Raw genomic sequence first — 230686 nt, forward strand, 5'->3', positions numbered from 1 at the left:
GCAATGTCTTCTTGACATGCCTTGTGGAGCTGGTGGGAGTCGAACCCACGTCCAAACAGGGAAACCATACGCTTTCTACACGCTTATTTCGGACTTCATTTTCGTGCATGGGCAAGACCCGAACCACCAACCCATGCCTTATCCTCTAAAATTTCGCTCACCGTGCGAGGCAACGGCAAACTATTTCCGATTTCTCTGCACCGCTATATCAGCTGGCTTCGGAACAACAGCCTCTGAGCGATGTCTCGTTCCATCACCTGGTGACGGAATAAAGCCCAAAACCTACTGTGCTTCAGTTAGGCAGCGAGAGCGTAATTGTTTTCGCCAATTAAATTGTTGATCACTGGGATTATGGAGCCAGCCACCTACGCTCCGCGTGCTTACATACCATTTCATCCCGCTGTCAAATCCAGTCAGCCCCGATTTGTTTTGTCTCCGCACGGCGTTGATGCCCATGGGGTTCATTGCTTAGCGGGCGACAAACAGTTCGATACGATGATGTGTATTGATGTAAGAGTCGGCTGCAAAGGTAATGCAAAAGATGCGGTGAGGCAAATCTTCCGCCCATTTTTTGCGTTCTCGGCAAAGAGGCGTAATTTTGCAGTATGATTTATCCAACCAACTTTGAGCAGAAAATAGGGTTTAACGAAATAAGGGTTTTGTTAAGCGAGCGATGTTTGTCGACCTTAGGTCGCAGCCGAGTGGACGAGCTCGCCATGAGTCACGACGTACAGAAACTGAATACGTGGATGAACGAAACCCGCGAGTTGAGGAGGTTGCAGGAGGCCGAACCCGACTTTCCGCTGCAATATTTCTTCGACTTGCGCGCGCCGCTGGCCCGTCTGAAAATCGAGGGAACGCACTTCGAGGAGCAGGAACTCTTCGACCTCTGTCGTTCGCTTGACACGCTGCACCGGATCGTGCTGTTCTTGAACCGGCCGTCGGGGGGAGAGATTTCCGAACCAATAGACGGCGATATCGAATCGGCGAGTAGCATCACCTTCCTCTATCCCACTCTACAACGGCTCACGGTGGGCATCGTCACCTTCCCCGAACTGGTTCGGCGCATCAACGGCATCATCGATAAGTGCGGAAGAGTGAAAGACAGTGCATCGCCCGAACTGCAACGCATCCGTAGCGAACTGGCGCAGACTGAGGGCAGCATCTCGCGCATCTTGAACGCCATCCTGCGAAGTGCGCAGCAGGAAGGACTTGTAGACAAAGACGTGGCGCCGGCCATGCGCGAGGGGCGGCTCGTCATCCCCATCATTCCGGGACTGAAGCGGCGCATCGGCGGCATCGTCCACGACGAGTCGGCCTCGGGCAGAACCGTCTACATCGAGCCCACCGAAGTGGTGGAAGCCAACAACAGAGTGCGTGAGCTGGAGGCTGAAGAAAGGCGCGAGGTAATTCGGATTCTCGTAGAGCTATCGAAAGAGATTCGTCCGCACATCCCCGCCCTCATTGCTTCTTACGCCCTACTGGCCGACATCGACTTCATCCGCGCCAAGGCCCAGTTGGCCCTTCTCACGCAGGCCACGGAGCCCACCATTCTGCCCACCGCGCAGATAGACTGGGCGCAGGCGGTGCATCCATTGCTGCGTCTCTCGCTCGAGAAGCAAGGCAAGCGCGTTGTACCGCTGGACATTTGCCTAAGTGCCGAGAAGCGCATCTTGATCATCTCCGGTCCCAATGCCGGCGGGAAATCGGTTTGTCTCAAGACCGTGGCCCTACTGCAATACATGCTTCAGTGTGGCCTATCGGTTCCGATGAGCGAGTGTTCGCAAGTAGGGATTTTCGAGCATCTCATGCTCGACATCGGCGACGAGCAGAGCATCGAGAACGACCTGAGCACCTACTCCTCTCACCTGCTGAACATGAAGCAGATGTTGCGCCACTCTGACAGGCGCACACTGCTACTCATCGACGAATTCGGAACGGGCACCGAACCGCTCATCGGCGGAGCCATCGCCCAGGCCGTGCTCACGCAGTTTTGCCGTCGCGGCGCCTTCGGCATCATCACCACCCACTACCAGAATCTCAAGCGATTTGCCGACACGCACCCCGGCGTAGCCAACGGCGCGATGCTCTACGATCGGCAGGGCATGCGCCCCCTTTTCCAGCTCTCCATCGGTCAGCCCGGCAGTTCGTTTGCCATCGAGATTGCCCGCAAAACGGGGCTCCCCGAGGAAGTGATTCGAGAGGCCTCCCTACTGGCGGGCGAGGATTACATCCAAAGCGACAAATACCTGCAAGACATCGTTCGCGACAAACGCTACTGGGAGGGGAAACGGCAAGACATCCACCGTCGGGAGAAGAACCTTCAAACCCTCATCGATCGATATGAGACCGACCTAAAAGAGATTTCCCAGACGCGCCGCGAGATTCTCTCTCGAGCCAAGAGCGAGGCCGAAGCACTGCTGCGCGAGAGCAACCGCCGCATCGAGACGACGATTCGCGAGATTCGCGAGTCGCAGGCCGAAAAAGAGCAGACCAAGCGCATGCGCCAAGAGCTTGCCACCTTTCGCGATGCTTTGGAGCAGACCGACGATGCCTCTGGCGACGAACTCATTGCCCGCAAGATGGAGCAAATACGCCAGCGCAAACAGCGACACGAAAAACGGCTTGCCGAAAAGGCCGAACGCCTGCAACAGGCAGAGCAGAAGCATCGCGCCTCGGAAGATCAACCGGCAGAACAGTCCTTGCCGACAACGCTTCGCCCCGGCGATGCCGTCCGCATGCGGGGTCTCACCACCGTTGGACGGGTGGAGAGCATCGATGGCGGCGGACAGGCCACGGTGGTCTTTGGCAGCATGCGCACCAAAACCACCGTCGACCACCTCGAGCGCGTCGCCCCGACAGCAGCGTCCACACCGCTGCGTTCTGCCCTGAGTTCCTCTACGCGCCAGGCGATAGACGAGCGGCGAAACCGATTCCGCCAAGACCTCGACATCCGCGGCGAACGGGGCGACGAGGCGCTCAACGCCGTGATGCACTTCATCGACGATGCTCTCCTCGTGGGCATACCCCGCGTCCGCATTCTGCACGGCAAAGGCAACGGCATCCTCCGCCAGCTCATCCGGCAATATCTCTCCACGCTGCCGGCCGTCTCCTCCTTTCGCGACGAGCATGTGCAGTTTGGCGGGGCCGGAATCACCGTCGTCGACCTCTGATCCTTCCTTCCTCCCATCGCTGAGCCGCTCAGTAACGCCATTTTTGCCTCCGTGGCCGTTTTGAGCCGCTCAGTAACGCCATTTTTGCCTCAGCGGCCATTTTGAGCCGCTCAGTAACACCATTTTTGCCTCCGCAGCCGTTTTGAGTCGCTCAGTAACGCCATTTTTGTCTCCGCGCTCGTTTTGAGCCGCTCAGTAACGCCATTTTTGTCTCCGCAGCCATTTTGAGCCGCTCAGTAACGCCATTTTTGCCTCCGCAGCCGTTTTGTAGGGTACAGTAACACCATTTTTGTCTCCGCGGTCGTTTTGAGCCGCTCAGTAACGCCATTTTTGCCTCCGCGGCCGTTTTGTAGGGTACGGTAACGCCATTTTTGCCTCCGCGGCCGTTTTGTAGGGTACAGTAACACCATTTTTGTCTCCGCGATGGTTTTGTAGGGTACAGTAGCACCATTTTTGCCTCCGCGATGGTTTTGTAGGGTACAGTAGCAACGTATATGGCAAAAAAAATACGCACTGACTCATTCAGCGCGTACCATACTTACTTCTTTCCTACTTACTCCTTTCCTACTTACTCCTTACTCCTTACTCCTTACTCCTTACCCCGAAACCACCGACGTGTTGAGCAGTCCGTCGGTCAGCATTTGAAGCCGCAGGTGGTAGGAACCACCCGAACGATGGATGGTCATGAGCTGCTGCGGCTCGAACTCAGATGGCGAGAGCGACAAAGCCACATGCCCCATCGTGCGGCGCAGGTTCAGCTCCACGCAAGGATGAAGAGCGAGCGGAGCCAGCGCATCGCCCGTGCGGACCATCATCATATCCACCCCGAGACAACCCACATACCGACCGGCAAGACATTCTTGCAATAGACCGCCGAGCTCGCGAGCCACCACCTCGAGCAGCGACACGTCGACAAGCCGAGCCAACAACGCCCGCTTGACCGACTCGGGAGCCAACAGACTGCCCGTGTAGGCCCGGCGCGCCGTGTTGAAGAGCGAAAGACCCTGATACTGCACCCGTCCGTCAACATCTATCGAAAATTCCATTCCAAAATCTCTCACCTTCCGATAGTAAGGCTCGGCCGTGAGGCTACCCTGCCGGGAAATCATGTTGGCACACCAGCCCAGGGTGGAGATGTCGGGACAACCGTCGATGTAACGGATGCCGCGCCCGCTGCTGCTCCACGGAGCCTTGACCACCAGTCGCGGATAGCGAAGCAGGAGGGCGGAAAGCTCGTCTGTCGAGGTCACCACGAACGACCGTCCCGTGAAAGCATCGCGCCCGGCTGCGTCTTCGAGCCGACGGCGGAGCTGCGGCAGAAGTTGTTCGGCCGCCCACACCCGCGAACTGAGTTGGCGAACGCCTGCGAGCCATTCGTCTGTGGGTAGCAACGTCGGTGCCACACCCATGTCGGCAAGCCGCGCCTTGAGATGCCGATCCCATCCCCAGGGCTCTATCCTCAGGTTGCTGGTAGCGGCAGAAGAGCGTAGAAGACGGGCGAGCTGTTCCTCGTCGACGAGATGCACGGCTTTGCAGGGGCGTTTGAAGTGGCGCAGACGCTGGCGGGCAGCCTCGACGTCGGCCACCAGCACCCAGTCGCCCTCCTCGGCCCACAGAGCGGGCAGAAAACCCAGATCGGCCTGCAAAGCGCGCACCGCTTTCGGAGGCGTGAAGCTCCCGGCAGCCGATGCCAGCACCAAATCGTGTTCAGGGTTGAAGATGTGTAGCGTCATTCGTTTTCTTGGCCAAGGTTATTGGATGCCTCTCTCGTTGAGAGCCTTCGAATACTTTGCCGCATTGGCCAAATGCTCCCGATAGGTTCGGGCAAAGTTGTGCGTACCGCTGAAATCCTCCTTGGCACACATGTAAAGGTAGTCGTGATGCACCAGCCCCAGCACGGCATCGATGCCCGACACGCTGGGAATGCGGATAGGACCGGGAGGCAGACCGGCGTTGCGGTAGGTGTTGTAAGGACTGTCGATGTGGAGCAGTTTGTTATAAATGCGGCGCAGGTCGAAGCGTTTCCAGGCAAACTTGATGGTGGGGTCGGCCTGAAGGGGCATTCCGTTAGGATATTCGGCGTTGCGGAGCATAAGCCGGTTGTAATACATGCCGGCCACCATGGGTTTCTCGGCCTCATTGGCCGTTTCCTCGTCGACGATGCTGGCCAGTGTCATCACCTGTACAGGCGAGAGGCGGAGCTCCCGAGCCTTGGCCGTGCGGTCGACGTTCCAGAAGCGGCGACTCTCCCGCTGCATCCGCTCGAGCAGATTCTCGGGCGAAATGTTCCAGTACACGTCGTAGGTATTGGGGATGAAAAGCGAGATCACCGTAGCCGTGTCTACGCCATAGCGAGCGCAGATCTGCGGCTGGCGTAACACGCGCAGCAAATCGGTGCTGTCCATCATCAGCCGCTTACTCACCTCGGCCGCCAGTCGGTCGAGTGTTCGCACGCTGGGAATAGTCAGATTCACCGGAGCCTGCATCCCGTTTTTCAAATGCCGAAACACCACAAAGGCACCCTGCCCCGGCTCCAGGGCGTAGCGACCCGGACGAATATGCTCGGCGTAAGAGCTGTGGCGCGTCAAGGTTCGGAATCCCGTCAACGCATGGCTCTGTCCCGCAATCTGTAACTTGGCATAGACGGAATCGATGTTATCGTCGCCATCCACATACACGTAGCGCGTGGCCGAACCCACGATCAACGCCGAAAAGAAATAATAATAGATGATGACTACGATCATCAGCACGCAGATTCCGGCTGGAATGAGATACTTCTTCACACAATTCTGATTCATTGTTCGTTGCTGTAAATTCGGCGCAAAGGTAGCAATTAAAAACGACAACGGACGAGGGATCAATTATATTTTAGATTTTTCTCGGTTTGACTTAACCGATTGAGAAATAAACTTTTAGCGAATTATTTGAGAAATAGAGGTAACGATTTGGAAACTGTGCGAATTTCAGCGTTTTGCGTTGCTATGCTGTCAAATAACTCTTCTCACTGCAAAGATAGTCAAATAACTTAAAACACTCAACTTATAGCAATAATTTTCTTGCTTATGAAGGCTATGGTATATAGCGATTGGCATTTTACGTATGTTCAACGATATTGTTGTATAGATTTCTCAAATTTTGTTCTCTAACTTTGGGTTTTAATTGGCATTGCCATACAACAGATACTCGATAGTCAAACCTTTCTAATTCTTGCGTTTTACGTTTGTCCCTTTCTAAATTATCCGCAATCTTCTTCTCCCAATATTCCAAATTCGTAGATGGTAAATGAGCATATTTACATCCTTGATGTCCATGCCAAAAACAACCATTCACGAATATTACAGCCTTGTACTTTTGAAGAACGATATCCGGAGTTCCCGGCAACCGTTTTACATTTTTTCGATATCGCAGACCTTGAGCAAACAGATATTTTCGGACAATCTTTTCCGGTTTTGTTTCCTTTCCTGTGACATGAGACATTATTTCCGAACGTTTTTCTTTACTGACCGTGTCTGCCATCTCTACTTAATAACGATTCGTTCTTTAAGATGATCCATATTTTCTTTACGACTTTTCTTTGCATAGCCGAGCTTGTCGCAAGTCGCTTCTATTTTCTGGCAAAAAATATCGGCATTTAGTTTGGTCATACATAGTTCATCATTCTCGTTTCGTTCCGTACTATGCCATAAAGCTTCATCATTTAAGGGATGTTGCGGTCGGAATGGGGGAATATTAAAGATTCTATTATCTACTTGTGTGATCCAAGATGCTCCAATTTCTGTCATCGCACCCCATGCACTCGGGGTGTTATCACTCGTAACGAATATGACGAAGATTTTTTGATTAGAGTAACTTTCCACAAAGAAATCCCGTAAATAGTTATATATTGATGCAGTCCCTTCGGGAATGCGGCTAATTTCATCGTCGCAACTCGTGTATAAGATATCTTCGGGCGGAATGTTATTAAATACTAAAAATGAGTATATCAAATCAGCTAATGCTTTGTCTTTAGAAGCGTGACTAATCAGTATTTTCTTTTTCTGGGAATCCACTACGGTTTTTAATCCTAAAGCATTAGCATTATTATTGATCGCATCGGATATGACTTGTTCGATCGTTTCTCTCGAAGAATCTGGTGCTAATCGTCCTATACTTTCAGCTGCATTTTCACTCACTATATTTCTGAATGTATCAACGGCTTTTCTAAATTTTTCTTCTGTATTTTTTTGTTCATTCAATTTACGTTGCTTCTTCTCTCTATTCTGTTCATTAGAAAACAAACCTCTTTTCCGAAGAATATCCGGAAGTAGAATAGTTCGCACATATTTTATAACGGCCTCATATCGTGGGTCGTCGGACTTATAGCCTTGCCTATTGCTCAATGCCATATCTGGAAGTTCCGATAATTCGAACAAATCGATATATAGTTGTCCAACTACATAAACTTCATTCAATTTATTTTGACCGACTATCGGCAAAATATTGAACTCTCCCATTTTTTTATTCGCATATAAGGATATGAAGTTGTCGGGGAAATCGGTAAGTGCCGCTTTACGCCCTCTTGTAGAAGCGTATGCCCCGATCCATCCCATTATTTTAAGCGTATATTCATGATCTTTTCCTGCATTGTCTTTCAGATTGATTGGCTCTGTATACGGCTCTCTATGCTCAACTAATTCAGTTCGTTTTGTCGGATATTGGTTAGGAATATTTTTTGCTAAATCGGAAAAGTCATCCCCTAAAGATATAAATGCACATAACTCTTTTGCAATATTTTCGTCAAAGGTGTCTATTGTAACGGTTTCATTGCCTCTGATTATGTGTATTTTGAAATTATCGTTGACTAATGGGAATATTTTTAACAAATTCCGTTTAACCGAATCCATAGATTTATTCAATCTGTATTGAGGATTCCTCATTACGATCGCTGTTCCATGCTCTTGAATATACACGAATTTTATATCATCATCGGCAATAGGTCGTAACTTATTCCCGTCTATCGGTCTACGAGATAAAACGAAACCGGATTTCTCGTTATCGCTGATAGTCATTACATCAACGGATTCGGAAACAGACAATGCCGCCAACTTACCAACGCCTTTTCGTCCCATTTTTCGTCTCTCTCCGGAACGTGTCATAGATTCTTCTTCTTTAACTCGAGAGACACCGGCTACGTTCAAGAACTTCTTTACTTCTCCATTCTGATAAGACATACCATGCCCATCATCCTCGATTCTGATATCGTCTTTATTAGAAATGATATATACATTATGTGCATCTGCATCATACGCATTAGCGACAAGTTCGGCCAATACATAATAAATATTCGTATAAAGATTCGGTCCCAACAACTCTAAAATCCGAGGATCGACATTAAGCTGATATTCTTTCATATAAATATTCATGGAGTTAGTTGACAATTCGCGTCAAATGGCATATAATACTCTCGGCTATGACTTCTCCCAGTCTCGGTGGAACGGCATTGCCGATATATCTCGATGCTTTTGTAATAGCGACATACTCTTCGTCAGCGAAAAATTTATACGTCATCGGGAAAGTTTGTATAAGAGCAGCTTCTCTAATGGAAATAGCACGATCTTGTATAGGATGTCCGAATCTGCCGTTGCCTAAACCAGTGCATTGAGTTGTCATAGTAGGGGCTGGTTTTTCCCAAACCATTCTACCGTAGACACTACCAAACGAGCGTCCGTTATCGGTTTTATGACACCGTAATTGTAAATCCTTCGGCCAATCTTTCCAACTGCCTCCGTACGGAGTATGATGAAGACGTTCGAGATTTAATGGCGATAATGCTTTGGCTCTATGCAATGGATCGTTTTTATCGGTTTCTCCGGCTTTGAGTTCGGGTAAATCTCCGATCGTTTCTTTCACCGTTTTGTACTCGTTAGGCTTATGCGTCGGGTTGATCAACTCGATATTTCCCAATCGCGATGCTAATAACACCAATCTTTTCCTATTTTGCGGTATTCCGTAATCGGGGCAATATACTGGATTTACCCACACATGATATCCTTCATTTTTCAAAAGATTCTCGAAATCGGATAAAACGGGCTTTTCCTTGAAAGATAAGATTTGAGCCACGTTTTCCATCGTAACGATGTCGGGATGAACAGCCTTGACCAATCGTCCGAATTCATATAATAAATCGTATTTATTCGGATCTTTCTTTTTGTTTTTGAATGCATACGACGAAAACGGTTGACAAGGGGCGCATCCTGCCAACACTCTAATAGATCCTTTGCCGTAGGCTGTGCGGATTTCATCCGGAGACACCGTTTTAATATCCTTATATATGAATTTTGCATTGTTATTCGTTTCATAAGCATACCGGCAGGTCGCATCAATATCATACCCTGCAAGGATATTGAATCCCTTGCTTTTCATCCCGAAGCTCAATCCGCCGATACCGCAAAATAAGTCGATAACTTCAATAGATGGGAGCGATTCGTTTTTGATATTCTTTCCTTTCATAATCCGATTTCAAAAACAGAGTGTGCTCAATTCGACAACCGATCTATTTCGGATTGAATCTGACCTATAACCTCTTTATTGGCAATTTCTCCATCTAAGCTGAATACGATAAACACATTACCGCCATATCGTTCTTTGAACGATTCGAAACTCGCTTTCATTCGCTCAGTCAGCGAATAACTACCGAAATTGGCACTCGCTGTTATCGGTTTGATTTGTATGCCTATGGCTTTATCTCCGATTTTTGCGATATAATCAATATCTCCAGCATGATCCAATTCGGGATCGCTTTCTTCGAAGTTGATATTAGGAAATACTTTAACCAATCCGTCATTGATTACAGACTTTTCTCGTATATAACCGTCATAAGTACGATTTATAGTCAGATTGTATATATAGTCAATGCAGTCCTGTTCTGTCAATTCACGAAAAACAGCTTCCCATTCCGGAATCACGACTTCCGTAATTTTTGCATACAACCGTTCACCCAATTCATGGAGACTTTCGACTGTGATTTTCGTCGGATTTTTTCCTGCGGTATGAGCATTCTCGAAATACCATGATTGCCATTCATCGAACGAAGAAGGTTGGCAATCGCGAATAAGAGCCATTACAGCACCTACTTTATTCGGACGGGATAATTGGTATGTTTGGCAAGCGTAGTTCAGCACGCGTTCCTTTCTCCCGAAATTCATTGAATATCTATCCATAACGTTATAGGTTTATCAGTTTCTCGAATTTGTTTTTATATTTGAAATCAAAAGAATAGTCCACGTCTGCCAAACCGTTTTTCAGCATATGTGCATTTATAAAAGTTTTGTTGTCTAAGTATAAGTAGCACAACAACAAATCTTTATCATCATACTTTATGGCATCGTAACGTAAAAAGACCTTCCTTCCTTTTGTCTTTTCCGCAAGAAATTTTGTCGCATTACCATTGACAGATGGCTTTTCTTTGATTCCGAGCAGTCGTATGGTAAGTCCATTGTTCAATACAATAGTATTTGGTGACAAGATCGTTTTTACAGAAAAATACTCTTCCCGTTCTTTCTTGTCTTTATCTATCCGTGAACCGAATTGCAACTTCTTAATCTCGATTTTGCTTTCCATTTTGTGTAGGTCACTGAATATATAAGGCAAAGTTTTCTTCTTTTCGTCCATGTCGAAAACAGATCTATCGTTGCTGTATCTATATTCTACATTGCCGAACGAAAAGGATGAAGTGACCTTTTCCTCATAGTATCTTTTATAATCGGGATTTATTTCATACCCGATAGAATTACGTTGCAGATTACGCGCTGCCAAAGCCGTAGTCCCGCTACCCATGAATGGATCGAATACCGTTTCTCCAGCAAAAGAGAACATTTTTATCAAACGGTGCGGCAATTCTTCAGGAAATACCGCAATGTGTCCGTCTTGTTTAGCCCCACCGAAATTCCAATGGGAAGCAAAAAATGTATTCCATTCATCTTTTGTCATTTCCGAACATTGCTTTTGCTCAATAGCGGGAACGGGAGCCTTACCTTGTTTTTTGAAAATTAGGATAAATTCGTAATCTATTTTCAAAATACCGTTTCGAGGATAAGGAAAACTACCCATAACAGCTCCTCCCCCTGTCGTATTGATCGTTGTTTGCTTCTGCCAAATTACGGCTCCCATATAATCCATTCCGAGAGCTTCGCAAAAACGTATGATTTCGGTTCTTATGGGAATCACTTTATAACGTCCGTAATAGACGGAACGAGCGAATTGGTCTCCTATATTTATGCACAAACGGCAACCGTCATGCAATACTCGATTGCACTCCGCCCAAACCATATTCAGATTGTTGATATAACTTTCGTAACTATCATGAAATCCTATTTGCCCATCACTCCCATAATCTTTCAATTGCCAATACGGGGGCGACGTAATGATCAGATGGACGGATTTGTCCGGCATAAGAGAAAGATTCCTGCTATCTCCGTTAATAAGCGTGTGTATAGTCTTTATTTCCATTTCTATTGTCAATTATAGTCTTCAATGCTTTATCTGCAATGTTTTTATCGTCTCCGATAATTACATTTATCTTATCCGCAATCCAAAAGCTCAACAACTCTTCCCGTTCGATATTCAAGATATCCGAAAGCAATACCACTTGCTCCTTTTTAGCTTGCCTGTCTCCGCGTTCTATTCGGCTATACATAGGGACATCTATATTCAAAGCCGAAGCCAATTGCTTTTGCAACAATCCGCTTCGGACTCTGGCCGCTTTGATCTTTTGAGCGAATAACATTCGAATATTTTTTCAATTTGTCATTATTTGGCAAATTTACTACTTTTATTTCGTTTATGCACTATAGCAAGCCAATAATTTGGTTTACTTAAATATAACGATTGTAGTACAGCTAATTATTTAGCTATTTCCACTTAAATTCCCCTACCTTTCCTTTGCGGTTGTATTGGTCGACGTATGTTCTGCCTTAACTTCTCGAACTGTTCCTTGAACCATTCGGCAATAGGCTTTCGGTCAATGGCAAGAACTAGTTTCGTCCCGTCGGTGGGGTCTTTCAGCACTTGAAACCCTGCCTTTTCAGTCGTGAATTTCCGCTTGTGTTCCTCCGAATAGAGTTCCCCCGCATACTCCAACAGCTTTCCCTTGACGAGCGTTGCGGTCTGCCTTTCATCGAACCCGACAAGGCGGCAGAGGTTTTCGATACGGAGCATTTCACGGAAATAGGGAAACCATGCCGCCACCCTTGCGATTACCGCTTTCAGAAACGATATTTCCTGCTTGTGCCTTGTGTCCTTGTCTGCTATCTCCCTGCCATGCTTTTGCTGCATTTCCCGTATCTCCCGGCTGTGGTCTGCCTACATGGTCTGTATCCTATCTTGCAGGGCTTCGATGGTTTCCTCGTGGTCGGCTATCTCCCTATGCAGGGCGGTGTTCTCTTTTTCCAATGTCTTGACCTTGTTACTGCCGAAAAGAGAACCGACGCTCTCGGCGATGTTGGCGGTTGCGGTGGTTGCCGCCCCTTTCAGCTTCTCGGTCTGTATTTCTTTTTTCGCCCATCTTAGCTCTTCCCGTGCCGTTTCTTTCTGCTGCTGCAAGTCCACCACTTCCGCTTTGAGATTGTCGGCGAGTTTCTGTATATCCCGATAATACTGCTGCGTGGACTTGTGGCGAGCCTTCGAGCCATCTATGCCCCTTTGCAGCCCGTATTTCGCCATCGCTTCGGCATAGGTATCTTGGTAGGACTTCAATTTCAGCCGTGTCATAATATCGTCTGCGCACAGCCTCACGGTGTCGGTCGGTTTCTTGCGATATCGCTTCTTCGTCTGTTCCTCCCTTTTCCTGCACTTTCGCTCTCCCTTGACGATGGGAACGAGCGTGACGTGTATGTGCGGCGTTTCCTCGTCCCTGTGCAGGTGAGCCGCCACGATGTTCTCCTTTCCGAACGTGTCGACGAAGTATTTCAGATTGTCGGCGCACCACTCGTCCAAACGCCCCTCTTCCTCTATCCGCTTCATGTCCTCGTGCGTTCCCGACACGTTGATGCGGATTGCCCATACTTGGTTGCTTCCGATTTTGCGTGTCAGTCCCGCTTCTTCGAGTCTTCTCTGAACAGCCGCCGAACGGTCTTTCACTCCGTCGGGATAGCCGATGAGCCTGCGGTTCAGGTGGGTGCGTGTGGGGTCGGCGTTCTTCGGAATGATGAAACGATCGATATGTGCGGTCGTTCCGCTGTCGCTGCCGTGCGCCTTTTCCATGTGTAAAACTACGAAACCCATATATTCTTTCTTTTTTGGCTTGTGAAACAATGATTTTTTGTATCGTCGGGGCGATAACCCCGAACAGTTCGCGAATTTCCCACTCGGTCATGGCGGTTGCGCCTATATCGCTCGGCAAGGAGATATTGCCCTGCCCGTCCATCGTGATAATGTTCCTTTCTTCTTTCATCGGTATTCTGTTCTTAATTAAATGGCTCGGTAGATATTCTTCTCCATATCCTCCAACTTGTGCGACAAGGTTTCCATGTCTTGGCTTATCTTCTGGGCGGTGATTTTGGCGTAAATCTGGGTGGTCTTTATGTTGGTATGTCCCAAAGGGCGGCTCACCGTTTCGATGGGTACGCCGTGCGACAGAAGCACGGTCGTGGCATTCGTGTGACGCGCCACATGGTAGGTCAAGCGCACCTTGAAACCGCATTGTCTGCCTATATCTTTGAGTATCTTGTTGCAACTGCCGTTACTCGGAACGGGGAAAACATGACCGTCCCGAGCCAGTCCCTTGTACTTTTCGATGATACGTTTGGGAACGTCCAAAAGGCGGATGTTCGATTCGGTGTTGGTCTTCTTTCTTCGGGTGATTATCCACAGGTTGCCGTCGAAGAAGGTTTGCAGGCGGTCGGCGGTGAGGTTCTTCACGTCCGAATACGCCAAACCCGTGAACACCGAAAAGACGAACAAGTCCCGTACAAGCTCGTGGGTGGCATTCTTCATCGGTGCGTCCATGAGCGTCTGTATCTCCGTTCGGGTGAGGTAGCCCCTGTCCACGCTTTCGGGAGAGTTGATATATCCGGCAAAGGGATTAAAGGGCAAACGTCCGTCGTTCCTCGCAATGGAAACGATATGCTTCAACACAATCATGTAGCCCCACACGGTATTGGTGCGGCATTTCTTCTCTGTGCGCAAAAAAACTCGAAATCGTTGATGAACGTGAGGTTTAGTTCCTTTAACGGGATGTCCTCACGCTTGTAGGTATGGGGCAGGAGCTCCCGAATATGGTTGCAGACCGTCCGATAACGGGTAAATGTACCCTGCGCCCTGCTGTGCCCGACTTTCTTCTCAAACTCGGCGTTATGCTGCTCGAACAGCTTCAGCAATGTTTCCTGCTTGATGCCGATACCGAGATAGGCGTCTTTGAGTTTGGCGGCGGTAACATAACCGTCCGTCTGCATTAACTCTTGATAGCGGCGGTTTACCTCCACACGGATTTTATCTACCGCAAGGTTGATTCTCTGCGCTTTGACGCTCTTGCCCGAAGCACGGTTGTTCTTCACGTCCCACAAGCGTGGGGGAACGTCCATCTTACAACTGAACTGTTTAATCTCGCCGTCCACCGTGATACGGCACATCAGAGGCAGGTTGCCGTTCGGCTTCTCGCTGCCTTTCTTCCTCTAAAATAATACCTTGAATGTACTACGCATAACTCACTCTTTTTTTTAGTTATAAAATTAGTTCTTAGTGAGTTGCCGACAGCTATGTAAATCTACGCAAAACGCAGAAACAGAACCTTTTAGCAAGAAATCTGCACCCGTTACGGGAGTAACGAGGTGGTAACTGAACTTCTGCACCGTTTGGCTTTAAGGTGGTATTTCGTTGGCTATGTCCCCATAGAAAAACAAAGCGTAACGAACGCTCTATCAGCTAATTCGCTACGCTTTGCCCAAATTTACTTTTTCGCTATGTGTTTATTTTATACCTTTGCAGCACCTCTTCCCGCGGCCTTTTCCGCCAGTATTTGGGGAGGAGGACAACTCCCAAAAAGGAATGATGATGAAAGAATACGACACCTACGTCTTCGACCTCGACGGAACGCTGCTCGACACGCTCGCCGATCTGGCCCAGAGTTGCAACCACGCCCTCGTCGCCCACGGTCTGCCTCCTCGCACACTGGAAGAAGTGCGCCTCTTCGTGGGCAACGGCGTCAAGAAGCTCATGGAGCGGGCCACGCCCGATGGAGAGCAGAACCCACTCTTCGCCGACATCTTGGCCGAGTTTCGCCGCCACTATCTGTCCCACAGTCTCGACCACACCGCCCCCTACCCCGGCATTCCCGAACTGCTTGCCGAACTTTGCCGCCGCCGAAAACACCTCGCCGTGGTGAGCAACAAGTTCCAGCCAGCCACACAAGCCCTCTGCCGCCACTTCTTCGCGCCCTACCTCTCCGTAGCCATCGGTCAGCGCGAAGACATCCGCCCCAAGCCCGCCCCCGACACCGTTCTTGAGGCCCTGACCCAATTGGGCGTGCCGAGCACGAACGCCGTCTACATCGGCGACAGCGACGTAGATATCGCCACAGCCCGCAACAGCAATCTACCCTGCGTGAGCGTGCTGTGGGGCTTTCGCGATAGCGATTTCCTATTGCGCTCGGGTGCCACGACGCTCATCTCCCACCCCGCAGAATTGCTGTAGTCCCAGCGTTCCGCTCTGCCCCGGCCTCGCATTCTTTTCCACCGAAAACTTGCTCAGCCCGAAAGATTGTGTTACCTTTGCGCCGTCTTTCAAGCAGAGTAACAGACTCTTTCAGGCAGAAAGGCAAAAGAAAAGAACAGAACAGAAACAATGCAACGTGTGAGCATATATAATAAAGGTATAGCAGGAGAGCAGAAAAGCTTCAACTTTTCTGCATCTTTTAACGCCTTTCCCTTGGTAGTCTCCAAGGAAATGACTACCTTACACACACACACACACACACACACACACACACACACACACACACACACACACCATATGCGCACCTATTGGTAGTGTAACACTTTTTCACTTTATCCTACGCGCGCGCGAAAAGCGTGCAACCTATCTGAAACAAAGGCTCTGCGAGGCTTTTGTGCATGCAGTAGATCATACCCGTTTCTCTCACTTTTCGAAGTGTAGAGAAACGTCTGTTTTTCCACCAATTATTTACTTAAAAACAAAAGAACTATGGAGAGATGTAAGCTCTTTTTAACCTGTCTCATGGCAATGCTATGGGTAGGTGTATCGGGACAACCTGCAAAGTATTACGATTTCTCGAAAGAGAACAGCGACCACACAATGTTGTATTACAAAATTATTGATGAAGATAAAAAAGAAGTGGCATTTTCTGCCCCTAACGGATCTGGAATAGTCTATCATTCATTAACCAAGTTGCATATCCCCGAAACAGTAGAGTACAACGGAAATACCTATACCGTTACACAGTTCGGGATCGAAGCTCCAACAAGCAATCCTCATATTTTTTGGCATTCAGGAATCGAGGGCATGTTGAATTTGGTCGATTTTAAACTCCCCAGTACGTTAAAGCGAATTAAGAGTGACCATTTTTTGGGTTTCAGTCATCAACTGAAAAAATTAGTAATACCAGCCAGTTTAGAAAGTTATTGCGAGGTGATCTATTATAGAGCCATGGGACTGGAAGAACTATATATGCTGCCACAAATTCCACCAATCTACGACGGAACAAACGGATCTTATCTGAGCTCTGCTATTGGGCTCATAACCGATGGCCTTAAATACATTTATGTGCCTGCCGATGCGACGGCTGCTTATAAAGCTTCGCCCTACTGGCAAAAGAAACGAGATGGCAGTTCTATTCTCAACATGTATCGCGAGCAATTTACCTTGAGTAAAAACGGTTATACCAGCCTGTATCTTGAGAGTGAAAATTTTGAGGTTCCTGCGGGCTGCACAGCCTATATCGTCAAAGGCTTAAAACATCATGCCAACGCTAAGATATATGCCGATGCCAAGTTGCAGGCTTTTCCAGCCGGAACGATTATTCCAGCCGGAACCCCTGTTATCATCGAAAACAAAGCGATGAAGAACCAAACCATTACCTACCGTGCTGCTCTCACCATAGGAACACCGGTGGTCATTACCGACAATCTGCTTGTAGGTGTCACCACTGAGCAAGAACTCAACACCCCTGGTGGTTTCTACTATATCTTTGGTAAGGGGCAATTTGGACAAGGCTTCTATTGGCAGGGCAGCCGTAAGGGAGCTAGCATAAAATTGAAAGCCCATAGAGCCGGACTTCGCATTCCCGACGGACATCCTATTGCAGCTGCGGGCAAATCGTTTGTTTTCGACTTCGAAGCAGCTAAGGCCGAACTCACCTTGGGTATTCGACAAGAGTCCATTTCTAAAGGAAATCCAACTAAGCAAATTACCTACGATCTACAAGGCCGTCGCGTATCTCACCCCACCCCTGGTGGTATCTATATCGTCAACGGAAAGAAGATCATAAAAGAATAAAGAGATGAAAGAAAAATATATCATTCCCATCATTAAAATTGTGCAGCTCTCGACCGATGCAAATATCGCCCAATTTATTGTCAGTTCCAAATCCATCGGTGAAGAAGAAGGCGAGGCTAAATCCGGATTCTTTGAAGAGGAAGACGAAGACGCATTCGACTCCTCGGAAGAAAAGCCCTGGGGAGAGGTGAGCTATTAGGTTCTGACTGGATGCTCTTCTGCTGGAACCATCTGCAGAATCGCTGCGTGCCATCACCATTAAAAAGAACGGAGGTGACTTCCCGATGTGCGGGAAGTCACCTCTTGCGTATCGGGAGATCATCTCCCGTGCATCAGGAGGTCATCTCCCGCGCATCAGGAGGTCATCTGCCGTGCATCGAAATCCTATCTGCCACCTATTGGGGCACTGTGCGTAAACACATCCAAGGGAGGTGGTCTATCCAAGTTCCCTAAGTTAGAGGGCTCACTCCAGTAACATCCGCTCACTCAGGGGCACGGCCAACAACATGTTAAAAAGGGAAAAGGGGCGGCGGCTTTATCATTTATTCCTTAATTTTGTGCCTCGAAAATGCAGAGAAAATCAGTTATAACACTCCTGCTGCTCGTCGCCCTGTTCGTGATGGCAGAAACCTACGCTCCTCTTTCCCAACGACGGAAAAAGGAGAAACGACCTGCGGCTCATGTGGCAGACGCAATGCGGCGAGACTCGCTGCCATCCGTCGACACTACACGGATGGACTCCTTGCAAAGAGCTATCTATCGACATAATCGAATGGTGGACGACTCGATTCGGCTCGACTCACTCAACCGACAAAAGAAAAACGGCATCGACGCACCTGTAACCTACTCGGCCACCGACTCATTGGTCTACAACGCCGCAACGAGAACGGCACATCTCTATGGGTCGGGCAAGGTAAAATACGAAGATATGGATCTGGCCAGCGAACGCATCCGCATGAATCTCGATAGCAACGTGGTGCATGCCACTGGCGCAGCAGACTCTACGGCCAAACGAGGACTGAAGGGACTGCCTGTTTTCACAATGGGCAGCGACAAATATGAGAGCGACACGATGGCTTTCAATTTCAAAACCAAAAAGGGCCTTATCAAAGACGTCTATACCCAACAGCAGGAGGGATTTCTGCACGGGGCGCGGGCCAAACGCAATGCACAGGGCGAGGTGTTTCTCCAACATGGACGATATACGACGTGCGATAAAGACTGTCCCGACTTCTATATCTCACTCTCACGGGCTAAGGTGCGACCGGGAAAGGATGTGGTCTTCGGGCCGGCTTATCTCGTCGTGGCCGATGTTCCGCTACCTCTGGCCATCCCCTACGGCTTCTTTCCATTTACGAAGAAATTCAGTAGCGGACTCATCATGCCGACCTATGGCGACGAGAGCGACCGAGGATTTTATCTGCGTGATGGCGGTTATTATTTTGCCATGGGCGATAAATGGGACTTGAAATTGCTGGGCGAGATCTATACGAAGGGGTCGTGGGGACTGTCGGCAGCCACCAACTATCGCAAACGTTATCGATATAACGGCAGTTTCTTCTTCAGCTATCAAAACACGAAAACGGGCGACAAGGGTCTTCCTGACTATTCGAAACAAACGAGCTTTAAACTCCAATGGAGTCATCGACAAGACAAAAAGGCCAATCCCTACAGTAATCTCTCGGCCAGCGTGAACTTCGCCTCAACAAGCTACGAACGCAACAACCTCAATAGTCTGTACAATCCGCAGAGCATGACGCAGAGTACGCGCACCTCGTCGGTAAGCTGGAACACTACGTTCTCGAGCCTCGGAATGACACTGAGTTCTACGGCCAATCTCTCGCAGAACATGCGCGACTCATCAGTAGCCATGACACTGCCCGACCTTAACATCTCCATCGCCCGGTTCTATCCCTTTAAACGTCGGCATGCTGCGGGGAAAGAACGGTGGTACGAGAAGATTGCACTGAGCTATACGGGACAGCTGAGCAACTCGATTACGACGAAGGAGGATCGGCTCTTTCGGTCGAACCTCATCAAGGATTGGCGCAACGGTATGCAACACAATATTCCAGTGAGCGGAAGTTTCACGGTGTTGAAGTTCATCAGTCTGAATCCGTCGCTCTCGTTCACCGACAGGATGTATTCCAACAAAGTGATGCGCTCGTGGAACGTGGCACGACAGGTGGAGCAAACCGACACGACGTATGGCTTCCACAACGTGTACGATTGGCGGATGAGCGTGTCGGCCAATACGAAACTCTACGGTTTCTGGACCCCGAGTCGAAAAATTTTCGGTGATAAAATCGTGGCCATCCGGCACGTCATCACGCCGCAGGTGAGCTTCAGTTATGCCCCCGACTTCAGTGCCTCGCGTTACGGCTACTACGAAACGTATGTCAAGACTGATGCGCATGGCAATGTCTCACTGGTAGAGTATTCGCCGTTCTCCAATGCGCTCTTCGGCGTTCCGGGAAAGGGAAAGACGGGAAGCGTGACATTCGACTTGAGCAATAACCTGGAAATGAAGATTCGGTCGGATCAAGACTCGACGGGCTTCAAAAAACTGAGCCTCATCGACGAGCTCGGGGCGTCGATGTCCTACAATATGGCCGCCGAGACGCGCCCGTGGAGCGATCTGAGCATGCGGTTGCGTCTGAAATGGTGGAAGAATTATACGTTCAGCGTCAACGCTGTCTTTGCCACCTATGCCTACGATTTGGACAGCAACGGTCATCCTTATGTGGGAACGCATACGGAATGGAGCCGCGGCAGATTCGGTCGGTTCCAGGGCATGTCGCAAAATCTTTCGTTCACCCTCACCCCCGAAAAGCTCAAAAAGCTCTTCGGCGGCGGTTCGAAAGACGACGAGAAGAGGAAACGTAATCAAAAAGACGACGAAGGCGTAGACACCGACATCGAAAGTAACGTAGACAAGACCATGATCGACGGACAACGCGGAGCTGGAAAGAAAGATGCCGGAAAGGCCGAGACCGACGAAGATGGATATATGAAGTTCTCAATGCCTTGGTCGCTGACTTTCGGTTACGGCGTGACGATGCATGAGAGCAACGAACTGAGCAAGTTCAACTACAACACGATGCGCTATCCCTACAAGTTTACACAAACGCTGAACATCGGCGGCAACATCCGCATCAGCGATGGATGGAATATCAGTTTCTCGTCGGGCTACGACTTCGAAAACCATAAAATTTCTATGACCACCGCTTCGCTACAACGCGACCTGCACTGTTTCAACATGAGTTGCTCGGTGGTTTTGGCTCCTTACACCAGCTATAACTTCACTTTCCGGTGCAACGCAGCAACGCTTACCGACGCACTGAAGTACGACAAGCGCAGCAACTCGGGTAATTCGGTGCAATGGTATTAAGCAACAGAAAGAAAAAATGGTCAACGTTGTCGTTCAGCCAAAGGAGCAAAGCCAAGCTTGCTTGAATTTTGTCGTGGCGAGAATTGAAAATCGTCGGCACAGAACTTTTAGTGAAACGGAAAGGCAAAACGCACTTTTGAGGAACGAAAAAAAACGATTTGTTTATGAAGAAAACCACACAGGCCATTCATCTGCCTTACAAACGGCGCGATGCCTACGATGCTCTCAGCATGCCGGTGTATCATGCCGTGGCATTCGAGTTCGACAATGCACAGCTCATGGCCGACGCTTTCTGCGGCAGAATTGATGCTCCCGACTATTCACGGGTGGAAAATCCCACGGTAACCAACTTTGAAGAACGTGTAAAAGCCATCACCGGCGCCCAAGATGTCGTGGCCTTCAACTCGGGGATGGCAGCCATCAGTAACGTGTTGCTGGCTCTGGCGGCAAAAGACAAATACATCCTTACCTCGCGACATCTCTTCGGTAATACCTATTCGCTCATCACCTCCACCTTGAAACGGTTCGGTGTGGGGGCCAGACTCTGCGACTTGACCAACCTCAAAGCCGTGGAAGAGGCCATCGATACCGAATGCTGCTGCCTATATCTGGAGATCATGACCAATCCGCAACTCGAAGTAACAGACATTCCGGCCGTGGCAGCAGTGGCCCATCGCAAGGGCGTTCCGGTGATTGCCGACACGACGCTGATACCTTTCACCGAGTTCTCGGCCCGAGACCTGGGTATAGATGCCGAGGTAGTGTCGAGCACGAAGTATATCAGTGGCGGCGCAACGTCGCTCGGTGGATTGGTCATCGATTACAGTACTTGCGACCGTCTGCATCATCCGCTGCGCCATGAGATGCTCTTCAATCTCGGGGCCTACATGACACCGCAAGCGGCCTATCAGCAAACGGTGGGACTGGAGGTGCTCGATGCGCGATACAAGGTGCAGGCCGCCAATGCGCTCTGTTTGGCTAAAAGACTGCAACAGTTGCCATCCATCCGGCGGGTCAACTACGTCGGACTGCCCGACAATCCCTATCATGAACTCTCCAAACGTCAGTTCGGTCCTACAGCCGGCGCAATGCTCACCATCGACCTCGACAGTCAGGAGGCTTGCTTCCGTTTTATCGACCGTCTGAAATTGATTCATCGCGCCACGAATCTCTTCGACAATCGCACGCTGGCGATACACCCAGCCAGCACCATTTTTGGCCTTTTCTCTGCCGAGGAACGCTCCCAAATGGACATTCTCGATACCACCATCCGCCTCAGTGTGGGATTGGAAGACGTGGACGACCTCTTCAACGATATCCAACAAGCCCTTCTCTAAAATGGAATGCTACGATTTCAACACACGTATCGACCGCACCGGCAGCGGCGACCTCAAACACAATGCTCTGCTGCCGCGGTGGGGACGCAACGATCTCTTGCCCCTCTGGGTGGCCGATATGGATTTTGCTACGCCGCCCTTCATCGTTGATGCCCTAAAAAAACGGATGGAACATCCCATCTTTGGCTATACCGTCGAACCTGAAGACTATTGGCCTGCCGTGATCGACTGGATCAAATCGCACCACAACTGGGACGTGCAGCGCGAGTGGCTCCGCTTCATTCCGGGCATTGTGAAAGGCATCGGCTTCGTTCTCAACGTTTTTACCAAGCCCGGCGAAAAGGTGATTATCCAGCCACCCGTCTATCATCCTTTCCGCCTTACGCCCGAGGCCAATGGGTGCAAGGTGGTGTTCAATCCGCTCAAACGCGGCGCAGACGGATATTACGAGATGGATTTCGAGAATCTGGAACAAGTGTGTGACGAACAATGTCGGATTTTCATCCTCTGCAACCCACATAATCCGGCCGGTCAGACCTGGTCTGCCGAAACGCTACGGCGATTGGCCGACTTTTGTTTCGAACACCATCTACTCGTCATAAGCGACGAGATACACGCCGACATGGCCCTCTTCGGCAATCGTCACACGCCCTTTGCCACCGTCTCAAAGCGTGCAGCAGAGATCAGCATCACCTTTGGCGCCCCTACAAAGACGTTCAACCTCGCAGGCATCGTCAGTTCCTACGCCATCGTTCCCAACGAAACCCTCCGCGCGAAGTTCTTCCGCTGGCTCTCGGCCAACGAACTGGACGAACCTACCCTCTTTGCTCCCATTGCCACGATAGCCGCCTTCCGACAGGGCGAAAACTGGCGCAGGCAGATGTTGCGGTATGTGGAAGAGAACGTTCTCTTCGTCGAAGATTTCTGCCACAGATACATTCCGCAAATCCGCCCTCTGCGTCCGCAAGCCAGTTTTTTGGTCTGGCTTGACTGCACAGCCCTGAGTCTCTCCCACCGTCTGCTACAAAAACTTTTCGTAGAAAAAGCCCATCTCGCCCTCAACGACGGCGAAATGTTCGGCGAAGGCGGACAAGGGCACATGCGGATGAACGTCGGTACGCCCCGAAGCATCCTCCAACAGGCGATGGAACAGCTCAGAGCCGCCATCGACTCACTCATCATCCAAGAATAAGGAGGTCGTAAAAGCAAATGAGCTTCCCCCTGGGGGGAAACGCAGAACGGACAAAAAAATGAGCTTCCCCCCGGAGGGAAATGCAAAACGGGCAACAATTTAAGCTTTCCCTCCAGGGGGAAACACAGAACGAGCAAAAAAATGAGCTTTCCCCCGGAGGGAAAGGCAAAACAGGCAACAGATGGATGTTTCTCCCCTGAATGAAACCTCAAACAGCCCAAAATCAGTTTTTTCGCACGCATAGAACGGCGAATACCGGGTTCTTCATCGCCCGAAACTTTCGCCATCCATAGAGAAAACTGCTCCAACAAACAAAAATACCGGATTGCTTCCCTGCCATCCGGTATTTTTTAGACTCGAACTATTCGTTCTCTGTCCTCATAATTTCTCGAAAAAGATTTTCTTTCAGTCGTAATAATCTGCCGTTATCTCGCAGATTTTCGTGATGACGTTTACCGCTTTCTGCATTACCTGCACCGACACAAACTCATACGGACCGTGGAAATTCACCCCTCCGGCAAAGATATTGGGACAAGGCAACCCCTTATAGCTGAGCTGTGCACCATCGGTTCCGCCGCGAATGGGTTTTACTTTGGGCGGAACGCCACACTCCATCATCGCCCTTAACACGATGTCGATAACGTGCATGTTAGGATCTATCTTCTCCTTCATGTTATAATAGGTATCGCTCACGGTAGCCATAGCCGTTCCTTCACCATATTTTTGATTCAAGGCACAGACGCATTTTTCGAAAAACACCTTCCGATCTTCGAATCTCTCGCGGTCATGATCGCGTATAATATAACTCAGCCGAGCCCCTTCCGTACAAGCTTGGATGCCGGTCAGGTGATAGAATCCCTCATAGCCCTCGGTAGATTCAGGCGTCTCGTCGGCGGGCAGCATCGCACAAAACTCGCAAGCAAGCCGATTGGCGTTCACCATCTTCCCCTTCGCATAGCCCGGATGCACGCTCACACCCTTCAGCACCACCTTTGCCGAGGCAGCATTGAAGTTTTCATACTCCAGTTCGCCCAAGTCTCCACCATCCATGGTGTAAGCCCATTCGCAACCAAACCGTTCCACATCGAAGAGATGCGCCCCCTTGCCAATTTCCTCATCGGGATTGAAGGCAATGCGAATGTCGCCATGTTTCACCTCGTTATGGTCGCGTAGCCAACACATCGCCTGCATAATCTCGGCAATACCAGCCTTGTCGTCCGCCCCGAGAAGGGTAGTTCCATCGGTCACAATCAAGTCTTCGCCCACATGCCTCTTCAGTTCAGGAAACTTCGTCGGCGACGAAACGATACCGGCCGACAGCTCGATATCACCCCCGTCGTAACCTTTCACGATACGGGCTCGCACGTTTTCGCCGCTACAATCGGGACTGGTATCATAGTGAGAAATAAAACCTATCGTGGGAATTCTTTTCTTACAGTTGGCCTTCAGCGTAGCATAGAGATAGCCATTGCCATCCATTTCCACATCGCTGAGCCCCTCTCTCTCCATTTCTTTCTTGAGATACTCTGCAAAAACAAGCTGTTTCGGGGTGCTCGGAACGGTTTCCGAACCATCGTCCGACTGGGTGTCAAACCGGGTATAATTGATAAACCTCTCTGCAATTTCCATGCGTAGCTGTGATTTAATGAAGTAACGAAATTGCAAACAAAAAACAAAGGTGGTGCGGGTGACGGATAATTTCAGTCTGTCCAAAAACTCCCAAACATCTCAGTTCTTTCTTCACAACTCGGAATTATCCAATAAAAAAAGAGTGACCCCGGCGGGATTCAAACCCACGATCTCAGGAACCGGAATCCTGCATTCTATTCAGCTGAACTACGGGGCCCCTTTTTCGCTTGCAAAAGTAAACAAAAAACTTGGCCCGTGCAAGTCTACCCCACTGAAAATATTGAAAAAAGAGGAGAAAAAGACTTGCATTCTCCATGTCAGAGCCTCCCTTTCCGCCTCCTCTCTCCCCTCTTCATCGCGTTGACAAACACGTTGTTGTTACACGGCAGACAGATAATCCCGTTAACCCAAACGCCCCGAAGCGTTGAGAAAACGTCTTGATCTGATAGACGTTGACAGAAGCACAGATGGACAAGGGGCACCTTGACAGTTACAGGATTGCTATATATAATAAGGTGGATTCGTGATGAGGAACCGCTCTTGCTTCAAAGAACACAACACCCACATCCTCTGACGACATGCTCGCCCTGCAACATCCCTTTTGCAAAAGCTAAGCTTTCGCCCTCCTATCTCTTAGCTTTTGAACCTTAAAAGCTAAGAGATGGGCATGTAAAAGCTAAGAGATGGTAAACCGCTTGTCGAATCTACTGAAACCCACCGACTTCCATCACGTTTTATTTTCCTCGTTGTCTGTTCGGCAACAGCTGTTTTAAGAATTCTTTCAACAGTCGTATCTCCACATTTTTTCCTCTCATATCAGCATCCAAGAATCATCCAAAAGAACAACAGGCCAGTCACCCTTACCTTTGCTTTCATGTCAGATCTGTCAGCCTCTTAAGGTGTAACAATCGTTAATAATCGAGCGTAATATTTTCGTTTTTAGTCGATATAGAGGCCGTTAATAATTAAATACTACTAATTTTACGAGAAATTTAAACAAAAACATTTGTGAGTTAGATATAAAAATCACTATTTTTGCCCGTCAGTAATTCAGTAAAGAATAGGTTGTCAATCATTAATGCCTGTTGAAAAGTTGTATTCCCACGTAACAAAAAGGGATATTTCATCCACATACCAGGAAGAGCACAGCCTATATACCATTACTTTCCCCTGCCCTATTGCACAAAAAAGCTATCACAAGCCAACCAAATAAAGACAGACTAAATAGATGAAATGTTTATGAATAAAAAGCTACTTATGTGTTTGACCACCCTCTTTCTGTGCGTAAGCGCAGTTGTGGCGCAAACAAAAATCTCGGGTACGGTGATGTCGGCAGGCGACAACGAACCCATTATTGGTGCTACCATCACGGTGGTAGGAACCAAAACGGCGGCAGTAACCGACGTGGACGGGCATTTCTCGCTCACCACCGACGCACACAATCCACAAATTACCGTTAGTTACATCGGCATGGTGGCACAGACGTTAAAGGCTTCGGCCAACATGCACATAGTGCTCAAGGCCAACGCTCAAGTGCTTAACGAGGTGGTGGTAACGGGTCTTACGCGCACAGACCGCCGTTTGTTTACGGGTGCTACCGATAAGGTTGACGCCGAGAAAGCCCGACTGAGCGGTGTGGCCGACATCAGTCGGTCGCTCGAAGGGCAGGCTGCGGGCGTGTCGGTGCAGAACGTCAGCGGAACGTTTGGCACAGCCCCGAAGATACGCGTTCGTGGTGCGACCTCTATTTACGGAAGTAGTAAGCCTCTGTGGGTGGTGGATGGCGTTATCATGGAGGATGCCGCCAACGTGGGAGCTGACGATTTGGCTTCGGGAAACCCTGAAACGCTTATCTCATCGGCTATCGCAGGCCTGAACGCCGACGACATCGAAAGCTTCCAGATACTGAAAGACGGCTCGGCCACCTCTATCTATGGAGCGCGTGCAATGGCTGGCGTTATTGTTGTTACTACCAAAAAGGGCAAACAAGGACAAGCACATATCAGCTATACGGGCGAGTTTACCACCAGACTTGTACCTTCATACAACAACTTCGACATCCTCGACTCCAAAGAACAGATGGGTATTTACCGGGAAATGGCCGACAAGGGTTGGCTCAATCTCTCTGAAGTGCTCAATGGTAGCGAGTATGGCGTATACGGAAAGATGTACGAACTCACCAATCGATATGACCGTCTTACGGGTCGTTTCGCATTGGAGAACACCACCGAGGCGAAGAACCGCTACCTGCAACAGGCCGAATTCAGAAATACCAACTGGTTTAACGAGCTTTTCTCTACTAATATCATGCAGAATCACTCTGTGAGTCTGAGCGGCGGCACACAAACATCGAACTACTATGCCTCATTCAGTGCAATGCTCGATCCGGGTTGGTACAAACAAAGCAACGTGAATCGCTACACGCTCAGCTTGAACCTGACGCAACATTTGTCGGACAAATTATCGCTCAACCTCATCGGCGGAGCAGCCTATCGCAAGCAACGCGCCCCCGGAACGCTGGGACAAGACGTAGACGTTGTTAGCGGCGAGGTGAAACGCGACTTCGATATCAATCCTTATTCTTATGCCAGCAACACCTCGCGCGTATTGGATCCCAATGAGTATTATGTTTCCAATTTTGCGCCGTTCAACATCTTCAACGAGCTGAACAACAATTATATCGACCTCAATGTCCTCGATGCTAAATTCCAATTAGAACTGAAGTATAAACCCATTAAGGGATTGGAACTCTCGGCTTTGGGTGCCTTTAAGTACATGGCTTCCACACAAGAACACCATGTAAAAGACAATTCCAACCAGGCAATGGCCTATCGGGCTATGGCCAATGGCATCATCCGCGAAGCCAATAAGTATCTCTATAAGGATCCGTCCAACCCCTACAATCTTCCCTTCTCGGTGTTGCCCTACGGCGGTTTGTATCATAAGGGCGACAATCGCATGAGCGATTACGACCTGCGCGCTACGGCTAACTACAACCATACCTTCGCTCAAAAGCACATTATGAACCTTTTTGCAGGTATGGAGGTGAAGAGCATCGAACGCCAGCGTACCGTTTTCGAAGGCTCAGGACTGCGTTACGATGCGGGTCAAGTGCCGTTCTACATTTACGAATACTTCAAACGGGCCGTCGAGGCAGGCAACACCTATTACATGATAACGCCAACAAACTCGCGTAGTGTGGCTTTCTACGGCAACGCCACTTATAGCTATAAGGGTCGTTACGTGTTCAATGGTACCCTTCGTTACGAGGGTTCGAACCAGATGGGACGTGATACCAACGCCCGATGGATGCCCACATGGAACGTGTCGGGTGCTTGGAACGTGCACGAAGAAAACTGGTTTGGCAAACTTTCACCCCTTTCTCGCCTAACCTTACGTGCCTCGTACAGTCTTACGGGTACGCCTCCCGATGCCTCATACAGCAACTCTACGGCTATCATTAAGGCTTCTAACCCCTTCCGCCTCTTTGCCGAAGACCAAGAACCACAACTCGAAATATACGAATTGGCTAATGCTAACCTCACCTACGAGAAGAAAAATGAATTGAACTTAGGGTTCGACGCCTCGCTATGGAACAACCGTTTGGGTATCACCTTCGACTTCTACACTCGAAAGAACTTCGATGAAATAGGTCCAATGGTTACTGCCGGAACGGGCGGACAAATCATACGCGCTGCCAACGTGGCCGAAATGAACTCTAATGGCGTTGAACTAAGCCTCTCGTCGGTGAACTTAAAGAACAAACATTTCTCGTGGACCACAAGCTTTATCTATGCATACGCCAACACCGAGATAACTAAGCTTTTCAATCAAGGCAACGTGATGAGTCTGGTTAGTGGCAGCGGATTTGCCAAACGTGGCTATCCTGCACGCTCGTTGTTCTCTATTCCCTTCATAGGTCTTAACGACGAAGGAATGCCCATGGTGCTGAACGAGAAAGGAATGGTAACAACCGATGACATTAACTTCCAAGAGCGCACCCTAACAGACTTCCTTAAATACGAAGGACCTACCGATCCGCTGCACACTGGCTCTGTTGGCAACGTGTTTACATACCGTGGTTTCAGACTCAATGTTTTCGTAACCTACGCCTTTGGCAATGTGGTGCGCCTTGATCCGAAGTTCCGTGCACGTTATAACGATCTCGTTTCAATGACCAATGCCTTTAAAAACCGATTGACAAAGTCTGGCGAAGAAACTCAAACCAACGTGCCTGGCATTATCTCTAAGGCTCAATACATGGCCAACACCAACCTTCGGCAAGGATATAATGCCTACAACTACACCGATGTTCGTATCGCTAAGGGCGACTTTATCCGCCTGAAGGAAGTGTCGTTGGGCTACGATTTGCCTGCACAATGGCTCAAAAACGCCATGGTAAAGAATGTGTCGCTCAAGTTGCAAGCCACTAATCTCTTTTTGCTCTATGCCGATAAGCGACTCAATGGGCAAGATCCCGAATTCTATAACGTGGGTGGTGTGGCTTCGCCTATGCCCAAACAATTCACTCTTACTGTAAAACTCGGACTTTAAACCCTACGAAGATGAAAATTAATAAATATATAATAGGTGGGTCGATGGTTGCTGTTTCGTTCGCGTTAGCCTCATGCAACGATTTCCTCAACAAGTATCCCGACAGCCGTATGGATCTCAAAAATCCCTCGGAAGTGAGTCAACTCCTCGTTAGTGCATACCCTTCGGCACATCCCGCCTACCTTACCGAGATGTATTCGGACAATACCGACGAGCAGTTGCACAGCACGTGGAGCACGTTCGACAGGTTTCAAGAGCAGGCTTACCAATGGAAAGACATCGATGAGGTGCGTAACGCCGAAACGCCTTTCCAACTTTGGGAAGCCCACTACACCGCTGTGGCCACAGCCAATGAGGCCATTGCACACATCAAAAGCGTAAAAAATCCTCGTGATTACGATGCACAGCTGGGCGAAGCATTGCTTTGCAGGGCCTTCGCCATGTTCCAATTGAGTACAGTTTTCTGCCAAGCCTACGACAAAACGACGGCTCAAAACAACTTGGGAATGCCTTACCCAACAGAGCCCGAACGAATTGTGGGACGCCTGATGGAACGTGGAACACTGGCGCAACTTTACGAAAAGATAGAAAAAGACCTGCAAGAAGGCATCTCGCTTGTTGGCACTAAGTATGCCCGACCTAAGTTCCACTTCACTAAGCAAGCAGCTTACGCCTTCGCAACACGCTTCTATCTCTATGCTCAACAATACGATAAAGCCGTGCAATACGCCAATATGGTGTTGGGAGATCAGCCTGCCGACGTCCTTAGAAACTGGACCGAATGGAATCGTTTAGGGCCAAGCGGAAACGTACAGCCTAATGCTTTCGTACAAGCATCCAACAATGCCAACATCTTATTGTTGCCCGTACCCTCCGAATGGGGTGTAATAAGTATCCCCGTATTGGCTGGAAGCAAGTATGCGCACGGTGAAATGACAAGTAAAACCGAAACGTTGCAGGCTCCTGGGCCATGGGGTAATAGCGGAACGGAACTACTTTACACCGTTACTTACAACAATGGCGTGTCGAAATATGCCTTGCGCAAGATTCCCTACGTGCCTCGTGTGACAGACGTTGCGGCAGGTATCGGCATCCCCTACACCGAGTTTGCCGTGTTTAACACCGATGCTACCCTGCTCGAACGTGCCGAAGCGTATGCCCTTTCCGGAAAATATGCCGAAGCATTGAACGATATCAACACCGAATTGGCTGTTTTTTCGAAAAAGAAGGTCCGGCTTACGCTTGACCAGATCAAGGATTTCTACAACTCCCTGGCTTATTACACGCCCACCAAACCTACGCCCAGGAAAGCTCTGCATCCGCTTTTCACCATCGAGAAAACCACGCAAGAGCCACTTCTCCAATGTATCTTGCAGTTGCGTCGCATCCTCACCATACATGAAGGATTCAGATTACAAGATGTGAAACGCTATGGCATCACTCTGTATCGCAGGCAAGTGGATATACGTTCGACCGTTACCGCCCTTACCGACTCGATGAAAGTGGGCGATCCACGCTTAGCCATCCAGTTGCCACAAGACGTTATTTCTGCCGGAATAACGGCCAATCCCCGTAACAAGTAAAACTATACGCTCATGAAGAAGTATTTATATTTGGCTGCAATCGCCTTCGCATGCTGTGCCACAACCTTGTTTTCGTGCAGCGATGACAAACTGAGCGGCGACTCTATCTTCTCTACTAAAGCACAAAAGCGGAATCCCTTCGACCAGTGGCTGTATAAAAACTACACCATGCCTTACAATGTGGATTTCCAATATCGGCTTAAGACAGAGGAAACAGATAAAGCCTATCATTTCGTTCCTGCCGATTCGGCCAAGACGGCCAAGCTGGCCATCATCACAAAGTTCATGTGGTTCGACCCATATACGGAAACTATCGGCCTCGACTTTATAAAAGAGAATGCGCCGCGCATCATCGTAGCCGTGGGCATTCCTGGTTATACGCGCTACCGAACCGAAGTGGTGGGCAGTGCCGAGGGTGGCTATAAGGTGACGTTAAGCAAGGTAAACGCCCTTACCGACGACCTGCTGAAAGACTATCGCAGCATGACTGGCTTTTATTTCCACACCATGCACCACGAGTTTATGCACATCTTGAACCAGAAAAAGCCCTACGACGAGTCGTACGACAACATCTCTCGTTCCGACTACGTAAGCGGCAACTGGACCTCTGTGCCCGAAAAGCGGGCATACGCGTTAGGGTTTGTGTCGCCTTATTCGATGGAAAACCCTGCCGAAGACATTGCCGAGCTTTACTCCATTTATGTGACCAGCACGCCACAGGAGTGGAATTCCATCTTACAGTCTGCCGGAACAAAAGGCACGAGCATTATCAACAGAAAGCTAAAGATCGTGCGCGATTATATGAGGAACGCTTGGGATGCAGACATCGACTTGCTACGCAACGCCATATTACGGAGAGGTGGGAAAATTTCCACGCTCGATTTGAATAGCTTAAAGTAGCAAGACAATGAAGACGAACATTAATAATATTAAAGAAGTAAAACGATAAGCAAATGAAAAAGGCATATTTCCTATTCATATCCGTGGTGCTGACACTCCTCATGCAATCGTGTTTGCACGAAAAGAATACGACTTTTGACCTCCCCGCCGCAGAGCGAGTAGACCAAAGTGTAGCAGATTACACCACACTATTAGAATCGTCTGAAGGTGGCTGGATGCTGCATTATTATGCAGGAAGAAACTATAGCTACGGAGGATACACCCTACTATTGAAGTTTAAAAACGGACATGTCACTGCCATGGGCGACGTGTTAGACCCCGAAGAAAAGGCCACTTCCGAATACGAAGTAGTGAAAGACCAAGGCCCCATGCTCTCGTTCAACGTATATAATAAGGTGATACACCCCCTGGCAGCACCCTGGTTGGGCAACCCAGAGGGCATTCAGGGCGACTACGAGTTTGCCATACTACGTGCCACAACAGACAGTATCGTGCTCAGAGGTCGCAAATGGAAGAACGAAATGGTGCTTACACGCCTGCCCAAAGACACCAATTGGGATGAGTACATGATGGGTATCATCACCGTGAAAGACGGAATGAGCGTCAGCACTTATAACTTTATCCAAGGCAACGACACCTTGGCACAAGGCTCCATCGACCCCGACACACGCCGAATCACCGTTACGCTGGGTCAAACCAAGTGGGACATGCCCTATTGCACTAATGCTACAGGCATCGTGTTGCGCCAACCTATCACCATCGGAGGCAAACAATATCAAAACCTTACATGGAATGAAACCGAGCGAGCCCTTACCGAAGGCGAACTCAAAGTGGCGCAATACACACCTTCCAATCACAAGAAAATAGACTTCTGGGTAGGCGAATGGCAACTCAAAACGAGTTTGAGAAAACGCATCACCCTCACCTTGGAACGAGCCACAGCCCCGAACACTCTGAAAGGATATTTGCTTTACGACAAGGTGAGCTACGAACTGCAACTCACCTACGATCCCATCAACGGGCGAATAGAGCTTCCCGGCCAACCTGTTATCGACCCCACCTACAAGTATCCCGCAGGAATCGTAATGGTTCCCGCCTCTCAGAAAGACAGTAAGCTCTTCGGAGAAGGTAAGGGCAGTATGTATTTCACCTGGAATGAGGATATGTCTCGAGCCGATGCCGAAGACAGCGGACAGATTTCAGGCTACACCGTAGACTCGTTCTTGGGCGTTGCCTATGGCGAAGACCTAAGTCCCTTGCTCAATCCAAAGGGAGGTTACGTATACGCCTTCACATTGCCGAACATCGAATACATTAAGAAACTAAAATGACAACCACTATGAACAAATTCATTTCCATATCCCTGGCCACGGGTCTGACTGCTCTTATGGTGGCGTGCAGCAGCGATAAAGACCTGCCAGCGTATGCTGCGGGCCTCTCTGTGGTCAAGGCACAAACCACATTTCATGTGCTGGGCGGAACACAAGAGGTGACATTGGCCGCACAACCGGCACAGGCTTATGCGCAAGATGCCTGGCTCGCTGTGACGAAAAAGGGAGAAACGCTTGCGTTGACTGCCGAGACGAACACCAGTCCGCAAACCCGGAACACCCTTTTAGTCATCAAAAATCAGCAGGGCGACTCCATCACGCTCAACATTCATCAAGAAGGCGTATCGTTCGGGCTGCCCGTTGGCGAAGAGATCTATACTGCCGACGAGGCTTTCGAGAAGTCTTTGGCAACTCCTTCCAACGTAACCGTCGACTACGGAGCTACCGAAAGTTGGATAACCGTGCAGAAAAACGGTGAAAACATTGACGTGAAAGTGGCTGCCAACACCACAGGAAAGCCACGCGTGGGCTGGGTAACGGCTAAAGCAGTGGGACTTACCGACTCGCTTCGGGTGGTACAAGCATCCTTGGCCGACATCGAAGGAGAGTATATTCAAACAGCTCTCATGAGGCTGCCCAGTAGAGATTTGGAGAAGAAAACCACAAAAGTGCGTATTGTGGCAACAGGTACGAACAAGGCCAACTTTATCGTTGAAGACAAATACGCCTGGGAGGTTAGCTTTACTCCTGGCAAAGGTCTTACGATGTATAACGGCAAAATCGTGGGCAAAAATGAGGTAAAACCAGGCGTTTTCGAATATCTCATCACCGTGATTGTGGCCGACGATTTTAGAAAAGGACATGAAACGGCCATCAACGGAACACAAGAAAGCGTCTTGTTGACCTTCGATGATAAGGGAAACCTCGTCTTCAAAGAAGCACAGAAACTGGCTTCCGAACAAACTTTCGCCTCCTATGGTTGGAACCGCTTCTCTGATTCGAAACCCGTTATGGGAGCTTTCCGAGGCATCGGTGAGGTATTTGTAAAACCCCAACTCAAGCGCAAACCTTAGATTCTCTAAGAACTGACAGATTCAAATAGCCGAGCGTGTTCTGCACATCTTCATTCAATGAACGAGAAGATGGCAGAACACGTTTTGCAAAAGCTCAGCTTTCGTCCTCCGTTTTCTTAGCTTTTACATCGCCATCTCTTAGCTTTTGCACCTCAAAAGCTAAGCTTTTACAACGTATTTCCTAAGCCCCTGATTCCCAACTGAATAGGAAGGCCATCCCAAACGAGGGAAAAATCTGCCGAGAAACGGGCGCAGAAAGAGCAGGTTTTGCGTACCTTTGCAGAAGACGAAAGAAGCCGAAGAGCCTTTCTATCCGCCCTCTGCACATACCTGAAGACTGCGAATGCGGAAAAAATCACTTGAAGAGAAATAATGAGCGAGCCCTTAGCCGAAAGAATGAGACCGAGAACGCTCGACGAGTATGTAGGACAGAAACATCTCGTTGGGCCGAATGCCGTGCTGCGCAACATGATCGATGCGGGCCGAATCCCCTCGTTCATCCTTTGGGGACCGCCGGGTGTGGGCAAAACAACACTTGCACAGATTGTGGCCAACAAGTTGGAAACACCGTTCTACACACTCAGTGCAGTGACAAGCGGAGTAAAAGATGTGCGTGAGGTGATAGACAGAGCGAAGTCGGGCAGGTTTTTCGGTTCGCATTCGCCTATTCTCTTCATCGACGAGATACACCGTTTCAGCAAGTCTCAACAAGATTCGCTGCTCGGAGCGGTAGAAAAAGGCGTTGTAACCCTCATCGGAGCCACAACCGAAAATCCCTCGTTCGAGGTGATTCGCCCATTGCTCTCGCGCTGTCAGCTCTATGTTTTACAGCCCCTATCTAAAGAAGATTTGGAGGAACTCATCCAACGGGCCGTACAGCAAGACGTGGAACTGAAAAAGAAAACGATCCGCATCAAAGAGAATACGGCTCTGATTCGTTACAGCGGAGGAGATGCGCGAAAGCTATTGAATATCCTTGAGCTGGTGGTCGAGGCCGCTCTGCCGGGTGAAGAGGTGCTCATCGACGACGAAACGGTGGTCAACCGGTTGCAACAAAACCCATTGGCCTACGACAAAGACGGCGAAATGCACTACGACATCGTGTCAGCATTCATCAAAAGCATCCGAGGTAGCGACCCCGATGCGGCTCTTTATTGGATGGCTCGCATGATTGAGGGCGGCGAAGATCCGCAGTTCATCGCTCGAAGGTTGGTGATCAGTGCGGCTGAAGACATCGGACTGGCTAATCCCAACGCCCTGCTCATCGCCAATGCGGCATTCGATGCCGTGATGAAAATAGGGTGGCCGGAGGGCCGAATTCCATTGGCCGAGGCCGCTGTTTACCTTGCAACAAGTGCAAAAAGCAACTCGGCCTACAACGGTATCAATCAAGCCCTGGAACTGGTGCGCAGTTCTGGCAATCTGTCTGTTCCGCTTCATCTACGCAATGCCCCTACCAAACTGATGCGCGAACTGGGGTATGCCGATGGATATAAATATGCACACGACTATCCGGAGCACTTCGTCCCTCAGCAATATCTGCCCGACGAACTCACGCAAACACGCCTTTGGCAGGCCCAACACTCGCCCGCTGAAGAGAAACTCTATCAACGCATGGTGCATCTATGGGGCGAACGGTATCAATAAATATAGATTTTAAGTTTTCAAAACGATGAATATTGTAGTATTAGACGGCTATTGCGCCAATCCCGGCGACTTTTCCTGGGAGGAATTGGCACAGTTCGGCGAAGTGAAAGTTTACGACCGAACAAGCAAAGAAGAGGTGATTGAACGGGCCAAAGAGGCCGACATGGTGCTCACCAACAAGGTTGTGCTCAAGGGAGAGACACTTCTCAAACTGCCTCGACTTAAATATATCGGCATTTTGGCCACCGGATTCAACATCATTGACGTGAAAGAGACACGCGAAAGGGGCATCGTCGTCTCCAATGTGCCTGCTTACAGCACCGATAGCGTAGCGCAGATGACGTTTGCTCATATCCTTAACATCACCAATCGCATCGAACACTATGCCGATAAGAATCGACAGGGCGAATGGAGCCAAGCTTCCGACTTCTGTTATTGGGATACGCCTCTGCACGAGCTTGCCGGAAAGACGCTGGGAATTGTGGGACTGGGAAACATCGGTTGCAAAGTAGCGAAAATTGCACGATGTTTCGGCATGGATGTTTTCGCCTTTACCAGTAAGAACGCAGCCGATTTGCCCGCAGGTGTTCATAAAACAACGCTCGACGGACTGCTTTCCATCAGCGATGTCTTATCTCTGCATTGCCCATTGACCAAAACAACGCGCGAAATGATGAACAAAGACTCGATTGCCAAGATGCGTCGAGGAGCCATTCTCATCAATACCGGGCGCGGTTCGCTGGTCAACGAGTCCGATGTTGCTCAAGCTCTTGCCGACGGACAGCTATCTGGTTACGGCGCAGACGTGATGACCTGCGAGCCGCCTCAGGCCGATAACCCACTACTCAAGCAGCCCAACGCCTTCATTACGCCCCATATTGCCTGGGCAACTGCCGAAGCACGCGGTCGATTGCTAAAAACAGCCATCGCCAATGCAAAGGCTTTTGCCGAAGGAAGACCACAGAACGTCGTCAACCAATAAAAGAAGAAAAACCGAAAAGACCCGTCTTCAAAAGCAACAACACACCGAAGAATGACTTACAGCGACCCCGAACTGGCGAGTACAGTTCAGAAAATCATCGAGATAACAGGCACTTTTGCTTTCGCCATATCCGGTATTCGGCATGCAGCAGCTAAGCATGTCGACTGGTTTGGAGGGCTTGTCTGCGGTATTGCCGTGGCCATTGGCGGCGGAACCTTGCGCGATGTAATGCTCGGTGTCACACCTTTTTGGATGACTTCGTCGGTCTATATGGTGTGCACAGTTCTGGCATTGCTCTCTGTTATCGTTTTTGCCAAATACGTAGAGCGGCTCTCCAATACGTGGTTTGTCTTCGATACCCTCGGATTGGCTCTCTTTACGATAGCCGGACTACAAAAGGCACTTGCCCTGGGACAGCCCTTTTGGGTAGCCATCATTATGGGTTGTATCACCGGAGCGGCAGGTGGTGTGGTGCGAGACGTGCTTCTCAACAACGTACCTGTTATCTTTCAGAAAGAGATTTACGCCATGGCGAGCATTGCCGGGGGTGCTCTTTATTGGGCACTTTATGCTCTTGGCGTGGAGATTGGGATAACGGTCGTCAGTTGTTTTCTCTTTATCTGTTTGGTACGTTTCCTGGCTATGCGGTACCATATCTCGCTGCCCATGCTACGCGAGCAGAAATAAAGAAAAGTGAAAGGCCGCCTTAGGATAGTTCCAAGTCTAAGGCGTGGCGTAGTTTTTCTATGGCAGGATTGCTCTGACGCAGGTTTTCAAAGGTTTCTTTAGGGGTGAGCAGCTTTTTCATTTCTTCCACTTTTGCCAGTCGGATATTAAGTTCAATACTGCCATTATGCAGTGTTTTCGACAGTGTTGAACGTATTCTGCTTTTCAATTTATGGATTTCCTCCAGCACCATCTCGTTGTCTGCCAGGACTTCCACCTGCGGAAACTCAGTAATACGTGGTTTCATGTTTTTCATTCTCGCCGCCATGGCCGTTAACTCCTGTGGCATTCGGTTGCACATCGACATCCATTGCAACTCCAATTCGTCTTGGGAGAATGTGGTATTCTCATCTTTATTCTCCACCTCAGCTTCTTTCTGAAGATAAGAAGGCTTACCGGGCCCGTTCCGTAAGTCGGCAAAAGAGGTGCCCATCCCTCCCAGTTTGAGGCGTGCACCCGGGGCAATGGTCGATGTAGAAACGACCTTTTCCTCGGCAGAGGGATGGTTTTCATCACTACCGACAGACTCGATTGGAGGTGTCGCCATGTGTTGATTCACCTCCGTTTTCTCCCCACCGGCCACCTGTATAGCCGGTTTCGGTTGGGGAATGGCTTTTTTTCCGAACAGGGATTTCAAACTCTTAGGGCTACGCCCCGCACCAACTTCATCGTCGGGTTGCGTGATCTGCGCCACCTGAATCAACGTCAGCTCCACCAATAAGCGTTTGTTGCTGCTCTGCCGGTAGTGAATGTCGCAGTTGTTCATCAGTTCCAACGCCTTATAAAGAAAAGGAGCCGGACATTTTTTTGCCTGCTGTTGGTAGCGTTCCCGTTGGCATTGACTCACCTCGAGTAATGGAAGCGTAGCCTCATCTTTAGCCATGAGCACATTGCGAACATGACTGGCCAGACCGTTGATGAGGTTTCCGCCATCGAAACCCTTGCCCATCAAATCGTTGAGCAGCACCATCATATCGCTCACCTGATTATCTACAGCCAAGTCGATGAGATTGAAATAATTGTCGCTATCGAGCACATTGAGGTCGGCAATCACGTTTTCGTAGGTGATATTGCCCTGACAAAAACTGGCGGCCTGGTCGAAAATAGAAAGCGCATCCCGCATTCCGCCGTCTGCTTTCTCGGCAATCACGGCCAAGGCCTCCTCTTCATACGTCACGCCTTCTTTCTGAGCAACGCCCTTGAGGTGATCGATAATGCCTTGAACGGTCATTCTCTCAAAATCGTAAATCTGACAACGAGAAATGATTGTGGGCAGAATCTTATGTTTTTCGGTGGTTGCAAGGATAAAGATAACATGTGCAGGCGGCTCTTCCAGCGTTTTTAAGAAAGCATTGAAGGCCGCTGTAGACAGCATGTGCACCTCGTCGATGATGAACACTTTATAGCGTCCCACCTGCGGCGGGATGCGTGTTTGCTCCATCAGAGTTTTGATATTTTCTACCGAGTTGTTGCTGGCCGCATCCAATTCGAAGATGTTATACGACCGCTGTTGGTTGAAAGCTTCGCAGCTTTCGCAGTGATTGCAGGCTTCTCCCTCAGCCGTGGGAGTCTGACAATTGATGGCTTTTGCAAAGATACGTGCGCAAGTGGTTTTACCCACGCCTCTCGGACCGCAAAAAAGGTAAGCGTGCGCCAACTTCCCGCTCTTCACTGCATTCTTCAACGTTGTGGTAAGAGCATTCTGCCCCACAACAGAGTCGAACGACATGGGCCGGTATTTGCGCGCCGAAACGATGTATTCACCCATTGATTTGACTAAAAATGTTTCTGCAAAGATACAGAATTTATTCTGGTTCTTTCCCATCCGCTTTCTAATTTAACCCGTTCGAAGACTTGACGAAACCTCCCTATCGCAGAGAAAGTTCCGGAAAAGAACATATCGATGCTCCCCGAATGGAATCGTAGAGGGGAGTATTCGTTTTTTATTTCCTTTACAAATAAAATTCTCAATCTGGAGAGAAAGGAGGCGAAAAATAGGAGTCGACAAGGCAAAAACAGAGCTTTCCACTGGCAAAAACTAAGAGATCGCCACTCAAAAGCTAAGCTTTTGCACGTCCAAAAGCCTCTTTTTGCATTACGGAAACAGGTTTTTGTACGGTAAAAAGGAGCTTTTTCTGCCCGAAAAAGGTATTTTTTATGAGCACTCTCTCTATAACTCCCTGATACTCAATTACACCTAAGAATCGCATATTTGCAGCCAAGAGAACGGTTGTTGATTTCTACGCGAATGGCGAAAGGGTAAAAGTGTTAAATGCATTCTTTTCTTTTTACTTCTTGAAGTCAGAGCTCCACCCAGCCATTGTCCCAAAAGACCATCAGCCAACGACTGACAAAAATAGCAGAATGAAGTATTTTTAGGCACACATATTGCTGCAAAAAGAAATAGAGATAAGTGACCACGGCTGTCTATATCTGGCAGCAGTAGATGTTCGATCGACAACTGTCAACAGGTATTTGCTTGACTTCGGCGCATCGATAAACAGCCGGAAATGGTCCGATAAAAAGGAAAAATATGGAGAAAAGAACGATTCCTGTGGTGGGCATGGCCTGTTCGGCTTGCTCGGCCCATATTGAAAGGAAACTCAATTCGCTGAAAGGCGTTAAGACAGCAACAATCAATCTACCGGGCAGAACGGCTTGGGTAGAGTTCGAACCCGAGGAAATCAGTCTTGAGGATATGAAAAAGGAGGTCAACGGAATAGGTTACGATCTCGTGATAGAGGTCCAACAATCGGCAGAAGCCATCGAACGGCGCGAGTTTTCAAGATTGAAGAGGAAGACATTGCTATCATGGCTCTTCGCCTTTCTTTGCATGAGTGTGTCGATGGGTTGGATTTCCGTCGGATCAAAAGAGGCGAACCACCAACTGGCATTACTCCTCTCACTGGCTAACTTCGCCGTTTGCGGTCGCGATTTCTTCACTCGGGCATGGTTGCAACTGCGTCATGGATCGGCCAATATGGACTCACTGGTTGCTCTGTCTACGGGCATTGCTTTCCTCTTCAGTACCTTTAATACTTTTTGGGGAGAAGCGGTTTGGGGTGCACGGGGCATCCAATGGCATACGTATTTCGACGCTTCGGTGATGATTATCACCTTTGTGCTCACAGGACGACTGTTGGAAGAGCGAGCCAAAGACGAGACGGCAGGTAGCATTCGACAGCTGATGGGCCTGGCTCCGAAGACAGCCCGGCTCGTCGACGGCGACGAACTGCATGATGTTCCCATTGCCACCATCAGTCGGGGGGACATTCTTGAGGTGCGTGCCGGCGAGAAAGTGCCGGTGGATGGCGAAGTGACACAGGCCGAGAGCTTTATGACAACAGGCGGAGCGTATGTAGACGAGAGCATGATTACGGGCGAACCCACCCCCGCTCTTAAGCAAAAAGGTGCGAAAGTGCTGGCCGGAACAATGGTTTCACAAGGCAAGTTGAGGTTTAAAGCGCAGCAGATTGGCGAACATACGGCCCTGGCACAAATCATCAAAATGGTGCAGCAGGCGCAGGGAAGCAAGGCTCCCGTGCAACGAACGGTAGACCGTGTGGCACGCATCTTTGTGCCCACGGTGGGCATCATTGCCTTGATAACGTTCTCACTTTGGTGGATCGCGGGTGGCTATACAGCTCTTCCGCAAGCTCTTCTCTCGGCGGTGGCAGTGCTGGTTATCGCCTGTCCATGCGCCATGGGCCTGGCCACACCCACGGCCTTGATGGTTTCTATCGGCAAAGCGGCACAGATGAATGTACTTATTAAGGATGCTTCGGCCCTGGAGAGCCTCAAAAGCATCGATGCTATGGTGATAGACAAGACAGGAACGCTTACTGTTCCCAACCAAAACATCGACTTTACTAAGGCCGATGTCTTGCCTTTGGAGCAACGAGAAACCCTGAAACCCCACGCCCGAGAGGCGATGGAAGAACTAAGAAAGTTGGGTATAGAGGTGTATATGATGAGCGGCGACAAGGAAGAAGCGGCGCAATATTGGGCCCAACAGGCAGGTATCGACCATTATTGCAGTAGGGTTCTTCCGCAAGACAAAGAAAATAAAGTGCGCCAACTGCAAGCAGTCGGACACAAAGTGGCCATGGTGGGCGACGGCATCAATGATACCCAAGCACTGGCACTGGCCGATGTGGGTATCGCTATGGGTAAAGGAACCGACGTTGCCATAGATGCCGCACAGGCTACACTCATGGGCGACGACCTGAGACGCATTCCGCAGGCCATCCGTTTGAGCCGAAAAACCACTTCGATGATAGCTCAAAACCTCTTCTGGGCTTTTATTTACAACATCGTCTGCATCCCTTTGGCCGCCGGATTACCTCATGTTTTCGGTATCGACTTTCAGATTACGCCGATGTGGGCCAGTGCCCTTATGGCCTTTTCGAGCGTGAGTGTGGTGCTCAATAGCTTGAGATTGAAGTTGACCAAATAGACAATTGAAAACAACTTAACCCTTAAATAAAGAAGATATGCAGAGGAAACGTTTTGCAATAAGTAGTTGCGGACTAGCTTTCAGCCTGTCGTTGGTGTTCGTATTGTGTGTTCAAGTGGCCTTTGCAGGTAAGCCTTTGAAGTTGTTGGCCATTGGAAACAGTTTCTCGGAAGATGCCATTGAACAGAACCTCTTTGAGTTAGCAGCAGCCACGGGGCACCGGATGGTGATCGGTAACATGTATATTGGCGGTTGTTCGTTAGAAAGACATTGCGACAATGCACGTAATGACAAGCCCGACTACAACTATCGCAAGATAGGAATAGACGGAAAAATGACTCGTACAGCCAACTATACGCTCGACAAGGCCTTACGCGACGAACAATGGGATTACGTTAGTTTGCAACAGGTTAGTCAGCTTTCGGGCGTGTACAGTAGCTTCCAGCCCTATTTAGACAGTCTTATCGCTTACGTTCGGGCACGTGTTCCCGCCACGACTAAGCTGATTTGGCACGTTACTTGGGCCTATGCGCAGAACTCAACACATGGCGGATTTGCCAACTACGACTGCAATCAGGGCAAGATGTATCATGCTATTGTTGAAGGTGCGCAACGTTTAAAGAAAGAAAACACCCACTTTAGTCTCTTTGTTCCCGTGGGTACAGCCATTCAAAACGCCCGTACTTCGTTCGTTGGCGACCATCTTAACCGCGACGGTTTCCATCTCGACCTGGTGCTGGGACGTTATACCGCAGCCTGTACATGGTTCGAATGTCTGTTTAAAACGAATGTTGTGGGTAACAAATTTGCGCCGAAAGGGTTGAGCGTAGCACAAAAAGAAGTGGCACAATGGTCGGCTCACCTTGCCATAGAGCGACCTTTCGAATGTTCGCCAATAAACATTGGCAACATCGCCACACCTGTTTCGGCATCGACTTTCAAATGAAACAAAAGAAAGCGTGTCTGCAAAGAGCTGGCCGTTACTTCACCAGCACTTTGCGTACACGCTTGTTTTCATCGCGCACAACGTTGATACCGCGGTGCAAACAGGCAGAGCGCGTTCCATCAATAGCAAAAATCTGCTGCTGGGCAGACGGTTTTTCTTGCACCGCTCGTTCTACTTTCGTACTTGTTTTGGGCGGATGTAACCGCACAATCATCGACTGTCCGTATTTAAAAGCTATCTCTTTCAACAGCACAAATCCATCTTCATACTCGCCCAATCCGTAGACAACGTGCACCTTTCCCTCACTGTCGTAGCCGTCTACCACAAAGCAATGGGCGAGATAACTCGTCGTTATGCCGCCATAGATCACAGGTCGGCCCGCTGAAAGCTCCTTAAACAGCGTGGTGAACCACGTACTATCGTCGATTTCATGAAGCATGGACGACATGTAAACAGCCTCATCATCATATCCGAAATGCGTCTTCATGGCAGGTGCAATATCCATTTCGAACGCCCCACTGTCCCATTTTCCATACTGCATCTTGACCGCTGCGCCGCAATCGGCCATGAGTTGAGCCACCGCCATGCGCTTTTCTTCAGGATAAGAAGAGAGCGGGCGATAAACGTTCTCCATCTTCGTCCAGTCGTATTGGTGTTTGTCGAAGTGGACTTCAACGGCATACGGACGGCGGTCATCTCCATTATAAGTGTACGAAATCTGCCCTTTCCCCGCTTCGGGATAAGCATAAAACTTCATGACCTGTGCCATGGCCGTTGCCACGCAGCCTGTTTTGCAATGCACACTGCTGCCGGGAGCCTGCGGACACAGGAGGTTATAGGGTGCGTTCTGCCCCCAAGCTGTTTGCAAAAGAGGCTTTACCTCGGTTTTTATTTCAGGTAACAAAGAGCGATACCAGTATTGTTGCGTCTTCTCGACTCCCGAAACAGGAATCGTAAGACCAAAGAGGAAAAAGGAGAAAAGAAATTTGATCATCCTTGTCTGTTGTCTTTGATTCATCAGAGCAGTCCTATATATTGACGAAAATTTAGAATCGATAGCCAGCATAGAGGTTCAACGCGCAAGGAGAACCCAATTCGTAGGTGTTGCTCCATTCTCTTTTATCAATGGCGAGAAAACCGATTTGGAAGCCGGCTCCCACAAAATAGCGATGGAACTCCACCTGCGTCAAAACGTGCAAACCTGTATCCCAACGACGCATGTTCACTTCTGAACCAAAGGTAGAATAGTGACGATCCACAGGGATGTGCCGATAGAAATACAAACCAGGTGTTGCATGCGTTGTGCCGCCTATGCCATAACCCACATAAGGACCAACACCGAGACTGATATAGGTGGTTTGTCCGGGATGAAACTGCAAGAGTGCGTCTACCGGAAGTTGTAGATACAAGCCGCGGATGGTGACCTTTCCACCATAATCAGCCTCTAATGTGCCACCTTTTTGATAAATCTCAAGAGCCGGTTGTAGATGGAATCGACCGCTGGAGAGGAGCCTTATCTGTGCACCAGCCCCGAGATGAAATCCTATGGGCATACCTGCGTTACCCCGCGAAGCGAGAAATCCACTCGTCAATCCCATCCTTACAAAGGGCGTAACCACCTTTTCTTGTGCTCCCAACCGCCCAAACCATATCGCCAATACAGCGATGATCCATATCCTTGCTTTCATTTGTCAGTTCTCCTTTGCATAAAATCTAAACAGAGCTTTTACCTCTTCCGTTGCCATTTGATCGTACAGCACCAGTCCGTAGATCTTTTTCCCCGACGATTCGGTAAAGAGATATTCTACCGTCAGCAATCTACCGTTGATCATCGACCTGGGATCCATCGGCAACGGGAATCTCCACAGATCGCCAGCCTCCTCGATTTGAAGATAAGGAAGGGCCTCGCTTCTCACCAAATTCCTTTCGGGCGCATATTGATAGGGCTTTCCCGTATAGACGTTCCGCCCGTTTTTCGTTTTAAAAACAAAGAGACTGTCGCCACTGAAATAGAGATGATGAGACACCTCAGCGACTTTCTCGACAGGAGAGAATTGTTTGAGTGTTCCCGTAGCTGCATGAATGACATAGATATTGCGCATTTCCCACCCATGACCCTTGATATTCGATTGGAAATAAGAGGTGGGAATGGTGGTGAGATACTTACTTTCGGGCACATCTCCATTGCTGTAGACGAAGCGTTCTTCGGTCAGATCAATATCGTCTTCGCAACTGAAAGCCGATAACAGCGTCGAAAACAGCATGCCGCAGAGCAGCCATTGTGTGAGTTTTACTTTCTTCATGATGTCTTTTTTATGTTAGACGGATTTGCAAAAGCTAAGAGAATGCGATGCAAAAGCTAAGAGAATAGAGGGTAAAAGCTAAGAAAACGACATGCGAAAGCTAAGCTTTTGCAAACGGCTTTGCAACGTCTTATATATAAATAACTTACAGAGTCGACTCATTTTCAAATTCTCTCGCTTGACATGGGCTATTCTTTCAACGCTTCTTCAACCGTCACCAAATCTCCATTTACACAGATAACTTGTACATTGGTGATAGGTTTAAATGGAATTTCGGAATGATTCTTGAGGATGTTATCAGTGAGCTCCTCAAATGGAAAACTCTTATAGTGAGGCAAAGGGTAAAAGTTGACGAGACACAGAGCATCGAAATTACGCAACTGAGGTGCTGCTTCTTCGGCATTATCCATCTCTTTTGCATACCCAATATTGGGCGAAAGAATCATAGCACCTGCCGATTCGCCGATGTATAACTTGCCTGCTTTTATCTGACGGGTAAGCAAAACGTCGGCCTCTTTCCGCATCAACTCCTGTAAAAGAAAGAAAGTGTTGCCTCCCGATACATAAATCAAATCACTTTCGTCCAGTGTTTGGGCAATTTCCTCTTTCGATGCGTTGCCTACTTCAAGTTCTTTTACCTTCAATCCTAATGCCAGCAAGGCTTGCTTTCCTTCTTTAACATAATCTTTATAAGGCTCGTGAAGGCTCGCAGTGGGGATAAATGCCACTGTTTTCCCTTCTAACTTTTTACCAGCAAAGGGTGGGAGTAGTGCCGATACGCCTGCAAAATAGGAGCATAAAAATAGTTTTATCATCGTTGATTACGTTTTAATGACTTGGTGGAGCCGGTCTGTCGAGTTGCTAAACGGCTATTATCACAAGTAAAACCGGCAAGATTGTCAATGCAAAAATACAGATAAAAACGATACAAGGGTGCGAAAACAAAGAAAAATGTTAACTTTGCAGTCGTCAAAAAGACAACAGAGTGCTTGAATAACCTCTTTAAAAACAAGAATAATGAATAAAAAAAACAATCAAGTGAGTGTGCTGTTTATGCTTTTCAGCATTCTCTTTTGCGTTTGTTTGATAGCGGCAAACGTATTGGAAACAAAGCAAATCTCGGTAGGTTCTATCTCTCTGACGGGCGGTCTGATTGTCTTCCCCGTGTCTTACATCATCAACGACTGCGTATGCGAGGTGTGGGGCTATGGCAAAGCTCGCCTGCTGATTTGGGTAGGCTTTGTGATGAACTTCTTCTTCGTGTTGCTCGGCGCACTCTGCGATGCCATTCCCGGTGCACCTTATTGGACGAACGAGGCAGGCTTTCATGCCATCTTTGGTTTGGCTCCACGCATCGTGGCAGCTTCGTTCCTGGCGTTCATCTGCGGGTCGTTCGTCAATGCCTATATCATGAGCCGCATGAAGCTCTCTTCGGGCGGACGCAACTTCTCGCTCCGGGCCGTGGTGAGCACTGTTTTCGGTGAGACGGCCGACTCGGTTATCTTCTTCCCGCTGGCTTTCTGGGGTGTCATTCCCACCGCAGAACTACCCTGGCTCATGTTCTGGCAGGTGATTTTGAAGACGGCCTACGAAGTGCTCGTCTTGCCGATCACCATCCGCGTGGTGCGATATGTGAAGAGATATGAGCAGGAAGATGCCTACGACAACGGCATGAACTACAGCATCTGGAGAGTGTTTAGCATTTAAAGCCTGATAGAATGACATTCACAAGAGAAAAAGAAGGACTTCAATCCTTGGGAAGTCCTACCCAATACAGCATGGATTATGCACCCGAGGTGCTCGAAACCTTTGAGAACAAACATCCCGAGAATGACTATTGGGTGCGGTTCAACTGTCCTGAGTTCACCTCCCTGTGCCCCATCACGGGTCAACCCGACTTTGCCGAGATCCGAATCGCTTATGTTCCGGCCGAACGAATGGTGGAAAGCAAGAGTCTGAAACTCTATCTGTTCAGCTTCCGCAACCATGGCGACTTCCACGAAGACTGTATCAACATCATCCTTAAAGACCTCGTCCGCCTGATGAATCCCAAATACATCGAGGTCGTCGGCCTGTTTACTCCCCGCGGTGGCATCAGTATCTATCCCTACGCCAACTATGGAATGCCCGGCACAAAGTATGAGTTGATGGCGCAACAACGCTTCGAGACATACGATATTCAGCGGTGAAACACTCGCTTGTATCAACGATCCTTGGGGAAAAGGGCAAAGGAAAGTTTCATTATCGTGAAACTTTTGCTATCTTTGCATCGAAGCGTCAACTGTGGCTCAATATAAAATTGGCTTGAAGTAGGAAGTGTTTCATTATCTTTTCAGTTTCTAAGAAACGCGCATGAGGAGAAAAATCATTGCATTTGGTCGTTATTACAAAGACTTTATGGCAACTTTGAACGATAAAGAACAAAGGAAAGTCAAGTACATCCTGTCTCTATTAGAAACAGAAGACAGGTTGCCCGTGAAGTTCATGAAATACCTATCGAAAGGATTATACGAACTGAGAATGAAATACGACAGCAATATCTATCGACTGTTCTTCATCTTCGACGACGACAAAATTGTTGTTCTGTTTAATGGCTTTCAAAAGAAGACCCAAAAAACACCACAGACCGAACTGAAAAAGGCAATTAAAATTATGGAGGATTATTATGCATACAAAAGAGAATCTGCTGACAAATATTAGCGAGGAGCTGGACTTAGAGTTCGGGAAACCGGGAAGCAAGGAACGAGAAAAATTCGATGAAGAAGCCTATGCCTTCTACACCGGACAACTCTTATCGGAGGCAAGAAAAGAGGCAAAAGTAACGCAGAGCGAGCTGGCGAAACGTTTAAACTCAACAAGGTCGTATATCTCAAGAGTAGAAAATGGAGAAATTATCCCCAGTGCCGCTCGGTTTTACAACATCATCTCGGCCTTGGGTATGCGTATTGAGATTGTCAAACCGATACTTTCTGTTTAAGACTCATCAAGACAAAAGGAACTACCATACGGAAAAGAAAGGTCTCGCCTCTACCCTACCGATAGAATTCATCTTCCCATAGAGACATCCCTCTTCTCCCTTCTCCTTAAAAAAACAATTCCGCAGAGCGCGGAATTGTTTTTTTTTGCCTACTTTTGCAGCCGTTATTCTCTTACATCTATATAACGGAAGAGAAAGTATAAGCAACTTATGAAAAAGAAAATACAATTCAGCCTCGTATATCGAGACATGTGGCAGAGCTCTGGAAAGTTTCAGCCACGTAAAGATCAGTTGGAGCGTATTGCTCCCGTGATTATTGAGATGGGATGCTTTGCGCGCGTCGAGACCAACGGTGGGGCCTTCGAACAAGTGAACCTGCTGGCTGGCGAAAACCCCAATGAGGGCGTTCGGGCCTTCTGTAAGCCGTTCAACGAGGTGGGAATCAAAACCCACATGTTAGACCGTGGACTCAATGCCTTGCGTATGTATCCTGTGCCCGACGATGTTCGTGCGCTGATGTACAAGGTGAAGCACGCCCAGGGTGTGGATATCCCCCGTATTTTCGACGGACTGAACGACGTTCGTAACATCATTCCCAGCATCAAATGGGCGGCCGAAGCAGGTATGACGCCACAGGGAACGCTCTGTATTACCACTTCGCCCGTACACACACTGGAATATTATAGCCACATTGCCGACCAACTGATTGAGGCCGGAGCTAAGGAAATATGTCTCAAAGACATGGCGGGCATCGGTCAGCCAGCGTTGTTGGGTCAGCTAACGAAGGCCATTAAGGACAAACATCCTGAGATTATCATCGAGTATCACGGCCACACCGGACCTGGTTTGTCGATGGCTTCGATCTTGGAAGTGTGCAACAACGGTGCCGACATCATCGATACGGCCATCGAACCGCTGTCTTGGGGTAAGGTTCATCCCGACGTTATCTCGGTGCAAAGCATGCTGAAGAACGAAGGCTTCGATGTTCCCGAAATCAATATGAGTGCTTACATGAAGGCGCGCGCATTGACCCAAGAATTCATCGACGAGTGGTTGGGCTACTTTATCAACCCAGCCAACAAGCTGATGAGCTCGTTGTTGCTTGGTTGCGGTCTGCCCGGCGGAATGATGGGCAGTATGATGGCCGACCTTGCCGGCATACACAGCACCATCAATAGCATTCGTACGAAGAAGGGCGAACCTGAATTGTCTACCGACGACATGTTGATCAACCTCTTCAACGAGGTAGAATACGTATGGCCACGTGTGGGTTATCCTCCCCTCGTAACGCCATTCTCGCAGTATGTGAAGAACATTGCGCTGATGAACCTCCTCACCATGGAGCAAGGCAAAGGCCGTTTCGTGATGATGGACGACGCCATGTGGGGTATGATTTTGGGCAAGAGTGGCAAGATTCCTGGCACCATCGCCCCCGAGCTGGTGGCCTTGGCCAAGGAAAAAGGTTTCGAATTTACCGATGCCGATCCGCATACGCTACTGCCCAACAACCTCGAAGAGTTCAAGAAAGAAATGGACGAGAATGGCTGGGAGTATGGTCAAGACAACGAAGAACTGTTCGAACTGGCGATGCACCCTGAACAATACCGCAACTATAAGAGTGGACAGGCTAAGAAGAACTTCTTGGCCGACCTGCAAAAGGCGAAGGATGCCAAGATGGGCAGCAAGTTGTCGGTTGAAGAACTAGCAGCCTTTAAGCACGCCAAGGCCGATGCGCTGGTGGCTCCCGTTAAGGGACAGCTCTTCTGGGAGTTCAATGGCGACGGCGAATGTGCACCTACCGTAGAGCCTTATATCGGTAAGGAGTATAAGGAAGGCGAAGTGTTCTGCTACATTGTTGCCACTTGGGGCGAGATTGTTACCGTGCCTGCCGCATTGGGTGGCAAGTTGGTTGAAATCAATGCCAAGCAAGGTAGCAAGGTGAATAAGGGCGACGTGGTGGCCTATATTGAACGGAAATAAGAGATACACACACGATTAAAATCAATCTTAGGCGCAATCGAGACGCAAGTCTGTGGTTGCGCCGCTTTTTTATCCTTCACAGATATGAATCCACAAGCACTCATCGACAAATACTACGGAATCGACGGTCCGTTGCGTCAGCTCCTCCTCATCCACAGTCGCAGCGTTGCCCAGCTCGCACTTGACATTGCCCATCGGCACCCCGAACTGCCCATCGACCACTCGTTTCTCGAAGAAGCCGCCCTGCTACACGACATCGGCATTCTTCATTGCGATGCGCCTCGCATCCATTGCCATGGCACCGCGCCCTATATTCTTCACGGTCGTCTCGGTGCCGACATGCTCCGTGCCGAAGGATTCCCACGTCATGCCCGCGTTTGCGAGCGTCACACCGGAGCGGGCATCACCCGCGCCGCCATTCTTGCTCAGCACCTTCCGCTTCCGCCGCAAGATTTCCTGCCCGAAACGCTCGAAGAGCAACTCATCTGCTATGCCGACAAATTTTTCAGCAAGACCCATCTCAACCGACAGAAAACACCCGAACAAGCTCTGCGAAGCCTCGAAGCATTCGGTTCTGACAGCATCGAACGCTTCCGCCATTGGCAACAACTCTTTTCTTAACCCTGATGTCTAAGGATGTAACGATACGCGCCTCATACCGGGCACGTCTTTGGTTGAGCGCCATCGTTTCTTCCCAATATCTTCATCCTTTCTTACCCAACTTGCAGTTTCGTCCTACCTCTTTTTGAAGACGAGATTGCAAAAAAGATTTCCATGCCTAAACCTGAAAGGTTTGGGGGATGGAAAAAGTTTTTCATGCACAAAAGGCCGCCATTTGGGTATCAAAAAAGATTTTCATGCACAAAAGGCCGCCGTTTGGATATCAAAAAAGATTTTCATGCACAAAAGGCCGCCGTTTGGGTATCAAAAAAGATTTTCGTGCACAAAAGGCCGCCGTTTGGGTATCAAAAAAGATTTTCGTGCACAAAAGGCCGCCGTTTGGGCATCAAAAAAGATTTTCATGCACAAAATGCCGCAGTTTGGGACTCAAAAAAGATTTTCATGCATAAAATGCCGCAGTTTGGGACTCAAAAAAGATTTTCATGCACAAAATGCCGCAGTTTGAGGAGCAAAAAAGATTCTTATATCGAAAAGACCACCTCTTGGCGTGCAAGAGGTGGTCTTCCGGAGTGTTGTGCAATGAAACGCGGGAGCTAAATCTCACTTAGCTCCAACCAGCGAAGACTTTTCTCGTCGAGTTCGGCCTTGAGGGCAGAGAGGCGGATACTTTTCTCGGTGAGTTGGTCGACGCTGAGTTCGCCGCTGCACAAGAGCGTTTCTATCTGGGTTTGCTCGGTTTCGAGGGCGGCAATCTCTCGGTCCAACCGCTCGAACTCTGTTTTTTCTTTGTAGGTGAGCTTACGGCGTGTGTCGCTTCGAGGCGTTGTGCGGGTGTTTTTCTCAGCCGGGGCCGGGGTCGGGGTCGGCTTCGTTACGTCCTGTGGTTGCAGCAGACTCCAGGCTCTGAACTGTGTGTAGTTTCCCGGAAAGTCTTGCACCTGACCGTCGCCATGAAAAACGAGCAGATGATCTACGACTTTGTCCATGAAGTAGCGGTCGTGACTCACGATGATGACGCAACCGGGAAAGTCTTGCAGGTATTCTTCGAGCACCTGTAGGGTTTTGATGTCGAGGTCGTTGGTGGGTTCGTCGAGCACTAAGAAATTGGGGTTGCGCATGAGCACCGTGCAGAGGTGGAGCTTGCGCCGCTCGCCGCCGCTGAGTTTGTAGACGTAGCTGTGCTGTTCTTCGGGCGTGAAGAGGAAGTGCTGAAGAAACTGCGAGGCCGTGAGATGCCGACCGCCGCCGAGGTCGATGTATTCGGCGATGTCGGCAACGACGTCGATCACTTTTTTCTGCTCGTCGAACTTCAATCCTTCTTGCGAGAAATAACCAAAACGCACGGTCTCACCGATGTCGAATCGCCCGTTGTCGGGTTGCACCTCGCCCAGGAGCATCTTGACAAAGGTGGACTTACCGGTGCCGTTGTTGCCCACGATGCCCATCTTCTCGAAGCGGGCGAAGTTGTAGTAGAAGTCGCGCAGGATGACTTTTTCGGCCGACCAGGCTTTGGAGACGTACTGACACTCGAAGATTTTCGAACCGATGTAGACGTTCTTGCTCTTGAGGCGCACCTGCCGTTCCTCGATGCGTTGCCGGGCTTTGGCCTCGAGTTCGTAGAAAGCTTCCTCGCGGTAGCGGGCCTTGTGTCCGCGGGCCTGGGGCTGACGGCGCATCCAGTCGAGTTCGCGGCGATAGAGATTGTTGGCGTGTTGGAGTTCGGCTCGGCGGTTATCCATCCGCTCCTGCCGCTTTTCGAGATAATAGGCGTAGTTGCCTTGATAGGTGAAGAGCGACTGGGCGTCGAGCTCGATGATGAGATTGCAGACGCGGTCGAGGAAATAGCGGTCGTGCGTCACCATGAGCAATGTCTTGTTGCCACGGGAGAGAAAGCCTTCAAGCCACTCGATCATTTCGAGGTCGAGGTGATTGGTGGGCTCGTCGAGGATGAGGAAGTCGGGGTCGGTGATGAGTGTGTTAGCCAGTGCTACGCGTTTTTGCTGTCCGCCGCTGAGCTGGTCCATCGGCTGGTTGAGGTCGGTAATTTTCAGTTGCGTGAGAATCTGTTTCGCCTTCAGTATTTTCTCTTCGTCGCCTTGATGATTGAAACAGGCCTCGAGCACGGTTTCGCGCTCGTCGAACCGAGGCGACTGAACCAGACAGGCCACCCGCAGTCCGTTGCGATAGACCATCTCGCCTCCGTCTCGCCCCTCCTCGCCCATGAGGATGGAGAGCAAGGTGGACTTGCCTGTTCCATTCTGCGCAATAAGGCCCACACGTTGCCCTTCAGCAATGGAGAAGGAGATGTTTTCGAAAAGCACTTTCGCGCCGAACCGCTTGGTGAGGTTCTGCACGTCGAGAACCGGTTTCGGATGAGCCATACGCTACTCTGCCTCCAATCGTTGGTTCACATCGTCGATATAGGCAAGGAGATCTTCTCGACCCGTCTTCTTCTCGGCACTCGTGATGAAATAGGGCGGCAGCTCCTCCCACACATCTTCAAGCTGTTTCATCCACTGCTCAGCATTCTGACGCGCCTTCACCGGTCCAAGTTTGTCGGCTTTGGTAAAGACGATGGCGAAGGGCACGCCGCTCTCACCGAGCCAGTTAATAAACTCGCGGTCGATTTTCTGCTGCTCGTGCCGGATGTCGATCAGAACAAAGAGATTGACCAACTGCTTGCGCTGCAGGATATAACCCGAAATCATCTGCTGCAACTGTTTCTGCACCGACTTCGACCGACGGGCGAATCCATATCCGGGCAGGTCTACTAAATACCAGGCATCATTAATGAGAAAATGATTGATGAGCAGCGTTTTTCCCGGTGTAGAAGAAGTCTTGGCCAGTCCCTTATGCTGGCAGAGCATGTTGATGAGGCTCGATTTACCCACGTTCGACCGCCCGATGAAGGCGTATTCGGCTTTGTTGTCCTTCGGGCACATGCTCACCAAAGGGGCCGATAGCACAAAAGCTGATTTCTTGATCTCCATTATATCGTCCTTATTTGATGGCTGCAAAGGTAGAGAAAAAAAACATTTTTCCCTACCTTTGCCCGCATATAACAAAGAGACAAAGCTATGACACAATATATTCTTATTGCTCTCATCCTTGTGGCAGCTCTGGGTTACGTTGCCCGGCAGGTCTATCGTGCCTTCTCGCATGGCGGCGATCCTTGTCACGGCTGTTCGGGATGCACCATGCACCAACAATTGAAGGATCGCAAGGACAAGACTTGCCAAGAGAAGACCTTAAACAAAAAAGAAAAGATTGTTCAACACTCTTAAGCAAGAGTGTTGAACACTTTTAAGCAAGGGTGTTGAACACTCTTAAGCAATGGTGTTGGACACCTTTGAATAGATCTACTGGTCGGGATTGGCCACAAAGCCGCGGTATTCGGGCACCAATCCGTTCATAATCACTTCGTAGCTTTTCTCCTCCAGGGCTTTGATGTTGAACGGTCCCTGACCCATCGGTTGAATGGGGGCGTGGATGGTAAGGGTGAGCCGATGCCAACGCACCCATTTCAGATCACGTGTGCGGGGCATCACGTCGAACGAGCCATTGATGGTGAGCGGAACGATGGGCAGTTGCAGTTCGTCGGCTAACATGAAAGCACCACGCTTGAACAAACCAAGATGACCGGTGAACGTGCGCGCTCCCTCGGGAAATACGACCAGCGACATTCCATCGTGTAGCGTGTTTCGAGCTTGTTCGATGGTTTTCTTCACCTTTGCCGTACTGCGTCTGTCTACAAAAATGTGATGCGCTGCCTGGCAGGCCATCCCAATAAGAGGCACACGACGCAACTGATGTTTCATCATCCATTTGAAGTTGCGTCCCAAGAATCCGTAAATCATAAAGATATCGAAGGCTCCCTGATGATTACTCGCGAAAACATACGATTGCCCCGGACGCAGATGCTCGCGCCCTTCTACCTTAATGGGCAATAGAAGAATGCGAATGATGAGCCACGACCAACACTTGCCGGGATAGTATCCCCAGAAATGTCCGTTGCCCAACAGGCACCCCACTGTGGTAACCAGAGCCGTGAGCAATGTGCTTACGGCTATCACCGGAAGGGCTACGATAAGCTGATAAATGCGGTAGAGAATGTTCATTGTGTTTTAGTTGACGAGGTGATGAGGTGACAAGGTGATAAGTTGACAAGGAAGTTACTCTGTTGGTAGAGGAAATTAAACCTTACTACTTATTTATTCCTTCCTACTTACTTCTTCCTACTTTCCTACTTACTACTTACTTCTTTACTTCTTACTTCTTTACTACTTCCTACTTCCTTCTCAACGTGATAACCACCACCTCTGGCGGAACACCAAAGCGGAAAGGTACAAGGCCGCCGATACCCGACGAGACGAAGAGCAAACGACCATTTTCGGTATAAAGTCCCTTATCCTCGGGATAAGCGAAACGAGTGGGACGCAAACCCAAAAGACTGACTTGCCCGCCATGTGTGTGTCCGCTCAAGGTGAGTTGCACGTCCGATTGCGGAAGGATGCTTCTGCGCCAAGCCGACGGGTCGTGCTGCAAGAGCACCACATAAGCAGAAGGCAAAATTCCGGCCAGCGTTTTCTTTAAGTTGGCCCGCGAAGGGAAAGGCGGTCGACCGTCGTTCTCCTCACCGGCAATGACGATAGAATCCCCTCCCCGACGTATCACACGGTGCTCGTTGAGCAGCAAATCCCAACCCATCTGCCGCTGATACTTCTTCATCTGCCGCTCGTTGGCCGCCTTCACCGCATCGGGCGCATCGATATACATGCTGTAATCATGATTGCCCAACACCGAGAACACCCCATCCCTGGCCTTCAATCCACTGAAGAGCCCCCGCAACGGAGCCACCTCCGAGGGTTGAATGTTCTGCAAGTCGCCCGTGAACACAATGGCATCGGCTCGCTGGGCGTTGATGCTGTCGACCACTCGCTCCAACAAATGTCGCCTCCCTCCTAAGAAGCTACCCACATGAGCATCGCTCCACTGCACGATTCGATAACCATCGAAAGCCTTAGGAAGTTGCTCCGACCCTATTTCTATCCGATTGACTACCAATTGTCTCTCGCCAAACATCCATCCATAGACCGAGATTCCGCTCCACAACAAGGCTAAAATCCATCCTGTGCATTGGCCCCATCGAGTTGCGCTTCCATGCCATCTACTCAACAACCGCCCCACAACCGTGCACACCATATACAGGAACCGCGGAACGACAAACACGCTCAACCCAATCAAATAAGCATCGAGCAGGGTTCGATTGTCAGGAATAAAATTCTTGGTCATGCCCAACAGAAGAGTAAACAAAGCCCATACGCCTGTCACTCCCCAACGCAAGAGACGCACACCGGGGTGCACCGTCTTTCGGAACTTCCGGTTGCGATACTCGACGTACAGATCGGGCAGAACAATAAGTAACAATAGCAATAGGAGGATTCTTGAAATCATCTTTTCTTAAAGGATAAGGGGAGTGAGAAAAACTAAGAATGAATAAAGCAGCGCATCAGATTCAGCGGTACGCCGCGCCTGGAAGCATAGTCGGCCAACTGGTCTTCGCCAATAGTTCCCAGGTCGAAATACTTCGATTGCGGGTGTGAGAACATCAATCCCGATACACTTGCGTGGGGCTGCATCATTCCTGTCTGCGTGAGATGAATACCTATCGACGACATACCGATGAGCTGGTTGAGAATGAAATTGACGCTGGTGTCGGGCAAAGAGGGATAACCAATGGCCGGCCGAATGCCTTGATAGCGTTCGTGGTGCAGATCTTCGGGTGTCAATTGCTCATCAGGTGCATAGCCCCAATAAGTTTTCCGCACCTCTTCGTGCATTTTTTCAGCCGTACCCTCGGCCAAACGCTCGGCCAAGACCTTCGCCATCATTTGCAGATAGTCGTCAGATTTATAGTCGGTTTCCATCGCCGCATCCACTGTAGTGGCAAATGCCCCCACTCTATCTTTGATGCCGCTTGAGACGGGCCGTATGAAATCGGCCAGACAAAGGTTAGGAGCACCATTCTCTCTGACTCGTTGCTGACGTAGCAAAGGCAGTCTGACCTCACCGATAAGCAGATCGTCGCCATCGCTATTGGCATCAAAAAGCTCGAAGACCGCATGCGTATGATACTTGCCCTCCCACTCATTCAGCATCGTTTCGGCATCTACGCGCAACTTCTCCTTCTCTTCCGTCGGCTTTCCATTCATTCCCCACGTATGGAAGAAGTACAACCAATTGATGTAAGGGCGTATATCACTTATCTGATACTTCAGTTTCATCTTCGAATTGTCTACCTGAACACGATTTCTTCTCCGCGATAATCGTCGTCGAATCGTCCGTTTTCGTCGAGCAGAAGATGACCGTTACAAAAGGTATAGACCACCTTCCATCGATATTCATGCCCTTGCATAGGGCTCCATTTACACTTACTCTGAATCACGTCTTCAGTAACCGTCCAAGGCTCTCCTCTTCTGACGATGGCAATGTCCGCCTGATAGCCCTTTCGTAGAAAGCCTCTGCGTCGCACTTCGAATAGCTGCGCAGGGTGATGACACATCAATTCGACCAAGCGTTCCAGGCTCAACACACCCTCATCCACCAGTTCGAGCATCGTGACAAGCGAAAACTGCACCATCGGCATGCCCGAAGCCGCCTTTGCACAGCCGCCTTTCTTATCTTCAAGCAGGTGAGGTGCGTGGTCGGTTCCTATCAAAGTGATGCGTCCATCGGTCAAGGCAGCTCGCAAGGCATCACGATCGGCTCGGCGTTTGATGGCAGGATTGCATTTGATTTGCGTTCCGAGACGGGCGTAATCCTCTTCCGAGAAATAGAGATGGGGCACAACCGCCTCTGCCGTGATGTGTTCGTCCGATCCAAAAAACTCAAGTTCGCGCGCTGTAGTGAGATGGGCCACGTGTAGACGGGCACCATACCGGCGAGCCAACTCCACCGCTAAAGCCGTGGAACGCCAGCAAGCCTCCTCGCTTCTGATCTGCGGATGCAATGTCACGGCAGGATCTTCGCCATACAGTTGTTTCGCTTCCGCCATGTTGCAGTTGATGATAGACGTGTCTTCACAATGCGTCATGATGGGGAGCGAGGCGTTTTTGAAGATTTTCTCCAGCACCTCTCGCCGGTCTACCAGCATGTTTCCCGTGCTCGACCCCATAAAAAGCTTAATGCCAGGAACGCGATGCGGATCGAGTTGAGCCAATAAATCAGTGTTGTTATTGGTAGCTCCGAAAAAGAAACTGTAGTTAACCCGACTGCTCTTCCTGCCCAACTTCAACTTCTCTTCCCACGCTTCCAGCGTTGTGGTCTGTGGATGGGTGTTGGGCATTTCGAAGAACGAGGTCACGCCACCATAAGCCGCAGCTCTACTTTCGCTATCGATATCGGCCTTATGGGTGAGTCCCGGTTCCCGAAAATGTACGTGGTCGTCTATCACACCAGGCAGAATGACATCCCCCGTGGCATCTACTCTTTTATCGTAGCAGTCACGGGGGATGTCGTTTCCTTCGATCACGTTGGCGATACGACTATCTTCAATGATGACAGACCCCTTAAAAGCTCTGCCCTCGTTTACAATCGTACCGCCGAAAATCAACGTTTTCATTGTTTATCGGGTTTAGCCAAGTCGTTCGGGGTGGGTGCCGGTGCAGCGTTGACAGATGTAGCGGGAGCCGTTGTGCCTGTTTGTGTAGGCAAGGGCACCTCTTTCATACCGTTCATAATCTGCTGATTCTCTTGTGCTTTCTCGTAATAGTCGCGCACATAAGAATCGTTCTTAAACTTATCGGTGGCCTTACTCATTATATCCTCTATCCATGGAGTAAGCTCGGGATATTCATAGCCTATCGTTACCATGAAAAACACACCGGGACCGAGCACGTTATCGAAGTTCTCGATGATGAACGAGGTGACGAGCTGATCTTCCTGGCCCGACAGTCGCACGGCTTCGGCCCTGAGTTTTGCGCTCACCACCTCCATGTTACTGCCGTTCATAATGGCCTGATCGTGTTTGTGTATCAGCTCTTGTTCCTGGTTTTTAAGCTGATTGTATTTACTGAAAAATTTAAAAAGCTTGTCGTTGAGCGGCGTTCCCGAAACGATTTGCTGCGCATCGTCGAGCTTCACCTGGATGTCTCCGCTTTCGAGCACCAATGGAAGCACACTGTCGTCGTCTCGAAAGATGTTGGCAATGCGCACAGAGTCTAACGAGCCCGAAAATCCAAACTTGCCGTGCACCACGTCACAAGAGTCTATATTCTTAAATTCATTGTCTTTCAGCACCTTCAGATAAAGCTTACTGCCATCCAGCGTCGAAATATTCGACGTGCCTTCTATGTTATAACTGCTTCCGCACGAGGCGAGAACAACCACCGAGAGCAATGCGTAGAGAACTTTGTTCATATAATAGCGTTTCAAATCTTGTTACACAAAGATAGTATGTAATGCTCGCGTGAAGAACTTTTTTTATGCTATTTAATTCTAAAACCGAGGTTTTTAGTATTTTTTGAGAATGCTTTCTATGCCTCTCCTCAACAAACACAGGGCAGAAAAAACTTTACTCATCCCGTTTCATCTCCGAGTCGATGCGATGAGTAGTATAGATTTCGAGTAGGGCTGCAATGAGTAACAACACCACCCACTTGTTGTAAACATACTCGGCGTAGGTCGTAAAACTGCTGAACAAGGGCCGGAAGCACATATAAGCGGTGTCTATCATCAGTAGGGCGGACAACAGAAAAAAGATATTGGCCACTGCCTGAATGCGCTTCAAACGCTTCACCACAAAGTTGTTGCCATCATATATTTGCATGGACTGCATCGTTGTGAACAACACTGCACCCGCAAAGAAGATCCAACATACCACTTGTTGCCGCCACATAAAGGCGAAACTGCCTGCACCCATCACCATCAACACGCCGCCGAGGAGAAAAAGTAGACTCTGCCATTTAGTTAATCGTTTCATCATTTGTCTGTATCGGTCGTTCATCATCGCTCAACACGTAGATGTCTTCATCGTCTGCTTTCATAAAATAACGCTCGCGGGCTATCTTCTCAATGGCCTTCGGGTTGCGCTTGAGTTCGCGTAAGCGTTTGATGTCGGCATCGTTGCGTTCTTTATATTCTTGAATTTGTTTTTTCAGGTCGCTGATTTGCAGTTGATATTGTACATCGCGCATCAAACTGTTCTCATCTAAAAAGCCGACAATAAGCACGCCCAAGACGATCACTATCAAATATTTGTAGTGCTCTAAGAAACTGATAAGACGTCCCAACTTATTGTTCATGCTCATGATTTTTCGTGTGCAAACTTACTATTTTTTTTTCAGATTCAATTGAAAAGCTTCTTCCTTGTTTTGCAAAAGCTAAGAAAATGCACTGCAAAAGCTAAGAGATGGCGATGTAAAAGCTAAGAAAACGATGCGCAAAAGCTAAGAGATGACCGTGGGATTTGTAAGGCGTTGTTTTTCAGGGAGGTAAGATATCGTTTCCTTATATATAAATATCGTATGCCAGAGGGGATGAGGGATGTTTGCCGATGGGGTGAGCGATGGCTTTCTTTGTGCGTTTGATTAAACGTGAATGTTCTTTTTTGCACGCCAAGAGTGCGATTTTTTTGAAACAAAAAACCGCTCCATCCCTTACGAAAGGGTTGGAGCGGAAAGATGAGGGGTGAGTTGAGGCTACGAAAGTAGACCGGAGAGAGCGGTGACTTACTGGCCCAGCAATTTCACAGAGAGCTTTTCGAGCATGTCGCGCGTCATGCTGTCGAGATCGTATTGTGGAGCCCAGCCCCATTCGTTTCTTGCAGCCGAGTCGTCCATTTGATTGGGCCAGCTCTCTGCGATGCGTTCTTTGAGTGGGTCTACGTCGTATATCATTTCGAAATCGGGCTTGTATTTGCGTATCGAAGCGTAGATGGTTTCGGGGTCGAAACTCATAGAGGCGATGTTGAATCCGTTGTGATGAACGAGCTTCCGACCGTCGGCCTCCATCAGTTGGATGGCTGCGTGCAGGGCGTCGGGCATATACATCATGTCCATACGTGTGCCTTTGGCGATGGGACAAACGAACTTTTCACCGCGAACGGCCGAGTAGTAGATGTCTACGGCATAGTCGGTTGTGCCGCCTCCCGGTGGCGTTAGGTAGGAGATGATGCCCGGGAAACGCACCGAACGGGTGTCTACACCGTATTTCTTTTGGAAATAATCGCTCAGCAATTCGGTAGTTACTTTGGAAATTCCGTAAATGGTGGCTGGTCGCTGAATGGTGTCTTGCGGCGTCATGTCGTGCGGTGTATCGGGTCCGAACGAGCCTATCGAACTGGGTGTGAATACGGCACAGTTGCATTCGCGGGCCACTTCGAGGATGTTCCACAGTCCATCAATGCCTATTTTCCAGGCCAATCGAGGTTTGCTTTCCGCCACAACCGAGAGCAGAGCTGCCAAGTTGTAGATGGTATCGATGTTGTACTTGCGCACGACATCGGCTATCATACCTGCATCGGTAACGTCTGCCACGGCCGACGGACCTCCGTCGCGCAGTTCCCCCGTAGGTTCTGCACCTGTGATGTAGCCTGCAACGACGTTACTATTGCCGTAACGCTTTCTTAATTCCCGGGTAAGTTCCGAACCTATCTGTCCTGTAGATCCGATCACCAATACATTGTTCATGTTAGTATAACGTTTGTTTGTTTTTCGATTGCAAAGTAAGTGCTTTTTCCTATACGAATAAAAAGTAGAGATTTAAAGATGTTTAAAAAGCAGACTGTTCGTAAAAAAAAGATTTGCAGGGGCGCGGGTGTCGGAAAAAATGAGTTACTTTGCCCTCACTAACTTAAAAATCCAACCAGATATGTATGGGAAAATGAAAGAACATCTCAGCCAGAGTTTGACCGAGATTCAAGAAGCCGGACTCTACAAAGAGGAGCGGGTGATCGAGAGTGCGCAGCAAGCTGCTATCAGCGTAAAGGGCAAGGAGGTGCTCAACTTCTGCGCCAACAATTATTTAGGACTGTCGAATCATCCACGGCTCATCGAGGGAGCGAAACGAATGATGGACCGCCGGGGATTCGGCATGTCGTCCGTGCGATTCATTTGTGGCACGCAGGACGGGCACAAAGAGCTGGAGCGGGCCATTTCCGACTACTTCCAAACCGACGACACCATCCTCTATGCTGCTTGTTTCGATGCTAACGGCGGTGTGTTCGAGCCACTCTTCACGGAGGAAGACGCCATCATCAGCGACGCACTCAACCATGCTTCCATCATCGACGGCGTGCGGCTGTGCAAGGCTAAGCGTTATCGCTATCAGAATGCAGACATGGCCGACCTCGAACGTTGCCTTCAGGAGGCGCAGGCTCAGCGGTTCCGCATCATTGTTACGGATGGTGTCTTCTCGATGGACGGAAATGTGGCTCCGATAGATCGAATTTGCGATCTGGCCGAACAGTATGATGCGCTGGTGATGGTCGACGAGTCGCACTCGGCAGGCGTTGTGGGCGCAACGGGCCACGGCGTGAGCGAGCTTTGCGGAACCTACGGACGGGTGGACATCTACACCGGAACACTGGGCAAAGCCTTTGGCGGCGCACTGGGTGGATTCACTACCGGTCGACAGGAAATCATCGACATGTTGCGTCAGCGGAGCCGTCCCTATCTCTTCTCCAACTCACTGGCCCCGTGCATCATTGGTGCGAGTCTGGAAGTGTTTAAGATGCTCGGCGAAAGCAACGAGCTACACGACCGATTGACGGAAAACGTGACCTACTTCCGCGAGCGGATGCTCTCCTCCGGCTTCGACATCAAGCCCACGCAGAGCGCGATATGCGCCGTGATGCTCTATGATGCCAAGCTCTCCCAGGTGTATGCGGCGCGCATGCTCGAAGAGGGCATCTATGTTACGGGCTTCTATTACCCCGTAGTTCCGAAAGAACAGGCACGCATCCGCGTACAAATTTCGGCCGGTCATACGCGCGCGCAATTAGATCAATGTATCGAGGCCTTTGTCAAAGTGGGCCGGGAACTCGGTGTCATTACGCGCTAATCCTCCATTCTCCCAGCAAAAAAAGGAATCCAGAAGATGCCGGGGTGCGAGAAAGCACTTCGGCATCTGTTCCTACTTAGGGGAACGACCGCTGGCACCCAGGGAAGAATTCCCCGCCGCGGGGAACGGCCGCGGAGACCGAATTATCAATTGCCGATGACCCAAGTCTGCGGGAAAATCTGTAATTTTGCAGCCAATGAAGAAAACGAAACATACGGCTACCCCTTGACTGAGGGAGCTAAGAAAACAAAAAAAGAAAATGGATATATCCGTCATCATTCCTTTGTATAACGAAGAAGAATCGTTGCCCGAGCTCTACGACTGGATCGACCGCGTGATGGAGGCCAATGGCTTCTCGTTCGAAGTGATTTTCGTCGACGACGGTTCGACCGACCGTTCCTGGCAAGTGATTCAGGAAATCGGTAGAAAGGCAGACGTCGTGAGAGCCATCAAGTTCCGCCGCAACTACGGCAAGAGTCCCGCGCTGTATTGCGGCTTCAAAGCCGCGCAGGGCGACGTCGTCATCACGATGGATGCCGACCTGCAAGACTCGCCCGACGAGATTCCCGAACTGCGCCGAATGATCGTGGAAGAGGACTACGACCTCGTCTCGGGCTACAAACAAAAACGCTACGACCCGCTCTCGAAAACTCTCCCTACCAAACTCTTCAACGCCACGGCACGAAAAATCAGCGGTATCCGAAACCTGCACGACTTCAACTGCGGACTGAAAGCCTACCGCCACGACGTGGTCAAGAACATCGAAGTCTACGGCGAGATGCATCGCTACATTCCCTATCTGGCCAAAAACGCCGGTTTCACCCGGATTGGCGAGAAGGTGGTGCAGCACCAAGCCCGCAAGTACGGCAGTTCGAAGTTCGGACTGAATCGATTTTTCAACGGCTATCTCGACCTCATCACACTTTGGTTTCTGAGCAATTTCGGCAAAAAGCCCATGCACGTCTTCGGACTTCTGGGCACGCTCATGTTTCTCATCGGCTTCGTCGCCACCTGCCTCTTAGGGGCCGACAAGCTCTATTGCCTGATGCAGGGCATTCCGCAGCGGCTCATCACCAGTTCGCCCTATTTCTACATCTCGCTCACGATGATGATCATCGGCACGCAACTGTTTCTGGCCGGATTCCTGGGCGACTTAATCAGCCGCTCCTCACAAACCCGGAACGATTATCAAATCGAGGAGGACATACGATGCGAAGCCTAATTCTCGCTCTCGCCGCCGGACTTTTTCTGGCGGCCTGCTCCTCGATAGACTGCCCGCTGAACAACACCGTCCGCAGCATCTACGTTCTACGCAAGGCCAGCGATGCGTTGCGTCCCGACACGCTCACCGACACACTCACCGTCCTCACGACCCGTGCCGACGGACAAGACACCATCCTGCTCAACAAAAGCGTAAAGACCGACAGTCTCGCCCTGCCCATGAGCCATGTGCGGGACGTAGACGTGCTCGTTTTCGAACTGCGCGACACCCTGAACCACACCCTGCGCGACACGCTGCGCGTGAAGAAAACCAACGAGGCCCACTTCGAATCGGTAGATTGCGCCTTGTCCTACTTCCACACCATCACCGCCATCAGCAGCACCCACCACGCCATCGACACCGTCGTGCTCATCCACCCAAGCGTAACCTACGATGCATCACAGCCCCATTTCCACATTCGTTTCAAGAGCGGTCATTAGTCTGTTGTTACTCCTGGCTCCGTTCTCGGCCGAAGCCCAGTCTGCCCGTCGAGCCCCCGAAGTCAAAGACACACTGCGCACTTTCCGCGGACTGCAACTCATGGCCGATCTGGCCGGAGCCCTTCAGCGTACCCTAAGCGACTACGGACAATACGAAGCCGGCCTACGAGTGAACCTGCGCGACCGTTATTTCCCCATCTTCGAACTGGGCTACGGCTCGGCCCGCCACGACGACGACCCCGTGACACACGTGGCCTACAAAACGGCCGCGCCCTACTTTCGCCTCGGCATCGACTTCAACATCCTGCGCAATCGGCACGACATCTACCGCACCTACGTGGGTCTGCGCTACGCCTTCACTCATTTTCGATACGACGTGACAAACCCGCTCCACTCCGACCCCGTTTGGCAAGATCCCTCGCCCGTGTCGATAGCCGCCGCCACGGCCCACTGCCATTGGATGGAGCTCCTCTTCGCCGTCGACGCCAAAATCTGGGGTCCCGTGCACCTGGGCTGGTCGGCCCGCTATCGCCGCCGCATCACCCACCGCGACGGACCGGCCGGCAACGTTTGGTATGTTCCCGGCTACGGCAAGAGCGGCACCTCCCGCCTCGGAGCCACTTTTAACCTCATACTCAACTTCTAAAGTCTCTTTCTGCACATGGCAGAACCACTGCTGGCACCCAGGGAAGTCTTCTGAAATGTTCAGAACCACCGCTGGCACCCAGGGAAGCTTTCTGAAATGTTCAGAAACGTCGCTGGCACCCAGGGAGGCCTTCTGAAATGTTCAGAAACGTCGCTGGCACCCAGGGAAGCCTTCTGAAATGTTCAGAAACGCCGCTGGCACCCAGGGAGGCCTTCTGAAATGTTCAGAAACGCCGCTGGCACCCAGGGAAGCCTTCTGAAATGTTCAGAAACGTCGCTGGCACCCAGGGAAGCCTTCTGAAATGTTCAGAAACGTCGCTGGCACCCAGGGAAGCCTTCTGAAATGTTCAGAAACGTCGCTGGCACCCAGGGAAGCCTTCTGAAATGTTCAGAAACGTCGCTGGCACCCAGGGAAGCTTTCTGAAAAGTTCAGAGCCTCCCTGCTCTCCATTATTAATAATCAATGATTCAAATGAAATCTTTCCCATCTCGCCGTCTGCTCTGGCAGATCTCCCTCCTTCTGTTTCTCATTGCCGGAACTCTATATATTGCCCGTCAGCAACGAACAGAGCCCTATCAGCATCACAGCGGAACCATCTTCGGCACCACCTATCACATCCGTTACCAAAGCCCCGACAATCTGCATGCAGACATCCGTCGCGTCCTGAACGAGGTGGATGCTTCACTCTCTACCTTCAATCCCCACTCAGTCATCTCGCGCATCAACCGAAACGAGACAACAGAAGTAGACGACAGATTCGCCGAAGTGTTTCGCCTGGCAGAACGCATCTCGGGCGAAACCCACGGAGCCTTCGACATCACCGTGGCCCCACTGGTGAACGCCTGGGGATTCGGTTTTAAAAACGGAACGATGCCCACGAAGCCTACGATCGACAGTCTGCTACCAACCGTCGGGTATGAGAAAGTGCAGCTCCTGGGTCGTTGCCTCCGCAAACAAAATCCACACACCATGCTTGATTGCAGTGCCATTGCCAAAGGCTACGGCAGCGATGTTGTGGCCCGACTGCTCAAGAAACACGGCGTGAGAAATCTGATGGTGGAGATTGGTGGAGAAATCGTCGTCGCCGGACTCAACGAGCAACAACAACCCTGGCGAGTAGGCGTTGCCAAACCCACCGACGACTCGCTCTCCATTCAGCAAGAACTCCAAACCGTCCTCCGCCTCACCAATTGCGCCATGGCCACCAGCGGCAACTACCGCAAGTTCTACTACCGCAACGGTCGGAAGTATGCCCATACCATCCATCCCCGTACCGGTTACCCTGTACAACACAACATCCTCTCGGCCACCGTCGTGGCTCCCAACTGCGCAACGGCCGATGCCTATGCCACCGCCTTCATGGTCATGGGACTGCAAGGAGCCCGACAAGTGCTCAAAGCCCATCCCGAACTCTCGGCCTATCTCATCTATTCCGACGTAAAAGGTAGGAACGCCATTTGGGTCTCCCCCACTCTGGAACAGAGAATACAAAAATGATTCGACAACTCCCCTTCTCCGATCAACTCCTTCAGCTTCCTCTCTTCCAGGGCATGAGCCGGACAGACCTCGAAGCTGTCGTCGGACAAACACGCTTCAACTTCATCACCCTCAAACCTGGAACACCCATCGCACGGGATGGTCAGGAATGCCAACACCTACACCTCTTGCTCGATGGCATAACACAGGTGGAAAGCTACGCCGACGACCATAGCTATACTTTCATTGAGACCCTTCACGCACCCCTCATCCTACAACCCGAATGCCTCTTCGGGCTCACTCCACGCTTCACCCACACCTTCATGGCCCAAAGCGAATGCCGACTCATCACACTGAGCAAAACCGAAACCATCCGGCTCTCCGACGATTTCTTCATCTTCAAACTCAACCTTCTCAACATCCTTTCCACACAGGCACAGAAGATGGGTAGACTGCCCTGGCACCACAGTTCCGACAATCTGAAGTCGCGCATCGCCCAGTTCTTCCTGCACCACTGCCTACATCCGGCCGGCATGAAACTCGTCAGCATCAAAATGACACAGCTTGCTCGAGAACTCAACGACAGTCGACTCGACATCTCCCGCGCTCTCCATACATTGCAAACCGATGGGCTCATTCGCCTCTCAAGAGGCAAAATCGAAATTCCTGCCATCGAACGGCTGAAATAACACCGCCTCTCCGAAAAAAGAAATGCCCCCAAAAAGCGAGACGTTCAACACGCTTCTTGGGGGCACTTTCGTGGACAATGTTCCTCACTCGCCAAGCAAATCAGGACGCAAGCGACGGGTCCGCTCCAAAGCCTGATCCATCTCCCAGGCCTTGATCTTGGCTTCGTTCCCACTGAGAAGGATGTCGGGAACTCGCCAACCCTTATAATCGGCCGGACGCGTATAGATGGGCGCAGCCAGCATATCGTCTTGAAAACAATCGGAAAAGGCACTCTGCTCGTCGCCGATAACACCAGGCACCAGTCGCACAATGGCATCAGCCATCACAGCAGCAGCCAGTTCTCCGCCAGTGAGCACATAATCACCGATGGAAATTTCACGGGTGATGAGATGATCGCGCACACGCTGATCGATGCCCTTATAATGTCCGCAAAGAAAGATGAGGTTGCCTTTGAGCGAAAGATCGTTGGCCACATGCTGATCGAAACGCTCTCCGTCGGGCGACGTAAAAATCACTTCGTCATACTCGCGTTCGGCTTTCAGCGCAGCAATGCATCGGTCGATGGGTTCGCACTGCATCACCATTCCGGCAAATCCGCCGTAAGGATAATCGTCCACACGCCGCCACTTGTCGGTAGAATAGTCACGCAGATTGTGCAAATGTATCTCTGCCAACCCTTTCTTCTGAGCCCGAGCCAAGATCGATTCGTGACAAAAGCCCTCAATCATTTCGGGCAATACAGTGATAATGTCTATTCTCATTCAGCTTGCTTCCCCGTCTTTTGTTTCTTCAAATACCACCACAGAGCCACTCCAAAAGCCACAAGCGCAAGTGCTACGATGACAACGAGTTGAATTTGGCTATTGTATTCTTCAATCTTATCGTTGAGTTCTTCAAGTGGAACAAATGAGTGGAGATACCAACCCAACGTGGCAAGCACGCAATTCCAAAGCCCTGCACCGATAGAAGTGTAGAGGATAAACTTCCAGAACTTCATTTTCGAAAGTCCGGCGGGGATAGAAATGATCTGCCGAATGCCGGGAAGCAAACGTCCCGTTAGCGTAGCAACAACGCCGTGGTCGTAAAAGTATTTCTCGCCCTTCTCGATCTTCTCCTGATTGATGAGGCAAAGATGCCCTATCCGACTATTGGCAAAGCGATAAATCATGGGGCGTCCCAAATAGTAAGCTGCCATATAATTGGCCGTCGAACCGAGAACGGCTCCGGCCGTAGCAATGACAACAACGAGAAAGAAGTTCAATTCGCCGGCAGCAGCACGATAAGCTGCCGGGGGAACGATGAGTTCCGATGGGGCGGGAATCACCGAACCTTCGATGAACATCAATAGAAAAACCGTCCAATAATTCAAGTTATTTAAGAGGGGTAATAACCAACTCATTTTCTTTTTCCTTTCTGAGTGATATAATAATGATAATATTCCTCCGGATTCATGTCCTTCGGAAAGAGTTCGGCCAACACGAATCGCGCTTCAGCAGGATTCACTTCGCAGGCCGTTTGCAAGTGTTCCAGAAACTCGTCTTCCTTTTCTAACTCATGGCAGCACCTGGCCATCTGCGCATGGCCCTCAGGCCAATTCTTATCCACCGAATTGAAAAGAATCGTATACATCTTGTAAGCCAAGGAATAGATGCCCGTGTCATAAATGGAAGCACAGATACGAGCATATATCGAGGAAGAAAAATTGGCACGCTGTACAGCATCCATAAAGTAGAGCTGTGCCTCTACAATACGCATACTCATGAGCATGATGTGCCCTTTGAAAACAATCATCTCGTTCTCGTCTGCCTTTCCCGTGGCGATAATCTTGTCGATATATTCTATAGCCTCTTCAGGACGCTCGAGTTTAGACAGCGCAAAAGCCATTTCTTTGTAAATCTCGGGCAGATTCTCCGAGTCGGGAGCTGCTTTTTTCTCTGCCTTTTGCAGTTGCTCGAGTGCCTCTTCGGCTCTTCCCAAGCAGAGAAGCGTGCTTCCGATGAGAATATCACCCGACTCATCCTGGCTATGCAATTCTTTGAATCGGCGGTAATAAGTAAGTGCCTCCTCATAATTCCCCAGACTATACATACCGTTGGCCTTATTGAGCACGGCCTCTTCGTCATCGGGATTGATGGCAATTGAAAACTCGCTGCTCTCTATCGATTCGGGGATTCGGTTGCGCATAAACTGCGAAGAGGCTAGTTGATTCCAATAAGGTGTAGAGAAAGGCTCCTTGTCTACAAGATTTTTATAAATCTGTTCTCCCTGTTCGTATTTGCCTTGTCCCACAGCAATACGTCCTTTCAGTTCCTGATAGTCGGTAGACTCATGATCATTTGCCAACGAAAGCCACTGCTGAGCCACATCCATCATATTGTATTCAGCATAAATATTGGCAACATCCAACACAAAGTCCTCCCGCTCATCCTCGTCCAAGTCTTCGTAAAGATTATGCAGATAAGCCTCAGCCTCTTCGTCTTTCTCCTCAAAAATCAAGATTTCGGCCATCAGATAAGTATAGTCGGGGTCGTCTTTCTCCTCCACCTGTTCGGCATACCATCGTGCCTTTTCGGGATTCTCGCGTTCGAACAACTCTATTCTTGCCATAAAAATAAGCGGAGAAACTGCTCCAGGAAACATCTCCACTCCTATTTCAGCAGCCTTGATGGCCTCTTCGAGCCTTCCTTTATCATGATAATATTCGGCAATATCTGCCAGGAAGTCGGGTTCGATAAATACGTTGCGTCCTTCTTTCTGTGCTTCTTCATACAGTTTGAGTTTCTCGAGAAACTCCTCACTGCTGAAATAACCATCATCCATCATCTGAAATCTATCGTTTTTTTCGGCGAATCCTCCAGCTACGGGGCACACCTTCCCTGTGAGATTGAAACATAGGAGAAAGGCAGACGATGCCCGCCCTCTCATCTATCATTAAGGAGTCTGTCTATTTATTTTGTTTCGCCCACGTATCTTTTAAGCCCACCGTCTTGTTGAACACAGGATGCTCGGGTGTAGAATCGGGGTCGGCCATAAAGTATCCGATGCGTTGGAATTGTAAATACTCGCCCGGTTTCTTATCGGCTGCAAAATTCTCGACATAACAATTGGTGAGCACCTGCATCGAGTTGTTGTTGAGAAGCTCACGAAAATCGCGATCGTCTGCCGACGGATTCTCCACACAAAACAGTCGGTCGTACACACGTACCTGAGCCTGTGTGCAATGATCGGCCGACAACCAATGCAGCGTACCTTTCACCTTGCGGTTGGCACCCTCCATTCCACTCTTGCTATTGGGGTCGTATTCCGCCTGAACTTCAACCACATTTCCGTTCGCATCCTTCGTACAACCCGTACATTTCACGATATAAGCGTTTTTCAGACGCACCTCTTGTCCCGGCGTCATGCGGAAAAACTTCTTCGGAGCATCCTCCATAAAATCTTCGCGTTCCATCCAAAGGTTGCGTGAGAAGGTGATGGTATGAGTTCCATCGGCTTCATTCTCCGGATTATTCACCGACAACATCTCCTCGGTTTTCCCTTCGGGATAATTGGTGATGACCAGTTTCACGGGGTTCACCACAGCCGATACGCGGCAGGCTCGTTTATTAAGATCTTCGCGAACAGAGGCTTCGAGTAACGCCATGTCGTTGAGTGCATCGAATTTGGTATAACCGATGGAGCGAATAAACCCGCGAATACTCTCGGGCGAATAGCCTCGCCGACGCATTCCGCACAAAGTAGGCATGCGAGGGTCGTCCCATCCGGCCACCAGACCTTCGTCTACAAGTGTGTGCAACTTGCGTTTGCTCATCACAGTGTAAGTAAGATTTAGGCGGTTGAACTCGATCTGCCTTGGGCGAAAGTCATGAATATTCTCCGTTTCGCCATTCATCTCTTTAAGGAAGTCGACGAATTTATCGTAAAGCGGGCGATGGGGCACAAATTCAAGCGTACAGATAGAGTGCGTAACTCCTTCGAAATAATCGCTCTGTCCATGTGCAAAGTCATACATAGGGTAAGCATGCCACATCGTTCCCGTTCTGTGGTGCGGCGTATGGATAATGCGATACATAATAGGGTCGCGGAAGTGCATATTGGGATTGGCCATATCGAGTTTGGCTCGCAACACCATGGCCCCTTCGGGTGTCTCCGGTTGATTCATCTTTTCAAACAGTGCGAGATTCTCTTCCACAGGTCTGTCCCTGTAAGGCGAGGCCGTTCCCGGCACCGTTGGGGTTCCTTTCTGCTCTGCAATTTGCTCGCTGGTTTGCTCATCGATGTAAGCATCGCCGCGACGAATCATCCATACCGCAAAATCCCACAGCTTTTGAAAATATTCTGAAGCATAATAGATGTTGCCCCATTTAAAGCCCAACCACTGAATATCGTTGAGAATATTTTCCACATATTCATCTTTTTCTTTGCTCGGGTTGGTATCATCGAAACGAAGGTTGCACACACCCTTGTATTTTTCTGCCGCTCCGAAGTCCATGCAGATAGCTTTTGCGTGCCCAATATGCAGATAGCCATTCGGTTCCGGTGGGAATCGCGTTTGGATTCGCCCGCCGTTTTTACCTTCAGCCAAGTCTTGTTCAATGATTTGTTCTACAAAACTCAGATTTTTCTTCTCCTCGTTTGTGTTTTCTACTTTTACTGTCATACTATATATAATAATGTACGTACTTATCTATCAAGCTGCAAAGATACGACAAAGGCATAGAATATCAAAATCCCCACTTCATGAAGTACATTTTTTAGAGAATACCTGCAAAACATGTTCTTTAACATATAAAAAAGTTTGTACGCTTGATTTTGATACCCTAACTTTGCAATCGTTATCCTGAATACAATCTTTTTGCCTTAAAAGAGCTAATACCTATTGAGATGAAATGCGCTACACTGTGAAGTGTGGCGCATTTACCATTTTATAGCTATCGTCTCAATAGGCTGTTTTCTCTTCGTTTTGCTCCCACATATCGAAAGCTTTGCGTGCCTCTTCAGGCAAAAGCTGCAACATCCGCCTTTGCCTTTGAGCAGGTTGGAGCGGCATTTCGCGATAGATCAAATCGTCGTCAAAACCTATTCTTGCTGCATCTTTGCGGTTATTAGCATAGTAGATGGTGTCGAGATGTGCCCAATAAATGGCCCCAAGACACATCGGACAGGGTTCGCACGAGGTGTAAATATCACAGCCCGAGAGATCGAACGTACCCAACTCTCGGGCTGCTTGCCGGATCGCATTCACCTCGGCATGTGCCGTTGGGTCGTGGTCAATGGTCACGCTATTGGATGCTTCGGCTATGATTTCTCCGTTTTTAGCAACCACAGCCCCAAAAGGACCGCCACCTTTCAGCACACTTGCCTCACTCAGGGCGATGGCTCTGCGCATCAGTTCTTCGTTGTTCATTCGTCTTTTTGTTGTATGATTTTCAGATAGTCGTCGTAAGCAATGTATCGCCCGCCCATGGTTCGCAGGTGTGGCGTTTCAAACTGGCAGTCGATAAGGGTACCTCCGTTGTCGCGAAAGAAGTGTGCCAGATGGATAAGAGCCAACTTACTGGCACTCGGCACGAGCGAAAACATGCTCTCGCCGAAAAAGCATCGTCCGATGGTCACCCCATAAAGGCCGCCTACGAGTCTATCTTCCCGCCACACTTCTACGCTGGCAGCAAAGCCCTGTTCATACATTTTGCAATAGGCTTTCACCATATCCACGCCCAGCCAAGCCCCTTCTTCTTTGATGCGCAGCCGACTACAGTGTTTAATGACCCCGTCGAAGTCTTCGTTAAAGCTGATGCGATAGGTGCCTTTGTTTATCAACGCGCGCATCGAATGCGACACATGAATCTCTTTCGGGAAAATAACAAATCGCTGCATGGGGCAATACCAATGTATTTCTCCGCTATAACGAAAAGAATACCACGGAAAGATGCCCCAGCTATAGCCCAACAACAATCGGTCGACAGAGAGATCTCCGCCAACGGCCAGCAGTCCGTCGGGTTCTCCTAAGTGAGGATCGGGGAATGCGAGATCGGAAGAAAGAGAGAAAACCATGAGGAACGATTAAAGCCTCTCTCTGCCATTCTGTGGAGAAACGTCTGTAGAAAGACGGGGAAGCACCTCCAACACCAACTCCGAAGAGTTGGCATCGCCCTCTTCATCAGGACTGTTCGGAGCCTTGCTCACCTCTGCCCGTCCGCCATTCTTAAGTTTCCCGAACAACATTTCGCGTGTAAGCAGAGGTTTGAGTTGAGAAGCGATGACGCGATCCATCTCTCGTGCGCCGCTCTGCGCCGTAAAACCAAGGGAGAGCAAATGCTTTTCTGCCTCTGCGGTAAGAGTGAGCTGCACCTGTCTTGCCGCCAATTGGGCATGCAGGGCAGCGAGTTTCTTCTGTAGGATGAGTTGTGCCATGGCCCTACTCATATCGTGGAACACCACCATGGCCGAAAGACGATTGATGAATTCGGGCTTGAATGTCTTCTTGACCTGTGCCAACATCGCCTCGCCGCGCGAGATATTGCCATTGAAACCCACGCTGGCCTGTGCGGCATATTGTGCCCCGGCATTGCTCGTGAGGATGAGAACCACATTGCGGAAGTCGGCTTTCCGTCCCTTATTATCGGTCAACCGAGCATAATCCATCACCTGAAGCAGAATGTTATAGATGTCGGTATGCGCCTTTTCGATCTCGTCTAAGAGCAGAATACAATTGGGACTCTTGCGTATGGCATCGGTCAACAACCCGCCATCTTCATATCCCACATAGCCCGCAGGTGCTCCGATGAGTTTTGCCACGGCATGTTTCTCGGTGTATTCGCTCATGTCGAAGCGCACCAATTCGATGCCCAGTTCTTGCGCCAGCACGCGTGCCACCTCAGTTTTGCCCACCCCTGTGGGTCCGACAAACAAGAGCGAGGCCAGCGGTTTGTTCTCTTCCGTGAGTCCCGCTTTTGCCATCTGCACAGCTCTCACCACCTGTTGCACCGCTTCGTCCTGTCCAAACACCTTTTCCTTGATACGACTTTGCAGTGTGGCCAAGGCCTCGTTGCCCTCTTCTTTCATGGCTGCGGCCTGCACTTTGCATACTTTGGCCAGCACGTCGGCCACGAGTTGTTTATCCACCTCCTGCTCATGACCTTCCAAGGGATGCAGTTCGCGGAAAGCACCAGCCTCATCTATCAGGTCGATAGCTTTGTCGGGCAGGAACCGATCATTGATAAACTTCGCACTGGCACGCACAGCATAGTCGATGGCCTCAGGCGTATAGCGCACATGGTGAAACGATTCATACTTCTTTTGCAACCCCTTTAAGATACCGATAGCCTCTTCCACGCTGGGTTCGCCGATGTCTATCTGTTGAAACCGCCTCACCACACCCGCGCTTTTGGCAAAATAGCGATTGTATTCGGCATAGGTAGTCGACCCGATGAAGCGCACATCGCCTCGTTCGAGATAGGGCTTGAGCATATTCGAGACGTCCATCGAGCTTTCGCCCGTTCGTCCTGCGCCCACCAAATTATGTATTTCGTCGATGTAGATAATTGCCTTTCCCTCTCCTTGCACGCCCTCCATCACCTGTTTGATGCGCCCTTCGAGTTCGCCTCGATATTGAGTTCCGGCTATCATCGCCCCCATATCCATCTCATAGATGCGGCATCCCACCAGGCGGACCGGCACCTCTCCGCAGGCAATACGTGCCGCTAAGCCATACACCAACGACGTTTTTCCAACGCCGGGTTCACCCACATGCAGCGGATTGTTTTTCTCCTTGCGGCACAACACCTGAATGGTGCGCTCCAGTTCGGTCTCCCTTCCGATCAGCGGATTGTGGTTTTTCCAGGTCTCGCTCACGCAGGTCACCAGGTCTCTCCAGTCTTCCTGCTGCTCGTCGTCGTCGAAAATGCTGGTGAGCGTACTCTTATATTTATAGACATCGGACAGTTTGACGAGAAAGTGCACCGTTTTTTCGCCCAACTGCCGCCTCAAAAAGTAAGCCGCATCCAATTTTTCTTGCTTAGCGAGAATGCCGGTGATGTGACCCACTTGCAAACGGTCTGAACCCAAATCTTTAGCGCATTTCTCCGCCTCGGTCACGATGTCGTGGAACATTTTCGAGGGTTGCGGATCGTAAGGCACATCGTCCGGCACCCGTTCCATGCTCTTTACAGCCCCGAAAACCTGTTGGCGCAACACGTCAGCATCACCGCCTAACTTGGCAAAAGTTTGGCAAAAGTTGTTCTGATCGGTCAACGCCAGCAACAGATGCTCGGGCGTAACGAACTCGTTTCGATAGTGCAGGCAATAGCCAAGTGCAGCATCAAAAGCCTTATTGGTTTCTGCCGAATTGTAATCTTGTGTCATTTTTGTTATCCCGGTTGGCAAGTCAGCCGTAGCGGAAAGCCCTCTTCTCTTGCCATGGCCGTGGCTTTTTCTACCTTAGACACAGCTATATCATAGCTATAGATGCCCACCACGGCTTTATTATGTTCGTGAACGGCGAGCATCAGTTCTTCTGCCTCGTCGGGCGATTTGAAGAAAACGTTTCTCAGCAACATCACAACGAAATCCATTGTGGTCACATCGTCGTTGTGTATCCATACTTTGTATCGCCGCGGCTCGCGCAGGTCGGTACGCTCTCTTTCTCTGATTGCAGACTGTTGCTTTGCCATATTGCTGCAAATATAAGGTAAATGCGAGAGATAACAAAAATAAAATGGGTAATTTTGCATAATATAAATAATCTCGATGGACGGACGGTCGGAAACTATTCTCTATGTCTGATAAACAAGTAGAATCAGGAAGTAGACGACGAAATTCGGTCTTCGATTTCCACCACCGAGGGGAGTAAGGAGTCGGCAGAAAAGAGTGTGGGTTGTAAAAGCTAAGAAAACGCCATGCGAAAGCTTAGCTTTTGCAAGCTGAAAGCTAAGAAAATAAAGAGTAAAAGCTAAGCTTTTGCAAGCCCCTCTCGAAATGTCCCTGTACAAAAGGCTTCCCGAAGAGACCATCAAACAGAGGAGAACTTTCTCCCAATAGGGTGCAAAGGCCGGCTCCCGACCATTCATATACAGAAAGAAATGAACTCTATAATCTCTTCTTACCTCACCCCCGACGAGCTGTTTCGCCGAGTGGAAGCGGTGATTGCGGCCCTGGACGAGGCTCCGCAAACAGTGAACCGACTACTGCACGACACATTGGTGCTGACCTGTGCGGGCGGTTTGCGCGAGAGTAGGCAGGCCTTTGGCAACTTGTTTTCACAGGTAGACTTTCTCTGTAAGCGACATCGTATGGCCGTGCGCGATGTGGTGGCCATCCAAAAGATGCGCCGCGACAGCAATCGAGCCGACCTTATCTCGGCCGAGGACGTGCTTTATCACTGCCGTGCGTTGTGTCTTTTCATCTCGGCCGTATTCTCTGTAGATGTGCCTTCGGTGTTGGTGGGGCGCATTCCGACACTGAACAAGCCCGCCGAGAAGCTCAGCCACATCGACTATCGTTACCTTCGCTGCATCGTCAGAGGCTGGGAGGACGACGTGTTGCTTGTGGAAAGAGAGGGCAACAACGACGGACGAGAAACGAGAGTAGACTGTTCGGCCCCCGAATGGGCCTATCTGCGCAGATTGACCGTGGAGGGAATGCAACTCAATCTGCTCGACTGCACCGAGAATCAAGGCCTCATCGTGCCGCAACTGGTGGTCGTGGAACCTGACTTCTTAGTGGACATCAGTGCCATTGCACGATGTTTCACCGACTACGGACACCATCCTTTGGCCTACACCGTGAACCGAATGGCTCCTCAAGTCAACTCGCAAGCGATTCTCATTGGTGGTTTTGCCGGGGCGGCTCTCGACGATGTGGTGAACAACAAGGGGGTGTATGACTGGCGAACCACCCTCGTCAACACCTTTAAAGAGCATGCTCTGGCTTTCTGCACCTGTCCCGACCTCAATGCCAAGGAGCCTTTCAAAGAGGTGGCCATTAAACAGGCGCGAAACATCGGACAGATTGTAGACGAGCTCTTCGGCGGCGATGAGGGCATTTACGCGCGAGAAAAGGCCATTCTCGAGCCGTCGTTCGTGTGCGAAGCATTGGGTTTGCAGGGCCGTGTCGACCTGATGACAACCGACTTCCGCCTCCTGATCGAACAGAAATCGGGAGCCAACTACAACATTCTGCGCAACCAGCCGAACGCTTATGGCAGTTTTCAAAAAGAGGATCACTATGTGCAATTGCTGCTCTACTACGGGGTGTTGCAACACAATTTTCACCTGTCTAATCGGCAGGTAGACATCCGTCTGCTTTACTCCAAATATCCTTTGCCCGGCGGACTGGTGGTGGTGAGCTATCTGCAACGGCTCTTTCACGAGGCACTGCACCTACGCAACCGCATCGTGGCGCAAGAGTTTGCCTTTGCCCGGCGAGGATTCAAACAGACTCTCCCTCTGCTTTCACCCGAGACTCTCAACGAGAAGGCTCTTGACACTCCTTTCTTTCACCGTTATCTTTACCCGCAAATCGATGTCGTGACACGCCCTCTCCATCGCCTTTCACCACTCGAGGAGGCGTATTTTTGCCGAATGATGACTTTCGTTTATCGCGAGCAGCTGCTATCAAAAGTGGGACATATAGAAGGGAAAGGGGGCTGCGGAGCCGACCTTTGGAACATGCCGCTGGCCGAAAAACGGGAAACGGGCAACATCTTTACAGGGCTTCGGCTCGAGAAAATGGCTTCCAGTAGGGCCTATAACGGATTCGACTTACTTACATTTTCTATCCCCGAACAGGGCGAAGACTTTCTGCCCAACTTCCGTCGCGGCGATATGGTGTATCTTTATGCCTGTCGAGAAGGGGCTGAACCGGATGTACGAGCCAGCATTCTCTTCAAAGGCGTACTGGCAGACTTGAGTACAGACCGGCTCACCGTGCATCTGAACGATGGTCTGCAAAACGCCGACATCCTGCCACAAGAGAGTCTTTTCGTCGTAGAACACAGCGCAAGCGACATCGGTCACACTGCTGCTATCAAGGCTTTGCACACCTTTGCCACGGCTCCACAAGGACGCAGAGCATTGCTTCTCTCACAGCGCGAACCGCGATGGGAGGCTTCAGCCCGGCTCACACGTAGCTATCACCCGCACTACGACGAGGTGTTGCTCAAAGTGAAGCAGGCAAAAGACTATTTTCTGCTTGTAGGTCCGCCCGGAACCGGCAAGACTTCAATGGCCCTGCGCTTCATCGTAGAAGAAGAACTGGCCTCTTCTGCCACGCCATCATCCTCCGTCTTGCTGCTCTCTTACACCCATCGGGCGGTGGATGAGATGTGCGAGATGCTCTCTTCGGCAGGTATTCCCTTCATCCGAATGGGTAGCGAGTATAGCTGCGACCCACGTTTTCGTTCTTATCTTTTGGAGAATGTGGTAGAGGAAACACCACGACTGGAACACATCCGGCAACGAATCGAGCAGACACAGGTATTTGTGGCCACGACATCGACTCTGCAATCGCGGCCACATATCTTCACCTTAAAACGGTTTTCACTGGCCGTGGTAGACGAGGCTTCGCAGATTCTTGAACCCAATATCATCGGGTTGCTCTGCGCATCGGCCCCTTTCCGCAATGCCAAGGAGGGCGAAATAGATGCCGACGGATGCGCTCGGCCTGCCATTGAGCGGTTTGTCTTGATTGGCGATTACAAACAATTGCCCGCCGTAGTGCAGCAGAACGGGGCACAGGCGGCCGTTCAGGATCCGCTGCTCGAGGCCATCGGACTGACCGACTGCCGCCTCTCGCTCTTCCAACGACTCATTCGCTGGGAGCAACAGCAGGGCCGAACCCGCTTCATAGGCACTCTTGCGCGCCAGGGCAGAATGCATCCCGAGGTGGCTGCCTTTGCTTGCGAGCGGTTTTATGCGGAAGAAGGACTGGACATTGTTCCTTGTCCGCACCAAAAAGTCACGTCGCTGGGCTATGACTTACAGGCCGAAGATGAGCTCGACCGTCTGTTGCAATCCCACCGATTGTTGTTCTTCGCTTCGCCAGACAGTAGAAAGCCTGGCCTTTCCGACAAGGCAAACCCTGCCGAAGCCTGTATCGTGGCCCATCTCCTGGCCCGCATCCGTCGCTTCTACGGAGACCGATTCGAGGCCCATCGCACCGTGGGCGTCATCGTGCCTTACCGTAATCAGATTGCAATGATTCGTCGCGAGGTGGAGCGATTGGGGCTTCCCGAACTGAATGAGGTGACCATCGACACGGTGGAACGCTACCAGGGTTCGCAGCGCGACGTGGTGATCTACTCCTTCACCGTGCAAAACGTTTATCAACTCGACTTCCTCACGGCTAATTGCTTTGAAGAAAACGATCGCACAATCGACCGTAAACTCAACGTCGCACTTACCCGTGCACGCACTCAAATGCTGCTCACGGGCCATGCTCCAACGCTGAGCCGCAACTCGCTTTTTGCCCAACTCATGGCTTTTGCTCGGAAAAAGGGCGGCTATGTGGCTCACTTTCCTCTCGCTGTCGAGGCAGAATGTTCTGCCCGAACGTAATGACGTTGTTTCGTTCCATCCGCCATGACAACCGAAAGAAATGTAGAAATCTTTTGAAAAGCCAGGTCGGGTTCTTCTTTTTTCACTACCTTTGCAAGGGCAGAAAGGACAAACGAGGATAACAAAAACAACGGTTCGATGCCTTTCGCACAGAGAAACAAAGAGTCATTCACCCAAAGAAACCCATCGCAGGATATGAAACAAACAAAAATTGTAGCTTCCATCAGCGACCGCAATTGCAGTCAGGAGTTTATCCGCAAACTCTTCTTCGCTGGCATGAACGTAGTGCGAATGAACACTGCACATGCCTCTGAAGAAGGCATCAAAGAAATTATCAGAAACGTGCGAGCCGTGTCGCCACACATTGCCATCATGATGGACACGAAAGGACCCGAAATAAGAACGACCAATGTGGCCGAACCCATCGAATATAAATCGGGCGACATCGTGAAGATCTTCGGTAGACCCGATGTCGACACCACCCACGACATGCTCAACGTATCGTATATCGACATCGCCAACGACGTAAAAGTGGGCGACGACATCCTCTTCGACGACGGAGAACTCGACATGAAGGTGCTCGAAGTAGACGGCCCCATGCTCGTGACACAAGTGCAGAACGACGGTCGGCTCGGTGCACACAAAAGCGTCAACGTGCCCGGAGAACACATCGATCTGCCCGCCATCACCGAGAAAGATCATCGCAACATCGTGCTGGCTATTGAGGAAGACATCGACTTTATCGCTCATTCTTTCGTTCGTTCGGCCGAAGACGTGAGAGCCGTACAAAAGATTCTCGACCAACATGGAAGCGACATCAAAATCATTTCCAAAATCGAAAACCAAGAGGGCGTTGACAATATCGATGAGATTATCGATGCTTCCTACGGTATTATGATTGCCCGCGGCGACTTAGGCATCGAAGTTCCCATCGAGCGCATCCCTGGTTTGCAGCGCGAGATGATTCACAAATGCATCCTCAAAAAGAAACCCGTCATCGTGGCTACGCAGATGCTTCACACCATGATCAACAATCCACGACCCACCCGAGCCGAAGTGACCGACATCGCCAATGCCATCTACTACCGCACCGACGCTCTCATGCTCAGCGGCGAAACGGCATCGGGCAAATATCCCGTTGAAGCCGTCAAGACGATGGCCGCTATCGCCGAACAGGCCGAAAAAGACCGACTGAGACTCAAAGGTCTGCAGATCTCGCTCGCAGACGAATGCAGCCAAAAGGAGTTTTTGGCCTACTCGGCCATCGAATCGACCCGCAAACTCGGTGTCGCCGGTATCATCACCGACAGCGAAACCGGCGAAACGGCTCGCATTCTGGCCTCCTTCCGCGGAGCAACGCCTGTGCTGGCGATCTGCTATAAAGAAAAAACGCAACGCTGGCTCAACCTCAGTTATGGCGTCATTCCTATCTATCAAAAAGAGCATGTCTCGCCACACTATCTCTTCACAGCCGCACTACGCATGTTGCGACAGAAGAACTACATCCACCTCGACGACAAAATCGCTTACCTCAGCGGTAGCTTCGGTGAAGGCGGCGGCACCACTTTCATCGAAATCAATAAGGTAGAGAAAGCTTTGGCCAGCGATAGCAACTACCAGTTCCACCTGCCCGATCACACGAAGATAAGCTAATGGAGTGGACGAGGTCTCATCTTCCTACGTGGAAAGGATGGGGTCCTGTTGACAGACAAGGCCTAAGTTCTTGATTTGGGGTGGAGACCTATTCATCAATGATTGATCGCAGCACAAAGGTGTATCAGAATTTCTGATACACCTTTTTTCTTTTATAGGATTGTTCGCTCCATCTTCATTCCTTCCTCAAACTGCGGCATTTTGTGTATAAAAATCTTTTTTGATACCGAAATGGCGGCCTTTTGTGGATGAAAAACTTTTTTGATGCCGAAATGGCGGCCTTTTGTGCATGAAAATCTTTTTTGATACCGAAATGGCGGCCTTTTGTGCACAAAAATCTTTTTTGGTACTGAAATGGCGGCCTTTTGTGCACAAAAATCTTTTTTGGTACTGAAATGGCGGCCTTTTGTGCACGAAAATCTTTTTGGGATCTCAAACTCTTAAGATTTGCCTATTCCATATCAATTGCATGAGGGAAAGGAAAGAAATGTAAAAAGAAAAAAGAAGATGCACCACAAAGAATGATCATACACCCCTGTGACGTTCATTCTCCAACAGAAAAACATTTGTCTTCACTCCTCCCACTCCTTTAACTCCTTTAACTCCTTCCCTTCTCTCCTTCCCTTCTCTCCTTCCCTTCTCTCCTTCCCTTCTCTCCTTCCCTTCTCTCCTTCCCTTCTCTCCTTCCCTCTTCCTTTTCCCCATACTTTCTAAGGGAAAAGGAGGAGGAAATCAAAGAAAAACGCTATTTTTGCGATTGTAAAACCAAAGAAAAAGAATCCATGAAACAGATTACCTATCTTCTGCTCCTGACTGTGAGTTTCGTTCACCTCTTCACAGCCAACGCCGAGACCCTCGACCTCAACGCACGTCTGAAAAAGAAAGGTTACCGCCGAGGAGCCAGCGTGACCATCCTCAATCAAAAAGGCTACAGTCTGAGATTCAGTTCCGGCGAAGGCAAACGGGTGCCTTCCTATTACAACGCCGTGCGCCTGTATTGGGGCAACACGCTCGAGGTGGAGGCCGAACGACCGATCAAAAGGCTCTCGTTCATCTTCCAAACAGGCGGAAAAGCTCTTGCCCCCACGGCCGAATTCTTTCAAGCCAAGCCAGGAACATTGGATGCGAACAAGGGTCTATGGACAGGACAGAGCAACCGTTTGCTGTTTTCCTTTCTGCCACCCACCGGTAGGTATTTCTCACTCGTAAGCCTTGACATCGAATATGCTGAACCCGGTAGCGGCGACGAACCTGGAAAACCCAACGAACGACAGACCGTGAACACCATCGCCCGCCTGCAAGCATTGCTCTCAGGCACGTCCGTCTGCCTGCAACTCTCCCGTGCCACTGTGCTTTTCCGGCACAACGACGAAACGTTCGTGCAAGACGACACCGGGGCCTTCTGTCTCCAACTCCCCACATCGGTTGATCTGACCCGCGAAGACCTCATCGCCGGAGACGTTTGCGGAACCATCGCCAATAGGCAAGGCATGCTCTGCCTGACCGAAGTGACCGATGCAACACTCCGTCGCATCGGTACGCAGACGCTGATTCCTCTACCTGTCCCGGCCACCGATCTGCAAGCGCATCCCTGCGAATGGGTAAGCACGACCTTCACCCAGGGCGACGGCTCTCTGCAGATGGTAGACCGCTTTGCCGTGGGCACATCGGTCTACGATGGAGCCCGACTCGAAGTCTGCGCACTCGTCATTCCTCACAACGCCCATCTCCAGCTCTGCCCCATTGCCAAGAGCGACGTCACCCTCTGCTTCTACGACGACCAGAAGAACATCTACGGTTCGGCCTCGCAGGTGAACGTCAACATCCATCGCACCCTGAAAGCCAACGCTCCCAACACACTCTGTCTGCCCGTGTCGCTTTCGGCCCAGGAGACGGAGCGCATCTTCGGTCTCGGAACGAAAGTGGCTACCTACGCCGGAGCCGACGAGACGGGCATTCGGTTCATCACCACGGCAAGCAGTACGATACAAGCCGGTCGGCCTTATCTGGTGATCCCCCACAACGACGTTCGTCTCATCAGCACCAACGCAACGAATCTTTCTCCCATCGACGGCTCCACAACCGAAACAACTTTCATCGGAGTGCTGCAACCCGTCACTCCATCCGCCAACAGTCTCTACCTGGGCTCCGATGGTCGACTGCGCCTCTTCCCCGGCAACAAGTCCATCCGAGCCTTCAGGGCCTACTTCACACTGCCCGCCCAATTCTCGGGTCGGCCTCTCCTCATCGACGGCATCCCCACCTCCGTCGCACCATCGCCTCTCCTCGACGGCAAAACGCAGGAAACGCCCATCTACGATCTCTCCGGCCACAAGCTGCCGCGGCATATGCCTCTACCCAAGGGTTATTACATTGTAGAGGGCAGAAAAGTTCTGATCCAATAAGTTTTTACCCCCGGTAGATGGTTAGAACCGGCAAAGGAATCAACTCCCCCGGTAGATTGTCTGAACGCGCACCCCATTGAACTTTCCCCCTGGGAGAAACGACAAGAGAAGAGCGCAGCCCCCAACAATGGAGTGCTGCGCTCTTCTCTTATCGTTGTTCGCCGGAAGAAAACCTTTAACAGGAATCCGGCACGCTGAACTTAAAACAGTTTTTCAGGATAAACGCCCTCTCGAATCAAGCTTTGTATCCTTGCCACGGTGCCCTCGCGGTCGGCCGAGTAGGTCACACCAAACCACTTACTCGTCGTGTCGAGTACCTGCACCGTTGCCGTTCCCTCGTTCACCAGATGGTTCACCATGAGCGGAATGAAGAACTCGGCCTTGGGATGAGCCAGGTTTTTCGGGTCGGAGAGGAACGTCCGAAAACCTTCTTCGCTATATTCGAAGTAGTCGGGTGTAAAACCCCACATATTCATCGACACCGGCGTATTGTCGTCGATAGCCACCCATGCTCCCTGCTCGTCTTTGTAGCTCACAGCCCCGTTCACCCGCATGATTTCGGTACGCTCGACAACGGTGGTGAGATGCCCATCGGCATCGGCCGAACAAACGCCACGTGCCACGGTGCCATTCTCGCTCAACGTGTTGCCCACGCGGAAGCCCACCATCGCATACCGATTCCGAGATCCCTCGGGAAGCTGAGCGAGAAATCTGCCCATCACCATAAACGAGTCGCGGTTGTAGAAGTCGTCGCAGTTGATCACGCAGAACGGTTCCTTCACCACGTCTTTGGCCATGAGCACGGCGTGGTTCGTACCCCAGGGCTTTTCTCTGCCTTCAGGCACCTCGAACCCGGCGGGCAGAGCGTCGATGCTTTGAAACACAAGTTCGGCGGGGATGTGCCCCTCATACTTCGAGAGAATTCTCTCGCGGAAGTCTTGCTCGAAATCTTTACGGATGACGAAAACGATTTTGCCGAATCCCGCCTTGATGGCATCGTAGATGGAATAGTCCATAATGGTTTCGCCGTTGGGACCGAGCCCGTCGAGCTGCTTCAATCCGCCGTAGCGACTTCCCATGCCGGCGGCGAGCAATAACAATGTTGGTTTCATTCTTTTCTTCTATTTAAGATTGTACTTGCAAATGTAATAAAAAAAAGTGAGAGGGGAAAAGGCAACCTCGAATTGCCCCCTCTTGCGCAGTCTCGCATCTACATTCTCCAACGCGATATTTGCCCATTTCGAAAGATTGTATTACCTTTGCCACCGCTTTCTTGATGGAAGCACAGATGCCTCCAAAGAAAGGATTGATCTTCAGAACAGAAGAAACAAAAGGAAACGATGTAGCGTATGTGTATATATAATAAAGGTGTAATGGCAGGGCAGAAAGGTACCAACTTTTCTGCATCTTTTAACGCCTTTCCTTTGGTAGTCTGCGAGAAAATGGCTATCTTACATACACAATATGCGCACCTATTGGTAGCGTAATACTTTTTCACTTTTTCCTACGCGCGCGAAACGCAGCGAAACTATTGCCTGCAAAGGGATTCTCAGCAAATCTCTTTGCAGGCTTTTTCGTGTGTTTTCCGGCGAGAGTGAAAAAGAGATCTCGGCAGAAAAGAAGAGAGAAAAAATAACCATTTATCACTTATAAAATTAACAGGATATGAAAAAGAATCAATTAGAGAGGCGGGCATACACTTGTCCCGCTATCAGCATCTACGGATTGCCTATGGAAGGCCTCTTGCAGTCGGCCACAGGGCAGCACAAGAATGCCGGTTCGGGCGGAAGCTCGGGCGACGCCAAGGAAGACTTCTTTTGGGATGAAGAAGAGGAAGGAGAAAAAGAAGAATTGGAATTCATGTATTAAAAAAGAAAGGAAAAAACAATGAAACGTATCTATAAAACTTTGCTTTCATCCCTTGCCATGACCACTCTCGTTGCCGCCTGCGCAAACGAAGACACGAATCAGACCGCCGGAAACGCTGTCGGAAACACCGCGCAAGAAGTCACCACCACTTTTACCAGCACCGCCGGCACGCGCACCACAATGGAACATGTGCAGAACGGACCGGGAAAATTCTTTTGGGAGGCGGGCGACCAAATTTGGGTCGACAACGGCACTACACGGGTAGCCAGTACCACGAGTAACATCACAGGCAAGACCAACCACGCCCGCTTCCAACTGTCGGGCTCTTACCTCAACTCTACCTATCCGGTTTATTACACCGGACAGGGTAGCACCTCCGGCGACGAGGTGGAAATCAAGGCCACCCAAGCGCAGACCGCTGCCAACAGCTCGGCTCACCTCGGGGCTTCGGGCGACTGTGGTTATGCTTTGGCACAGAAAAAGACCAACGGCTTTTATTTCGCACTCGAACATCAGGCCACCTATCTCTACCTGCTGCCCCGAAGCGAAAACGCCCTGATACGCCAGTTCGTCATCGAGAAAGTGACCGTCACGGCCGACAAAGACATTGCCGGCAAATTCCCCCTCACCGCCACCGGATTGGCTACGACTCCCAGCTCCAACGGTTCGAAAACCATTACTCTCACTGTACCCCAGCTGCCCCTGCGCGCCGTGGCCACCCCCGAGGACAACGCCCTCTACATCGTGATGGCCCCGCAGACCACGGCTCTCAACGTGGTGTATCATCTGCGCAACATCGGCACAGGGATGACCGGAACAGTAACCAAAAATTTCGCCTCGGCAACCTATCTGCCCAACACCGTCTACGACCTCACCTCCAATCTGGGGCGCGACTACAGTCGCGAGGTGACGCCCTACATGTGGGATGCCAAAAAGTGGTATTACGATGGGCAAACCCCACCCTACACCCCAGCGAAGGCTCCGCAGAACAAGACGACCGATCCGCTGCGATGGTTCAACGACGAGTTTACCGAAAACGGTCCCTGTGCTGTGGCCCAAAACTCCTGTCGCGACTGTCCCAATCAGTTTGAAATGGCTTGGTATCTCATCTTCGGTCCCTACTGGGATGCGGAAGAACTTTGGACAGCCAACAACAAAGTGTATAAAGGCGTGATACGCCTGAAGAAGTGGGCCCACTTAGTGGCCGATCACGGGGCCAGTTCCACAGCGATTCCCACCACCCTACCTCCAAGTTCTTCGTGCAAGGACCAGCAAGCATTTTTTAACCTAACCGACCATTGCGTCATGGCCAACAATTTCTCCGTATCCACCGGCATTCCCACCCCCACCGAGATGACGAAATATTTCGCTCTTCCTGCAGGTTCGGATGAAAGTCAAGCCACCTATTGGACAAGCACCGGAACGGGCGTTCTTAATGGTTATAAGCCTTACCCTCTGGCTCCTTATCTCGGAATTATGGGTTCCACCATGTTTATGGGTAATTACAACTATATCGGACGAGCGCGTACAGAACCTTATCGCGCAGTGAAGTTCGAATAAAGTGTGCTTCTAAGCAGTTGGAAGCATACTTGATTTCTCTGCCTTCCAACTCAGAGGATGTCCATCGACCTTTCGGCCACGACCGAAAAGCAAATTCGAGCAAAGAAATGAGTTTCGGCCGCGGCCGAAACTCATTTCTCATTCAACCAATCCACCGGCTGCAGCCGACAACACCAAACAGAGAAAACCCATACCGCCATAACCTGCGGTAACAGCGCAAGCCATCGCGCAACAAGCGGGAGGCCATCTCCCACCTATTCGGAAGTCACCTCCCGCACACTCGGAGGTCATCAGCCGAAAAGAGAATGGTCAATTCTCAATTGTGAATGATCAATTGTCAATTCATTTTTCATACCTTTGCAGACAGCTCGAACGCTATTCTCTCCCAGGCGCACTTCCTCCCGAAGAGATGCAACTGAGTGAGAACTGCATCAACACATCCCCCATCGCAATGAAACTCAACACCCATTCTAAAAACCGAATTCTCTTCTCCGCCCTGTTTTCATTCTGCGTAGCCATTGCCCCGGCCATGCCGGCGCAACGCGGCGTATGGCGAACGGCTACACTGACCGACGGCACTTCCATTCGCCTTCAGTTGCAAGGCGACGAGCATCTGCATTATTGGCAGTCGGAAGACGGGAGATGCTTCTCCATCGACGACAACGGCATGGCCCATCTCCTGACTGAACCGACGAGAGCCAAGGCGCAGACCCGCGCCAAGGAAAACAATCGCCGTAGAGAGGCGCGCCGACTCCGGCTGACGTCACAACGCACACCGTACACAGGGCATAAAAAGGGCCTGATCATCCTCGCCGAGTTTTCCGACCGCCACTTCGCCGCTGGCCACGACAAAGCCCTTTTCTTCCGCATGGCCAATCAAGAGGGATTTACGCATCAAGACGGAGCCAGGGGGAGCATACACGATTACTTCAAAGCGCAGAGCAATGAGGCTTTCGACTTGACGTTCGACGTGGTCGGACCAGTGCGCCTGGCTCACAACATGGCCTATTACGGGGCCGAGACCGAGGACGGCGATCACGATACTCGCCCGGGAGAGATGGCCGCCGAGGCCTGTCGGGCCGTTCAAGATTCTGTCGACTTCAGTCTCTACGACTGGGATCAAGACGGCGAGGTAGATCAGGTTTACATCATCTACGCCGGCTACGGTCAGGCTTCGGGCGGACTCCCGAACACCATCTGGCCGCACGAATGGACGCTCTCGTCGTCCGACTACGGTAGCACGCTCACCCTCGACCACGTCACCATTGACACCTATGCCTGTAGCAACGAACTCGAACTCGGTCCGCGGCTTGCCGGAATCGGTACCGCCTGCCACGAGTTCACCCATTGCCTCGGATTCCCCGACATGTACGACACGGCCGGTCACGGTTCCTTCGGGATGGGATCGTGGGACTTGATGGACTACGGCGGCTATAACGGTCGGGGCTACACTCCGGCCGGATACACCAGCTACGAGAAGATAGAATCGGGCTGGCTTCATGCCGTAGAACTGAAACAGGATATCGACGTGCCTACACTTCTTCCGCTAAGCGAGGGAGGCGGTGCCTTCATCATCTACAACGACAACGAACCCCGGGAATACTATCTGCTCGAGAATCGCCGCAAGAGTCACTGGGACTCGGCCCTGCCCGGCGAAGGCCTCTTAGTGTTGCATGTCGACTACGATGCTGCCGCCTGGCAACACAACCGCGTGAACGCTAATCCCAATCATCAGCGGTGCACCATCTTTCATGCCGACAATTCGGCCGGCACAACCATGGCCAGTCAAGCCGGAGACCCCTACCCTTTCAACGATAACGATAGCCTCACTGCCACGTCTCAACCCCGCGCGTCGGTCTTCAACCTCGGCCCGGATGGCAGCGACGTTCTCAACAAATCGCTCACTCACATCCGCCGTCATCCCGATGGCCATGTCTCGTTCCGCTTTCGCCTCACTTCGGGCGGGAATCTCACAATCCCGGGCGACACGCTCTTTTACGAGTCGTTCGACAAGTGTCGCGGTCGCGGCGGCAACGATGGCCTATGGGCCGGTGCGGCTGGCTCGGGTGCTTTCCACCCCGACCGTCTCGGGTGGACTTCCGCCACCAGCGGCAATGCCGAATACGGTGCCCATCAGTGTGCTAAGTTCGGTACGACAAAGACCTGGGGAAACGAGCGCACGCCTCTCTTCTATGCTGAAGACGGAGCCACCATCACCTTCAAGGCCGCCGCTTGGGGAACTGAAAACTGTACCCTCAATATCAGCAGTCTCAACCCCCGCCTCACCATCACGCCTGCGTCTTTCGCGCTCTCCAAAAAAAGCTGGACCACCTGCACCGCTACCCTCCACGGCACGGGGCAGCTCCGCCTCTCGTTCATCGGCAGTCAGCCTCGTTTCTTCCTCGACGAGGTGCAGGTTCTCCGCCCCACCGCCACCGGCATCTCTGAGATTCCCGTCGAACCTACTGCCTCAGAGCATGATCCCTCTGCCACTCGTTCGCAACGCATCTACAGTCTCGACGGCCGCTACCTGGGCACTCGTCTCGACCTCCTGGGCAAAGGCATCTACATCGTAGGGGGAAGGAAAGTGGTGAGGTAAAATCCAGAGACCTTTATTTGTCCATCTCAAAAGATTGTGCTACCTTTGCCGTCGTCTTCACAGAAACCGCTCGTTTCTGTAACAACAAGACCATAGGTTTCTTTCAATAAGAGAACAGAACAACAAAAGCAAGCCATGTGTAGCGTGTATATATATAAAGGTATAGTAGGAGAACAGAAAGGAATTGACTTTTCTGCATCTTTTAACGCCTTTCCCTTGGTAGTCTCCGAGAAAATGACTACCTTACACACACACACACACACACACACACACACACACACACACCATATGCGCACCTATTGGTAGTGTAACACTTTTTCACTTTTTCCTACGCGCGCGCGAAACGCGTATAGTCCCATCGGCAAAGGGCTCTTCGGAGTTCCCTTTGCTTCTCTTTTCATGCCCACTTAGCAAGGACGGGAAAGAGAAAATAACAAAGATTTTCACTCATAAAAATATTAGAGATTATGAATTGTAATAAGAGAAAGGTCTACATACGACCTACAAGCAAAGTAATGACAATGGAAGAGGAACATTTATTGCATGGTAGCGGGCAACACAAAGATGCCGAGAACGGCGGAAGCTATGGAGATGCCAAACAAGGCTTCTTTTTCGATGACGAAGAAGAGCGCGAAGAAGAAAACACCCCACAATCTTGGGGCATTTAACAACAAGAGAGCAAAAACGGAAAAGAATATGAAAACAATTAGCAAGAAAACCCTTTTATTCTTTGCAGCAACAGCCTTGATGGTAGCTTGTGCGAGCGAAGATATCGAGAAACAAGAGCATACAGGCAAACAACGATTAACCACCTTTCAAAGTGGTAACGTATCGCCAACGCGCACCACAATGGAACATACCATCGGTGGCAAAGGAAAATTCTTTTGGGAAACGGGCGACAAAATCTGGATCACCGCTGGCGCAACTCCTATCAGCAGTACCTCGAGCAACATTACGGGTAAAACCAATCGTGCTCAGTTCTATTTCTCCAGTACGCTTTCCGGCGCGAGCTATCTCGTTACCTATACCGGTAAGGGAAGCACCCAAGGCGATGCCGTTACCATTGCTGCTACACAGACGCAGAGTGCACCCAACAACACCGAACATCTTGGCACATCTGGCGACTGCGGAACAGCCACAGCCCATCGCGACATCCATGGTATCTACAACTTCGAGCTCGAACATAAGGTAGCTTACCTGTGTTTTCAACCTCGTTCTACAGATGCATTTGTAAAGCGGAGCAAGCTGATAAAAATAGAAGTGACATCCGATCAAAACCTTGCCGGCACCTACAGTCTGGGGGCTACAGGTCTGTCGGCATCACCCACCAGCGGAGCCTCGAAAACGATCGTACTCAACACCAATCACTTTCTCCTCGATAATGCTACAGCCGACCTTGACAAGAATGGCAGCTATATAACTCTTGCGCCCGGCCTGCATCATCTCACGATTTACTATTGGCTACGCAACACTACAGATTATACAGATATGACCGTATGGCCGAATGTTAAGAAGCCCATTGAGGGTTTTATTCCCCAGCAACTCACCATCAACGTAGAAGCCGGTAAGATTTACGACATTACAGCCAACCTTAAAATACCATCATATAAAGGTCTAGTCTACGGAGAGGATCCTCAAGCAGCCAACACTGCTAACAATCCCAATATTAACGAATGCAGCTGGCTCGCCAGTAATGGCAATCCGCTTTGGAGCGACAAAATGCTTTGGGTGAGAGACCATACGGACCTTTTTCAAGGTGGTATGTGGTTTAAAAAGTTAAGCACCATCGCCGCAGAGCAAGGCAAGCCCGAAGCATATTATAAAACTATCGCCTCGGATGGCAACAATTACCTAACCACAGAACCCTCTTCACCTTGGATGAGATCTGCCACCGAAGGTTTTCCACAGAAGTTAGACGATTATTTCTTCTTGCCTGCTACAGGCGTCGCGTCTGGTAGCCCCGACAACTATTCGATTCAAACGTTGGGATATTATTGGACAAGCACAGAAGCTCCATCATGGAGTCCTTCCTGGCACAATTGGTATTATATGCACTTTGATAAAACCAATATATATATAGAGACAGAAACTTTAATTTATCAATATACATATAGCTTAGAATGGACTCCGCAGTAATCCCTCAAATGCAAATATCTGGGAAGAGTTGAGGCGGAGAACTATCAACGAGTAAACAAAATCGTTTGCTTTTTTATGAACGAGTTGGCAGGGGAACTCCCTTGTCAACTCGTTCATTGAATATGCAAGACGCGTTTGGGGCCATTTTTAGAATAAATCGCTACCTTTGCTGCCCAATACGATAAAAGATTGTAAACAGATAGAGATGATCAAGAACATCAACCTTTTTCTTTTAGCACTCGTCATGACGGCGGCCTGCGGAACGTCGAGCCGAGTGCCGGTGACCGGACGGAAGCATTCGCTAATGGTATCGGATGCGCAGATATTGAGCCTGAGCAAGCAAGAATATTCCAAGTTTTTGCAGGATGCAAGGCTCTCGACCAACGCTCAGCAAACGGCGATAGTGAAACGCGTGGGACAACGATTGGCACACGCCGTGGAAACGTATCTGGTGAACAACGGTTTTCAGGATGAACTGAAGAATTTTGAATGGGAATTCAACCTCGTTGCCGACCCAAGCGTTAATGCCTTTTGCATGCCAGGCGGGAAGATTGTGGTTTACGAAGGCCTGTTGCCCGTAACGCAAGACGAGGCCTCGCTGGCCATTGTCCTGGGACACGAGATTGCACATGCCGTGGCGAAACATTCGGCCGAACAGATGTCGAAGAAGATTCGGCAGGCCTATGGCACGCAAATTGGAAGCGGACTGCTCGGCATGATTGGCGGCGAGACGGTTGGCAACCTGGCACAGGTGGCGGCAGGACAGTATTTCTCGTTTCGAAATCTGAAATACTCGCGCGACAACGAGTCGGAGGCCGACCGTATGGGATTGATTTTCGCAGCAATGGCGGGCTACGATCCGCAGGTGGCCGTAGACTTTTGGCGACGCATGGCAGCAAAATCGGGCGGTGGAAACGGATCGGACGTATTGAGCGACCATCCATCTGACGCCAAACGTATTGCCGCCATTCAACGAGATATGCCCGAGGCCATAGCCTATTATCGGGCAACAACGAAAGGCTCAAAGAACGATGTGCAGACGAACAAACCCGAGAAAAAGATGCAAAGCGTGTCGGCATCGCAGCTCTACAAGCAGAGAAACGGAAGGAAAAAGTAGAAAAACAAGGCCCGGACTTTGTTTTTTACCGCGGATTACCTAATTTTGAGCCATCAATCCATCCACCAATCGGCATCCTTTAGGGCAACTTAGAGGTTCCGGTTCCATCAAAATTCTCATCTTATGTTCGAATACTTCTCATCGCACGCCTGGCTCTTTTGGCTTCTTGTCAGCATTGTGTGTCTTATTTTAGAAGTCTCTTCCGGCACGTTCTACATTCTTTGCTTTGCCATCGGAGCCTTAGGCGGCGTGGTAAGCAGTGGGTTGGGCGGTGCGTTTTGGGTTCAGGTAGTGGTTTTCGCTCTGTTCTCGACGTTGAGCATCTTCTGCGTTCGCCCGTTGGCTCTCACCTATCTTCACCGCGGAGAAGATGCGCGCGAAAGCAATGCCGACGCTCTCATCGGCCGTATCGGTACGGTTATCGAACCCATCGATGCCACACAGAGCGGTTATATCAAAGTGGATGGCGACGAATGGCGCGCTGTCTCGGTAGACGGAACCGCCTTTGCCAAGGGCGAAAGAGTGAAAATCGTCAGTCGAGACAGTATCGTCATGACTGTGACAGGAGACTTTTGAACGCGCTTGATCTTGCGTGAAGAATGGAAAACTCATCAACTCAATAACTCAACAACTTATGGAATTAACAACCTATCTCCTCATCGCCCTTGTGGGCTTAGTGTTGATTTTCGCGAAGATGGCATTGGTCATCATTCCACAGTCGGAAACAAAGATTATTGAGCGGCTCGGCAAATATTACGCCACCCTCAAACCCGGCATCAACATCATCATCCCCTTCGTAGACAGTGCCAAAACCATCGTCACAATGACCAACCGACGCTACGTCTACTCCAACTCTATCGACCTGCGCGAACAAGTGTACGACTTCGACAAGCAGAACGTTATCACCAAAGATAACATTCAGATGCAAATCAACGCGCTGCTCTACTTTCAGATTGTCGACCCTTTTAAAGCCGTTTACGAAATCAACAATCTGCCCAACGCCATCGAGAAACTGACGCAAACCACGCTGCGTAACATCATCGGCGAGATGGAACTCGACCAAACCCTCACCTCGCGCGACACGATCAACACCAAATTGCGCTCCGTACTCGACGATGCTACCAACAAATGGGGCATCAAGGTGAATCGCGTAGAACTGCAAGACATCATCCCGCCCTCAAGCGTACTCCAGGCCATGGAGAAACAAATGCAGGCCGAACGCAACAAACGCGCCACCATCCTTACGAGCGAAGGCGAGAAGCAAGCCGCCATCTTGCAGTCGGAAGGTGAGAAAACATCCACCATCAACCGTGCCGAGGCTGCCAAACAGCAAGCCATCCTCTTTGCCGAGGGTGAAGCACAAGCGCGCATCCGCAAAGCCGAGGCCGAAGCTATCGCCATCGGAAAGATTACCGAGGCCGTTGGGCAGAGCACCAATCCTGCCAACTATCTGCTAGCGCAGAAGTATATCGCCATGATGCAAGAATTGGCACAGGGCGATCAGGCCAAAACCGTCTACCTGCCTTACGAAGCTACCAACCTGTTGGGTAGTATCGGCGGCATCAAAGACCTGTTCAAGGGTAACTAACTCCCACCATCCTGGCAAACAACGCTTCGCAAAAAAAAGAAGCTTTCCCCATCAACACAAGAGCGTGCCCTCTCCTTGGGCACGCTCTTTTTCTGAAATCTTTATCTTAGTTTGATTTCGCAGTTGTCAAGACTCTCTACCGTGGCCAAAGCCTCATAGCGAATGCCAAGCTGCCGGAGTGTTTCTCCACCCTGCTGGAAAGCCTTCTCGATGATGAAGCCCATCCCCTCGATCTGCGCACCGGCCTTTCGACAAAGCTCAATCACGCCCGTCGAGGCATTGCCATTGGCCAGGAAGTCGTCGATAAAGAGAACATGGTCGTTGGAAGTGAGGTAGTCGGCACTGATACAAACGGTATAAGTGCGATCTTTGGTGAACGAATGAACGGCGGCCGTGAGCATGTTTTCCATCGTCTTGGGCTCTTTCTTCTTAATAAAAACCACGGGCAACTGCATGATATAACCTACCAAAATAGCTGGAGCAATGCCGCTTGCCTCGATGGTGACCACTTTATTGATGGGCGCATCGGCAAACAGCCGACCAAACTCTTTGGCTACTTCCATCATGAGATTGGGATCCATCTGATGGTTGATAAAACTATCTACTTTAAGAATTCCTCCCGGAAAGCACTTTCCGTCTTGGAGGATGCGGGATTTTAATTTTTCCATTGGGATGTTTCGTTTCTTTTTCCGAGTGAGCAGGCTCGTATCAGAGTCTGCCCACTCAGAAAGGCTCACTTTCTATTGAAGAGTCCGTTGGCCAAAATAGCCGTCAGTCCGCCGGTGGTAATCCCCGACGAGAAAATTGTTCGCACACTTTCGGGCAGTTGCCGCAAGATGTCGGGCATGAGTTCCACACCCATTCCCAGGGCCAAACTGGCTGCGATGACCAGCACAGCCTTGCGGTCGAGCTTCTCGGAGGCTACGATACGCACACCGGCTGCAGCCACTGTGCCGAACATCAGCAAGGTGGCACCGCCTAAAACAGGCGAGGGCATGAGCGAGAAGACAATGCCCACAATGGGAAAGAGGCCCAACACGACGAGCATCGCTGCAATGAAATAGCCTACATACCTACTGGCCACGCCCGTTAGCTGAATGATACCGTTGTTTTGGGCAAAAATCGAGTTGGGGAACGACGAGAAGACGCCCGCAAGAAGAGAGTTGAGCCCGTCGGCAAGAACGCCGCCCGACACTCGCTTGACATACACTTCGCCATCTACGGGTTCGCCCGATACCATCGAATTGGCCGTAACATCGCCCGTGGCCTCTATCGCCGTGACGAGGTAGACCAGGCCCACGGCAATGACGGAAGAAACATTCAAATCGATGCCGAGCTTGAAAGGAATGGGGACGTAGAACGATTCGATACTTCCTGCTGTAAGACTTCCGAAGTTGACCATGCCCATACCCAGGGCCAAGAGATAGCCGATAATCACGCCGAGAAATATCGAACTCATCCGAAGATACTTGTTATTGCTGCAATTCAGGGCGATGACACTGGCCAAAACCACACCGGCCACAAGCAGATTACGAGGCGACCCAAAGTCGGCTGCAGCCATATCGCCACCTCCGCAGGCCATCACACCGGCCTTGATCAGGCTCAGTCCGATAAGCATTACCACGATTCCGCTCACCAAAGGCGTAATGATGGTGTGCAGATACCTAAACGAATAGCTCACCAACATTTCTACCGGAGCCGCTGCGATGCAAGCTCCGAAAATCAGAGGCAGCCCTCCGGCCTGTCCGATGGCAATGATCGGACCGATAAACGAGAAACTCGTGCCTTGCACACAAAGAAGCCCGCAGCCCACAGGTCCCAGCTTTCGACACTGAATGAAAGTGGCCAGGCCGGAGACGAACAACGCCATCGACACAAGAAAGCCCGTCGTGGCAAGATCCATATTAAGAGCCTTGGCAATGATGAGCGGTGGTGTGATGATGGCAACAAAGATAGCCAGTAGATGTTGCACGGCTGCAAAGAGAGTTTCTCTTAGGGGTGGTCGGTCGTTGACCGAGTAAATCATTCCTTTGGTTTGCATGTTATTGGGATGAAAAATAAAAGATGAGGGATGAATATTGAATTGTTGTTGATGAAGATGAAAGGATTGCTATTGCTTAGGCTTGCTGATGAGATCAAGTATCCATACGAAAAAAGATGAATGAGAAAGGCTCTCAAGCCTCTCTCATTCATCTTTATTTCTTCACCCGGCAGCAGACGCGCACTCCGGACACATTCCTTTCAACACATAATTGATGCTGTTGAGACTAAATCCATCGGGAATCGCTACCACAGGCACGGCAATTTGCTTCAGACAGAACGTGCGATGGCAGCACTCGCAGTAGAAATGCGTATGTTCATCTTCTACCGTACAGTCGCAATCGTCGGCACACACCGCATATTTTAGCGAGCCCGAACCATCGTCGATGGCATGAATCAGCCGATGAAGGAGGAAGAGCGACAGCGTGCGAGAGATGGTGCTCTTGTCTACCGTGGGCAGAAAACGCTCCAATTCGGGCAGAGAGACAGCCTCGTCTCCCCGCATCATTTCGCGAAGGATGAGCAGACGCATGGCCGTCGGCTTGATGTCGCGCAGCGTGAGTTTATGAATGAAAAACGTTTCGTCGGTCATGGTCGATAAGCATCGAGCTTCCGGAGATAGAAGTCGCGGAAATCCTTCCAGTGATAGTAAGGAGCGACATCGGTTTTGAGAGGTAAGGTTGCCTCGTTCTCGTTGAGCAGCACTTTAAAGAGCACATCCTTGTCGGCCGCCGACCTGCGGTAGAACACAAATTGCAGATTAGAGGCCATCGGAAAGATTTTATAGTCCACCCAATTCTGCTCTGCCAGTTTCTCCAAATCGGCTATCTGTCGACCGTTTCCATTCAAGTCGAGCAAGCAAACCAGAGGCATCACCATCGTGTCGTGTCCATAACGCAGCGTCGCTCCCGGGTGTGGCAAGGCGATACAGCTATCGGCCTGCTGGATAATGTTGCGCAACAGATTGCGTTGACTGTAAGGCTGCGTGCCACCGTTCAGCGGCGACGGACCATACATGATATACCAGCGCGCATTACCGATGAGCCAGTTTTCGTAGAGCTCCTCGTCGGTGAAGAGATCCAGCAACTGAAGTTGATGCCGAAGCTCTGTACTCTGCACGTTGTTGGCCACCTTGATGAGCATTTTGTTCAGTTCCGAAGCGTTGACATTCGCTTTCCAGTAGGCTTCATCGCTAAAGAGCGCGTTCATCACCCGTTCATAGCGATCGTGCCTCTTGGCAAAGGCCATCCATTCCTCCTTGGCCGCTCCTCGCATCTTACGTGCCTGCAGACTGTCGTCGGTCTGATTCATATAGTACATGTCATGATAACTGGCGTCATGACGAATCTTGAGCTGCGGATTCAGTACAAGCAACTGCTGCAAAGCATTTTCCATCGAGAGAATACAACGGATAATCACCGTACTTTTGGCATCTACCGTGGCACGTCCGGCAAACACTTCGGGAAAGTTTTGATACATCCGACGTGCAATACCCTTGTGTTGTTCTGCCCCACGCTGCGTGAGTTCGCCGTCACGCCCCATGGCTTCTTCTCGAATCAGTTTTAGTTTGCCCAGCGTCTGTCTGCCCAACGGCGTAAGCTTTCCTACGCTGTCGGCACGCAACAAGGTGAAATAGGTCGTGTCATACTCCTTCATTCCGATGAGATACCTCGACCCATGTCGGCCATAATGACTGATATAAAAAGGCCGATAGCCCTTCGGTGCCGGCGTTTGAGGACGCAGCGGACCGGGATAGGCCCAGTAATTACCCGCAGACACAAGTCTGTTTTTCTTAAAATCCTGCTTTGCTTGCTGCCCAAACGAGGCCACACTGAATGCCAAAGCGCACCATAGAAGTATTGTTTTTCTCATAAGGCGAAATTGGTTGATGCGCAAAGGTAGAGATTTTATTTAAGTCTCGCAAGATTTCCTACCTGCTTTCAGCCCCGACACCGGGTGTTTTTGCATCGAGAGGCAGGTCATCAGCGATGCAGAGATTTGCAGAGCTCATTTCTTTTGCTTAATTTCGCCGCACGAAGATGAGGGAGGAAAGTGCCTCATCCACCCCGATTGTCCACCCAACAACTCAACAACTCATTATATAATGAACAAATTAGTCATCAACTCTTACGAAGAGTTTGCCGCCCATTTGGGCGAAGAATTAGGTGTGTCCGACTGGCTTTTGATCGACCAGGAACGAATCAATCTCTTTGCCGACGCAACGCTCGACCATCAATGGATACACATCGATGTGGCCCGTGCCCAGCAAGAGAGTCAGTTTCATAGCACCATCGCGCACGGCTATCTCACCCTCTCGCTCCTACCCCATCTGTGGGAGCAGATCATCGAGGTGCACAACATCAAGATGCTCGTCAACTATGGAATGGACAAAATGCGCTTCGGACAACCCGTCGTCACTGGAAGTCGAGTGCGCCTGGCCACCAAACTGCATGCCATCAGCAACCTCCGCGGTATTTGCAAAACCGAAATCGAGTTTAAAATCGAGATCGAAGGACAGCGCAAACCGGCTCTCGAGGGTATTGCAACCTTCCTCTATTATTTCGAATAATTTTCTCTGTCGCGCTCTAAGGCCGATCATCATCTTTCAGCAAATGGCGGATTTCCCTGTCTCAGGAAATTCGCCATTTGCTATTTTGAGACGTTTTTATCGATGTCCGATGCTTGGACATCAACAAAAGGATCGTTATTTCTATTCAACAAAAGATGAAGATCTACAGATACAGAGTTTTTATGTAGGAAATTCTTTTTTTGATGCACAGAATCTGTGATTTTCTGCATGAAAGACTTTTTTGGTGCACAGAATCTATGATTTTCTGCATGAAAAACTTTTTTGATGCACAGAATCCGTGATTTTCTGCATGAAAAACTTTTTTGGTGCACAGAATCTGTGATTTTCTGCATGAGAAACTTTTTTGGTGCACAGAATCTGTGATTTTCTGCATGAGAAACTTTTTTGGTGCACAGAATCCGTGATTTTCTGCATGAAAAACTTTTTTGGTGCACAGAATCCGTGATTTTCTGCATGAAAAACTTTTTTGGTGCACAGAATCTGTGATTTTCTGCATAAAAAACTTTTTTGGTACACAGAATCCGTGATTTTCTGCATGAAAAGCTTTTTTGGTGCACAGAATCCGTGATTTTCTACATGAAAAGCTTTTTTACACGCAAAAAAATGCCATCGCCGAGGGGGTGGCGATGGCAAGCGGGCTTTATGAGAGGGATTTCTTATTTTTTCAGCTTGAAGGAGACTTCGATGCTGGAGATTTCGTTCGAGAAAAGACGATCGGTTTGTATTCGGTTCTCCACCTGCGTGCAACTGTGAAGCACGGTGGAATGATCGCGGCCGCCCACTAACTTTCCTATTCGAGCTGCCGGCATCTTGGTGTGTTTCTGTGCCAGATACATCGCCACTTGACGAGCTACCACCAAATCGCGCTTGCGACTTTTGCTGTGCACCGCCGATACGGTGACGTTGAAATGCCGGCATACTTTCTCGAGAATATCGTCGATGGTGAGCGGTGTGTCGTCTACTTTTACCGCTCGTTTGATGACGCGTTCGGCCAGACGCATGTCTATCTCGCTGTTGTAAACCACGGAGTAGGCCATCAGACTGTTGATGACGCCCTGCAAGTCGCGAATGCTTCCGTTGGCAGTCTCGGCGATAAACTGCGTTACATCAACCGGGATGCGCAGTCCGTCGCGTCGGATTTTGCTGTTCAGGATGTCGATGCAGAGCTGAATGTTGGGCTTTTCCAGTTCGGCAATGATGCCGCAGGAGAAGCGAGTGAGCAGGCGCTCGCTCATGCCTTGCAGTTCTACCGGGGGCCGATCGCTGGCCAGGATGATGCGCTTCCCGTTGCGGAAGAGGTGATTGAAGATGTGGAAAAACGTTTCTTGCGTCTTCTCGGAGTTCACCCAAGTCTGCACATCGTCGACGATGAGCATGTCGATGGTTTGATAAAACTTGATGAAGTCGTTGGTCACGTTCTTGAGCACGGCATTGACAAACTGCTGCTGGAAGAGGTGTGCACTGATGTACAGCACTCTTTTCTTGGCGTAGAGTTGCTTGGTCTGTACGCCGATGGCATTGATGAGATGGGTTTTCCCGCAGCCCGAAGGTCCGTAGATGAACAGGGGGTTGAACTGATTGTTGTTGGGATGCTCGGCTATCGATAGGCCTACCGAGCGGGGCAGCTTGTTGCTCTCGCCCTCGATGTAGTTGGCAAAGGTTTGATGGGGATTGAGCTGCGGGTCGAGTTCGGGCTCCTTCTTCGTCTGTGTGTCGACTTCTGCGTTCTCGCTCCACGCCTTTGCCGCCGATGTGGCTTGTGCATCGGCAGGGTCGGCTTGTATGTCTTGCGTCTTTTTATGCTCGCTATCCACCATCACTCGATAGGTGAGCCTGATTTTCTGTCCAAAGGTTTGGAGCAGAATCTGACTCAAAAGTTCGATGTAATGTTCTTCAATGTATTCGTAGACAAACGAACTGGGCACCCGTAACACCAAAAGCTTCGTCTCGTTGTTGTACGATTCGAAGACTATGGGTTTGAACCAGGTGTCAAACTGCTGCGGGGAAACTTTCTTGGCAATGAGCGCAAGAGTGTTCTCCCAACATCGATCGGGAAGCACGTTCATTGATCTTTTCTTGTGGTTGGTGGCGTTGAATCTATCGCCTCGTTTTCAAATGTAGATGCAAATATCGCAAAAAAAAATGGGATATGCAAATCGTCTGCCTCAAGAGCAATTTGCGAAAGCTAAGAAAATGCAAACTAAGAGCTAAGAAAACGAAAGTCAGAAGCTAAGAAAACGCGATGCAAAAGCTAAGAGATTGCATCGCGAGAGTGAAGTGTTAAGAAAATGAATGGGATGGAGCAGCTTATTTCGGAGCCACTTCTTCGATGAGGGTTTTGAGGCCTTTGATTTTTTCGCCAACAACGTTTGCGAGGAGTTGACGAACTTTTTGGCGATCGACGGCTACATAGGCATAGCGGGCGTTGACGTCGATGCGACCGATGTCGGTGGGTTTGAGATGTCCTTTCTTACAGAGGAAACCGAGGATGTCGCCACGACTGATCTTGTCTTTCTTGCCTTTGCCGATGTAGAGGGTGACCATCCGAGGCGGAACGGGGCTGGATGGAGGGGTCGGGAGTGTGAGCGGCTCGAGGCTTTCGGCGGCGTATGGGGGGGCGCACTCGTCGGGCGAGAGGATGAAATAGCTGCTGCCCGACTTGTCCCAGCGGGCGGTGCGACCGATACGATGCGTGTAGGCGTCTTCGGTTTCGGGTAGATGATAGTGAATGATGTGGAGAACGTTGTCGATGTCGAGACCGCGCGAAGCCAGATCGGTGCATACCAGAACGTTGGCACTGCCGTGGGCAAAGCAGTAGAGGGCGGCTTCGCGCCTGGGCTGTTCGAGTCCGCCGTGAAACAGACTGGTCGTGAAGCCTCTTTGGCGAAGAAATTCGTCGGCGCGCTCCACGCTCTGACGATGATTGAGGAAGACGATGGCACTCTCGCCGTTCAGGGAGCAGAGCAGCAAGTGGAGTGTGTCGAGTTTGTCTTTCGTTTCGCTTCTCACCTCGAACATCTTGATGCGTTGTTGTACTGCGGGATTTTCGTCGAGATAGTCGATGCAGACAACCGAACGGATGTCGACGAAGTCGGGGATGCGCTCTGACGGGGTGGCCGAGAGAAGGATGCGGCGGCGGATATATCTGAGCGAGCGAAGCAGGGCTTGCATTTCGGCTTCGAAGCCCAGGTCGAGACATTTGTCGAATTCGTCGATGACGAGCGTCCGCACTTGATCGGCCTCAATGTTGCCTTTGTCGAGATGATCGTTGAGCCGACCGGGCGTGGCGAAAACCACTTGCGGGCGTATCTGTCGGAGCATTCGGTGTTCGTCCATGGCCATTCGTCCGCCGTAGCAAGCGCAGCTTCTGATGCTGCCGATCGAGGAGAGCACGCGTTGCGATTGCAGAGCCAGTTCGCGACCGGGCACGACCACCACGGCCTGCACCGCATCGCTCTCTGTATCGATGCTCTTGATCAGCGGCAGCATATAGGCCAGCGTCTTTCCCGTCCCCGTAGGCGAGAGTACGACGACATCGTGCCGACTGTCGGCCTCGCTCACAGCTTGCTGCATGGGGGTGAGACGATCGATGCCCAACTTGTGTAAAATCTGTTCTGTTGTGTTCATGTCTGTGTGTGAAGGAGATGTTGTCTTATTGAGGAATGGTTCGCATCAGCCGGTCCATCTCTTCAAACTCCTTGCCCATATTGAGGTTCAGATAAATGGTGTAGAGCGGCATGGCCCAGAGGGCGGTTTGCGCAGGGGCCAGGGTGCGGAATTTTTCAAGATAAGGCAGGGCGTGCTGGTAGAGGGTTTGAATTTGTTTTCGTTTGGCGCGGGATTGCTTCACGTCTTTTCCCATCTCCACGGCCTGATTGAAGTAAGACAGTCCAGCGTTGAGCCAGGCCTCGGGCAGCGTGGCATTTTGGGCAATGATGCTGTCGCAGACGGCGATGCAGGCTTCGTATTGCTCGAGATTGAGCAGAGCAGTGGTTTTGGCAACAGAGAGCCAGAGGTCTGACCGTTGCTTCTGCCGGGCCTGATCGATGAGGGCATTGGCCGTGGCCCAATCCTTCTGCCGGGAGTAGAACTCGATGAGGCGCGAGTAGAAGAATTGTTCTCCGGGATAGGTTTCAAATCCTATTCTCAAGATTTCGAGATAGCGTGCCGTGTTGTCTTCCATCTGATAGATTTCCGAGAGATATTGCAGCAGTTGTTCGTAGTGTGCGGCGTCTTTCACTGCCAGCGAGAGATGGCGCAGTGCCAGGGGCGGGCGCTGCAATTTGTAGCCGCAATACACGCTCCAGTAGGCTGCTACGGGCATGAGCGGATCGGTCGTAGCGTAATCGTATCCGGCAAAAAGAGGCAGATGGGCGCAATTCAGATAATGGTCGAGAAAGGTGTAGGCCGCTTCGTATTCTTTTCTCCGCAAATGGTACATGCCGCCGTTATAGAGATTCTGCCGATAGAGGTGGAGCGTTTCGGCGTGTCGACGGCGATACTTCAATTTGTCCACAACACCGCCGACATGAACGAGTTCCACCGAGTCGAGCCCTTCGAGGGCACGGAACATTCTTTGCGTCAGACTGAAGATGGCGGCCGTATCGTAGGATTGTTTGAGGTAGAGCCGCTCGTTGCCGGCATCGTATTGTTTTCTGACGACGTCGTAGAGCATGAGCCAGAGTTTCTCGTTCTGTCGACCTGTAGAGTCGGCCAGAAGTCGATACATGGTCTGCTCGGCCTTGTCCAATTCCTTTCCCGTTTTCAAACTGTTACGCACTTTGTCCAGCTCTTTCTTCTGAGCTGAAACCCTGGGGATGAAGGTGATGGCAAGGGTTATGACTATTAAAATTTTCTTCATGTACTCTGTTTTTTCGTGCCTCTGCGGCCATTCTGCGTTATCCTATATATAAAAGGTGTATTTTGTGGTTCTGAAATGTTCGGAAGGCTTCCCTGGCATCCAGCGACGGTTCTGAACATTTCAGAAAGTTTCCCTGGCACCCAGCGGCCGTTCTGAACATTTCAGAAAGCTTCCCTGGCACCCAGTGGCCGTTCTGAACATTTCGGAAAGCTTCCCTGGCACCCAGCGGCCGTTCTGAACATTTCGGAAAGATCTGATGGAAATACGAAAGAGAAGGCACAGAGCGTCAGGCGATACCCACATGCTCTGTGCCTTGCCCCTGGGCAACCCTCTCGGTTCTACTTATTAAGCAGAGCCTCGAGCGTCTTGGTGCGCTGGTCGGCAGCACCGTAGTTCACGTAGTAGCACTGGTAGAGCGGATAGCTCCAATTGGCTTTCTCACGATTGGGATCCAGGTCTTTGGCCTGCTCCAAAAAGCCCATCGACTCTTTGTAGAGTGCTTTCTGCGCGGGGACGTCGCCGTTGATGGCTGCGGCTTTCGAGTTGATGCAGAAACCCAAGTAGGTGAGGATGATGACGTTGGTGGGATCGATACTGATGGTCTGCTTGAAAGAGGCAATAGCCTCGTCCCACTGTCCGGCGTTCATCTCGCCCTGTCCTTTCAAAGCCCAGGCGGTGGAGTTGCGAGGTTCTGCCGAGAGTTTCGAAGAGACGAGCTGATTCATCTCGTTTTTCATGTTCAAGCTGCTGTACATATTGGCCAGCGTTCCGAAAATCATGTCGTTCTTCGAGTCTTTGGCATAAAAGTCTTTCAGACGGTTGAGGTAGGCCAGCGAGTCGTCCCGCGTCTTGAGTTGCTGCTGCGCGATGTAGAACTTCAGACTAAGCGCATCCTTATACTCGGCCGTATCCTTGAGGGCTACGTCGAGATAGCGGTCGGCAGCGGCATAGTCTTTCTCTTGAATGGCGTAACGAGCGGCAAAACCAGACACCTGACCTACGTATGGATCGGGCTGCTTGTTGGGCATATCCTGAAAGAGGCTTGCCTCGGAACTGGTGGTATACTGTCCCCAAAATTTCAATACGTCGGCCGTATTTCCTCGTTGAGCCGCTTCCTGTCCGGCATTCACCAGATAGACGCGCAGATTGTACAGACGATTCTGATTGGAGGTGTGGAACCGGGGCTTCACCTTTCCTTTCTCGTTGGGCCGTTGGTCGTACTTGTCGCACTCAATGGCGTTGTCGAGCGCATCGTTGATGGCGTTGTAAAAACCCAACGTGTCGTAGGCCTCTACCTTACCTTGCTTGAACTGCTCGGCCATCTGATTGGCGTTGATGGTGTTTTGCTCTTTGTTGATTTTCTCAAAAGAGAGATCTACCAGTTTGTTGTAAGCCTTGGCTTTGTCGGCATCGGTCATGCCGGAAAGATTGCTTTTCAAAAGTGCCTGAGCGTCGGCATAAGTCTTTGCTTTCAAGACTTCTTTTACCGCATCTTGCGCAAATGCCGCTGACGATGCTGCGAACATCAGGGCTATCATCATAACTTTTCTCATAACTGTATTTTTTAGAATTGAATATTTGTTTCATCTACTTGTTCCTCGATCGCCTCGCTTTCCGTTTCGTCTGCTTCCGGCTCAGCATGCATCACCTTGCAAACGCTGGCAATAACATCGTTCTTCTTGGTAAGGTTGATGAGTCGAACGCCTTGCGTGGCACGGCCCATCACGCGGAAGGATTCCACGGCCAGGCGGATGGCGATGCCGCTTTTGTTGATAATCATGAGGTCGTTCTCGTCGGTGACGTTCTTGATGGCCACCAACTTTCCGGTTTTGTCTGTGATGTTGAGCGTCTTTACACCTTTTCCGCCTCGGTTGGTACGGCGATAGTCGGCCACGAGCGACCGCTTGCCGTAACCTGTTTCGCTTACCACCATCACCGTTTCCGTCTTGGCATCGTTCACAACAATCATGCCCACTACGGCATCATCGTCTCCATCAAGACGCATACCGCGTACGCCGGTGGCTGTTCTTCCCATCGTGCGAATGGTCGACTCGTCGAAATAAACGGCACGACCGTTGCGGTTGGCCATAATCAACTCGTTCTTTCCGTTGGTCAGACGAACATCCACCACTTCGTCGCCATCGGCAATGGTAATGGCATTAACGCCGTTGGCACGCGGACGCGAATAAGCCTCAAGACTCGTCTTCTTCACCGTTCCATTCTTCGTGGCGAAGACAATGAAGTGATTTTGCACAAATTCGGCATCGTCTAACCCTTTCACGCGCAAGAATGCATTGACGGCATCATCAGCATCAATATTAAGAAGGTTTTGTATAGCGCGACCTTTCGAGGTCTTGTCGCCCTCGGGTATTTCGTAACACTTCAACCAATAACAACGACCTTTCTTCGTGAAGAAAAGCATCGTTTGGTGCATCGTGGCCGGATAGATGTATTCAGTAAAGTCTTTATCGCGAGTCTGGGCTCCTTTGCTGCCCACTCCGCCGCGGGCTTGCTCGTGAAACTCGGTGAGCGGCGTGCGCTTGATATATCCCAGATGACTCACGGTGATAACCACCGGGTCGTTGGGATAAAAATCTTCGGCGTTGAACTCGTGTTCGTCGGGAATAATTTCCGTGCGACGCTCGTCGCCGAACTTCTCTTTCACACCCAGGAGTTCTTCTTTCATCACGCGCTTGCACTCTTCGGGGTCGTCGAGAATCAGCTGTAGACGTGCGATTAGTTCTTCAAGTTCTTTGTACTCGGCATGCAACTGCTCAATGCGCAAGCCCGTGAGCTGCGATAGACGCATGTCTACAATGGCTTTACTCTGCAACTCGTCGAGTTCGAAACGTTTTTCCAAATTACGTTGAGCATCCGAGGGAGTCTTACTACTACGGATGATGCGCACCACCTCGTCGATGTTGTCGCATGCAATAATCAAACCTTCGAGGATGTGTGCACGTTCCTGTGCTTTTTTCAAATCGTATCGGGTTCGACGGATGGTGACGTCGTGGCGATGCTCCACAAAATACTTCACACATTCTTTGAGCGTAAGCAACCGCGGTCTACCGTTCACCAAGGCGATATTATTCACCGAGAACGAACTTTGCAGCTGCGTCATCTTGAACAGCTTGTTGAGCACGACATTGGCGTTAGCATCTCGTTTCACATCTACCACGATACGCATTCCTTGTCGTCCCGATTCGTCGTTCGCATTGGAGATACCTTCCAGTCGACCTTCTTTCACCAGGTCGGCAATATTTTCAATGAGCTGCGCCTTGTTCACGCCATAAGGAATCTCCGTCACTACGATTTTGTCGTGACTGTCGTCGCTTTCAATCTCGGCCTTAGCCCGCAAGACAATACGTCCACGCCCCGTTTCGTAAGCATCTTTCACCCCTTGCAATCCATAGATATAGGCTCCGGTGGGGAAATCGGGAGCTTTGATATGCAGCATCAAGCCTTCTGTATCTATTTCGGGATTATCGATATAAGCACAACAACCATCAAGCACCTCGCTCAAATTGTGTGTAGGCATGTTGGTGGCCATACCGACAGCGATACCGTTGCCACCGTTTACCAGCAGATTAGGAATCTTCGTAGGCATTACCTTCGGTTCTTGAAGGGTTGCATCGAAGTTATCGTCCATATCTACCGTTTCTTTCTCCAAGTCGTCCATGATGCGCTCTCCCAACTTGGATAGTCGGCACTCGGTATAACGCATCGCCGCAGCAGAATCGCCATCTACGCTTCCGAAGTTTCCCTGTCCGTCCACCAGTGTGTAACGCATGTTCCAGTCTTGAGCAAGTCTCACCAGAGCACCATACACCGATGAGTCGCCATGTGGATGGTATTTACCCAGCACATCGCCCACCACGCGCGCGCATTTCTTGTAAGGCTTGTCGCTGGTGTTACCCAATCCTAACATACCATAGAGTATACGTCTGTGCACCGGTTTGAATCCGTCTCGCACATCGGGAAGGGCACGCGCCACGATGACCGACATACTATAGTCAATATACGAGGATTTCATTTCCTCCTCTATATTGATCTTCATAATCCTGTCTTGATCGATTGTCTGATTTTCGTCCATTTAAATGATGATGTTTTATTGAAAAATTCGCTGTAATGCCGTTTTATTTTCTCTCTAAGCACTTTGGTGCTTGTTTTACAAGGTGCTAAATTACGACATTTTTCCGAGCAACAGAAACTTTTAGAACGAAAATACGCCAAAAGATGCCCACATAAGTTCCACTCAGATGTGCAAGTCGTCTCTATCTTTCAAACAAAAGCCTAAGAAACTCTTGAGAAAGTGGAAAAGTGGAAGCGAATAAGCGAGAAAATGAAAAATGCCAAACAAAGTGTTTCGGCTATACCCTTACCTCTTAGAAAATTCCAACAGGTAAGGTCTTCTGCCATTTTCTCTCTGGCCAAAAAGCTGGAGGAGGCAGTTATTGTGGAAAAGAAGGCAGGTGATAAGATACCGTTTCTACCTTATCTTTTCCTGTATTGAGACGGTGATACGCCAACTTGCTCTTTAAAAAACTTCCCAAGAAAACTTTGATTGGGGAAGTTGAGTTCTTGCGCAATCTCTTTCACACTCTTCGTAGTGTTCTTGAGTTGCACCCTCAATTCCAGTGTAATATATTTGTCTATCCACTGGTTGGGTGTGCGTTTGCTGACATTTCTCACCGTTTCAGAGAGATATTTGGGCGTGATACCCAACTGTTCACCATACCAACTCACCCTTCTCTCCTTTTTAAAGTTCTGCTCCACCATCTTGATAAACTTTGTAAAGATGGCTTCTGCTCGGGTTTTCTTTGTGTTGGTAGCTTCTTGTACGCGATAGATGGCATCCGATGCATTATAGATCATCGTTGTAATCATCGAGCGTACAGCATCTTTTCGGTAGCGATGTCCCGTTTGTCTCATCTTCTTTTCTATGAGCGAGAGGTGTTGCAACATCTCTCTACCTTCTTCTTCTTTAAGAACAAAGTTGGGATTGGTTCTTGAGAAGAGGATGAGCGATGAGAGTTCGTGAATTCCCATGATGATTTCGTTGGTGAAATCTTTCGACAATAAGATGGCGATGCCTTTGCAATCGCTGCTGAACTCTCCGCTGTTGAAGATCGGGCCTGCCGGAATAATCAAGATATGGTTAGGTTGCAGGTCATAACGGATGGTGTCTACCGTATACTGGGCATTGCCTTGGGCGCAAATAGCCAATGCTAAGCATTGCATTTTGTGCGGCCCCATGAGGGCAGTGAGCTTGTTGAGGTCGTCGACGAACACCAAATCATCGTCCATACTCACAACTTCACATGCTTTTTTGACAATAGGTATTGTCAAGTCATTTAACTGTAGTTTACGCATCTCTTTTCCTTTTATTTGGCAAATATAGGCAAATAAAAAGACAAAAGCAAGCGATTTGACAAAAAAAACAACCAAAAAAGAGCTTATCCTACTTATCAAAAAGTATACTTCTGATATAGGACAAGTTCTTATTCCATTCTTTTCCGATTGTGTTGTTTTTGTGTTTGAAAGCGGTTTTGGCTGCTGTGGATTTAAAGGTGTTTGAAAAGTGAATTTTAATGGGTTGTTTTTCGCCAAGGGGAGTTCTACTTCAAGGTTCTCTCTTGACCGGCTTTGAAAGTCAGGCTCTTTCGTTTTCCATTGTAAGCCACCGTTACAGTTCCGCCGACACGGCTTTTTATTCTGGCACGAGTCACCTGTCCATCCTTCCAATCCATATCTATCACGAATCCGCCGCGGGCACAAATTCCTTTCACAGAGCCCGTTTTCCATGCCGAAGGCAGAGCCGGCAACAACCGAATACCCTCCGCACTCTGCACCAACATCTCGCAAATGCCGGCCGTTCCGCCGAAATTTCCGTCGATTTGGAAGGGCGGATGCGCATCGAAGAGGTTGGGATAGGTACCCCCGCTGTGGCGTTTGTCGGCTCCGGTATAATGATCTGGCGAGACATAAGTCAGCAGTTTTTGGAAAAGCCGATAAGCCTTTTCGCCCTCATCGAGCCTTGCCCAGAGATTGATACGCCATCCGGTGCTCCAACCCGTTGTCTCATCACCCTTTTGTTCCAGTGTTTTGCGTGCCGCCTGGGCCAGTTCCGGCGTCTTGGCGGGCGAGATGTGGTGTCCGGGATAAAGCCCTATCAAATGCGACTGATGGCGGTGTTGCGGATCGAAATCGCGCCAGTCGTCATACCATTCGTTGAGATCGCCATCCTTACCTATTATATATGGGCGCAGCCGAGCCAGCGTTTCGCGCAGTTTTCGGCTATATTCCGTTGAACCGTTGTGAAGCAGTTCAGTGGCCGTTATCGTGTTAGCAAACAGTTCTCTCAGAATGGCGAGGTCGGCACTTCCTCCATATAGCGTCGTGCCATGATAGCCTTGGGGAGTGATATATTCGTTTTCGGGCGACGTACTCGGAGCGGTGATCAGTTCGCCGGGGCAATGTGGATTCTCTACAAGCCATTTCAGCATGAAGTCGCAAGCTCCTTTCATCAGCGGATAGGCCGTTTCCGAGAGATAACGGCGATCTTGTGTAAAGGCGTAATGCTCCCAAACATTGCTCAGAAGCCATGCTCCGCCCAAGTTCCAGTTGGCCCATTCCGGACTTTCACGCTTCTCTCCAACAGGATTTGTCATAGCCCAGGCATCCGAGTTGTGGCTCGAACACCAGCCCTCCTCTATGCCATAATAGTTTCGGGCCGTGTATTTCCCGTTCTCCGAGAGGGCCTTGACCAGTCCCACCAGCGGCATGGCCATCTCCGAAAGGTTGGCCACTTCGGCCGGCCAGTAGTTCTCTTCCAAGTTGATATTGACGGTATAGTTGCTTCGCCAGGGAGCCTTGAGATGTGGATTCCACACTCCTTGCAAGGTGGCAGGCAAGCCCGGAGTGCGCGATGAACTGATGAGCAGATAGCGTCCGAACTGAAAATAGAGCATCTCCAAGTAGGGATTGCCGCCCCCCTGGTCGGTATAATCCTTGAGTTGCTGCTCGGTAGTACGGCGGGTGTCGAACTTCGCCCCGGCCAACTGCCAGCTCATCCTACCGAACAGCCGCCGGTAGTCTGCCGTGTGTCTTTGTTTCAGTTCGTCGAAAGAGCGGTTTTCTATTCGCCGAAGATCGGCTTCAGCTTCTTCAACATAGGGTGCACCCTGCCTCACGGGGTGTTGGTCAAATCCATGATAGCTGGTTTCGTTGACAAGATAGATCGTTGCCTCAGACACCTCTTTTAATATAAGGCCATCGCCATCGGCCGTAACGGTGCCGCCATGAGCCTTCACCTGCAAAATGTTGCAAAACTGAATGGTATTTTCCGCTTCGCCCATGGCATGACCTTTCACCACGATGCGATGGCCCATGGCTGCCGACTGATGCGGCAACAACGAAGAAAGCCACAGGCGGCAGCTAAGGGCATGCGCCTTGTTGGCTGTGAGACGAATGACGATGGCTCGATCGGGATGCGATGCCAGGTACTCTCTTCGATAGACAACGCCGCCTTTCTGATAGTACACCTTTGCCAGGGCGCTGTCCAAATCCAGCTCTCGGCGATAGTGGTCTGCCTGTGTTGAACCGTTCAAATGGTCGATATGCAGGGTGGTAAGGGGTTGATAATAGGCAGAATTATGCCCTTGCACATACAGTTGCAGCGAGTCGGCCAGTTGATAGTTTTCGCTGAAGAGTGCTTCCCTTATTTTTGGAATCCATCGATGGGCTTCTTTATCCTCGTTTCGATCTACCGGTTGGCCCGTCCACAGCGTGATGTCGTTGAGCTGGACCACTTCTTTCTCTACACCACCGTAGACCAATGCACCGAGTTTACCATTGCCCAGGGGCAGCGATTCTTCAAAAAACGTAGCGGGACGGTCGTACCATAACTTCATCGGCAGGCGTTGTGCGCTTGCTGAAAGCGACATCCCTGCCATCAAAAGTAGAGAAATAAGACATCTGTTCTGCATGAAAAATGGGGTTAGGTGGGTAAAATCGGACTTGTTCGTTGGGTCATTACAAAGATATTGTCTACCACAAAAATAACCATTATTTTCTGAATACCCACTCATGGTCGCTTTATTTTTTCGTTTGCAAAAGAAAAAGACACGTCTTGGCTCGCATACAACCACGTGGGCATGCTGCATTTTTCCTAGAGGTGTTTCCAAACGACCCTATTTTTACCGAAAAAGGTTCACCGGAACATTCTCTGTTTCTGGTCTCCTTTCTATCCTGTTGTTTTTCAGGCATTTACACAATGCCGTGTAAAAGCTAAGCTTTCGCATGCCATTTTCTTAGCTTTTAAGATGCGTTTTCTTAGCTTTTGCCCGCCGTTTTCCTAGCTTTTGCAAAGTATGGACTTGTGATGCACCAATCATCGGGCATGTGCCAGGATATAATCCCGACACTCTTCCATGAGCCATTTGGGCGTACTGGTGGCTCCGCAGATGCCCACGGTGTTGGCCTTTGCCAACCACGCGAGGTCTATTTCTCCGGCATTCTCGATGTGATAGCTGTTGGGATTCACGCTTTTACACTCGTTGTAAAGCACCTTTCCGTTGCTGCTTTTCCGCCCACTCACGAACAAAACCACGTCGTGCTGGGCTGCAAAGCGTTTGATATTGGGCATACGGTTGGCCACCTGACGGCAAATGGTGTCGAAACTCTTAAAGATGGCTCCCTGGCGGATATGGGCCTGGATGTATTCGATGATGCGATGAAACTCGTCAAGGCTCTTTGTGGTTTGAGAGTAGAGGTAGATGTCTTTCGAAAAGTCGAGTTGGGTCACCTCATCGAAGTGTTCTATCACGATGGCCTCGCTCTTTGTCTGTCCCACTAAGCCCAGAACTTCGGCATGTCCGTTCTTTCCGAAAATCACGATTTGTGCATCCGGATTGTTGAAAAACTGTTTTTTGATGCGCTTTTGCAACTGGAGCACCACAGGACAGGTGGCATCTATAATCTCGATGCGATTGCGTTTGGCCAATTCGTAGGTCTCGGGGGGCTCGCCATGAGCCCGTAAGAGCACTTTCACATCGTGCAGATCTTTGAGCTGTTCGTGGTTGATGGTGATCAGTCCCATCTCCGTGAGGCGTTCCACCTCCATGCCGTTGTGCACGATGTCTCCTAAACAATATAGTTTTTTACCTGCGGAGAGTTCCTCTTCTGCCTTTTTGATGGCCGTGGTCACACCGAAACAAAATCCGCTTCCGTTGTCTATCTCTACCTGAATCATTTCACCTGAATGGTTATGGTCACTTTTGGCCGATCGGGGTCGTTGGTTATCATGAGTACGCGAGGCGTGGTTCGTGCGTTGCGCAGTTGCTTCTCGTCTGCCGTGATCTTGAGTTTGGCCGTCTCTCCGGGTTCAATCTTGGTTTTGTTGAGCGAGAGATGAAGTCCCGCTGTAAACATTTGCAGCGAGCGAATGTCTAACGTCGACTTCCCCGTATTGGCAATATCGATTTCTCCTTTCTTCACTTTCCTTCCGTCTACCGTGCCAAAGTCGAGGGTGGTGGCAGAGAGCTGGATTTGCGGAGCCTGTGCCTTTGCCGCCGAAGAGAGATCGTCGAAGTTGGGAAGAAGCACCGCCGAGATGCCTATCTCTTTGCTGGCGGACACTTTATCGCCGGGAAACATACCGAGATAGACGGTGGTTTGAGTCAGTCCGAGGTTGCGCAGAGCGCGCGAATCGAGCGTAATGGTGGCCACGCCGCTATGTCCCGGTCGGATGTTCGAGGGCGACACCTCGGCCTTGAGGTAGGCTGGCAGGTGCATCAAAACGGGCTGAACCGACTTGTCGGACGTGTTCATGAGGTGTATTTTCTGGGTGGGCCGGTCGCCACGGTTCACATCGTCGAATTCGATATGGGTCTTTTCTGCCAAGATGTTGCCCAGTTTGAAAGGATAACTGCCCGAATAATCCACCACTTCTTCTACGACAATGCCTTTGAGAGTGAGTATCAAGGGCTCTTTTTGGCCACTTCCATAAAGGGCTATCTGCTTGTTGAAATGCCCCATCTGCGCCGCATCGTAAATGGCACGCACCTTAAATGCTGCACCGGAGGCTATCTCGCCCTGTGGATATGCTACCGAGGTGCAACCGCAACTCTTCCTTACCTCGTCGATACGCAGGGTTTTCCCACTCTTGTTTCTTACATCGAATTCTGCCGTTACAGGCATGCGGTAGACCACTTGTCCGCAATCGATCGATTGGCTAACCGCCTCTAACCCCTGCGCAGAGGCCGAAACAACTGCCGACAGTAGAACCACAATTATTAAAAAACGTTTCTTCATCCTTATGTTTTGCTTATTTCACGTTTAAAATCTGTGCCTTCGTGCGAGCCATATAGGCCGGACTGTAGGCGCATTGCACAGTGCAGGTGCCCGTGGAGAAGGTTCCACGGCGGTCGATATAATATTCTGCCTCGAACGTATGCTTCCCTTTCGACAGACCGTCTATATAATAATAGGTGGCGTTATCGCGCGGAGTGCAGTAGTAACCCCAACCGTATCCGCTGAGTTGTCGCACCGGTTCCATGCAGGCAGCTCGCTTGTCGACAATCTGAACGAAGTCATAGTCGCGGTCGGCAACCACAGTGATGCGCACTTTTACTTTGTCGCCCACCTTCAATTCGCCGGTATTTAAAATCTCTCGGCTGATGGTCAGGCCCATGGAAGCATCGGCTATGTCGGTGGTTTTCTGCATAAACTGCGCATAAACGGCTCCCCACGATGTGCCCATCGAAGTCTTATCAGCGGAGAAAGTCTTGAGGTTGGCTCCCGTGGTCGTGACCTTTACATAACCTAAACCAGCCGTTGCCTGAGGCAAACTGAGCGATTTGCCGTTGACGGAGAGCCGTGTTTGAGAGGCGGAAGTCTGCCGTAGCGTTTCCATATTGCCGTCGAGGAAGGCGTAAACAGCATTCGAACTGTTGATGGGGGTGTCCCAAACCTGTGTTCGTTTCTCTTGTAGCAACCAGCGTTTGAGATCGTCTAAGGTCTGAGTATCTTCCGGTTCAATCGCCTTAATGGCCTCGATGGCAGCTACTTGGGTAGGGATCTTGTAGTCGAACCAACTGTAATAGGCATTCGGAGTGTCAAAATAACGTCCCATTTCTTCCTTATATACCATATATTCGCGGATGCTTTGGAGATATTCTTTGCCTTGAACAACATGTCCATTCTTAGCCAATATCACGGCCGAAACAGCTTTTCCGTATATCGTTAGGTCGATTGTCTGCTTCGAAAGTCGGTCGATCATGTAGTCGCGGTCCTCTCTTACGCTACCATAATATACAGGATCGGTGAGCGAACTAAGGTAAAGATAGCGCACAGCCCACTCGCTTGGGCGCACATTTTTCCAACCTTCCTTTTCTTGTTTTCTCATTTCAGCGGCCTCTTTCCTTATGTTTTTGTTCATGAAGCGGAACGAACGATTCACATATCTGTCGGTGTTGGCTTCGCTGCCAATCATCGTTTGCAACCGAACAAGCATCTCTGCTACCGCCATCGTTACGTAAGAACTGCCTCGCATACCGGGAAACCAACTCCAAGAGCCATCCGGATTCTGAAGCTTTTGAAGTTTGTCGATACAGGTTTGCAGGCGTTTGCCTATGCTATTCTCATCGAAATAACGAATCAGAGCTAACTTTTGTTGCGTCTCATTATAAGCGTCGACCACCCAAGGAGTCTCATCCAAGATCACCGTTTTCAGCTCTTCGTTTTTCTGTAGATGGCTCATCAGCGAGGTTTCTCTACCTTGTTCCTGCTTCCACAGTGCAATTGTGCGTTTGATTTCGGGCACATTGGTCAGCAGATAACGGGCAATACTGTTGGCATAATAAGCCGTAGCAAGACTGATGGCATCGTCTTCGTGCACCTCACTGACGTAAGGTAGGGCCTGAATCATCAACCAAGCAGGATTGTTGGTGTATTCGATGGTGAGTCGATTGCCGGGCTCTTTCACCGCAAAAAGCTTTTCCAAATCAATCGTCTTGATGCCTTTCGTCACTTGTGTAAAGGCTATACTGTTGGTCACTCGTTCTTTATCAGACAATACAGGAAGGTAATGTTGCTCGCCATCACTGTAACCTTTTCCTACAATCGACAAGCGACAAATCCACACATGTGTGCCTAATCGATAAAGAGAAGAACCTTGCAAGAGATTGAGGTCAAAGTCTACGCTACTTGTTTCGCCCGCTTTCACAGTGCAATTCTTCGTGGCAAAATAAACCATACGGTCGGTTTCGGGATCAATCAGTTCGATTTTTGCCGTGCCGGTAACATCTTTTTCCGATGTATTAAAGAGTTTTGCAGCCAACAATCCTTTGTCTCCCAGACGCAAAAAGCGAGGCATATTAGGTTGAATAATGACTGTTTTCTTCGCAATAGCTTCTCCTTCGAGTGCAGTATGATTCATTTCCTTGTCGGTTGCTAAGCTCATGAATCGCCAAGTGGTGATACTCTCAGGCAGAGTAAACTGAATAGAGACATCGCCTGCTTGATCTGACGTGAGCGTTGGATAGAAAAAGGCCGTCTCGTTGAGGTTTTCTCTTATTGAAACGTTCGTTGTAGGCGAATCATTAGCTGCATTCGAGTCTTTATTGGCTTCGTCGTTGCCGACCGCATCCTTTGCTTGCACGACCGAACCGGTCATCATTACCTTCCTCGTAGCAGGTTCTGCTAAGATGGCAAATTCGCCATTGGCATCCTTACCAGCCATCTTTTCCATGGCCATATCTTTCAGTTCAGCCTCTGCATAGGAAGCGGAAGCCCTCTTACTACCAAGTGCTCGCGAGAACATATAGCTTATTTGTTCATACCAATTCAGCTCGAATATGCGGAAATTATAGAAATCCAAGTTTTCCACCTCTAAGTCAGTAGTTGGCATTTCTGTGTCGTATACCTCCGACTCAGAAGAAAGTCCCGCATCCCATCGGGCATTTGGCAGACTCAACCCATAGCCTAAGTGAAGACTCCAGCGATGTTTCACCATCTGTTCAAGCGATTGATCATACATCGTAGCCATGACTTGCGCAGTGGCGGGCCGTCCATCAGGATACTTCAGATGAAGAGTCCACTCCTCTTTCTGGCCCGGAGTGAGTTTGTTTCGGAAGGTTTTCCACTCGGCAATAAGCCGTTTATCGGGCATGGCGCGAGTGATCGCGAAATGCTCCGTGTAGAAACAACCATCTTTCACCCAGGCATAAGTCAGCACAATGCCGTCTCCATACTCAGGTCGATAGGTAAACTGCTCATTGAGCAATGAATTGTCGATGATTTTCACCCCAGATTCCAACGCCTTTTGGCCCGAGAAAATAGAGTAGAACACCCGCAAGTCATCTTGCGAAGAGCCCAATTGTATCTGCACAGGACGGCCATCTCGGCGGAAAGAAGCCGACGACTGATAGCTCCACATCTTCGTTTCGACCACGGGTTTCGTGTCTTGCAAGGTGAAGAGAACAAAGTCTTGCTCTACCGTATCCGTCTCGCAGATAGCCTTGAAGTGGTGCTTTCCAACGGGCAGAGCCGAGACATCGAAAGGAATTGCCTGATTGGTAGCGGCATCGTCGCTTATCTTCACCTTATTTATATAGTAGCGAACACGCCCTTCAAGGTCTACTCCGGCCGCATTTTTAAACGTGAACACGATGCTTTTCAGACTATCTTTCTCTATCTTTTGCGGCAGATTGCACATCAGAGCTGTGGGTTTACTACCCAAAGGCAGACTGATGCTTCCTTGTCGGCTCTCTCCTCCGAGGTCGGTAACGGTTGCCGACACTTCGAAAGAATAGAAACCCACTTTCGTTCTGCCCTTAGGCAATTGCATCGGAACCCGAACCTTGAATCCGCCTTCGGCATTGGTCGTGTCCGTCGACGAGAAAACTTGCTCCGCCTCTATGCTTCCGCCATACCACGACCACCAAAAGGCCGACCGCCGCGTCACCGTATAGCTCACTTTAGCCCCTTGGACAGGCACGCCGGCATAAGTCTTAGCATGGGCAACAACTTCCACCGTGTCGCCTGCCGCATATTTTTGGTTCACCTCGGGGAAGGAAACCTCGAATGTAGGACGTTTATATTCTTCTACACGGAACCAAACATTGCCTGGATTTCCATAACTGCTACGAATACTAAACTGACCTGTAAGCTTACCTGTAGGCAGAGAAAACTCGGTATGTGCCTTTCCGAAAGCATCTGTTGTCACCTCTTTCTCCTCTATCACCTTATAGTTGGCATCATAAAGTTTGAGTTGAAAAGTAGCATTGGCCTTAGCTTTTCGTTCCAAATCCGGACCTTTATCGAACACGATAGCAGCCACTTGCACCGTCTGTCCCGGTCGATAGATGCTCCGATCGGTGTAAAGGAACGCCGATGTGCCCCTTTTGTTGGAAGAATAAAAGCTATAACCGGCCTCGTAACTACACTCTTTGAAAGCTTTGTCGGTAGGCGTATAGACGTAGATCTCACTGGGTTCTCGTTTCGAACAACTGTACATCACTTCCCCGTTCTCACCGCAGGTCAGCGTTTCGATCTTGGTTTTCTCGCTGTAATAGTCGTAAGTTTTGAGTCGCACCTGCGCATTGGGCACGGGATGTCCCGTTGTAGCGTCTACCACCACCATGCGAACCTTTTTTCCTGGCTGTTCTTCCAGCAGCGGAAGCACATTGCTCACATACAGCAAACTGCGTATCGGCTTCACCTTTGGGTTGTCGGCAGCGAGCTCAAGCAGATAAACACCCACGGGAAGTGCCGCCACAGCCACCGAGTCGTTGGTGAGTTGATACTCGGCCTTGCCGTGATAGTTGCGCACACAAGCAGCTTCCGGCACCGGCTTCATACGCTTTCGCAAGGCAGCATACACTTTACTGTTGTTCGGATCGCCCTTATAATCGCCCGAGAAAGGCAGTCGCCACACATGGAGCGAGATGGAACGAACGTTTCGCACCTCGTTCAAAGGCACATAGAAAGCCCTTCCTGGGATGGCCGTAGGGCGCACTTCGGCAGAGAAAGAAGGATTGGTCAGCCCCCGATAAACATTGCGTAGGGTGTTCATTCCCTTCCAACTGCCCCACCGAGACAAGGCGTAGTCGATATACCTCACCAATTCTTCGATGGGAATATGGGGTGTATTGGCCATTCGTTGATAGCGCATGATGGCCAGTTCGCCGGCCTCGGGCAAGTCGGAAAAGAGGTTGATGAACGAATCGAGCTGCTGAACATAGCGCGATTGGTTCAGCGGCAGTCCCCTCTCTTCTTCACTTTCTTTCAACATCTCGCTGGCGCAGATGCAGGCTGCGGCACGATTTCCCACCGCCCAATAATAGTCGTAGAGGGTGCGATACTCGCCGGCAGCAAAACCGATGACGTGCAACAGATCGTTGTTGAAGATTCTGCTGTCTACTCCTTTCGTCAATAACGGTTCATACTGACTGGCCTGTACGGCGGCCAACAACGACGGGTTTTGCATCGAACGCTGAAAACAAGCCTTGCTTTTCTCCCCGGCTTGATCGAAAGAAGTGCTGTTATAGCTGTAGATCTGACCCAAAACCGACTCATAGACGGCTCCCAACACAGCATCTTCTGCTTGTGCCTGATGAGCTGCTTGCTCGATTCGTTCCATCTCGCTTTTGAGTGAATCGGGAGCAATCGACACCTGAAGCTTCGCCTTCAGCACGCCGGCTCTGAGCACATCGCCATACAGTCGTTCGTTTTTTGCGCACTGTTCGATTTGTTGCAGCACACCCATTGCCGTCTTGGGCAAGTCTTTTGCCATGGCCATTTGATATTGTGTCCACAACGTGTGACAGTTTTCGGCAAACATCGAGACGCCCATCATCAATAGTCCTATCACGCTGCATAGTCTTGTTTTTCTCATAACGCACCAACTCTACATAAATATTACTATTGCAAAAGTAAGGAAATAAAATTATACTTCAAAACTTCCATCCCGATAAATGGGTGCTGAGCCCGGGCGTGCTCTTCGACACAGAGACCTGCAAGAGTGGCTCCAAGCCCCCGACTGCTGGTCTTTTGAGCGTCCTCTTTTCGTCTTCTTCTAAGGGAAAGAAAAGATCCTAAAAATCAGTCACTTACAAAACCATTTCCAAAAGCTAAGAAAACACATGTCAAAAGCTAAGAGAATGCCATGCAAAAGCTAAGAAAACGCACGACAAAAGCTAAGAGATGGAACGATCTCCTCTTCGGCATCACCCAAGAAGAGCAGGGAGGCGGCCATCCTTTTCTTTCTAAAATCCCATGCCGTAACAACCATTATAGCGTTTATTTCAAACGGCTCTCTATCTTAGAAAAGAAAAATTAGAAGCAAAGTTTGGCACTTCAGAAAAAATGATTTACCTTTGCATCCGCATTTGAGAATCATGTCCCAATGCGGGAAAGGCCGATATGGCTCAGTTGGTAGAGCAATTCATTCGTAATGAATAGGTCCCCGGTTCGAGTCCGGGTATCGGCTCAAATGCGGTAATAGCTCAGTTGGTAGAGCACTAGCTTCCCAAGCTGGGGGTCGCGAGTTCGAGCCTCGTTTACCGCTCTCTAAAACATCCTCCTCCATTTTATTTTTATTTCCCCATCAAGTAGAAGGCGTTGCGTCTTCCAAGCCTCTTTTTGTCCTTTGGAAAGTCGTTTTCTTTGGCTTTTTCCAAAGGGTAAATCATTCTTGTTGAGAAACCCGTTTTTTTTCATTTGTTTTTCTTCGGGTTATCAAAAAAAGAATTAATTTTGCAACGCAATCCTGTGAAAGGATTCTAAATCACTTTTTACTAATTTAATCTTTGTAAATCACTATGCAAAAAAGATTGCTTTTCCTGTTTGCCATCGTGACGCTGTTCACATCTTCTCTCATGGCGCAGGTCACCACGTCGAGCATCAACGGAAAGGTTGTTGCTGGCGGAGAAGAGGTTGTCGGAGCTACCATCGTGGCCATTCACAACCCTTCCGGAACCCGCTATAATGGCGTTACTAACGAGAAAGGACGCTATTCCATCCAAGGAATGCGCGTGGGCGGGCCCTATACCGTCACCATCTCGTACGTGGGCTACAAGAACGAGGTGTTCGAGAACATCAACCTTGCACTCGGCGAAGCCTCTGTCTTCAACGCTGATCTAAAAGAAAACGCACGACTTCTGGGCGAAGTGACCGTCACGGGCAAGGCTGGCGCCAGCGGTATGGGGGCTTCTACCCACTTCTCGAAGACTCAAATAGACAACACACCTACTGTCAACCGCGACATTTACGACGTTGCCAAGCTATCGCCATTGGTGAACGTGAGCAAAAAAGGTGGCATCACCATCGCCGGAACCAACAATCGCTACAATTCTTTTCAAATCGATGGCATGGTGAGCAACGATGTTTTCGGTCTGGCTCAAAGTGGAACCAACGGCGGACAGACCGGTGCCAACCCCATTTCTTTGGATGCCATCGAGCAAATTCAGGTGGTTGCCTCGCCATTCGACATCCGGCAGAGTGGTTTTACAGGAGGTGCCATCAATGCAATTACCAAGTCGGGAACCAACCAATTTAAGGCTTCGGCTTATACTTACTATACAGACGAGAATCTGTATGGCAGATGGAACCAACGATACAACAAAAAAGACAAGTATCAGAACGAAGTAACGAAGACTTTCGGAGCTACTTTCGGAGGTCCGATCATCAAAGATAAGCTCTTCTTCTTTGCCAGTGCAGAATACAAGAAAAACACTTATCCCGCCTCTTACTATGCAGACGCACCCGGATATTTCATGACTTCGGAGGTGGCAAAGGCCATTGCAGAACGCTATGCCCAAGTAACTGGTATCAAAGAAGCCTACAATCGGCGCGACATCGACACACAAGCGTTCTCATTGATGGGCCGTTTGGACTGGAATATCAACAATGACAACAAGTTTTCTTTCCGCTATCAGTTCAACAACGCTTATAAAGACGCTTACGCTGCAGGCTATAAGTCTTACATGTTCAACAACAGTGGCTTTAGAAGAAACAACAAAATGCACTCGTTTGTGGCCGAACTGAACTCTCATCTCAGCCAATCGCTCTACAACGAGCTGCGCGCCGGACTCACTCTTGTGAGAGATCATCGCAGCATTCCTTATTCCGGACCCACCATTTACATCCAAAAGGCCGGCCATTACAACGTTGCAACCAACACCGAATCGAGCGGAGACAACTCCGTGAGCATCGGAACGGAATATTCTTCGGGACTGAACTCTTTGGATCAGAACATCTGGGTGCTTGAGGATAACCTGTCTTGGTATCGCGGAAACCACACGTTCACCTTCGGAACACACAATGAAGTGTACGATATGAAGAACGCTTTTATACAGAATCTCAATGGTCAATACACCTATAACGGCATCAAAGCCTTTATGGACGACAACGCCTCGAGTTTCATTTGGAAGTATTCCGACGAGAATATTACAGGTACCAAGGCCTGGAAAACGCCCTTTAAGAGCGGCCAATTGGGCTTTTACGCACAGGATAAGTGGGACATCAACACACTGTTGCAACTCACCTACGGGCTCCGCTTCGACCTTCCGATCTATCTCAACAGTCCTTCCACCAACCCAGAGTTCAATACCACCGACTATTCTACAAAGAACAATGCCGTGGTAGGCCGTAAACCCAAATCGATGTTGATGGTTTCGCCGCGCATAGGCTTCCGTTGGTACGCCGACGACAGTCACAAAACGATGATCAGAGGCGGACTGGGCATCTTCAATGGACGTGCTCCTTTCGTATGGATAGAAAACGCTTGGGCCAACACGGGCGTGGAATTGAAAGGCGTTACGATATATAGTCCGCACGCACCTTCATTCAGAACCTATGGTACCAACGTGGAAGCAGCGGCCCATTCGGCTGCAGGCAAAGCTGACAAGCCCGATATCTGCACCATCGACCCCAAGTTTAAGTTCCCACAAGTGCTTCGTGCCAACCTGGCTTGGGAGCAACAATTGCCTTGGAACATGAAGTTCTCCTTGGAAGCTCTCTATTCTAAGAATCTGAACAACGTTTGGTTTGAAAACCTGGCCTTGATAGATGAGGGCAAAAAGGTGTATGCCGTGAATGCCGACTACGCTAATTCGGGCACGATTTACTACACCAGCAAAGCCGGAAGCTACCGAAGCATCATCAACATGACCAATACCAACAAGGGATATAGCTATTCTTTGAGCGGAATGTTGGAGAAATCGTTCCGTTTCGGACTCGATTTGATGATGAACTACACCTTCGGACGCTCTTACTCTGTTAACGATGGAACCTCTTCTGTGGCCTTTTCCAACTGGGGATATTATTATAATGTAGACCCCAACGCTCCCACTTTGGCTCCCTCAATGTTCGATGTTCCGCATCGTTTCATGGCTACTGTAGCCTACAACTCGAAGCGTTACGGTGGCGGACGCTGGCAAACCCACGTGTCTCTCACCTATAACGGTACCAGCGGACAGCGTTACAGTCTCACGATGAGCGACAATTCCAACGCCTCTTTCAATGGCGATTACCGTCGAGGCAACACCCTATTATATATCCCCACGGCAGAAGAGCTCGCTAAAATGAAGTTCTCGGACATCAAAAACAAGGCCGGCCTCGTAACGGTCACAGCCGCTCAGCAACGCGATGCCTTTGAGGCCTGGATTCAGAATGACAGTTATGCACGCAAACATCGTGGACAATACGCCACGCGCAACTCGCATCTCACACCGTGGGAGAACCATTTCGACCTGCATTTCTCACAAGATTTCTTCTATCTCAAAGAGCGTGGCAGCAAGGTTGAACTCGTGTTCGACATACTGAACGTGGCCAATTTGCTCAACAAGAAGTGGGGAACGAGCTACTCTTCGGTATATAACATCGACAAATTGGCCGTGAACAAAACCACAGCAGATGCCAATGGAAATCAAATCGGCGACTTCTCGTTCTACGATAACACAACCAACATCAACGATGTAGACAGTCGTTGGCACGCACAAATCGGCTTGCGCGTCACGTTCTAACCCATCGTTACCCCAACCAAAATGGGCAGACACACAAGCGGTCTGCCCATTTTTTTGTTATCTTTGCAAGGAGAACAAGCTGTGTGAGGCCTCTCAATAAGGCCTCAACGCTGTTTCTAACCATTCATCAACCCCTCTATTCACATCCCTATCAACAATGACAATAGACTTCAATCACCTGGAAGAGGTGAAAATCGACGGATTTAAAGGTGGAAAAGGCGAACTCTGCATGCGCAGTTTTGCCGATGAGAAGTGTCGAATCATGCACGGTGTGCTCAGACCCGGAGCCTCAAGCGGACTTCACTGCCACAGCGAAAACAGTGAGATCCTTTATGTTTTGAGCGGCGCAGCCACTTTCTACTGCGACGGAGAGCAGGAAATCGTCCGCCCGGGACAAGTGCATTATTGCCCAATGGGCCACTCTCACTATATGGAAAACAACGAAACAGAAGACTTGGTCTACCTGGCCATCGTCCCCGAACATCATTGATACAGGCTCTTCTCTCCATTTCTCAATCTCTCCGCCCAGTTTTATCACCCGTTTATCCCCTCGAATAGTTGTCGGACATCACTTTCCGACAGAGTCGTCTACAAGCAAAAAGAAAGGGGAAGCTGTCTTGACAGCTTCCCCTTTCAAGGCATTTGGTTCTTTAATGTAGTAGATTTATCTTCAGCATCCTTCCAATGAGTTGAAGAATTGGTCATCAAACTGAAGCGGTGCAAAGGTATATATAAAATGATGACCATGCGAATAAAATCGCAATAAAATAAAAATTTTTACAAGAAAAAAGAGAATTAGTCGCAGAAGAAAGAGGAAAAGAAAAATAAACCTCTGAAAACAAACAAGACAAAAACGATCAAAGACACAGAAAAAAGAAAAGAAACGGCATCTGAAAAAGAAGACCAAAAGGCTTAAAGAAAAGAACACTTCATTCTAAGTCTTTTTATTTACATGCAAGTTTGGGATATATTCGGAACACTCTCCTATCCGTTCACTCCCTTGCCCCTCTGTTTTGGCTCCACAGAAAGCGACATGCCATCCCATATCCGACAGTCAACAAATCTTAAAGGAATCCTCTTCTTTTAACTTGTCTTTTTGAGATCAAATAGAAAAAGGAAAGAGGCGGAAGACCGAAAAACGACCTCTGTCCTATTCAACTCTGAGCACTCGAGGTGCAAAAGCCAAGAGATGAAAATACAAAAGCTAAGAAAACGACTTGCAAAACCTAAGAGAATGGAATACGGAAAAACACCCTTTGCATACGCTAAACAACGTTTTTAGCTCCATTTTTCCTTATTTTCTTCCTACGAAAAACATCTCTTTCGTCATCTAACCCCTACCCCATTCAGGCAACTATTTATCAGTCAGCACCTTACATTACATCCTCCTAAACCTCGTCAGACTGCGCTATTTCAAGCCTCCGGAAAGTTTTTTCCGTACAATCGATTCTCATCCGCCTTTCAGCCCTTTAGTTTTAACTATTCATGCTATTAAATTAAGTTTTATTATATATATTCTACCCTCGCTCACTTCTATCACCAAGAAAACAAAAAAGCCCCAAACAGCGTTCTGATGCCCATCTTTCCCAACGTTCAACACCGAACAACTGCACGGCATAAAAAATGCAAAAAACCGATTTTACTTAGATTTTTTCTATATAGCCATTTCGCCTTTCATTTGAAAATGTGTATATTTGCAGCTCATAATCTTTATTAATAAAAAGTATTACAGCCATGAGAGTAATCATAAAGGCAGATTATGACGGACTGTCCACTTGGGCAGCTGAACACGTCATCGAGTGTATTAACAAGGCAAAGCCCACCAAGGAGCATCCCTTTGTGCTGGGGCTGCCCACCGGTTCTACGCCCATCGGCATGTACAAAGCCTTAGTGCAGGCATGCAAAGAGGGCCGGGTGTCGTTCAAAAACGTCGTAACGTTCAACATGGACGAGTATGTAGGACTGCCGGTCGAGCATCCCGAGAGTTACCATTCTTTCATGTACCGCAACCTTTTCGACCATATCGACTGTCCGAAAGAGAACGTACACATCTTAAACGGTAACGCCGAGAACTGGGAAGAGGAGTGTTGCGCCTACGAAGCAGCCATTCGGGCCGCTGGAGGCATCGATCTCTTCATCGGAGGCGTAGGTGTCGACGGGCATTTGGCTTTCAACGAACCGGGCTCTTCGCTCACATCGCGCACCCGTCGCATGCCGCTCACAACCGATACGCGGGTGGTGAACTCGCGCTTCTTCGACAACAAGGTGGAGAACGTTCCCGAATTTGCACTCACTGTGGGTGTTGGCACCGTGATGGACGCAAGAGAAGTGATGGTGCTCATCAATGGACACGGCAAAGCAGGGGCTCTTCGCGATGCCGTTGAAGGCCCTGTGACACACATGAGAACTGTCAGTGCCCTGCAAATGCACGAAAATGGTATCATCGTATGCGACGAAGCGGCTACCGACGAACTGAAAGTGGCAACATATAAGTATTTTAAAGATATAGAAAGGGCCTGAATCATGCGTTTAAACCTAAGTTCGGAAATCGTATTGAACAAGATTCCCGAAGAGTATTACCATCCTAAAACAGCCGTAGAACGGTCTGAAATCACTCGCTGCGAGAAGATTCCGACAAATATTTTCCCGAAATTGGAAGAGGGTGCAGCCCATATCGCAGATGCCATAGAGGCAGAAATCCAACTCAAAAAGGACCAGGGTAAAACCTGTGTTGGGCTTGGGCACGGGCAACTCTCTCACCCCGGTGTTCGCCGAACTCATCAAACGACACAAAGCAGGACATTTGAGCTTCGCCAATGTCGTAGTTTTCAATGCCTACGAGTATTTTCCACTCAACAAAGAGAATCCTCACAGCAGCATTCGACAATTGAAAGAGCGGTTGCTCGATCATGTCGACATCGCTCCCGAGAATGTGTTTACACTCGACGGAACGGTTCCGCAGGAGATGGTGAACAGCAGTTGCAAACAATATGAGCAGCGAATTGCCGACATGGGCGGCATAGATGTAATGCTATTGGGCATCGGAAGAATGGGAAACATTGCGACCAACGAGCCCGGAAGCGGACTGAACTCCACCTCACGACTGATTCTGATCGATGCCGTTTCGCGCGAAGAAATGACGATGAGCTTCGGTTCCAACGAGGCTGTTCCCCCTTGTTCTATCACAATGGGTATCTCTACAATTCTGGCAGCACGCAAAGTGTTCGTCACTGCCTGGGGCGAAGACAAGGCTGACATCATCCAAAAGACGGTGGAAGAACACGTCAGTGATGCACTGCCGGCATCTTTCTTGCAGACACACAAGGATGCAAGTGTAATAATCGACCTACCCGCAGCATCGCGCCTCACACGAATCGTGCATCCATGGCTCGTCACTTCGTGCAAATGGACTGACAAACTGGTGCGTTCGGCCTTGGTTTGGCTGTGCCAACTTACAGGGAAACCTATCCTAAAACTCACCAATAAAGATTATAACGAGAACGGACTGAGCGAACTACTCGCGCTCTATGGCTCGGCTTACAATGCGAATATCAAGATTTTCAATGATCTTCAGCATACCATTACAGGCTGGCCGGGCGGCAAACCCAATGCCGACGATACCTATCGACCTGAACGCGCAACACCATTCCCCAAACGTGTCATTATCTTCTCTCCCCATCCCGACGATGATGTCATCTCGATGGGCGGCACTCTGCGCCGATTGGTTGAGCAAGGACATGAGGTGCATGTGGCTTATCAAACCTCCGGGAATATTGCAGTGGGAGATGAGGAGGTGATTCGCTTCATGCACTTCATCAATGGCTTTAATCAGCTCTTCGCAGGAGACTCGGATACTGTCATTAAAAATAAGTATCGCGAGATAAAAGACTTCCTCAAACAGAAGAAAGACAGCATTGGCGACACGCGAGACATCCTTACTATCAAGGGTTTGATTCGTCGTGGCGAGGCAAGAACAGCCTCTACCTATAACGATATTCCATTAGACCGCGTTCATTTCCTTGATTTGCCCTTCTATGAGTCGGGAAAAATTGAGAAATTACCTATGGGCGAGGCCGACGTAAAGGTGGTTCGTGAATTCATTCACAGCATTCAGCCACACCAGATTTATGTCGCCGGCGATCTGGCCGACCCACATGGAACTCATAAAAAGTGTACCGATGCCGTGTTTGCAGCCTTAGACGAGGAACTAAAGGCCGGAGAACAGTGGCTCGACGACTGCCGTGTGTGGATGTATCGCGGAGCTTGGGCCGAATGGGAGATAGAGAATATCGAGATGTGCGTACCGATGAGCCCGGAAGAATTGCGGGCAAAACGCAACTCGATCCTTAAACACCAGTCGCAAATGGAGAGTGCACCGTTCCTCGGAAACGATGAACGACTGTTCTGGCAACGGTCGGAAGACCGCAATCGGGGCACTGCTGAACTCTATGATAAGCTGGGATTGGCTTGCTATGAGGCCATGGAGGCATTCGTAGAATATAAGTTCAAGGAGATGTAAACCCGTCTACCTATCATGATTTTTCTCCTGTCGGATTTATTTTACCTATCCAACCGATACGCAATTGGTCCGATTCGTACGATAAATCCGGCAGGAATATCTTTATATTGCTAACGAAAACAACCTATGGAAGAGAAAAAATTACAACAAATCGTTTCACACTTCAAAACGAAAGGCGAAGCAAAAGAAGTGCAACCACTGGGAAACGGACTCATTAACGACACTTACAAAGTAACAATTGCGGGTGAAAATACACCTCGTTATGTGCTGCAACGCATCAATAACACCGTGTTTAAAGATGTGGAATTGCTGCAAAAAAATATCGAACAAGTGACCCATCACCTACGCAAGAAGCTCGAAGAGAAAGGCGTAGACGACATCGACCGTCGCGTTCTCTCCTTTTTGAAATCTGAAACCGGCAAAACCTACTGGCGAGAAGCCGACGAAACTTATTGGAGAATGATGTTATTCATCCCCGATGCCTATACCTTCGAAACTGTGAACGAGAAGTATTCACATGCCGCAGGGTTGGCTTTCGGCGAGTTCCAGGCAGCATTAGTAGACCTGCCCGCTCAACTCGGAGAGACCATTCCCAATTTTCACAACATGGAAGTGAAGTACAATCAGTTGCGCGAAACCATGAAGACCGATCCCGCCAAGCGACTTTCGTCGGTTCTTCCTATGGTGAACGAGATTGAAACACACGTAGAAGAGATGTGCAAAGCCGAGAGACTCTTTCGCGAAGGTAAGCTTCCCAAACGCATTTGCCACTGCGACACGAAGGTAAACAATATGATGTTCGATGCAGAAGGCAACATCCTGTGCGTCGTCGATCTGGATACGGTGATGCCCAGCTTTGTTTTCTCAGACTATGGAGACTTCCTTCGCTCCGCAGCTAACCTCACAGCGGAAGACGATGCCGATCTTTCGCACGTCGGTTTCAACATGAATATCTTCAAAGCCTTTACCAAAGGTTATCTCACATCAGCCGGAAGCTTCCTCACCTCTATCGAAATCGAGAATCTTCCCTATGCGGCTGCACTCTTTCCTTTTATGCAATGCGTGCGTTTCCTCAACGATTATCTTTGCGGCGACGTCTATTGGAAGATCAAATACCCCGAACACAACCTCGATCGAGCCCGGAATCAGTTCCAACTCTTTAAAAGCGTCTGCGAACACGCAGAAGAAATGTCGCATTTCATCGAAGAATGCACTGCCAACAAAGAAAAAGCGTCATGAAAAAGTATATTGCAAAGCCACTGTTCGAGGCAGAAGTGCGAGCAAAAGATGTTCCGGCACTGCTCGATAAAGCCGGAATCGGTTTTGAGAAAATAGCCGAAGCCAATTGGAGCACAGAATTTCCGTATACGCCGCAGGTACAATTCCGACTGGCATACAGTGGCAATCACCTTCTGTTGCACTATCAAGTAGAAGAAGACAGCGTGCGTGCTGTAGCACCAACAGACAACGGACGCGTGTGGGAAGATTCATGTTGCGAGTTTTTTGTTAGTCCTGTAGCCGACAACACCTATTATAACATCGAGTGCAATTGTGCTACGCGTCTGCTGATAGGCTTCGGTGACAGTAGAGAAGGTCGTATTCACGCCCCGGAAGAAGTGCTAAGAAAAGTAGATCGCTGGTCGTCGTTGGGCTACGAGCCCCTCGAAGAGAAAGTGGGAAGATGCTCTTGGCAGTTGGCTCTCGCCATTCCGGTGGACGTTTTCTTCCGACACACAGAACTTTCGCTAAAAGGTAAAACCCTGCGAGCCAACTTTTACAAATGCGGAGACAAGCTACAGCAAATGCATTTCCTGTCCTGGAACCCTATCGATGTTCCCAAGCCCGACTTCCACCGCCCCGATTTCTTCGGTGAAGTGGTCTTTCAATAACCGTCACCTATAAGTCTTTTTCCTTGTCGAAGAAAGGAAAATACAGATGCGAACCACCTCAAATTGGACACCCGATGCAAGTCAAGCCCGTATCATTGCTCTGCAACAGGGTCACCATTTGGTGCTGGCACCGCCCGGATGCGGTAAAACTCAGATCCTGACCGAGCGCATCCAACAGGCCCATCGCCAAGGTCTTCCCTATCGAGACATGCTCTGTCTCACTTTCACCAATCGTGCCGCGCGAGGCATGGCCGAACGAATCGATCATCAGATTACCGATGAAGACCGGCACGAAATCTACGTTGGAAACATTCATCGCTTCTGCTCGCGCTTCCTGTTCGAGAACGGACTCGTTCCATCCGAGTCCTCTATCATCGACGATGACGACTCCGTTAGCATTCTGACACGTTACACCGGTGACGACGAATGCCGACTCGCAGAAGACATTCGACGAAGAAGAGGCCTCCACGAACTTGTTTTTCTCTCGCACCTGGTGCACCAAATCAAGCATGGTCATCCCAAAAATCTGCGGTTACATGCCGACTGTATCAGCGAGGAAGACGTCAAAGCGATGCGTAAAATTTGTGAGATGGAGCAGACCGACTTCACCCCACAAGCTCTGATTCGCATCTACGAGCAGGCCGATATCTACGAGTCGGCAGCACAAGAGATGACAACCGATTACGCAACACAGTGCATCCTCCTCGAATTACTGCGAAAAATGACGCTCGCCCAACAGTATGAACAATACAAAAAGGCGAACAAACTACTGGATTTCGAAGACCTGTTGCTCCTCACCTACGATGCCCTTAGCAGCGATCAGTCCAAGGAATACCGCCGATACAGCTGGATTCAGGTAGACGAAGTGCAAGATCTAAACCCGTTGCAACTGGCCATTGTCGATGCCATCACAGCAGAATCATCGCCCACGGTGATGTATCTCGGCGACGAACAGCAAGCTATTTTCTCTTTCATGGGAGCTCAACTCCACACGCTCAGCTTACTTCGCGCACGCTGTGGCGACAATGTTCACCATCTTGCCATCAATCATCGGTCGCCTAAATATCTGCTCGACGTCTTCAACACCTACGCCCGCGAAGTACTGCACGTCGATGCCAACCTGCTGCCCACTGCCGATAATCACATTCAAGGCACCGGCAACGAACTGCAAATGATAGCCAGCAGCGGACTTGCCACCGAATTAGAAGACACCGCTCGCCTTGCCAGCATCCTGCAAAACCAAGCATCTCAGGAGACCACCGCCATCATTGTGAGTGCCAATCGCGATGCCGACGAAATCAGTTCTGCCCTCCGTCGGCAAGGCCTTGCCCACTTCAAGGTGTCTGGAGAAGACCTTTTTGCCACCCCCGAAGTGAAACTTCTCTTCGCCCATCTCAACCTTCTGTCCAACCCCCACAACTTCATTGCCTGGGCACGACTGCTCAAGGGATTGCACATTTTTGAGGGAAACACCGCTGCCCGCAACTTCGTTCAGTCGCTTTTCCGTTGTTCTATGTCGCCGGCCGACCTGTTAGAATTTCCCGATGGCAGTTATATCGAGAACTTCCTACATCTCTTCGACACCCGAGAAATAGTTGTTTTCGACACCGAGACCACCGGTCTCAACGTCTTTGAAGACGATATTGTGCAGATTGCCGCCGTGAAAATGCGGAATGGCCAAGTGGTTCCCGGTAGTCGTTTCAACGTTTTCATCGCCACCGAGCGTCCCGTTCCGCAGCTGTTGGGCAGCCTTCCCAACCCCATTCTTCAAGAACTTACCCGCAACACCCTGCTACCCGCAGCCGAAGCCTTACGTCAGTTTATGCAATATGCCGGCAACGGGGTATTGTTGGGCCATAATGCCGACTACGATTACCACATTCTCGACCACAACCTGCGGCGATATTGCCCCGACATCAGCTTAGAAAAGCAGCATCCCACCTATCTTGATTCGCTCAGAATCATCCGTTTGCTCCAGCCCCATCTGCGGCAATACAAACTGAAAGCCCTACTCGAGACGTTGCAACTCGAAGGTGAAAACTCGCACCTGGCCGACGAAGACGTGATGGCCACAGTGAGTCTAACGGCCTGGTGCTATGCAAAAGCTCAAGAGAAAATCCCTCTTCAGCGAGCGTTTCTTGCCAAAAGTCGTGTTCAGGAATGTGCCAACGCCTTGCGAAAACGATACAGTGAGCCTTATTTCGCAGCCCGCTCACGTCTCTACATCCGATTATCGCAAAACGAGGAAGCCGCTTTGGTGCAGGAACTCAAGAGCTTTCGCCGCCTACTCTCTGCCGAAGAGCTTCTTCAACCCGTCAAAAACCTGAACTACATCTACACCTTTCTTCAAGCCGATTTGCTGGATGTGTCGTCCGAACCCTCGCTCGTCGAACAGCTATCCAACCACATCCTCGAAATCAACACCCTGAAAGAAGCCGATCTTTGCAGCAGTCACGTTATCGACGAGCGCATTTTTGTCACCACCGTACACAAGGCCAAAGGACTCGAGTTCGACAACATCATCCTCTTCGATGCCATCGATTCGCGCTATCCCAACTACTACACACAGTCGGTTCCGCGGCTTTTCAACGAAGAGGCCCGCAGGTTCTACGTGGCCATCACTCGTGCTCGCCGGCGTCTTTTCGTTCTATGGTCGCTTGCACGTGAAGGTTTTGGCGGTACGTCCCGCCCCAATCAACTCACCCGATTCATGACTCCCATCCTCCACTTCTTCACCGAGGGCTAATCCATCGTTATCTCTTTGGTTCTCAACATCTTATTTAAACGTTTTATAAAAGCTAAGAAAATGAATTGCAAAAGCTAAGAAAACAGCATGTAAAAGCTAAGAAAATGGACTGCGTTTTCTTAGCTTTTGCAGCTCTATTTCTTCATTTCTGTTTTTTATTCTCTTTGTTCTTACTCCTCACAAAGAGTCAGCACGGTTGTTTTTACCTTTTTAGTTGCTCTGCCACCTCGCATAATTCCCTATACCATTCCTCTCCGAATCGACGGATGAGAGGCGCCTTCAGAAAACGATAGATAGGCAAATCGAGTTCGCATCCCTTCTTGACGGCCGGCCTACAAACCTCCCAACGATGATAATTCAGCCCCACGATGCCACCCGGAAATTCTTTGGCGCGGATGGGATAAAGAGCACACGAGAGAGGTTTACAGAACGCACTCCGCCCCATACGGTGCGCGCGCTCCAACGCACAGAGGCACATTCCGTCTTCATAACAGGTGAAAACGCAATCTTTTCCGTTCACAATACTGGTCACAAGGTCGCCATCGCGGTCGTTATAAACCACTCCCTGACGGTCGATTACCCCTTGTGCAGAGGCCGACAGCTCGCTCCACACACCATCGAGAGCGGCTTCCAACTCTGCCACCTCATCAAGTGCGACGGGCGCACCGGCATCTCCTTCGATGCAACAAGCGCCTTTACAAGCCTCGAGATCGCAGCAAAACTTCTCGGTAATGATGTCCGACGAGATGAGTACATGGCCCACCTGCAAGATAGGAGGAATCTCTTTGTTCATATCTGATGGTTCTATAAAAGCCCTGAAGCCCGTTTCTGCCATCAAAACGGTCTTCAAGGACAGCACAATTTCTAATTGTCAGTCTCTTTGTTTTCGATTTTTCGATTTGCTATCTACCTTACCACACAATCTCTTTCATACCGTGTGAAGACAGGTAGGCATTGGTTTGAGAGAACTGATGGTTGCCAAACCACCCGCCACGATTGGCCGACAGCGGAGAGGGATGAACCGATTGGAGGATGAAATGTTTCGAAGCGTCGATCAATCGCGCCTTACTGCGTGCGTAACCGCCCCAAAGAATAAAGACCAAATGTTGACGATAACGGCTCAACGCACTGATGGCAGCGTCTGTAAAAGTCTCCCAGCCACGGTGTTGGTGGCTTCCCGCCTGATGAGCTCTCACTGTTAGCGTGGCATTGAGCAACAAAACGCCCTGCTTTGCCCAACGAGTGAGATTCCCACTCAAAGGAATGGGCGTTCCAAGGTCGTTTTCTATCTCCTTAAAGATGTTCTGTAACGATGGCGGAAAGGCGATTCCATCGTTCACAGAGAAGCTTAAGCCATGCGCTTGTCCTACATCGTGATAGGGATCTTGCCCGATAATGACGACTTTCACCTGATCAAAAGGACAGAGATTGAAGGCGTTGAAGATGAGTTTTCCCGGTGGGAAGCACTGATATTTTTTGTATTCGCTGCGTACAAACTCAGAAAGGGCTGCGAAATAGGGCTTTTCAAACTCACTGCCGAGTTGCTCTTTCCAAGTGTTTTCTATTTTTACGTCCATCGTTACATGTTGTTTGTCTGCAAAGTTACGGAAAATGACACACCTTACAAAATGCGATCAGCGTTGTCAACAATAGAAGAATGCCAGGAAAAGAGGGAAATTTAGCCTTTCCACATCTCAACAACCGTTTTTATAATAAGCTTATCTCAATTTGCACTCGCTATAGGAATCGAGCCTCAGGAAAAAGAGTTAAATTTGCAACCACATTCATAGAAAGCGACTTATGAGAAAGTTTTGTCTTGACCTTCGGGTCAAAACAGTAGAGAAAATGAACGATCGGCATGTGCTGATTAAGCTCACTCACAACCAATTACTGCCCGAGATGCAAGCTGGACAGTTTGTTGAAGTGCGCGTAGACCATTCGCCCGACACCTTTCTTCGCCGTCCTATCTCCATCAATTGGGTGGACAGAGAACACAACGAACTGTGGCTTCTCGTGGCCATCGTTGGACAGGGAACCCGCCAAATGGCCCAATTAGAAGCGGGCGAACTGCTCAACTGCGTGCTGCCATTGGGCAAAGGATTCACTCTTCCAAGTTCTGACAACGAGCGATTTCTGTTGGTTGGCGGTGGCGTAGGCGTGGCTCCACTGCTGTTTTTGGGTAGACAGATGCGCGAGAGAGGGGCAATGCCTACGTTTTTGTTAGGTGCTCGTTCGGAGAAAGACTTGTTGTTGATGGAGGAATTCGAACGCACGGGACGCGTTTTCGTCACCACCGAAGACGGCACCGCAGGCCATCAAGGTTTCGTTACCCACCATCCGGTATTGGAAAACGAGACCTTCGACCGCATTTGCACTTGCGGACCGACACCCATGATGCGGGCCGTAGCACGTTATGCGCAGCAGAAACAAACCCTCTGCGAGGTGTCTTTAGAGAATATGATGGCCTGTGGCATCGGTGCATGTCTGTGTTGTGTGGAGAAGACAACAGACGGAAACCTCTGCGTTTGCAAAGATGGACCGGTGTTTAATGCCCAAAAACTGGTGGGTTGGTGACTCCTTCCGCCTTTGAAAATCTAAGGAATGGGAAGCCCGAAATCTCTGATTTCGACAACGAAAACAGAAAAAGCTTAGAAACTAAAACAGAAAAATAGGAAATGGCAAGTTTGAAAGTGGAAATCGGTTCATTGCGATTGAAAAACCCGGTGATGACCGCTTCCGGCACATTCGGCTACGGTCTGGAGTTTGAAGACTTTGTTCCGCTGGATCAAATCGGCGGTATCATCGTCAAAGGAACTACCCTACAGCCGCGCGAAGGCAACGATTATCCCCGCATGGCAGAGACCGCTCAGGGGATGCTTAACTGCGTTGGATTGCAGAATAAGGGAGTGGACTACTTCTGCCAGCAAATCTATCCACGAATACAAAACATCGATACGAACCTCATTGTCAACGTCAGCGGCAACACACCGGAGGACTATGCCGAGTGCGCAGCTCGTATCAACGCACTGGAAAAGATACCGGCCATCGAACTGAACATCTCTTGTCCCAACGTGAAAGAGGGCGGAATGGCTTTCGGAACCTCCTGTGCAGGAGCGGCAAGCGTAGTTCGTGCCGTGCGAAAACGCTACCATCAAACTCTCATTGTAAAGCTCTCGCCCAACGTAACGAGCATTGCCGACATTGCACGAGCCGTTGAAGACGAAGGGGCAGACAGCGTTTCGCTTATCAATACGCTGATGGGCATGGCCATAGATGTAGAAAAACGTCGGTCGGTTCTTAGCATTCACACAGGCGGTTTGAGCGGTCCGGCAGTGAAGCCGGTGGCTCTTCGCATGGTGTGGCAGGTAGCAAAGGCGGTGAAAATACCCGTTATCGGATTGGGAGGCATCAGCAATGCCACCGATGCCATCGAGTTTTTGATGGCCGGAGCCTCTGCCATCCAGATCGGAACGGCCAACTTTCTCGACCCCACCGTTACGCTAAAGGTGCGCGATGGCATCGATCGTTGGTTGGAAGAACACGGTGTTAAGGATCTAAAAGAGATCATCGGAGTGATATAAAAGAGGCAAACATCACCTTGTTTTGCCACTGATGAAAAGGTCGAATCCGGAGAATGCGATACTGCCATCTCCGGATTCGACTTTTATTTTTCGATGTGTTGAGCAGCATTCAGCAGCCAACTGTCCAGCAGAACCATCGCCGCCATCGCCTCGACAATGGGCACTGCACGAGGGACCACGCAGGGATCGTGCCGGCCATGAGCAGTAAATGCTGTTGCACGACCCTCCTTATCCACAGTGTTTTGCGGCATGAGAAGCGTGGCAACAGGCTTGAAAGCCACACGGAAAAAGATGTCTTGCCCATTGCTGATGCCGCCTTGGATGCCGCCACTGTGGTTGGTGAGGGTGGAAACGGCCCCATCTTGCAGGCAGAAAGCATCATTTGTATCGCTTCCTTTACGGCCTGCCATCGCAAAACCATCGCCATATTCAAAACCTTTTGCGGCATTAATGCCGAGCATAGCATAGCCTAAGCGGGCATGAAGCTTATCGAATTCGGGGTCGCCCAGGCCTGCAGGGCAGCCCGTTATCACACAGTTCACCACCCCACCGACGGTGTCTCCCGCGGCTTTCGCTTCGAGAATGCGCTCTTCCATCGCCGTTGCCGTCTGCAGATCGGGACATCGCACGGCGTTTTCTTCGATCTTCGAGAGGTCGTACTGCCGATAATCGCCGGTCAGAGCCACGTCTCCCACCTGCGATACATAGGCCTGTATGCCGATGCCCAACGGCCGGAGAGCCAACTTGGCCAAAGCTCCACCCACGCAGCAGGCAAGAGTCGTGCGAGCAGAAGACCGTCCACCGCCGCGATGATCGCGAAGACCGAATTTGCGAAAATAGGTATAGTCGGCATGCGACGGGCGGAAAATATTCCGCATGTTGTCGTAATCCTCTGAATGTTGGTCGGCATTGCGCACCACAAACCCTATGGGTGCACCCGTAGACCGACCCTCAAACACACCACTGAGCAGTTCTACACAGTCTTTCTCCTGCCTGCCGGTAGTGAGCCGACTCTGGCCTGGCCGTCGACGATTCAGTTCGGATTGAATCTGCTCCAGATCGATTTCAACACCTGCAGGCATACCGTCTACCACGCCGCCGATGGCTTCTCCATGGCTCTCGCCAAAGGTAGTGAGCGTGAAAATATGGCCAAAAGAGTTGCGCATGGTCAGTCGTTTTCTACACCATTCTTACCTTTTTCCTTCGCTTCTTGCTCATACGAGCCTAATGACAGCAGCAACCGTCGTGCTCGTGGTCGTGATGATGATGGTCGCAACCACCTCCACAGCCTCCGCAACCACAGCTTTCACCGTTGAGATGATTCATGAGGTTTTGTATCTCCTCGTTCGTGGCCTCACGGTTTTCCACCATTCGCCCTTTAAACAGCAGATCTTTATCGGCCAAAGGATGGTTCAGGTCCATTTTTACTTTATCTTCCGACACCTCGAGAACGCGGCCCATGAATCGGTTTCCGTCTTCGTTCTGCAAAGGAACGACGGCATCTTTATAAATATTTTCATGGTCGAAATGACCGTTGATCGAAAAGATGGCCTTGTCAAGGTCGAGCACCCGTTCGTCCTCATGAGTCCCGTAAGCCTCTTCGCAGTCGATGCCTAAAGTGAACTCCTCGCCTTTAGGCAAGTCTTTCACACCATTTTCAAAAGCCTCGAGTGCAATTCCGAAGCCGCTGATAAAGACAAAAGGCTTGTCGGCGGGGGCCTCTTCCACTAATTCTTCCTTACCGTTTTCCACCGTATAGAGCTGATAAGCCACGGCGATGTACTTGTTGAGTTGATTCTCCATATTGTTGTCGGATTGATGTTTTGTTGCAAAGGTACGACAAAAAAGCGAATCGGTGGCGAGAAAACACACTTTTCGAGTCACGGAAGAAAAGGCATACTACGTCTCGATGACGAGTCTCTTCATTTCTGATCTCTTAGCTTTTGAGCTCCATTTTCTTAGTTTTCGACGTGCAAAAGCTAAGAAAATGGAGCTCAAAAGCTAAGAGATGAGAAACGGGTTTGTATGCGTCTGATTTACAGGAAGAAACAACTGCACTTTCTCTATCTGCCCTTCCTCCTCTTATAAATGATCAAGACATCTCTCTGGAAGAGGCCCATCAGAACCGTTTTCTTAAACCGAGATTTCTCCGGCGATAGACTGGTGCATCAGTTTTCGCACAATACTGTTGTCGCGATACAAGCCTTGGAGATGCATAAGCTTGGTGAGGGCCGCCTCTACGGTGCTATCATATCCGCTCACAACTCCCGCATTCTTGAGTTGAAAGCCAGTGTCGTAGCGTTCCATCTCCACCTGTCCGGCCACACACTGACTGATATTGACGATCACAACACCCCGTTCCGAGGCCTCTTGCAGCAGTTTCATGAGCCACGGATGTTGCGGAGCATTGCCGCTTCCATAGCTTCTCATCACGATGCTACGCAGTTCGGGCGACTCAACCAAGTGTCGAGCAATGTTCTCTTGAATGCCGGGGAAGAGCGAAAGAATGGTGATATTGGAGTCGAGTGCTTGATGGGGTTGCATCGGACGACTGAAGTCGGGGCGAAGAATCTCGTGCGTATGGAAGTTGAAATTAATGCCGGCATCGCACAAGGGAGGATAGTTGAAGGATTCGAAGGCATTGAATCCGTCGGCATTTTGCTTGGTAGAACGATTTCCACGCAGCAGTTTTCCACTGAAATAGATGCACACCTCGGGCACAAGCGGCGTGCCATCGGCGTGGTGAGAGGCAGCAAGATCGATGCTGGTGACGAGGTTTTCTTTGCCGTCGGTTCTCAATTGGCCCAGCGGCAACTGACTTCCCGTGAGGATAACAGGCTTCGTCAGATTCTCCAACATAAACGAAAGGGCCGATGCTGTGTAGGCCATCGTGTCGGTTCCATGCAGAATCACGAAGCCATCATATCGGTGATAATTGTCCGCAATGATGCTCACGAGATGCGCCCAAAGCCTTGGTGCCATGTCACTTGAATCGATGGGCGAGGCGAACTGATGCACGTCGATACCTGTTTGCAGGTATTCGAATTCGGGAAGCTTGTCGATGAGATGGTTGAAGTCGAGAGGTTCCAACGCGCCGGTTGTGGGATTCTTGCCCATTCCGATGGTTCCGCCTGTGTAGATAAGCAAAACTTTGGAGGTTCTTTTGAAAACGGGAACGGCCATAATGACAATTTTTTAAACTTAAAAATTGCTGCAAATATACGCCAAATCCCCGGTAAACCAAAAAATAAACGTATATTTGCGATGCCTCAAAAGAGGACTAACGATGAATGAAAACCCGCTTTCAAACATCGATACGACCCGGAAATTTAACGGCAATGACGATTCCACGCTATCCGTGACAAAACTTCGTTGCCAGCACTTCGGGGCAAAATGGGGCCGAAGACTGCCTCTATCCGTGCTCATAGAAACATAAAAATAGAAAAGATATGACTCCAAAAACATTTTTTACGCTGTGCTTCTGTTCCTTATTCTTTGTGCAATGCCACCACACAGACTCTCATCATCTGCGCATCAAGGGGCAGATTGAGGGGGTGAAAGACTCGCTCGTCTTCATGATGAGCGGATTTTCTAACGGCGAACTCGTTGCAAAAGATACCACCATCATGACCGACAATGGGGCTTTCGATCTGACGTTGCCTTTAGACAGTCCGCTTTTGCTAGAGGTTTTCGATGGGGCCACCGACCGGAATGGCGGTTATGCCGGCTTCAATACCCTTGCCGTTCCGGGCGAAGAACTGACACTGACGGGCAATATTGCCACCGAATGCGAATTGGGCGGCAGCGATTTCTATCGCCAGCTCAACGAGGCTGAGAAAGGAATTAGGCCCATCACCGGCAAAATGAATCAGCTGGCCAAAGACTACGGACGCCTGCAAGATCAGGGAAAGATGACTGATGCCCTCATGGAACGCTTTAGCAAACGGGGCCTTATGCTACACCTGCAACGCGAGAAGGCGATCTTCAAGTTTGTGAAAGCACACCCCGACGAAGAGGTTTCGGCCGCATTGATACACTATTTGGACGTAGACAGTGCCAAAAAATTGGTAAAAATGCTTTCCACGCGGGTGCAGAAGGGGAGATTGAAAACCTTTTTCGGTCCGATTGTCGAGGCGCAACCGATGCCTGTTCAACTTAAAAAGGAAACCTGTCCGGCAAAAGAAAAACCCGTCGTCAGATGATGAGACGAGGTTTGTTTTTACTGTTCTTCTGTGCCATCGCTCTTTTGGGGTGGGCACAAAGAACGGAGAAAGGAAATTTTATGATGAAGAAAGGCGTGATTCCCAAAGGATATAACTTTTGGGTTTACACGCCTGCCGAATATGAAACAGACCGGCATCCGCTGCCGCTGGTAATCTTTTTGCACGGGGCGAGCTTATGTGGAAACAATCTGCAACGGGTGCGTCGTTATGGCGTTCTCGATGCGATAGACCGCGGAAAGATCATTCCGACACTCGTTGTGGCACCGCAAAATCCTGGCGGAGCATGGAATCCGCAAAAGCTAAACGACCTGCTGGAGTGGACAAAAGCCAACTATGAGGTAGACTCCACCCGCATTTACGTGTTGGGAATGAGCCTGGGCGGATATGGAACGATGGATTTCGTGGCGACCTATCCGCAAAAGGTGGCAGCGGCGATGGCTCTGTGCGGTGGTTGTTCGAAAAGCGATGTAAGCGGAATTGGGCAGGTGCCGATGTGGATTATGCACGGAACGGCAGACCGGGCGGTGAGTATCAAGCAGTCGGAACGAGTGGTGAACCAACTGAAAGACCTCGGTCAGGATGCGCTTCTGCGCTACGACTGGGTGCAAGGAGGCTCGCATGGATTGCTGGCCCGACTGTTCTACCTCCAAAAAACCTACGACTGGCTGTTCTCTCACTCGCTGAACGATCGCCCGCGAATCGTGGATCGTCACTTCGATATTACTCGCGAAGATATCCAACAGACTTATCAGGAACTGAAATTTCTACCCTCAATGTACGATCATGACTAACTTTCGCCTTACCGAAAGAGGGAAAGAGCAGTGCTCTTTCCCCTTTTTTGTGCTATCTTTGCAGGCATGAACGTCAACGAAATCAAAGATCAAAAGATAGCCGTACTCCTCTCTGGCGGAGTGGACAGTTCGGTGGTGGTCTACGAATTGGCCCAATTAGGACTTCAACCCGACTGCTTCTACATCAAGATTGGCCCCGAGGAAGACGAGGAATGGGACTGTTCTTCGGAGGAAGACCTGGAAATGGCCTCCGCCGTTGCTGCCCGATTCGGTTGTGGACTCGAGGTGGTAGACTGTCATGAGGCATACTGGCAACAGGTGACTCGCTATACAATGGAAAAGGTGAAGGCAGGTTTCACACCCAATCCCGATGTGATGTGCAACCGAATGATTAAGTTTGGGGCTTTCAACGAGAAGCGTGGACATGCCTACGACTTGATTGCCACCGGCCATTATGCGCAAACGGAATGGATCGATGGACGGAAATGGCTCGTCACCAGTCCCGATCCCGTGAAAGATCAGACCGACTTTCTGGCTCAGCTTCATCCCTATCAGCTGCAGAAAGCCCTCTTCCCCATCGGACATTATCAAAAGGAAGAGGTGCGGCAAATTGCCCAACGGGAACATCTCATCAATGCTCGCCGCAAGGATAGTCAAGGGATTTGTTTCCTCGGAAAAATCAAATATAATGATTACATTCGGCGTTACTTGGGCGAAAATCCCGGCGAGGTGCTCGAGTTTGAAACCGGACGGAAGATTGGAATGCACCGTGGACTGTGGTTTCACACCATCGGTCAGCGTCACGGATTGGGTTTTGGCGGTGGTCCTTGGTATGCCGTGAAGAAGGATGTGGCGCAGAATCGGCTCTATGTGAGCAAGGGATTCGAACCACAAACAGCCTATAAAAAAGATTTCCCTATACACGATCTGCACTTGCTCACGGCTCCTCTTGAAAGCCTGGAGGTGACGTTCAAGATTCGTCATACGCCTGAATACCATCGCGCCACGCTCGAACCTCTGGCTCAAGGCGCATATCTTGTGCATGCCGAGGCTCCGATTCAGGGCGTGGCTCCCGGTCAGTTTTGCGTGATCTATGACCGTGAGCACCACCGCTGCTATGGCTCGGCAGAGATTACAATAGGAGATGGAGAAAGATAAACAGATCTGTTGCGACGCCATTCTCATCAAAAAGTATATACCTTTTTTTAAGACCTATATACCTTTCATGAAAATGTATATCCCTTTTGGGCAAAGGGGATATACATTTTTTCAAAACGCAAGAAGCGCAAGGAGGTTTTACCTATATCACTTCGTTCACCGGTATGTCGTATTGGTCTGATGGGACGTAGTCTACCTTTTGAAAATCGAAGCAAATTCCGATTTTATAGGCCTTCGGAACTTGCTGTAAAAAGCGGTCGTAATAGCCTTTTCCACGCCCTAACCGGTGTCCATCCGCATCAAAACTCATCCCTGGAACAACGATGACGTCTATCTCTTCCAGCGTTTGAAAGGGCCGACCCATGGGTTCAAGAATATTCATAGATCCGGTTTGCAGGCAGGCTTGGTCTCGATATTCGCGCACTTCCATCCGCTCTTCGTCAAGAACCACGGGGAGAAGTACACGCTTCCCGCAGGCAGCAAGACGGTCAATGGCGGTGTGTGTATCAACCTCGTCTGGTAGAGAATGGTAGAGCATCACCGTGTTGGCCTGTTCAATGCGAGGATGAACGAGTAGCCGACTGATAAGAGAAAGCGACTGCACGCGCAGTTCTTCAGCAGAAAATTGTCGTTTTCGGCTTCTTATCTCCTTTCGCAGTTCGTTCTTTTCCATTTACTTTTTCTTTGAGGATAGGGGTCGCTTCGGAAATGCAGCATTCTCGCGAAACACTTTTATCGTGGCTTTTATCACGGGATCGGATTGGTTGATATACGTGGTCCAGGCCTCATCGTCGAGCATCCCGTAGATAATCCGACTGTGAATAAACCGTTTCAACAGACTGCGCGACTTACGTATCATCAGATTCCGACGTTGTAGGCCATGCTTATCGGCATAGACCACAAACTGTTCGATGAGGTTTTGCTTGTCGAGGTAGGCTTCAAGTTCGGGTAGTGTTTTATAGGAGCTTAATTTGCGACGGTTCTCATCGGTGTAGCTGTAGGCAAACTGAAGAATCAGTCCGCTCATGGCTGCTTGTTTGTAATAGGATGTCATTCCGAGTGTGTCTTCGGGAACGAAAATATCCGGTGTGATTCCGCCGCCGCCGTAAACGGTCCGACCAAAGCCGGTGTGATAAGCTGGCCCCGTGTGTTTGATGCTGTCTTGTGAAAAGAACTCCCCATGCTGGTAACGACTGTAGATATCTTGCCCATAGTCGGCATCGTCTCCAGCTGTGTAGGGCTTTTGTATACATCTTCCGGAAGGTGTATAATACCGAGCGATGGTGAGACGGATGAGACTGCCGTCGGTGAAAGCCATCTGCTGCTGAACCAATCCTTTGCCGAACGAACGGCGACCGATGATCGTGGCGCGGTCGTTGTCCTGCATTGCTCCGGCAAAAATTTCGGAGGCGGAGGCCGATCCTTCGTTGATGAGCACTACAAGCGGGAGTTTTTGATAGCTTCCATGCCCGTCGCTAAGGTAATCTTGACGTTGTGCCTTGCGTCCTTGGGTATAGACCACGAGCTTGTTCTTGGGTAAGAACTCGTTGGCCATCTGCACAGCCGACTGCAAATAACCGCCCGTATTGTCTCGTAGGTCGATAACAAGACTCTTAAATCCTTCTTGTGACAGCTTGGCCAGCGCGATGAGCAGTTCGGGATAAGTCGTTTCGCCGAAGTTCTTGATGCGGATATATCCCGTATCATCGTTGAGCATGTAGGTGGCCGTAATGCTTTTCTGCGGAATATCGCCACGAATCACGGTGAACTCTTTGATTTTCTTTTGTCCGTATCGCACCACGCCCAGTACGACCTTCGTGTCTTTCGGTCCTTTGAGTCTGCGCATGGCCTCTTCGTTATTGATGTCTTTGCCCACAAAGGGTTTCCCGTCTATGCGCACAATTTTATCTCCAGCCAATAAACCGGCACGTTCTGCCGGGGCATTCTTGACTACATTCTGCACGTGAAGCGTGTCTTGACGAATGTTGAATTCAATGCCTACGCCAGAGAAAGAACCTTTCAAGTCGTCGTTGGTGGCTTGCACGTCTTTCGCACTGATGTAAACAGAATGCGGATCGAGATCGGCCAGAATCTGCGGTATGGCTTTATCCACGAGCGAATCGATGTTGACGTTATCGACATACTGGTCGTCGATGATGTGCAAGAGGTTGTTGAGCCGGTTGCTTCCCGAGTTGATAATATTGAGTCGGTTGCCCGAGAAATGATTGGCATAGAATGTTCCCATGACAATACCGATTGCCACGCACAACGCCATAAGCAAGGGCATGTAGCGATTTTTTCTATTCTGATTCACTGTTCGTCCGGATTAAGATATAAAACTTCGATATTTGCTTTCTTGAGCAGGTTGATGCCGTCTTCCAACCGATATTTCTCGCCATAGACCACTCGTTTGATGCCCGCTTGGATAATGAGTTTGGCACACTCGATACAGGGGGCTGCCGTGACGTAAAGTGTAGATCCGTCGCTGTTGTTGCTGCTGCGTGCCAACTTGGTGATGGCATTTGCTTCGGCGTGAAGAACGTAAGGTTTTGTGATATTGTTTTCGTCCTCGCATACATTCTCGAAACCACTGGGTGTACCGTTGTAGCCATCGCTGATAATCATTTTCTCTTTTACCACGAGGGCACCCACCTTGCGTCTTTCGCAATAGCTGTTTTCGGCCCAGATACGAGCCATGCGCAGATAGCGCAGGTCGAGAATATGCTGTTTGTTCATTTTGATAAGGATTCCATTATTTTGTGCCATTCGTTTTCTTTCTCCAAATGCCATCTCTCTTGAGGAGGGCATCGATGGAGGGTTCGCTGCCGCGGAATCGTTTATAAAGCACCATAGGATGTTCTGTTCCGCCACGCGAGAGGATGTTGTCACGAAATCTTTGTGCGGTTTCTTGATTGAAGATGCCCTGCTCTTTAAACACACTGAAAGCGTCGGCATCCAGCACTTCGGCCCACTTATAACTGTAGTAGCCGGCAGCATAACCGCCTGCCATGATATGAGAGAACTGTACGGTCATGCAGGTGTCGGGCAATTGCTGGGTGATGATCGCTTTCTTCCAGGCTTCTTTCTCGAAGGGGATGATGTCTTCGGTGAAGGCTTCTTTCTGGGTATAGTAGGCCATGTCGAGCAAACCGAAGCTCACTTGTCGCAGACAGGCTGTGGCCGCCATGAAGTTGCGGCTTTTTACGATGCGTTCGATGAGTTCGTCGGGGATGATTTCGCCCGTTTGATAATGGACGGCGAACGTGCGGAGGAAGTCTTTCTCGATGGCGAAGTTTTCCATCAGCTGCGAGGGGAGTTCAACAAAATCCCACCAGACGTTGGTGCCGCTCAGACTTTCGAAACGGCTATTGGCAAACATGCCATGGAGCGAGTGTCCGAACTCGTGCAAGAACGTTTCCACCTCGCCGAGTGTCAGCAGGGCGGGCTTTTCGGCGGTGGGTTTCGTGAAGTTCATCACCACGCTGACGTGCGGCCGAACGTTTGTGCCTTTGCTGTCGATCCACTGTCCTTGAAATTCCGTCATCCAGGCTCCGCCCTGCTTTCCTTTTCGAGGGAAGAAGTCGGCATAGAAGACGGCCAGGAACGAACCGTCTTTATCGAACACTTCATAGGCCCGCACATCGGGGTGATAGACCGGAATGTCGGCGTTCTCTTTGAAGGTGATGCCGTAGAGCCTGGTGGCCAGGCCGAAGACGCCCTCAATGACTTTCGAGAGTTCGAAATAAGGTCGCAGCATTTCCGAGTCGAGATTGAATTTTTCCATCTGCAACCGATGCGAATAGAAAGCCATGTCCCAGGGTTCGAGTTGGAAGTCGTCGCCTTCCTGTGCTTGGGCCAGGCGTTCCACTTCGGCGAGTTCTTCGATGGCCGTAGGCTTGTAGGCTTCGAGCAGACTGTCGAGCAGTTGGTATACCTTCTTCGTATTGGTGGCCATGCGATGTTTGAGCACATAGTCGGCATAGGTTTCATATCCCAGCAGTTGAGCGATTTCTCGCCTCAGGTTGACCAATCGTTTGCAAATCTCGAGATTGTTTTCCGCATTGGGATGCGTACATTCTGTATTGCGGGCCATGTATAGCTGGCGGCGCAGAGAGCGTTGCGTGGCGTAGGTGAGGAAAGGCGAATAACTGGGAAAGTCGAGTGTAAACGTCCACCCCTTCTCTCCGCGTTCTTCAGCGGCGAGCGATGCGGCTTGGCGGGCGGTTTCGGGCAGTCCGTCGAGTTGTTCTTCGTCGGTGAGGTGGAGGGTGAAGGCTTTATTTTCTTTCAGCAGATTCTGCGAGAATTGCAGCGCCAGCCGGCCGGCCTCTTCGGTGAGGGCTCTGAGTTGTTCTTTTCCGGCATCGTCGAGCAGGGCCCCGCTACGCACAAAGCCGTCGTAGCTGTTTTCGAGCAGCATCTCCTCTTCGGCATCCAGGGGTCGATGGTGTTCGTAGACGTATTTGATGCGTTCGAAGAGCCGCCGATTGAGCCGCACGTCGTTGGCATGCTGCGTGAGGATGGGACTCATTTTCTGTGCCAGGGCATCGAGTTCATCATTGGTTTCGGCACTCATCATACAGGAGAACACGCTGTAGACGCGGCTCAAGAGGTCGTAATATCCATCGCCCTGCTCGTTGTCCACCCTGACGATGGTGTTCTCGAAAGTAGGTTCTGCTGGGTCGTTGATCAGTTTTTCGATGGCCTCGTTATCCCGTCTGATTCCCTCCATGAAGGCTTCTTCGTAATGTTCGGTTTTGATGAGATGAAAGGGAACGGTCTCATGGGGCGTATGGTATTCCTCGAAAAAGGGATTGTGATGCGTGTTGATTTCTCTCGTCGGATGTTGATTCGTATTCATATCTCGTTGTGATGGTTGTGTGAGCCTTTGCCGGCAGTGATGTTGCAGGGCCCCTGATGGCCTTGTGGGGTCGGCGAAAGTGTCACAAAAATAACAAAAAAACGGCGGTCTCTTTCATCGCCCTTTTCTTTTTAACGTATATTATTTCTCGTTCTTCTCCCAAGAGCTACTGAGCCGCTCAAAATGGCTGCGGAGACCAAAATGATGCTACTGAGCCGCTCAAAACCGTCACGGAGACAAAAATGGTGTTACTGAGTCGCTCAAAATGGCCGCGGAGACAAAAATGATGCTACTGAGCCGCTCAAAACCGTCGCGGAGACCAAAATGATGCTACTGAGTCGCTCAAAACCGCCGCGGAGACCCAAAGGGTGTTACTGTACCCTACAGTGACGCCGCGGAGACAAAAATGATGCTACTGTACCCTACAAAATCGCCGCGGAGACAAAAATGATGCTACTGTACCCTACAAAATCGCCGCAGAGGCAAAAATGATGCTACTGTACCCTACAAAATCGCCATCAGAGGCAAAAATGGTGCTACTGTACCCTACAAAATCGCCGCGGAGGCAAAAATGATGCTACTGTACCCTACAAAACCGCCGCGGAGGCAAAAATGGCGTTACTGAACTGTTCAAAACTGCCGCGGAGACCAAAATGGTGCTACTGAATTGTTCAAAACCGCCGCGGAGACCAAAATGGTGCTACTGAACTGTTCAAAACCGCTGCGGAGACCAAAATGGCCTTACTGAACTGTTCAAAACCATCAGGGAGACAAAAATGGCGCTACTGAACTGTTCAAAACCATCAGGGAGACAAAAATGGCGCTACTGAACTGTTCAGTAACGCCGCGGAGGCAAAAATGGCGTTACCGAACTGTTCAGTAACTTCCCCTACTCCTTCTTGCATCTCTTCCATTCTTTCTTGGCCTTTGCCAACTGCCGGGTAAAGGCTTCGTCGGCATGCAGACGAGCAACGGCACCGCTGGCTGCGATGCGAGCCACGTCGACATCGCTCTGATAATGATAGCCTACGATGACGCGGCTCTCGCCATATTCGTAACCTCGGCGGAGGATAGCGTCCTGACGGTCGGGGTTCAGCTCGGCCAGTACGAGTGCAATGGCCCATCCCCGCGCCGTATGTCCCGAGGGAAACGAACCGCTGTGGCGCAGTTCGTCCTCGTCTTCGGGCACACCCGTCGGCTCGTGAAACTGCACATAAGGTCGCTTGCGCATGTATTTCTTCTTGGCTCCACGCACCGACAGACTCCCGTCATTCTCCACCCGCTGCACCAAACTGTAGATCTCCGGCGTCGTCTCCTTACTGATGAGCATGCCGAAGGCTTCCTGAAAACCTTTCAGAATGGAGTCGACCTCGACATAAGCATCGAACACGGCCTGACGACCGCGCGGCGTGTTGCGCATCGACTTGCCCCACTGATAGCGGTCGAAGTCTTTGAGAAAGGCGATGCTCGACGTATCGGGCGGTGCCGGAATGAATTGCGTTGCCTCGGGCAGGTCTTTCTGCGAAAGGAACGAGGGCCACTTCTCTGCCTTCCCGCCTTTCTGCGCCACGGCAGACAGGGTGCACAGCAACGCGACGAGCAGGAGCGCATAGCCTTTGAGCGATGTCAACACGCGTTCGATCACCGTCGGAAAGTGGCGTTCTTCCAAGAGATGTTCCTTGGCGGCAATCTCCTCGGGCGTGTCCTGCAGAGACAGGGGCGTACGGAACTGGGCGATGATTTCTCCGCCGTCGCACTCCTCGCTCACCCAATGCACCGTCATGCCCGTCTCTTTCTCGCCCGCCGCCTTCACGGCCTCGTGCACATGATGCCCATACATGCCTCTGCCGCCATACTTGGGCAGCAAAGCGGGATGGAGATTGAGCATGCGCCGATGGTAGGCCTTGACCAAAAACGGGGGAATCATGAGCAGAAAACCGGCCAGGACGATGAAGTCGATGCCGTGTTGGCGCATCAGGGGAAGGAGCAAGTCTTCGCGGTTGAAGTCGGCTTTATTCACCACCACGGTGGGGATGTGGTGGTTCTGGGCTCTCACCAGTGCGTAGGCATCCGCCCGATTGCTCAACACCAGGGCTACTTTTACCCGTGTATGGTGATGGAAATGGCGGATGATGTTCTCGCAGTTGGTTCCGTTGCCCGAAACAAAAATGGCTATTCGTATCATGCTGTCTATCTGTTTTTCTTTTTTTCGGCAGGCCAGCGCACCCGACCGGTGCCCTTCATCCGATGCGTTTCGTCGATGTTCTTAAAGGTCGTCTTCCTCCTCTTCGTCGTCAAAGCCGAACATCACGGGGCCCGTAAAGGCGTCGAGCGCACGCCGTTCTTTCTTGGTGGGTCGGCCTGTTCCGTGCGCCCGGTCGACGAATCCGCTGATACGGCTCATCTGCAAGAGTTCGTATTGCTTAGGGTCGGTCACGTTCTCGTAGATCTCGGGAAGAAGTTTGGCGCCCACCCGTTGCTCGATGGCCTGCAAAATCTTGAACGAATAGACCACAGGGGGCTTCTTGACACTCACGACATCGCCCACTTTCACCGTGCGACTGGGCTTCATATTCCCGCCATTCATCGTCACACGCCCGTTCTTACAGGCATCTGCCGCCACGGAACGAGTCTTGAAAATTCTCGCTGCCCATAGCCATTTGTCAATACGTGCTTCTGTCATTCTGTATCGTTCATTCAATGATGTTTCGTCCGCAACCGACGGAGTCTTCTCTCGTCTCTCCTCGTTCGTCCGTTTTCTTTGTTATGAAACGCAGGTCAGCCCTTGCCGTTAAACTGATTCATCGTGATGGTCAGTCCGGCCAGCACGAAACTCTTGATCATTTCGACGCCTCGCTCGATGGTCGGTTCGAGCGTTTTCAGTTCGTCTTCGGCAAACTTTCCCAGCACCCAGTCGATCTGTCCGCCGCGCGGGAAATCGTTTCCGATGCCCACTCTCAGCCGAGCATACTGCGAACCGATGAGTTGCTGGATGTGACCCAGTCCGTTATGTCCGCCGTTGCTCCCGCTGCCTTTCAGCCTCAACGCCCCCAACGGCAGAGCCAGGTCGTCGACAACCACCAGCAAACGCTCGGTGGGAATATTCTCTTTTCCCAGCCAATAGCGCACCGCATTGCCGCTCAGGTTCATAAACGTGGAGGGTTTGAGCAGAAAAAGCTTCCGCCCCTTGAGCGAAGTCTCGGCCACCCACCCGTATCGTTTATCCTCAAAAACAATATTGGACGCTTTGGCGAAAGCGTCCAATATCATAAATCCGGCATTATGACGGGTGTCCTCGTACTCGTTTCCGGGGTTCCCCAGGCCTACAATCAAATATTTTTCCATGTAGCAATACCGTTTCTCTGCGCCATTTACTTACCTGCAGCGGCAGCAGCAGCGGCTGCGGCGGCAGCACGAGTCATCTTCACGGTGCAGACAATCACATCTTTGGGCGTTACCACTTCAAGTCCGTCGAAAGTCAAATCGCCGGCTTTGATGCTTTTTCCAATCGTCAGTGCGGTTACGTCTACATCCAATTTCTCGGGAATCTGCTTGTAAGGAGCTTTGACAACAAGCTTACGGATAGACAGACTCAGACGTCCACCATCGCGAACACCCTGTGCCAAACCCACGAGGTTGACGGGAATACCGATAGCAAGGGGCTTCTCTTCGTTGATTTCGTAGAAGTCTACGTGCAGCAGAACGTCTGTCACGGGATGGAATTGCAATTCTTTCATCACGGCGATGTGCTTCTCTCCCTCGACATCGAGGTTCACCACGTAGATGTGCGGGGTGTAAACCACCTTGCGAAGTTCGCTCATCGGAACCATAAACGACAAGGCCTCGGGCAGTCCGTTCTCGCCTTTCTTTTCGCCATAAAGGTTACAAGGCACGAAACCTTCTTTTCTCATCTCCTTAGAAGCCTTTTTACCTACGTCGGTTCTCTTCTTTCCGTTTACATTGATTTCTCTCATAATGCGTTACTCTAAATTAAGTTGTGAATATTAAATGCTTAATTCGCCATCACACGAAATTGGTTTTCTTGTTGGATGTGCTTCAAAAAGCACGGCAAAGGTACGGCTTTTTACCGGAAACTCGCCATCTTCCAACAGAAAAATAAAAACAACATAGCAAATCGTCCACTCGAAGAGCGATTTGCGAAAGTTTAGAAAACGCCATGCGAAAGCTAAGAAAATGCACGCTAAAAGCTAAGAAAACGCACGCTAAAAGCTAAGAAAACGCATGGCAAAAGCTAAGGTTTTGAAAATCGTTTGACAATCTACTGAAAAAGAAGAATTTAGCAAGCCCTTCTCCGTAGATGAAGATGAGGCGGGATAAAGCGCGGAAAACTTGCCGAAACGGAGTATTTTTAGTTACTTTGCAAGCCGTTAAAGACATGTTCTGCAAAGAATATCGGAAATAAGAACAAAAAGAAAATGAAAAGATACGGGTTACTTACTTTATTGATCATAAGCTGCCTTGTGGCACTGGGTCGGCAAGTGGAATATGGCAAGATGTCGGGATTTGTGCGACAAATCGTATTAGAACAGGCCGCACAAAGTAACGAGGCAACGCGCCTGGCAACTCCTACAAACATGCGTCTATGTGCTTTCGTGCAGACCGACGGTCTGCACGAAGACGTGCTGCGCCGGTATCATTGTCGCCTGTTGGCCAGTTTTGGTCATATTCACATCGTGGATATTCCCCTCGAAAGTCTGCCGGCCCTCTCGTGCGAGCAGAGCATTCTGCGAATCGAATCGGGCAGCGGAAACAACGCTCTGATGGACATCACCCCCCAATACATCAATGCCCTACCGGTGTATGCCGGGAAATCGTTGCCACAGGCCTATACGGGCAAAGGCGTGGTGGTGGGTGTCGAGGACATCGGATTCGACCTAACGCACCCCAACTTCTGCGACTCCACCGGCACAACACTCCGCATCAAAGCCTTCTGGGACCAGCTTTCTACCGACACCATCGGCTCGACGCTCTATGTCGGGGCCGATTATACCACGGAGGAGAAGCTGTTCAAGTTGGCACACTCGCGCGACGGAAAAGATCAAACGCATGGTACGCACACGCTGGGGATTGCTGCCGGCAGCGGATTCTCCAGTCCTTACCGCGGCGTGGCCTTTGAGAGCGACCTCTGCCTGGTGGCCAATCTCACCGGCGAAAACGTGCATCTCATCCCTAAGAAAGACCGTTATAAATATACCTATGCCACCGATGCCCTGGGCTTTAAATACATCATGGACTATGCTCAGAGGGAGGGCAAACCTTGTGTGGTATCGTTCAGCGAGGGCGGACTTCAAGATTTCCACGGCGACGACCGCCTTTATTATGCCATTCTCGACAGCTTGAGCGGTCCGGGACGTATCATCGTGGCCTCGGCAGGCAACAATGGAGCACAAAAATCTTATCTTCGCAAAGACAAGGGACGGAAGCGGGCCGGCACGTTTGTCAAACTTAGAAACGGAACGGCTTACTGTACGCTCAAAAGCGATGCCGACTTTCTCCTGCAACTGGTTTTCTACCGCAGCAGAAAAGATACGACCGTGGTAGACACCAAGCGCGTGTTGCAATGCACCGACTCGCTGTTGAAAGACACTATCAGGCTCGGTGCCTGGTCGTATGAACTGTTGGTGCAAGCCTATCCCTCGGCCTATGATAAGCGCGAGATGGCCTATGACGTGATGTTGAAACAACTGCGAGCGGGGCGATACGAACTTCCTATGTCGATAGAGCTATTGGGCGAGAATGCCAACGTAGAGATGTTCAGAGGCATCGGGCAGTGGTATGCCAACACAAAAAACATGGCTCTGCGTGACGGAGACTACACCCACAGCATCCTTTCGCCGGGAAGTGCTCCCTCGGTGATCTGCGTCGGGGCCACCTCTTACCGCACACACCTTATTAATTATAGAGGGGTGAAGAAGGTTTCGATGAACGGAAGCAACGGTGAAAGGGCTCCTTACTCGTCGGTAGGACCCACTTTCGACGGGCGAACAAAACCCGACGTGATGGCACCCGGTAGCAATATCATCTCGTCTTACAACAGTTTTTATCTGGAAAATCATCCCGCAGCAGGAGATGTAGACTGGGATGTGAAGCGATTTCAGCACAAGGGCAGAACCTATTCATGGACCAGCAACACGGGCACCTCTATGTCTGCACCGGCTGTTGCAGGAGCTATCGCCCTATGGTTGCAGGCCAAGCCCTCGCTCACAGCCAACGAAATACGAGGCGTTTTCAGCAGAACCTGCACCCATTACGACTCCTCACTCTCCTATCCCAACAACGAATATGGACATGGACAGATTGATGTCTATCAAGGTTTGCTCGACATTCTGGGTCTGACACACGTGCCGGAACTCTCTCGAGAACAACCCGTCGGTGTGCAATTCCAACCTTTGCCCAATCAGAAAGTGGCCATCACATTCGCCGACACACAATCCCATACATTTCGATTGCGGGTCTACTCGGTATCGGGTTCATTACTTTTAAGTATGCCACACATCGTTTCCGCTTCAAATTACGAGGTGGATCTAAGCCGTTTCCAACCAGGAGTATATGTCATTCAGATAGATGGCGACAGTGCTTCTTGCACCGGTTCGACCTTGTTGCGCCTGTAAACAGGCCCTGAGACACACACTCTCGAGAAACAACCGCAGAGAAAGACCAATCGAGATAATCATAAATAGGTATTCTATAAAAACACCATTTTTAGGTATTGCGGCATTGTTTTTTTGTAGATACCTTTGCATTCGTAATCAATAAACAAATAAAACTAAGAATTGAAATGAAAAAAACGGTGGTAGTTTACGGTTCTTCTACAGGAACCTGCCAAAGCATTGCCGAGAGCATTGCCAACAAACTGGGTGTTGAATCAATCGACGTTGCCAACCTGAATGCAGACGTCATTGCAGAAAACGAGAATCTTCTGCTCGGTACTTCTACATGGGGTGCAGGCGAACTGCAAGACGATTGGTACGACGGCGTGAAGGTTTTGAAAGACGCTGGCTTAGGAGGCAAGACGGTAGCCGTCTTCGGTTGCGGAGACGCAGAATCTTATTCGGACACTTTCTGCGGTGCAATGGCCGAACTTTACAATGCTGCCAAAGAGGCAGGAGCCACGCTTGTGGGTGAAGTTTCTACCGATGGATATACGTTCGATGATAGCGAAGCCGTGGCAGACGGTAAGTTCGTAGGTCTTGCTCTCGACGATGTGAACGAGGATGATAAGACCGAAGGCCGCATCGATGCTTGGCTCGAGGCCATCAAACCCTCGCTGTAAGAGCGGAAAAGAAAGTAGTTTTTGTAATTGAAAGCAACCTTATGGGCAGGCGTTTCGACGCCTCGCCCTAAGCAGAACAAAAGAGCTATGCCGCAGACAGAGATGTTACCTGCCGACATGAAGGTGTTGATGAATCATATTTACGAATATAAGAAAGGCGTAAGACAGATGGTTCTCTACACATTCAGCAAGAAATATGAACGGTACGCGGTGGAAAGATTAGAGCGACAACACATCGACTACGTGGTGCAGCAGGTTGGAAAGGAGAACTTAAACCTGTTCTTCGGTCGCAAAGAATGCTTAGATGCCATTCGTCTGATGGTGAACCGACCGCTGAATCAGCTCACTCCCGAAGAGGATTTTATCCTCGGAGCAATGCTTGGCTATGACATCTGCCGGCAATGCGAACGCTACTGCGAACGAAAGGAACGCGATTACAAAATGGCTCAATAGAAATGACATAATGAAGAAATGATCATATAACGATAAACTTTTAATCTTGTTCGCTAAATAAAATTCATAATGTTTTTGTATAATAAATGGGCTTGTCGTGAGATAAGCCCTTTTATTGTCTCGTATCATTGATTCTCAACAACAATAACGATATAAGGTTGTGGCCATCCGCTCGTCAGAAGTCGCAGAAAATCGACTTATAAAGACCGTTTCAGCACAGATGTAAGCATCAATCTTCGACCTCAAGCTGCTATTGTATCATGTACACTTTACGTTAAAAAAACAAACGCTCCGAAAAAGCTAAGAGATTGACATGCAAAAGCTAAGAGAATAGAGAGTAAAAGCTAAGAAAATGAACGTCAAAAGCTAAGAGATTGCATTGCGAAACCGAAGAGGGAGCGATGTACCGGGAAAACAAATGCCTACCTAAAGTAGCAATTAGAGGAGGCTTAAAGGGAAAGAGGCGTTTGCCAAAATAACCATTTAAGCAGGCAATGACAGGCAATTTCGGATTTTTCTTTGTATTTTTGCATAGCACAAGAAGTGGTTCTAACTTCTACTCTCTCGACTTCGGGAGAACTAAAAACAGGCAAACAAACTATGGACGACGAAATAAAAGACAAAGACGAGCTGGAAATGGAAGGCGAAGAGCTTACGCCAGAAACGCATTCCGATTATCAACCCGTGGGCAGGTTCGACGCTTCGGCAGTGCACCATCTCAGCGGTATGTATCAAAACTGGTTCCTCGATTATGCCTCATACGTGATTTTGGAACGTGCCGTACCCAATATCGAAGACGGACTGAAGCCTGTTCAGCGACGCATCTTGCACTCGATGAAACGAATGGACGACGGACGCTATAACAAGGTGGCAAACATCGTGGGCCATACGATGCAGTTTCATCCGCACGGCGATGCTTCCATCGGCGACGCATTGGTGCAGATGGGACAAAAAGACTTGTTGGTAGACACGCAAGGAAACTGGGGTAACATCCTCACAGGCGACCGTGCGGCTGCTCCACGTTATATTGAGGCGCGGCTATCGAAGTTTGCGCTCGACACCGTTTTTAACCCCAAAACCACCGAATGGCAAGCCAGCTACGATGGGAGAAACAAAGAACCCATTGCCTTACCGGTGAAATTTCCATTGCTTTTGGCACAAGGGGCCGAGGGTATTGCCGTAGGACTGAGCTCGAAAATTCTGCCCCACAACATGAAAGAAATCTGTGAGGCGGCGATTCACTATCTCAAAGGAGAGCCGTTCAGGCTTTATCCCGACTTCCCTACAGGCGGACTAATCGACACAGGAAGATATAACGACGGACAACGGGGCGGATCTCTTAAGGTACGAGCCAAGATAGAGAAGCTCGACAGCAAGACGCTCGCCATTCGTGAAATCCCTTTCAGCAAGAGCACAACAACGTTGATCGACTCGATTCTCCGAGCCGTCGAAAAGGGAAAAATCAAGGCTAAGCGTGTAGACGACAATACGGCCGCCGAGGTAGAGATACTTGTGCATCTGGCTCCAGGCATTTCGTCGGACAAAACCATTGATGCACTCTACGCATTCAGCGACTGCGAAATCAACATCTCACCCAATTGCTGTGTGATTGAAGATAACAAACCTCGCTTTCTCACCGTGAGCGAGGTGTTGCGCCATAGCGTAGACAGCACGATGGGACTGTTGCGCCGAGAGCTTCAGATTCGTAGAAGCGAACTATTGGAGCAATTCTTCTTCTCGTCTCTCGAAAAGATATTCATCGAAGAGCGCATCTATAAAGACAAGAAGTTTGAAAATGCCGAGAATATGGATGCTGCCGTGATGTATATCGACGAGAGACTCGAACCTTTCAAGGCCGATTTCATCCGCCCAGTGATACGCGACGACATTCTGCGACTCATGGAAATCAAGATGCAACGCATCCTAAAATTCAGCAAAGACAAAGCCGACGAGCTGATGGCGCGCATCAAAGAGGAACTTGAAAGCATCGAGCACGACTTGGCGCACATGACGGATGTCACCGTGAAATGGTTCCAATTCCTGATCGACAAATATGGAAACGACCATCCGCGACGCACTGAAATACGCAACTTCGAGACCATCGAAGCGGCCAAAGTGGTTGAGGCGAACGAGAAACTCTACATCAATCGCAACGAGGGATTTGTGGGAACGGGACTCAAGAAGGATGAGTTTGTTTGCAACTGTTCGGACATCGACGACATCATCATCTTCTACAAAGATGGGAAATACAAGGTGCTGCGTGTGGCCGACAAGATTTTTGTGGGCAAGAATGTGCTGCACGTACAGGTCTACAAGAGAAATGACAAGCGAACTACCTACAATGTGGTGTATCGCGACGGAAAACAAGGCTTTTATTATATCAAACGCTTCAACGTGCCAGCCATGACTCGCGACCGGGAATACGACCTGACGCAAGGCACGGCGGGGTCGCGTGTGGTCTATTTCACAGCCAATCCGAATGGCGAAGCAGAGATCATCAAACTCACGTTGGAGCCCAGTCCGAAGAAAAAGAAGATCTTCCTGGAGTACGACTTTTCTAAAGTGCTCATCAAAGGACGTGCCGCAAGGGGCAACATCATCTGTAAAGTACCTGTCAACCGCATTGGGCTTAAGAGTCACGGGCACAGTACGCTGGGCGGGAGAAAGGTTTGGTTTGATCCGGATGTCAACCGAATCAACTACGACGAGCAAGGAAGACTGTTGGGAGAGTTCCACGAAAACGATTCGATTCTGGTGGTGCTTGACAACAACGAGTTCTATCTCACCAACTTCGATGCCAACAACCACTACGAAGACAACATCAAAATCATTGAGAAATGGGACGAAGAAAAGGTGTGGAGTGCCGTGCTCTTCGATGCCGATAATGATAACTATGCCTACATCAAACGGTTCACGATGGAGGCCTCGAAGCGACATCAAACCTATATGGGCGAGAATCCGAAGAGTCGGTTGTTGCTGCTCACCGACGAGGTCTATCCTCGCATACGAGTGACTTTCGGCGGGCACGACAAAGATCGCCTGCCAATAGAGGTAGATCTCGAAGAATTTGTGGGCGTAAAGAGCTTCAAGGCCAAGGGCAAACGCCTGTCTACGTGGACAGTGGAGACAGTGGAGGAACTGGAACCAACCCGTTTCCCCGAACCGGAAACACCCGATGCCGAAGAAGATAAGCCTACTTCCGAGGAGGAAAGACCTACTTCCGAAAGAGAAATACCTACCGAAGAAGACAACAACCTCGACCCCGACAGAGATAAAACCGAGCAGCAAGTGATCGATGAAATGACAGGGCAGCTCAGTCTTTCGTTCCCCGACGACGAATCTTCCACATGATTGAACTTTGCAACGATGAAAACATACTCTCTACTTCTCTCTATCAAGAGATTGACAGCAAGAGCAGAACGAGCCTTCGGATGCCGCGTTCGCCCCGCAGGGACGGTCGCCAGACAAGGGTTTCTTCTGCTCTTGCTGTTTTTTGCGCCTATGTTGAAAATCCAGGCGCAAACTGTTGAAACCCCATCCGGCGATAAAGTAATAACCAATGCCAAACTCTTTGGCGTAGGTTATACCCAGGTGTTGGACACATATCTCTCGCCCGAAAAATACCGTGGCACCGACCTGCGGTTCCTCTCCCACACCACACGCGAGCGTGAGGGCAGCCGACTCTCGCGCCAGTTGGTGCATCAAGGCAACATCTCTTACGTGCATAATCGGGCCAAGAGCGGCAATGAGATCGCCGGAATGTACAACTTCGGCTATGCCCTGCACTACAATTTCGCGCTCTGCGGTGGGCAGTTCAATCTCAAAGTGGGTGGGATGGCAGACATCAATCTCGGCTTTATCTATAACACCCACAACTCCAACAATCCCGCCCAGGCACGTGTCCTCCTCCATCTTGCCCCCTCGGCTGCTGCCACCTATAGTTTCAGACTTCTCGGTCGACCTTTCTCCTTGCGCTATGAAGCTTCTGTTCCGCTCGTCGGTCTGATGTTTTCGCCCAACTACGGACAGTCGTATTACGAGATTTTCTCCGAAGGCAACTACGATCATAATCTCGTTCCCACCACCTTTCTCTCTGCACCGTCTCTGCGACAGACGCTCACGCTCGACTTTCCTCTGCTGCGTTCCACCATCCGCATCGGCTATATCGGCGATGTACAGCAGTCGCACGTCAACCGCCTGAAGACGCACGTCTACACCCACGGCTTGGTTATCGGCGTAGTCAAGCGATTCAAACTCATCAAGATTGCCCCATGAAAATCTCTCTTACACGCTTTCTGCTCTATCTGTTGTCGCTGCTCTTCACGCTTTCGGCCTGTGTGAACGAACCCGAATATGAGAATACGCCACGTGGCAACTTCGAAGCCCTTTGGCGCATTATCGACGAGCACTATTGCTTTTTCGATTATAAAAAACAGGCTTACGGCTTAGACTGGAACGAGGTATACCGTCGATATGCCCCACAATTGAGTGCGAACCTCACCGAGGAACAGACTTTCGAGGTGCTCACCAACATGCTCGGCGAGTTGAAGGACGGTCACGTCAACCTCTATTCTCCCTTCGACGTAGGGCGGAACTGGGCCTGGCACGAGAAATATCCCCGCAATCTGAGCGACTCTTTGCTGCGCAAATATCTCGGCACCGACTATCGCATTGCCACCGGTCTGAAGTATCGCATTCTCGACGACAACATAGGCTACATCCGCTGTGCTACCTTCATCAACGATTTTGGCAGCGGCAATCTCGATAACATCCTGCTCTACCTCGCTCCCTGCAACGGGCTCATCATCGACTTACGCGACAACAGCGGCGGGCTTGTCACCAGTGCCGAAGAGCTGGCTGCACGCTTCACCAACGAGACCCTCACGGTAGGCTACCTCCAACACAAGCGCGGCCGCGGGCATAACGACTTCTCACCTCTGAGCGAACAGAAGCTGAAACCTTCGCGCGGACTCAGATGGCAGAAAAAGGTTGTTGTCCTCACCAATCGCGGCGTGTACAGTGCCGCCAACGAATTTGTGAAATACATGAAGTGTTGCCCCCAAGTAACGATTGTGGGCGACAGGACGGGCGGTGGTGCCGGACTGCCCTTTTCAAGCGAACTGCCTAACGGTTGGGCCGTGCGCTTCTCGGCCTGCCCGATGTACGATCGCGACAAGCAGAACACCGAGTTCGGCATTGCTCCCCACCATCTCGTCGGCCTCCGTGGCACCGATCTCCGCCGTGGTCGCGACACCCTTATCGAGTACGCCCGACGACTTCTCGCACAATAGAAATCGGTTCATCGCGCAATAGGAATCCGTTCCTCATACAATCAAGGTCGACCTCTCGCTCCGGTCAAGAAAAGAAGAATCCCCAAAAGTTTGATAAGAACTTTCGGAGACTCTTCTTTCGCGGAAGCGATACCGACTGAAAATTCGGTCATTCATCGTTCGTCCAGACTCAAAAAATGCGCACGGCAAACAAAGGGGAGTTTGCCATGCGCACAAAGAGCGAGAAAAAAGAGATGCCTTTATCCACAGTGGAAATAACGGTCCACCAAAGCCTTGAGTTCGGCGGGATGTCCCTCAATGTCCTTCCGCAACGTGGCATCGTCAAAGGCGCGAAGCTGGGCGATGATACCGTCGATCATTGCCGGAGAGAACACACCATGCTTTTCGAACACGGCCCGCTGACGCTCCAAACAGTCGGCCGAGGCCGCGCAACTGTCGGGCAACTGTCCCAGGGCGGCCAACCTTCCGGCATTGGCCGCATCGTGGATATTCACATCTACATAGGTTTGCTCGGCTATGCGGAGCGCGTTGGACAATTCGAAACCATGCCGACAGGCCACGCACAGACCGGCGAGCAACTGATAGACATCAGCCGATCCGTCGGGCGAACGCACCTCGAACGTCTGCTTCAGCGACGTGTCGGGCAACTCCGTCGGCTGTTGCGGATTGGCCTTGTGGCACATATCGATGCCTGCAGCCCAGCCCAGCGGCACACGCACAAGAACCGACCGGTTGCGGTCGCCCCAACAGATATTGGTGGGAGCCTCCTGATGGGGCACGAGCCGGAAGTAAGACGTAGGATTCTTATTGCCGAAGGCCGTGATGCCAGCCGCCAACTCCATGAGTCCGGCAATGGCGGTACGCGCAGTATCGCTCAATCGGCCTCCATCGAGCATCATGCTGCGTCCATCTTTCATCAGCCGCATGTGAATGTGCATGCCCGAGCCGGCCTTGCCCGTAGTGATTTTCGGAGCAAAGGTCACGTTCATCCCCATCTGATAAGCCAAGTTACGGATGATCCACTTAGCAATCATCAGTTCGTCGGCGGCCTTTTCTACAGGCACGGGTAAGAACTCTATTTCGTTCTGCTCATACACCAGTCCGTCCTGACTGAAATTGCCCACCTCCGAGTGTCCGTATTTAATCTGTCCACCCGCTTTGGCAATGTACGACATACAGAGCGTGCGGAAATCGTTGGTCTTGGCATAAGGCATCGACTCGTGATAGCCGCGCTGGTCAACGGCGGGAAACACCTCCTCGTCGGGCGTGATGACATAGTATTCCAGTTCGCCCATAGCATGGAATTCCATGCCCGTCACCTCACGAAAAGCTTTCGCTGCCTTCGCCAACGTATACTCGGGCGAGCTCTCCAACGGATTACCATCCTTGTCGAAATAAGAAGCCAACAGGCAAAGCGTGGGAATCTCGGCAAAAGGATCGACAAAGGCCGACGAGTAACGCGGTACGACATAAAGGTCGCTGCTGCCCGCCTGGATAAAGGAGAAGAGGCTCGAGCCATCCACCCGTTCGCCGCAGGTGAGAATGGTGTCGAGATAGTCCAGGTTGTTGATCACGAAATTGAGTGTTTTCAACTTCCCGTCTCCGCCCGGATACATCAAGTTCACCATCTTGATTTCATTTTCGCGAATAAAACGCACAATGTCGTCTTTAGTCCACTCCGACGACGGTTTCTGCAAGAACGCCACCACTTCGTTGGCATTCATCAAAAGTTCATTGTTTGCCATGATGATTGTTTATGTTTGTGTAGATGTAGGCAAAGGTATGAAAAAGAAAAGGATGCCACAAACAATCGGCTCGCTATTTATATTCCCGTTAGGCAATCATATGCGGGAAACCTCTCCTATATGTTCTATTGTTGGCGTGTGCCGCCTACCGCATAAGCGATTGGGCCGTTGGTATTACTTGCGCAGAGCATTCCCAATAGGTGGCAGATAGGATTTCGATGCATAACAGATGATTTACGAATATATGGCAGATGACCTCCCGGTGTATGGCAGAGACCATTCCGATGCATGACAGACATTCCCCGATGTGCGAGAAACCACCTCTTGCGGTGTAAATGATGCTTGTGCACAAAACACCAAGTGCTCTTTCGCTAACAACCGCATAGCGGTTGGTCCGTTGGTAGAGCAGGGTTGGCGAGTGAAACGAGGCTACCCTGTTTAAGCGGTCCCCACCCATAACAACCCTAACGGGGTTGGTCTGTTTTTCATTGTTCGTTATTCTTTTCTCCTACAGCATAGTAGAACCGTTTGTTAGATGTGATGACAAAATGTCATATTAATAGGGCTGAGGTGTGCTAAAATGTCAGCATTTCGACTTGGGCATATCCTTTGAAGAGATAGGAATAGACCATAAAAATATATGGATAACAAACTGAATAATCAAGAAAGGAGAACCATACAATGAACTTCGACAAGTATACAATCAAAGCGCAAGAAACGGTCCAAGAGGCCGTGAACATTGCGCAACGGGCAGGCCAACAGAGCATCGAACCGGTGCACCTGCTCAAGGCCTTGCTTGAAAAGGCTGCCGATGTAACCAACTACATCTTCCAAAAGCTTGGCGTTAACGCCATGCAGGTAAGCACGTTGGTTAATTCGGAAGTAGAACATCTCCCGCGTGTAGCGGGCGGAAACCCCTACCTAAGTAACGAAGCCAACAACGTTTTGTTGAAGGCCGAAGACGTATCGAAGAGCCTTGGCGACGAGTTTGTCTCGGTTGAGCCGCTCTTCCTCGCTTTACTGGCCGTTAATTCGTCGGCCGCTCGCATACTGAAAGATGCGGGATGCACCGAAAAAGATGCGCGCGCTGCCATCGAGGCCCTACGGCAAGGGCAACAGGTGAAGTCGCAATCGGGCGACGAGAACTACCAATCGTTGGAGAAATACGCCAAGAACTTGGTGGAAGACGCTCGTAACGGCAAGTTAGACCCTGTTATCGGGCGCGACGACGAGATACGTCGCGTGTTGCAAATTCTTTCGCGCCGCACCAAGAACAACCCCATATTGATAGGCGAACCGGGCACGGGTAAGACCGCCATTGTTGAAGGTTTGGCTGAACGCATCGTGCGTGGCGACGTGCCGGAGAACCTGAAAGACAAGCAACTGTATTCGCTAGACATGGGCGCACTGGTTGCAGGGGCCAAGTATAAGGGCGAATTTGAAGAGCGACTGAAAAGTGTTATCAAGGAAGTGACCAACGCCGATGGGCAGATCATCCTCTTTATCGACGAAATTCACACGCTCGTTGGAGCTGGCGGAGGCGAAGGGGCGATGGATGCCGCCAACATTTTGAAACCCGCGTTGGCTCGTGGAGAACTCAGGGCCATAGGTGCCACCACGCTCAACGAGTATCAAAAGTACTTCGAAAAAGACAAAGCGCTGGAACGCCGCTTTCAAACCGTCATGGTAAACGAACCCGATGAGCTTAGCGCCATTTCTATTTTGCGCGGTATTAAGGAGCGTTACGAAAACCATCACAAGGTGCGTATACAGGACGACGCTTGTATTGCCGCCGTACAACTGTCTGAACGCTACATCTCCGACCGCTTTCTGCCCGACAAAGCCATCGACCTGATGGACGAGGCGGCAGCAAAACTGCGAATGGAACGCGACTCGGTGCCCGAAGAACTGGACGAAATAACCCGTCGCCTTAAACAGTTGGAGATTGAACGAGAGGCCATTAAGCGCGAAAACGATGAGCCCAAGATGGCGCAATTGGATAAGGATATAGCCGAATTGCGCGAACAAGAGAAGGCATTCAGGGCCAAATGGGAGAGCGAAAGGGCGCTGGTCAACAAGATTCAGCAAAACAAGCTGGAGATTGAACGCTTGAACCACGAGGCCGATAGGGCCGAACGCGAGGGCAATTACGAACGTGTGGCCGAAATTAGGTATGGCAAGCTGAAAGAGCTGGACAGCGACATCGAGCACATTAAGCAGCAACTGCAAGCCACGCAAGGCGGAGAAGGCATGGTGCGCGAGGAGGTGACGGCCGACGACATTGCCGAAGTGGTGAGCCGTTGGACGGGCATCCCCGTAACGCGGATGCTGCAAAGCGAGCGCGAAAAGCTGTTGCACCTCGAAGAAGAGCTGCATCGCCGCGTGATCGCACAAGACGAAGCCATCGCCGCAGTTAGCGATGCCGTGCGCAGAAGTCGTGCCGGTCTGCAAGACCCCAAACGTCCTATCGCCTCATTTATCTTCCTCGGCACAACGGGTGTTGGTAAAACGGAGTTGGCGAAGGCCTTGGCCGAATACCTCTTTAACGACGAATCGATGATGACACGCATCGACATGAGCGAGTATCAAGAAAAGTTCAGCGTGTCTAGGCTCATCGGTGCACCTCCGGGATATGTGGGTTACGACGAGGGCGGACAGTTGACCGAGGCCGTCAGACGTAAGCCTTACAGCGTGGTTCTTTTCGACGAGATTGAGAAAGCGCACCCCGACGTGTTCAACATCCTGCTACAAGTGCTCGACGACGGCCGCCTAACCGACAACAAGGGACGTACGGTGAACTTCAAAAACACCATCATCATCATAACGTCTAACCTTGGTTCGCAGTACATCCAGCAACAGTGCGTCCACCTCAGCGATGCCAATCGCGATGAGGTTTTAGCCGAAACGCGCCAAAAGGTAATGGACATGCTCAAACAAACCATACGTCCAGAGTTCCTCAATCGTATCGACGAAACCATCATGTTCCTGCCGCTCACCAAGCAAGAGATTGCCGAAGTGGTTCGCTTGCAGATGAACGGTGTGCGTAGAATGCTCGAGGGGCAGGGGTTCCACATCGAGGTGAGCGAGCGCGCCATTGAGGTGTTGGCCGACCTGGGTTACGATCCCGAGTTTGGTGCACGTCCCGTTAAGCGCGCCATCCAACGCTATGTGCTCAACGACCTCAGCAAGAAGATTCTTGCCGAAGAGGTTTCGCGCGACAAGCCCATCCTCATTGATGCCACGGACGGAGGGCAATTGAGCTTTAGGAGTAAGGAGTAAAGAAGTAAGAAGTAAGAAGTAAGGAGTTAAGGAGTGAAAGGGAGTGAAGACAAATGCTCCTGTATAGAATACGACGAAAACGGCGTCTCTGGACATTTCAGAGACGCCGTATTTGTTTCTGCAGCCGTTTCCCGCGGCGGGATTTCACCATTTGGGTCTCCGTGGTCATTCCCCGCGGCGGGGAATTCATCAGGGAGTCGTCCCCCCGATACAATAAATAGCGAGAGAGAACGTTGATGAAACGAAGACTCACTAAAAACAACCCATCCAATGATAGAATATATCAAAGGCGAACTCGTAGAACTCACGCCCGCACAGGCCATCATCGAAACCGGCGGCGTGGGCTACGCCTTGAGCATCTCGCTCAACACCTATACCGCCCTTCAAGGGCAGAAAACGGCAAAACTGCTCGTGCACGAAGCTCTTGTGGCCGGCGGACGGGACGACTCCTACACGCTCTATGGCTTTTCCACACAACAGGAACGACAGCTCTACCGGCTCCTCATCAGTGTCTCGGGCGTGGGGGCCAACTCGGCACGGATGATTCTCTCGGCCATGTCGACCACCGAACTCTGCAACGTCATCTCAGCCGGTAACGACCGGATGCTCAAAACCGTGAAAGGCATCGGAGCCAAAACGGCTCAACGCATCATCGTCGACCTCAAAGACAAAATCCTCGCCAGCGGCATTGCGCAGGAATTGCCCGCCACGGCAGGAGTTGCCGACAGCGTAGACAACAACGTCAAAGAGGAAGCCGTGGGCGCACTCACCATGCTCGGTTTCGCTCCGGCCGCATCGGCCAAAGTGGTGGTCGAGATCCTCACCGAACAACCTCAACTGCCCGTCGAACAGGTGGTGAAGATCGCACTCAAAAGAATCAAGTAACCAAACGTCCTACCGGGTGGCTCGTCTGCATCGCACAAAAAATATCACACTCCTGTGGCTCGTCGTTCTCATGGCGAGCTACACCTTTGCCATCCCCTCCCGGCAAAACAACCCAACACGTCGACCGGAAAAAACACCCGCAGACTCCCTCCAAATGGCCGACGAGGAAACAAAGGCCGACTCTGCAGCCACCAAAAACCGATGGAAAGTGCAACGCACGACGCCCATCTCCTATGCCGACCTGAAAGGGAAAACCGCAGACCTCAAACAACCCGACAACCTGCGCTCCTCCGTCGAATACAACGACACACTCAACCGATATATCATCGGTGCCAAAATCGGGTCTACCTACCTCGCCGCCCCCATCATGATGACTCCCGAGGAATACAGAACGTGGAGCGAACGGCAGGCCCGAAACCAATACTTCCGCACGAAGAACAACGAAATCTATCAAGCCAAGGGAAAAGAAAAATTCGACTTCACCGATATGCACTTCGACCTCGGACCGGCCGAGAAGATCTTCGGGCCCGGCGGCGTGCGCATCAAAACACAAGGTTCTGCCGAGATACGCTTTGGAGTCAACCTCAAAAACATCGATAATCCCTCCATCCCCATCCGCAACCGAAAAACCACGGCCATGGACTTCGATGAGAAAATCAATATCAACGTCAACGGTAAGGTGGGCGACAAGGTGAACATGAACCTCAACTATAACACCGATGCCACTTTCGACTTCGATGCCCAAAGCCTCAAACTCAAATACGACGGCAAGGAAGACGAAATCATCAAACTCGTCGAGGCCGGAAACGTCACCTTCCCCTCCAACTCGTCGCTGGTGAAGGGGGCCAGCTCGCTCTTCGGTCTACGCACCGACCTGCAGTTCGGTAAACTCAAAATGCAACTCGTAGCCTCGCAAAAGAAGTCGTCCTCCAAAAACGTCTCCTCGCGCGGCGGCGTGCAGCTCACACCCTTCGAAATCAACGTGGCCGACTATGAAGAAAACCGACACTTCTTTCTCTCCCATTATTTCCGCGATCGATACGATGCCTGGATGGCCTCCCTGCCCAATCTCATGAGTGGCATCTCCATCAACCGCGTGGAGATATGGGTGACCAACAAAACCGGAACCACCAACAATACCCGCAACATCATCGCCCTGACCGACCTGGGCGAAGTGAGCCACCTCTCCAACCCGCTCTGGAGCACATTCGGCACCGTTCCCTCCAATGGCGGAAACTCGGAATATTCGGCCATGACGACAACCTATTCCGCCGCCCGAGACATCGACAGAACCTCCTCGGTGCTCGACGCACTCAGCGGATTTGTGGGCGGAAGCGACTACGAAAAGCTCGAAAGTGCCCGATTGCTCTCTCCCTCGGAATACACCGTCAATACGGCCCTGGGATACGTTTCGCTAAAGAGTTCGTTGCAAACCGACCAAGTACTCGCTGTAGCCTATGAATACACCTACGGCGGCGTGACCTATCAAGTGGGCGAGTTTGCAGGCGACAACACCGATACCCGTCAGGCTCTGTTCGTGAAGTCGCTCAAAAACACCAGCAACAATCCTGCACAAGGCAACTGGAACCTCATGATGAAGAACGTCTATTACCTGGCCTCATCCGTAGAACGGGCAAAGTTCCGGCTCGACATCAAATACCTCAGCGACACTACCGGCGTCTATCTCAACTACATTCCGGAACAGCAGGTGAAAGACGAAATGCTCATCAAAATGTTAGGAGCCGACCGCCTGGACAATAACAATCGGGCACACGCCAACGGCTATTTCGACTTTGTCGAGGGCTATACCGTAGCCAACGGACGCGTCTTCATTCCCAAGGCAGAACCCTTTGGTTCCTATCTCTACAACTATCTTGTGGCCAAAGGCGTTCCGGCTACCGTAGCCCGCACCTACAGTTTTACCGAACTCTACAGCTCTACCAAAACCATTGCCAAGCAGATTGCCGAGAAGAATAAATACCTCCTGTCCGGACAATACCGCGGCACCAGTGCCAACGTCATCTCGCTCGGAGCCTACAACGTGCCGCAGGGCTCGGTCGTGGTTACAGCCGGAGGTGTAAGACTCACTGAGGGCGTAGACTATAGCGTAGACTATAATGCTGGTGAGGTGACCATCCTTAACCAAAGCATCATCGACGCAGGAACGGCGGTAAACGTCTCGCTGGAAAGCAATACCGATTATGGGCAACAACGCAAAACGATGTTCGGTCTGAACTGGGAATACGCTTTCTCAAAAGAATTCCAATTGAGCGGCACGTTGCAACATCTTTCCGAGCAAGCTCTCACCACTAAGGTGAACATGGGGGCCGAACCTCTGAACAATACGCTGTGGGGATTCAACGTCAACTGGAAGAAAGAAAGTCAATGGCTCACTCATCTGCTTGATAAGATACCTTTCTTGCATGTTAGTCAGCCCTCGCAAATCAGCTTTACGGGAGAGTTCGCCCAACTGATTGCCGGACAAGGCAAAGGAACACAAGACAATGCCTCCTATCTCGACGACTTCGAGACCACGAAAAGTGCTATCGACGTCAGCACGCCTACCTCGTGGACGCTGTCGAGTGTGCCGTCAATGTTCAGCGAATATAACGACAAATCGACATTGACGAGTGGCTATAACCGTAGTCGACTGGCATGGTACACCATCGATCCGCTGTTCACCCGTCGCAGCAGTTCGCTCACCCCAGCACACATCAAGGGCGACTTGCAACAACTCTCCAATCATTATGTGCGTGAGGTCCCTGTCCGCGAACTCTTTCCCAACCGAGACCAAAATAGTTATGGCGGTGTGTCTACGCTCTCAGTGCTCAACTTGGCTTATTATCCCAACGAGCGCGGTCCCTATAACTTCAATCCAGATCTCGGCCTCGATGGTACGCTCAACAATCCGACAAGACATTGGGGTGGAATGATGCGCAAACTCGATACCAACGATTTCGAGACAGCCAATATCGAGTATATAGAGTTCTGGCTGCTCGATCCCTTTATTTATACGAATAAGCAGAGCAATGCCAGCGACTACGGGGGCGACTTCTATATCAACCTTGGCGAAGTGAGCGAGGATATTCTCAAAGACGGGAAGAAGTTTTATGAGAGCGGAATGCCAGTAGACGGGTCGCAAAGCTTCACCACCACGCAGTGGGGAAAGATTCCTACGCAGGCCACTACCACTTATGCGTTTGCCACATCGAAAGGCTCACGTGTGTTGCAAGATGTGGGCTATAACGGACTCAACGATGAGGAGGAGCGTAATTTCTCACCTTATCAAACCTTTCTCACAACGGTTCAGACACGGGTGAGCCCTGCCGTGTTCGATTCGATCAAGGCCGACCCCGCCAATGATAACTATCATTATTTCCGCGGCTCGGACTACGACCGCTCTGCCGTCTCCATTCTGAACCGCTATAAGTACATTAATAACCCGCAGGGCAATTCGCCCGATAGCGATTCGCGCAGCGAGAGCTATGATACGTCGTACAAATCTACGCCCGATGTGGAAGATATCAATCAAGATTACACGCTCAACGAATATGAGAAATACTATCAATATCACGTCTCGCTTCGCCCGGCAGACATGGTGGTGGGCCGAAACTTTATCGTAGATAAGCGGGAGGCGGCGGCTTCTCTGCGCAATGGCACGAGCGAAAATGTCACTTGGTATCAGTTCCGCATTCCCGTAACAGAGTATGAGCGGCGATTTGGTAGTATTTCCGATTTCACCAGTATTCGTTTCATGCGCATGTTTCTCACGGGTTTCAAACATCCCATCGTGATGCGTTTTGGCGCACTCGACTTGGTAAGAGGTGAGTGGCGCACCTATGAACAGAACATTAGCAACACGGCCATGCAGACAGGAAAGATGGCTGTAAGTGCAGTTAGTTTTGAAGAGAATAGCGACAAGACACCGGTGAATTATATTCTCCCGCCGGGAATACGCCGCGGAGCCGACCCCACGCAGCCGCAGATGGTAGAAGACAATGAGCAGGCCTTAAGCATGGTCGTTACGAATCTGAGTCACGGCGAAGCAAAAGCGGTGTACAAGAATACTACTATCGATCTGCGTCAATACAAGCGGCTGCAAATGTTTGTACATGCAAATGCCCTGGAACCCAATGCTACGACGCTCACCGATGGTCAGCTGTCGGTATTTATAAGGTTGGGTAGCGATTATAAGAGCAACTATTACGAATACGATATTCCGCTGACCCTGACCGCTCCCAATAAATACAGCGATCGTTCGTATGCCGACAGTCGGTCGGTGTGGCCTGAAGAGAATATGCTCGATATTGCCCTGAATGTATTTACCTCGCTGAAGAAGGAGCGAAACAAAGCCAAAGCTGCTGGACTTGCATCGTACACGGTACCGTATAGTGCTTACGACAGCGACAAACCCAAAAACAAGATCACCATTATGGGAAATCCTACACTGGGCGAGGTGAGAACCTTGATTATCGGTGTAAGGAACAATGCAGGAACGCAAAAAAGTGGTGAGGTATGGGTGAACGAACTACGCTTGAAAGAATACGAGAATGAAGGCGGATGGGCGGCGCAGGGTAATCTGAACCTGCAGCTCTCGGATTTCGGAACTGTTAATCTGCAGGGCCAGTACATCTCCGAAGGTTTCGGTGGACTGGAAGATGGAGTCGCGCAGCGCAAAACCGATAATTTTAAAACTTATAGCGTTACGACGAGTCTTGAGTTGGGCAAATTTTTCCCCGAGAAGGCCAAGGTGTCTGCACCGCTCTACTACTCGATGACGAAAGAGGCCACGAGTCCAAAGTATAATCCGCTTGATACCGACTTGCGTTTGAAAGATGCGCTTGAAGCCGCAGCCGATAAGCAGGAACGCGATTCGATCAAGAGCATTGCCGTTACCCAAACCACGAGCACCAATTTCTCTCTGTCGAACTTCCGTGTGGGTATTCAAAACAAACGTCACCCCATGCCTTACGACCCGGCCAACTTCTCTATCTCTTACAGTCATGCTCACCGATTCTCCAGCGGCGAAACAACGGTCTACGAAAAGGAAGATAATTGGCGCGGAACGCTGAGTTACAATTGGACGCCGGTGTATCGCCCCCTCGAACCCTTCAGAAGAATGAAAGCGAAATCGAAGTGGCTCGACATCCTTAAACGATTCGGTCTCAACTGGTTGCCGCAAAACCTGGCCTTCAATTCAGAGATCAGCCGCAATTACTATGAGTTGCAAGAACGCGATATGGAGAGCACCGGTGGCAACAGACTCCCCGTCACGTTCAATTCGCAATTCCTTTGGAATCGCGACTTCTCCCTGCGTTGGGATCTCACCCGCAATCTACATATGAATTTCCAGAGTGCAACGCATGCCGAGATAGAGCAACCTTACACCGCTGTTAATAAAGACCTGTACCCCGATCGCTACCAGGCCTGGAAAGACTCGGTGTGGACCAGCATCAAACGTCTCGGTACGCCGCTCGACTACAACCAGTCGTTCACACTTTCCTATCAGCCACCGCTCAACCTATTGCCCATCTTCAATTGGGTGAACACCGATGCTACCTATAACGCCACTTACCGATGGGTGCGCGGCACTGCTATGGACGATGGCACATCGTTGGGTAATACCATTGTCAGCAATCGCGACTTGAATATCAACGGCACGTTCGACCTCGTGAAACTTTACAATCACGTTCCTTTCCTCCGCAAAACCAATGAACGGTTTAACCGCGAACCTAACTTCAATGAACACGACCGAAAACGGCAAGAACAACGCAATCTACAAAAGAAGAAGATCACTCGCGACGAAAAACGGGTGCAGGAACAACAGCAAGCTCTTCCCAAGAACCGCAACAGTTATGAACAGGAAGTAACGTTGCGTCCCGACACCGTTATCGACATTCATCACAACAAACACTCGCGCCGACTCCTTGTGACGGCACGCACCGAAGATGGTCGACTTTATCAGTTGCGCTACCGACGGCGCGGTACCGACCAAATACGCATCATCAATCGCGTGGATAGTGCTCTGAAGTTGAAAGTAACTGTCACGGCAAAAGAACCGCTCGAGAAATTGTCTTGGTACCAAACGGCACAAGCTGCTGCACGCGTACTGATGATGGTGCGGTCGATGAGTCTATCTTATCGCAACCAATACTCCCTGTCGTTGCCGGGCTTTATGCCCAACGTGGGCGATGCTTTCGGACAGATACGTCGCACCTCGGCACTTGCTCCTGGTCTCGATTTTGCCTTCGGACTAATAGACGACGACTATATTGGTCGTGCCCGCGACAGAGATTGGCTTCTGATGAACGACTCGGTGGCCACACCGGCTGCTACCTCGAAAACCGAAGATCTGCAATTGCGCATGACCTTGGAACCCCTACGTAATCTGAAGATCGATCTGCACGCGGCACGAACCCAAACCACCGCCCGTAGCATTCAATATATGTACGCCGGTACGCCCACCACCCAGAGTGGCACTTTCACGATGACCACCATCTCGTTGCGCAGCGCCTTCGAGGGTATCGGTTCGGCCAATACCGGCTACCGCAGTGCGTCGTTCTCCCGGTTCTGCGATGCTCTTCCTGTTTTCCGCAATCGCGTCGAGGCCCAGTACACTGGTGCACTCTATCCTGCTGGAACCGCACTGGCCGGCACACCATTCAATCCCGCCAACGGAACGGTGAGTTCTTACAGTGCCGACGTGATGATACCGGCCTTCCTCGACTCCTACACAGCTATGGGGGGGCAGTCGCTCAGCATCTTCCCCAGTCTGGCCCGACTGTTGCCTAACTGGACACTACGCTATAGCGGACTGTCCAAGCTACCCTGGCTCCGCAACCATTTCAAGAGCATCAATCTCAACCACGCTTATAAAAGCATCTATGCCATAGGCTCTTATTCTTCGTATAGCACCTTTGTGGAATACATGAACGGACTCGGTTTCATCACCGATGTCTCCACCGGTCGCCCTATCCCCAGCAGTCCCTACAACGTTTCTACAGTGAGCATCAACGAGGCCTTCTCGCCTCTATTGGGAGTGGATATGACATTCAATAACAACCTCACGGCCAAGGTGGAATATCGCAGTACGCGGGTGTTGAGCTTGAGTCTCACGAGTGTGCAGATCAACGAAGCCGTGAGCCGCGACTGGGTGGTGGGTTTGGCCTATCGCATCAACAACTTCCGCCTCTTTGGTCCCCACACTGCTCGCACCGTAAAGACGAAGAACCGAACCTCCGTAGCCTCTGCCACCCATACCACTTCCAAACCTAAGGCGTCTGCCAATGCCAACCACGACCTCAATATGCGGCTCGACCTGAGCTATCGCCGCCAGGCCAGCATCAGTCGCGACATCGCCACCCGCACGAGTGCTGCCAGCAGCGGTAATACAGCCTTCAAACTCAGTTTCTCGGCCGACTATACCCTCTCCCGATTGCTCACCATGAGCTTTTATTACGACCGTCAAACCAACACGCCTCTGCTCAGCAGCAACAGCTATCCCACTACCACGCAAGACTTTGGCCTCAGTCTCAAATTCTCGCTCACGCGATAATAAACCGGCCCAAACGCTTGTCCATCCCGAAAGATTGTGCAAATACTTTTCTTCCCTTCCACATAATCGAATAGAAGATAAACACGAATCCGGGTGTTGCTTTCTTATTTCGGTGGGCAGATAAGAGGGACCTGCCCTCATTAAGGCATACCTCATGCTGGGCAAACAAAGAAGTGGCCTCCCTGTTGGGAGGCCACTTCTTTGTTTGCGACTTCAGCCTTTCTACTCAGCATCTTGTTTAAGGAACCGATGCGTAGAGGTTTTTCCGTCGGCGACGATTCGCAAGAGGTAGACGCCGGGAGCGACATCGGAGATAGACAGGAGAAGCGAATCTTGACCGGGAGCTGTGCTGCGTTTTAAGAGTTGCCCGCTGACGTTGAAGAGATCCGCCTCGCGAAGATGCGTGCCCCGCACCTCTATCCGATGACCATCGTGAAGGACGACGGGGGAAGAAACAGCTTCCGTCTCACTGCCGGAGAGCGAGGAGATGCCGGTGGTATATCGACTGTCTTCGAAGGTGAGATAGAAGGGCGGCTGTTGTGCCGGCCAGAGGTCTTCGGTTGTGCCGGCAGTCTTACCCTGCAACACGAGTCGATAGCGGCGATTGTTGAGCACGGCGAAAGTGCTGGTCTTCACCCATGCGGTGATGATGTTGCTCTGTTCGTTGGAAGAGAGATGGTAGTCCTTTTGGAGCGTCGTGAGCGGAATGATTTGCCCGCTTTGTTCGTCCTCCAGCGAGAGCGACAGTTCGCCATTGAAACTACGCCCCTCGGCGATGGAGAAGAGGCAGCCGAACTTGAGCAGGCTGTTTTGCTTCAGATTGATGCCTGTGCCAGGGATGCCATCTCCGGCATTATCTTGAACGTAAGGAGTTACCTGGCGGATGGGCGATGTCTTCTCGGGCACGTCTACGGTGATATAGGCTGCCTCGAGGTTGTGGAAGTCTCTGACAGCATAGTGAGGAGCGGTAGCATCGTTCTCGGGGCTTTGTCCTTCGTCTTTGACGAGGGTGAGCTTGACGCGGTAGCGTTTGGGAGCGACGGTAGCTCCAACCTTTAGATTCAGCATGGCAGAAGTGGTGCCAAAGCTTTCGAAATCGAAAGAGCGACTGCGGGCTGAGGCCACTTCCACGTCGTTTTCATCAACGAGCGAGAGGCGCACAAAGGCATCCATTCCCACGCCGTAGAGATTTTTGATAGGCAGTGTCACTTTCACTTCGTCGCCGGGGGTGAGAAGTCTGCTCAGCTGTGGCTGACCGGCAAGTTGGAAAGCGTACGAGGCGGCACTGGCTTCGGTCACTCGAATCTGACTCTCGGAGAGCTGAAGTTCGATGTTGGGAGCCTTTTTCATTCGCACCCAAGTGCCCCACTGTCCGCCGGCAAGAGTGGCACACATCGGGACGAGGCGGTAACGACCTGCGGCGAGGGTTTGGAGGTCGACCTTGAGCGTTTGCACCTCGTCGACAAGTCCGCCCGATGGCATCTTCCCTTCGTTATAGAGTCCGAAACGCTGCTGGGTGAACCCGCCATTGTCGTGATCGTTAGAGGGGAAAACGTGAAGAAGCGTTCCCTGCTCGTCGAAGAGACCCACGCCGATGTCGCCCACAAAGACGTCGGAACTTTGATTGGTAAAACCGCTCATCTGCACCTCGATTTTGGAGGTTCGAGCAATAGGCCCGTCGCCGAAAGCCGGAACAAAACGTCCGCCAGCAGTGAAGGCGAGATTGGGATTCTCTTCCAACAGATCGGCATCTACGGGGTCGATGCCCGTTTTGTTGGGATGCGCGAGGATGGCCGTGAGCCGATAGCCAAAGGTGAGAGGCTTGCCGCCGAACTCATTTCCGGTTTGCGACAGATTCAGAGCTCGGAGCGAAAAGTAACCGTCGGCCGAACCGCCCCATCCGAAGTTCATGTGGAAGAGTCCGTCGCCATCAAATCCGTCGGTCACCCAGGCATGTCCCGAGCCTCGTTTGGGGTCGCCCGAGAGATAGACAGGAAATCCACTGAGCAGTTCTTTCCGCAGAATGTCGGTGAAACGGCCAATGCCCTCGTCGGCCTTCGTAACATAGGCAGCGGAATAGTCGAAATTATTTTTCAGCGCGCGATAGGCATTGATATTCTGCGAGCCGCTCGACGAGGGTGTGTACTGCATGAAAACGGCGATGCCCACATCGCTCATCAGCTGTGCCACGGCATTTTCTTGTGCGGCAGTGGCTCGAGGATAGATGCCTTTATAAGTGGGGAGCATATTGTCCCAGTCGTAGTGCGACTGACTGAAATCGGCACTCTTCATCGTCCCGTCGTAGGTCACCCGATAGCTATTCTGCCCCTTTCCTTGGGCCGGCCATTTGTGATAGTACATCAGTTGCGCCATAGCCGTGGCCACACAGCCGGTATAATCGTAGCCGGTCTTAAGATTGTAGGGAGCATCTTGGTTCCACTCACTCCGCAACATCGGAGCCACTCGTTGCCCTCCTCCTGCGGCTCGCGTAGCAGCAACGGTCTGCGCAGCGGGATGATTCTTAAGTTGGGCGAAACTTTCCCGATAGCCCTCCAAGAGAAACTGCACCCCGGGATGAGTATGGAGCGTATCAAGTCGGCCCGAGTGGCTATAGGCCAACACTTCACCCAGGGCATCATCGCCCGAGACGACAACGAATCCGCGTCCCTTAGCGTCGTTGAAAATATAAAACGGCTCGACGTCCGCGCTGCCCGTCACACTTCGGGTTCGGGGAGCCGTGTAGGCCTTTTTCTCGAGCGTAACGTATCTTTTGGCGATACCAAGGGCCTTGCGCGCCGAAATTTCTTTGCCCTCTGCAGGCATGATGGCTGCAAAGGCAAAAAGGAAAGCGGCAGCGGCCGATCGTAGGAAGATGTGTCGTGGGAATGAATTACTGTTTGTCATACCTTATATCATATATCGTTTTTAATTTACTATTATCGATTCTCTCTACGGCTCTTCTGTCAGAACCGACGGCAAAGGTACGAATAAAAATCCGTCGGGCAGCCTGTCAAGAGGAGAAAGTAGAGGTATGATGGAGTTTCGGCACCTGCCGAAAGCGCAAAAATGAGAGAAACAAGGCGGTGGCACCTGCCGAAAGCGTGAAAATGAGAGAAACAAGGCGGCGGCACCTGCCGAAAGCGCAAAAATGAGAAAGACAAGGCATTGGCACCTGCCGAAAGCGTGAAAATGAGAGAAACAAGGCGGCGGCACCTGCCGAAAGCGCAAAAATGGAAACAAACGTGATGGGGTCTGCAATTAAATGGCTACATTTGAACCAACAAAAAAATAACGCTATGCAGAAATACGCAGACTATATTGAAGAGATTGAAATCGACTCGTTGTGGAGCGGTAGAAAACATGTGAAATGGAAACTCAACCGGCAGGTGAACGTCCTGAGCGGTGTGAACGGTGTAGGGAAAAGTACGATTCTCAATAAGGTGGTCAAGTGTTTGCCTCAGGGCGGCGACTTTGTCAGCAACCTCCTCAAGGGCGTCCATCTGAAAGTTCAACCTACGGATGCAACACGCATTCGCTACGACGTGATTCGCTCGTTCGACCGCCCGCTCATCAACGCCGAACTGGTTTCGAAACTGGGTCTGGTGATCGCCACCGAACTCGACTTCCAAATCTTCCAGTTGCAACGCAAATACTTAGACTATCAAGTGGACATCGGTAATCGCATCATCCACGTTCTGCAAAGTGGCGCACCTGATGCCGCACAGCGAGCACAGGCCCTCAGCGAACCCAAAAAACGGTTTCAAGACCTCATCGACCGGCTTTTTGCCGACACCGGAAAGACCATCATCCGAACCGAAAACGAGGTGTGCTTCTCGCAAATCGGCGAAACCCTACGCCCCTACCAACTCTCCAGCGGTGAGAAACAACTGCTCGTCATCCTGATGACCGTGCTTGTGGAAGACTGCTTGCCCTACGTCCTCTTCATGGACGAACCTGAGGTGAGCATGCACATCGAGTGGCAAAAGCAGCTCATCGACCTCATCCTCCAACTCAATCCCAACGTTCAGATCATTCTCACCACTCACAGTCCGGCCCTGATCATGAACGGATGGATGGACAAGGTGACAGAGGTGTCGGACATCACCGTGAACTGAATCAACCCGGGCATACAAGATGGCAAAAAGATTGCAAGAACAGTTGTCGTCGGCCTACTTCCAGGCGGCCAACAAAATGACGTCAAAACGCATGCCGCGACGCATCGTGGCTTACGTGGAGAGTTATGACGACATTTATTTCTGGCGAACGGTGCTGGCCGGTTTTGAAAACAGCGATCGTTATTTCGAGGTGATGCTCCCCTCCCGGCAGGGGAGACTGGAACGCGGAAAGAAGGCTGCCCTGATGAGCCTGCTCGCCGAGAAGGTGGGCGAGAGCCTCATTGCCTGCGTCGATGCTGACTATGACTATTTTCTTCAAGGTGTCACGCCTTTGTCGTCGGCCATCCTCGACAATCCCTATGTCTTCCACACCTATGCCTATTCTATCGAGAATCTACAGTGCTATGCCCCCGGACTGCATGAGGTGTGCGTCGCCGTTACCCTCAACGACCGTTCTTTCTTCGATTTCATAGGCTTCCTCTCTCGCTTTTCCGAAATCATCTTCCCTCTCTTCGTTTGGAACATCTGGCACTATCGCACAGGACGACATCGCGAGTTCACCCTCACCGACTTCAACCGCGCAATAGAGCTCGGCCGATTTCCTCTACATCAATCCAAAGATGCCCTGTCACATCTGGCTCATAAGGTGGAACGAAAACTACAACAGCTCAAACGCCGACATCCGACCGCCGAGTCGATCTACAGCGAAGTGGAGGCCGATCTGCGCCGGTTGGGCCTCACTCCATCCACTACTTATCTCTACATCCAGGGACACCATCTCTTCGACACGGTTGTGCTTCCGTTGCTCACAAAGGTGTGCGACTGTCTTGTGCGCGACCGTGAAACAGAAATTCGCCGTTTATCCGTGCACGCCACCCAAATGCGCAACGAACTCTCGTCCTACAGTCATTGCTTGACGGACATTGTCCCGATGCTGAAAAAGAACAAGGTATACACCGACTCCAAACCCTTCCGCCAGATTTGCAAAGACGTGCAGCGATTTCTCGACAAATCGACCCAGACAAATCCTTCCTTCATGAGCTGTGAACATCCATCGGGCAATAAAGACGTAGAAAACACGTTGATATAAGCAGAATGAAGAAAGTTGCATCCATATTATTCTGCCTGCTGATAATTACAGGAACGACGGTGGCACAGGAACGGAAAGTGGAAAATCGACCTTACACCGACTTGCGACCTTTCCACTTCGGCGTGGTTGTCGGGGCACATGTGCAAGACGTGGAACTCATGAACGTCGGACCGCAACCTTTTACACGGGAAGACGGAACGGTGGTGACAACCCACATCGCTGCCGACCAAGACCGATACGACCTTGGCTTTACCGTTGGCGTACTGGGCGAGTTTCGCTTGAGCCGGCATTTCCAATTCCGCATTGCTCCCGCCATGTATTTCGGCAATCGACACCTCGTTTTCAAGAATCTTCTTGAGACCAACGCCGCTGGCCAACCCATCGAACAGCGGCAAGACCTGAAGACAGCTTATCTTTCGTCGGCTTTGAATCTGATTTTCGCTGCACCGCGTTTCAACAATCATCGCCCCTACGTCACGGTCGGGCTCAACCCCATGCTCAACCTCAGCGGTAGCGACCAGGCCATCCTTCGTTTCAAACGACACGATTTTTTTGCCGAAGTGGGCATCGGCTGCGATTTCTATCTACCTTACTTCAAACTGCGACCCGAGCTCAAGTTTATGTTCAGTCTCATCGACTGTCTCGACCCTCGGCATGCCGACCGCCAGAAAGACCGGAATCTCGTGCCCTACAGCCGATCCGTACGTCAAGCCACCGGCAAAATGATAGCCCTCTCGTTTTATTTCGAATAACAAACGAGAGGGCTATCAAGCAAGAAGAGATCTTATTGTTTTTCCGAAAACCTTTTCTCTTCAGAGCCTTATTCTTTCTTCCGGATTTTATTTTTCTCGAGGGTGAGTACGATTTTTCCCACGTAGATAGCATTTTTACCATTCTGGTCGTCAGGAACAAGGCGTCCGTCCAAGTCGGGTGCGTAGTGCAGTTCCTGAAAGAACGTGTGCGAATGGCCGCCTAAGACGAGGTCGATGTCGCGCGAGCCGGCAATCATCTTCTCGTCGTCATCGCCACCAATACCCCACCCTAAGTGCGAGATGCAAATCACGACATCGCATTTCTTCTCTCGCTTCAGCATCCGAGCCATCTGCAAAGCCGTATGGGCAGGATCGAGGTATCGAGCCGAACCGTAATTCTTGGTCAACACCAATCCCTCGAGTTGCGGGTCGATGCCGAAAACACCAATGCGAATGCCATTGCGGCGAAGGATGGTATAGGGCTTGACGATTCCCTCGAGAGGCGTACCGGTGAAGTCGTAGTTGGCGCAGAGGATAGGAAACTTGGCTCGCTTGAAGATGCGCGCCATATTCTCCATACCGAAATCGAACTCGTGATTGCCCACCGTACTGGCATCGCAACCCATACGATTCATCAACTCTATTTCCACATCTCCCTTAAAGAGCGTGTAGTAGGGCGACCCCTGCGAGAAGTCGCCGCTGTCGAAATACAGCAGATCGGGATGTTTTCGCCGCTCCTCTTTTATCATTTCCACCCGTCGCAGAAAACCACCCCGACCGGCAATAGCCGTATCGGCCAGGTTTTCGCTCAGTGGCATGATGCAGCTATGGGTGTCGTTGGTGTGAAGAATCACCAGTTGCTTTTTCGCCATCGCCCCGAGAGCAAATAGGCAAAGCAGGAGAGAGAGAATTTGTTTTCTTTTCATCGATCTATTCCATTGTTATTCGTCCTTCGATTTCGCCGCAGACGGGCACACCCTCTTTCATACACTCGCGAAAATAATTCATGATGAAATACCGCAAGTTGTTCTCTTCGGTTTGCGGCGAAACCAGGTCGGTGCCTTTTGTGAAAGCCGTCATCCCATCATTTCCTTGTACCACATAGTCGATGGTGGCAATGCGATACTGCGCCTTCGGATCGATAGGCTGTCCGTCGATGGTAGCGTTTCTGAGTTGTCCGTCTGCCGTGATGCGCATGCGCACACTGTGGCTCACACCTTCCCCGCCACGGTGTGCTATCTGTCGGAAAAGTTGGAGTACTTCTTCACCTGTGAGGCTTACGAAGCAGATTTTATTTTCAAATGGGGCCACGTTAAGCACATCTCCCACGGTGATGTCACCCTTTGTGAGGGAGGCACGCATACCGCCGATGTTGTAGACGGCGAAGTCGGGCTTCTCGCCGAACTGCTTACCGCCCCAAACGAGAATGTCGGTAAGGAGGTTGGAGAGTTTACTCTCAGGTCTGCCAGCCGACATGTTGCAGGCAGCCTGTCCGACAACGGGCATCATCAGGCTGTCTACCTTTTTTTTATAGGGGGCAAGAAACGCTTTGGCCGAAGAGTCTTCCGTGGCATCAAAACGTTTGTCGATTAAGATTCGGGTGCGTTCCATGCCAGTAATGGCATAGTGCGAGGTGCACGCTCCTGCTCCAAGCAGGATCAGCGGAAGAACCAAAAGGGGGGTTGTTTTTCTCATTCGTTTTCTACTGTATGTTTTTTCCTACGACATGTAGCCTTTCCTATCCGCTTCTGCTATGTCGTTGGACCTTACAAAGGTATGAAAAATGCGGAGAAACACAAAAAGGCCAGCCGCGATAGAACACGTTCTCGCTGTGCTTTTTGGGGCATTAAGCCTCCCGGAATGTTAAGAAACGGCAGTAAAAAGGTATCAAAAATCGTCTTCGTAATTCCTTGATAATCAGCACTCCGCAGAGGCGAAAAAGGAGATACGCAGAAAGTTTTGCCGAAAAGCGCATCTCGGTTGGGCGAGATTTAACAAATTTGTTACGGAAGGTTAATCATCAAGAGAATCGCAAGACCTCTGTTGCCCTCCTGCCAATTCATCGATAAAAAAAGAGAGCACACCTGCTCGGCATGCCCTCTTCTCGATGTTAAATCATCATTATCTAACCAAAACTTTCTTTGTTGTTCCGTCGGCCAACTTGATGATGTTGATTCCTTTCACCAAGGCGTTCACCTTGATACCGTCGATGGTATAAATACCGGTCACGGCGGCAGAACGATCGCTCTTCACGTTATCGATGCCTGTGGCCACAGCGGGCTTCATCGATATAGCCAAGATCGTGGGAACGTAGCCCGCATTGGTGCTGCGGAACTTGAGCGACTGAATCTTTCTGTTTCCGTCGACGGGCATCTTGTGCTCGAAGAGTCGGAATTCGTAACGACCGTCAATGTCGTCGGCCTTGAATCCGCCACCCTTTTCTTTCTTGATGCGACCCAATCCCCAGAGAGCTGTTCCGGTGCTGTTGCCAAACCAATCGTCTATATTGAAACGTTCGGTCGTTCCTTGCCCACCGTCGTCGTAGATCGGAATTGCCATCAAGCTACTCTCGCCATTCGTACTGGTGGCTAAGATATGGAGTTCTTCAGCATTCTGGGGCTGTTCAAACTCAAGCAATCCCCACGTGAATGTGGTTTTCAGAACCAGAGCATTGTTAGCGGTATAGTCGGCCAGCTGATATTCGTTGCCCGAGGTGGTGGTCACCACGCCCGTTTCGTCACTGATGGCACCTTTCTCCTGCACACCCGAAGTATAGAATACCCATCCTTGCTTGTCGAGCGTGCTGTTGGCATGCTCGTGGGCAGTCTTTGCTTCCACGATGACATCGGCATTCCAACCCTGTTTCACCTTAAGCGGAACAACGCTCGAAGTGGTTCCCTTGGCCTGTTCGAAAGCTTCTATCTCGGAAATCGAGGGGAAGAAGAAGGGATTGAGTGTAGAGACGATAGCCAGATATTTCGTTTTCCGGGCTTTCGGCAGGTAGTATTGCAGGGTGGAAACTTCTCCGAGGTCGTCGAAAGAGTGAACCGTTTCCCAGTCGACACCATTGTTGCTCACCATCACCTCAATCGTTTTGTTGACCAAACCTGCTACATCATTGTCGTTCTCGCCCCTGTTGTTATTGGGGATGCTGATCTTGATCTTCGAGAGATTCCACATGTCGGGAGCCTGGAACACAGCCCAGAAGTCTTGTTTGTGCTTGCACGAGGAGTTGATCACCTCCAAAGCCTCCTCAGTGGTGTTACCATCGGTGAGTTTGTGGGTGCGGAATATTTCGTAAGCAGCACCCGGCGAATAGTCGACAGCATACTTACGCAGTTCTGCTTCCATACCCGATAGAATGTTCTTAGCCGTTGGATCGTCTACAATCACCGAGATACTGCGCTCTTTCACGGCCCCACCGTTGTCGATGGTCACCTTGATCACCGACGTACCGACGGTGTTCGAAGCAGTCACGGGGAAGGTTATCGTGCCCGAGGCGGCATCGTCTGAGAGAGCACCGATGGTCACCTGACCTTTCATCACACTGGCTTTGCAGTTAAAGAGCGAGGAACGGATGTCGCCGTTCAGGTCGTACTTCACTGTGACGGTCTGTGTCTCGCCGGCATTGAGAATGAGTTGCTCGGGAGCCGTCATCGTCATGTTGCTGAAATCTGCGCCAAACACTTCGAATTCCCAGATTCTAAAGGTCATTCCTTCTTCCGAGTAGGGATTGAGTTTGACGTACCGCGCCCGCATGGGAGCGATGTTATCGGTCTTCACATTGTCGCGTTCGCGTCCGGTTTCATCTACGGCCGTAGTCCAGTTGACGCCATCTTCGCTCAGCATGATGCGGTATTTGTCGAAGTTCTCATTGTTCTCCGGACCAGCCTTGCAGTCGAAAATCTTGAAACCATAGATGCGATAAGAGCCCTGAAGGTCGATCACGCAGTTGTGATCCGTACCGATGCAGCACCATTTGCCCTCATAAGAATAAGGACTCTGCACGCCATCGATAATATTTTTGGGCGTTTCCTTCTCGTTGGTCGAAGCACTGAAGCTCTGTATCGACTTCTTCAAGGCCACGTTCTTCACTTGTTTGAATTCGGCCTCGTTCATCACGTCGCACACCGTTACTTCTTTAGAAGATGTACCCACGCTGTTGGTGGCCTCGATGGTCACCTTCTGTTGTCCTTCTTTCAGGGCCTTTACCGATATTTCGGGCGTGGTGAGCGAAGCAGAGCTGCCACCTACGGGTTCTAAAGACGAAGGAAGCTTCCACTTCCAAGCAGTGGGTTTGCCTGTTCCTTTAGCCGATAGCACAATCACATCGCCCACTTTAGCATATCCTTTACTGGTTTTTACGGTGATTGTCGGTGCGGTGAGTTTCGGATAGTCCACTTTCAGCACCTGCACATCCTTCTCCGTACCATCTTTCATCACTGGAACCACGCGCACGTTGACATATTCATCCGTCTCGTTTCGCGCGAATTTAGGCACATAGAAAGCTTCATCGCGTGTCTGTCCCACGAGTTTTTCGGTGCCATTTGCCGTTACGGTATAAACATCGAAGTGGTCAAGGTCGGCATTGTCTGCCCAATCCCAAGTAATACGCAGGTCGCCACCAGCCTCTAAAAGAGTTGTTTCGTTCTTCAGATTAGAGATTTCCATGGCCTTCGGTGCATAGTTGGCCGGCAGAAGGGCGAGTTCTCCCAATTGCAGTTTATAGTTCGACACTACACTGGCATTCTTGATGTTCAGAGCCACCATATAGATGGTTTTACCATTCACCTGTGTCAAGTCGTATTCGTCTACCGTCCATCCGTTAGACTCCGTTTTTGTAGCCCCCGAAAGAGTTACCATACCGTTGTTCACATCGCTTTCCGTGCCCAACCGCACCTCTACCGAGTTCTCCAAAGACGTTTTGTAGACCAGTCGCAGTTTACCACCATTGTCCACTTTGATTTGCGTTTTGTACAAACGAACAAGGTGTTCGCCGGGCTGAATGCTACCTTCTATCTTGATACTGTTACCAAAATTGTAAGCCTCATCCCAGTCGATGTAAGCGTCCAGACCGTCTTTCTGGCTGATCCACCATCTCCATGTGGGCATTACGCTTTGTACGCCGGAGTGGTACCAGTCCTGTTGATTTTTCTCTACGCCCTTGACGAAGCGTTTTTTACCGATTCCCACACAGAAAGATGTGATGAACGGCATGCTGCTGATGGCCGAACGCTCGATGAGGCAACCCGAAATACCGGGCCAGCCACCCCAACCACCAGACGGGTCGGCTTCTAACGAGGGGTCATGACTGCTGTTCACCCACACCGTAGCTTCGTTGTTGAAGGTACGAGTCATGGCTTGGTAGGCCTGTTCGCCTTGATTGTTTACCGTATTGAGAAGCGTTTTAACATTATCTTTCCAAATATGCTCCTCCGGACAGAACAAAGCGACCGACCCTACATGGCCATCTTTCTTGAAAACACTTCTCAACGTGCTTCCATAACCTGTGAGTCCCGCCATCACCGTTTCGATACCGCCATAGATTTTCTCCATGGTCTGCGCTTCGGTACAACCCAACTGCGAGGCATAAGACCGATAATCTTTCACCTGTCCGTAGTCGATGAACTGCGAAGTGTTTTTGTGAGTCTTCAGGATGGTAGAGTTCACGCCGACGAAAGCCTGATACCACTGTATTTCCATTTGAGGAAGACCTGCGGCATCGGCATATTCGTTGAATTCTTTGATAAACTGTTCCCACTCGGAAGTGCTTCCACCGCCGGTCTCTTCGTTGATGAACCAGCCGTCGAAGCCAAAATATTGAGCAATTTCAAACAGTTTTTTAGCGAAGATATACTTACCGTCTTTCTTCTCAAGCATCTGTCTCACCCACATTCTGTTGCCTCCATAGGCTGCGGGCGGGAAGAAAACTTGTCCCAACATCTTAACACCGCTTTGGTGTGCGGCATCTGTCGAACCGGCAGGAGGTGGGATAATAATGCCTTCCGAGGCCGAACCGGCCCAGTAGACCATTTTATCCATATACTGCCAGTAGGTGGGTTGATAGCCCACAAAGTTGTTAGCACCCTGCGATGGGCACAAACTACAGGTGGGAAAGAGGATAGATGCGTTAGTCACCTGCCCACCGTAGTGCTGGTTTTTGTTGGCCTTCATCGGCACTGGCTCTACAAACCGCTGAGCTAAAGGCACTCGGCTGCGGTTGAATTTGGCATTCGGATCGCTTTGGGGCGTCCAGTTTCTCACTTTGTCGGGATGCCAACAACCGCCATAGGGCTGCTGAGCATGCACCACACTTGTTAACAACAAGGATGCAAGAGTTAATCCTACGAGTTTAGTTAACTTCATAAGCGTTAATTATTTTAGTTATATTCTTAAGGTGATCGTTTAGGATCTTTGTCTCATTGGGTCGCTGCCTCTTGTCGTTCGGGCAGTTTCTCTACGGTGTTCTATATCTATAATCACCCGTCAAGGCAAAAACACTTAACCGGAAACAAGATTTTTTGGAAAAAGTTTTTATCCGCTTTGTCGGGAGGCGAAAAAGGAACGATCGGTCGATAGGTATTCCATGATAACAGGTATCTGCCGATAAGGCTGACCGATGGAGCCGTATGGGCAAATAGATAGGTTATATATAATAAGGTGTAACCCCCCTCTCCTACTCCTCTTGGGGATAAGAGAGGTGATCATCGGTGAGCCTATCGAGCACCTCGTCTACGAATTTACGTGCCTCGAGCCGAGCTCCCGCCAGATTATGCAGCAGATAATTGCCACAATCTTTGGGTGCAGCACCGGGAATTTCGCCCTCGAAGCGAGCCACGAAGTCGAACGTGCGGCGCATCAAGTCGACGATGTCGGCCGATTGCAGGTCGCCTTTCACCAAGAGATAGTTGCCCGTGAGGCAACCCATCGGGCCCCAATAGAGGATGCGATCGCTCCATTCGGGGTCGTTGCGCAGGAAGGTAGCCGCCAAATGCTCTATCGTATGGATGGCCCCTTGGTCGAGAATGGGTTCCCGATTGGGTTCTTTCATACGAATGTCGAAAGTGGTAACAACCTCGTTTCCTACGTAATCTTTCCGACTGACATAGATACCGCGCAATAAACGATTGTGATCAATGGTGAAACTTGGAATCTTTTTCATTGTATCTTCAAATAAAAAAATGTTTTGACGTTGCTGAATCGTTTCTTTTTTCTTTTACCATCGGGACAGGTTGGCCAGGAATTGGCTCACCACCCTGAACGAACCGTTGGCCATTCGCTCCCAGAAGTCGAAATATTGAGCCGCCTGATGGTCGTTGAGAGGTACGTCGCTGATGATGCGAAAACTGATAAAAGGGGTTTGATACAGGTGACAGACCTGCGCAATCGAGCAACTTTCCATATCAACAGCCTTAGCTTGAGGAAAGAGTTCCAGAATATGGCGCATCTTTTCCTTAGCGTCTACAAACCAATCGCCGCTAACGATGAGCCCCGAATGAAGAGTTGTGTCACCACCGCTTTGCAAAGCCGTTTCGATCAAGTGCTGTCCAGCCTCGAAACGGGCAGGAAGTCCCGGCAACTGGCCATATTCCAGTTCACTGCCGCAGTAGAGATCGTGATAGGCATAGACCGTTCCCACCACCACATCCAAAGGCTTCATCGCCGGATCGGCCCCTCCGGCAACACCCGTAGAGACGATGATGTCAGGCCGATAGCCGTCGATCATCTCCACGGCACCCACCGCACTGTTCACCTTTCCGATGCCGCACTGCTGCATCACCACCTCGTTCGGTCCGATACAGCCCAGCACCCATTCTTTGTTATGATGGTGCTGAATCTGTGGTTTTTCAAGCAAAGCGCGGAGCTGGGCCATCTCTTTGTCCATGGCCACGATGATTCCTATCTTCATTTTGTTTTTATTTTGATAGGGCAAAAATACGAAATTTCTCTCAACTTTTGGTCTTTTCCATCCCCCAATCTCCAAAACTCTTACCCCCTCCATCTCCCCTTAGCTTGTTCCTCTTGATCATTCTATTTGCAAAAGCTAAGAAAACGAACGACGAAAGCTAAGAAAACGGAGTGCAAAAGCTAAGAGAATGAGACATAAAAGCTAAGAGAAGGAAACGGCGTTTTGTAACTACCTTATTATCAACAACAAACGAAAGAGATGCAAGCCCTCTGTTTTCGCTTGACAACTACCCCTTTTGATGGACATCAAATATGAAAATAACCATTTGATGATTTTTATTTCTGCTTTATTTTCACAATACGCAAAAGGTTATTATCTTTGCCGTGTCAAATAGAAAGCACGAGTGATGCCATACACAGAAAAAGAAGATGAACTGATACAAGCCATCAGAAATTACAGAAGAGCCTATCCCAATGGTGAGAGAAACCTTGAAATCTACATCCTGGATTTGGTTTATGAACTGATGGAACAAGAGTAACCCCACCGCTCTCGTTTACGAGGGCACAATAAGAAACAATATGGAAGTAATTGTAAAACAGCAAAAAGCAACAGCCAGACAAGTCTTGGCAGATGTATATGAGGAAATCAACTGGGCATACTTGGCCAAGAATTACTTTGGCAAGTCTCGCTCATGGCTTTACCATAAGTTCAGCGGGATGAACAATGGAGTGACAGACGACTTCAGCGATGTGGACCGAGAGCGTCTTAAAAATTCACTACAAGATATTGCCGGGCGCATCATGCAAGCAGCAGAAAGGCTTTAATTCATCACTTTATACCTGACGAGGGGGTACATCCGAATGGCTGCTCCCCCTCTTTTTATTGATCATTCTATTTGCAAAAACTAAGAAAACGAACGACGAAAGCTAAGAAAACGGAGTGCAAAAGCTAAGAAAACGCGATGCAAAAGATCAGCTTTTGGAAGCCAACCTGTAAGCAATTGATTTCCAGACTCTTATAAATTCATTTCTCGATCCAGGAAAAACCGTAGAAAAAAGAGGCAGATGCAAACGTTTGCATCGAATGAGTTGTATTTTTAACGATAAAATAGCATCGTGTAACATAAAGAAAGTTACTTTTGCAATGCTAATGTTACATCAACAATCGACAACCTATAACAGAAGCAAACCTATTAAGACAACCGCCCTTCATGGGCTGACTCCCTCTTCATTTGGCTACGTGCCCATCCCGATCTACACAAAGAGAATCGTTATATGTACACGCACGCGCGAAGAAACAGAGGAAACCTAAATAGAGAAGATAATCAGAAAACAATGTATTACTTAAATTTTAAAAACTAAAAATGATGAAGCAGGTAAAGATTACGATGCCTCTGAGGATACTCACGCTGCTGTGCGGGCTTATCCTTTCCATCAGTGCCTTGGCACAACAGATCGTTGTGAAAGGTCATGTCAAAGATGCTACCGGCGAACCTGTTGTCGGTGCCACCGTAAGAGCTGCCGGCCAAACGGGCGGAGTGGTGACAGACATCGACGGAAACTTCAGCATCAACGCGCAAGCGGGTGCTCTTCTCACCGTTTCTTATATAGGCTATAGCGACACGAAAGTAACGGCCAGTCCGCAAATGGTGATTACACTGAAAGACGAAGCAGCCAAATCGCTCACCGAGGTGGTGGTCATTGGTTACGGTGCAGTGAAGAAGAGCGACCTGACGGGGTCGGTAACGGCTCTCAAACCCGACTCGAAGAACAAGGGTCTGGTGATCAATCCGCAGGATATGATTGCCGGTAAGGTGGCCGGTGTCAACATCACGACCGACGGCGGAGCACCCGGTTCGGGGGCAAACATCCGTATTCGCGGCGGATCTTCTCTCAATGCATCGAACAATCCGCTCATTGTCATCGACGGAATACCGATGGACAACAACGGCGTTCAAGGACTTTCCAATCCGCTTTCGATGGTGAACCCACAAGACATCGAGTCGTTCAACGTGCTGAAAGATGCCTCGGCCACAGCCATTTACGGTTCGCGCGGTTCCAATGGCGTTATCATTATCACCACAAAGAAGGGCCGTAAGGGCATGGCTCCGCAGGTGAGCTACAACGGAAGCTTCACGGTGAGCCACAAAAACAAGTCGTTGAAACTGATAAGCGGCGACGAATATCGTGAGTTGATCCTCAATAAATACGGTGCTGGCAGTGATGCGGCCAAGGCTTTGGGAACTTCTAACACCGATTGGCAGAAAGAAATCTCTCGCACCGCTGCCAGTCACGACCACAATGTGGCTGTGCAGGGAGCTGTGAAGAACCTTCCCTATCGCCTGTCGCTGGGATATACCGACCAAAAGGGTGTCATCAAAACCTCCGATTTCAAGCGTTACACGGCTGCTTTGAACCTCAATCCTTCGTTCTTCGACAATCATCTCACGCTCAACCTCAATGCCAAGGGGATGTATGCCGAGACCTGTTATCCTAACTACGGTGCTATCAGCGATGCTTTTCGCTTCGACCCCACGCAGAGTATCTACGACAATTCGGCCGAAGCAAAGAAACATTATGCCGGATATTTTCAGTGGAAGACCACCGGTGGTATAACCGACATCGACACCAACTATGATACCACTTCCAATAACCTGGCTCCTGCCAATCCCGTTGCTGCACTGAACCTTCATCATGAGAAGGCTTACAGCCGCGCCTTTGTGGGAAGTGCCGATATCGACTATAAGCTGCACGGCTTCGAAGACTTACGCCTGCACCTCACATTGGGTGCCGATGTGTCGAAAGGTAAACAGAATAAGATGGTGGAAAACACCGCTCCCGAGGCGTTCTACTATGGTAGCTACGGCGCAGAAGAGAAACTCAAGCGCAATCTTTCGCTCAGTATGTATGCCCAGTATTTCAAAGATTTCAACGAAAAACATCACTTCGACGTGATGGCCGGCTATGAATGGCAACACTTCTGGCACAACGAATACAAAGATTATTGGGGCTATTACCAAAGCGGAAGTGCCAAAGCAGGACAGGAAACCGAACATAAACCGAAATATATAGAAACCGAAAACTTCTTGGTTTCTTTCTTCGGACGCGCCAACTATACCTTGCTCAACCGCTATTACTTCACGGCCACAGTGCGCGACGATGGCTCTTCGCGCTTCAAAGAGCACTGGGCATGGTTCCCCTCTTTCGCTTTCGCATGGAAAGCCAAAGAAGAGAGCATGTTCAAAAACGTCGGCTGGCTCTCAGACCTTAAACTTCGCCTCGGATGGGGTAACACCGGACAGCAGGAAGGCATAGACGATTACACCTACTTCACTATCTATAACATGAATACAGGCACGCAATCGTTCTATCCGCTCTTGGAAAACGGTCGACTCTATGCTCCTCTTGGCTACAATCCTAACCTGAAATGGGAAACCACCACAACCTATAACGTGGGTCTGGACTGGGGTATTCTGAACCAAAAACTCACCGGAAGCATTGATTGGTACTATCGTAAGACCACCAATCTCATCAATAAAGCATACGTTGCAGCAGGAACGAACTTCGATAACAAGGTGAATCAGAACATCGGCTCTTTGAGAAACACCGGCCTTGAAGCTACGCTGAGCTGGAAAGTCATACAAGCCAAAGACTGGTTCTGGACGTTGGACTATAATATTACCTATAATCACAACAAGATTACAGCCCTGACGGGTGTCGATGGCGAACGAATCGAGACGGGAAGTTCGATACACAGCGGTACCGACCGTAAGATTTTGGCCTACGCCGTAGGGCAACCCTCGAGCGCATTCCTGGTCTATCAGCAAGCTTACGACGCTAATGGCAAACCTATTGAAGGAGCCGTGGTAGACCGAAACGGCGACGGAAGCATCACCGATGCCGACCGTTACTTCTACAAACAAGCTGCAGCACCCGTCACAATGGGCTTGGCTTCGCGCTTAGAGTATAAGAATTGGGACCTCGGAGCCAGCTTCCGGGCCAGCATCGGCAACTATATCTATAACGATGTAGAGGCCAGTCGCATCGACATGAGTCAGCTTTGGCAAGATAGTTTCTTGGAGCAACGCACTCAGTCGGCCAAGAATCTCAACTGGCAAAGCACTAAATGGGCGCAAAGCGACTACTTCGTGCACAACGCTTCTTTCCTGAAGTGCGACAATATCACACTGGGTTACAGCTTTAATCAACTCTTCAAAACTGGCAACTGGCACGGATTGAGCGGCCGTCTTTATGGAACCGTCTCTAATGTCTTTACCATCACCAAGTATAAAGGGCTCGACCCCGAGGTGTTCAGCGGCATCGACTATCAGCTTTACCCGCGTCCCATCTCCCTTATCATGGGTCTGAGTCTGAATTTCTAACCCTCACAAAAGACAAATCATAATGAAAAGGTATATCAAAAACATACTTCCTGCGGCCGCTTTGCTGCTATCGGCAGGCTTGACATCATGCGTCGGCGACTTAGACGTTACGCCTATTGACCCCACTAAGAACACAACGCTGGATCCCATAGCACTTTTCAACATGTGTTATGCCAACTTCGCTGTCGAGGGAGTTGACGGACCAGGTAGCACAAACGTAGCAGCCAAGGATCCAGGAACCACTGGACTCGTGCGAGAATACTTCAATATCAACGAGCTTACTACCGATGAAGCCATCTGTTCCTGGGCGGATGATGGCGTTGCAACGATGAATACGAACGAATATGATGCCGGTAACACTTTCATCGCCATCTATTACAATCGTCTTTACTCGGGAATCTCGGTTTGTAATCAGTATCTCAGTGCCGCATCTGATATAGATGCCACCCGGACGGCTGAGGTTCGGTTCATCCGAGCCTTAGAGTTCTACCTGGCAATGGATGCTTTTGGCAACATTCCTCTGCCTACAACCATCACCACCGACAAGCCGATGCAGAAGAAAAGAGCAGAGGTTTACGCCTGGTTGGAGAGCGAACTCTTAGAGATTGAACCGCTTCTGTCTGCTCCCGCGCCCAAGACAGCCGCCGATACAGGCTACGGACGCGTAGACAAAGCTGCTGCCTGGATGTTGCTTTCGCGTCTTTACCTCAACGCAGAGGTATATACCGGAACGCCACAATGGGCAAAGGCGGCCCTGTATGCCAAGAAAGTGATCGACTCTTCCTACCAACTCTACACCACATCTTCTGCCGGTTACAGTGCTTATCGTAAGCTCTTTATGGGCGACAACGGACAGAACGGTGCAGCAGTAGAAGCTATTTTCCCCATCTTACAGCAGGGAAACCGGACGGCAGCTTACGGTTGCACCACCTTTCTCACAGCTTCCACCCACTCTTCGGACATGAATTCCAACGGAACCAACGGCACTTGGGGCGGCAACAGAGCCAGAAAAGATCTGGTTCAGAAGTTTTTCCCCAACAACGATGCTCCCTCCGGCGAGACATCGGCTGTGTTGACGGCGGCCGGAGACGACCGAGCTCTCTTCTGGAGCAAAGGGCGCACGTTGGAAATCGGTTCTGTTGACGATGTGAAGACTTTCAAAAAAGGATTCTCCGTGACCAAGTTCACGAACATAAAGAGTGATGGTTCTGATGCAACGGATACCGGATTCTCCGATGCCGACTTCTTTTTCTTCCGCAAAGCAGAAGCTTATCTCACCTATGCTGAGGCCACTGCAAGGCAGAACGGCGGCAACGCTACCACCGAAGGCATTGCTTACATCAACTTGTTGAGAAGTCGTGCTCATGCAACAACCAAAACCAGCTATACGCTTAGAGACATCTTGGACGAGCGGAGCCGAGAGTTCTACTTCGAAGGACTGCGTCGAACCGACCTGATTCGTTACGGATACTTCGGCGGAGACAACACTTATCTTTGGTCTTGGAAAGGAGGCGTAGTGGCAGGCCGCAGCTTCAAAGCCACACGAAACATCTTCCCGCTGCCTGAAAGCGATCTTTCCGTAAACGGAAACCTGAGTCAAAACCCGGGATATTAACCCTTAACACTCCACAAAAGTTATGAAAACGACAATAAAAACAGCCTGGCTGCTGCTGAGCAGCATCTTTTTGCTGGCAGCCTGTTCGGACGATAGAGACGGAAACCCCGTCATCCAGCACCCCAGCACCTTCGTTTTAGACACGCCCGCCTACGCATCGTCTACCGTGACACTGGCTTCGACCGACTCATTGGCCTTTAGCTGGGTACAACCGGCCTTCGGCTATCAAGCCAAAGTAGACTATCAGTTGCAGATTTCTTTCACCGGCAATTTCACCGTCTCGACAGACGAAGCCAAAGCTGATGCCAGTGGCACCACCGTAGCCAACTATACCGAGTTGCCCACCGTCTATTCTGTCACCCAGGCAAAGCTCTCTGCCAAAGCATTTGCCCAGACTTTGCAGACATTCGGCAACTGGACCAACGTCACCATCCCCGCCAATCAGACGGTATATGTGCGCATCAAGGCAGCCTATGCCAATGTCGACACACTGTTCTCCAACACCATCAAACTGGAAGTGGTGCCTTATTACGTGGCAGAGGCCTCTACTCTCTTCCTCACAGGCAGTGCTTACGGTTGGGGCGGCACCTGGAAAGAACTCATTCCCGTCAATGGCACCGCCAAAACGAACAATCCCACCTTCTGGACGCTTCTCTATCTAAGTGCAGGCGAGGAGTTCAAACTGGCTCCCACCAAAGCTTGGGTCAACGATTTCGGTTACACCGGTACTACCATCAACGACCTTGCCGGGGCCGGAGTGAGCGATAATGGCGGCAACATCAAAGTGTCCACCGCCGGATGGTATCTTTTAAAAGTGGTGAACGGAGCCACTCGGAGCGTCGATTTCCTGGCTCCCAAGGTATATCTCTTCGGAGCTACAGCCAATGACACCTGGTCTGCCGGCACGGCCAACCTCTTCACAACACCCACAACACCCAATGGCGAGTTTGTATCGCCGGCCTTCAGTACCTCGGGTGCCGTGCGTATGTGTGTGGTTCTCGATGGATTCGACTGGTGGAAGAGCGAGTTTGTGCTCTCCAAAGAGGGCAAAATCGTCTATCGGGGCGATGGCGGCGACATGGCAGCCGTCAATGTTACGGCCGGCGAGAAGGCTTATCTGAAATTCGCCGACAGCACGGGCGAGTATAAATAACGCCCTTTCGACTGCCGAACCTCAGACGGTTTACCCGATCAAAGAACAAGCCGTCCACCCGACAGACTAAGAAAAGCCTTTGGCAACCCTCCGCCACAGGCATGTCTACTCGTGGCAGAGGCACTTTCATTCCCGGCCTCTCTTCACCCCAAAGAAGAGGGGCCGGGATGTTTTTTGCGATCATCGACAGAGTTGCAGACATCTTTTCGGATGGGCTTTTTATTCTTTCCATCTTTGATGCGTTCTTTTATTTTTTTCGCTATCTTTGCAAAATGAGAAGGAACGAACACGCTTCCGTCCCAAACCATCTACCTTTTCTGAATCGCATCTACAAACAATTGAGAATCAAAGTCTTACAAAACGCTTTGCAAAAGCTAAGAAAACGCATCGCAAAAGCTTAGCTTTTACACCTCAAAAGCTAAGAGATGGAGAGGCAAAAGCTAAGCGATGGAAACTCGGAGGCTGAAAGAGGAGAAGGTAACGGGGCGAAATGCGAGACACGCGCTCGGTAAGAACGAGAAACCTAAAACCGCCCTACCCCGCCCGGCATCCGCCTTTGGAGAATAGAGAAATTGATCATTATGGAAGAATTTGCGCCCATCACGATGAAGGATATTGCGAGAGAGCTGAACGTCTCTGTGGCAACCGTATCGCGCGCGCTGAAAGGTAGCACTCGCATCAGTCAGCAACAGCGAGAGCGGATTCAGGCTTACGCCCGCGAACACAACTTCTACCCCAACCTCATTGCCGAGAGTCTACGCAACAGCAGGCTCCGTCCGTTGAAGATTATCGGTGTGATTGTGCCCGAACTCACGCACTTTTACTTCTCGTCGGTGCTGGCCGGCATCGAAGAAGCAGCCGATACGCGCGGCTATCACATCATGGTGGCACACAGCAACGAGCAATATGAGCGCGAGGTGCATATCTGCCAGTCGTTTTTCGAGAACAAAGTGTGCGGCATCATCGTTTCGCAGGCTAAGGATACGATCACTTACGACCACTTTCAACGGCTGATCGAGCGCGGCGTACCCCTGGTTTTCTATGACAGAGTGTGCACAGGTGTCAACGCAAGCAGGGTGGTGGTGGACGATTACATGGGGGCCTACACGGCCGTGAGCCATCTCGTGGAGACGGGATGCAGGCGGGTGGCGTTCTATAGTTCGCCCATGAAAATGGAAATATCCAAGAATCGGTATAACGGTTACTGCGATGCACTGTTGAAACACGGTCTGAAGGTAGACCCTTCGTTGGTGTTCCAGTGTGACAATCGGGAGGAGGCCGAACGCATCACCCCCGACATCCTGCGCCGCGACGACCGTCCCGATGCTTTTTTTGCCGTGAACGACGATACGGCCATCGGCATTCTCTACACAGCTAAGCATGGCGGACTGCGCATTCCCGAAGAGGTGAGCGTGTGCGGATTTACCAACGGACAGCGCGCCATTGCCTGCGACCCGGCCCTTACCACGGTAGAACAGCGAGGATATAAGGTGGGCGAGGAGGCAGCCGACATCCTGATTCGCCATGTCGAGGGACAGATTGAACGGGGAAAGGTGGAACGACGGGTGGTGAGAACCCGACTCGTGGTGCGGCAAACCACTCGAGAGACATGCCCTTCAGCCGAAGAAGAAAAGAAAAAGGAAGAACGAAAATAGAATCGTAATGTATGAATAAAGAATTGAAAAAGAAACCCGACTTAAGTTTTTGGAAACTGTGGAACCTGAGCTTCGGCTTTTTCGGGGTGCAGATTGCTTACGCGCTGCAAAGTGCAAACATATCGCGCATCTTCGCAACACTGGGTGCCGACCCGCACAGTCTGAGCTATTTCTGGATACTCCCTCCGTTGATGGGCATCTTAGTGCAGCCTATCGTGGGCACATTGAGCGACAAGACGTGGACCAGATTCGGCCGGCGCATCCCCTATCTCTTCGTGGGGGCCAGCATGGCCGTGCTGGTGATGTGCCTTTTGCCTAACGCCGGGTCGCTGGGAATGGCCGTCAGCACGGCCATGATCTTCGGTTTGACGGCCTTGATGTTCCTCGACACAAGCATCAACATGGCCATGCAACCCTTCAAAATGCTGGTGGGCGACATGGTGAACGAGAAACAAAAGGCACTGGCCTACTCTATTCAGAGTTTTCTTTGCAATGCCGGTTCGGTGGTAGGGTTCGTCTTCCCGTTCTTCTTCACCTATATCGGCATCAGCAATATCGCCGCGGCCGGCATCGTTCCAGACTCTGTCATCTGGTCGTTTTACGTGGGGGCAGCCATCCTTATCCTATGCGTAGTCTATACTTCGCTGAAAGTGAAGGAGTGGAACCCTGCCGAATATGCTCGATATAACAGTTTGGAGAAACCGCTCGACGAGGAAAAGACCAGCGTGTTGCAGCTACTGAAGAAGGCTCCGCGCACGTTTTGGACGGTGGGATTAGTGCAATTCTTCTGCTGGGCGGCCTTTATGTATATGTGGACTTACACCACAGGGTCGGTGGCCGACACCTGTTGGGGCGTGAATATGCAACTGACAACAGCCACCTCCACCCCCGAATACCAGGAAGCGGGCAACTGGGTGGGCATCCTTTTCGCTGTTCAGGCCATCGGAAGTGTGGTGTGGGCGGTGGTGCTTCCACAGATACGAAGCCGAAAGATGGCCTATTCGCTCAGTCTGTTACTCGGCGCAGTGGGGTTTGCTTGGGTGCCTTTCGTACACGACCCGTATGTGATGTTCCTGCCTTTCATCCTTATCGGTTGCGCTTGGGCTGCGATGTTGGCCATGCCTTTCACCTTTGTCACCAACGCTTTGGAAGGGAAAGGCCACATGGGGGCTTACCTCGGACTGTTCAACGGGACGATCTGCGTGCCTCAAATTATTGCTGCAGCCGGCGGAGGCGTGGTTCTCCAACTGCTGGGAAGCGTGCAAAGCCATATGATGATGGCAGCCGGCGTGCTGCTTCTCGTGGGTGCCGTGTGCGTGTTGATCATCAACGAGCAGGAAAAATAGGAAGCGTTTCGTCTGCTATGCTTCAATAGGACTGATGTCATCGGTGCGGCAACAAAATACCGGACAATAATTTTGCCCGGCCCAAAAAACTTGTTACCTTTGCAAAGCAAACCGCGCCTGTGGCGAAATTGGTAGACGCGCCAGACTTAGGATCTGGTGTTTCGCGACGTGTAGGTTCGAGTCCTATCAGGCGCACAACAGCAAAATCGCAGATGTTCTGTAGAGGAACATCTGCGATTTTCAGTAGATCCATACCAGTTATTTCGTTTTTCTTTCACTCCATTCGTGTATTTTCAATGCAAGAGAAATAGCAGCAACTGCAGAAAAAGATACAGATACGGAATAGAAATCCACATTTTGGATTTGTTCACAACAGAAAAATGTGTTACTTTTGCCGGCGATTTGCAAAATGCAAGTTAAGGGGTGCCCGAGGTTTCGGGCTGAGATGAGACCCTCTGACCTGATCCGGATAATGCCGGCGTAGGAATAAAAAGAAGGAAAAACGCCCCTTTTGTATGTCTTTTCATTCAAAAGGAAAATGAAAAAAACAATGATGTTAACTGTCCTGCTCTCTGGAGTGGCAGTGGTCTATGCAGCCCATCCGCAACAAGAAGGGATGGACACGCTGCGCAGTGTTCAATTGCAGACGGTGCAGGTGATCTCTACCCGCGCCACGAAAAAGATGCCAGTGGCTTTCACCAATCTAAGCGGAGAAGCTATTCGACAGGGAAACACCGGGCGAGACATTCCGTTTCTGCTCTCGCTCACTCCGTCGGTGGTGACGACAAGCGACGCCGGAAACGGTATCGGTTACACCTCGATGCGCGTAAGAGGAACAGACCCGATCCGAATCAATGTAACGGCCAACGGAATCCCGGTGAACGACGCCGAAAGTAGTCAGGTGTTTTGGGTGAATATGGGCGATTTTGCCTCGAGTGTGGGCAGTATTCAGATTCAACGCGGCGTGGGAACATCTACCAATGGATCGGGAGCGTTTGGTGCGACGGTGAATATGCAAACCCAAGACATCGGCAACCGACCTTATGCAGGGGTCGACTTCTCGGGCGGTTCTTACTATTCGCACAAAGAAACGGTGCGTTTCGGAACAGGTCTTTTGGGCGGACATTGGGGCATTCAAGGCCGACTGTCGAACATTGGCTCGAAAGGATACATCGATCGGGCCTCCACACGGCTCAATTCCTATTTCTTACAGGCGGGATACTTTGGAGAACGCACGGCCGTGAAGTTCATTACGTTCAACGGACAGGAACGAACCTACCACGCTTGGGACTATGCCTCGAAGTATGATCAGGGCGTTTACGGTCGAACCTACAACCCCAGCGGACGAATGGAGAACGATGCCCTGGATCAATTGCAGTTCTATCGCAACCAGACCGACAACTATCACCAGCAACACTACCAATTGTTGTGGAATCAATGGGTGTCGAACCGATGGAATTTCAACCTCGCACTACATTACACCAACGGGCAGGGATTTTACGAACAATATAAGAAAAAACGCAAGTTGGCCGAATACGGACTTGACCAGGGAGGCACAAAGGCGAAGAGTTCGTTGGTGCGGCAGAAGTGGTTGAAGAACGATTTCTACGGTTTTACTACTGCCCTGAACTACGATAACGCCCGGAATATCTCGGCTACACTCGGCGGCGGCTGGAACAAATACGACGGCGACCACATCGGTTACGTCACTTGGGTGAAGAAACCCGTAGACGACTTCATGCCCAATCACGTCTACTACGACAACAACACTCAGAAGACCGACGCCAACCTCTACGCCAAGGCTACCTACGAGTTGACCAAAGGACTGAGTGCCTTTGCCGACCTGCAATACCGACACGTGGGATTGAGGATGCGCGGGCCGGCCGATGCTTCTTCGGCCAAGCGACGGTTCAGTTATGATGTCGACGAGAAGTTCAACTTCTTCAATCCTAAATTCGGGGTCAACGCCGAACTCTCGTCCGCTCATCGCCTTTATGCCAGCTACGCTATTGCCCATCGCGAACCTGTGCGAACCAACTTCGAGCATAACATCGACGCACAGATAGAGATGCCTCGCGCCGAACGACTGGGCGATTTGGAAGCGGGCTACGAATATCGCAGCAAGAAATTCTCCGCCGGAGCAAACCTTTATTACATGAAATACAAAGACCAGCTCGTGCCCACCGGCGAGATGAAGCTCGACAAGGCCGTCACACGCAACTTTGCTCGAAGCTATCGCATGGGTGTAGAGCTGTCGGCGACATGGAAACCCGTAGATTGGCTCGACTGGGAGGCCAACGCCACGCTCTCGAGAAACCGCGTGAAGGATGTAACGGTGAACCTCACCGATGGCTCGGTCTACACCATTGCGGGCGAAAGTCAGTTGGCATTCTCGCCCAATGCCGTGTTCAACAACGTGCTCACTTTCTCGAAGGCAGGCTTCATCGGTAGGGTGATGACTCACTTCGTGGGCGAACAGAACCTCACCAACACCGGCTTCAAAACGATGCAGACCAAGGACGCGAACAGACAGGCGACGAGCGACGTCATTTCGCTCAAACAATACGCCACCACCGACCTCGCTCTCTCTTACACCTTTGCACCTAAGACCCGGTCGATAGAGGGCGTTACCCTCGGATTGACGCTCTACAACCTCTTCTCCTCTCGATACGACAGCAACGGTTGGGCCACTCCGCAATATCGTTTAGACGGCACCACGCTCGTGGCCGAAAACACTTGGGGCCCGCGCGACAGCGATGCAGCCGGCTTCGCACCCTCGGCTCCCTTCCACATGATGGCGCATCTGAGAATTGAATTTTAATGTTTAGTTGACAAGTTGACAAGTTAACAAGTTGACAAGGGGACGAGTTGACAAGTTAATGAGTTGATGAGTTAACAAGGAAATTAGCTCATCTATCAACTCATCCACTCGTCCACTAAAAAAGGCAAACTTCCTCGTCAACTCATCAACTCATTAACTTGTCAACTCGTCCCCTTGTCAACTTGTTAACTTGTCAACTCATCCCCTCGTCAACTCGTCCCCTTGTCAACTCGTCAACTTATTAACTAAAACATCCCCATGTTCTCCTGGCTCGACCTCTTCACCACCCTTTTGGGTTTGCTTTACCTCTATTTAGAATACCGTGCTCACATCGCCCTTTGGCTGGTGGGCATCATCATGCCCGCCCTCGACATATGGCTTTACTGGGAACACGGACTCTACGGCGATGCCGCAATGGCCATTTACTACACCCTGGCCGCCCTCTACGGTTACGCGATGTGGCGATGGAACCGGAAACACCATCGGTCGTCAAGCCAAGAGATGCCCATCACCCACATGCCCAGTCGGCTGTTCATGCCTGCTGCCGTCTTTTTCGCCACAGCTTGGGGAGCCACCTATTATGTTCTGACGACCTTTACCGACAGTACCGTTCCTCTGCTCGATGCCTTCACCAACGCCCTGAGCATGGTAGCCCTATGGGCTTTGGCGCGCAAGTATGTCGAGCAGTGGCTCCTTTGGATGGTGGTAGACCTCGTCTGCACCCTGCTCTACGTCTATAAAGGCATCCCTTTCAAAGCCGCTCTCTACGCCCTTTACACCATCATCGCCATACTGGGCTACCGGGCATGGGCAAGGAGAATAGAGAATTGATAAAAGGAAAGTTTGTGTATTTGCAGTTTATTCTCTACCTTTGCCCCCGTGAAACAAAATGTGTTGACATATCGGCAGAAGCAAGAGGAGCAGAAAAGGGCGAACTTTTCTGCATCTTTTAACGCCTTTTCTTTGGTAGTCTCCCAGAAAATGACTATCTTAAACACACACACACACACACACACACACACACACACACACACACAATGTTCGCACCTATTGTAGTGTAAGACTTTTTAGCTTTCTCTTACGCGCGCGCGAAGCGGGCGCAACCCCCATAAGCAAAGGGCTCTTCGGAGTGGCCTTTGCTTCTTTTTTCGTGCCCATGAGCCAAGGGACGGAAAGAGAAACAACGCCGATTTTTCACCTTTTAAATATTAGAGATTTATGAACAGACAAGAACAACAACGGACAGTCGCCGAATGGACAGCGCTGCCCTACATCCCGCCGCGATGCAGCGTGATTCCGTATGAGAGCGAGGGCTTTATTTGTGCCACCATTCGCCATCGCGCCGAGAATTCCACCGAAGAAGAATGGGAAGAGGATGAAGAGATTGAGGGAGAGACCCTAAATGCCAGTCGATTCGATTGGCAATAACCATCTAAAAACAGTAAACAACCCAACGTATGAAAAGAAGATTCAACCTGCTGCCTTGTGCAGCTTTCGCTTTAGCACTCATGTTTTCGGCTTGCAGCCACAACGACGAGCCAACGCCGAACAACGCCCCCTTGATCAGCTTAGGCAGCGACGCCACCTTTACGCTGACCGAAGAGAAGTTTGAAACCTCGAAGCCCACCTCTATGCCTGCCTCGCGGGCCATGGCCGCTCAGGCGCAACCGCAAGAAGTGGACCTGGGCGACGGCCTCCACGCCACGATGAGCATCGAAGAAGACAGCGAGCCCGAGACACGCGCCAACCCCATCAGCCAAGGCCGCTATTCTATCTATGCGCTCGACGGCAGCGGCAACCGCATCACCGGCACCCACAAAACGCTCACGGGCGAGGTGAACGCCAGCGGCAAGTTTGTGCCCGATGCCAGCTCTATGCTCGAACTGCCCGCCGGCACCTACACCTTTGTGTGCATCAGCGAGGGCGTGACCGACAACGGCACCTCCCTCTCCATTACCAACAGCACGAAAAAACCCATGCTGGGCAAAACCATCAAAACGATTAGCAATGCCGACCGCCATGTGTCTTTTGCGATGAAACATCTGACTGCCCGTGTGAGATTTAAGTACGTGGTCTACACCACCAGCACCAACAATGTCAGTCTGAAGCTGGCCACCAGAAATGCCACAGCTCCAAGCCTCGTTACTTATGACGTTAAGGGCGACAAAACCAACGAGACAGCCGGCCTTACGCAGACGGCAGATGGCATTGCCATGCCTGCCACGCTCACCGAGATGGACACCAAGTATCCCCTTGCTCATCGCACCTACACCGACTACTTTTATATTCTTCCCGGCACTATCAGCAACGATATAATATCCGCTTTTGTCGGGGGTGAAATCTATAGCGGCTATGACATGACGAACAAGATTGGCTATTACCAGACGACACCTCCCATCACCTTTGCCACCAACAAGTCATACACCATCACCATGTATCTACACCCGCTGCTCTATCTTTTTAACGACGGCAGCAACGGCGTTCTTTCCGAGAAAGGCTCGCGCACACCCATTGGCATCGTAACTCGCGAGAAGACCAACACCAGCGAGGGCACCGCCGTCGGACTCAAGGCCAGTCCTATGGCTCTCGAGTGGGAAACCGCCGCCGGCATCGGGCAGCAGCGCAACACCACCGTGCACGACACCTGGTGGAACGGTACAACCGGATCAGGTTCAGAGCTGAATGGCTACGACCTGACATGGACCGGCACAGGCACCACCGACGGCAAGAAACGCGCCGAAGAGCCCACCCAATATCCCGCCTTCCGCTGGGTAAGCACCTACAATCCCGGCGTATCAACAAGTAATATTGGTAAATGGTATATCCCGGCACTGGGAGAGATTTTTGCCTCTAATGACAACAACAACTATGATATATATGGACAATTCTATCATTACTATGGCGGTGCAGCCTGGTCAACCTGGGGGGGTACATATGGTGGTTCTTTCAATCCCTCGGTATTAAAAAGGTATGATGACGCAAGCTATAACACAGAGATGTTCGATGCCTTTACCAATGCCGGCGGCGCATTGCCCGACAAAGTATTTGTGTGGACCTCCTCAACCAGCGACGGCAATACAGGCTATCGACCTTTGGCAGTGATCTTCTCTACGACTTCCCTTATCCCTCCGATGTTTCCAGGTGATACGCAAATCCACACAATTGGAGCCAAAGCACTGGAAAAGAATACGGCCGATGTGCACGTGCTACCTTTCGTGCACTTCTAAGGGCTGCAATATGTTAGGAATTGACTCTGAATAATTCTGAACGATTAGCAGCAACCTCATGAAAATGAGAAAAACAAGTCGTCGTACCCCTACGAAAGCTCGAAAATGAGAAAAGCGAGGCTTCGTAGGGGTACGAAACCCCAAAAACGAGAAAAACAACGTTTCGTACCCCTACGAAACACAGAAAATGAGAAAAACAACCCGTCGTAGGGATACGAAACCCAAAAACGCCTCAAAAAGTGGTCTTCGTACCCCTACGACAACTTTTTATTCATCATTTAAACCCAAAAACCTATGAAAGTAAAAGAAATGAACCTCAGTAGGCTCCGCAACATGGAGCACTATCAGTTTGCCATTCACGTGCTGGAAATGGCCAAGGAGGCGAATCTGGAAAAGATGAAATTGCTCTTCAAACCGCTCGAAGAGGCCATTCGACACGAGGACGAGGCGCTGAATCCGCCGCGCATCGATCCGGCTACCGAAGAACTGCGGCTGCGCGACGCCGAGCGCGACCGGGCCTATCGATCCCTGCAGTTGGCCATCGAAATGGGGCTGCTGGCCGAAGAAAGTGCCACGAAAGAGGCCGCTAAGAAACTGCGGGAGATTCTCTCGCGCTATCCCGGCGTGCTCACCGCCGACTACGATTCGGAGACGGGCGCGCTGAAAAATCTGCTGGCCGATCTCAAATCCGCCGACGCTGCTTCGGCTCTTACCGCGCTCGGAGCTACGGCCATTGCTAAGCGACTGGAAGACACGAATGCCGCCTTCGATGGTCTGTTTCGCGGTCGGTTCTCCGGGGCGAAATCCACCAACGCGATCGACCTCAAGGCGCGTCGCGCCGCCACGGATGCGGCCGTGAATGCCATCGTGCGGCGGATGGATTCGCTCGACGATCTCGAGCCCTCGGCCGACGTCTCCGAACTCATCAATCGCTATAACCAACTCGTCGACAATCGCCACACGCTGCTCTCCCAGCGCGCCACGCTCAACAAAGCGGCGCACGACAGGAAAATAGCCGGCATCGAGGCGATGCTCATTCCGCTCATTCCGGCCTTCGAGCGCGAAATCGGTTCGGCTCCCGGCTCGCTCTCCTTTACCGGCGAGGTGAAGGGCTCGGGCAAAGATCGCCGCTTTAAGTTCTACGACCAGCGTACCAAGGTGTGGACCTGGGGCAAACTTCGCGCCGACGGAACCCTGGCGCCGTGGGGGGCGGAGCCGTAAGTGGCGGCTCCGTAGGAGGAGTTAAGGAGTTAAGGAGTGAAAAGGAGTTAAGACATTTGCTTGTTAGTTGACGAGTTAACGAGGGGTTCCAGTTAACAAGTTAACGAGTTGACAAGTTAACGAGTAGATTTGCTTTTTGATTGACGAGTTGACAGGAGGGTAACTTCCTTGTCAACTCGTCAACTTGTTCACTCGTCAACTTATCAACTAACTTCCTTGTCAACTTGTTAACTCGTCAACTTCCGTAAGGCCTTGTCAACTTCTTTGTAGATTCCCTATGGGCTCTATGCTCAATTCCCCTCCCCTTCCCCTTAATTTTTACTAAACCGCTTTGCCGTTCCATCAAATTTGCCTACTTTTGAAACATCATCATTTCAAAGACAACAAATAGCGTGAAGAAAATCATCATAGCCCTACTCATCCTCGCACAGCCACTGGCAGGCGGAGCACAAAAAATAACCATGGGGTCGTGCCAAACAAAAGACGGCGGACTCTATCAAGGAGAACTCGTGGCCGGAAAACCTAACGGACGAGGCAATACACTCTACAAAAACGGCGATACCTATGAAGGAGAATACGTCAAAGGGAAACGACAGGGATATGGCATCTATACTTTCGCCGACGGAGAAAAATACGAAGGACAATGGTTCCAAGATCAACAACACGGACGAGGCACCTACCACTTCATGAACAACAACAAATACGTGGGACTCTGGTTCAGAGACTACCAGCAGGGACACGGCATCATGTACTACTACAACGGCGACCGATATGAAGGCAACTGGTACCAAGACAAACGACAGGGCAAAGGCAAATACACCTTCGCCACTGGGGCCTACTACGATGGTTACTGGAAAGACGATAAAAAGTCGGGGCAAGGATTCTTCGACTGGGGCGACGGATCTAACTACAACGGTATGTGGGTCAATAATCAACGCTCTGGCAAAGGTACCAACCGCTATGCCGACGGCGATGTCTATGTGGGCAACTGGGCCGAAGACATCCAAAACGGAAAAGGTATCTACAAATTCCAAAACGGCGACGTCTATGAAGGAGATTATCTCCAAGGCGACCGCACCGGACAAGGCATCTTCCGATATGCCAACGGCGACCGATACACCGGATCTTTCTTAGAGGGAGACAAAGACGGAAAGGGCACCTTCGTATGGAGCAACGGCGATACCTACACCGGCGACTGGAAAAAGGACCGGCAAAACGGACACGGCAAACTCGTCAAGAAAAACGGCGACGTCTTCGAAGGAAACTTCCTCAACGGAAAAGTAGAGGGAGAGGTGATCATCCATTATGCCGACGGCTCGAAGTTCAAAGGTGCCTATAAAGACGGCAAACGACACGGACCGGTGATCGAGGAAGACAAAGACGGCAATCGATTCGAAGGGGCTTATCTCAAAGGTGTGCGCGACGGGAAGTTCATCGAGAAAGACCGCAACGGACAAGTCAAAGCACGCGGACACTATGAAAACGGAAAAAGATTCAACGACTAAGAGACCGAAAGGCTCGCAAAATCAACTTCATGTTATGGCAAAAACGAGCAATGCCAACAAAAAGGCAAACAACAAAACGACAAAGCGCAGTGGGAAGAAAGAAACCATCGGTTTGGTAAAAAACGACGCCTACCTCGCTCCCTACGAAGAGGCCATCAAGGGCCGACACGATCATTATCTTTGGAAACTCAGTCAGTTGACAGCCAACGGTAAGAAATCTCTCACCGACTTTGCCAACGGTCACCAATATTATGGACTCCACAAAACCTCGCGCGGATGGGTGTTCAGAGAGTGGGCCCCCAACGCTACCGACCTCTATCTCGTGGGCGACTTCAATCACTGGCAGGAAACGGAACGCTACCGAGCCCGCCGCATCGAGGGAACCGGCAACTGGGAACTACGACTCTCCGAGAAAGCCCTCTCGCACGGTCAGCTCTACAAGATGCACGTCTATTGGAACGGCGGCATGGGCGAACGCATTCCAGCTTGGTGCCGCCGTGTGGTGCAGGACGAGCAGACCGGCATTTTCTCGGCGCAGGTGTGGCATCCAGAACAGCCTTTCGTTTGGAGTAAAAAGAATTTCAAGCCCAGCACCTCTCCGCTGCTCATCTACGAGTGTCACATCGGCATGGGACAAGATGCCGAAAAGGTGGGCACCTACAACGAATTCAGAGAAAACGTGCTGCCCAGAATCATCGCCGACGGCTACAACTGCATTCAAATCATGGCCATACAGGAACATCCCTACTATGGCAGCTTCGGCTATCATGTCAGCTCTTTCTTTGCCGCTTCCTCGCGCTTCGGCACCCCTGAAGAGCTGAAACGGCTCATCGACACGGCCCACCGCCATGGCATCGCCGTCATTATGGACATCGTCCACTCGCATGCCGTGAAAAACGAAGTGGAGGGCTTGGGCAATCTGGCCGGCGACCCCAATCAGTTTTTCTATCCCGGCAGTCGCCACGAACATCCCGCTTGGGATTCGCTGTGCTTCGACTATGGCAAAGATGAGGTGGTGCACTTTCTACTTTCCAACTGCAAATACTGGATTGAAGAATTCCACTTCGACGGGTTCCGCTTCGACGGCGTGACGTCGATGCTCTACTACAGTCATGGACTGGGCGAGGCTTTCTGCAGCTACGCCGACTATTTCAACGGCCACGAAGACGACAATGCCATCTGCTACCTCACCCTTGCCAACCAACTCATCCACGAAGTCAACCCCCGAGCCATTACCATCGCCGAGGAAGTGAGCGGAATGCCCGGTTTGGCAGCCAGGATAGACGACGGCGGATACGGATTCGACTACCGCATGGCCATGAACATCCCCGACTTTTGGATTAAAACCATCAAGGAACTAAGCGATGAACACTGGAAACCCAGTTCCATCTTTTGGGAAGTGAAAAACCGACGGGCCGACGAGCGAACCATCTCCTATTGCGAGAGCCACGACCAAGCACTCGTGGGCGACAAGACCATCATCTTCCGCCTCATCGATGCCGACATGTACTGGCACTTCAAAAAGGGCGACGAGAACGACCGCGCCCACCGCGGCATCGCCCTCCACAAGATGATTCGCCTCGTTACGCTGGCAGCCATCAACGGCGGCTACCTCAACTTCATGGGCAACGAATTCGGACACCCCGAATGGATCGACTTCCCCCGCGAGGGCAACGGCTGGAGCTACAAATATGCACGCCGACAATGGAACTTGGTAGACAACCACGACCTATGCTATCACTACTTGGGCGACTTCGACAAACGCATGCTCGAGGTGGTGAAAGGGGAAAAAGGTTTTATGAAGACTCCGGTGCAGGAGATTTGGCACAACGACGGCGACCAGGTGTTGGCTTTCATGCGCGGAAGTCTGCTCTTTGTCTTCAACTTTAGTCCCACTCGGTCATTCACCGACTACGGCTTTCTCGTTCCCACCGGAGCCTACGACGTGGTGCTCAACACCGACGCCCGGGAGTTCGGCGGAAACGGTTTGGCAGACGACTCCCTCACCCATCTCACCAACTACGACCCGCTTTACGTCGAGGCACGCAAAGAGTGGCTCAAACTGTACATTCCGGCCCGCTCGGCAGTTGTTTTAAGAAGAATATAGATGAAACCCACCTATCGCATCAACGGCGCAGCATTCTCAACGTCTGTCTGCGCCGTTTTATTCGGCCTTTTCGCCTTTGCCTATTTATATTTCTACCAGGCCGACCTCATCGCAGTCAGTCTGCACCTACTCTCGGGCGGAACCCTTTGTTATCACAACCTCCTGGGTGCTCTTCTGCTCACCACGTTGCTCCTCTGCCTGCAACGCGTCACGGCCTCCCTTTCGCGCCTACCCCAGGCTTGGCACGCAGCCACCTATTTCCCCTCCGCTCTGCTGCTGGTAGCCCTCACCAGCCTCTCGCCCGTCTCTCGCGTCGGAAATGTCCGTCTCGAGGGCACATTTTTTTTGTTGCCCCTTCTGCTGGTGGCCTATATCTGTGGCGTCGCCCTTTGGCGAAGAAAAATCGCCACCAACACGCCCAAGTTTGCCGTTGCAGACAACGCGTTGTGGACCAACCTACTGCTCCTCGCCGTCACGATGCTCTTCGTGGGACTGATGGGTACGGGCGACGACGTGTTTCACTATCGGATGAAGACCGAGCGTCTGCTCCTCGCCGGAAGAAAAGCCGAAGCCCAGAACGTGGGGCAAGGCTCCTCCTCGACCGACTCCTCGCTCACCTCCTTGCGCATCTTCACCCTGTCTCAGACCCATCTGCTGGGCGAAAAACTGTTCGAATATCCCCTCGTCGGCGGTTCGGAGGCGCTCCTGCCCAATGGCAGCTCCGTTTGCTGGCTTCTCCTCGACGAGCATCGCCTCGGCGTCCATCTCTCGGCCCACTCTCTGCCATCAGCCCCCACGGCCTTGCAACGCCTCGAACGACTCGCCTCGCAGTCTGCCATCTGCCGTGCCGCGGCCGACTATCTGCTGTGCGGCTATCTCTTAGACCGAAAGCTCGATGCCTTTGCCAAAGCCATCCCTCGCTTCTACCGCCTCTCCGACAGTCTGCCGCGACACTACCGCGAGGCGCTCACCCTTTATATGCACCTCCGCTCCACACCCGTCGTCTCTTATCACGACGATGTTGTCGACACCGACTTCCGCGATTTCCAAGACCTGGAAAACAAATTCACCAACCGCACCCTTCAGCAAACGGCCCTTCACGATGTCTATGGCAGCACCTATTGGTACTACTACACCTTTCCGCCTGTCTCCAAGAAATAGATTCCTGTTTTTTCAGTCGACAAGTCCACCTCTCCCGAAGTTAGAAGAATGGGGGCTGTTCATGGGCAATTGAGAATGAGGTTCATGGAGGATCGACAAAAGAGAACTGATACGTGATGCACGGATCAGTTCTTTTGCTTCATGCCACTGTAGGCTACAGTAGCGACATTTTGGTCTCCGCGGCGTCATTGTAGGGTACAGTAACGGCATTTTGGTCTCCGTGGCGTCATTGTAGGGTACAGTAACGGCATTTTGGCCTCCGTGGCGTCATTGTAGGCTACAGTAACGGCATTTTGGTCTCCGCGGCGTCATTGTAGGGTACAGTAGCGGCATTTTGGTCTCCGCGGCGTCATTGTAGGGTACAGTAGCGGCATTTTGGTCTCCGCGGCGTCATTGTAGGCTACAGTAGCGGCATTTTGGTCTCCGTGGCGTCATTGTAGGTTACCTGAAAGACGGTGGCAAAGTAGCACAATCTTTTGACACGAGCCAACCTGCGCGTTGCAAATTGCCTGCAACAGGATGGAGAAGCGGGTTCAGATTTGGGCGTTTTGCAGAATTGCGCTAAATTTGCATACTAAATCAGAGCAAGTATCAACGATGAAAGAATTTGTCATCTCCGAGGTGAAAGCCGAAACGGCCGTGCTGGTGGGCCTCATCACGCAAGAACAGAACGAGGAAAAGACGCGGGAGTATCTCGACGAATTGGAGTTCCTGGCCGATACGGCAGGAGCTGTTACCGTGCGCCGATTCACACAGAGACTCAACGCACCCAGTAGGGTTTCTTACGTAGGAAAAGGCAAACTCGAGGAAATCAAACAATATATTCTGGCCGAAGAGGAGGCTGAACGCGAAGTGGGAATGGTCATTTTCGACGACGAGCTCTCGGCCAAACAGATGCGTAACATCGAAAGAGAACTCAACGTGAAAATTCTCGACCGCACCTCGCTCATCCTCGACATCTTCGCCATGCGTGCACAAACGGCCAGTGCCAAGACGCAGGTGGAACTGGCACAGTATCGCTACATGCTGCCCCGGCTGCAACGCCTCTGGACACACCTCGAACGACAGGGCGGCGGATCGGGCAGCGGTGGAGGAAAGGGCTCGGTGGGACTGCGCGGTCCGGGTGAAACACAGCTTGAGATGGACCGCCGCATCATCCTCTCGCGTATGGCTCTGCTGAAAGAGCGACTCGCAGAAATCGACAAACAGAAAACCACACAACGTAAAAATCGCGGTCGGCTCATCCGCGTAGCCCTCGTGGGATATACCAACGTGGGAAAATCGACGATCATGAATCTGCTGGCCAAGAGCGAGGTGTTTGCCGAGAATAAACTCTTTGCTACGCTCGACACAACTGTGCGCAAGGTGGTGGTGGAGAATCTACCCTTCCTGCTGGCCGACACCGTGGGCTTTATCCGCAAATTGCCTACCGACCTGGTAGATTCCTTTAAGTCGACACTCGACGAGGTGCGCGAGGCCGATCTCCTCGTACACGTTGTCGACATCTCTCATCCCGACTTTGAAGAGCAAATCTCCGTTGTCGAGAATACGCTCCGCGAACTCGATTGCGCCGATAAACCCAACATGATCGTCTTTAACAAAATAGACAACTACACTTTCGTAGAGAAAGACAAAGACGACCTGACACCTCCCACAAAAGAGAATCTCACCCTCGACGACCTCAAACGCACCTGGATGGCACGCCTCGACGAGAATTGCATCTTCGTCTCGGCACGCGAAAGGCTCAACATCGACGAGTTCAGAGAGAAACTATATCATCAGGTGCGCGAACTTCATGTCCAAAAGTATCCCTATAACGATTTCCTCTACGAAACAGAACCTATTTACTAACAAAACAATCCTCACATGAACAGCAAATCGCTATGGATGGCCCTCCTGCTGATGGGTGCAGTCATCACAACGCAAGCCAAGACGTATCGGTATCACACGGTGACGGGCGATCTGACCAACACACGCATCTACACCCTTGAGAACGGTCTGAAGGTGTATCTCTCCGTCAACAAGGAAACACCACGCATCCACACCTATATCGCCGTGAAAACAGGAAGCAGAAACGACCCCGCCGAAACAACCGGACTGGCTCACTACCTGGAACATCTCATGTTCAAAGGTACACGGCTTTTCGGCACAAGTAATGCTGAGAAAGAGGCTCCACTACTGCAAGATATCGAGAATCGATATGAGACCTATCGCTTGCTCACCGACCCCGCACAGCGCAAACGCGCCTACCATGAAATCGACAGTGTGTCGCAATTGGCCGCACAATACTTCATTCCCAATGAATACGACAAACTCATGTCGGCCATCGGAGCAGAAGAAACCAACGCCTATACCAGTAACGATGTGACTTGTTACACCGAAAACATTCCCTCGAACGAAGTGGAGAACTGGGCCAGGATTCAAGCCGACCGATTTAAGAATATGGTGATACGGGGCTTTCATACCGAGCTGGAAGCTGTTTACGAGGAATATAACATCGGACTGACCCGCGATTCGAACAAAGAATGGCAGGCTCTCTTCAAACTTCTCACACCGACACATCCCTATGGAATGCAAACGACCATCGGCACGCAGGAACACTTGAAGAATCCCTCGATTGTGAACATCAAAAACTACTTCAATCGCTACTACGTACCCAACAATGTGGCCATCTGCATGTCGGGCGATTTCAATCCCGACGAGGTGATTGCCATCCTTGATCAATACTTCGGTAGTTGGAAAAGAAGCGAGAATCTGAGTTTCCCGCAATTTGCACCGCAGGCTCCGCTAACGGCTCCGCGAGACACTACCGTCGTCGGGCCTGAAGCAGAAAACATGATCTTAGCTTGGAGATTCGACGGAGGCGAATCGCTACAGGCCGATACAGTAAGCGTAATTGCCGAGATTCTTTGTAACGGAAAGGCGGGATTGATGGATATGAATCTCAGTCAGAAGATGAAATTCCTGGGCGGAGGAACCTTTGCCGAGAGCCTGGCCGAGTATGGCATCTTAGGTATTCATGCCGTGCCCAAAGAGGGGCAAAGCCTAAAAGAACTGCGGAGTCTCGTACTGGGCGAAGTGGATAACCTGAAGAAAGGTCGTTTCTCAGATCATCTGTTGCCGGCCGTCATCAACAATATGAAACTGGCCTACTACAAATCGCTTGAAAGCAACAAAGAGAGAGCCGACCAGTTTGTCGATGCTTTCGTTCGCGGTCAGAAGTGGGAGACGGTTGTGGGCAGGCTCGCCCGTCTATCAAAGATAACCAAGGCCCAAGTCGTTGCCTTTGCCAATAAATATCTGAACGATAATTACGCTATCGTTTATAAACTGCAGGGCGAAGATTCTACTCAGCAAAAGATAGACAAACCACAGATTACACCTATTCCCTCGAATCGGGATATACAGAGCGACTTTGTGCAATCCATCCTTCGCAGCAAGGTCGAACCGATCGAACCACGATTTATCGACTTCAACAAAGACCTTGTCAAGACGCAAACGAAGAAAGGACTACCCGTGCTTTATGTGCAAAACAAAGATAACGGGCTCTTCACCCTCTCGTTCCATTATGACTTCGGAACCGAGACAGACAAGCGGTTACCCGTTGCTGCCGATTATCTCGACTACTTGGGTACAGACAAACTCACAGCCGAGCAAGTGAAACAACATTTTTATGAATTGGCGTGCAGCTACAGCATCTCTTCTTCTACCGATAATACCCAGATAACGCTCACCGGACTCAATGAGAACCTGCCTAAAGCCTTGGCTTTGCTTGAAGATCTGATTGCCAACGCCAAGGCAGATCCGGTGGCGTATAAAGAATACGTAGAACTGATGAAAAAGGCGCGCAAAGACAATATGAGTCATCAGCAGCAAAACTTTGCTGCTCTCACGGCTTATGGTGTGTACGGGCCTTACAATCCAGTTCGCAACGTCATGAGCAACAAAGAACTCGACAATGCCCAGCCACAAGCATTACTCCAGCTCTTAAGAAGTCTGCACACCTATAAACACCGCGTGCTTTACTGCGGACAGAGTACACCCGCACAACTGGTAGCCCTCATCGACAAGGAACATCAAACAAGTAAACCTCTTCGCGAGGTTCCTGTTGGTAAACGATACACCGAGCAGACCACTCCCGACACCGAGATTCTCCTCGCGCCCTATGAGGCGAAAAACATCTGCATGATGCTCTACAACAACAGCGGCAGAGGCTGGAATGCGGCGCAACGTCCAACGGTTTATCTCTTCAATAGCTATTTCGGCATGGGGATGAACGGCATTGTTTTCCAAGAACTGCGCGAAACTCGCGGACTGGCATACAGTGCCTGGGCGCAATATAAGACACCGGTTCGCCGAGGTGGAACGGAATCGCTCCAAGCCCATATCATTAGTCAGAACGACAAAATGAAGGATTGTATCTCGGCTTTTGGCAACATTTTAAACAATATGCCACTGAGCGAAAAAGCTTTCCAACTGGCCAAGCAAGCCGAGCAGAAACGCATTGCCACCGAGCGAACCACAAAGTTCAGCATTATTGAAGCCTATCTCCGCGCCCGGAAATTAGGTATCAACTACGACATCACCGAGCGCATTTACAAAGCTTTGCCTCAGCTCACGTTGGCTGACATCGCCCGTTTTGAAAAGGAGACACTCTCAGGTAAACCCTATCGTTACATCATTCTCGGCGATGAAAAGAATCTCGACATGAAAGTACTCGAGAAAATGGGACGGGTGAGAAGAGTCACAACCGAAGAGATCTTTGGGTTTTAGATTGGTAAACGAGTTGACAAGTTGACGAGTTGACAAGCTGACAAGTTAACTCGTCCACTTATCCACTCATCAACAAACATTCAAATACAAACATTATGTCACAAGCACCAGATTTTAAGTACGCCCCGATGTTTCAGTTGGGGAAAGACGAGACGGAGTATTATTTGCTGACCAAAGACGGCGTTTCTACAGCCGAATTTGAGGGCAAGCCCATTCTCAAGGTAAGTGCCGAGGCTCTGACCCGGCTTTCCAACGCGGCCTTCCGCGACGTGAATTTCCTTCTGCGCCGCGCTCACAACGAGCAGGTGGCCAAGATTCTTACCGACCCCGCCGCCAGCGACAACGACAAGTACGTAGCCCTCACCTTCCTGCGCAATGCCGAAGTGGCTGCCAAGGGCAAGTTGCCTTTCTGTCAGGACACGGGAACGGCTATTATCCACGGCGAGAAGGGGCAACGCGTTTGGACCGACTTCTGCGATGAGGAGGCACTCTCGAAGGGTGTCTACAAGACCTACACCGAGGAGAATCTGCGCTACTCGCAGAACGCTCCCCTCAACATGTACGACGAAGTGAACACCCGTTGCAACCTGCCTGCACAGATCGACATCGAGGCCACTGAGGGCGACGAATACCGGTTCCTCTGTGTCGTAAAAGGCGGCGGATCGGCCAACAAGACCTATTTCTATCAGCAGACCAAGGCTCTGATTCAGAACCCCGGCACGCTCATCCCCTTCCTCATCGAGAAGATGAAGAGCCTGGGTACAGCCGCCTGTCCGCCCTATCACATCGCCTTTGTCATCGGTGGGACGAGTGCGGAGAAAAATCTCCTCACCGTGAAGCTTGCCTCTACGCACTATTACGACAGTCTGCCCACCACGGGCGACGAAACCGGACGTGCTTTCCGCGATGTGGAACTCGAGAAGACGCTGCTCGAAGAGGCCTACAAGATTGGGTTCGGCGCACAGTTCGGCGGCAAATATTTCGCTCACGACATCCGCGTTGTCCGTCTGCCTCGCCACGGAGCCTCTTGCCCTGTGGGACTGGGTGTGAGTTGTTCGGCCGACCGGAACATCAAGGCCAAAATCAACCGCGAGGGCATTTGGATTGAACGCCTCGACGACTGTCCCTCTGAGCTTATCCCCGAAGAGTTACGCCGGGCAGGTGAGGGCAATGCCGTTCGCATCGATCTCGACCGTCCGATGCCCGAGGTGCTCAAAGAGTTGAGCAAATATCCTGTCTCGACGCGTGTGAGTCTGAACGGAACGATCATCGTGGCGCGCGACATTGCTCATGCCAAGCTCAAGGCGCGGCTCGACGAGACGGGCGACCTGCCGCAATACATCAAAGACCATCCCGTGCTCTATGCCGGTCCGGCGAAGACGCCCGCGGGTATGCCCTGCGGTTCGATGGGTCCCACTACGGCCAACCGAATGGATCCTTATGTCAACGAGTTTCAAGACCACGGCGGCTCGATGATCATGATTGCCAAGGGTAACCGCACTCAGGCCGTGACGGATGCCTGCAAGAAGCATGGCGGATTCTACCTGGGCAGCATCGGCGGTCCGGCTGCCGTTCTCTCGCTCAACTCCATCAAGAGCATCGAGTGTGTAGAGTTTCCCGAAATTGGCATGGAGGCGGTGTGGAAAATTCGTGTAGAAGACTTCCCGGCCTTTATTCTCGTAGACGATAAGGGCAACGATTTCTTTACCCAACTGAAGCCCATCGGCAATTGAGATTCGACGATTAAGATGAAAACGAAGCGGCGACGATTCTTCCCAATGGAGAAATCGTCGCCTACGTTTTTTAGGAGGGAAGGAGAGGAAGGAGTAAAGGAGTGAAAGGGAGTGAAGACAAATGCTTCTGTGTAGAATACGACGAGAATGGCGTCTCTAAAATGTTCAGAGACGCCGTTTTTATTTCTGCGATCTTTTCCCGCGGCGGGATTTTATCATTTTGCTCTCCGCGGAGGTTTTCCGCCGCGGGGAACAACTCGATGGATGGGCGTAGCTTCTTCTCAGAAAGCTTCACGGTATTTGCTCTCATCTTTGTCTTCAAGCATATTGAGGTAGGATTGGTAACGACTTTCAGCCACAAAATGGTTTTGCAGGGCTTGCAGCACGGCGCAACCCGGCTCGTGCGTATGCGTGCAGTTGTTGAAACGGCAGTCTTTCGACAGGCGGAAGATCTCTTTAAAATAGCTGCCGAGCTCTTCCCGCTCGATGTCGAACGTGCCAAAACCCTTGATGCCCGGCGTGTCGATCACATATCCGCCCTCGGGCAGAGGCAGCATCTCGCTGAACGTCGTGGTGTGCATCCCGGCGTTGTGAGCATCCGAAATCTCGGCCGTGCGCAGATGGGCATCGGGCAGAAGACAATTGATGAGGGTAGATTTGCCCACGCCGCTGTTACCGCTGAGCAACGAAATCTGTCCCATCAGCAATTCTCGCAGAGGTTCGATGCCCTCGCCCGTCTGTGCCGAGAGAGCCAAACAGCGATAGCCGATCGTGGTGTAGAGCCTCGAGAGCAACTCTTGGTAACGACGTTCGGAGGCATCGAGCAGGTCGATCTTGTTGAAAAGCAACACAACGGGAATGCGGTAGGCCTCGGCCGAAGCCAGAAATCGATCGATGAACGTGGTGGAGGTCTGCGGCCGATTGACGGTAACGAGCAGCAGAGCCTGGTCGATATTGGCCGCCAGGATATGACTTTGCTTCGAAAGATTGGACGATTTGCGGATGATATAGTTGCGTCGATCTTCGATGGCAGAGATAAAAGCTGTTCCTTCTTGATTGAGGATAAGCTCAACGCGGTCGCCCACGGCCACGGGATTGGTGCTTCGAATGCCTTTCAGCCGGAAGTTTCCTTTGATTTTGCTTTCGATGATGGCACCCTCGTCGGTTTTCACCGTATACCAACTGCCCGTATTTTTGATAACAAGTCCGTGCATTGTGAGAATAAGGAGTAAGGAGAGTAAGGGGGAGTAAAGGGAGTAAGCCCGTTGAGAAGGAGGAAGAAGGCAGAGCGGAGAAAAGAAGTGGATGAGCCGACTTTCGGTTGTGTCAACTCATCCACTCAACTCTTTTTCCTAAACGGTCATGATTTCCTTATTCTTCGCTTCAAGCAGTTCGTCAATCTTTTTGATAAATCGGTCGTGCAACTTTTGTAGTTTCTCCTCGGCATCTTTTTCATTATCTTCCGAGAGTCCGTCTTTCACAGCCTTTTTGAGTTTGTCTTTCAGTTCCGACCTCACGTTGCGCACTTCGATTTTTGTTCTCTCACCGATTTTGTTGCATTGTTTGGCCAGTTCGCGGCGGCGTTCTTCGGTGGGCTGCGGAATGCCCAAGCGAATCATCTCGCCGTTGTTCTCGGGAGTGATGCCCACGTCGCTGTCCATGATCGCTTTCTCGATGTCTTTGATAGCCTTCTTGTCGAACGGACGAATGGCGATGGTTCGGGCATCGGGGGCCGTCACATTGGCCACCTGATTGAGCGGCACCTTCATACCATACGATTCCACCCGCACACCGTCGAGTATGGCTACGTTAGCGCGCCCGACACGAACACGCGAAAGTTGTTCGTCCAAATACATGGCCGCCATTTCCATGCGGTCTTGCGCATCTTGCAATGTTTCCTTTACGTCTATCATCTTATCTTTAGGGTTGAATGGTTGTTAAACTGCACAAATTTAGAGATTTATCCGCAACTACACAATAGTTGAACAGAAAATGGCCGAAAACGGGTTCAGTCTACAATTTTGAATCGAGCAAACTTCAATAGCAATTGTTTCGTGCCCGAGTGCTTAAAGGTTACAGTGGCTTTGATGTTCTCGCCCGTTCCCTCGATGGCAAGAACGGTGCCGATGCCGAAACGCTGATGCTCAATGATGTTACCCACACTCACTGCTCCGAAACTGACAGGTGTAGACACCTCTGAGGCAGCGTCGTGGCTTGGCGACGGCGACGGGCGAAGCGGCTTTTCTTCGGTGCGCAGCGGCAAAACGACCGGGCGAGCGGTGGAGATGGCCGACGCATCAGTCCATCGCCGACTGACGGGGGCGCGTTCTTCCCAAGTGTTCATCGCATTTTCCACGGTGAGAAAGGCCGCATCGATGTCGCGCAGAAAACGACTCGGCGTGTCGAATTCCATCCGCCCGTATCGGAAACGGTTCTTAGCACAGGTGAGAATGCAATGCCGCTGGGCACGAGTGATGGCCACATAAAGCAGCCGGCGTTCTTCTTCGAGTTCGCGAGGCGAGTTAGTAGCGCGCGGACTGGGGAAGATATTTTCCTCCAAACCCACGACGAAGACCGTGGGGAACTCCAGTCCCTTAGCCGAATGCACCGTCATCAGGGCCACTCGACTCTCGTCGTCGCCCTCGCTGTCGAGGTCGGAGAGCAAGGCCACCTCTTGCAGATAGTGCGAGAGAGAAACGCCGTCGGCCTGTCCTTCCTCGCGCCGCGTCTCGACAAACTCTTGCAATCCGCTCAGAAACTCCTGCAAATTCTCCTGCCGTGCAAGCCCCTCGGCATCGGTGTCAGTGAGCAAGTCGGCCTGAATACCACTCTCGGCAATGATGCGCCGCCCCAGTTCAAAGGCATCCTCGGCGAGCAAATCGGCTGCAAAACTATCCAGTTTGTCGCGAAAGGCAGCCAGCTTGGCCCATGTGCCCTTGTTGACGGCAAGCGGATAAAGCGCAGGTTGCGACAAGATGTCCCAACAACCCACACCGTATTGCTGGGCGGCGATGGTGATCTTTTCGACCGTTGTGGCGCCAATGCCACGTGTAGGATAGTTGATGATGCGTTTAAAGGCCTCTTCATCGTTGTGATTGACGGTCAGTCGGAAGTAGGCAATGATGTCTTTTATCTCTTTCCGTTGATAAAAGCTCAGTCCGCCGTAAATGCGATAAGGGATATTCTGCCGCCGCATTTCCTCTTCGAAAGGTCGACTCTGAGAGTTGGTGCGGTAGAGAATGGCAAACTCGCTGTAGTTGCTCCCCTCCTGCCGCTGCAAACGCTTGATATCCTTGCACACCACAAGGGCTTCCTCCTTATCCGAGTAAACAGGCTTGAGCAAGAGCTTCTCGCCTTTATCGTTCCGGCTGAACACATCTTTGCGTATCTGCCGTTGGTTGTGCCGTATCAGGCTGTTGGCCGCCTGCACGATGTTCTGCGTAGAGCGGTAGTTTTGTTCGAGTTTGAAGAGCCGAGCCTCGGGAAACTGCTTTTGAAAGTCGAGAATATTGTCGATGTCGGCCCCGCGAAAGCCATAGATACTTTGCGCATCATCGCCCACGACGCAGATTCGCCGATGCCCTTCGGTGAGCAACGACACGATGCACTGCTGCACATGGTTGGTGTCTTGATATTCATCCACCAGCACATAGCGAAATCTGGCAGCGTAATCGGCCCGCACAGCCTCGTCGTTGCGCAGCAGTTGATGGGTGAACACCAGCAAATCGTCGAAGTCCATGGCATTGGCAGAACGGCAACGTTGCATATACGAGCGATAGATGTGATGGAGTTCGGGCAGGCGATCGCGTCGATCGCGCTCTAAGAGGTCGCCTTTTCGAGCATAAAGTTCGGGCAGAATGAAATGGTTTTTAGCCATCGAGATGCGCGCATGCACCACAGCGGGTTTGTATACCTTATCATCCAGTGCCATGTCTTTGACAATGGTCTTGAGCAACGATCGCGAATCGCTCTCGTCATAGATGGTAAAGTTGTTTGTAAAACCTATTTTCTCGGCCTCAGTCCGTAGGATGCGGGCGAAGATAGAGTGGAAAGTGCCCATGAAAAGCCGGCGTGCACGCTCGTGTCCCACCAGCTCGCCAATGCGGTCTTTCATCTCCTTGGCGGCCTTGTTGGTAAAGGTCAATGCCAGAATGTTCCAGGGTTGCAGGCCCTGTTCCAGCAAATAGGCAATTTTATAGGTAAGAACGCGGGTCTTTCCAGAGCCTGCTCCGGCAATGACCAGTTGCGGACCGTCGGTGTATTCCACAGCGGTCCGCTGACTTTCGTTCAGGTTGTCGAGTAATTCATCGTTCATCATTGCTTTTATTGACCGGTTGATGATTTAACAAGAAAGCCCCTATCCTCCTTCATCCAACAGTTTTCATTTTCTTTTTCCATCCTCTCCCTCCTTGGGAAAAGCAGGCATCGAACGCATATTTTGCAGAATCTGTTGCTGACGTTTGCGCATATAGGCCGACGGATACTGAGAGCTGAATCTGCGCGGATTGGGCAATGTGGCGGCAATCAGGGCGCAGTCGGCCCGGGAGAGGTCTGCTGCTGTTTTTCCGAAATGATATTCCGCCACGGCATCCGCTCCATAAATGCCGTCGCCCATCTCGATACTGTTGAGATAAACCTCCATGATGCGTTGTTTGCTCCACATCAATTCGATCAGAGCCGTGAAGTAAACCTCGAATCCTTTCCTGATCCACGACCGCCCTTGCCACAGAAACACGTTTTTGGCCGTTTGTTGAGAAATGGTGCTTGCACCGAGTTTGCGTTTGCCCCCTTTGAGATTGCGACGCGCGGCCTTCTCGATGGCGGCATAGTCGAAGCCATGATGGCGAAGAAAACGCTGGTCTTCGCTGGTCATCACCGCCACAGGCAGATGCGGAGAGATGTCTTTCAGCCGCACCCAATGATGGTGCATCGTCACACTTTTTCCGCTACCGATCTGCTCGAAACACCGGATCACCATCAGCGGCGTGACGTAAACGGGCACAAAGCGCAACAGCACCACCGACAGGATGGTGCTGCTGAAGAAGAGGGCTACTGCCCAACGCAGTATTTTTTTTATTTTTATCATGTGTAGAATCCTGACCCCGAGCCCGGGGGAGATGAGCCATCACTTTGCCCGATGCCTCTTTTCCGAGCGGTCGAGCCGAATGTTCGCCCGCCACAGAAGCCTCGAGGGGGCAGTGACATGCCGAGGTTTATTTCAACGTTCCGTTGTTGGCAGCATCTACCATGGCCTTGCTGGCATAGAGATACACCTCTACACGGCGGTTTTGTTGGCGTCCGCTCACGCTCGAATTGTCGGCCACCGGCTCGGCACTACCTTTGCCTTCCACCTTCTGAAACTGTGCATAAGGCACGCCACAAGCAGTGAGATAGGAAACCACACTTTGCGCACGACTGTTGCTCAGGGGGATGTTGATGCCGTCGTTGCCGGTATTATCGGTATGTCCGTAGATGTCTACGAGACAGTCTTTATTTTCTTTGAGGACCTGTGAGAACTTAGCCAGTTCGTTTTTAGACGTCTGATTCAAGTCGGCTTTGTTGGTAGCAAAGAGGATACCCGAGTCGAAAGTCACCTTCACAGCTTTCAATCCGTTGGCGTCGGTCACCTCTTCCACCTTGGCATTCTTCACCCTTTCGGCCGTCTGCTTGGCCACTTTGTCCATTCGTTTGCCAATCATGGCTCCTGCTCCGGCTCCTACCGTCGCTCCGATAGCGGCTCCAACAGCCGTGTTTCCGGCCACTCTACCGATGATAGCACCCAAAACCGCACCGCCACCGGTACCGATGAGTGCACCCGTTCCTTGTTTCGTCTGGCAACTGAACACCATCACAAGACACATCAAAAGTGTCATTAATTTCGTTTTCTTCATAAATCTCTAATATGTGAGTGATTAAAATTCGGGGTGCAAAGTTACTTCTTTTTATCTCTATGCCGCCTTTCTACAACATTTTTTATCATAAAATGCCAGTGCGTAACGGCGGTATCGGCGGCCGAACGCCTTGATGTCGACACGCAGGAACCGCCTCTTTTCAACCGATGCCCTACCCCATTGACAGACAGTCGTTTATCGCTCATCTTTCCATCTCTTAGCTTTTGCACCTCATTTTCTTAGCTTTTGCATCGCGTTTTCTTAGCTTTTACACTGCGAAAGCTAAGAGATGGGAAATGCGACTCTTGAGATAAAGATACGCACCGTGAAAAGAACACTTATCGATGGGTGATACAGCTAAGCATCCTTTCTCATCAGCTGCTTGCGCTCTTCGGGCGAAAAATGTTCGATGGCATAGCGAAGCATGGTGCGGGGCATTTCTCTTCGGTGCGTTTCGACGTAATGATAAAGCCGACGAGCATCTCGTTTGCCTGCCTCACGCAACATCCAGCCCACGGCTTTGTGCATCAAATCGTGCGGATGATGCATCAAAAGGGAGGCAAGAGCATAGGTATCGTCAAGCTGATGCTGGCGGATAAAGGCAAAAGTAGAGACGATGGCGATGCGAGCCTCCCAAAGTTGGGTGCTCTGGCCCAAGCGATAAAGCAGCGTGCGAGGCCGAGAAAGGAGATAGGTTCCAAGGATTTTCCAGGCCGAAAGGTCTACGAGGTCCCAATTATTGATGTAAGAGGTGTGGGCCAAATAGAGGTCGACGATCTCTCGTTGCTGGGTTTCGTCGGCCTTAGAAAAACGCTGTTCAAGAAGAAAAAGCGCACAAAGACGAACCTCGTGCCACTCGGAGACCAGCAGTTGACTGGCCACATCTAAGGGAGCCGCTCGGTGTCGGCGGGCCACGGCTCGCACCTGGGGCACGGTGACGCCCAGAAATTGGTCGCCCTCGGCATACTGTCCCTTTCCGGTTTTAAAGAAATACATCAAGGTTTCACGCTTCTCGGGCGAGGCGTAAGCTCGCAATTCGTCGATGATTTGCAAATGTTCCATTCTTGTTGTGAGGATTGATTTTCGGTGCAAAGTTAGCTGCAAAAGTCCACTTTTTGTTGATTTCGCATCCTTTGTTCAAATATATTTTTTACATTTGCAGTTCGTAAAATAAGCTATTCCACATGAAGAAAGAGAGCTTTTGGTATCGCGCGTTCGACTTATACTATGACGGATTCCGTCGTATGACGTTGGGCAGGAAGCTGTGGCTCGTGATTCTCATTAAGCTCTTCGTGATCTTCGCTGTGCTTCGGGTGTTTTTCTTCCCCAATTTCCTGCGGAATCATGCACCCAAGGGAGGCGAAGCCGAATTCGTATCGAGAACGCTGGGCGGTCGGGCGAAGTGAAACCTGGGCTCAGGACGGGAACGTGGAATAGAGGTAAAACCTAAACAAATCACATTATGTTTAATCATCTGATTTTAGAGATTTCGGCAGGAACGGTAGATTGGTCGCGAGCACAGTTTGCACTCACGGCGATGTATCACTGGCTCTTCGTGCCGTTGACACTGGGAATGGCCGTTATCATGGGCATTGCCGAAACGTGTTTTTATCGCACGGGTAAAACGTTTTGGAAAGAAGTAGCGCAATTTTGGCAGAAACTCTTCGGCATCAACTTTGCCATGGGCGTTGCCACGGGCATCATTTTGGAGTTTCAATTCGGCACGAACTGGAGCAATTACTCCTGGTTTGTGGGCGACATCTTCGGCGCACCGCTTGCCATCGAGGGTATTGTGGCGTTCTTTATGGAGTCTACTTTCGTGGCAGTGATGTTCTTCGGTTGGAAGAAAGTGTCGCCTGGATTTCATCTCGCCTCCACGTGGCTCACAGGTGTGGGGGCCACAATCTCGGCTTGGTGGATTCTGGTGGCCAACGCCTGGATGCAATATCCGGTGGGTTGCGAGTTTAATCCCGACACGATGCGCAACGAGATGGTGAGCTTTGCCGACGTGGCTCTCTCGCCTTTTGCCGTGGATAAGTTTTGCCACACGGTGACGTCGTCGTGGATTATCGGAGCGGCTTTCACCGTGGCGGTGTGCTCCTACTATCTGCTCAAGCGGCGCGAAGAGGCTCTGGCCAAGGCCAGCATGAAGATTGCAGCCGCGGTAGGACTGGTTGCATCGGTCTTGGCTGCCATAACGGGAGATAGTTCTGCTTACAAAGTGGCGCAGGTTCAGCCAATGAAACTGGCGGCGATGGAGGCTTTATATCATGGAGGAAAAGATCAATCGCTCACAGCTATAGCCTGGATCAATCCGTTGGAGCAACCTAATTGCCGACAAGCGGGCGAACATCCGCTTTGTGTCTCGGTGCCCTACGCGTTGTCGCTCCTGGCCACGCACAGTCTACATGGGTTTGTGCCGGGCATTAATGACTTGCTGGACGGATATGTTCGGGAGGATGGCACACGCGAACCGTCGGTGAAGGAGAAGATCACTCGCGGTCGATCGGCGATTGTTGCACTGATGGCCTATCGGAAAGCAAAGAAAGAGGGCGATGCGGTGGCAGCTGCAAAAGAACTCAAGGTGATTCAGACCAACATGAAATACTTCGGTTACGGTTACGTCGAGAAGGAAGAGCAGGTGATTCCTAACATCCCACTTACGTTCTGGGCTTTCCGATTGATGGCCGGACTGGGAGCGTTCTTCATTCTGTTTTTCGCGGTGCTCACGTTCATCGTCTACCGCAGGGACGTGACTCGGCATCGTTGGCTTTTGATGGTGGGTTTGTGCACGCTGCCTTTGGGATATATCGCTACAGAATCAGGCTGGGTGTTGGCCGAAATGGGTCGACAACCGTGGACGATTCAGGACATGTTGCCCACGTGGGCGGCCGTGAGCGATGTGCCGTCGGCTTCTATCGCCACAACGTTCTTCCTCTTCCTGGCGTTGTTCACGACATTGCTGGTAGTGGAAATCAGTATTCTGACAAAACAAATCAGGAAAGGACCGTTTCTAAGTTGATGAGTTGACAAGTCCAAATAAATATCACGACACATGACATACGATTTTTTACAACACTACTGGTGGTTTTTGGTATCCCTCTTGGGTGCACTGCTTGTTTTTCTGCTCTTCGTTCAGGGAGCCAACAGTTTGATATTTTCACTGGCCCGGACGGATATCGAACGTCGATTAGTGGTCAACTCCACCGGGCGGAAGTGGGAATTCACCTTCACTACACTCGTCGTTTTCGGCGGAGGCTTCTTCGCATCATTCCCCTTGTTCTACAGTACGAGCTTCGGCGGAGCTTACTGGCTGTGGATGACGATACTCTTCTCGTTCGTGATGCAGGCCGTGAGCTATGAGTTTCAAAACAAGATAGGCAATCTTCTCGGTGCACGCACGTTTCAGGTGCTCCTCATTATCAACGGGATTGTCGGTCCGCTGCTGCTCGGCGGTGCCGTGGCTACCTTTTTCAACGGGTCTAACTTCATCGTTGATAAAGGCAACATCACCTCCTTGGCGCAGCCCGTCATCAGCAGATGGGCCAACTGCAGTCACGGACTCGACGCGCTGCTCGATATTTGGAACCTCCTTCTGGGGATCGCTATCTTCTTTCTGGCCCGCGTCTTGGGTGCACTCTACATTCTTAATAATGTGAAACACGAGGCGATCTGCCAACGGGCGCGTCGACAGCAGCTGACAAACGCCGTCGTGTTTCTGGTGTTATTCCTCACGTTCTTGGTTCGCACACTTTTGAAAGACGGCTACGCCTACAACCCGCAGACGGGTCTCATCACAATGGAACCGATGAAATATCTTCACAATCTGCTCGAGATGTGGCCCTTGCTCCTCGTTCTGCTCGTGGGCGTTGGCGCACTGCTCTACGGCATTCTCCACACAACTCTCCGCATAAGCTACACCCGCGGCATTTGGCCTGCCGGCGTAGGAGTAGTATTAACGGTGCTGGTGTTGCTGCTTTGCACTGGTTGGAACCACACTGCCTACTATCCCTCAAATGCCGATCTGCAAAGTTCGCTCACTATTGCCAACAGTTGCGGAAGCCGATTCACACTCACGGCCATGTCGATTGTGTCGCTTCTCATCCCCTTTGTTCTCGCCTACATCTTCATCGCCTGGCGTGCCATCGACCGCAAGCCTCTCACCGAGGATGAGATTCTTGAGGGCGAGGCTTATTAATCGTCAAAAGATGCAAGAAAGACCGAAAGAGAATATAGTCGAAAAAAGAGTAGAAAAGACATGGCAAGAACCGTAAGACCAAAGAAAAATTTAGGACAGCACTTCCTAACCGACCTCACCGTGGCCCAACGTATTGCCGACACCGTAGACGCTTGTCCCACATTACCCATCCTCGAAGTAGGCCCAGGCATGGGCGTACTCACGCAATACCTCACCCAAAAGGGTCGGGAGGTGCGCGTAGTAGAAATCGATCGCGAGTCGGTGGCTTATCTACGCGAGCATTTTCCCTTGCTCTCGGAAGATATTCTCGGCGAAGACTTCCTGCGAATGGACCTTGACAGAGTCTTCGCCGGTCGGCCTTTCGTGCTCACCGGCAACTATCCCTACGACATCTCCTCACAAATCTTTTTCAAGATGCTCGACAACCGTTGTCTCATTCCTTGCTGCACGGGAATGATTCAGCACGAAGTGGCACAGCGCATCGCCTCTGCTCCGGGCTGCAAAGCCTATGGTATCCTCTCGGTAATGATTCAAACGTGGTATGATGTGGAATATCTTTTCACTGTAGACGAGACCGTTTTCAATCCGCCACCTAAGGTGAAGAGTGCCGTTATCCGGATGATGCGCAACAGTAGAACCCACCTTGGCTGCGACGAAGCCCTGTTTCGTCGCGTGGTGAAAGCTGTCTTCAATCAGCGACGCAAGATGTTGCGAGTGAGTCTACGCCAGATTTTCTCGAGCACTCCCGCCTCTCCCGAATTCTACGCACAAGCCGTCATGACTCGTCGGCCCGAAGAACTCTCCGTGTCCGAGTTCATCAACCTGACCCACCTCGTGTCCGAGGAACTCGAAAGGCTGAAGAATCTACTCTGAGAGATTTAGGTTCTTTCCCGAAGTATTGCTGCCCGTTCTGAGCGATTCAAGATCTATTAGGAAATCTTTGAAGCCATTTCTGCCAGGTCGGAATCCCTATTTTACGTACCACGTGTGTCGATCGTCAATCAATACGAACAAAGTAATGAACTCAAAAAGAATTTCAGCAGCGGCTTTTGTCGATTCCAAACCACATTATCACCTATTGGACGGATTGCGCGGCGTAGCTGCTCTCGTCGTCATTTGTTATCATATCGGCGAAGCTTTCGCCACAAGTTTTCTCGACCAAGTAGTCAATCATGGTTATTTGGCTGTAGATTTCTTCTTCATGCTCTCGGGCTTCGTCATCGGTTATGCCTACGACGAACGTCGCGAAACAATGGGAATCTGGGCATTTGCCAAGCGCAGACTCATTCGCTTGCATCCCATGGTGGTGATGGGAGCCCTTCTCGGCGGCTTGACATTCTATGCGCAGGGCTGCGAATATTGGAAAGTCTCAGAGGTTTCCATCGGCCTACTGATCTTCGCCACACTGCTGAACATGTTGCTCGTGCCGGCGTGGAGCAGTGTAGAAGTGCGTGGATTTGGCGAAATCTTCCCATTGAACGGTCCCACGTGGTCGTTGTTCTACGAGTATATAGCCAATGCGTTGTACGTCTTAGCCATTCGTCGACTGTCTACGCGTTGGCTCGCCGGATGCGTCTTTGCCACGGGCGGCGTACTATTTGCTTACGCCCTCACCAATGAATACGGCTATTTGGGAGCTGGATGGACTTTTGCAGACAACGGTTTTTGGGGCGGACTGCTCCGCGTGATGTTTGCCTTCCCGGCAGGTTTGCTACTCTCACGCGTGTTCAAGCAGCGTCGGGTGCACGGTGCCTTTTGGTGGTGCGCTCTGACTGTGGTAGCTGTCACAACGATTCCACGTATCGGCGGAGCCGACCATCTCTGGGCAAACGGCATCTACGACGCTCTCTGCGTACTGCTGATTTTCCCACTTGTGGTGTGGATAGGCGCATCGGGACAAACCACCGATGCCTTTTCTACACGCCTATGCAACTTCCTCGGCGACATCTCCTACCCCCTCTACATCGTTCATTATCCCGTTATCTACGTCTATTATGCATGGGTAAAGAACAACCATCTCACCTTCTGTCAAACCCTTCCGCAGGCTCTCGCCCTCGTGTTCGGCTGCATCGCCTTGGCCTGGACATGTCTCAAGATCTACGATATACCCTTAAGGCGATGGCTACAAAAGCAGTGATCACTTTTTTACTCTCAACTTCCATCCCGTCCACAAGCACCAAAGTATGCCCATACCGATGAGGAAAATATACAACACGGTGGTAGATCCGAGGAAGGTATACAGCCTACCTGTGTGCACCTCGAGAGCAACCGCGCGCAACGACATCGGCAAAGTGGCCATCCATTGAGGCATCGGGAGACGAGTAGTTCCGCTACTATAGTTCACCACGCACTCGCCAACAGAAAAATCGCTACTAAATCCTGCCACAGCATTACTCCCCACCGGAGGTCCCTGAACCACAACGGCAGGCCGACAGGTGTGATAATCGATGACCATTCCACTGCTGCGCTGCCAGATAAAAAGTCCGCTGAACGAACCCAACAACCAGTAATCCCCGCCGGCCGTTTTCTGAACATTGAGTCCCATCACGCTGACGGGCGGTTGAACCTCGAGCCGTTGCGGCACAGACCCGAGCGTGCGCAACGAATAAAACCCATCGGAGGTATAGAGCAGCCAGTCGCCCAATGCTTCATCATAACGCACCGACCGCAATTTGTCATACCAAGCATTCTCGCTGTCCAACCTACTGAAAGGCACTGCCGGCACCCTCTGCGACGCAATCAGCAGCAACAAGGGCGGGCGCAACAGCCATCCCGTGATGCAAATCATCAACGTAAGCACGATCGTAAGCCGCCCTACCTGATTGTGCCACGAGAAAAGCCATTTCATCAGTTCTCCATGCACCCGCCTACTGATGCGCGGAAACAACCAATAAAGCACACCC

The 230686-nt window shown here is 50.6% G+C and carries 165 protein-coding genes, 4 tRNA genes, 1 other RNA gene, 4 pseudogenes and 1 riboswitch (1 of these 175 only partly in view); of the genes and pseudogenes, 94 read left to right on the forward strand and 80 right to left on the reverse strand.

What is annotated here, in order from left to right:
- Window positions 1-21: 21 nt before the first annotated feature.
- Window positions 22-421, reverse strand: a transfer-messenger RNA (tmRNA) gene (ssrA, locus tag J5A66_RS06750).
- A gap of 184 nt (window positions 422-605) precedes the next feature.
- Between ssrA and J5A66_RS06755 the strand changes: the two genes are divergently transcribed.
- Complete coding sequence (locus J5A66_RS06755) at window positions 606-3173, forward strand: endonuclease MutS2 (RefSeq protein WP_211789902.1); 2568 nt, start codon at window positions 606-608, stop codon at window positions 3171-3173.
- A gap of 596 nt (window positions 3174-3769) precedes the next feature.
- Here the strand turns inward: J5A66_RS06755 and J5A66_RS06760 are convergent.
- From J5A66_RS06760 to J5A66_RS06805, 10 genes and pseudogenes are all read right to left on the reverse strand, one after another.
- Window positions 3770-4906, reverse strand: coding sequence for a hypothetical protein (locus J5A66_RS06760; RefSeq protein WP_211789903.1), 1137 nt, complete (start codon window positions 4904-4906; stop codon window positions 3770-3772).
- Between the two features lie 18 nt (window positions 4907-4924).
- Window positions 4925-5971, reverse strand: a complete 1047-nt coding sequence (gene mltG, locus J5A66_RS06765; RefSeq protein WP_211789904.1) for an endolytic transglycosylase MltG — start codon at window positions 5969-5971, stop codon at window positions 4925-4927.
- A gap of 295 nt (window positions 5972-6266) precedes the next feature.
- Window positions 6267-6689 carry a very short patch repair endonuclease gene (locus tag J5A66_RS06770; protein ID WP_211789905.1) on the reverse strand — a complete coding sequence of 141 codons (423 nt, stop codon included), beginning with the start codon at window positions 6687-6689 and terminating at the stop codon, window positions 6267-6269.
- 2 nt (window positions 6690-6691) lie between these two features.
- Entirely contained in the window at window positions 6692-8563 is a 1872-nt protein-coding gene (locus J5A66_RS06775) for an ATP-binding protein (RefSeq protein ID WP_211789906.1), read from the reverse strand.
- 16 nt (window positions 8564-8579) lie between these two features.
- Window positions 8580-9662, reverse strand: coding sequence for a DNA cytosine methyltransferase (locus J5A66_RS06780; protein WP_211789907.1), 1083 nt, complete (start codon window positions 9660-9662; stop codon window positions 8580-8582).
- 26 nt (window positions 9663-9688) lie between these two features.
- Window positions 9689-10372, reverse strand: coding sequence for an MjaI family restriction endonuclease (locus tag J5A66_RS06785; protein ID WP_249109934.1), 684 nt, complete (start codon window positions 10370-10372; stop codon window positions 9689-9691).
- 4 nt (window positions 10373-10376) lie between these two features.
- Complete coding sequence (locus J5A66_RS06790; protein ID WP_211789908.1) at window positions 10377-11660, reverse strand: DNA methyltransferase; 1284 nt, start codon at window positions 11658-11660, stop codon at window positions 10377-10379.
- Window positions 11629-11937: a helix-turn-helix domain-containing protein gene (locus tag J5A66_RS06795; RefSeq protein ID WP_211789909.1), complete on the reverse strand. Its 309-nt coding sequence runs from the start codon at window positions 11935-11937 to the stop codon at window positions 11629-11631. Before J5A66_RS06795 ends, J5A66_RS06790 begins: the two co-directional genes overlap by 32 nt.
- A gap of 134 nt (window positions 11938-12071) precedes the next feature.
- Window positions 12072-13433 (reverse strand): annotated as a pseudogene (mobV, locus tag J5A66_RS06800) (MobV family relaxase).
- A gap of 186 nt (window positions 13434-13619) precedes the next feature.
- Window positions 13620-14779: pseudogene (locus tag J5A66_RS06805) on the reverse strand (site-specific integrase).
- A gap of 418 nt (window positions 14780-15197) precedes the next feature.
- On the opposite strand from J5A66_RS06805, the gene J5A66_RS06810 reads away from it, so the two are divergent.
- From J5A66_RS06810 to J5A66_RS06835, 6 genes are all read left to right on the forward strand, one after another.
- Complete coding sequence (locus J5A66_RS06810; protein ID WP_371742878.1) at window positions 15198-15839, forward strand: HAD family hydrolase; 642 nt, start codon at window positions 15198-15200, stop codon at window positions 15837-15839.
- Window positions 15840-16349: 510 nt separating this feature from the next.
- Entirely contained in the window at window positions 16350-17660 is a 1311-nt protein-coding gene (locus J5A66_RS06815) for a hypothetical protein (protein WP_211789910.1), read from the forward strand.
- A 4-nt stretch (window positions 17661-17664) separates the two neighbouring features.
- Window positions 17665-17859 carry a hypothetical protein gene (locus tag J5A66_RS06820; protein ID WP_211789911.1) on the forward strand — a complete coding sequence of 65 codons (195 nt, stop codon included), beginning with the start codon at window positions 17665-17667 and terminating at the stop codon, window positions 17857-17859.
- A 369-nt stretch (window positions 17860-18228) separates the two neighbouring features.
- The gene (locus J5A66_RS06825) at window positions 18229-21051 is read left to right on the forward strand and encodes a putative LPS assembly protein LptD (protein ID WP_211789912.1); all 2823 of its coding nucleotides are present in this window, start codon (window positions 18229-18231) and stop codon (window positions 21049-21051) included.
- Between the two features lie 164 nt (window positions 21052-21215).
- Window positions 21216-22388, forward strand: coding sequence for a PLP-dependent aspartate aminotransferase family protein (locus J5A66_RS06830; RefSeq protein WP_211789913.1), 1173 nt, complete (start codon window positions 21216-21218; stop codon window positions 22386-22388).
- A 1-nt stretch (window position 22389) separates the two neighbouring features.
- Window positions 22390-23580: a MalY/PatB family protein gene (locus tag J5A66_RS06835; protein ID WP_211789914.1), complete on the forward strand. Its 1191-nt coding sequence runs from the start codon at window positions 22390-22392 to the stop codon at window positions 23578-23580.
- Between the two features lie 405 nt (window positions 23581-23985).
- Here the strand turns inward: J5A66_RS06835 and pepT are convergent, their stop codons facing one another.
- On the reverse strand, window positions 23986-25209 hold the full coding sequence (gene pepT / locus J5A66_RS06840; RefSeq protein WP_211789915.1) for a peptidase T: 1224 nt from the start codon (window positions 25207-25209) through the stop codon (window positions 23986-23988).
- A gap of 143 nt (window positions 25210-25352) precedes the next feature.
- Window positions 25353-25426: transfer RNA gene (locus J5A66_RS06845), tRNA-Arg, on the reverse strand.
- 1022 nt (window positions 25427-26448) lie between these two features.
- Here J5A66_RS06845 and J5A66_RS06850 point away from each other — a divergent pair.
- The 8 genes from J5A66_RS06850 (at window position 26449) to J5A66_RS06885 (ending at window position 37966) form a co-directional block, all read left to right on the forward strand.
- Window positions 26449-29763 carry a SusC/RagA family TonB-linked outer membrane protein gene (locus J5A66_RS06850; protein WP_211789916.1) on the forward strand — a complete coding sequence of 1105 codons (3315 nt, stop codon included), beginning with the start codon at window positions 26449-26451 and terminating at the stop codon, window positions 29761-29763.
- A gap of 11 nt (window positions 29764-29774) precedes the next feature.
- The gene (locus J5A66_RS06855; RefSeq protein WP_211789917.1) at window positions 29775-31346 is read left to right on the forward strand and encodes a RagB/SusD family nutrient uptake outer membrane protein; all 1572 of its coding nucleotides are present in this window, start codon (window positions 29775-29777) and stop codon (window positions 31344-31346) included.
- Window positions 31347-31358: 12 nt separating this feature from the next.
- The gene (locus tag J5A66_RS06860) at window positions 31359-32246 is read left to right on the forward strand and encodes a putative zinc-binding metallopeptidase (protein WP_211789918.1); all 888 of its coding nucleotides are present in this window, start codon (window positions 31359-31361) and stop codon (window positions 32244-32246) included.
- 53 nt (window positions 32247-32299) lie between these two features.
- Window positions 32300-33577, forward strand: a complete 1278-nt coding sequence (locus tag J5A66_RS06865) for a DUF4302 domain-containing protein (RefSeq protein ID WP_211789919.1) — start codon at window positions 32300-32302, stop codon at window positions 33575-33577.
- Window positions 33578-33585: 8 nt separating this feature from the next.
- On the forward strand, window positions 33586-34650 hold the full coding sequence (locus tag J5A66_RS06870; RefSeq protein ID WP_211789920.1) for a BACON domain-containing protein: 1065 nt from the start codon (window positions 33586-33588) through the stop codon (window positions 34648-34650).
- Window positions 34651-35022: 372 nt separating this feature from the next.
- Window positions 35023-36297 carry a replication-associated recombination protein A gene (locus tag J5A66_RS06875; RefSeq protein WP_211789921.1) on the forward strand — a complete coding sequence of 425 codons (1275 nt, stop codon included), beginning with the start codon at window positions 35023-35025 and terminating at the stop codon, window positions 36295-36297.
- Between the two features lie 25 nt (window positions 36298-36322).
- Window positions 36323-37279 (forward strand): D-2-hydroxyacid dehydrogenase, encoded by a 957-nt coding sequence (locus tag J5A66_RS06880; protein ID WP_211789922.1) that lies wholly within the window; start codon window positions 36323-36325, stop codon window positions 37277-37279.
- A gap of 51 nt (window positions 37280-37330) precedes the next feature.
- Window positions 37331-37966 carry a trimeric intracellular cation channel family protein gene (locus J5A66_RS06885; protein WP_211789923.1) on the forward strand — a complete coding sequence of 212 codons (636 nt, stop codon included), beginning with the start codon at window positions 37331-37333 and terminating at the stop codon, window positions 37964-37966.
- Window positions 37967-37985: 19 nt separating this feature from the next.
- On the opposite strand, the gene J5A66_RS06890 is transcribed toward J5A66_RS06885, so the two are convergent.
- Window positions 37986-39773, reverse strand: a complete 1788-nt coding sequence (locus tag J5A66_RS06890) for a DNA polymerase III subunit gamma/tau (protein ID WP_211789924.1) — start codon at window positions 39771-39773, stop codon at window positions 37986-37988.
- Between the two features lie 765 nt (window positions 39774-40538).
- On the opposite strand from J5A66_RS06890, the gene J5A66_RS06895 reads away from it, so the two are divergent.
- Complete coding sequence (locus J5A66_RS06895) at window positions 40539-42461, forward strand: cation-translocating P-type ATPase (protein ID WP_211789925.1); 1923 nt, start codon at window positions 40539-40541, stop codon at window positions 42459-42461.
- A 37-nt stretch (window positions 42462-42498) separates the two neighbouring features.
- The gene (locus J5A66_RS06900) at window positions 42499-43407 is read left to right on the forward strand and encodes a DUF4886 domain-containing protein (RefSeq protein ID WP_211789926.1); all 909 of its coding nucleotides are present in this window, start codon (window positions 42499-42501) and stop codon (window positions 43405-43407) included.
- 34 nt (window positions 43408-43441) lie between these two features.
- Here the strand turns inward: J5A66_RS06900 and J5A66_RS06905 are convergent, their stop codons facing one another.
- From J5A66_RS06905 to J5A66_RS06920, 4 genes are all read right to left on the reverse strand, one after another.
- Window positions 43442-44401, reverse strand: a complete 960-nt coding sequence (locus tag J5A66_RS06905) for a C10 family peptidase (RefSeq protein WP_211789927.1) — start codon at window positions 44399-44401, stop codon at window positions 43442-43444.
- A gap of 52 nt (window positions 44402-44453) precedes the next feature.
- Entirely contained in the window at window positions 44454-45095 is a 642-nt protein-coding gene (locus tag J5A66_RS06910) for an outer membrane beta-barrel protein (protein WP_211789928.1), read from the reverse strand.
- A gap of 3 nt (window positions 45096-45098) precedes the next feature.
- Window positions 45099-45710, reverse strand: coding sequence for a hypothetical protein (locus tag J5A66_RS06915; protein ID WP_211789929.1), 612 nt, complete (start codon window positions 45708-45710; stop codon window positions 45099-45101).
- Window positions 45711-45898: 188 nt separating this feature from the next.
- The gene (locus tag J5A66_RS06920) at window positions 45899-46525 is read right to left on the reverse strand and encodes a Type 1 glutamine amidotransferase-like domain-containing protein (protein ID WP_211789930.1); all 627 of its coding nucleotides are present in this window, start codon (window positions 46523-46525) and stop codon (window positions 45899-45901) included.
- Between the two features lie 202 nt (window positions 46526-46727).
- Between J5A66_RS06920 and J5A66_RS06925 the strand changes: the two genes are divergently transcribed.
- From J5A66_RS06925 to J5A66_RS06955, 7 genes are all read left to right on the forward strand, one after another.
- Window positions 46728-47417, forward strand: coding sequence for a queuosine precursor transporter (locus J5A66_RS06925; protein ID WP_211789931.1), 690 nt, complete (start codon window positions 46728-46730; stop codon window positions 47415-47417).
- 11 nt (window positions 47418-47428) lie between these two features.
- Window positions 47429-47899, forward strand: a complete 471-nt coding sequence (queF, locus tag J5A66_RS06930; RefSeq protein WP_211789932.1) for a preQ(1) synthase — start codon at window positions 47429-47431, stop codon at window positions 47897-47899.
- 163 nt (window positions 47900-48062) lie between these two features.
- Window positions 48063-48410 carry a type II toxin-antitoxin system RelE/ParE family toxin gene (locus tag J5A66_RS06935; RefSeq protein WP_211789933.1) on the forward strand — a complete coding sequence of 116 codons (348 nt, stop codon included), beginning with the start codon at window positions 48063-48065 and terminating at the stop codon, window positions 48408-48410.
- The gene (locus tag J5A66_RS06940) at window positions 48376-48687 is read left to right on the forward strand and encodes a helix-turn-helix domain-containing protein (protein WP_211789934.1); all 312 of its coding nucleotides are present in this window, start codon (window positions 48376-48378) and stop codon (window positions 48685-48687) included. The genes J5A66_RS06935 and J5A66_RS06940 overlap by 35 nt, the downstream gene beginning before the upstream one ends.
- A gap of 210 nt (window positions 48688-48897) precedes the next feature.
- A complete protein-coding gene (locus J5A66_RS06945; RefSeq protein ID WP_211789935.1) occupies window positions 48898-50667 on the forward strand; it encodes an oxaloacetate decarboxylase in 1770 nt (589 codons plus the stop codon).
- 84 nt (window positions 50668-50751) lie between these two features.
- A complete protein-coding gene (locus J5A66_RS06950) occupies window positions 50752-51288 on the forward strand; it encodes an HD domain-containing protein (protein ID WP_211789936.1) in 537 nt (178 codons plus the stop codon).
- Window positions 51289-51441: 153 nt separating this feature from the next.
- Complete coding sequence (locus J5A66_RS06955) at window positions 51442-51885, forward strand: hypothetical protein (RefSeq protein WP_211789937.1); 444 nt, start codon at window positions 51442-51444, stop codon at window positions 51883-51885.
- Here J5A66_RS06955 and J5A66_RS06960 read toward each other — a convergent pair.
- Window positions 51882-53669: an ABC-F family ATP-binding cassette domain-containing protein gene (locus tag J5A66_RS06960; protein WP_211789938.1), complete on the reverse strand. Its 1788-nt coding sequence runs from the start codon at window positions 53667-53669 to the stop codon at window positions 51882-51884. The two genes, J5A66_RS06955 and J5A66_RS06960, sit on opposite strands and share 4 nt — an antisense overlap.
- A gap of 3 nt (window positions 53670-53672) precedes the next feature.
- The gene (gene yihA / locus J5A66_RS06965) at window positions 53673-54278 is read right to left on the reverse strand and encodes a ribosome biogenesis GTP-binding protein YihA/YsxC (protein ID WP_211789939.1); all 606 of its coding nucleotides are present in this window, start codon (window positions 54276-54278) and stop codon (window positions 53673-53675) included.
- Window positions 54279-54365: 87 nt separating this feature from the next.
- On the opposite strand from yihA, the gene J5A66_RS06970 reads away from it, so the two are divergent.
- Window positions 54366-54572: a FeoB-associated Cys-rich membrane protein gene (locus J5A66_RS06970; protein ID WP_211789940.1), complete on the forward strand. Its 207-nt coding sequence runs from the start codon at window positions 54366-54368 to the stop codon at window positions 54570-54572.
- A 75-nt stretch (window positions 54573-54647) separates the two neighbouring features.
- Here J5A66_RS06970 and J5A66_RS06975 read toward each other — a convergent pair whose 3' ends face one another.
- From J5A66_RS06975 to J5A66_RS07010, 8 genes are all read right to left on the reverse strand, one after another.
- On the reverse strand, window positions 54648-55406 hold the full coding sequence (locus J5A66_RS06975) for a 1-acyl-sn-glycerol-3-phosphate acyltransferase (protein ID WP_211789941.1): 759 nt from the start codon (window positions 55404-55406) through the stop codon (window positions 54648-54650).
- A gap of 169 nt (window positions 55407-55575) precedes the next feature.
- The gene (locus J5A66_RS06980) at window positions 55576-56742 is read right to left on the reverse strand and encodes a metallophosphoesterase (RefSeq protein WP_211789942.1); all 1167 of its coding nucleotides are present in this window, start codon (window positions 56740-56742) and stop codon (window positions 55576-55578) included.
- 32 nt (window positions 56743-56774) lie between these two features.
- The gene (locus J5A66_RS06985) at window positions 56775-57572 is read right to left on the reverse strand and encodes a vitamin B12 dependent-methionine synthase activation domain-containing protein (RefSeq protein WP_211789943.1); all 798 of its coding nucleotides are present in this window, start codon (window positions 57570-57572) and stop codon (window positions 56775-56777) included.
- Window positions 57573-57583: 11 nt separating this feature from the next.
- Entirely contained in the window at window positions 57584-58909 is a 1326-nt protein-coding gene (locus J5A66_RS06990) for a dihydroorotase (RefSeq protein WP_211789944.1), read from the reverse strand.
- Window positions 58906-59706, reverse strand: coding sequence for a DUF4369 domain-containing protein (locus J5A66_RS06995; protein ID WP_211789945.1), 801 nt, complete (start codon window positions 59704-59706; stop codon window positions 58906-58908). The genes J5A66_RS06990 and J5A66_RS06995 overlap by 4 nt, the downstream gene beginning before the upstream one ends.
- A 154-nt stretch (window positions 59707-59860) precedes the next feature.
- Entirely contained in the window at window positions 59861-60268 is a 408-nt protein-coding gene (locus tag J5A66_RS07000) for a hypothetical protein (RefSeq protein ID WP_211791459.1), read from the reverse strand.
- On the reverse strand, window positions 60252-60590 hold the full coding sequence (locus J5A66_RS07005; RefSeq protein ID WP_211791458.1) for a septum formation initiator family protein: 339 nt from the start codon (window positions 60588-60590) through the stop codon (window positions 60252-60254). Before J5A66_RS07005 ends, J5A66_RS07000 begins: the two co-directional genes overlap by 17 nt.
- A 426-nt stretch (window positions 60591-61016) precedes the next feature.
- Window positions 61017-61976 (reverse strand): NAD-dependent epimerase/dehydratase family protein, encoded by a 960-nt coding sequence (locus J5A66_RS07010; RefSeq protein WP_211789946.1) that lies wholly within the window; start codon window positions 61974-61976, stop codon window positions 61017-61019.
- Window positions 61977-62157: 181 nt separating this feature from the next.
- Between J5A66_RS07010 and kbl the strand changes: the two genes are divergently transcribed.
- The 6 genes from kbl to J5A66_RS07040 all read left to right on the forward strand — a co-directional run bounded on the left by kbl (window position 62158) and on the right by J5A66_RS07040 (window position 67860).
- Entirely contained in the window at window positions 62158-63348 is a 1191-nt protein-coding gene (gene kbl / locus J5A66_RS07015) for a glycine C-acetyltransferase (protein ID WP_211791460.1), read from the forward strand.
- Window positions 63349-63607: 259 nt separating this feature from the next.
- Window positions 63608-64570 carry a glycosyltransferase family 2 protein gene (locus tag J5A66_RS07020; protein ID WP_211789947.1) on the forward strand — a complete coding sequence of 321 codons (963 nt, stop codon included), beginning with the start codon at window positions 63608-63610 and terminating at the stop codon, window positions 64568-64570.
- A complete protein-coding gene (locus J5A66_RS07025; RefSeq protein ID WP_211789948.1) occupies window positions 64558-65049 on the forward strand; it encodes a DUF6452 family protein in 492 nt (163 codons plus the stop codon). Before J5A66_RS07020 ends, J5A66_RS07025 begins: the two co-directional genes overlap by 13 nt.
- On the forward strand, window positions 65003-65695 hold the full coding sequence (locus J5A66_RS07030) for a DUF6048 family protein (protein ID WP_211789949.1): 693 nt from the start codon (window positions 65003-65005) through the stop codon (window positions 65693-65695). The genes J5A66_RS07025 and J5A66_RS07030 overlap by 47 nt, the downstream gene beginning before the upstream one ends.
- Window positions 65696-66166: 471 nt before the next feature.
- Window positions 66167-67192, forward strand: a complete 1026-nt coding sequence (locus J5A66_RS07035; RefSeq protein WP_211791461.1) for an FAD:protein FMN transferase — start codon at window positions 66167-66169, stop codon at window positions 67190-67192.
- Window positions 67189-67860, forward strand: coding sequence for a Crp/Fnr family transcriptional regulator (locus J5A66_RS07040; RefSeq protein WP_249109935.1), 672 nt, complete (start codon window positions 67189-67191; stop codon window positions 67858-67860). Before J5A66_RS07035 ends, J5A66_RS07040 begins: the two co-directional genes overlap by 4 nt.
- An 84-nt stretch (window positions 67861-67944) precedes the next feature.
- Here J5A66_RS07040 and trmD read toward each other — a convergent pair whose 3' ends face one another.
- From trmD to J5A66_RS07080, 8 genes are all read right to left on the reverse strand, one after another.
- Entirely contained in the window at window positions 67945-68622 is a 678-nt protein-coding gene (gene trmD / locus J5A66_RS07045) for a tRNA (guanosine(37)-N1)-methyltransferase TrmD (protein ID WP_211789950.1), read from the reverse strand.
- On the reverse strand, window positions 68619-69260 hold the full coding sequence (locus J5A66_RS07050; protein WP_211789951.1) for a DedA family protein: 642 nt from the start codon (window positions 69258-69260) through the stop codon (window positions 68619-68621). The genes trmD and J5A66_RS07050 overlap by 4 nt, the downstream gene beginning before the upstream one ends.
- On the reverse strand, window positions 69257-70684 hold the full coding sequence (locus J5A66_RS07055) for a lipopolysaccharide assembly protein LapB (protein WP_211789952.1): 1428 nt from the start codon (window positions 70682-70684) through the stop codon (window positions 69257-69259). The genes J5A66_RS07050 and J5A66_RS07055 overlap by 4 nt, the downstream gene beginning before the upstream one ends.
- 121 nt (window positions 70685-70805) lie before the next feature.
- Window positions 70806-72521, reverse strand: a complete 1716-nt coding sequence (locus tag J5A66_RS07060; RefSeq protein WP_211789953.1) for a glutamine--tRNA ligase/YqeY domain fusion protein — start codon at window positions 72519-72521, stop codon at window positions 70806-70808.
- A gap of 279 nt (window positions 72522-72800) precedes the next feature.
- Window positions 72801-73268: a nucleoside deaminase gene (locus tag J5A66_RS07065; protein ID WP_211789954.1), complete on the reverse strand. Its 468-nt coding sequence runs from the start codon at window positions 73266-73268 to the stop codon at window positions 72801-72803.
- Complete coding sequence (gene aat / locus J5A66_RS07070) at window positions 73265-73915, reverse strand: leucyl/phenylalanyl-tRNA--protein transferase (RefSeq protein ID WP_211789955.1); 651 nt, start codon at window positions 73913-73915, stop codon at window positions 73265-73267. The genes J5A66_RS07065 and aat overlap by 4 nt, the downstream gene beginning before the upstream one ends.
- Before the next feature lie 9 nt (window positions 73916-73924).
- Window positions 73925-76225, reverse strand: coding sequence for an AAA family ATPase (locus tag J5A66_RS07075; RefSeq protein WP_211789956.1), 2301 nt, complete (start codon window positions 76223-76225; stop codon window positions 73925-73927).
- 5 nt (window positions 76226-76230) lie between these two features.
- Window positions 76231-76533, reverse strand: a complete 303-nt coding sequence (locus J5A66_RS07080) for an ATP-dependent Clp protease adaptor ClpS (protein ID WP_211789957.1) — start codon at window positions 76531-76533, stop codon at window positions 76231-76233.
- 408 nt (window positions 76534-76941) lie between these two features.
- Between J5A66_RS07080 and J5A66_RS07085 the strand changes: the two genes are divergently transcribed.
- Window positions 76942-80415 carry a DEAD/DEAH box helicase gene (locus J5A66_RS07085; RefSeq protein ID WP_211789958.1) on the forward strand — a complete coding sequence of 1158 codons (3474 nt, stop codon included), beginning with the start codon at window positions 76942-76944 and terminating at the stop codon, window positions 80413-80415.
- Between the two features lie 195 nt (window positions 80416-80610).
- Window positions 80611-82068, forward strand: a complete 1458-nt coding sequence (gene pyk / locus J5A66_RS07090) for a pyruvate kinase (protein ID WP_211789959.1) — start codon at window positions 80611-80613, stop codon at window positions 82066-82068.
- A 525-nt stretch (window positions 82069-82593) separates the two neighbouring features.
- Here the strand turns inward: pyk and J5A66_RS07095 are convergent.
- Window positions 82594-82773 carry a hypothetical protein gene (locus J5A66_RS07095; RefSeq protein WP_211789960.1) on the reverse strand — a complete coding sequence of 60 codons (180 nt, stop codon included), beginning with the start codon at window positions 82771-82773 and terminating at the stop codon, window positions 82594-82596.
- 77 nt (window positions 82774-82850) lie between these two features.
- On the opposite strand from J5A66_RS07095, the gene J5A66_RS07100 reads away from it, so the two are divergent.
- Window positions 82851-84473, forward strand: a complete 1623-nt coding sequence (locus tag J5A66_RS07100) for a hypothetical protein (protein WP_211789961.1) — start codon at window positions 82851-82853, stop codon at window positions 84471-84473.
- A 200-nt stretch (window positions 84474-84673) separates the two neighbouring features.
- Here J5A66_RS07100 and J5A66_RS07105 read toward each other — a convergent pair whose 3' ends face one another.
- On the reverse strand, window positions 84674-85585 hold the full coding sequence (locus J5A66_RS07105) for a nucleotidyltransferase (protein ID WP_211789962.1): 912 nt from the start codon (window positions 85583-85585) through the stop codon (window positions 84674-84676).
- Window positions 85586-86138: 553 nt separating this feature from the next.
- On the opposite strand from J5A66_RS07105, the gene J5A66_RS07110 reads away from it, so the two are divergent.
- From J5A66_RS07110 to J5A66_RS07145, 8 genes are all read left to right on the forward strand, one after another.
- Complete coding sequence (locus J5A66_RS07110) at window positions 86139-86342, forward strand: transposase (protein WP_211789963.1); 204 nt, start codon at window positions 86139-86141, stop codon at window positions 86340-86342.
- A gap of 18 nt (window positions 86343-86360) precedes the next feature.
- On the forward strand, window positions 86361-87902 hold the full coding sequence (locus tag J5A66_RS07115; protein WP_211789964.1) for a hypothetical protein: 1542 nt from the start codon (window positions 86361-86363) through the stop codon (window positions 87900-87902).
- A gap of 409 nt (window positions 87903-88311) precedes the next feature.
- Window positions 88312-90501 (forward strand): M6 family metalloprotease domain-containing protein, encoded by a 2190-nt coding sequence (locus J5A66_RS07120; RefSeq protein ID WP_249109936.1) that lies wholly within the window; start codon window positions 88312-88314, stop codon window positions 90499-90501.
- Window positions 90502-91022: 521 nt separating this feature from the next.
- Window positions 91023-91169: a hypothetical protein gene (locus J5A66_RS07125; protein WP_249109937.1), complete on the forward strand. Its 147-nt coding sequence runs from the start codon at window positions 91023-91025 to the stop codon at window positions 91167-91169.
- A gap of 28 nt (window positions 91170-91197) precedes the next feature.
- On the forward strand, window positions 91198-92637 hold the full coding sequence (locus J5A66_RS07130) for a hypothetical protein (RefSeq protein ID WP_211789966.1): 1440 nt from the start codon (window positions 91198-91200) through the stop codon (window positions 92635-92637).
- A gap of 205 nt (window positions 92638-92842) precedes the next feature.
- Complete coding sequence (locus J5A66_RS07135; RefSeq protein WP_211789967.1) at window positions 92843-93754, forward strand: M48 family metallopeptidase; 912 nt, start codon at window positions 92843-92845, stop codon at window positions 93752-93754.
- 123 nt (window positions 93755-93877) lie between these two features.
- Window positions 93878-94330: an NfeD family protein gene (locus J5A66_RS07140; protein WP_211789968.1), complete on the forward strand. Its 453-nt coding sequence runs from the start codon at window positions 93878-93880 to the stop codon at window positions 94328-94330.
- Between the two features lie 58 nt (window positions 94331-94388).
- The gene (locus J5A66_RS07145; RefSeq protein ID WP_211789969.1) at window positions 94389-95342 is read left to right on the forward strand and encodes an SPFH domain-containing protein; all 954 of its coding nucleotides are present in this window, start codon (window positions 94389-94391) and stop codon (window positions 95340-95342) included.
- Between the two features lie 101 nt (window positions 95343-95443).
- On the opposite strand, the gene xpt is transcribed toward J5A66_RS07145, so the two are convergent.
- The 4 genes from xpt to J5A66_RS07165 form a co-directional block, all read right to left on the reverse strand.
- Entirely contained in the window at window positions 95444-96010 is a 567-nt protein-coding gene (gene xpt, locus J5A66_RS07150) for a xanthine phosphoribosyltransferase (protein WP_211789970.1), read from the reverse strand.
- A gap of 65 nt (window positions 96011-96075) precedes the next feature.
- The gene (locus J5A66_RS07155) at window positions 96076-97368 is read right to left on the reverse strand and encodes a nucleobase:cation symporter-2 family protein (protein WP_371742848.1); all 1293 of its coding nucleotides are present in this window, start codon (window positions 97366-97368) and stop codon (window positions 96076-96078) included.
- 177 nt (window positions 97369-97545) lie between these two features.
- On the reverse strand, window positions 97546-97974 hold the full coding sequence (locus J5A66_RS07160; protein ID WP_211789972.1) for a Fur family transcriptional regulator: 429 nt from the start codon (window positions 97972-97974) through the stop codon (window positions 97546-97548).
- A complete protein-coding gene (locus J5A66_RS07165) occupies window positions 97971-99254 on the reverse strand; it encodes a histidine-type phosphatase (protein ID WP_211789973.1) in 1284 nt (427 codons plus the stop codon). The genes J5A66_RS07160 and J5A66_RS07165 overlap by 4 nt, the downstream gene beginning before the upstream one ends.
- A 232-nt stretch (window positions 99255-99486) precedes the next feature.
- On the opposite strand from J5A66_RS07165, the gene J5A66_RS07170 reads away from it, so the two are divergent.
- Window positions 99487-99951 carry a MaoC family dehydratase gene (locus tag J5A66_RS07170; RefSeq protein ID WP_211789974.1) on the forward strand — a complete coding sequence of 155 codons (465 nt, stop codon included), beginning with the start codon at window positions 99487-99489 and terminating at the stop codon, window positions 99949-99951.
- A 677-nt stretch (window positions 99952-100628) separates the two neighbouring features.
- On the opposite strand, the gene dnaA is transcribed toward J5A66_RS07170, so the two are convergent.
- From dnaA to J5A66_RS07200, 6 genes are all read right to left on the reverse strand, one after another.
- Complete coding sequence (dnaA, locus tag J5A66_RS07175) at window positions 100629-102038, reverse strand: chromosomal replication initiator protein DnaA (protein WP_211789975.1); 1410 nt, start codon at window positions 102036-102038, stop codon at window positions 100629-100631.
- Between the two features lie 241 nt (window positions 102039-102279).
- A complete protein-coding gene (locus tag J5A66_RS07180; RefSeq protein ID WP_211789976.1) occupies window positions 102280-103599 on the reverse strand; it encodes a DEAD/DEAH box helicase in 1320 nt (439 codons plus the stop codon).
- A gap of 25 nt (window positions 103600-103624) precedes the next feature.
- Entirely contained in the window at window positions 103625-104833 is a 1209-nt protein-coding gene (locus tag J5A66_RS07185; RefSeq protein WP_211789977.1) for a lipopolysaccharide assembly protein LapB, read from the reverse strand.
- Window positions 104834-105171: 338 nt separating this feature from the next.
- A complete protein-coding gene (locus J5A66_RS07190) occupies window positions 105172-106386 on the reverse strand; it encodes a hypothetical protein (protein ID WP_211789978.1) in 1215 nt (404 codons plus the stop codon).
- Window positions 106387-106397: 11 nt separating this feature from the next.
- A complete protein-coding gene (gene gyrA / locus J5A66_RS07195) occupies window positions 106398-108926 on the reverse strand; it encodes a DNA gyrase subunit A (protein ID WP_211789979.1) in 2529 nt (842 codons plus the stop codon).
- 401 nt (window positions 108927-109327) lie between these two features.
- Window positions 109328-110206 (reverse strand): helix-turn-helix domain-containing protein, encoded by an 879-nt coding sequence (locus J5A66_RS07200; protein ID WP_211789980.1) that lies wholly within the window; start codon window positions 110204-110206, stop codon window positions 109328-109330.
- A gap of 55 nt (window positions 110207-110261) precedes the next feature.
- On the opposite strand from J5A66_RS07200, the gene J5A66_RS07205 reads away from it, so the two are divergent.
- A complete protein-coding gene (locus J5A66_RS07205; RefSeq protein WP_211789981.1) occupies window positions 110262-110411 on the forward strand; it encodes a hypothetical protein in 150 nt (49 codons plus the stop codon).
- A 40-nt stretch (window positions 110412-110451) separates the two neighbouring features.
- On the opposite strand, the gene J5A66_RS07210 is transcribed toward J5A66_RS07205, so the two are convergent.
- The 4 genes from J5A66_RS07210 to J5A66_RS07225 all read right to left on the reverse strand — a co-directional run bounded on the left by J5A66_RS07210 (window position 110452) and on the right by J5A66_RS07225 (window position 120731).
- A complete protein-coding gene (locus tag J5A66_RS07210; RefSeq protein WP_211789982.1) occupies window positions 110452-112821 on the reverse strand; it encodes a glycoside hydrolase N-terminal domain-containing protein in 2370 nt (789 codons plus the stop codon).
- A 404-nt stretch (window positions 112822-113225) separates the two neighbouring features.
- Window positions 113226-114086, reverse strand: a complete 861-nt coding sequence (locus J5A66_RS07215) for a 4-hydroxy-3-methylbut-2-enyl diphosphate reductase (RefSeq protein WP_211789983.1) — start codon at window positions 114084-114086, stop codon at window positions 113226-113228.
- Window positions 114083-115147: a DUF1573 domain-containing protein gene (locus J5A66_RS07220; protein ID WP_211789984.1), complete on the reverse strand. Its 1065-nt coding sequence runs from the start codon at window positions 115145-115147 to the stop codon at window positions 114083-114085. Before J5A66_RS07220 ends, J5A66_RS07215 begins: the two co-directional genes overlap by 4 nt.
- A 13-nt stretch (window positions 115148-115160) precedes the next feature.
- Window positions 115161-120731 carry an MG2 domain-containing protein gene (locus tag J5A66_RS07225; RefSeq protein WP_211789985.1) on the reverse strand — a complete coding sequence of 1857 codons (5571 nt, stop codon included), beginning with the start codon at window positions 120729-120731 and terminating at the stop codon, window positions 115161-115163.
- A 521-nt stretch (window positions 120732-121252) separates the two neighbouring features.
- On the opposite strand from J5A66_RS07225, the gene J5A66_RS07230 reads away from it, so the two are divergent.
- The 9 genes and pseudogenes from J5A66_RS07230 to J5A66_RS07270 all read left to right on the forward strand — a co-directional run bounded on the left by J5A66_RS07230 (window position 121253) and on the right by J5A66_RS07270 (window position 134014).
- Window positions 121253-121325: transfer RNA gene (locus tag J5A66_RS07230), tRNA-Thr, on the forward strand.
- A gap of 5 nt (window positions 121326-121330) precedes the next feature.
- A tRNA-Gly gene (locus J5A66_RS07235) sits at window positions 121331-121403 on the forward strand.
- A 253-nt stretch (window positions 121404-121656) separates the two neighbouring features.
- Entirely contained in the window at window positions 121657-124860 is a 3204-nt protein-coding gene (locus J5A66_RS07240) for a carboxypeptidase regulatory-like domain-containing protein (RefSeq protein WP_211789986.1), read from the forward strand.
- Window positions 124861-125017: 157 nt separating this feature from the next.
- A complete protein-coding gene (locus J5A66_RS07245; protein WP_211789987.1) occupies window positions 125018-125350 on the forward strand; it encodes a cupin domain-containing protein in 333 nt (110 codons plus the stop codon).
- Window positions 125351-126594: 1244 nt separating this feature from the next.
- The gene (gene nagB / locus J5A66_RS07250) at window positions 126595-127380 is read left to right on the forward strand and encodes a glucosamine-6-phosphate deaminase (protein WP_211789988.1); all 786 of its coding nucleotides are present in this window, start codon (window positions 126595-126597) and stop codon (window positions 127378-127380) included.
- Between the two features lie 3 nt (window positions 127381-127383).
- Window positions 127384-129379: pseudogene (locus J5A66_RS07255) on the forward strand (glucosamine-6-phosphate deaminase).
- A gap of 126 nt (window positions 129380-129505) precedes the next feature.
- Window positions 129506-130618 carry a phosphotransferase enzyme family protein gene (locus tag J5A66_RS07260; protein ID WP_211789989.1) on the forward strand — a complete coding sequence of 371 codons (1113 nt, stop codon included), beginning with the start codon at window positions 129506-129508 and terminating at the stop codon, window positions 130616-130618.
- The gene (locus tag J5A66_RS07265) at window positions 130615-131268 is read left to right on the forward strand and encodes a carbohydrate-binding family 9-like protein (RefSeq protein ID WP_211789990.1); all 654 of its coding nucleotides are present in this window, start codon (window positions 130615-130617) and stop codon (window positions 131266-131268) included. The genes J5A66_RS07260 and J5A66_RS07265 overlap by 4 nt, the downstream gene beginning before the upstream one ends.
- Before the next feature lie 46 nt (window positions 131269-131314).
- A complete protein-coding gene (locus J5A66_RS07270; RefSeq protein ID WP_211789991.1) occupies window positions 131315-134014 on the forward strand; it encodes a 3'-5' exonuclease in 2700 nt (899 codons plus the stop codon).
- 202 nt (window positions 134015-134216) lie between these two features.
- Here the strand turns inward: J5A66_RS07270 and J5A66_RS07275 are convergent, their stop codons facing one another.
- The gene (locus tag J5A66_RS07275; protein ID WP_211789992.1) at window positions 134217-134807 is read right to left on the reverse strand and encodes a DUF3109 family protein; all 591 of its coding nucleotides are present in this window, start codon (window positions 134805-134807) and stop codon (window positions 134217-134219) included.
- Window positions 134808-134925: 118 nt separating this feature from the next.
- The gene (locus J5A66_RS07280; protein ID WP_211789993.1) at window positions 134926-135591 is read right to left on the reverse strand and encodes a uracil-DNA glycosylase; all 666 of its coding nucleotides are present in this window, start codon (window positions 135589-135591) and stop codon (window positions 134926-134928) included.
- Window positions 135592-135814: 223 nt separating this feature from the next.
- Between J5A66_RS07280 and J5A66_RS07285 the strand changes: the two genes are divergently transcribed.
- The gene (locus J5A66_RS07285) at window positions 135815-136588 is read left to right on the forward strand and encodes a dihydroorotate dehydrogenase electron transfer subunit (protein WP_211789994.1); all 774 of its coding nucleotides are present in this window, start codon (window positions 135815-135817) and stop codon (window positions 136586-136588) included.
- A 101-nt stretch (window positions 136589-136689) separates the two neighbouring features.
- Complete coding sequence (locus J5A66_RS07290) at window positions 136690-137595, forward strand: dihydroorotate dehydrogenase (protein ID WP_211789995.1); 906 nt, start codon at window positions 136690-136692, stop codon at window positions 137593-137595.
- 83 nt (window positions 137596-137678) lie between these two features.
- Here the strand turns inward: J5A66_RS07290 and aroC are convergent, their stop codons facing one another.
- The 3 genes from aroC to J5A66_RS07305 form a co-directional block, all read right to left on the reverse strand.
- Window positions 137679-138761 (reverse strand): chorismate synthase, encoded by a 1083-nt coding sequence (gene aroC / locus J5A66_RS07295; protein WP_211789996.1) that lies wholly within the window; start codon window positions 138759-138761, stop codon window positions 137679-137681.
- Between the two features lie 58 nt (window positions 138762-138819).
- The gene (locus J5A66_RS07300) at window positions 138820-139398 is read right to left on the reverse strand and encodes a peptidylprolyl isomerase (RefSeq protein WP_211789997.1); all 579 of its coding nucleotides are present in this window, start codon (window positions 139396-139398) and stop codon (window positions 138820-138822) included.
- A 330-nt stretch (window positions 139399-139728) separates the two neighbouring features.
- On the reverse strand, window positions 139729-140778 hold the full coding sequence (locus J5A66_RS07305; RefSeq protein WP_211789998.1) for a type I asparaginase: 1050 nt from the start codon (window positions 140776-140778) through the stop codon (window positions 139729-139731).
- 266 nt (window positions 140779-141044) lie between these two features.
- Between J5A66_RS07305 and J5A66_RS07310 the strand changes: the two genes are divergently transcribed.
- The 3 genes from J5A66_RS07310 to mnmA all read left to right on the forward strand — a co-directional run bounded on the left by J5A66_RS07310 (window position 141045) and on the right by mnmA (window position 143767).
- The gene (locus J5A66_RS07310) at window positions 141045-141797 is read left to right on the forward strand and encodes a DUF4369 domain-containing protein (RefSeq protein ID WP_211789999.1); all 753 of its coding nucleotides are present in this window, start codon (window positions 141045-141047) and stop codon (window positions 141795-141797) included.
- Window positions 141797-142609: an alpha/beta hydrolase-fold protein gene (locus J5A66_RS07315; protein ID WP_211791464.1), complete on the forward strand. Its 813-nt coding sequence runs from the start codon at window positions 141797-141799 to the stop codon at window positions 142607-142609. The genes J5A66_RS07310 and J5A66_RS07315 overlap by 1 nt, the downstream gene beginning before the upstream one ends.
- A gap of 66 nt (window positions 142610-142675) precedes the next feature.
- Window positions 142676-143767, forward strand: coding sequence for a tRNA 2-thiouridine(34) synthase MnmA (gene mnmA, locus J5A66_RS07320; protein WP_211790000.1), 1092 nt, complete (start codon window positions 142676-142678; stop codon window positions 143765-143767).
- A gap of 142 nt (window positions 143768-143909) precedes the next feature.
- Here the strand turns inward: mnmA and J5A66_RS07325 are convergent, their stop codons facing one another.
- The 9 genes and pseudogenes from J5A66_RS07325 to J5A66_RS07360 all read right to left on the reverse strand — a co-directional run bounded on the left by J5A66_RS07325 (window position 143910) and on the right by J5A66_RS07360 (window position 152602).
- Window positions 143910-144440 (reverse strand): 5-formyltetrahydrofolate cyclo-ligase, encoded by a 531-nt coding sequence (locus J5A66_RS07325; RefSeq protein WP_211790001.1) that lies wholly within the window; start codon window positions 144438-144440, stop codon window positions 143910-143912.
- Window positions 144441-146081 (reverse strand): S41 family peptidase, encoded by a 1641-nt coding sequence (locus J5A66_RS07330; RefSeq protein ID WP_211790002.1) that lies wholly within the window; start codon window positions 146079-146081, stop codon window positions 144441-144443.
- Window positions 146078-146533 carry a dCMP deaminase family protein gene (locus tag J5A66_RS07335; RefSeq protein ID WP_249109940.1) on the reverse strand — a complete coding sequence of 152 codons (456 nt, stop codon included), beginning with the start codon at window positions 146531-146533 and terminating at the stop codon, window positions 146078-146080. Before J5A66_RS07335 ends, J5A66_RS07330 begins: the two co-directional genes overlap by 4 nt.
- Window positions 146520-148628, reverse strand: a complete 2109-nt coding sequence (locus J5A66_RS07340) for a M3 family metallopeptidase (protein WP_211790003.1) — start codon at window positions 148626-148628, stop codon at window positions 146520-146522. The genes J5A66_RS07335 and J5A66_RS07340 overlap by 14 nt, the downstream gene beginning before the upstream one ends.
- Before the next feature lie 889 nt (window positions 148629-149517).
- Window positions 149518-150048: a phosphatase PAP2 family protein gene (locus tag J5A66_RS10260; protein ID WP_371742879.1), complete on the reverse strand. Its 531-nt coding sequence runs from the start codon at window positions 150046-150048 to the stop codon at window positions 149518-149520.
- Between the two features lie 204 nt (window positions 150049-150252).
- Window positions 150253-150813, reverse strand: a pseudogene (gene purN, locus J5A66_RS10200) (phosphoribosylglycinamide formyltransferase); the annotation flags it as partial.
- Window positions 150814-150894: 81 nt separating this feature from the next.
- Window positions 150895-151311, reverse strand: a complete 417-nt coding sequence (locus tag J5A66_RS07350; protein WP_211790005.1) for an RNA-binding S4 domain-containing protein — start codon at window positions 151309-151311, stop codon at window positions 150895-150897.
- A 95-nt stretch (window positions 151312-151406) separates the two neighbouring features.
- The gene (gene pth / locus J5A66_RS07355; RefSeq protein ID WP_211790006.1) at window positions 151407-151973 is read right to left on the reverse strand and encodes an aminoacyl-tRNA hydrolase; all 567 of its coding nucleotides are present in this window, start codon (window positions 151971-151973) and stop codon (window positions 151407-151409) included.
- Window positions 151974-151999: 26 nt separating this feature from the next.
- Window positions 152000-152602 (reverse strand): 50S ribosomal protein L25/general stress protein Ctc, encoded by a 603-nt coding sequence (locus tag J5A66_RS07360; RefSeq protein ID WP_211790007.1) that lies wholly within the window; start codon window positions 152600-152602, stop codon window positions 152000-152002.
- A gap of 462 nt (window positions 152603-153064) precedes the next feature.
- On the opposite strand from J5A66_RS07360, the gene J5A66_RS07365 reads away from it, so the two are divergent.
- From J5A66_RS07365 to J5A66_RS07390, 6 genes are all read left to right on the forward strand, one after another.
- A complete protein-coding gene (locus J5A66_RS07365; protein WP_211790008.1) occupies window positions 153065-155260 on the forward strand; it encodes a S8 family serine peptidase in 2196 nt (731 codons plus the stop codon).
- A 167-nt stretch (window positions 155261-155427) separates the two neighbouring features.
- On the forward strand, window positions 155428-155922 hold the full coding sequence (gene fldA, locus J5A66_RS07370; RefSeq protein WP_211790009.1) for a flavodoxin FldA: 495 nt from the start codon (window positions 155428-155430) through the stop codon (window positions 155920-155922).
- 87 nt (window positions 155923-156009) lie between these two features.
- Window positions 156010-156375, forward strand: a complete 366-nt coding sequence (locus J5A66_RS07375; RefSeq protein WP_211790010.1) for a DUF2023 family protein — start codon at window positions 156010-156012, stop codon at window positions 156373-156375.
- Between the two features lie 600 nt (window positions 156376-156975).
- The gene (locus J5A66_RS07380) at window positions 156976-159726 is read left to right on the forward strand and encodes a DNA gyrase/topoisomerase IV subunit A (RefSeq protein ID WP_211790011.1); all 2751 of its coding nucleotides are present in this window, start codon (window positions 156976-156978) and stop codon (window positions 159724-159726) included.
- 150 nt (window positions 159727-159876) lie between these two features.
- Complete coding sequence (locus tag J5A66_RS07385) at window positions 159877-160650, forward strand: DUF3316 domain-containing protein (protein ID WP_249110050.1); 774 nt, start codon at window positions 159877-159879, stop codon at window positions 160648-160650.
- A complete protein-coding gene (locus J5A66_RS07390; protein WP_211790013.1) occupies window positions 160647-161666 on the forward strand; it encodes a S41 family peptidase in 1020 nt (339 codons plus the stop codon). The genes J5A66_RS07385 and J5A66_RS07390 overlap by 4 nt, the downstream gene beginning before the upstream one ends.
- Window positions 161667-161905: 239 nt before the next feature.
- On the opposite strand, the gene J5A66_RS07395 is transcribed toward J5A66_RS07390, so the two are convergent.
- On the reverse strand, window positions 161906-163411 hold the full coding sequence (locus J5A66_RS07395) for a glutamine synthetase family protein (protein ID WP_211790014.1): 1506 nt from the start codon (window positions 163409-163411) through the stop codon (window positions 161906-161908).
- Window positions 163412-164092: 681 nt separating this feature from the next.
- Here J5A66_RS07395 and clpB point away from each other — a divergent pair.
- The 3 genes from clpB to sprA all read left to right on the forward strand — a co-directional run bounded on the left by clpB (window position 164093) and on the right by sprA (window position 175130).
- Window positions 164093-166690, forward strand: coding sequence for an ATP-dependent chaperone ClpB (gene clpB, locus J5A66_RS07400; protein ID WP_211790015.1), 2598 nt, complete (start codon window positions 164093-164095; stop codon window positions 166688-166690).
- A gap of 270 nt (window positions 166691-166960) precedes the next feature.
- Window positions 166961-167575 carry a Holliday junction branch migration protein RuvA gene (gene ruvA, locus J5A66_RS07405; RefSeq protein WP_211790016.1) on the forward strand — a complete coding sequence of 205 codons (615 nt, stop codon included), beginning with the start codon at window positions 166961-166963 and terminating at the stop codon, window positions 167573-167575.
- A 70-nt stretch (window positions 167576-167645) separates the two neighbouring features.
- Window positions 167646-175130, forward strand: a complete 7485-nt coding sequence (gene sprA, locus J5A66_RS07410) for a cell surface protein SprA (RefSeq protein WP_211791466.1) — start codon at window positions 167646-167648, stop codon at window positions 175128-175130.
- Window positions 175131-175352: 222 nt separating this feature from the next.
- Here the strand turns inward: sprA and J5A66_RS07415 are convergent, their stop codons facing one another.
- Entirely contained in the window at window positions 175353-178034 is a 2682-nt protein-coding gene (locus J5A66_RS07415) for a thiol protease/hemagglutinin PrtT (protein ID WP_211790017.1), read from the reverse strand.
- A 392-nt stretch (window positions 178035-178426) separates the two neighbouring features.
- On the opposite strand from J5A66_RS07415, the gene J5A66_RS07420 reads away from it, so the two are divergent.
- The 3 genes from J5A66_RS07420 to J5A66_RS07430 are packed head-to-tail and all read left to right on the forward strand — an operon-like array spanning window position 178427 to window position 181087.
- Window positions 178427-179245, forward strand: a complete 819-nt coding sequence (locus tag J5A66_RS07420; RefSeq protein ID WP_211790018.1) for an AAA family ATPase — start codon at window positions 178427-178429, stop codon at window positions 179243-179245.
- Between the two features lie 19 nt (window positions 179246-179264).
- The gene (locus J5A66_RS07425; protein ID WP_211790019.1) at window positions 179265-180335 is read left to right on the forward strand and encodes a DUF4435 domain-containing protein; all 1071 of its coding nucleotides are present in this window, start codon (window positions 179265-179267) and stop codon (window positions 180333-180335) included.
- 5 nt (window positions 180336-180340) lie between these two features.
- Window positions 180341-181087 carry a porin family protein gene (locus J5A66_RS07430; protein WP_211790020.1) on the forward strand — a complete coding sequence of 249 codons (747 nt, stop codon included), beginning with the start codon at window positions 180341-180343 and terminating at the stop codon, window positions 181085-181087.
- Window positions 181088-181155: 68 nt separating this feature from the next.
- On the opposite strand, the gene J5A66_RS07435 is transcribed toward J5A66_RS07430, so the two are convergent.
- The 5 genes from J5A66_RS07435 to J5A66_RS07455 form a co-directional block, all read right to left on the reverse strand.
- Window positions 181156-182013, reverse strand: coding sequence for a bifunctional UDP-sugar hydrolase/5'-nucleotidase (locus J5A66_RS07435; protein ID WP_211790021.1), 858 nt, complete (start codon window positions 182011-182013; stop codon window positions 181156-181158).
- Window positions 182014-182017: 4 nt separating this feature from the next.
- Window positions 182018-182782: a 5'-nucleotidase C-terminal domain-containing protein gene (locus tag J5A66_RS07440; RefSeq protein WP_211790022.1), complete on the reverse strand. Its 765-nt coding sequence runs from the start codon at window positions 182780-182782 to the stop codon at window positions 182018-182020.
- Window positions 182783-183208: 426 nt separating this feature from the next.
- Window positions 183209-187453 carry a discoidin domain-containing protein gene (locus J5A66_RS07445; protein ID WP_211790023.1) on the reverse strand — a complete coding sequence of 1415 codons (4245 nt, stop codon included), beginning with the start codon at window positions 187451-187453 and terminating at the stop codon, window positions 183209-183211.
- A gap of 310 nt (window positions 187454-187763) precedes the next feature.
- Window positions 187764-188249 carry an S-ribosylhomocysteine lyase gene (locus J5A66_RS07450; protein WP_211790024.1) on the reverse strand — a complete coding sequence of 162 codons (486 nt, stop codon included), beginning with the start codon at window positions 188247-188249 and terminating at the stop codon, window positions 187764-187766.
- Between the two features lie 54 nt (window positions 188250-188303).
- The gene (locus tag J5A66_RS07455) at window positions 188304-188996 is read right to left on the reverse strand and encodes a 5'-methylthioadenosine/adenosylhomocysteine nucleosidase (protein ID WP_211790025.1); all 693 of its coding nucleotides are present in this window, start codon (window positions 188994-188996) and stop codon (window positions 188304-188306) included.
- A 406-nt stretch (window positions 188997-189402) separates the two neighbouring features.
- Between J5A66_RS07455 and J5A66_RS10220 the strand changes: the two genes are divergently transcribed.
- The 19 genes from J5A66_RS10220 to J5A66_RS07545 all read left to right on the forward strand — a co-directional run bounded on the left by J5A66_RS10220 (window position 189403) and on the right by J5A66_RS07545 (window position 217694).
- A complete protein-coding gene (locus J5A66_RS10220; RefSeq protein WP_256438741.1) occupies window positions 189403-189534 on the forward strand; it encodes a hypothetical protein in 132 nt (43 codons plus the stop codon).
- 40 nt (window positions 189535-189574) lie between these two features.
- Entirely contained in the window at window positions 189575-189820 is a 246-nt protein-coding gene (locus J5A66_RS07460; protein WP_211790026.1) for a DUF5053 domain-containing protein, read from the forward strand.
- 542 nt (window positions 189821-190362) lie between these two features.
- A complete protein-coding gene (locus J5A66_RS07465) occupies window positions 190363-193377 on the forward strand; it encodes a TonB-dependent receptor (protein ID WP_211791467.1) in 3015 nt (1004 codons plus the stop codon).
- Window positions 193378-193399: 22 nt separating this feature from the next.
- Window positions 193400-194992 (forward strand): RagB/SusD family nutrient uptake outer membrane protein, encoded by a 1593-nt coding sequence (locus tag J5A66_RS07470; protein WP_211790027.1) that lies wholly within the window; start codon window positions 193400-193402, stop codon window positions 194990-194992.
- Window positions 194993-195014: 22 nt separating this feature from the next.
- Complete coding sequence (locus J5A66_RS07475; RefSeq protein ID WP_211790028.1) at window positions 195015-196145, forward strand: SusF/SusE family outer membrane protein; 1131 nt, start codon at window positions 195015-195017, stop codon at window positions 196143-196145.
- Between the two features lie 581 nt (window positions 196146-196726).
- Window positions 196727-197800 carry a LacI family DNA-binding transcriptional regulator gene (locus J5A66_RS07480; RefSeq protein ID WP_211790029.1) on the forward strand — a complete coding sequence of 358 codons (1074 nt, stop codon included), beginning with the start codon at window positions 196727-196729 and terminating at the stop codon, window positions 197798-197800.
- 11 nt (window positions 197801-197811) lie between these two features.
- Window positions 197812-199146 (forward strand): MFS transporter, encoded by a 1335-nt coding sequence (locus J5A66_RS07485; RefSeq protein WP_211790030.1) that lies wholly within the window; start codon window positions 197812-197814, stop codon window positions 199144-199146.
- A 113-nt stretch (window positions 199147-199259) separates the two neighbouring features.
- Window positions 199260-199341: transfer RNA gene (locus J5A66_RS07490), tRNA-Leu, on the forward strand.
- Window positions 199342-199555: 214 nt separating this feature from the next.
- A riboswitch (TPP riboswitch) is annotated at window positions 199556-199650 on the forward strand.
- Window positions 199651-199684: 34 nt separating this feature from the next.
- Complete coding sequence (locus J5A66_RS07495; RefSeq protein WP_211790031.1) at window positions 199685-201967, forward strand: TonB-dependent receptor; 2283 nt, start codon at window positions 199685-199687, stop codon at window positions 201965-201967.
- A gap of 258 nt (window positions 201968-202225) precedes the next feature.
- Complete coding sequence (gene pnuC / locus J5A66_RS07500) at window positions 202226-202798, forward strand: nicotinamide riboside transporter PnuC (RefSeq protein WP_211790032.1); 573 nt, start codon at window positions 202226-202228, stop codon at window positions 202796-202798.
- A 387-nt stretch (window positions 202799-203185) separates the two neighbouring features.
- The gene (locus J5A66_RS07505) at window positions 203186-203395 is read left to right on the forward strand and encodes a hypothetical protein (protein WP_211790033.1); all 210 of its coding nucleotides are present in this window, start codon (window positions 203186-203188) and stop codon (window positions 203393-203395) included.
- A 29-nt stretch (window positions 203396-203424) separates the two neighbouring features.
- Window positions 203425-205194, forward strand: a complete 1770-nt coding sequence (locus tag J5A66_RS07510; protein WP_211790034.1) for a hypothetical protein — start codon at window positions 203425-203427, stop codon at window positions 205192-205194.
- A gap of 294 nt (window positions 205195-205488) precedes the next feature.
- On the forward strand, window positions 205489-206415 hold the full coding sequence (locus J5A66_RS07515) for a DUF6261 family protein (protein WP_211790035.1): 927 nt from the start codon (window positions 205489-205491) through the stop codon (window positions 206413-206415).
- A gap of 392 nt (window positions 206416-206807) precedes the next feature.
- The gene (locus tag J5A66_RS07520) at window positions 206808-207920 is read left to right on the forward strand and encodes a phosphatidylinositol-4-phosphate 5-kinase (protein WP_211790036.1); all 1113 of its coding nucleotides are present in this window, start codon (window positions 206808-206810) and stop codon (window positions 207918-207920) included.
- 34 nt (window positions 207921-207954) lie between these two features.
- On the forward strand, window positions 207955-210027 hold the full coding sequence (locus J5A66_RS07525; protein WP_371742849.1) for an alpha amylase C-terminal domain-containing protein: 2073 nt from the start codon (window positions 207955-207957) through the stop codon (window positions 210025-210027).
- Window positions 210028-211188 (forward strand): DUF6057 family protein, encoded by a 1161-nt coding sequence (locus J5A66_RS07530; protein ID WP_211790038.1) that lies wholly within the window; start codon window positions 210028-210030, stop codon window positions 211186-211188. It abuts the gene before it with no gap.
- A gap of 597 nt (window positions 211189-211785) precedes the next feature.
- Complete coding sequence (hflX, locus tag J5A66_RS07535) at window positions 211786-213039, forward strand: GTPase HflX (protein ID WP_211790039.1); 1254 nt, start codon at window positions 211786-211788, stop codon at window positions 213037-213039.
- Window positions 213040-213054: 15 nt separating this feature from the next.
- Complete coding sequence (locus J5A66_RS07540; protein ID WP_211790040.1) at window positions 213055-215961, forward strand: pitrilysin family protein; 2907 nt, start codon at window positions 213055-213057, stop codon at window positions 215959-215961.
- 95 nt (window positions 215962-216056) lie between these two features.
- The gene (locus J5A66_RS07545; RefSeq protein WP_211790041.1) at window positions 216057-217694 is read left to right on the forward strand and encodes a fumarate hydratase; all 1638 of its coding nucleotides are present in this window, start codon (window positions 216057-216059) and stop codon (window positions 217692-217694) included.
- Between the two features lie 281 nt (window positions 217695-217975).
- On the opposite strand, the gene rsgA is transcribed toward J5A66_RS07545, so the two are convergent.
- The 6 genes from rsgA to J5A66_RS07575 all read right to left on the reverse strand — a co-directional run bounded on the left by rsgA (window position 217976) and on the right by J5A66_RS07575 (window position 224647).
- The gene (rsgA, locus tag J5A66_RS07550; RefSeq protein WP_211790042.1) at window positions 217976-218908 is read right to left on the reverse strand and encodes a ribosome small subunit-dependent GTPase A; all 933 of its coding nucleotides are present in this window, start codon (window positions 218906-218908) and stop codon (window positions 217976-217978) included.
- Between the two features lie 138 nt (window positions 218909-219046).
- Window positions 219047-219607: a ribosome recycling factor gene (gene frr / locus J5A66_RS07555; RefSeq protein ID WP_211790043.1), complete on the reverse strand. Its 561-nt coding sequence runs from the start codon at window positions 219605-219607 to the stop codon at window positions 219047-219049.
- Window positions 219608-219702: 95 nt separating this feature from the next.
- Window positions 219703-222009, reverse strand: a complete 2307-nt coding sequence (locus J5A66_RS07560) for an ATP-dependent helicase (RefSeq protein ID WP_211791468.1) — start codon at window positions 222007-222009, stop codon at window positions 219703-219705.
- A gap of 66 nt (window positions 222010-222075) precedes the next feature.
- Window positions 222076-222780, reverse strand: coding sequence for a monofunctional biosynthetic peptidoglycan transglycosylase (gene mtgA / locus J5A66_RS07565; RefSeq protein ID WP_211790044.1), 705 nt, complete (start codon window positions 222778-222780; stop codon window positions 222076-222078).
- 127 nt (window positions 222781-222907) lie between these two features.
- Window positions 222908-223585: an OmpA family protein gene (locus J5A66_RS07570; RefSeq protein ID WP_211790045.1), complete on the reverse strand. Its 678-nt coding sequence runs from the start codon at window positions 223583-223585 to the stop codon at window positions 222908-222910.
- Window positions 223586-223942: 357 nt separating this feature from the next.
- Window positions 223943-224647, reverse strand: a complete 705-nt coding sequence (locus J5A66_RS07575) for a DNA alkylation repair protein (RefSeq protein WP_211790046.1) — start codon at window positions 224645-224647, stop codon at window positions 223943-223945.
- A 122-nt stretch (window positions 224648-224769) separates the two neighbouring features.
- Between J5A66_RS07575 and J5A66_RS07580 the strand changes: the two genes are divergently transcribed.
- The 5 genes from J5A66_RS07580 (at window position 224770) to J5A66_RS07600 (ending at window position 229920) form a co-directional block, all read left to right on the forward strand.
- Window positions 224770-224991 (forward strand): DUF4492 domain-containing protein, encoded by a 222-nt coding sequence (locus J5A66_RS07580; RefSeq protein ID WP_211790047.1) that lies wholly within the window; start codon window positions 224770-224772, stop codon window positions 224989-224991.
- 56 nt (window positions 224992-225047) lie between these two features.
- A complete protein-coding gene (locus J5A66_RS07585; RefSeq protein WP_211790048.1) occupies window positions 225048-226607 on the forward strand; it encodes a cytochrome ubiquinol oxidase subunit I in 1560 nt (519 codons plus the stop codon).
- Between the two features lie 33 nt (window positions 226608-226640).
- Entirely contained in the window at window positions 226641-227783 is a 1143-nt protein-coding gene (locus J5A66_RS07590; RefSeq protein ID WP_211790049.1) for a cytochrome d ubiquinol oxidase subunit II, read from the forward strand.
- Between the two features lie 60 nt (window positions 227784-227843).
- On the forward strand, window positions 227844-228656 hold the full coding sequence (gene rsmA / locus J5A66_RS07595) for a 16S rRNA (adenine(1518)-N(6)/adenine(1519)-N(6))-dimethyltransferase RsmA (protein WP_211790050.1): 813 nt from the start codon (window positions 227844-227846) through the stop codon (window positions 228654-228656).
- A 145-nt stretch (window positions 228657-228801) separates the two neighbouring features.
- Window positions 228802-229920 (forward strand): acyltransferase, encoded by a 1119-nt coding sequence (locus J5A66_RS07600; RefSeq protein WP_211790051.1) that lies wholly within the window; start codon window positions 228802-228804, stop codon window positions 229918-229920.
- On the opposite strand, the gene J5A66_RS07605 is transcribed toward J5A66_RS07600, so the two are convergent.
- A protein-coding gene (locus J5A66_RS07605) for a PepSY-associated TM helix domain-containing protein (RefSeq protein ID WP_211790052.1) crosses the window boundary here: on the reverse strand, window positions 229921-230686 show its 3' portion. Its footprint extends 674 nt past the window's final position; only the last 766 of its 1440 coding nucleotides appear in the window; its start codon lies off the right edge, out of view — the gene reads right to left on this strand; its stop codon occupies window positions 229921-229923.

It is taken from the genome of Prevotella sp. oral taxon 475 (genome assembly GCF_018127805.1).
Taxonomy (GTDB): Bacteria; Bacteroidota; Bacteroidia; order Bacteroidales; family Bacteroidaceae; genus Prevotella.

What these genes read in the sequence shown, in the direction of transcription:
- J5A66_RS07120 (WP_249109936.1), top strand. Translation starts at nt 88,312, where the DNA reads ATGCAACTGAGTGAGAACTGCATCAACACATCCCCCATCGCAATGAAA.
- J5A66_RS07020 (WP_211789947.1), top strand. Translation starts at nt 63,608, where the DNA reads ATGGATATATCCGTCATCATTCCTTTGTATAACGAAGAAGAATCGTTG.
- J5A66_RS06875 (WP_211789921.1), top strand. Translation starts at nt 35,023, where the DNA reads ATGAGCGAGCCCTTAGCCGAAAGAATGAGACCGAGAACGCTCGACGAG.
- J5A66_RS07435 (WP_211790021.1), bottom strand. Translation starts at nt 182,013, where the DNA reads ATGAAAAGAAAACAAATTCTCTCTCTCCTGCTTTGCCTATTTGCTCTC.
- J5A66_RS07385 (WP_249110050.1), top strand. Translation starts at nt 159,877, where the DNA reads ATGTTGAAAATCCAGGCGCAAACTGTTGAAACCCCATCCGGCGATAAA.
- J5A66_RS07335 (WP_249109940.1), bottom strand. Translation starts at nt 146,533, where the DNA reads ATGGCACAAAATAATGGAATCCTTATCAAAATGAACAAACAGCATATT.
- pepT (WP_211789915.1), bottom strand. Translation starts at nt 25,209, where the DNA reads ATGGAAATTGCAGAGAGGTTTATCAATTATACCCGGTTTGACACCCAG.
- J5A66_RS07575 (WP_211790046.1), bottom strand. Translation starts at nt 224,647, where the DNA reads ATGGAACATTTGCAAATCATCGACGAATTGCGAGCTTACGCCTCGCCC.
- J5A66_RS07455 (WP_211790025.1), bottom strand. Translation starts at nt 188,996, where the DNA reads ATGAAGATAGGAATCATCGTGGCCATGGACAAAGAGATGGCCCAGCTC.
- J5A66_RS07560 (WP_211791468.1), bottom strand. Translation starts at nt 222,009, where the DNA reads ATGAACGATGAATTACTCGACAACCTGAACGAAAGTCAGCGGACCGCT.
- pth (WP_211790006.1), bottom strand. Translation starts at nt 151,973, where the DNA reads ATGGAAAAATATTTGATTGTAGGCCTGGGGAACCCCGGAAACGAGTAC.
- J5A66_RS07545 (WP_211790041.1), top strand. Translation starts at nt 216,057, where the DNA reads ATGTCACAAGCACCAGATTTTAAGTACGCCCCGATGTTTCAGTTGGGG.
- J5A66_RS07125 (WP_249109937.1), top strand. Translation starts at nt 91,023, where the DNA reads ATGGAAGAGGAACATTTATTGCATGGTAGCGGGCAACACAAAGATGCC.
- J5A66_RS06960 (WP_211789938.1), bottom strand. Translation starts at nt 53,669, where the DNA reads ATGGCTCATCCGAAACCGGTTCTCGACGTGCAGAACCTCACCAAGCGG.
- J5A66_RS06925 (WP_211789931.1), top strand. Translation starts at nt 46,728, where the DNA reads ATGAATAAAAAAAACAATCAAGTGAGTGTGCTGTTTATGCTTTTCAGC.
- fldA (WP_211790009.1), top strand. Translation starts at nt 155,428, where the DNA reads ATGAAAAAAACGGTGGTAGTTTACGGTTCTTCTACAGGAACCTGCCAA.
- J5A66_RS07360 (WP_211790007.1), bottom strand. Translation starts at nt 152,602, where the DNA reads ATGAGAGAAATCAATGTAAACGGAAAGAAGAGAACCGACGTAGGTAAA.
- J5A66_RS06825 (WP_211789912.1), top strand. Translation starts at nt 18,229, where the DNA reads ATGCAGAGAAAATCAGTTATAACACTCCTGCTGCTCGTCGCCCTGTTC.
- xpt (WP_211789970.1), bottom strand. Translation starts at nt 96,010, where the DNA reads ATGGAAAAATTAAAATCCCGCATCCTCCAAGACGGAAAGTGCTTTCCG.
- J5A66_RS07485 (WP_211790030.1), top strand. Translation starts at nt 197,812, where the DNA reads ATGAATAAAGAATTGAAAAAGAAACCCGACTTAAGTTTTTGGAAACTG.
- dnaA (WP_211789975.1), bottom strand. Translation starts at nt 102,038, where the DNA reads ATGAACGTGCTTCCCGATCGATGTTGGGAGAACACTCTTGCGCTCATT.
- J5A66_RS07375 (WP_211790010.1), top strand. Translation starts at nt 156,010, where the DNA reads ATGCCGCAGACAGAGATGTTACCTGCCGACATGAAGGTGTTGATGAAT.
- J5A66_RS07100 (WP_211789961.1), top strand. Translation starts at nt 82,851, where the DNA reads ATGAAACAGATTACCTATCTTCTGCTCCTGACTGTGAGTTTCGTTCAC.
- J5A66_RS06985 (WP_211789943.1), bottom strand. Translation starts at nt 57,572, where the DNA reads ATGAAACTGAAGTATCAGATAAGTGATATACGCCCTTACATCAATTGG.
- J5A66_RS06950 (WP_211789936.1), top strand. Translation starts at nt 50,752, where the DNA reads ATGAATCCACAAGCACTCATCGACAAATACTACGGAATCGACGGTCCG.
- J5A66_RS07290 (WP_211789995.1), top strand. Translation starts at nt 136,690, where the DNA reads ATGGCAAGTTTGAAAGTGGAAATCGGTTCATTGCGATTGAAAAACCCG.
- J5A66_RS07395 (WP_211790014.1), bottom strand. Translation starts at nt 163,411, where the DNA reads ATGGCAAACAATGAACTTTTGATGAATGCCAACGAAGTGGTGGCGTTC.
- J5A66_RS07130 (WP_211789966.1), top strand. Translation starts at nt 91,198, where the DNA reads ATGAAAACAATTAGCAAGAAAACCCTTTTATTCTTTGCAGCAACAGCC.
- J5A66_RS07135 (WP_211789967.1), top strand. Translation starts at nt 92,843, where the DNA reads ATGATCAAGAACATCAACCTTTTTCTTTTAGCACTCGTCATGACGGCG.
- J5A66_RS06785 (WP_249109934.1), bottom strand. Translation starts at nt 10,372, where the DNA reads ATGGATAGATATTCAATGAATTTCGGGAGAAAGGAACGCGTGCTGAAC.
- J5A66_RS07085 (WP_211789958.1), top strand. Translation starts at nt 76,942, where the DNA reads ATGAACTCTATAATCTCTTCTTACCTCACCCCCGACGAGCTGTTTCGC.
- J5A66_RS06780 (WP_211789907.1), bottom strand. Translation starts at nt 9,662, where the DNA reads ATGAAAGGAAAGAATATCAAAAACGAATCGCTCCCATCTATTGAAGTT.
- J5A66_RS06980 (WP_211789942.1), bottom strand. Translation starts at nt 56,742, where the DNA reads ATGATTTCAAGAATCCTCCTATTGCTATTGTTACTTATTGTTCTGCCC.
- J5A66_RS06870 (WP_211789920.1), top strand. Translation starts at nt 33,586, where the DNA reads ATGAACAAATTCATTTCCATATCCCTGGCCACGGGTCTGACTGCTCTT.
- J5A66_RS07080 (WP_211789957.1), bottom strand. Translation starts at nt 76,533, where the DNA reads ATGGCAAAGCAACAGTCTGCAATCAGAGAAAGAGAGCGTACCGACCTG.
- J5A66_RS07475 (WP_211790028.1), top strand. Translation starts at nt 195,015, where the DNA reads ATGAAAACGACAATAAAAACAGCCTGGCTGCTGCTGAGCAGCATCTTT.
- sprA (WP_211791466.1), top strand. Translation starts at nt 167,646, where the DNA reads ATGGCGAGCTACACCTTTGCCATCCCCTCCCGGCAAAACAACCCAACA.
- J5A66_RS06810 (WP_371742878.1), top strand. Translation starts at nt 15,198, where the DNA reads ATGATGAAAGAATACGACACCTACGTCTTCGACCTCGACGGAACGCTG.
- J5A66_RS07105 (WP_211789962.1), bottom strand. Translation starts at nt 85,585, where the DNA reads ATGAAACCAACATTGTTATTGCTCGCCGCCGGCATGGGAAGTCGCTAC.
- pyk (WP_211789959.1), top strand. Translation starts at nt 80,611, where the DNA reads ATGAAACAAACAAAAATTGTAGCTTCCATCAGCGACCGCAATTGCAGT.
- J5A66_RS07525 (WP_371742849.1), top strand. Translation starts at nt 207,955, where the DNA reads ATGGCAAAAACGAGCAATGCCAACAAAAAGGCAAACAACAAAACGACA.
- J5A66_RS07065 (WP_211789954.1), bottom strand. Translation starts at nt 73,268, where the DNA reads ATGAACAACGAAGAACTGATGCGCAGAGCCATCGCCCTGAGTGAGGCA.
- J5A66_RS07225 (WP_211789985.1), bottom strand. Translation starts at nt 120,731, where the DNA reads ATGAGAAAAACAAGACTATGCAGCGTGATAGGACTATTGATGATGGGC.
- J5A66_RS07445 (WP_211790023.1), bottom strand. Translation starts at nt 187,453, where the DNA reads ATGAAGTTAACTAAACTCGTAGGATTAACTCTTGCATCCTTGTTGTTA.
- J5A66_RS07420 (WP_211790018.1), top strand. Translation starts at nt 178,427, where the DNA reads ATGCAGAAATACGCAGACTATATTGAAGAGATTGAAATCGACTCGTTG.
- J5A66_RS06945 (WP_211789935.1), top strand. Translation starts at nt 48,898, where the DNA reads ATGAAAAAGAAAATACAATTCAGCCTCGTATATCGAGACATGTGGCAG.
- J5A66_RS07185 (WP_211789977.1), bottom strand. Translation starts at nt 104,833, where the DNA reads ATGAAGAAAATTTTAATAGTCATAACCCTTGCCATCACCTTCATCCCC.
- rsgA (WP_211790042.1), bottom strand. Translation starts at nt 218,908, where the DNA reads ATGCACGGACTTGTTATCAAAAATACGGGCAGTTGGTATACGGTGAAA.
- yihA (WP_211789939.1), bottom strand. Translation starts at nt 54,278, where the DNA reads ATGGAGATCAAGAAATCAGCTTTTGTGCTATCGGCCCCTTTGGTGAGC.
- J5A66_RS07315 (WP_211791464.1), top strand. Translation starts at nt 141,797, where the DNA reads ATGAGACGAGGTTTGTTTTTACTGTTCTTCTGTGCCATCGCTCTTTTG.
- J5A66_RS07310 (WP_211789999.1), top strand. Translation starts at nt 141,045, where the DNA reads ATGACTCCAAAAACATTTTTTACGCTGTGCTTCTGTTCCTTATTCTTT.
- J5A66_RS07245 (WP_211789987.1), top strand. Translation starts at nt 125,018, where the DNA reads ATGACAATAGACTTCAATCACCTGGAAGAGGTGAAAATCGACGGATTT.
- J5A66_RS06970 (WP_211789940.1), top strand. Translation starts at nt 54,366, where the DNA reads ATGACACAATATATTCTTATTGCTCTCATCCTTGTGGCAGCTCTGGGT.
- J5A66_RS07570 (WP_211790045.1), bottom strand. Translation starts at nt 223,585, where the DNA reads ATGAAGAAAACGAAATTAATGACACTTTTGATGTGTCTTGTGATGGTG.
- J5A66_RS06775 (WP_211789906.1), bottom strand. Translation starts at nt 8,563, where the DNA reads ATGAAAGAATATCAGCTTAATGTCGATCCTCGGATTTTAGAGTTGTTG.
- J5A66_RS06975 (WP_211789941.1), bottom strand. Translation starts at nt 55,406, where the DNA reads ATGAACATTCTCTACCGCATTTATCAGCTTATCGTAGCCCTTCCGGTG.
- J5A66_RS06755 (WP_211789902.1), top strand. Translation starts at nt 606, where the DNA reads ATGATTTATCCAACCAACTTTGAGCAGAAAATAGGGTTTAACGAAATA.
- J5A66_RS07285 (WP_211789994.1), top strand. Translation starts at nt 135,815, where the DNA reads ATGAGAAAGTTTTGTCTTGACCTTCGGGTCAAAACAGTAGAGAAAATG.
- frr (WP_211790043.1), bottom strand. Translation starts at nt 219,607, where the DNA reads ATGATAGACGTAAAGGAAACATTGCAAGATGCGCAAGACCGCATGGAA.
- nagB (WP_211789988.1), top strand. Translation starts at nt 126,595, where the DNA reads ATGAGAGTAATCATAAAGGCAGATTATGACGGACTGTCCACTTGGGCA.
- J5A66_RS07050 (WP_211789951.1), bottom strand. Translation starts at nt 69,260, where the DNA reads ATGAGTTGGTTATTACCCCTCTTAAATAACTTGAATTATTGGACGGTT.
- mltG (WP_211789904.1), bottom strand. Translation starts at nt 5,971, where the DNA reads ATGAATCAGAATTGTGTGAAGAAGTATCTCATTCCAGCCGGAATCTGC.
- J5A66_RS06855 (WP_211789917.1), top strand. Translation starts at nt 29,775, where the DNA reads ATGAAAATTAATAAATATATAATAGGTGGGTCGATGGTTGCTGTTTCG.
- J5A66_RS07005 (WP_211791458.1), bottom strand. Translation starts at nt 60,590, where the DNA reads ATGAACAATAAGTTGGGACGTCTTATCAGTTTCTTAGAGCACTACAAA.
- J5A66_RS07035 (WP_211791461.1), top strand. Translation starts at nt 66,167, where the DNA reads ATGAAATCTTTCCCATCTCGCCGTCTGCTCTGGCAGATCTCCCTCCTT.
- J5A66_RS07115 (WP_211789964.1), top strand. Translation starts at nt 86,361, where the DNA reads ATGAAACGTATCTATAAAACTTTGCTTTCATCCCTTGCCATGACCACT.
- J5A66_RS07110 (WP_211789963.1), top strand. Translation starts at nt 86,139, where the DNA reads ATGAAAAAGAATCAATTAGAGAGGCGGGCATACACTTGTCCCGCTATC.
- pnuC (WP_211790032.1), top strand. Translation starts at nt 202,226, where the DNA reads ATGTTCTCCTGGCTCGACCTCTTCACCACCCTTTTGGGTTTGCTTTAC.
- J5A66_RS07200 (WP_211789980.1), bottom strand. Translation starts at nt 110,206, where the DNA reads ATGCGTAAACTACAGTTAAATGACTTGACAATACCTATTGTCAAAAAA.
- trmD (WP_211789950.1), bottom strand. Translation starts at nt 68,622, where the DNA reads ATGAGAATAGACATTATCACTGTATTGCCCGAAATGATTGAGGGCTTT.
- J5A66_RS07415 (WP_211790017.1), bottom strand. Translation starts at nt 178,034, where the DNA reads ATGACAAACAGTAATTCATTCCCACGACACATCTTCCTACGATCGGCC.
- mtgA (WP_211790044.1), bottom strand. Translation starts at nt 222,780, where the DNA reads ATGATAAAAATAAAAAAAATACTGCGTTGGGCAGTAGCCCTCTTCTTC.
- J5A66_RS07515 (WP_211790035.1), top strand. Translation starts at nt 205,489, where the DNA reads ATGAAAGTAAAAGAAATGAACCTCAGTAGGCTCCGCAACATGGAGCAC.
- J5A66_RS07040 (WP_249109935.1), top strand. Translation starts at nt 67,189, where the DNA reads ATGATTCGACAACTCCCCTTCTCCGATCAACTCCTTCAGCTTCCTCTC.
- J5A66_RS07215 (WP_211789983.1), bottom strand. Translation starts at nt 114,086, where the DNA reads ATGATTCAGGTAGAGATAGACAACGGAAGCGGATTTTGTTTCGGTGTG.
- J5A66_RS07060 (WP_211789953.1), bottom strand. Translation starts at nt 72,521, where the DNA reads ATGACAGTAAAAGTAGAAAACACAAACGAGGAGAAGAAAAATCTGAGT.
- J5A66_RS07365 (WP_211790008.1), top strand. Translation starts at nt 153,065, where the DNA reads ATGAAAAGATACGGGTTACTTACTTTATTGATCATAAGCTGCCTTGTG.
- J5A66_RS07340 (WP_211790003.1), bottom strand. Translation starts at nt 148,628, where the DNA reads ATGAATACGAATCAACATCCGACGAGAGAAATCAACACGCATCACAAT.
- J5A66_RS07465 (WP_211791467.1), top strand. Translation starts at nt 190,363, where the DNA reads ATGAAGCAGGTAAAGATTACGATGCCTCTGAGGATACTCACGCTGCTG.
- J5A66_RS07425 (WP_211790019.1), top strand. Translation starts at nt 179,265, where the DNA reads ATGGCAAAAAGATTGCAAGAACAGTTGTCGTCGGCCTACTTCCAGGCG.
- J5A66_RS07305 (WP_211789998.1), bottom strand. Translation starts at nt 140,778, where the DNA reads ATGGCCGTTCCCGTTTTCAAAAGAACCTCCAAAGTTTTGCTTATCTAC.
- mnmA (WP_211790000.1), top strand. Translation starts at nt 142,676, where the DNA reads ATGAACGTCAACGAAATCAAAGATCAAAAGATAGCCGTACTCCTCTCT.
- J5A66_RS06815 (WP_211789910.1), top strand. Translation starts at nt 16,350, where the DNA reads ATGGAGAGATGTAAGCTCTTTTTAACCTGTCTCATGGCAATGCTATGG.
- J5A66_RS06820 (WP_211789911.1), top strand. Translation starts at nt 17,665, where the DNA reads ATGAAAGAAAAATATATCATTCCCATCATTAAAATTGTGCAGCTCTCG.
- J5A66_RS07190 (WP_211789978.1), bottom strand. Translation starts at nt 106,386, where the DNA reads ATGAGAAAAGTTATGATGATAGCCCTGATGTTCGCAGCATCGTCAGCG.
- J5A66_RS07270 (WP_211789991.1), top strand. Translation starts at nt 131,315, where the DNA reads ATGCGAACCACCTCAAATTGGACACCCGATGCAAGTCAAGCCCGTATC.
- J5A66_RS06910 (WP_211789928.1), bottom strand. Translation starts at nt 45,095, where the DNA reads ATGAAAGCAAGGATATGGATCATCGCTGTATTGGCGATATGGTTTGGG.
- J5A66_RS07240 (WP_211789986.1), top strand. Translation starts at nt 121,657, where the DNA reads ATGCAAAAAAGATTGCTTTTCCTGTTTGCCATCGTGACGCTGTTCACA.
- J5A66_RS07505 (WP_211790033.1), top strand. Translation starts at nt 203,186, where the DNA reads ATGAACAGACAAGAACAACAACGGACAGTCGCCGAATGGACAGCGCTG.
- J5A66_RS06760 (WP_211789903.1), bottom strand. Translation starts at nt 4,906, where the DNA reads ATGACGCTACACATCTTCAACCCTGAACACGATTTGGTGCTGGCATCG.
- J5A66_RS07590 (WP_211790049.1), top strand. Translation starts at nt 226,641, where the DNA reads ATGACATACGATTTTTTACAACACTACTGGTGGTTTTTGGTATCCCTC.
- J5A66_RS07265 (WP_211789990.1), top strand. Translation starts at nt 130,615, where the DNA reads ATGAAAAAGTATATTGCAAAGCCACTGTTCGAGGCAGAAGTGCGAGCA.
- kbl (WP_211791460.1), top strand. Translation starts at nt 62,158, where the DNA reads ATGTATGGGAAAATGAAAGAACATCTCAGCCAGAGTTTGACCGAGATT.
- J5A66_RS07170 (WP_211789974.1), top strand. Translation starts at nt 99,487, where the DNA reads ATGAACAAATTAGTCATCAACTCTTACGAAGAGTTTGCCGCCCATTTG.
- J5A66_RS07600 (WP_211790051.1), top strand. Translation starts at nt 228,802, where the DNA reads ATGAACTCAAAAAGAATTTCAGCAGCGGCTTTTGTCGATTCCAAACCA.
- J5A66_RS06920 (WP_211789930.1), bottom strand. Translation starts at nt 46,525, where the DNA reads ATGATAAAACTATTTTTATGCTCCTATTTTGCAGGCGTATCGGCACTA.
- J5A66_RS06795 (WP_211789909.1), bottom strand. Translation starts at nt 11,937, where the DNA reads ATGTTATTCGCTCAAAAGATCAAAGCGGCCAGAGTCCGAAGCGGATTG.
- J5A66_RS06770 (WP_211789905.1), bottom strand. Translation starts at nt 6,689, where the DNA reads ATGGCAGACACGGTCAGTAAAGAAAAACGTTCGGAAATAATGTCTCAT.
- J5A66_RS07390 (WP_211790013.1), top strand. Translation starts at nt 160,647, where the DNA reads ATGAAAATCTCTCTTACACGCTTTCTGCTCTATCTGTTGTCGCTGCTC.
- J5A66_RS07350 (WP_211790005.1), bottom strand. Translation starts at nt 151,311, where the DNA reads ATGACAGAAGCACGTATTGACAAATGGCTATGGGCAGCGAGAATTTTC.
- J5A66_RS07095 (WP_211789960.1), bottom strand. Translation starts at nt 82,773, where the DNA reads ATGGGGAAAAGGAAGAGGGAAGGAGAGAAGGGAAGGAGAGAAGGGAAG.
- J5A66_RS06900 (WP_211789926.1), top strand. Translation starts at nt 42,499, where the DNA reads ATGCAGAGGAAACGTTTTGCAATAAGTAGTTGCGGACTAGCTTTCAGC.
- J5A66_RS07210 (WP_211789982.1), bottom strand. Translation starts at nt 112,821, where the DNA reads ATGCAGAACAGATGTCTTATTTCTCTACTTTTGATGGCAGGGATGTCG.
- J5A66_RS06835 (WP_211789914.1), top strand. Translation starts at nt 22,390, where the DNA reads ATGGAATGCTACGATTTCAACACACGTATCGACCGCACCGGCAGCGGC.
- J5A66_RS06850 (WP_211789916.1), top strand. Translation starts at nt 26,449, where the DNA reads ATGAATAAAAAGCTACTTATGTGTTTGACCACCCTCTTTCTGTGCGTA.
- J5A66_RS07510 (WP_211790034.1), top strand. Translation starts at nt 203,425, where the DNA reads ATGAAAAGAAGATTCAACCTGCTGCCTTGTGCAGCTTTCGCTTTAGCA.
- J5A66_RS07220 (WP_211789984.1), bottom strand. Translation starts at nt 115,147, where the DNA reads ATGAAGAAACGTTTTTTAATAATTGTGGTTCTACTGTCGGCAGTTGTT.
- J5A66_RS06860 (WP_211789918.1), top strand. Translation starts at nt 31,359, where the DNA reads ATGAAGAAGTATTTATATTTGGCTGCAATCGCCTTCGCATGCTGTGCC.
- J5A66_RS10220 (WP_256438741.1), top strand. Translation starts at nt 189,403, where the DNA reads ATGCCATACACAGAAAAAGAAGATGAACTGATACAAGCCATCAGAAAT.
- J5A66_RS07325 (WP_211790001.1), bottom strand. Translation starts at nt 144,440, where the DNA reads ATGGAAAAGAACGAACTGCGAAAGGAGATAAGAAGCCGAAAACGACAA.
- J5A66_RS07460 (WP_211790026.1), top strand. Translation starts at nt 189,575, where the DNA reads ATGGAAGTAATTGTAAAACAGCAAAAAGCAACAGCCAGACAAGTCTTG.
- J5A66_RS07540 (WP_211790040.1), top strand. Translation starts at nt 213,055, where the DNA reads ATGAACAGCAAATCGCTATGGATGGCCCTCCTGCTGATGGGTGCAGTC.
- J5A66_RS07025 (WP_211789948.1), top strand. Translation starts at nt 64,558, where the DNA reads ATGCGAAGCCTAATTCTCGCTCTCGCCGCCGGACTTTTTCTGGCGGCC.
- J5A66_RS07075 (WP_211789956.1), bottom strand. Translation starts at nt 76,225, where the DNA reads ATGACACAAGATTACAATTCGGCAGAAACCAATAAGGCTTTTGATGCT.
- J5A66_RS06790 (WP_211789908.1), bottom strand. Translation starts at nt 11,660, where the DNA reads ATGGAAATAAAGACTATACACACGCTTATTAACGGAGATAGCAGGAAT.
- J5A66_RS07430 (WP_211790020.1), top strand. Translation starts at nt 180,341, where the DNA reads ATGAAGAAAGTTGCATCCATATTATTCTGCCTGCTGATAATTACAGGA.
- J5A66_RS06915 (WP_211789929.1), bottom strand. Translation starts at nt 45,710, where the DNA reads ATGAAGAAAGTAAAACTCACACAATGGCTGCTCTGCGGCATGCTGTTT.
- J5A66_RS06895 (WP_211789925.1), top strand. Translation starts at nt 40,539, where the DNA reads ATGGAGAAAAGAACGATTCCTGTGGTGGGCATGGCCTGTTCGGCTTGC.
- J5A66_RS06885 (WP_211789923.1), top strand. Translation starts at nt 37,331, where the DNA reads ATGACTTACAGCGACCCCGAACTGGCGAGTACAGTTCAGAAAATCATC.
- aat (WP_211789955.1), bottom strand. Translation starts at nt 73,915, where the DNA reads ATGGTTTTCTCTCTTTCTTCCGATCTCGCATTCCCCGATCCTCACTTA.
- J5A66_RS06935 (WP_211789933.1), top strand. Translation starts at nt 48,063, where the DNA reads ATGAGGAGAAAAATCATTGCATTTGGTCGTTATTACAAAGACTTTATG.
- J5A66_RS07480 (WP_211790029.1), top strand. Translation starts at nt 196,727, where the DNA reads ATGGAAGAATTTGCGCCCATCACGATGAAGGATATTGCGAGAGAGCTG.
- J5A66_RS06905 (WP_211789927.1), bottom strand. Translation starts at nt 44,401, where the DNA reads ATGATCAAATTTCTTTTCTCCTTTTTCCTCTTTGGTCTTACGATTCCT.
- J5A66_RS06880 (WP_211789922.1), top strand. Translation starts at nt 36,323, where the DNA reads ATGAATATTGTAGTATTAGACGGCTATTGCGCCAATCCCGGCGACTTT.
- J5A66_RS10260 (WP_371742879.1), bottom strand. Translation starts at nt 150,048, where the DNA reads ATGCGCAACACGCCGCGCGGTCGTCAGGCCGTGTTCGATGCTTATGTC.
- J5A66_RS07530 (WP_211790038.1), top strand. Translation starts at nt 210,028, where the DNA reads ATGAAACCCACCTATCGCATCAACGGCGCAGCATTCTCAACGTCTGTC.
- J5A66_RS06830 (WP_211789913.1), top strand. Translation starts at nt 21,216, where the DNA reads ATGAAGAAAACCACACAGGCCATTCATCTGCCTTACAAACGGCGCGAT.
- hflX (WP_211790039.1), top strand. Translation starts at nt 211,786, where the DNA reads ATGAAAGAATTTGTCATCTCCGAGGTGAAAGCCGAAACGGCCGTGCTG.
- J5A66_RS07280 (WP_211789993.1), bottom strand. Translation starts at nt 135,591, where the DNA reads ATGGACGTAAAAATAGAAAACACTTGGAAAGAGCAACTCGGCAGTGAG.
- J5A66_RS06940 (WP_211789934.1), top strand. Translation starts at nt 48,376, where the DNA reads ATGCATACAAAAGAGAATCTGCTGACAAATATTAGCGAGGAGCTGGAC.
- rsmA (WP_211790050.1), top strand. Translation starts at nt 227,844, where the DNA reads ATGGCAAGAACCGTAAGACCAAAGAAAAATTTAGGACAGCACTTCCTA.
- J5A66_RS07380 (WP_211790011.1), top strand. Translation starts at nt 156,976, where the DNA reads ATGGACGACGAAATAAAAGACAAAGACGAGCTGGAAATGGAAGGCGAA.
- J5A66_RS07300 (WP_211789997.1), bottom strand. Translation starts at nt 139,398, where the DNA reads ATGGAGAATCAACTCAACAAGTACATCGCCGTGGCTTATCAGCTCTAT.
- J5A66_RS06955 (WP_211789937.1), top strand. Translation starts at nt 51,442, where the DNA reads ATGCCTAAACCTGAAAGGTTTGGGGGATGGAAAAAGTTTTTCATGCAC.
- ruvA (WP_211790016.1), top strand. Translation starts at nt 166,961, where the DNA reads ATGATAGAATATATCAAAGGCGAACTCGTAGAACTCACGCCCGCACAG.
- aroC (WP_211789996.1), bottom strand. Translation starts at nt 138,761, where the DNA reads ATGCGCAACTCTTTTGGCCATATTTTCACGCTCACTACCTTTGGCGAG.
- J5A66_RS07165 (WP_211789973.1), bottom strand. Translation starts at nt 99,254, where the DNA reads ATGAGAAAAACAATACTTCTATGGTGCGCTTTGGCATTCAGTGTGGCC.
- J5A66_RS07580 (WP_211790047.1), top strand. Translation starts at nt 224,770, where the DNA reads ATGAAGAAAGAGAGCTTTTGGTATCGCGCGTTCGACTTATACTATGAC.
- J5A66_RS07145 (WP_211789969.1), top strand. Translation starts at nt 94,389, where the DNA reads ATGGAATTAACAACCTATCTCCTCATCGCCCTTGTGGGCTTAGTGTTG.
- J5A66_RS07000 (WP_211791459.1), bottom strand. Translation starts at nt 60,268, where the DNA reads ATGAAACGATTAACTAAATGGCAGAGTCTACTTTTTCTCCTCGGCGGC.
- gyrA (WP_211789979.1), bottom strand. Translation starts at nt 108,926, where the DNA reads ATGGACGAAAATCAGACAATCGATCAAGACAGGATTATGAAGATCAAT.
- J5A66_RS07180 (WP_211789976.1), bottom strand. Translation starts at nt 103,599, where the DNA reads ATGAACACAACAGAACAGATTTTACACAAGTTGGGCATCGATCGTCTC.
- J5A66_RS07055 (WP_211789952.1), bottom strand. Translation starts at nt 70,684, where the DNA reads ATGATGGATGATGGTTATTTCAGCAGTGAGGAGTTTCTCGAGAAACTC.
- J5A66_RS06890 (WP_211789924.1), bottom strand. Translation starts at nt 39,773, where the DNA reads ATGGGTGAATACATCGTTTCGGCGCGCAAATACCGGCCCATGTCGTTC.
- J5A66_RS07585 (WP_211790048.1), top strand. Translation starts at nt 225,048, where the DNA reads ATGTTTAATCATCTGATTTTAGAGATTTCGGCAGGAACGGTAGATTGG.
- queF (WP_211789932.1), top strand. Translation starts at nt 47,429, where the DNA reads ATGACATTCACAAGAGAAAAAGAAGGACTTCAATCCTTGGGAAGTCCT.
- J5A66_RS06990 (WP_211789944.1), bottom strand. Translation starts at nt 58,909, where the DNA reads ATGAAAACGTTGATTTTCGGCGGTACGATTGTAAACGAGGGCAGAGCT.
- J5A66_RS07140 (WP_211789968.1), top strand. Translation starts at nt 93,878, where the DNA reads ATGTTCGAATACTTCTCATCGCACGCCTGGCTCTTTTGGCTTCTTGTC.
- J5A66_RS07010 (WP_211789946.1), bottom strand. Translation starts at nt 61,976, where the DNA reads ATGAACAATGTATTGGTGATCGGATCTACAGGACAGATAGGTTCGGAA.
- J5A66_RS07260 (WP_211789989.1), top strand. Translation starts at nt 129,506, where the DNA reads ATGGAAGAGAAAAAATTACAACAAATCGTTTCACACTTCAAAACGAAA.
- J5A66_RS07495 (WP_211790031.1), top strand. Translation starts at nt 199,685, where the DNA reads ATGAAAAAAACAATGATGTTAACTGTCCTGCTCTCTGGAGTGGCAGTG.
- J5A66_RS07160 (WP_211789972.1), bottom strand. Translation starts at nt 97,974, where the DNA reads ATGACCGACGAAACGTTTTTCATTCATAAACTCACGCTGCGCGACATC.
- J5A66_RS07470 (WP_211790027.1), top strand. Translation starts at nt 193,400, where the DNA reads ATGAAAAGGTATATCAAAAACATACTTCCTGCGGCCGCTTTGCTGCTA.
- J5A66_RS07275 (WP_211789992.1), bottom strand. Translation starts at nt 134,807, where the DNA reads ATGAACAAAGAGATTCCTCCTATCTTGCAGGTGGGCCATGTACTCATC.
- J5A66_RS06865 (WP_211789919.1), top strand. Translation starts at nt 32,300, where the DNA reads ATGAAAAAGGCATATTTCCTATTCATATCCGTGGTGCTGACACTCCTC.
- J5A66_RS07450 (WP_211790024.1), bottom strand. Translation starts at nt 188,249, where the DNA reads ATGAAAAAGATTCCAAGTTTCACCATTGATCACAATCGTTTATTGCGC.
- J5A66_RS07030 (WP_211789949.1), top strand. Translation starts at nt 65,003, where the DNA reads ATGCATCACAGCCCCATTTCCACATTCGTTTCAAGAGCGGTCATTAGT.
- J5A66_RS06995 (WP_211789945.1), bottom strand. Translation starts at nt 59,706, where the DNA reads ATGAACAAAGTTCTCTACGCATTGCTCTCGGTGGTTGTTCTCGCCTCG.
- clpB (WP_211790015.1), top strand. Translation starts at nt 164,093, where the DNA reads ATGAACTTCGACAAGTATACAATCAAAGCGCAAGAAACGGTCCAAGAG.
- J5A66_RS07155 (WP_371742848.1), bottom strand. Translation starts at nt 97,368, where the DNA reads ATGATTTACTCGGTCAACGACCGACCACCCCTAAGAGAAACTCTCTTT.
- J5A66_RS07440 (WP_211790022.1), bottom strand. Translation starts at nt 182,782, where the DNA reads ATGAGAAAAACAACCCCCCTTTTGGTTCTTCCGCTGATCCTGCTTGGA.